The sequence below is a fragment of the Agromyces zhanjiangensis genome (assembly GCF_040496055.1).
Taxonomy (GTDB): domain Bacteria; phylum Actinomycetota; class Actinomycetes; order Actinomycetales; family Microbacteriaceae; genus Agromyces; species Agromyces zhanjiangensis.
Window position 1 is genome coordinate 1 of the sequence record NZ_JBEPKB010000006.1, and the last position, 222,371, is coordinate 222,371.

Below are 222,371 nucleotides of genomic sequence, written 5' to 3' on the forward strand. Positions count from 1 at the left end.
GACGGCGCCGAGGAGTCCGGCTGCGCCGTCCGAGTCGAGCCCGGCGGATGCCGCGGCGAGCGCCTCCGCGCCGCCAAGCAGCTGCCCGGCGAGCCCGGCGACGAGCGCCCCGCCGTCGACGGCGGGCCTGCCCCGCACAGCGTCGGCCGCGCGTCGCGCGGCCGACAACGCCCGGTCGAGCTCGCCGGCCATCTCGAAGTGCTCAGCCGCGACGAGCAGCAGGTGCGCACGCCGGATCCCGTCGTCGAGCTCGAAGGCCGCCGCATCCGTCGCCCATCGCTCGAGCAGGTCGGCGCGTGCGACGTGCCCCCGCCCGTCGGCGACTCGGAGTTCCAGGACGTCGAGATCATCCTCGGTGATCAGCTGCGCCATGGCCCGAGCATACGTTCCGGCCGACCCTGCCGCATCGGGTCGGACGCGAGTCAGTCGACTTCGATCTCGTCGGACTGCTCCGCCGCCTCGCCCTCGGCGTCATGGTCGTCGACCTCGGGGTCGGTGGCGTGCAGCGCCGCGAACCGCTCCCACTCGGCCATGAGGTGCTCGACCGCATCGTGGAAGCGGCGGGTGGTGACGCCCGGCGTCGTGTCCCCGAAGTAGCGCTCGACCCAGTAGCCGAGACGCTCGAGCGCCTGCTCGTCGTGCGCGACCTCGTCGACCCTGGCGAGCATCGCGGCGCCGTCCGCCCGATCGAGCCATTCGCACGCGGAGAGGTACCCGCCCGTGTCGATCTGCGCATCCGGGTTCACCGGACGGGTGACGAGGAGCGGCCTGCCCGCCGCGAGGCGGTCGTAGACCATCGCGGAGATGTCCACGATGGCGACGTCGGCGGCCGCGAGCTGCCAGCCGAGGTCCTTGCCCTCGTCGACGACGTGGTGCGCCGACGCATCCGCCGCGTTCGCATGGTGCAGCAGGCGCTTGATCTCCTCGTTCGCGGCGCCGTAGTCGTGGTCGACCACGCCCGAGCGCGGGTGCGGGCGGTAGATCACGCGATGCCGGCCGGTCGCGATGACGGCACCGACCAGGTCGACGCCGTGCGACGCGATCGAGCCGTACGCGGCCGCACCGCGGTCGCCCTCCCAGGTGGGGGCGTACAGCACGACCTCCCGATCGTCGTCGGGGTAGGGCAGCGGAGTGCCGTCGAGGTAGTGGTCGGCCTGCGGACGCCCGATCGGGATGGCGCGCTTGTCGAAGTCGTAGTCCCAGAGCACCTTCTCGAGACGTGCGCGCGCGGCGTCGCCCGCGATGAGCGCGTAGTCGTACGCCTTGAACTGGTTCGTGGTCATGTACATCTTGTCGGACTCGCCGTGGTTGATGAACACGTGCCAGCGACGCCCGTAGCGCATCATCTGGAAGTTCTTGGCGTTCTGGTTGACGTAGAAGATGACGTGCAGGTCCTGCTCGTGGATGATGTGCTCGAGGTCGGCCACCCGGCGGACGTACGCCACCGGCAGGGGCGATTCGTCGAGCAGCGCGAGCGCCGCACCCGACGCGCGGCTGAGCAGCAGGACCGGGTGGCGCTCGGCGAGGCGGGCGAGCGGCTTGTACCACTGCCGCAGCTGGTAGAGGTTCACCTTGCCGTCGGCGAAGTACACCCCGACCCGGAACCGGTGCGGCTCGAGCGGCCCCTGCTCCGCGAGCTTCTCGACGATCTGCCGCTGCGCACGTCGCGATCGAAGGACGTTCTGCACGAGCTTCACGGCGCGGCGCGCGTCTCTCCTCAGTTCCACCGTCCAAGGGTAGCCGCCGCGGCGCGGTCGCCGTGTCACGCGTCAGACGACCGGTGGGCGTCCAGCCAGCGTCATCCGCCACACCGTGCGCCACCGCATCGGGCGGCGCTCTCCCGCGTCCTCGCGCCAGCCGGCCCGCCAGCCCGCGAACCATGCACGGAGCGCCGCGGGCTGCCGGACCCAGCGCAGCACTTGGATGGCCGTCCACGAGCCGACGTAGCACGGGACGAGGATCGCCGGCAGGTTGCGGCGCGCGAGCCACACGCGGTTCCGGGCGTTCAGCCGGTAGTAGTACGCGTGGCGCGCCGGGTCGATGACGGGGTGCGCCGCCTCCAGGTCGCCCGCGTACCAGGCGGTGAAGCCGGCGTCCCACACTCGCCAGGCCAGCTCGATGCCCTCGTGGGCGTAGAAGAACGGGTCGGCCCAGCCGCCGGTGGCCTCGAACGCCCGCCTCGGCATCAGCACGGCGCCCTCCCAGCACGAGAACACCGGGCTCGAGTGCGCCGGGTCGCCCTTCCGGATCCGCGGTATCCAGCGCCGCGGGGAGGCCAGCCCCGTCGGGTCGACCACGCGGGGCTGCACGAGCCCGAGGTCGGGCCGCGCGGCGAGCATGCGGCATCCGTCGGCCAGGAAGCGCGGGCTCGGCAGGTAGGCGTCGTCGTCGAGGAAGAACAGCACGTCGCCCGCGACCTCGGGCACGCCGCGGTTGCGACCGGCGGGGATGCCGAGGTTCTCGGGCAGGTGCCGCGTGCGCACCTCCGGCGGGAGCGGCGGGTCTGCGGTGGCCGGGTCCCAGCCGTTGCCGACGCAGACGACGTCGACGTCGACGCCCTCTTGGTCGAGGATGCTCCGGATGCCATGGGCGAGCCCGACCGGGCGGCGGCCCATCGTGAGCACCACGACCCCGACACAGGGGCGCCCGATCGTCGACGCCGGATCAGGCACGGACACGGCGGGAGGCCATGATCGCGAGGAAGTGGCCGACCAGCGCCAGCACCGCGAGGGGCAGCAGCGCCGCGACCACGACGCGATCCACCAGCGGCTGGCCGGCGAACAGCCCGACGACGGCCGCGGCGAACGCGATGAGCGTCAGCTCGACCGAGTGGTACAGGCGGTGGAACGGCACGAACCGCGCGGCCTTCCGGAGCGTCGCGATCAGGCCGCCGCGCGGGGCCGTCTCGCCATGGGTGTCGGCGAGCTTCGGCAGTCCGGCGTTGGCGCGGGCCACGTGGACCATGTCGTTCAGCGCCTTGTTCAGCACGATCACGAGGGCGAGCAGCGCCGCGATCGTCGTCCACAGGAAGTCGGCGGGGAACTCCAGCGGGTACGCGGCGGCGCGGATGCCCAGGGCGAGCGGGATCAGCGCCTCGGTCGAGTAGTGCCCGACCTTGTCGAGGAACACGCCGGCGGGGCTCGACGTGCGACGCCAGCGGGCGACCTCGCCGTCGCAGCAGTCGACGAGCATCTGCAGCTGGCCGAGCACGACCGCGAGCAACGCGCCCCAGATGCCCGGGATCAACAGCGCCGCGGCCGTCGACCAGCCGACGAGGATCATCAGGCCGGTGACGCCGTTCGCCGAGATCCGCGTGTGCAGCAGCAGCCACGTCAGGTACGGCGAGAGGTTGCGGAGGTACAGGGACGCGGTCCAGTGCTCCGCGTTCCTGCGACCGCGCACCTCGGGCGGCTGCGTCACCTCGCGCTGCTCGGCGAGGCTCGACGGGATCCCCCGCTCCGGCATGGGCTCCGACATGCTCACCTTCCCGTGTGCTCGGCGATGTTGCTCGTCAGCGAGAGGTAGCCGAGCACGAACCCCGTCCCCCACGCGACGTGGATGCACGGCAGCACGAGCACGAACCACCCGGCCGTCGCCGCACCCCGGCCGCGCGCGTACGCGAACGTCGCGGCAAGCACGAAGAGCAGGTAGACGAGGGGCACGGCGAATCCGACGAGCAGCCACGGCGCCAGGCCCATGGCGGACTGCACGAGGCCGACGACGCCGACGACGAGGCCGAGCACGACGCCGACGACCATGGCCGGCGGCACGAAGTACCGGAGGCCGTTCGCGGCGGGGAACCGACGGGCGAGCTCGCCGCGCCACAGCCCGGTCGAGAACATCTGCCGCGCGAGGCGTTCGAGGCTCGACCGCGGGCGGTACGTGACCGCGAGCTCGGGCGTGAACCAGACGGTTCCGCCCGTCTGCCGCAGGCGGCGGTTCAGTTCCCAGTCCTGACCGCGCTTGATCGTCTCGTCGAAGAGGCCGACGCGCTCGAGCGCGCTCCTCCGGAACACGCCGAGGTAGACCGTCTCGACCGCGCCCTCGCGGCCGCCGACGTGGAACGCCGAACCGCCGAGGCCGACCGGCGTCGTGTACGCGAGCGCCACGGCGCGCTCGAACGGCGTCTCGCCCCGCGCGTCCATGATGCCGCCCACGTTGTCGGCGCCGGTGCGCACGAGGGTCTCGACCGCGATGCGCGTGTAGTCGACCGGCAGCATCGAGTGGGAGTCGACCCGCACGACGACCGGGTGGACGGCCGCACGGATGCCGATGTTGAGGCCGGCGGGCGTCGACCCGACCTCGTTCTCGAGCACGTGGACGCGCGCGTCGCGCGCCGCCAGGTCTTCGACGAGCTCGGTCGTCCCGTCGATCGAGGGGCCGAGGGCGATCAGCACCTCGACGGGGCCGTCGTACTCCTGCGCGAGGATCGATTCGACCGCTGCCCGCACGTGCGACGCGTCGTTCAACACGGGCATGACATACGAGACGCCGATCGGCGGCGACAGGTCCGCCGGATGGGGCTGGTCGGGCATGGTCCTCACTCGTGCACTGGGTCGATCGAGCCTAGCAGCAGGGACCCCCGCGAACACGGAGCCGGCGCGGGGTTCCGGCGCCTGATTCCGGCGCACGACGACGGGGGCCGGACCGCTGGTCCGGCCCCCGTCGGAGCGATCGCCCGACGTCGCGGGCCCGGTTCAGCCCTCGAACGTGCCGAGGGTCACGGTCACCGTGTTCGACTCGCCGTCGCGCGTGTAGGTCAGCTCGGCCTCGGCACCGCCGGCCAGGGCGCGCACCTGCGCCGTCAGGTCGGTCTGGTCGGTGATCGGGATGCCGTTCAGCGCCGTCACGACGTCGCCGGACTGCAGGCCCGCGGCCTCCGCGGCACCGCCGGCGCTCACCTCGGCGATGAGCGCACCGACCGTCGAGCTCTCCCCGCTCGCCTGCGCCGAGGTCACCGTGGCGCCGAGCAGGCCGTGCGTGGCCGAGCCGTTCTCGATGATCTCGCCCGCGATGCGCTCGGCGAGGTTCGAGGGCACCGCGAAGCCGACGCCGATGTTGCCGGCCTCGCTCGAGCTGCCGCCGGCGGAGAGGATCGCGACGTTGACGCCGATGAGCTTGCCCTCGCCGTCGAGCAGCGCGCCGCCCGAGTTGCCGGGGTTGATCGCGGCATCCGTCTGGATCACCGGGATCGAGATGAGGCCGCCTCCGCCCGAGGAGCCCGAGCCGCCGCCCTGCTCGCCGTCGAAGTTCCAGAAGTCGAACGGGCTGTCGCCCGATCCGCCCTGGTCGCCGTCGCCGCTGTCGGGCGTGGTCTCGGGCGCGGCCGAGGACTCGACGTCGATGCTGCGGTTCAGCGCGCTGACGATGCCGTTCGTGACGGTGCCCGAGAGGCCGAGCGGCGCGCCGATCGCGATCGCCGTGTCGCCGACGTTGAGTTCGCTCGAGTCGGCGAACTCGATCGGGGTGAGACCCGAGGCATCCGCCAGCTTGATCACGGCGAGGTCGCTCAGGGGGTCCGTGCCGATGAGCTCGGCCGAGTACAGGGTGCCGTCGTCGGCCTTGACCTGGATCGACGGGTCGCCGGTCGCGCCGTCGAGCGTGACGACGTGCGTGTTCGTGAGCACGTACCCGTCCTCGGAGAGGATGATTCCGGAGCCCGTGCCGCCGGACTGGCCGCCGCTCACCTCGATCGTGACGACGCTCGGGCTCGCGGCCGCGGCGACGGCCGCGACCTGGTTCACCGAACCGTCGTCGTTGACGACGATGCGCTGCGTGCCCGACGAGGTCTGCTCGACGGCGCTGTCGCCGTCGTTCGTCATGAGCGCGGTGATGCCGGCGCCCGAGGCGCCGCCGATGAGCGCCGCGGCGACGATCGCCGCGGCCACGCCGAAGCCGACGCGGCGCTGCTTGGGCGCGGGAGCGGGCTCAGCGGTCGGGGCGCCGCCGAAGGCGGGCGGGACCGTTCCCGAGCCGCCGGCCGCCGGGGTGCCCGGCGCCGCGGTCGGCGACGATCCGGCGATCGGCGTGGTCGGCTGCGCCTGGCCCGCGGTCGGCGCGGCGGCCGGCTCGTGGCGGTACTGGCCGGCGATGTAGGGCTGCGGGGCCTGGCCCGGCGTGTAGACCGTGCCGGTCTGACGCGGGGCGGGCTCGGTGGTCGGCGCGGCTGGCGCCGCAGCGGCGGCGGGAGCCGCGGGAGCGGGAGTCGCTGCGGGGGCAGGCGCGGGCGCCTCGGTCGTCGGCGCGGCAGCCGACTCGGCGGCAGCCTGCGGTGCGGGCGCCGGAGCGGCCGCGGGAGTCGCGGGCGCGGGTTCGACGGGCGACTCGGCGCGGGGCGTCTCGACCTGGGCGGTGGACTCCACGGCGTCCGCACCCTGTGCCGTCGGCGTGGGGTGGTCCTCCGGGGTCTGCTCGATCCCGCCGGTGTTGGTCTCGGTCATCTTCGCTCCTTCCAAGCGGATGCCAGCATCCCGCTCCAAGCTGTGCGGCGGGTCGGCGGTCCCTATGTCGAAGCTATGCCGCCACCGTGAACCGCCCGGGCGCCGCAGTCAGCGTAGTCGCCGGAGCGTGGCATACGGTGTGAGCGTGGATGCCAAGCCCTCACGACCGCTCGCACCGTGGCAGCGGACCGCGGCCGGAGCGGGCCTGCTCGCCCCGGACGGCGGCGTCGCCCCGACCGTGTTCGCCGAGATGAGCGCGCTCGCCGTCTCGACCGGTGCGATCAACCTCGGGCAGGGCTTCCCCGACGAGGACGGCCCGCGCGAGGTGCTCGACGCGGCCCGCGAGGCGATCGCGACGGGCGTGAACCAGTACCCGCCCGGGCCCGGCATGCCCGTGCTGCGCGAGTCGATCGCGCGGCACCAGCACCGGTGGTACGGCCTCTCGGTCGATCCCGCACGCGAGGTGCTCGTCACCGCGGGCGCCACCGAGGCACTCGCCGCCACGCTCCTGGCGTTCGTCGACGACGGCGACGAGGTCGTCACGTTCGAGCCGTCGTACGACGCCTACGGCGCGGTCATCGCGCGTGCCGGGGGCATCCATCGCGCCGTGCCGCTGCGGTTCCCCGATTGGCGGCCCGACCACGACGAGCTCCGCGCCGCCGTGACCGACCGCACGCGCGTGATCCTCGTGAACTCCCCGCACAACCCGACGGGCGTGCTCCTCGACGAGGCGACGCTCGACCTGGTCGTCGAACTCGCGCACCGGCATGACGCGCTCATCGTCACCGACGAGGTCTACGAGCACCTCGTCTTCGACGCGCAGCACGTCCCGATCGCGACGCGACCCGGCGGGTGGGACCGCACGATCTCGATCTCGTCGGGCGGCAAGACCTTCAACACGACCGGGTGGAAGATCGGATGGATCACCGCACCCGCGCACCTCGTGACGGCCGTCCTCGCGGTCAAGCAGTACCTCACGTTCGTCAACGGCGCACCGTTCCAGCCCGCGATCGCCGCCGGGCTCGACCTCCCCGACCGGTTCTTCGCGGATGCCGCGGCCGAGCTCGCCGCGCGCCGCGACCTGCTCGTCGCTGGGCTCACGAGCGCCGGCTTCGCGCCCTCGGTCCCGGCGTCGGGCTACTTCGTGGTGGCGGATGCCGCGCCGCTCGGCGCGCACGACGGCGACGCGTTCTGCCGCGAACTCCCCCACCGCGCCGGGGTGGTCGGCGTTCCGGTGAACGCGTTCGTGCATCCGGAGCGCCGCGACGAGGTGCGCAGCCTCGTGCGGTTCGCCTTCTGCAAGCGCCGCGAGGTGCTCGAGACCGCCGCCGAGCGGCTCGCCGGGCTCAGCGGGGCGTCCGCGACTCCCCCGGCTCCCTGATGGTCACCGCGCGTGGAACCCGGTGCGACCCGGGGCGCGGACGGGGCGCGCACCGCGGTCCGGACCCCGGGTCGTCACCTCAGGTCATCTCCGCTGCCCAGCGCGCGAGCTGGGTCAACATCGGTTCGGTCACCCTGCGGGCGTAGTTGTACCGGTCGCCGTTGGATCCACCGTGGATGTGCACTCCGGCGATCGCACGATGGTCATCCGCGAACACGCCCGTACCACTCGCCCCGACGCGAGTGCTGATCGGATACCCGATGATGTCGCCACCGTCGCTGACCGTGTCGACCGGCCCGTCGGCACGATACATCTCATCGTCGTCGCCCTCATTCCAGCCGTAGAGCCCGACCAGGTCGACCGGGATCCCCTTGATCGCACCGATCACCGTCGGCGACGGATAGGCGGGTGCGGCGGCCGGACGCTCGAGACGGGCGAGGGCGAAGTCGAGGCTTCCCGATTCTTCCCGCAACGTGCGCCCGACACCGGCGGCCCGCGCAGCTCGCGAAAGCGCGACATCCCGGTAGCCGGGGGGAATCCGCCAATCCGTCACTGCCACGGCCGGATGGCTGGGGCGCCCGCTGCCGTTCCTCGCCTGCTCGAATCGGACCTCGGTCGCATCTCCGCCGTCGTCCTCGTCGTAGAGGTTGTGCGCGCACGTCAGCAGGAAGCGCCCGCCGCCTGTTCCATCGAGCGAGATCACCGTCGCCGTGCCGATCGCCGTCGCATCCGGGAACCGCATGGTCACGAGGCCTACGCAGCAATACGGATACGCATCCGCGTCGCGAACCGGCTCGGGATCGCTTCCGGGAATCGGCGTGAGCGGGGCGGGTTCCCCTGCGCGCGTGGATTCGGCGTGATCAAGCATCGACCAACACCGCCTCGCGACGCGCTTGGATGGCGGCATTCTTGCGTGCCATGATCGCCGCCTTCTCTTTCGCCGCGAGATCCTCGATCTTCGCTTGGATTGCGGCGAGTTTCTCGGAGTAGTACTCGAGTTGTTCATCGAGTTCTCTGACCGCGTCGAAATCGATCATCGGGTCGGCGATGATGTCGGCGAGTTCCTTGAGCTTGTTCCGATAGGCGACCTTCAGATCCTCATACGCCATCAGATCATTGAATTTCGAGATGTCTCCGGCCTGCTTGATCGAGAAGTAGATCCTGAAGACGTAGAAGTACTGCGAGATCACCTGCCTCGTGAAGAACGACTGCGACGTGTACGAGGCCGACCTGATGGACATGAACATGGTCATACCGGGCGCAACCATCTCGACGGCCTTCTTCTCCTTCGCCTGCGTCGTCGACGAGGTCGAGAACACTTGCAGGATCCCCTGGACCGCCTCGAAGGCCTTCCCGAGGACGTAGAGACGGAGGTCCGCCATCTGGGCGACTGACGGGCCGACATCGCTCGCGTTCTTGATCTCGACGCCCTCGGGCGGCTTCGTGCCACCGAACATCGAGGACTGCACCGAACTCAGGATCCGATTGACGTTGTCGAGCGACCACTCCTTCGAGTTCAGCGTGTCGATGAGCACGCCACTGATGTACGGCTTCGCGTCGTCCCATCCGCCCTCTGCGTAGTACTTCTCGATCTCCTGTTCCAGTTCTCCCTCCGTCTTCTTCAGTTGCTCCTCGAGGGCCTTGCTCTTCTCGGCGAGCCATTCTTCGAACTCTTTGTCCTGCTTCGCCTTGTCCTGAATGCCCTGTGTCGATCCCATGGTGAAACTCCCGCACCGATCCGGCGTGAATTCTATGGCAGCACCGATCGGCCCGGATCACGCCGCTGAACCGATGTCGATGGTGCCAAGCACCCGCTTTGCGGAGTGTTTGCCACACCATCAATACTCGCAATTCGATAGGGCGGCAGTCGGCATTAATGATGACCCGGGGAATTACTCGAAGAATGCAATACCGGAAATGAATTCGGTCGCCTGCGGGGCAGCGCGGCCGCATTGCCGCGCCTTCTGGGCACTGGCCACTGTGGCGGTTCGCTGCGCAGTTTCCGGCGTCGCCCGCGGCGGCGCGGGATCGACGGTCATGGCGCGCCGGCCGACGCGACGGATCATCCCGCCTGCGTCCGCGACTCCCCCGGCTCCCTGACGGTCACCGCGAAACGGCGCAGCGCGAGCGCGGGGTTCCGGCGTCGAACCTCGGCGATGCGATCGGTCGACAGCCAGGCGAGCGCGACATCCGCCTGCTCGCCGACCGTGGCGGCCTCGACGCCCATGGGGTCGACGACCATGCTGTTGCCCGCCCCGATCGGCGGCGCATGGTCGGCGGCCAGCACGTAGGCGGTGTTCTCGATCGCGCGCGCCGTGGTCAGGGTGCGCCAGTGCGCCTCCTTCAGCGGCCCGCGCACCCACTCGGCGGGCATGCAGATCGCGTCGGCACCCGCGTCGACGATGCGACGCGTCACCTCGGGGAACCGCGCGTCGTAGCAGGTCTGCAGGCCGAAGCGGATGCCGCCGACCGCGAACGTCTCGGGTTCGGCGATCTCGCCGGGGGCCACCCACTCGCTCTCGCGCTGGCCGAACGCGTCGTACAGGTGCAGCTTGCGGTACGCGGCGACGACCCCCTCGCCCGGCGCGACCGCGACGACCGTGTTCGACACGCGCCGTTCCTCGCCGCCGGGGCGCTCGATCAGGCCGGCGACGAGGTGCACGTCGAGCCGGTCGGCGAGCGCCGCCAACGCGGTCGTGAACGGCCCGCCGATCGCTTGCGCGGCCTCGGCCCAGTCGGGGCCCGGCTCGGGCGTGAAGTAGCTCGAGTACTCGGGGAAGACCACCAGCCGGGCGCCGCGGGCCGCGGCGAGACCCGCGAGTCGCTCGATCTCGGCGAGGTTGGCATCGGGGTCGTCGCCGGGCGCGAACTGCGCGACCGCGACGGCGAGGGGCGCGGCATCCGTCTGCATGACGCCAGCCTAGGCCGGTGCGCCGCCCTCACACGCGGAGTTCGCGCCCGACGATGACCGTGCGGCGGGCCGGCAACTGCGCGAGGTCCAGTGGGGAGCCCTGGACTCGCTCGAGGCCGATGAAGAGGCGCTGCTGCCAGCCCGGGAGCGTCGAGTCCCTATCGGCGACCGGTGAATCCGACGAGACGACGTAGGTCGCATCCTCGAGTTGCTCCGCCGTGAACGCGGAGTCGGGGCGCGCGGCCGCGATCGCCAGCGCGTCGGCGACCCGCACCCGCCCGTGGTACCCGAAGCCGGCGTCGACGACCGTCACGCCCGGGGCCAGCGGCCGAGTCTCGACCTCGACCCCGAACGGCGAGGTCGTCGTGCGCATCGCGAGCACGATGACGTGCTCGGACAGCACCCGGTAACGTTCGAGGATCGTGGTCAGCGCGACCGGCGCGGTGTCGATGCTCCGGGCCAGGTACACCGTCGTCCCTGGAACGCGCGGTGCGGCGACCAGGTCGTCGACGAGGTCCGCGAGCAGCGGTTCGTCCGCCCGACGGGCGATCGCCAGCCGGCGGGACCCGCGCCACCAGGTCCACATGACGAGGACGAGCAGCACGCCGACGCCGAGCGGCACCCACCCGCCGGTCACGACCTTCGTGAGGTTCGCGGCGAGGAACGCGAGCAGCACGCCCAGGATCGCCATGATCCCGATGACGCGGGGCACGGACAGGCTCCCCCGTGCCCGGAGCAGCAGCAGGAGCAGCGTCGTCGTCGAGCTCAGGGTCACGGTGACCGCGATGCCGTAGGCCGACGCGAGCGCCGACGAGCTCTGGAAGCCCACGACGAGTCCGATGACGGCGACGGCGAGCAGCAGGTTCACCGCGGGCAGGTAGACCTGCCCCCGCGCCGACGTGGAGGTGTGGACCGCGCGGACGCCCGGGATGAGCTCCAACCTCCCCGCCTGGTGGACCGCGCTGAACGCGCCGGAGATGACCGCCTGCGACGCGATGACGGTCGCCACGGTCGCGAGGACGACGACCGGGACGGTCGCCCAGCCCGGCACCAGGAGGAAGAACGAGTTCGGGCCGGCCTCCCCCGCGGCGAGCACGGCCGCCGCCTGTCCGAGGTAGGCCAGCAGCAGGCACGGGAAGACGATCGCGAGCCAGGCGATCGTGACCGGGCGCCGGCCGAAGTGACCCATGTCGGCGAACAGCGCCTCCGCGCCGGTGATCGCGAGCACGACCCCGCCGAGCGCCAGGAAGGCCGACCACGGGTGCTCGGCGACGAGCAGCACGATCCAGTGCGGTGAGAGCGCCACCAGCACGTCCGGCCCGCGGACGATCGCGACGAGCCCCAGCACGGCCAGCAGTCCGAACCACGCCAGCATGATCGGCCCGAAGACCCGGCCGATGCGCGCCGTGCCGAATCGCTGCACGACGAACAGCGCGACGAGGATCGCGACCGTGATCGGGACGACGAGCGCCCCGAGGTCCGAGTCGAACGTCGTGAGCCCCTCGACGGCCGACAGCACCGAGATCGCTGGCGTGATCATGCTGTCGCCGAGGAACATCGCCGCGCCGAGGATCGCCACCCCCGTGGCGATCGTGCGCACGCGGGCCGTCGGGTGGGCCCGGCGGAGTTGGGCGAGCAGGGCCAGCAGGCCGCCCTCGCCGTCGTTGTCGAAGCGCATGAGGACGCCGACGTAGAGTACGGTCACCACGAGCGTGATCGACCAGACGACCATCGACGTGACGCCGTAGACGGTCGCGGAGTGGATGGAGCCCGCCGGCGCGAGCGCGGCGCTCAGTGCGTACAGCGGGCTGGTCCCGATGTCCCCGAACACGACGCCGAGCGCACCGATCGCCGCCAGCCCTGTGGGCGTCGCACGACCGGCACGCGGCGCGGCCGTCACATCCGCTCCTCGACCCCGGAGCGGATGCGCAGCCGGTTCACGGGGTAGCTCGTGCAGCTGCGCCCGATCCGCAGGTACGCCAGCAGCCACAGGATGCCGCCGAACAACATGTTCATGGGCCAGACGACGTTCATCACCGACATCCGCCGCGGTCGACGCCGCACGTCGAGCCGGACCCATCCGGCGCACGCGAACCCGATGACGAGCGACGTCCAGGCGATCGCCGTCACCCAATCCGGGAACACAGCCGCATCGGCGGGCATAGGCCGCACTCTACGGCGCTCGCGGCCGGGCCGCGCCTGCCGCGCCGAGGATCCCGGGGCGTAGTCAAGTCGATCGCGTCCCCGATGGCAAGTGCCTCCCGTCGATCCGCCATGCCTGTTGGACTGGTGTGGTTCACGCGTGGGGCCGAACCCGGTGCCGCGCACGATCGGTCCCTACGCCGTCGGACCAGCGCGACTCCCTCCGGCCCGGGGCCATGACAGATGGGAAACCCGTGCTCAGAGCACCACGACGCTCCGTCGGCGCCCTCGCCGTCGGAGCCCTCGCCGCGAGCTTCCTCGCGGCGACCGCTGCGCCGGCATCGGCCGACGACCACCAGAACCTCCCGGGCGAACCGACCATCACGCTGCCGATCAACGACAGCGCGGCCGGCGGGACGTACGACCAGGCCTTCACGCGCGTGTACGCGGGCGTGACGCCCGACGGCACCCCGGTCTACCTCTACGTGCCCGAGGGGACTCCGCTCGACGGCAGCGCGCCGGTCGGCGTCGACAGCCTCGACCCCGCGTTCGACCACACCGCGCCCGACGACGAGTTCGTGCCGTGCGCCGACGCCGACGTCGCGGACTACACGATCACGCAGTCGCAGATCGACTACATGGGCGACCAGCTCGCGAACCAGATCGTCGCCGTCGACGAGGAGCACTTCGGTCCGATGGATGCCGCCGACCCGGCGGTGCCCGAGAGCGACTCGCTGGTCATGGTCGTCTACAACGTGCAGGACGAGCAGTACTACGACTGCGACGTGACGAGCTACACGGCCGGGTACTTCGCGCCCGACTTCATCGATTCGGCGGGCATGAACACGATCGTCATCGACGCGTACGACTGGGCGAACCGCGTCGGGCCGGATGACTCGGAGTGGCGCGACGACGACCCGGCGAACGACCAGGCCACCCTCTACGAGGGCGTCATCGCGCACGAGCTCGAGCACCTGCTGCACAACTACAGCGACCCGGGCGAGCTGAGCTGGGTCGACGAGGGCCTCGCCGACTTCGCGGTCTTCCTCAACGGCTACGACGTGGGCGGCTCGCACCTGACCTACCACCAGGTGTTCTACGCCGAGACGTCGCTGACCCGCTGGGCGGGCGGCCTCGAGAACTACGGCGCCGCGTACACCTTCTTCCAGTACCTCTGGGAGCAGGCCGGCGGCAACGGCGACGGCACGTTCGATCCCGACCTCGAGTACGACGGCGCGGGCGGCGACCTGCTGATCAAGCTCATCTTCGAGAACCAGGCCGACGGCATGGCGGGCGTCGACGCCGCGATCGCCGAGTTCAACGCGGAGACCGGAAGCGACCTGCGCTCGGCGACCGAGCTCTACGAGGACTGGGCCGTGGCCGTGTACCTCGACGACGAGGACTCGGAGCGCTTCGACATCAAGGCCGTCGACTTCGGCGACCCGGCGTCGACGAGCTGGACGATCGACATCGCCGACGACCAGTTCTGGGACGGCCGCGGGTCGAACCAGGGCGCGCAGCCCGACGCCAAGTGGGACCGCCGCAAGAACGGCCACGCCGACACGGCCCTGCCGTACGGCATCCAGATCGAGCGGTTCCGCAACCCGGGGCCGACGGTCACGGTTGCACTGGACGGCGACGACACCACGCAGATCGCCCCGCACACGGGCGACACGCACTGGTACGGCGGCTACGAGAGCCAGTCCGACAACGTCCTCGACGTCGACGTGGCGGACGGCTCGGCCTCGACCCTCGACTTCTGGAGCTGGAGCTTCATCGAGGAGGGCTGGGACTACGGGTTCGTCGAGGCGCTCGTCGGCGGCGACTGGGTGACGGTACCGCTGACGGATGACTCGGGCGCCGTCGTCACGACGAACGACGACCCGCACGGCAACAACGAGGAGGGCAACGGCCTCACGGGCACCTCGGGCGGCGAGTACTTCGTCGACGACCCCGAGTACGTGCACCTGACGGCCGACCTGCCCGCCGGGACGACGGACGTTCGCTTCCGCTACTCGACGGACGCGGCCTACCTCGACACCGGATGGTTCGTCGACGACGTGATGGTGGACGGCGAGGCGACGACGCTCTCGTCGGCCGACGGCGAGTGGATCGAGACGACCGGGCTCCAGGACGACAACTGGACGCTGCAGGTCGTCGCGAGCTGCGACCTCACGCCCGGTGAGGAGTCGGACTTCGAGATCGTCGACGAGGCGGGCCACCACGTCTACCGTCTCGAGGGCGACGACATCACCATGGCCGGCCTCGACACGTCGTGCGCGAAGGGCAAGAACCGCGACTTCGCGACCCTCGTGTCGAACCTCCCCACGGGTGACCTCGACACGCTCGACGCGGGCTACGAACTCACGGTGACGAACACCGGCAACGGCAAGAAGGGCTGACCACAGCGTCAGGCGGATGGCCCCGGTCCCGAGTGGACCGGGGCCTTCCGTTCCGTCGGACCGCCCAGACCGAAATGGGCAACGACTACTCAGGCCCCCGAAGTGCGCCGTTCGTAGCGTGTCCACCATGAGCACACACCCGCCTGCCACCCGCACGCGCCGCACGAGGATCTCGACCTTCGTCGTCCTCGGCGTCGTCATCCTCGCCGCCGTCCTCGCCCTGGCGCAGTGGCTCGTCACCGGCGACCTCACGGCCGTCTTCGAGGGCATCGAGAACGGCCTCACCGGCCGGCAGTCCCGCCGGTTCTGAGGAGGTCGGCCATGGACCACATCGAGGTCGAGGGAACCAACGGGGAACGCCTCCTGTACGACGGCGCCTCGGTCGCGAAGTTCCGGCACAACGGAATGCAGGAGGCGGCGCGCAACCCCGTGTCGACCTACCGCGAGCTCCGCGTCACCCACCGGCCGGGCAGGCGCGGCAAGCCTGACACGTACGAGGTGCTGCTCGCGATGTCCTCATTCATGTCGCTCACGATCGACGCCTCCCAGAAGCCGCAGCTCGACGCGCTCGCCGCGGCGCTCGAACGCTCGACGGCGTGAGGGCGGCTCGTCGGTTCACGGGCGAGCGCGCGTGCCGGGTCGGACGGGCGTCGCTACCCCTCGAGGTTCCGGCGCCACTCCTGATACGACCCGCTCTCGAGCACCTCGCCGGTCGCGTCATCGACGAAGTCGACCACCACGTCGACCTCGTCGGCCGACGCTCCAGCGAACTGCTGGTACAGCGCTCCCTGGAGGTAGAAGCCGATGACGAGGAGGCTCTCGAGTGGCGAGTAGCGCGCAGCATCGACGGAAACGCTGAACTGGGTCATCGCCTCGTCGAACTCCACGGCGGTGATCGAGTTCGAGTCGTCCGCCACGATGCCGTCGACGACCTCCCGCGCAGAGGATCGCATATCGGCGAGCATCTCGTCGCGCTGCGGCTTGGTCATCGTGTAGGTGACGGTGTCACCGTCGACGACGGCCGTCATGCCGTTCTCGGCGGCGGCGGAGATGATCTCGTCGTCGGTCAACGAGTCGTCCGGGTCGACCAGCGAACGCGCGATCCTCACGTCGACGGTCGCCAGGTCCTCATCGACCTCGATGGCGCCCGGCGTCGCGTCGACGCCGTCCGTGGGCTCGCCGTCGCCGACGACGGCGCAGCCCCCGAGCGCGAACACGGCGCCGACCATCGCCGACACGACCGCGGTACGGACAGGCTTCAGCATGTGATCCCCCCAAGCGACGATGGTTCGGGCACCCCGCCCGTGTCGATCATAGGAGGCTCACAGCCACCGGGACGCGACCCGGAGGAGCCGCGTCCCGATCGCACCGCGGACATGCGAAAGGCCCCGGTCCGACTGGACCGGGGCGTTTCGATTCGACTGCGGATTCGGGAAAACTAGAATGCCCTGCGGTTGCCCGGCCGTTTCGGCGTTCCAGGCTGAGCGGCGGATCATTCCAGCGCGACCCGTCCCGGAAAGCGCCACCGAGCGGCAGCGGTCCCGCAAGACTCAGGGGATGCAAAGGGTTTGCACATTCCACACGCATCCGGTCGTGCCCACTCGCGTGCGCGTCGTGCACTGGGTTGCAGGCGACTTCCCTTCTAGAGCTACCGACGCCGCGGCTCCCTTGATCTGACAACAGGAAAGAAACCGTACGCCGGTTTCGAAGACCCCTAGATCGTCCGGCCCGGACCTGGTTCATCGCTCCGGTCAGTAGGCGATTGCCACTCCTCGAATCGTCGAGCCGATCCGCTTGCGTGAGCGCGCTCGATCGGCGTCCGAAACAGCCTCCAGCCCACCTTCAGAGAGCCGCGCATTGATGCTGATGGCCATGCGGCCCACAGTCTCATGTCGTTATCGCTCGAACCGCGGTACCCTAGCGGCGTTCTCACGTGTTGTCGATCCGATCGGCTTCGCCACGCGGGAAAAGCACTGCCGAAATCTGGAGCGATAGTCGCGGGGGGGGGGTACGCGATGATGCAGGATTCACAAGATAGCGGCATCGGAGACAGCGCTGCGGCTGAACGTCGTCCCCCGGGCAGCGGCGAACCGAATACGGTGTTGGTTGCGCGTCGGCTCCCGCGGTTGGCTGCATTCGTCGTCGATATGCTTCTGCCGGTCGTTGTTGTTGGTCTCCTCGCGATCGCAGGATCATTGGCGACTGGGTTCCCTCTCCTCACCAATCCGGTCGGGATCCTGTTGTTTCTTGTCTTCGTGGTGGTCGGTGCTGCGATCTTGTCGTCCCTGGCATCGTGGCTCAGCGATGGGCAATCCGTTGGCAAGGCGATCTTCGGATTGGAAGTTCGCCGAGCGGGTTCGCGCAAGTGGGATGGCGGCTCGAGAGCACTCCTATGGGCGTTCGGCCGCGCCACGATGGGGTACGCCGTCGTCGATTGCTTCGGCATCGGCGCCCTTGGAGCGGCGACGGGTCGCTACCGTCGAGCAGTCCATGATCTGGTCTTCAGCAGCCAGGTCGTCGCAACGGACCCACACCGATTCGCCGAGGCCTCGACATTTGGCAGGCTCGTCGAGCTTCGCATCAGGGAATTCGAACGACGCCGGCAGGATGGCCTCAAACGATATGAGAAGCGATACGGATACCTGACGACGCTGATCAAATGGATCGACCGGATCATCAAGACGACCGCATCGATCTTCGCGGCTCTCCTCGCATGGATGTTCGGAACTGCATCGGCGGCCTCAGCGGCCGCTGGGGCCGGCGCAGTAGGTGGTGGGTCGACGCTCGCTCCCGCTACGGCTGCTTTGACCCAGGCGACGCTCGCAGTCACGGGCGGCGTGTTGGCCAGTGGCGTGGTAATCGCAACAACATCGGTCGACTCGAGCGGTATACAGGTTTCCGAGGGGCCGCATCGGTTCAGTGAACTCGATTGGGCCGTGGTCGACATCGAGAGGCGGCCAATCGGTCCCGGCGAGGATGCCGAGGATACCGATCCAAGCGAGGACTTCCTGTACGCCGATATCGACGTGTCGTCCGCTTTTCCTCAGGTGTCCTTGGGTGCCGCCTACCAGTGGGTGACGTTGTCGACTCCGGACGGACGAGTGCTTGAGGCAGAGGCTGCATTTGATAGAGGGACCCGCGATCCTCTGGGACTCGAGACGGAGATTCGCTCGGGGCGTACAGAGGAGTGGACGATCGTCTTCACCGTCGACGCACGTGACGACCTCGACGGGGCTTGGTTCGAGGTCTCGCAGCTCGGCTATGAACCAACGGCCCTCGGAGGCCCGAACGTGCTCGATGAAGCGGCGCGGATCCCGATCGCCGTCGTCAATCCGGTGTACGACGGCCCGTTCTCACGCGATGAGGCAACGGTCGAGGTTGTCGATGTGTGGGTGTCGAGGGAGCTTGGCACTATCGATAACGGCCAGCTGATGGATGCCTACGACTACGGCAGCCGTCGCCCGGAGGTGGGTTACGCGCACTTGGTCATCGTGTTCGATGTGAATTGCCGCCTGACCGGGATCAATACCGGAGGCTGCAATGTGAGTGCGGGTCGCGTCGTGGCGGACGGGACCGGGCTCGCGGGCAACCTCACCGGCACGGGACTAGATGGCTACGGATCAACGGTCAGGCACTGGGCAACGTACCCGATACCGCTTGGAGCTTCCGAGGCGGTCATCGAGATCAATGGCGATACTTCGGGGCAAGACGGCACGGCACCTTTCGAGATCGAAGACCTCAGGGCCCTTGACTCGCTCGCGATTGGCGGTTGAAGCAGCACCGCTTCCGTTTGGCGCACGTCCGGACGTTGCGGCGGCTCGGCGGCCGGCCGCCGGCTCTTGGGTCAAACCTGTCGAGCGACTTCCACGCCCTCACCCAAACCCCGCATCCCCTCGCCACAGTCACGCAATGAACGACCGCTTCGATGAACTGACCAACGAGCCCCTGTTGACCTGCTCCCCTCGATATCCGGGCCACCTATAGGGCGGCGACCGACGAACCCGAGTCAGCTTCCCGCTGCCCGAAGCCGGCCCGTCGGCAGACGACCGCTCGGAACCGGACTCGCCTCTCTGGGCGGTACAGTCCCGAGGGCGACCACGACGGACTCGGCGCCAGGACCGACGAAGCCGCATACGAGCCGAACCGTCGTGATGGTCTGGAATGAACCAACCGCAACAGAACTCTTTCCCCCTGGTCACCGCAGTCACCATGCACCACCCCGGCGTCCTCCGCGGGCATGGCACCTGACTCATCGACTACCGCGAGCGACCGGCTTCGACCGGATCCTCGCCTACGTCGATCGCGCCGACAACGGCGGAACGATCGAGACCTTCCACCTGCCCGGCCAGCGCGCCGGCGTCGAGTCTGTTTTCGACAGCAACTGGGACGTGAACCGGATGCCGCCCGGCATGATCACCGCCACGCGCGAACTGCGCGACCTCAACGACGGTTTCGCGGCCGCGCGGGGGCGCACTCACCGTCGCATCACGACGCACGACCCACACCGCGCAGCAGCTCTCGGCGACTCCGATCAGCGATCCGGCCGCGGCCACGCGTTCGCGCACCCGTCGGTCGCTCTGACCGTCGTCGCTGACGATATCCACCGCATGCGCACCTTCTTCACCGCAGACGTACAAGGTGCCGATGACGCCGCCAAGTCGAAGACGCGCGCCCGACGCCGCAAAGATGCCAACGGCTCGCCGCTGCGTCCAAGGCAGCTGGCGACCATCGGGCCACCTCAAGACGACGCCACGCGGGCAAACACAGGAGGCCGGCATCGGATTTCTCCAATACCGGCCTCTTCTGAGCGATATCCGGAGTATCGGAACCTGAGTCTCCGATCGCACCGCGGACATGCGAAAGGCCCCGGTCCGACTGGACCGGGGCCTTCTCGACTTGGTTGCGGGGGCAGGATTTGAACCTACGACCTCTGGGTTATGAGCCCAGCGAGCTACCGAACTGCTCCACCCCGCGGCACAAGAGAAAACACTAGCACGGGTTCCGAGGGCGGTCGAATCGAGGCTGCATCCCGGGCGAGTCCGCGAGGAACGCTCAGTCCGGCCGCGCGGTCGCGAGCCTCGAGGCCACCAGTTCGTAGCCGAGCGGGAGCCACTGGCGGTCGGGCCAGCCGAACATGCCGTCGCCCTTCGGCACCGTGATGGGGAACATCCGCCACGGCAGCTCGTAGTGCTCGGCGAACTCGTCGACCGTGAGCCCGGCGTCGCGCAACGCACCGAAGACCTCGCCGAGCGGATGCATCCACTCCCACGTCCGGGCGTTGACGAGGCGCGCCTCGGGGTCGGCGTAGTCGCTCGGGTCGTCGATGATGTCGGGACCGGTGCTCACGTAGGGGTACGCGAACGCGGGCATGCCGCCCGGTCCGGCATCGCCCTCGAACACGTACGCCGAGGGGTGGCCGTCGGCGAAGAACAGCCGGCCGCCGGGCTTCAGGAACCAGGCGATGATGCGCGCCCACTCCGCGACGTCCGGCAGCCAGCCGATCGTGCCCCAGGTGGTGAACACCAGGTCGAACGACTCCGGCTCGGGCAGCCGATGGCGGGCGTCGTAGACGTTCGCCTCGATGAAGCGGGCGCGATCGGCCACGCCGAGCTCGCCGGCCATGCGGCGCGCCTCCTCGACGGCCGGCCGGGAGAAGTCGATGCCGATCGCGTCGGCGCCGAGGTTCACGAGCGAGAGCGTGTCGGATCCGAAGTGGCACTGCAGGTGCAGCGCCCGCACGCCGTCGAGGCCCTCGGGGTACAGCCGGTCGATGCCGGCCTGCGCGATGGGGTCGAGCACGCTGCCGCCGGCGCGCAGTCGCGTCCGGTCGTAGAACGGCGACGCCACATGCAGCGCGACGCGCTCGTCCCAGTTCGCGCGGTTCTCCTCGAGCCAGTCCCCCGAGCCCAGATCGACGGTCATCAGCCGTTCGACGGTTCCTCGGTCGACGGCGCGTCGGTCGGCGGGGTGTCCGTCGAGCTCGCGCCGTCCTCGGCGAGGACGATGAGCTCCGAGATGATCTCGGCGAGCTCGGCGTCCGCCGCACCGTAGGCCACCCAGTCGCCGTCCTGCAGCGCCTGCTGCTTGTCATCGATCGCCTGCCGCGCACGGTTGAGCAGCGACTGCAACTCGGTGTCGGTCGTCGTGGGCGTCTCGCCCTCGCCGCCCGTCCCGCCCTCGCCGGGCGTGGTCGGTTCGACCTCCTCATCACCCGCGGCCGCGCCGGAGTCGCCGCCGAACAGCACGTTCAGCGCCTCGTCGAGCGTGTCCTGGAAGGCGATCTCGTCGCCGAACGCGACCAGCACCTTCTGCAGCAGCGGATAGCTCGTCTCACCGGTCGACTGCACGTAGACGGGCTGCACGTAGAGCAGGCCCCCTCCGACGGGCACCGTGAGCAGGTTGCCGTTGATCACGTCGGACTGGCCCTGCTTCAGCAGGTTCAGCGACTGCGACACCGTCGGATCGGAGTTGAAGGTGTTCTGCACCTGACCGGGGCCGGGCACGTTGTCGTCCTCCGGCAGCGACAGCAGCCTCAGCTTGCCGTAGCCCTCGGCGCGCTCACCATCGGTCGAGCCCGCATCGGAATCGACCGCGAGGTAGCCGCGCAGCACGTTGCGGCTCGCGCTGCCGCGCGCCTCGGGGATGAACGTCGAGTAGATCGAGTAGGTCGGCGCCTCCTGACCGGGCATCTGCATGGTCAGGTAGTACGGCGGCTGCAGGAACGAGGTCGCCGCGCTCTGCGTCGGGTCGAGCGGCGTCGTCCACGCGTCCTCGCGCGAGTAGAACGTCACCGGGTCGGTCACGTGGTAGCGCCCCAGGACCGCGCGCTGCATCTTGAACAGGTCGGCCGGGTAGCGCACGTGGGCCATGAGCTCGCCGGACATCGCGCTCATCGGCTCGATCGCGCTGGGGAAGACCTTCTGCCACGTCTGCAGGATCGGGTCGTCGGTGTCCCACGCGTACAGGGTCACGCTGCCGTCGTACGCGTCGACGGTGGCCTTCACCGAGTTGCGGATGTAGTTGACCTCATCGAACGCGAGCGGCTGCTGCACCGACTCGCTGTCGGAGATCGCCTCGCTGTAGCTGACCTTGTTCGAGTACGGGTACTGGTCGGAGAGCGTGTAGCCGTCCACGATCCAGACGAGGCGGCCGTCGACGACCGACGGGTACGTGTCGCTGTCGAGCGTGAGGAAGGGCGCGACCTTCTGCACGCGCTCGATCGGGTTCCGGTCGTACAGGATCTGGGACTCGTTCGAGACCTGGTCGGAGAGGAAGATCTGCTCGGACTGGAACTTCAGCGCGTAGACGAGCTTCGTGAAGACGTTGTCGAGCAGGGGCCCGCCGTCGCCGGTGAAGGTCGTCTGCTGCGGTTCGCCCTCGCCGCCGGCCGGGTAGTCCAGCTCGATCGGCGACGCGCCCTCGGGTGCGCCCACGATCGAGTACTCGGGCGAGTTCTCGCCGAAGTACACGCGCGGCTCGAACTCGGGCAGCGTGCCGTTCGAGGGGATGCCCGACTCGAGGAACACCGGCTGGCCGTCGCTCTGGCGCTGGTTGCCGGCCGCGGCGACGAGGCCGTAGCCGTGGGTGTAGACGAGGTGCGAGTTGAACCACGTCTGCGCGTCGTTCAGTCCCTCGAGGTTGAGGTCGCGGATCGCGACGACCGTGTCCTGCGACTGCCCGTCGATCTCGTAGCGGTCCACGTCGAGCATCTCGGGGAACTGGTAGTACTGGCGGAACTGCTCGAGCTGGCGGAACGCCGGGCTGATGACGGCCGGGTCCATGAGCCGGATGCTCGCGGTCGTCGCCGCGTCGGAGCGGAGGGCGCCGGGCTCGGCATCCGTCTCGGCCTCGTACGGGATCTCCTCGATGTCGGCCACGCCGAACGCGTCGCGCGTCTCGTCGATGTTGCGTTCGATGTAGGGGGCCTCGAGCGCCCGCGCGCTCGGGTCGACCTGGAAGCGCTGCACGACCCACGGGTAGAGCGAGCCGATGAGCAGGCTCGACACGATGAGCAGCACCGCGCCGACGAGCGGCAGGCGCCACCGGCCGAGGATCGCGGTGATGAAGAACAGCACGGCGACCACCGCGGCGATGACCGAGAGGATCTGGCGGCCGGGGATCGTCGCGAACACGTCCGTGTAGGAGGCGCCCGTGATGAGCGAGCCGGTCTCGGTGACCGTCGCGTACTGGTCGAACCAGATGCTCACCGCCTGCAGCAGCAGGTAGAGGCCGGCGGTGACGGCGATCTGGATGCGCGCAGCCTTCGAGATGACGACCTCGCGGCCGCTCACGCGGATCGCACCGTAGAGGTAGTTCGTCGCGATGACGAGCAGGCCGGAGAGCAGGACGACGGCCGACGCGAAGCCGACGATCGAGCGGTAGAACGGCAGCTCGAAGACGTAGAACCCGATGTCGAACCCGAACTGCGGGTCGACCGTGCCGAACGGGGTGCGGTTCAGCCAGGCGAGCACCGAGTCCCAGCGGCTCGCCGTCGACACGCCCGCGAAGATGCCGAGCACGGCCGGGATGCCGTACATCGCGAGGCGCCGGAGCGGCTCGAAGATCTCCTGATAACGATCCAGTTGCGAATTGAGCTTCGCGTACACCGGACGGGTCCGATAGGCGATCTGGATGGAGAGCCACACGGGCAGCGCCATGGCGACGAACCCGATGAGGAACAGCACGATCCGGGTGATCCACTCGGTCGTCAGCACCTCGAGGAACCCCAGCTGGTCGTACCAGCGGATATCCGCGTAGATACCGGCGAACACGAAGAACGCGATGACGAGGGCACCGACGATGCCGATCGTGATCGCGATCGGCGCGCGGCGGCGCGTCGTCCTCGGTTCCTGCGACTGTGCTGTGGACACTCTCGGCCTCATTCGGGTCGGGACGGGATCGGATTCCCATCCTACGGTCGGCTTTCTTGGAAAGGGCTGGCGGGGAGGGCCGCACGGCTCCGCTCGGGGCGAACGCGGGTCGCGGCATCCGTCACCGACGACCGGGGCGGAAGCCGCAGGCGATCAGTCAGCCGACGACGGCGTCGCAGCTCCGGAAGGCGGACGTGTCGCCCCCGTCGCCGATCGTCTCGACGACGTCCCGCGCCTCATCGAGCGTGCCGACCGCGAACACCTCGAGCCCGTCCGGCACGTTGCCGACGACCTCGTCGCAGTTCGACTCGGGCGCGAGGAACCAGGCGGCGTCGGCGTCGAGCGCGCCCCAGAGCTTCTGGCGGATCCCGCCGATGGGGCCGACGGTGCCGTCGGAGTCGATGGTCCCGGTCCCTGCGACGTTCTCACCGCCGGTCATCGCCCCGGGCGTCAGCGTGTCGACGATGCCGAGGGCGAACATCAGGCCCGCGCTCGGACCGCCGACGTCGTTCAGCTGGATCTCGACGTCGATGGGGAACTCGTACCGCATGCGGACGCCCACCCCGAGGACCGCGTTGCCGCCGTTCGCCGCGGGCGTCGCCTCGACCGTGAGCTCCTCGCCGTCGCGGACGATCCCGATCGCCGCGGGCGATTCGGTGCCGTGCTCGCCGAGCGCCGCACGCAGCTCGTCGACCGAGTGCACCTCGGTGCCGTCGACCGAGCGGATGACGTCGCCCTCCTCGATCACGCCGTCGGCGGGCGTCCCCTCGCCGACCCCCTGCACCACGACGTCGCGCGGGAAGTCGTAGCCCAGTTCCACGAGCGCGGCGGCGATCGCGTCCTGCTGGGAGTCGACCATCTGCGCCTCGTTGGCCGCGTCGCGGTCCTCGCTGCTGATGCCGGGCGGATAGATCACCTCCACCGGCAGGACGGCGCGGCGCGGGTCGACCCAGGCCGCGGCGACGTCGAGCCAGCCCGGGGTCACGCCGGGACGGCCGAGGACCGACACGGTGAGGAGGTCGAGCGACCCCTCGGACGGGAAGGTCTCCTCGCCGGGGACCGCGATGAGCGGGACCTCCTCGTCGTCGACCTCGGTCGTACCGAGCGTGTCGTAGACCGGCCCGGCCTGCTGGATGACGTACGGACTGGGCAGCAGGGCGAGCCCGAGGCCGATGACGGCGGCGATCGCGATGGCGGTCCAGCCGATCCGCTCGCGACGCGAGCGTCGTGCGCCCTGGACGCGCGCTGGCGTCGCAGCGGGCGCCGATCGGTCGTCGCCGGGGCCGCCGAAGAGCGTCATCCGCCGTGGTCCTTCCCGAGCGCCCGCGGGGGAACCGGCGCTGTTCGCGACGGGCGGACACCCGAGGGGTCAGCCTAGGCCATTTCCCGGCGAGGACGCAGATGAGCGGCGGTAGCGTGGATCGCGAAGCGAGGGAGGTGGCCCGAGTGGCCGAACGCGACCAGGAGCCCGACCGCGACCCCGAGGACGAGTTCCGCGACATGCTGCGCGAACTGCTGTCCGGTTCGGGCGGCATCGACCCGTCGAAGCTCGCCGGCGCAGCCGGGCTGCCGAACGATCCCGCGAGCCTCGCGGCGCTCTTCAGCCAGCTCCAGCAGGCGATGCAGCGCTCCGAGGAGGAGGGCATCGACTGGTCGCTCGCGCTCCGCCAGGCCGAGCAGCGCGCTTCGACCGGCCAGCGGCAGATCGCCGCCGCCGAGACGGAGCGACTCGACCGTGCCTTCGACCTCGCCGCCCTGTGGCTCGACGAGGCCGTCGAGGTCTCCGCGCTGCCCGGCACGCCGGAGCTCCTCACCCGGCGCTCGTGGGCCGCCGCGACCATGCCGATCTGGAGCCAGCTCGCCGAGCCGGTCGCGCTCAGCATCGCCGATTCGCTCACCCGCGTGATGAGCGAGCAGGCGCCGGAGGAGCTGCGCTCGATGGTCCAGGGGGCGAGCCGGATGATGCGCGGCATCGGCGGCGCGATGTTCGCGATGCAGCTCGGCCAGGTCGTCGGGCAGCTCTCGACCGAGGTCGTCTCCGGCGGCGACGTCGGGCTCCCGCTCCTGGAGGACGGCCGGGCGGCCCTCCTGCCCGAGAACGTCGTCGAGTTCGGCGAGGGCCTCGACATCCCGACCGACCAGGTCGAGCTCTACCTCGCAGTGCGCGAGCTCGCGCACGCCCGTCTGTTCCGCCACGCACGGTGGCTCCGCCTGCACCTCATCACCGCGATCACCGCGTTCGCACGCGGCATCGACGTCGACGTCGAGCGTCTCGAGCAGCTCGCCGAGGGCTTCGACCCCTCGAACACCGACGAGTTGCGCGACGCGGTCGCGAACGGTGCGCTGCTGCGCCCGAAGAGCCCCGAGCAGGAGGCGGCGCTCGGCCGCCTCGAGACGATGCTCGCGCTCGTCGAGGGCTGGGTCGACGTCGTGACCGCGGATGCCACGTCCCGCCTGCCGAAGTCCGACGCCGTCGCCGAGACGATCCGCCGTCGGCGGGCGACCGGCGGACCGGCCGAGTCCGCCCTCGCGACGCTCGTCGGACTTGAGCTGCGCCCCCGACGCCTCCGCGACGCCGCGGCCATGTGGCGGGCGGTCACCGACGCGGTCGGCATCGCCGGGCGCGACGCCCTGTGGGCGCATCCCGACCTCCTGCCGACCGCCGCCGACCTCGACGACCCGGCGCCGCTCGCGGCGCGCCTCGCGTCCGGCGGAGAGGCGGGCGGAGCGGCCGACGCGGAGTTCGACGAGGCCCTCGAGGCGCTGCTGCGCGGCGAGTTCCCGCCGGCGGATGCCGCGGACGGGGACGACGGCCCGGGCGATGCCGCGGGCGACTCACCGGAGGGTGGCCCGCGCGTGTCCTGACGGGCCGGTTCACGTCTCGACGCCCCTCGGCCCGCGGAGCGCCCGCGCCTGTGGACGCTCGGCGACGCCCCGTCGAGCCCTGCGGCATGCTTCCCGCATGACGCCCCGACTCGACCCGGCACTCCCCCTGGTGTGGCGCTCGCCGAACACGCTGCAGCTCGGCGGCGTCCGCCCGGTCGCGATGCTCGACGACCCCGCCGCGCTCGAGACCGGCGTGCTCCGCGCCCTCGCGGCCGGGGCCTCGCGAGCGACGCTGCACACCATCGGCGCCGCGCTCGACGGCGATCCCGAGCAGGTCGACGCCGTGCTCGGCCGACTCGCCCCGGCGTTCCTCGACGACGCCCATCGCGCGGTCTCCGGCGTCGTCGCCCTCGCCGGGCCGGCGGGGTCCGTCGACGACCTCGGCACCGCGCTCATCCGGCTCGGGCATCGCCCGGTGCCCGCCGCCGAGGCCGACCCGGCGACCACGGATGCGGCCGTGCTCCTCGCCGACCGGGTGGTCCCACCCGCGGCCCACCTGCCGTGGCTCTCGGCCGACGTCCCGCACCTCGCCGTCGTGTTCGACGAGCGCGGCGCCGAGGTCGGCCCGTTCGTCCGACCCGGTGCCGGGCCGTGCCTGCGCTGCATCCACCTCGCGCGACGGGATGCGGATGCCGCGTGGCCGGCGATCTCGGCCCAGCTCGCCGTCGCGCCGGCGCCTCCGCACCGGGGACGCGCGCGGCACGAGGCCCTCGCCCTCGCGGCATCCGTCGTCGACGACCTGCTGCGCGCCGGGCGCTCGGCGCTCGACTCGGCGTCGGTGGTCGTCAGCGACGCGCCCGCGCCGGAGCGCCCGCGGTCGACGCCGTTCGGGATGCACCCGGAGTGCGGATGTCGAGCTCCCGGAGGAAGCGCGACGGCTCCCGTTCCGCTCGCCGTCCACCCGACCATCGCGAGAAGCTCAACGACAGCCGTCGCCGTGCCCGCGTGATGCCGACGTAGAGCAGTCGGCGCTCCTCGTCGATCGCATCGAAGCCGGTCGCGTAGGCGATCGGCAGCATGCCCTCGGCGAGGCCGGGCAGGTGGACCTCGTCCCACTCGAGGCCCTTCGCCGAGTGCAGGGTCGCGATCGTGACGGCCGCGACCGCCGGTTCGTGGTGGGTCTCGGCGCGCGTGCGGAGGTCGTCGGCGAACGTGCGGAAGGTCGTGCCCGCGGGCTGGTCGTCGACGAGCCGCGCGATCGCGTTGAGCGACTCCCACCGGTCGCGCACGGCGCCGGGGCCGGCGGGCGGGTCGACGGTCCAGCCGAGCGAGCGCAGCACGTCGCTCACCGACTTGAACAGGGGTTCGTCGGCGATCGCGAGCGCCGCGGCCCGGATCGCGTGCACCGCCTCGCGCACCTCGGGGCGGTCGAAGAAGCGCTGTGCTCCTCGCACCCGCACGGAGACGCCCACGTCGCCGAGCGCCTGCTCGAACAGTGCGGACTGCGAGTTCACGCGCAGCAGCACCGCGATCGCCTCCGACGCGACGCCGGCGTCGATGCTCTGCCGCACGCGGGTGGCGACCCCACGGGCCTCGGCGAGCTCGTCGGGGTACTCGACGACGTCGGGTACCGGGCCGTGGGCGACCCGGTCCGCGGCGCGTGCGAGTTCGGGTCCCGACTCGGAGGGGTCATGGCCGGATGCCGCCGGGTCTCCCGCGTCCGGCGCGGCCGACGCGAGGCGCAGCGCACCGGGCCGGCCGCGCATCAGCCGGTTGGCGACGTCGACGATCTCGGGCGTCGAACGGTAGTTGCGCTCGAGCCGCACGATCGTGGCATCCGGGTGGTGGCGCTCGAAGCCGAGCAGGAACTCGGCGCTCGCGCCCGCGAACGAGTAGATGGTCTGGCTCGCGTCGCCGACCACGCACACGTCGCGCCGCCCACCGAGCCACAGCCCCAGCAGGTGCTGTTGCGCGGGCGAGACGTCCTGGTACTCGTCGACCACGAAGTGCCGGTAGGCCTCGCGCACCTGCAGCGCGACGGTCGGCTCCGACTCGATCATGCCGGCGGTGGCGAGCAGCACGTCCTCGAAGTCCATCGCACGCCGCTCGTCCTTGAGCTCCTCGTACGCCTCCACGAGCGCGACCGTCTGCTCCGCCGTGAGCGTGCCCGGCGCGCCCCGCGAGGCGAGCCTGACGCGGTAGTCGTCCATGCCGACGAGTCCGACCTTCCGCCACTCGATCTCGGCGGCGACGTCGCGCAGCGTCGCGGTGTCGACCTTGACCCCGCATCGCTCGGCTGCGAGTCCGAGCAGTCGCCCCTTGAACTCGAGCACGCGCGGCGCGGGACCGCCGACGACGATCGGCCAGAAGTGGTTGAGCTGTGCGAGCGCGGCCGCGTGGAAGGTGCGCGCGGCGACCGCGCCCGCACCGAGGGCGCGGAGCCTCGTGCGCAGCTCGGCCGCCGCCCGCGACGTGAACGTCAGCGCCATGACGCGCGCCGGATCGTACGAGCCTGATGCCACGCCGTACGCGATGCGGTGCGTGATCGCGCGAGTCTTGCCCGTTCCGGCACCCGCCAGCACGCAGACCGGCCCGATGAGCGCCTCGGCGACGACACGCTGCTCGTCGTCGAGCGCGGTGAGGAGCGGGTCTCCCGTCATGATGTCGACCACGGCATGGACGAGGCGAGGGGCCCGCCGTACCACTCCTCGAGCATCCATCGCGCGATCGAGGTCTCGCCCGGCAGCGCGACACGGCCGAGCGCGTCGCGAAGCGCGTCGCGGTCGAACCAGCGCAGCTCCAGGATCTCCTCCCCGTCGGGCACGACCGTGGTCGCCGCACCCCGCGCGACACGCGCCCGGAACGCGCACATCAGGCTCGCCGGGAACGGCCACGGCTGCGACCCGAGGTACTCGACGCGGTCGACCGCGAGGCCGGCCTCCTCGCCGATCTCCCGCACGACCGCCGCCTCGAGCGACTCGCCGGGCTCGACGAAGCCCGCGAGCACCGAGAACCGGTCCTGTTCCCACATCGCGTTCGAACCGAGGAGCACCCGGTCCTCGTCGTCGGTGACGAGCACGATCACGGCCGGATCGGTGCGCGGGAACCGTAGGCGATCCTCCGCCAGGCACCGTCGCGCCCATCCCGATTGGACGACCTCCGTCGGGCTGCCGCAGCCGGGGCAGAACGCGTGCGTCGCGTGCCAGTTCGCGAGCGCCACCGCCTCGATCGCGAGGCCCGCATCACGGTCGTCGAGCGCGGTCGCGACGCCGCGGAGCCCGACCCAGCGCGTGTCGTCGGCGATCGCGGCCGCGGCGTCGGCACCGTAGGTCCATGCCTCGATCGGGCTTCCGGCGGGCAGCGCGCGCCCCGCGGCATCCGTTCCGGCATCGAGCGTGCGCCCGAGGTAGCAGCGCACGTCGGAAGCAGGCAGGGTCGACGGATGCCGCAGCTCGAGCCCCGGCGCATCGGCGTCGGATGACGGCTCGACGACCAGCACGCGACCGGCGTGCACCGCGAGCACCCGGGCGTCAGGGTCGGCGTCGAACGCAGCAGCGCGACCCGACGCGGCGCGCGACACGCCGTCGCGATCGAGGTGCTCGCGCGCGAGGGGCGGGGCGGTGACGGGGCGTGCGACGTCGGCGGGATTCGGCGCGTCGGGGTGGAGCACTGGTGCACCTCTCGTCGGAGCCGGAGTCGTCGGGAACGCGTGGCGGTCGCCGGGCAGGCCGGATGACCTGCTTAGGCTGTGTGCCATGGCCAGACCCCCACTCACTCTAGCCGCGTTGGCCACGGCCGCGGTGGCCGGACTCGAGGTGCGGGCGGCCCGGGCGCACTCCCGCGGAGCGGGCGGCGCGTTCGATGCCGTCGAGCTCCACTCCACCGACGGACGGCACCTGCTGATCCGCGCCCCGCGGTCGCAGACGGCCGAATCCGAGCAGTCGTCCGACCTCGTCGCCCTCCGTGCGCTCACGCCCGGCATCCGCTCCCGGCTGCCGTTCGCGGTGCCGCAGTTCGTCGGCCAGGCACCCATCGGGCCCACCCGTGCGGTCGTCACGGAGTTCATCCCCGGCGCCGGCCGCACGGCCGACGAGCTCACGGGCTCACCCGAGCTCGCCGCCGACGTGGGCCGCGCGATCGCTGCCATCCACGCGCTGCCCTCGGGGTTCATCGGCGATGCCGGTCTGCCCCGACGGTCGGCGAGCGAGGCCCGAGAGGTGGCCGTCGCGATCATCGACCGCGCATCCGACACGGGTCGGCTTCCGGCGGCCCTCGTCCGCCGGTGGGAGGAGGCGACCGACGACGATACGCTGTGGCGATTCGCGCCGACGGTGGTCAACGGCCAGCTCGGCGCCGACTCGTTCCTCGTGGACGGCAACAGGGTGACCGGCGTGATCGGCTGGTCCGGACTCGGTCACGACGACCCGGCGCACGACCTTCACTGGGTGCTCACGTCGACCGGGGCGTCGGCGGAGCAGACCCTCGGCGCCTACCTGGAGGGGCGAGCCGGCGGCGCCGACGCGGAGATCGCCCGACGGGCGCTGCTCTACGGCGAGCTCGAGCTCGCGCGCTGGCTGCTGCACGGCGTCGACACGCACGACGACGAGGTGATCGGGGATGCCGTGGGACTTCTCGACGGGCTCGTGGCGAGCGTGCACGACCACTCCTCCGAGTCGCTGACGACCGACACCGGGCCGGTGCTCGCCGTGGCGGACGTCGAACGGATGCTCGACCAGACGCCGCGCGAGGGGTTGCCGCGGGAGTCGGGCGCCACGATGCTGACCGACAGCTACGACGTGTCCGAGCTGCGGCGCCACATCGCCGAGGGCGCCGAGGCGGACCGGGATGAGCGCGACCTCGGCCTGACGGCACCCATCCCGCTCGACCTGAGCGATTGGGGCGACGCGGCGCCCGAGTCCGCGGGATCGGCGACCGAATCGACCGGCGGGAGCGGAACCCGCGACCGCTCGGCGTAGCCGCGACGGACGGGCCGTCGAGCTCCCGGCCGGGCGCCCCGTGGTCGACACCCGGGGTCAGCGCGGGTCAGCGCCCCGAGATCGCGGTGCGCACCTCGTCGGGGACCGCCGACGTCTCGCCGCCCGCGGTCCGCGGGCCACCGGACCTCGCAGCCACCCCGGCCCATGCCCGGCGCAGCGCCGCCTCGTCGTAGAGTTCGTCGGGCCTGAGGACGAGGTCGTCCTCCACGTAGTAGAAGACGGCGTCGATCTCCTCGGGGCGCAGCCCCGACCAGCGCGCGTACGCGAGTCGGTACAGGGCGAGCTGGGTCTGGCGCAGCTCGAGCTCGCGCGCGTCGCGCGGTGCGGCACCCGTCTTCCAGTCGACGACCTGTGCACGGATGCCGCCGCGCCCGAGCTCCGAGCCGGGCTCGACGTCGTACACCGCGTCGAGCTTGCACACGAACACCTGCTCGTCGAGCGGCAGGTGCAGCTCGAGCTCGACCGCGACCGGTCGGCGGTCGCCCCACTCGGATGCGGCGAACGTGACGCGGAGTCGCTCGAGGCGGGCATCGACCGGATCGACGACGAGCTCGTCGGCCGCCTCATCGTCGAACTCGAAGTCGAGCGCGTCGAGATCGGTCGTCGCACCCCCGGTGCCCGTCGCATCGGTGTCGGCGGCCGCACCCGACGGCCGATCGGCGGCACCCCCGGAGCGCTCCTCGACCCAGGCATGGAAGAGCGTGCCGATGCGCGTGGCGCGGTACGGGCGCTGCGGCATCGGCCTGGCGAGCTCGGCCGCGACCGCGTCGGGGTCGTCGACGTAGTCCTTGAACCGCGAGGCGGGCACGCGGGTCGGCACGCGGGCTCCCCCGCGCGACTCCGTGCGTCGGCGGCGCTCCTCCAGCAGCATCCGCAGTTCGTCGGCGAGCACCGGCCCGATCCCGGAGCCGGTCGGCAGCGCGGCCGCCTCGCGCACGGCGTCGGCGGCGCGCACGACGGCCGGACGTCGGGCCCCCAGCGGATCCAGCGGCCAGCTCACGCGCGCCGCGTCCGCCGCCCGGGGGTTCTCCGACTCCGCCGGGGTCGACGGCAGCGCGTCGGGGTGCACCACGCCGGCCACGACGAGCTCGCGCAGGAACGGACTCGGCGACCGCGGGGCGCGCTGCGTGGCCCACCAGGATCCGGAGAGCAGGAGCTCCGAGCGTGCGCGAGTGAGGCCCACGTAGGCGAGCCGACGCTCCTCCTCGGCATGCCGCTCGCGGTTCTCCTCGGCGTACGCCTTCACCGCCTCGTCGAACTCCACCTGGCTCTGCACGCCGCGCCACATCAGCTGCGGGATCTCGTAGGCGTCGCCCCGGAACTCGTCGGGCAGCGCGCCGAACGAGAGCCAGCCACGGTTGCTCCGCGGCTTCGACGGGAGCTCGTCGTCGACCAGGCGCGGGATCGCCACCACGTCCCACTCGAGCCCCTTCGAGCCGTGGATCGAGAGCACCTGCACCGCTCCCGGCTCGGGCTCGTCCTGGCGGGGGCTCAGCCGGTCGCGTTGCTCGGCCTCGTTCAGCCAGCCGAGGAACGCGCCGAGCGTGGGGTGCTCGGCGGAGTCGACGAAGCTCGAGACCAGGTCGTCGAACGACTCGAGGCTCGCCGAGCCGAGTGGTTGGGCCGGGTTCGCGGCGACCTCGATGTCGAGCAGGAGCTCCTGCTGCACCAGCGTGACGAAGTCGACGAGCCCGAGCCCGGCGCGCCGACGCAGGGCCTGCAGTTGGGAGCCGGCCCGGCGCAGGCGGGTGAGGCCCTCCTCGCTGAGCGCGCCGAGCGCGCGATGGTCGTCGGGCGCGGTGAGCACGAAGTCGAGCGCGTCGACGATCGACGGGGACTCGTCGGGCGCGATCGACCCGCGGATGCCCCGGCGCACCTCGTCGGCGAGGCGACGTGTGGAGAGGTCGCGATCGGCGAGCCACTTCCCGAGCGCGCCGAGCGCGGCGAGGTCGGCCGGGCCGATGCGCCAGCGCGCACCGCCGAGGAGTCGGAGCAGCTCGGACCCCGCGGTCGGGTCGTGCACGACGCGCAGCGCGCACACCAGGTCGGCGATCACGGGCTGGTCGAGCAGCCCCGCGACGCCGAGCACGTGCACCGGGACCCCGCGATCGCGGAGCGCCGACGCGAAGAGGTCGACGTGCGCGAATGTGCGGCAGAGCAGCGCACCGGTCCGTCCGCCCGGTCGCATCCGGGCCGCCAGCCAGTCGGCGACGGCCGCCGCCTCGTCGTCGATGGTCTCGGACCATGAGACGTCGAGCCGGCCTGCGCCGGCGAACGGTGACGGCCGCAGCGGCGCCTTGGGGATCCCGCCGTCGAGCGGTGCGATGAGCGCGTTCGCCGCGTCGAGCACGATCACCGGGTTGCGCCAGCTCGTCGAGAGGTCGTAGGCGACCGCGTCGCCCGATTCGGAGAAGTCGCGGCCGAAGCGTGCGAGGTTCGCGGCGCTGGCCCCGCGCCATCCGTAGATCGACTGGTCGGGGTCGCCCACGGCCATGACGGCGTGATCGCGGAACAGCGTCGAGAGCAGTCGCGTCTGCACGACGCTCGTGTCCTGGTACTCGTCGAGGAGCACGGTCGCGTAGCGTTCGCGGTGCTCGGCCGCGACCTCGGGATGCGCGGTGCAGATCTGGAGTGCGAGCGCGACCTGGTCGGAGAACTCCACGACCCCTCGGCGCTGCTTCTCGGCCGCGTAGGCGTCGGCGAGCTCGAGCAGCGGCGGCAGGGCCTCGACCACGCCGAGCGCCGAGACGAAGCTGTCGAACGGGGTCCGCTTGCGGGGCGCCTCGATCGGCAGGTCGTGCATCGCGAGGAACTCGCGCGCGAACGCCAGCACGTCGCGGCTGTCGGTGACGTTCTCGGCGAGCGCGCGGCTGAGCGAGAGCACGGCGCCCGTCACCCGGTCGAGCGACGCGTCGAGCTCGACCAGTCGCGGGTCGGCCGACGCGGACACGATGCCGCGAGCGAGCTGCCACGCGGCCGCCTCGCCGAGGATCGACGCGTCGGGCTCGCGCCCGATCCGCATCGCGTGCTCGCGGTGGATCGCGCCGGCGAAGGCGTTGTAGGTGAAGACCGCGGCCGACTCGAGCGGATCGAGCCGCACGTCGGCGATGCCCTCGGCCACGAGCTGGCCCACGCGCTCGCGCACGCGCTCGGCGAGCTCGCCCGCCGCCTTCCGGGTGAACGTCAGCCCGAGCACCTCTGGCACGTCGACGGCGCCGTTGGCGAGGAGCCAGACCACGCGGTTCGCCATCGTCTCGGTCTTGCCGCTGCCGGCACCGGCGACGACGATGCTCCGGCCGTGCGGGTCGGCCTCGATGACGGCGCGCTGCTCGGGCGTGGGGGCGTGCAGTCCGAGGCGGGCGGCGATCTCGTCGGCGCCGATCCTGGCGGCGCTCACGCGCACACCGCCGGCACGAGGTGGACCCGGTACTGCCAGTCGCCGAACCGCGAGCCGTGCGCGAACTCGACGGGTGAGTCGAACCGTGCTCCGGCCATGACGCGCGCCACCTCCTCGAGCCGGGCGCGGAACAGCGCCTCGGCGTCGTCGTCGAACGGCTGCTGGGCCCGCTCGGTGTACAGCCGACCGCCGACGGGCCTGGCGACGTAGACGAGCTTGGCACCGCCGAGCCGGCCCCCGTTGGGCAGCGCGCCCGCGCGCGCCGCGAGCTGGTACGCCGCGAGCTGCGGATGATCGGCCGTCTTCGCGGCGGTGGGCGGTGTGCGCCCGGTCTTGAGGTCGACGATCACCGTCGTGCCGTCGGGAGACGCCTCGACGCGGTCGATCGTGCCGGTGATGCGCACCCGCCCGCTCACGAGGGTGAACCGCCCCTCGGCGCCGAGCACCACGACCCCGTCGTCCTCGGCGTTCCGCAGGTAGTCGGCGGCGCCCTCGGTCATCTTCCGCGCACCGCGCCGCTCGCGCTCCGCGACCCAGCCCGCTTCGAAGCGCAGGTCGCGCCAGCGGCGCTCGACCGACGCCCACAGGGTCTCGACGTCGATCTCGCCGGCCTGCTGCGCCGCCTCCTCGACGACCGCGTGCACGATCGTGCCGATCGACGCCGCGAGCCCGGAGGGCGGCTGGGCGACGTGGTCGACGAACCAGCCGAGCGGGCTCTCCTCGACGCGGTCGATCTGCGACGGCGACACGGGGACGAGGGCCTCCGGGTCGCCGTCGAGGTCGACGAGCGGCGCGGTGGTCGTGGGTTCGGCCATCCCGTACCACTCGTCGGGATGCGCGCCGGGCACGCCCTGCTCGGCGAGCAGTGCGATCGCCGCCGCGGCCTCCCGGTCGCCCGCGCCCGCGTCACGTCGAAGGGCGCCCACCATGCCGCGCAGGTGGAGCGGACGCCTGCGGCGCGCGGGGAGCCGGGTGGGCGCCAGTCCCATGAGCACGGAGGGCTGCTCGTCGTCGTTCGCCGTGCATGACAACACGACCTGGCGCGCCGCTCGCGACACGGCGAGGGCGAACAGGCGCAGTTCGTCGGCGCGGACCCCGGCGCGGACGGATGCCGCAGTCTCCTCCTCGCGGACCGGATCGCCCGCACGGGCCGCCGCGACCGCGCGCGGGAGCGCCGCGGCGTGCAGCAGGGTGCCCCGTGGCCGGAGGTTCGGCCAGACGCCCTCCTGGAGGCCGGCCACCACCACCACGTCGAACTCGCGGCCGATGAGCGCGGGCGGGGTCGCCAGCACGACGGACTCGGCCCCGCGCTCGGGGGCGAGCGAATCCTCGGGCAGGGCGTTCTGGAGCACCTCGTCGACGAATCGGCGGGCGGGCGCGCCCGGCTCGCGCTCGACGAACCGCCTGGCCGCGGCGAAGAGCGCGACGACGGCGTCGAGCGACCGGTTCGCCTCGTCGGCGAGCACGCCCGACCCGGCGGCCTGCGCCGCCCACTCGGCCTCGAGCCCGCTGTCGTGCCAGAGCAGCCAGAGGAGTTCCTCGACCGTCGCTCCGCGGGCGGCCGAGCGCCGCGCCGAATCGAGCAGTCGCGCGAGGCGCGACGCTCTCCGGCCCGACGGGGCGTCGATCGTCGCGAACCCGCCGGGGGCGCCCAGCGCCTCGACGAGCAGTTCGTCGGCGCTCCGCACGCCGCCCGCGGCCAGCTCTTCGTGGCGGAGGGCGAGGCGCAGCCGGCGCAGGCCGACGCGGTCGAGACGGCCGAGCGGACCCGTCAGCAGCGCCGTCGCAGCCTCGGGGTCGAGCGACACCAGGTCGAGGACGACGGCGGCCGCCGCGATGAGCGCGGCGGAGCCCGGAGCCTCGCGCAGCGCTGTGCGGCCGACGCCGCCGGACACCGGGACCTCGGCCGCCGCCAACGCGCGGGCGAGCGCCGACAGCTCGGAACCGGACCGCGCCACGATCGCCATCGACGACCACGGGATGCCGTCGAGCAGGTGGCGCTCGCGCAGCAGTCCCGCGACCTGCGCGCCCTCCGCCCCGGGCGACGACGCCTCGATGCCGAGGACCGCGTCGAGCGGGTCGTCGTCTCGCTCGCCTGCGATCGCGGCGGCACGGTGGAGCCCGCCGAGCGCCGTGCCGACGTGCGCGGTGACCTGCCCGAGCAGCTCGCGGTGCGCCGGTCGGCCCCGGTGCACGAGCGGCAGCTCGATGCGCCGCACCTCGGCGCCCCCGAGCACCCGGCCGAGGGAGCCGAGGAGGTCGGCACGGCCGCCGCGGAACCCGTTGCTCGCGACATCCGGATCGCCTAGGGCGACGACCTCGACGCCGCGCGCGGCGAACGCGCCGAGCAGCGCGGCGGTGGCCTCGGTCGCCTCCTGCGCGTCGTCGACCACGAGCAGTCGCAGACCGGCGAGCCCGCCGAGCGCGCGCTCGTCATCGGGGTCGTGGACGCTGCGCCGCACGATCGACGCCGCGAACGCCCCGAGCTCCGCCGAGTCGAACTGGGTCGGGCGCAGCTGCTCCTTCACCTCGGCGTACTCGGCGAGGAACGCCGCGGCCGCACTCCACTCCGGTCGAGACGCCGCGCCGCCCAGTCGGGCGAGGTCGGCCGGGCCGACGCCCTGCTCGACCGCGCGCATCATCAGGTCGCGGAGCTCGGAACGGAATCCTCGCAGTTCCCGGACGTCGGGCGCGAGCGCCTCGGGCCACTCCGGCCCGTCGCCGTCGATCGCCTGCGCCTCGAGCAGCTCGCCGATCACCTGGTCGTGCTCGGCGCCGGTGAGCAGGGTGACCGAACGCCCGGTGCGCGCGCGCACGAGGTCGTAGGCGACTGCGCTCGCGGTGCGCGCGAGCGCGCCGCGCGTGGTGCGGTCGAGCCGCAGCGCGATGGCGTCGCGCATCGCCGCCGCGGTGCGGCGGGTCGCGGACAGCACGAGCACCTCGGTCGGGTCGAGGCCGAGCTCGACGCGGTGCGCGACGAGCTCGACGGCGAGGCGGGTCTTGCCCGACCCCGGGGCCCCGAAGACCGCCGCGTGGCCGCCCGTCGCGAGCGTGGGCACGAGGTCGACGACGGCGGGCGCGGTGGTCGCTTCGTGCGGCATGCGGCCCACGGTATCCGTGTCCGCCGACAGTGAACGCGACGGGGCGCGACGCCCGCGTGTCGTAGGGTGCTGTCAACGACAGAAAGGCGCACAGTGGACCTTCGTATCGGCATCCAGAACTCCCCCCGCGAGCTCGGCTTCGAGACCTCGCTGACGGCGGCGGAGGTCGAGCAGGCCGTCTCGGCGGCGCTCAGCGGGCAGTCGCCCGTGCTGCGCCTGACCGACGCGAAGGGCGCGGTGTACGTGGTGCCCGCGGCGGCCCTCGCGTACGTCGAGATCGGCACCGAGGAGTCGCGCAAGATCGGCTTCGTCGGCTGATGGAGCTCCTCTTCGTCACCCTCGGCGGTGCGATCCTCGGCCTCGCCGCGCACTTCGTGCTGCCTCGTCGCGAGTTCCGCGGCGTCGTGCTCGTCCCGGCCGTCGGCGCGGGCGTCGCCGCGGTCGTGTGGGTCGCGCTGACCTGGCTCGGCATGCCGTGGGACGGCGGATGGATCTGGGTCGCCTCGCTCGTGGCATCCGCCGCGGCCGCGGCCGGATCCGGCCACCTCCTCGCACGTCGCCGGCAGGAGGACGACGCGCGGACGTTCGCGCACCTCGCCCGCTTCGGCCTCGCCCGCGGCTGAGCGCGCACCCGAGCACGCGCAGCGGAGCGGCCCCGACCTGACCGCGCCGCGGCCGACCGGCCGGACGCCGCTCAGGCCGTGAGCCCGAGTGCGTCCATCCGTCGCGTGTGGGAGGCGATGAGCTCGGTGAAGACCGGCTCCACGTCTGGGCCGTGTTCGCCCGACCCGGCCGCACGCACCGCGGAGCGGGCGATGAGCAGCGTGTCGCCGACGAGGCTCCGCCCCCACAGGGCCAGCCGGTCGTCGAGCGTCGGGTCCGTCGCGATCGCGCGCTCGAGCTCGCGCTCGATCACCTCGGCGGAACGCGACTCGCCGAGGATCGCGCGCACGCGGGTCCGGAGCTCGTGCGGCAGCCCGTCGGCCAGGCGGATGAAGTAGTCGTCGAGCATGCCCGACGTGATGTGGATGCCGAGCAGCAGCTCGTACCAGTCGGCGCCCGAGGTGACCTGGCGGAACCGGTCCGCGGCGGGCGCGAACGGGGCCATGACCTCGGCGGGCTCGGCGTCGAGCCGCCGCAGCTCGGCGATCAGCTCGTGGTGCTTGCGCAGGGCGACGCCCGCCGCCGCGCTCAGCCCCTCCTTCGACGCCAGGTCGGGGGCCGTGGCGACGGCCTTCGCGAGGCTCTCGAAGAACTCCAGCTGGATGTACGCGGCCTGTCCGAGGAACGGGACGGGCTCGGGCGTGAATTCGGTGAAGTCGATGCGGGTGAGGTCGGTCGGCGCAACCCTCGGCCGCAGCCTCGGGGTCTCCGGACGGGGACGGCGCGACATCGACCAATTGACCACGAGCACAGCATATCCGGGGCCTCGCAGCCCGCTCGGATAGGCTTGGACCCGCCGCGGGCGATGGAACCGCGGCCGTGCGCCTGTCGATCGGAACAGGGCGCACCCGTTTTCCGCATCACGGACAGGCAGACACTTGACCACCTTCACCGAACTCGGCATCGCGCCCGACATCGTCGAGGCCCTCGCCGGGAAGGGCATCTCCGATGCCTTCCCCATCCAGGAGCAGACCATCCCCCTCGCCCTCACCGGGCAGGACATCATCGGCCAGGCCAAGACCGGCACCGGCAAGACCTTCGGCTTCGGCCTCCCGCTCATCCAGCGACTCGGCGACGACCCCGAGCCCGGCGTCAAGGCCCTCGTCGTCGTCCCCACGCGCGAACTGTGCGTGCAGGTGACCGAGGACCTCGAGCTCGCGACGTCCAATCGCCCCACGAAGATCGTCTCGATCTACGGCGGCAAGGCGTACGAGGGGCAGATCGAGCAGCTGAAGGCCGGGGCCCAGATCGTCGTCGGCACGCCCGGGCGCCTGCTCGACCTCGCGTCCCAGCGCCTGCTGTCGCTGAAGAACGTCACCGAGATGGTGCTCGACGAGGCCGACAAGATGCTCGACCTCGGCTTCCTCGCCGACATCGAGAAGCTCTTCGCGCAGACCCCGCCGACCCGGCACACCATGCTCTTCTCGGCGACCATGCCCGGCCCGATCGTCGCGCTCGCGCGCCGGTTCATGTCGCGCCCGATCCACATCCGCGCGAACGACCCCGACGAGGGACTCACGCAGGCGAACATCAAGCACCTCATCTACCGGGCGCACTCGCTCGACAAGGACGAGGTCATCTCGCGCATCCTGCAGGCCGACGGCCGCGGCAAGACGGTGATCTTCACGCGCACCAAGCGCGCCGCCGCCAAGCTCGTGGAGGAGCTCAACGACCGCGGCTTCAACGCCGCAGCGGTGCACGGCGACCTGAACCAGGACCAGCGCGAGCGTGCGATGGCCGCGTTCAAGGCCGGCAAGAAGGACGTCCTGATCGCCACGGACGTCGCGGCGCGCGGCATCGACGTCGACGACGTGACGCACGTCATCAACCACACCATCCCCGACGACGAGAAGACGTACCTGCACCGCGCAGGCCGCACCGGCCGCGCGGGCAAGACCGGCATCGCCGTGACCTTCGTCGACTGGGACGACCTGCACAAGTGGGCGCTCATCAACCGCGCGCTCGAGTTCGGCCAGCCCGAGCCCACGGAGACGTACTCGTCGAGCCCGCACCTCTACACCGACCTCGACATCCCCGAGGGCACCAAGGGCCGCCTGAAGCCCGCGGCGCCGGCCGCGGCGCCGTCGCGGTCGAGCACCGCCGGCCGGCGCGAGGGCGACGGGCGGGCGGATGGCTCGGGCGAGCGCAGCTCGCGCTCCCGTCGCCGCACGCGGTCGGGCCGCCCGGTCGGCGAGGGCGCGTCCGCCACGACGACCGGCGCCGAGGCCGGCGAGTCCCAGGAGAAGGAGCCTGGCGCCGGCACGCACGACGGCAAGGGCAAGGAGCACCACGACGGCAACGCCGCCCCGCGCCGTCGCCGCCGTCGCCGCGGCGGCCGTTCGGGCGGCAGCGCCGCCGGCGCGCCGTCGACGGCGCCCACGGCCTGACGCACCGGCCGAACGACACGTCGGAACGGGCCGGATGCCTCGCCACGAGGCATCCGGCCCGTCCTCATGCCAGGGAGCGCCTCGGGCCGGCGGAGGTCAGGGCAGGACGGGCGAGCTCCCGCGTCCCTCGGCGAGGATCCGCGCGACGACCTCTGGCGCGGTCGTGTACTCGCCGAGCCGATTGACCTTGCCGCGACCGTGGTAGTCGCTCGAGCCCGTGATCGCGAGCCCATGGCGGCGCGCGAGCTCGCGCAAGCGCGGCCTCGCGGCATCCGTGTTCTCGGGATGGTCGACCTCGAGGCCGAACAGGCCGGCGTCCGTGAAGCGGCCGAGCCGGCGATCGGGGACCACGTCCTCGGCGCCGCGCGTGCCCGGGTGCGCGAGCACGGGGACGCCGCCCGCGGCCCGGATCAGGCGGATGCCCGTGAGCGGGTCGGGCGCGTAGTGCGGCTGCGCGTACCCCGACCGCCAGTGCAGGATGCCCGCGAAGGCGTCGGAGCGGGTCGACGCATGACCGCGCGCGACGAGCGCGTCGGCGATGTGCGGTCGTCCGATGGTGGCGCCGGCGCTGGTCTGGGCGAGCACGTCGTCCCAGGTGAGGTCGTAGTCGGCGGAGATCCGGCGCACGATCGCCTCGGCGCGCGTGAGGCGGGAGTCGCGGATCCGCGCCATCTCGGCCAGGAGCGGCTCGTCGGCGGGGTCGATGAGGTAGCCGAGCACGTGCACGCTCGTGAACTGCTCGCGCGTCGAGAGCTCGATGCCGGGGATGAGGGCGATGCCGTGGCGGCGCGCGGCCTCGGATGCCTCGGCCCAGCCGGCGGTCGAATCGTGGTCGGTGATCGCGAGCGCGCCGAGGCCGGCAGCGGACGCCGCCGCGACGAGCTCCGCCGGCGCATCCGTGCCGTCGGAGACCGTGGTGTGCGCGTGCAGGTCCGCTGCGACGGCGAACGGGGCGTCGGCCATGCCCTTATCGTAGGCGCGCGGAGTCAGCCGGTTCCCCGCGGACTCCCAGCCGACGCCCTGTGGATGCTCCGCCCTGCGCGTGCGCACTCGCCTACGCTGTGGTGAATGCTTCCCCGCGTCCTCGGCTGGGCCATCGTGCTCGGCACCACGGCACTCGCCGCGGCGCTGCTCTGGCCGCAGGCGTTCGGGCTGCAGAACCAGTGGATCGCCGCGCACGTCGTGGCGCTCCGCGGGGTCGCCGCCCTCGGCGCCGGGCTCCTCGCCGCCGTGCTCGCGATCGCGCTGGCCCTCGGCCCCGGCCGCCGCCTGATCGGAGCCGTGACCGCGATCCTCGTCGTCTTCGCGCTCGGCAACCTCGGCATCCTCGCGGTGCGCGGGTTCGGCGGCGGCGACGCGGTCGCGACCGACGGTGCGGTCACGGTGCTGTCGTGGAACACGCTCGGCGAGGTCCCCGACGCGTCGACGATCGCCGGACTCGCGCTCGAGCAGGAGGCCGACGTGGTCGTCCTGCCCGAGACCACCGCGTCGCTCGGCGAGGAGGTCGCGATCGCGATGCGCGAGGGCGGGCGGCCGATGTGGGTGCACACGCAGTCCTTCGACGAGGTCGCCAAGGCGCGCTCGACGACGATCCTCATCTCCCCCGAGCTCGGCGAGTACGACGTGGTGAACGACCCGTGGCCGGGACCGCCGGGGAACACCAACACGCTGCCGTCGGTCGTCGCCGAGCCGGCGAACGGCGACGGCCCGCGCATCGTCGCCGTGCACGCGGTCGCACCGATCCGCTGGGAGCTCCGCAACTGGCGCAGCGACCTCGACTGGCTGGCCGAGCAGTGCTCGGGCGACGACGTCATCATGGCGGGCGACTTCAACGCCACGGTCGACCACTTCGCGGGTCGCGGCGTCGACGGCGGCGACCTCGGGCGGTGCGCGGATGCCGCGATGGCGGGCGGCGCGGGCGGCATCGGCACCTGGCCGACCAGTCTCCCGGAACTGCTCGGCAGCCCGATCGACCACGTGCTCGCGACGCCCGGCTGGTCGGTCGACGCCTTCCGCGTGCTCGATGCGCTCGACGGCGCGGGCAGCGACCATCGACCGATCGTCGCGACCCTCTCCCGGGCCGCCGGCTGATCCTCCGTCGACGCCGCGGGCTGATCCCCGGGCGGCCCCGGTGGCGACGGGGCGGTGCGAGAATGGAGACCATGACGAACACCGGCGACGCGACCGCGACGGCCCACGAGGCCCCCACCGACGAGACCACCGCTGAGGAGACCGGCCGGAACGCGAACCGTTCGACCACGCCGGAGTCCGAGGGCTTCAAGGCCTTCATCGGCGGAGGCTGGGCCGAGCGCGACGAACGCCTGCCCGAGGCGCGCCCGCAGGCCGTGCACGCGGCCGCCCGCCGCGAGAAGGTCTCCGCAGAGTTCCCCGGCCAGCGGATCGTGATCCCCGCGGGTGACATGAAGCAGCGCGCGAACGACACCGACTACCCGTTCCGCGCGCACTCCGCGTTCGCGCACCTGACCGGCTGGGGCTCCGACTCCGAGCCGGGCGCCGTGCTCGTCCTGGAGCCGACCGGCGACGCCGGCCACGAGGCCACCGTCTACTTCCGCGAGCGCGCCGGCCGCGACAGCGAGGAGTTCTACGCGAACCCGGCGATCGGCGAGTTCTGGATCGGGCCGCGCCCGTCACTCGACCACGTCGCCGCCGACCTGCAGCTGGCCACGCGCGGCATCGCCGACTTCGACGCGGTCGTGAACTCGGTCGACACGGCGACGCTCGTGGTCCGCGAGGCCGACGCCGCGATCACCGAGCGCATCGACCACGCCCGCCTTCGCTTCGCCGCCGAGGAGGCGCTGTCGACGAACGCGTCCGACGCGCCCTTCAGCCTCGAGGTGAACGCCGAGCACGAACCCGATGCCGAGCTCGCGCGGGTGCTCTCCGAACTGCGCCTCGTGAAGGACGGGTTCGAGGTCGCCGAGCTCCGTGCCGCGGTCGACGCGACGGAGCGGGGCTTCACCGAGGTGCTCGCCGAGCTGCCGCGCATCACGAGCGAGGTGCGCGGCGAGCGCGTCATCGAGGGCGTCTTCGCCACGCGGGCCCGCCTCGACGGCAACGACGTCGGCTACGCCTCGATCGCCGCCGCCGGCCCGCACGCGACGATCCTGCACTGGACGCGCAACGACGGCCCGGTGGTCCCCGGCGACCTGGTCCTGCTCGACGCCGGCGTCGAGATGGACAGCTACTACACCGCCGATATCACCCGCACGTTCCCGGTCAACGGCACGTTCTCACCGGTGCAGCGGAAGGTCTACGAGGCCGTGCTCGAGGCGGCGGATGCCGCGTTCCGCATCGTGCGCCCGGGCGCCGTCTTCCGCGAGATCCACGCGGCCGCGATGGAGGTCATCGCGAAGCGGACCGCCGAGTGGGGCTTCCTCCCGGTCCCCGCCGAGGAATCCATGCAGCCCGAGAACCAGTTCCACCGCCGGTACATGGTGCACGGCACGAGCCACCACCTCGGCCTCGACGTGCACGACTGCGCGCAGGCGCGCCGATCGATGTACATGGACGGCGTGCTCGAGGCGGGCATGGTCTTCACGATCGAGCCGGGCCTCTACTTCCAGGCCGACGACCTCTCCGTCCCCGAGGAGTTCCGCGGCATCGGCGTGCGCATCGAGGACGACATCCTCGTGACCGCCGACGGTGCCGAGAACCTCTCGGCGGGCATCCCCCGCACGGCCGACGAGGTCGAGGCCTGGGTGCGCGGCGCGCAGTCCTGAGGCTCCGCCGACCTCGTCTCGCTGAGTGCGGCACGTCGCGCCGAGTGGTATCGATGCCACGGCATCGCTCGGCGCGTTCGGCCTCACTCGGCGACGGCTCGCGCGGTGCGCGCCGCGCGGCGCGCCTTCCACCAGGCCCAGAACCGGTCGAGCATCCGCTTGACCCAGGCCGCGAGGCGGCGCGCCCAGGCGAACTCGGTGCCGAGGATCGCGAGCCCGAGGAAGACGACGAGCCAGCCGGGCCCGGGGAGCGGCACGAGCGCGAGGCCGGCGACCGCGATCACGCCGCCGAGGACGCCCACGCCGGTCCGGTAGGCGAACCGCAGGCGGGGGTGCCGGTCGATCCAGCCGCGGATGCCGCGGAGCCACCGCCGCACCGGGCGGTCGGGCCGCTCGGCGGCGACGATCTCGGCGCGCACGGTGCGCTCGAGCGGCGTCGGACCGGGCTCGGGACGTGGTGCGTCGGGCATGGTGGTCACGCTAGGCGCGCTCGCTGGGAGTCGCCGGTGCGACCGCGGCACGGCCGTCGGCGGAGCCGGCCCGGGGCTGAGCGGACCCGTGCTACTCCTCGCCGCGCTCGCGGGCGGCGCGGCGCGCGGCATCCTGCGCCTCGCCGTAGGTGAGCGGACGCGACGGGTCGATCTCGCGCGTCTCGGGCTCGGGCGCGGCCTCGCCGTGGGTCGGCGCGGCCTCCGCCGGGCCATCCGCCTCGGGCTCGGGCGACGGGGCGGCCGGCGGGCGGGCGACCGTCGTCGCGACCGGGGCGGGCGGCGCTGCGGCATCCGTCACGCCCAGCACCTGACGTGCGCGCACGACGTGCGCGGGCTCCGCGATGATCGCGTAGCGCGTGGCGAGCACCTGCATGACCGACGTGAAGTCGCGCCGGCGGCGGTTGATCGAGTACGAGACGAGGCTGAAGATCATGCCGAAGCCGGCCCCGATGAGGACCGCCGCGCCGAGGATGCCGAGCGAGGTGCCGGACGGCGAGAAGATGAAGAACAGCAGGCCGAGGAACGTGCCGAACCAGGCCCCGGAGAGCGCGCCGGCGGCGGCCGTGCGGCCCCAGCTCAGCGTGCCGGTGATCCGCTCGACGCTCGTCAGGTCGTGCCCGACGATGGAGAGCTCCTTGACCGGGAACTCGGCCTTCGCGAGCTGGTCGACGGCGGCCTGCGCCTCCTGGTAGGTCTCGTAGCTCGCGACCGTCTCGCCCTTCGGCAGGGTCGGGAAGGCGCGGCCGATGCGACCGCCGAACGGTGACTGGGTGCTCACGCTGCCATTCTTCCACGCGGCTCCGTCGCCCGGTCCGAACCCGGGTGCGCGGGGTAAGTTGGGAGGCGTGAGCGCCACGAGAGTCTTCGTCGCCCGACTCGCCGGGTGCGCCGTGTTCGACCCCGCGGGCGACCGCGTCGGGAAGGTGCGCGACGTGCTCGTCGTGTACCGCAAGGACGACCCGCCGCGCGTCGTCGGACTCATCGTCGAGATCCCCGGCAAACGGCGGGTGTTCGTCTCGATCGGGCGCGTCACCTCGATCGGCGGCGGCCAGATCATCACGACCGGGCTCATCAACCTGCGTCGCTTCGAGCAGCGCGGCGGCGAGGTCCGCGTGATCGCCGAGATGCTCGGCCGCAAGGTCGCGTTCAACGACGGCTCCGGCACGGCGAGCATCGAGGACGTCGCGATCGAGGAGCGCGAGCCAGGCGAGTGGGAGGTCGACCAGCTCTTCGTGCGACGCCCGAAGACCAGCGCGTCGCCGTTCGCGAAGGGGCCGTCGGCCTACGTCACGTGGCGCGAGGTGCGCGAGACGACCGAGGCCGGCGAGGCGCAGTCGGCCGAGCAGCTGATCGCCACCTACTCCGAGCTGAAGCCCGCCGACCTCGCCAACACCCTGCTCGACCTGCCGCCGCAGCGTCGGCAGGAGGTCGCGGCCGAGCTGCCGGACGACCGCCTGGCCGACGTGCTGGAGGAGATGCCCGAGATCGACCAGGTCGAGATCCTCGCCAAGCTCGGCGACGACCGCGCGGCCGACGTGCTCGACCACATGTCGCCCGACGACGCCGCCGACCTCATCGCCCAGCTGCCCGAGGAGCGCGGCGAACACCTCCTCGAGCTCATGGAGCCCGAGGAGGCGGAGGACGTCCGCTTCCTGCTCTCCTACGGCCCCGACACCGCGGGCGGACTCATGACGACCGAGCCGATCATCGTGTCGGCCGATGCCACGGTGGCCGAGGGCCTCGCCCTCATCCGCCGCCACGACCTGCCGCCCGCGCTCGGGGCCGCGGTCTGCGTCACGCTCCCCCCGTACGAACCGCCGACGGGCCGCTTCCTCGGCATCGTGCACTTCCAGCGGATGCTGCGCTACCCGCCGCACGAGCGGCTCGGCTCGCTCATCGACCAGGGCCTCGAGCCCGTGAAGGCCGAGACGTCGGCCGCCGAGGTGAGCCGCATCCTCGCGAGCTACGATCTCGTCTCGGTGCCCGTGGTCGACGAGAAGCACCGCCTGGTGGGCGTCGTCACGATCGACGACGTGCTCGACTACCTGCTCCCGGACGACTGGAGGAGTCACCCCGAGGACGAGTCGGAGGTGAGCAGACGCGCGACGGCCCGCGCACAGCTGGCCACCGGCAGCATCCCGATCGCACCCGGAAGGAGGGCAGGAGATGGCACGCGCTGACGCCGCCGACGACCGTCGGTTCGACACCCCGAAGGGCATCCGCCGACCCGCGCCGCCCCTGCGCCGTTCCGGCGATCGGGACCGCTTCGGCCGGTTCACCGAATGGGTCGCACGCAACATGGGCACCCCGTGGTTCCTGCTCGGCCTCACGCTCTTCGTCGCGTTCTGGATCCTGTGGAACACGCTCGCCCCGCCCGCCTGGCGGTTCGACTCGGTCGAACTCGGCTTCATCGCGCTCACGCTCGTGCTCTCGCTGCAGGCCTCGTACGCCGCGCCCCTGATCCTGCTGGCGCAGAACCGCCAGGACGACCGCGACCGGGTCCAGATCGAGCAGGACCGCCAGCGCGCCGAGCGCAACCTCGCCGACACCGAGTACCTCGCCCGCGAGGTCGTGGCGCTCCGGCTCGCCGTGCGCGACCTCGCCTCGAAGGAGTTCATCCGGCAGGAGCTGCGGCAGGCGCTCGAGGAGCTCGACAAGCGCGACGAGGAGGACGCCACGCATGCCCCGTCCTGATGCCGGCGAGGTCGAGCGGGCCGTCCGCGCCGCGCTCGAGGGCGTCATCGACCCGGAGATCCGGCGTCCGATCACCGAACTCGACATGGTCGAGCGGGTGACCGCGACCGACGTCGGCGTCGAGGTCGGCGTGCGCCTGACGATCGTCGGGTGCCCGGCGTCCGACCGCATCGAGCGCGACGTGCGCGACGCGGCCGAGCAGGTCGTGGGCGCGGGCAACGCCGTCGTCGAGCTCGGCGTCATGACGCCCGAGCAGCGGTCCGCGCTCACCGAGCGCCTCCGCGGCGGTCGCGCCGCGCGCGGCAACCCGTTCGGCCCGGGCACGCTGACGCGCGTCGTCGCCGTCACGAGCGGCAAGGGCGGCGTCGGCAAGTCGACGCTGACGGCGAACCTGGCGGTCGCGCTCGCGGCGCGAGGGCTCTCGGTGGGCCTCGTCGACGCCGACGTGCACGGCTTCTCGATCCCGGGACTCCTGGGACTGGTCGACGAGCACGGCACGGCCGCGCGCCCGACGCGCGTCGACGACATGATCCTGCCGCCCGTCGCGTTCGGCGTGAAGGTCATCTCGATCGGCATGTTCGTCGAGCCCACGGAACCCGGCGGCCGCGGATCGTCGGTCGCCGTCGCGTGGCGCGGGCCGATGCTGCACCGCACGCTCCAGCAGTTCCTCACCGACGTGTACTTCGGCGACCTCGACGTGCTGCTCGTCGACCTCCCGCCGGGCACGGGCGACGTCGCGATCTCGCTCGGCCAGTTGCTGCCGAACGCCGAGGTCGTCGTCGTGACGACTCCGCAGCCGGCCGCGGCCGACGTCGCCGAGCGGTCGGGCCTGGTGGCGCGGCAGACCGGGCAGCGCGTGGTCGGCGTGATCGAGAACATGGCGGGCTTCGCGCAGCCCGACGGTTCGCTCCTCGACCTGTTCGGCTCGGGCGGCGGCGACGAGGTCGCGCGCCGTCTCTCCGAGGGCGTGGACGAACCCGTCCCGCTCGTGGCCGCGGTGCCGCTCAGCGTCGCGCTCCGGCGCGGCGGCGACGAGGGTCGCCCCGTGGTCCTCGCCGAGCCCGACGACCCCGCCGCCCGGGCGATCGAGCAGGCGGCGGCCTTCCTCGCCGGGCGGCCGCGTTCGCTCGCCGGCCGTCGGCTCGACGTCTCGGCGCGGTGAGCCGGATGCCGCCTGCCGCCCGCTCCCCCGTGGGACTCGCGCGCGGCATGGCCGCCGGCCTCGCGGTCGGGGCGCTCGCCGTCGCGGCCCTGGCCGCGTGCGCGACGGGCGATGAACCAGGTGCCGGGTCCGACGCCGGCCTGCCCGACGGGCTCGCGGTCGCGGTCCAGCAGGGGCGGCTCGACGTGCCGCAGGGCCGGCTCGTCCTGCACTTCGAGAACGCGGGCGACCCCGTCACGGTCTCGTCGGTCGCCGTCCGCTCCCCCGCCCTCGAACCGGGCATGGACCGCGACGAGCCGTTCACCCTCGACCGGGGCGACGCCATCGACATCCGGCTCGACCTGACCGGCAGCGTGTGCGACGGCGACCCCGCGGCGATCGGCATCGACGTGCGGCTCACGACCGACGACGGCGGCGAGCGCGACGGCACCCTCCAGCCCGAGGACCCGTTCGGCACGATGGCGCGCATCGCCGACGCCGACTGCCTCGCCGAGTCGGTCGCCGGCGTCGCGGCGATCGAACTCCCCGAGCGGCTGCGCACGACGGGCACGGGCGGCGGGCAGCGCGCGTGGATCGACGTGCGGGTCGTGCCCGTGGCGTCCGGCGACGGCACCCTCGTGATCGACGGCGTCTCCGCGACGACGCTCATCGGCAACGAGGAGGGCCAGGACTGGCCCCTGCGCATCGAGGTCGCCGCCGGCGACGAGCCGGTCGACGTGGCGCTCGCCGTCCGGCCCGCGCGTTGCGATGCGCACGCCCTCGCGGACGACAAGCGCGGCACGATCCTGCCGTTCACCCTCGCGACCGGAGACGGACGCGAGGGTCGCCTGGAGATCGCCTCGGATGCCGCCCTCAAGGCCGACCTCTACGCCTACTACGCCGAGCGCTGCGGCCTCTAGCACCGGAGGAACGGCCAGTACGCTGGGCGAATGCGGACACCGGCCCAATGGCTGCGCGGGGTGCGTCACCCCGAAGCGTTCCACGGTCACGGGGTGCGGCGCGGCTTCTTCGAGGGCTGGTACGTCAAGCTCGTCTCGCCCGACCGGACTCATCGCTGGGCGGTCATCCCCGGCGTGTTCCGCGGGATCGGCGGTGCCGACGGGGGCGACCGCGACGAGGCCTTCGTGCAGGTCCTCGACGGGCTCACCGGGCGGTCGTGGTACCACCGGTTCCCGGTCGAGGCGTTCTCCGCATCGGCGCACGGGTTCGACGTCGAGGTCGGCGCGAACCGGTTCGACGCGCGCGGCATCACGCTCGACCTCCCGCAGTTGCGCGGGCGCCTCGAGCACGCCGAGCCGCTCCGGCCGTGGCCGGTGACCCTCCGCGAGCCGGGCATCATGGGCTGGTACGGGCTCGTGCCGTTCATGGAGTGCTTCCACGGCGTCGTCTCGTTCGGCCACGGCCTCCGGGGCGCGCTCGAGGTCGAGGGCGTCCCCGTGTCCTTCGACGGCGGCCGCGGCTACATCGAGAAGGACTGGGGCCGGGCGTTCCCGTCAGGCTACGTCTGGATGGCGAGCAACCACGTCGACCACGACGGCGGCGAGCATCCGGATGCCTCGCTCATCGCGTCCGTCGCGATCATCCCCTGGCTGGGCGGGAGCTTCCGGGGCTCGATCGTGGGCCTCCGGCACGGCGGGCGCCTGCACCGGTGGACGACGTACAACCGCTCGGAGGAGCGACGACTCGAGATCGACGACACCCACGTCCGATGGACGCTCGCCGGACCCGACGGCGTGATCGACCTCGAGGCCGAGCGCGTGCGCGGCGGCCTGCTGCACGCCCCGTTGCGGACCGCGATGCACCAGCGCGTCGAGGAGACGCTCGACGCGCGCATCACCCTCCGCCATGTCGCGCACGACGGGACGACGCTGCTCGAGGGCGTCGCCGAGTGCGCCGGCCTCGAGGTGTTCGGCGACACCGACCGGATGCTCGCGCTCTGACCGGCGGGGTCCGGCGGCGTCACCGCGGCGAGAGTCGGGGCGACTTCAGCCAGCGCAACGGCACCGGTCGCTCGTCCACGCGCTTCGCGCGGTGCGCCATGGCGATGCGACCGTCGCGGTCGACGACGAGCGAGGTGGGCATCGCCGTCGTCTCGCTCGTGCCGCCGAGGAACGGCCTGGTGAACCACGGCCGGCCGCGCGTGTCGTGGGCGCCCACGGCGTCGAGGGTGGCGGCGTCCAGTCCGCACAGGATGGTGATCCGCTCGCCGACCAGTTCCTGCAGCGGAGCCGCCTCGTCGGCGCCGTCGACGGACGCGGCGTAGACCGTCAGGCCCGCCGCCGACAGCTCGTCGTACGCGTCGAGCAGGTCGTGCATCTGCATCCTGCTCGTGGGGCACCACCAGCCGCGGTAGAAGACGAGCAGCGCCGGAGCGGTGGCGACGATCGCGCGATCGTCGACGGTCCGGCCGTCCACGGTGGTCAGGCTGACGGCGGAAGCGGGTCGCCGCTGCGAACGGCGAGTCGGCGCGAGCCCGGGATGCGGTTCTCGACGGTCGTGAGCACGAACCATCCGAGGGCGAACACGATCGCGATGATCGCGACGACCGCCGGGCCGCCGAGCATCCAGCCCGCGATGGCCACCAGGGCACCGGTGGCGACGAGCACGTGGACCACCCAGAACCGGTAGGTGAACCAGTCGAAGAACATGTAGGGCACGAAGAAGGCCACGATGGTCCCGACCACGACGGCGACGCCGAGGATGACGAGGATGAGGCCGAGGTTCACGATCGGATTCCACCTGCTCCGGCGGCGGCGGACGTTCCGGCGTCCGCCCCCGTGACGCCGAGGCTTCCACCACCGTGACGCCGCGTCAAGTGCCCGCCGCCTCACAGGACGGCGCCCGGCCGGGCACCTGCGGTCAGTCGCGCGGTTCGACGACGCGGGCGAGCAGTTCCACGAGGAGCCGCTCGGTGAGCGGACCGGGGAGCGCCTCGACGAGCGCGAGCACGGGCGCCATCCGCTCGGGCAGCGCCCCGCCCGCCCCGTCGGTGCCGAGGAGCCCGACGGCGCCGAGGAGTCCGGCTGCGCCGTCCGAGTCGAGCCCGGCGGATGCCGCGGCGAGCGCCTCCGCGCCGCCAGGCAGCTGCCCGGCGAGCCCGGCGACGAGCGCCCCGCCGTCGACGGCGGGCATGCCCCGCACAGCGTCGGCCGCGGCCGCGAGCGCCGGCACGAGGTCGCCGACGACGTGGTCGGTGACCGGCGTGACCGTGAGGTGCGTCGTGTGCGGCAGCACCGTGCCGTCGGATTGGACCATCCCGGGTTGCAGCTGCAGGTGCCATCCGGCGCCGCGCGCGGCATCCGCCCAGTGGTGCGGATCGACCCGGCGCTCGGCGGGAACCGCCTCGTCGGCGCGGACCGCGAACAGCGGACCGACGGGGTCGCCGACCACGGCGAGGCCCTCGATGCCGTCGATCGCCTCCCGGAGGGTCGCGGTCGCCGTCGTCGCCCGCGCGGTGAGCTCGGCGAACCCGGACTCGCCGAGCACCTGCACGATCGCCCAGGCCGCGGCGAGCGGTCCGGCCGGCTTCGAGCCCGCCATGGTCGGGTTCACCACCGGGTAGCCGGGCCAGGCGGTCGTCGCGAAGTACTGCCGGCGCTGGCGGTCGCGCCCGCGCTGGAGGAGCACCGACACGCCCTTCGGCGCGTAGCCGTACTTGTGCAGGTCGGCGGAGAGGCTCGTCACCCCCGGCACGCGGAGGTCCCAATCGGGCAGCCCCTCCTGGAAGGCCAGCGCGAAGCCGCCGATGCAGGCGTCCACGTGCAGCGCGATCCCGCGTTCGGAGGTCGCCGCGGCGACCTCGCCGACCGGGTCGAGCGTCGCGAACGGGTAGGAGGGCGCGCTCATCACGACGAGGGCCACGTCGGCGTCGAGTCGGGCGGTCAGGTCTGCGACCGCCGGTGCGCCCGTCTCCGTGGAGACTGGCACGAGGTCGAGCGCGAGCCCGAAGTAGTGGGCGGCCTTGTGGAACGCGGCGTGCACCGTCGTCGGGGCGACGAGGCGCGGCGTCCGGTCGTCGCCGGGGTGCGCTGCCCGCCAGGCCTCGCGCGCCGTCTTCACGGCGAGCAGGCAGCTCTCGGTGCCGCCCGAGGTCACCGAGCCGACCACCTCGGCACCCGGCGCGGCCGCACCCGCCCCGGCCGGATCGCCGTGGAAGACGCGCCGCGCGAAGCCCACGACCGCGGCCTCCATCGCGGCGACCGAGGTGAACGTGGTCGGGTCGAGGCCGTTCACGGGCTGCACGAGCCGGGCCGCGCGCGCGGCGAGCTCGTCGAGCTCGGCGAGGCCCGAGTCGTAGACGTAGGAGAGCACGCGACCGCCGTGGGTCGGCGCGTCGCCGTCCCGGAGCGCGGCGAGCTCGGCGAGCACGTCGTCGGGCTCGCGTTCGAAGGCGTTCATCGGGCGATCTCCTCGGTCGGGGCGGTGGCGTCGATGTCCGCGCGCCGCAGCGGGTAGCGCAGGAGCGGGACGATGCTGACGAGCACGAGCAGGGCGGGGAGCACGCTGAAGCTGAGCGCGATGCCGGCGACCGCGGCGTCGGGCTGCGCGACGACGGCCGAGCCGACGGACTCGAGGTAGCCGGTCGCCGCGAGCACGATCGTGAGCAGTGTGGCGCCGAGCGCCATCCCGGTGGTCTCGCCGGCGGTCCACACGCCGCCGAAGGTGCCCGCGCGCCCCGGGCCGTTCGCGCGAGCGTCGTGGGCGACGACGTCGGGGAGCATCGCCATCGGCAGCGACTGCATGCCGGCGTAAGCGGCACCCGCGATCGCGACGGGAGCGTACACCCAGGCGCCCGGCGCCCACAGCATGCCGACGAGGGCGGCGGACGCCACGGCGAACAACGCGCTCGCGAACACGTACGACCGCTCCTTCCCGATCCGGCGGGCGAGGCGGCCCCACAGCGGCGCGCACAGGATGGCGGGGCCGATCAGGGCGACGAAGAGGAAGGTCAGCGCGTCTTCGGAGTGGAGGACCCACACGGCGACGTAGTTCGCACCCGCGAGCATGGCACCGGTCGCGAGCCCCTGGAGGAGGAAGCCGGCGAGCAGCAGCCGGAAGGGTCGGCTGCGACGCAGGGCGTCGAGGCCCTCGGCGTAGCCGGCGGCGAGGCTCCGACGCTCGCGCTGCTCGACGACCATGCCGGTCGGCGCCGTGGTCGTGGCCACGAGCATGCCGATGCCGATGACGAGGCCGGCCACGACGGCCATCACGAGGTAGCCGAGCGCCTCGTCGTCGCCGCCCGCCCTCCGGAGGAGGGGCCCGCCTGCGCCGAAGAGGAGGATCGCGAGGCTCAGCACGACGACGCGCCAGGTGAGCAGGCGCGTGCGCGAGTCGTAGTCGTCGGTGAGCTCGGCGGGCAGCGCGATGTACGGCACCTGGAACAGGCTGAACGCGGTCGCGGTGGCGAGGAAGGCGACCATGACCCACGCGCCCGCGACGACCGGGCCGAGCCCTGCGGGCGCGGCGAACGTGATGACGAACGCCACCGGAAGGGTCAGCGCGCCGATCCGCATCCAGGTGCGGCGCGTGCCGGACACGGCGAGGGCGTGGTCGCTCCGATCGCCGATCCACGGGTCGATGAGCACGTCCCACACCTTGGCTGCCGTCACGACGAGCCCGGCGAGCAGCGCGGTGACGCCGAGCGTGTCGGTGAGGTAGAAGACGAGCACCAGTCCCGGCAGCGTGGCGAAGCCGCCGGTGCCGATCGAACCGATGGCGTATCGGGCCACGATGCCGCGTGAGACCCGCCGTTCGGGGGAAGCCATGCGGGGAAGCATACCCATTCGGCCGGGCCGATCCGGACACGGTCCCCCGGTCGCCGCACGCCTAGACTGGCCGGGTGCCCGATGCCGCCACCCGAACCCCGGCCGTGACCCCGAACCCCGCGCGCGATTCCCTCGTCGCCGACCTCGTCGCCACGAGCGGTCGCACCGCCGCGATCCCGACTCCCACGACCGGCGACACCCTCGTCGAGCTCCCGCGCTCGAGTGCCGACGACGTCCGCGGCGCCGTCTCGCGTGCGCGACTGGCGCAGGTCGCGTGGGCCCGGGCCGGCTTCGCCGCGCGCCGCCGGATCCTGCTCCGCGCGTACGACCTCGTCCTCGCCCGCCGAGAGGAGCTGCTCGACCTGACCCAGCTCGAGAGCGGCAAGACGCGCGGCCAGGCGTTCGAGGAGGTCTTCCAGGCGCTCTCCGTGACCCGGTGGAACGCGCTCAAGGCGCGCAGCGTGCTGCGCGGCGGCCGCCGCCGCGCCGGCATCCCCGTCGCACTCTCGACGCGCGTCCGCTACCGCTCGAAGGGCGTCGTCGGCGTCATCACGCCCTGGAACTACGCGATCAGCCTCGCCGCGATGGACGTGATCCCCGCGCTCGCCGCCGGCTGCGCGGTCGTGCAGAAGGCCGACGACCAGGGCACGCTCTCGGTGCTGGCGCTGCGCCGCGCGTTCATCGACGCCGGGCTGCCCGAGTCGGCCTGGGCGGTCGTCTCGGGCGACGCGGCCGAGGTCGGCGAGGCGCTCACCGACGAGGTCGACTACATCTGCTTCACGGGCTCGACGGCGACCGGCCGCCGCATCGGCGAGAAGGCCGGTCGACGACTCATCGGCGCCTCCCTCGAGCTCGGCGGGAAGAACGCGCTCATCGTTCTCGACGACGTCGACGTCGAGCAGGCGGCGGCGGATGCGGCGCACGCGTGCTTCTCGTCGATGGGCCAGCTGTGCGTCTCGGTCGAGCGGATCTACGTGCACCGCCGCGTGGCGGACGCGTTCACCGCGGCGCTCGCCGCGCGACTGGCGGACCCGCGGATCGGCTCGGGCCTCGACCACGACGCCGACTACGGCAGCCTCGCGACGGCGGCGCAGCTCGAGCGGATCCGCGGCCACCTCGACGACGCGCTCGCGAAGGGCGCCCGCGTACTGGTCGGCGGCGACCCGCGACCCGATGTCGGGCCGTGGGCGTTCGAGCCCACCGTCCTGACCGACGTCGCACCGGGCATGCGCGTGCTCGACGAGGAGACGTTCGGCGCGATCGCCTCGCTCCAGGTCGTCGACGACGAGCTCGAGGCGGTCTTCGCCGCGAACGCCTCGGAGTACGGCCTCAACGCGTCGGTGCTCTCCGGATCCACCCGGCGCGCGCTCCGCCTCGCCGACCAGCTCGACGCCGGCAGCGTCAACGTCAACGAGGGCTACCGGGGCAGCTTCGGCTCGGTCGATGCGCCCATGGGCGGCGTGAAGGCATCCGGCGTCGGCCGCCGCAACGGACGCGAGGGCCTGCTGCGCTTCGTCGATCCGGTGACGGTCTCGGTGAACACGCGGATCATCCCGCTGCCGCACACCGGACGCGACTACGCCCGGCTCAGCGGCCCCCTGGTGCTGCTCGCACGGGTGCTGCGCGCCATCCGCCGCGCCTAGTCCGCCGCTCCGGAGCGGCGGAACCGGACCCGAGCAGGCGTCCGCTCGCGCCCGTTCGGGCTCAGGTCGCCTCGGAGTCGAACGGCGCCGACTCGCCGGCGGCGATCGCGTCGAGCTTGCGCTTGCGCTGGAGGTAGGCGGAGTTCTCGTTGACCGCCGCTCGCGCGACGACGGGCTTCGCGGGCTCGGCGAACGGGTCGACCTCGCTCAGCGCCTCGCGGACGATGCGTCGCGGGTCGTACTGGCGCGGGTCGAGCTTGCGCCAGTCGACGTCGTCGAAGTCGGGGCCCATCTCCTCGCGCACGCGGTCCTTCGCGCCGTTCGCCATGTCGCGCAGGGATCGCACGAACCGGCCGAGCTGCGCCGCGTAGTGCGGGAGCCGCTCCGGACCGAGCACGAAGACGGCGATCACCCCGATGATGAGGAGTTTGTCGAAGGTGAGGCCGCCCATGCGCTCAAGGATAGTCGGCGGCGAGGCGTGCGATCGACCGTTGTCGCGACCCCTAGGCTTGGGGGTCGACAGAAGCCCCGGGAGCCGCCACGTGTCCGAACACGACCTGAACTGGAAGTACGTCGACGAATCCGTCGTCGAGTCCGAGTCGATCGCGAAGGCACGCCAGCAGTCCCTCGAGCTCGGCGTGGAGCCCGTCTCGCCCGCCGTCGCCGCGCAGCTCGCGGTGATCGCCGCCGCGAGCGACGCGCGCGCGATCATCGAGGTGGGCACCGGCGTCGGCGTCTCGGGGCTCTCCATGCTCCAGGCGGCACGGTCGGCGCACCTGACCTCGATCGACGCCGAGACCGAGTACCAGCAGCATGCGCGCGAGCATTTCGCCGACGCGGGCATCGCCCCCGCGCGCGTCCGCCTCATCGCGGGTCGTGCCGGCGAGGTGCTGCCGCGCATGAACGAGGGCTCCTACGACCTCGTCGTCATCGACGCGGACGCGGCCTCGGTGATCGAGTACGTCGAGCACGGCCTCCGCCTGGCCAAGCCCGGCGGCAGCGTGCTGGTGGCCCGTGCCCTCTGGAAGGGGAGGGTGGCCGACCCGGCACGGCGAGACGACGTCACTGCGGCGTTCCGCGGGCTCGTCTCGGAGCTCGCAGCCTCCACCGCGGTGGTCACCGCCATCTCGCCGGCCGGGGACGGCCTGTTGCAGATCGTGAAGCTGGGCGCCTGACTAGGCCGCGTTGACGACGCCGCCCAGGACGTCGTAGAGCTCCTTGGCCTCGGCGTCGTTCACCGAGACGACGAGGCGACCGCCACCCTCGAGGGGCACGCGCACGATGATGAGCCGCCCCTCCTTCACAGCCTCCATCGGTCCGTCTCCAGTGCGTGGCTTCATGGCCGCCATTGAGCTACCCCTTTCGTGGCTGAATCTCCATTATCCCGCATCGAGGCGACGCCCCGGGACACCGGGCCGCCGCTGTGGACGACCCGCGCCCGCCGTTCACGCGCCGGACGCGCGGCGTGCACCCGCCGATCACCGGCCGCATCGGTCGCGCTGCGCACCTCAGATCACGGCGGGGTCCAGTCGTAGCCGTCGATGAACCACCCGATCCGGAGCCACACGACCTGGAGCGCGATCGAAGCCGCGACGAGCGAGCCCCGCCACCAGCGTGAGCGCGGCACGGCGAACGCGCCGACGATCGGGAAGAGGGGCGCCAGCAGCCGGAACGTGCTCGACTGCGGGAAGAAGACCGCGAGCAGGTACAGCGCATAGCTCGCGAGCCAGAGCCTGATGTCGACGCCGAGTCGGCGCACCCACGGCGTGAACAGCAGCGTCCCGAACCCCACGACGAGCGCGATCGGCAGGATCGTCCCCATGGGCTGGCCGAGCCACCAGTCGCCCGACTGGAACCAGGGAGTGAGCGGCACGAGCTCCACGTACCCGATGTACGGCGCGCGCCACGCGAGCTCGGTGTCGGTGTAGGCGCTCGGCTCGCCGGTGAACGCCCACGCGATCGCCGGCCAGGCGAGCCCGACCACGGCGGCGAACAGTGCGACGGATGCCGCGAGCACGCGCTCGCGGACGGGGAACGGGTCGCCGGACCGCGTGAACCATCGCACGATCCAGTGCAGCCCGAGCGTGAGGGCGAACGCGAGCGCCCCCGGACGCGTGAACGCCCAGATCGTCACGACGGGCACGAGCCAGCCGTAGCGGCGATCGACGAGCAGCAGCAGCGAGAGCGCCAGCCACAGGAAGCCCAGCGACTCGGCATAGCCGAACCCCATGATCGGCGAGACCGGCGCGACGCAGAAGAGCACGACCGCGAACAGCGCCTGGTCGGGATCGAGGAACCGCGACATGAGGCGGTGGAGCACGAGCGCCGCGGCGAGGCCCGCGACGAGCGCCACGACGACGGATGCCACGTCCCACGGGACGCCGACCGCGGTGAAGAGCCGCACGATGCCCGGGAACACGGGAAGGAACGCCCACGCGTTCTCGGCGACGTGGCCGTCGTCGGTGAGCGGGAGCTCGGTGGGATAGCCGGCGGCGGCGATGAACGCGTACCACCGTCCGTCCCAGATGTTCGCGTACTCGAAGTAGCCCGGTCGCGCGTCGGTCCACGCGCTCGCCGCCTGCGCGTGCGCGAACTGCAGCACGATGGCGATCGACACGACGCGTGCGGCGAGGTACACGACGACGACGCGCCCCCACCACGGCAGGAGGCGCCACCGCACGCGCGGCGACCACCGTCCGACCCGGTGCGCGCCCGCGTCCCGCGGCTCCGGCGCCCCCGCCGCGGTCTCCGCGCCGACGGGTCGGCTCAGCGCGCCGTTCCCGTCAGCCAGGCGCGCAGCGCCGATTCGCACGCGATGATCTCGTCGCAGTCCACGCGCTCGTCGTCGGCGTGGGCGAGGAGCGGATCGCCCGGTCCGAAGTTCACGGCCGGGATGCCGAGCGCGCTGAAGCGCGCGACATCCGTCCACCCGTACTTGGGCTGCGCGGCCCCGCCGACGGCGCGGACGAACTCCTGCGCGAGCGGGTCGTCGAGGCCCGGACGAGCGCCATCCGACGCGTCGGTGACGGTGAGTTCGTACTCGGGGAACAGCGCGCGCACGCGCTCGGTGGCCTCCTCGACGGAACGGCTCGGCGCGAAGCGGTAGTTCAGCGTGAGCACGGCGTCGTCGGGGATGACGTTGCCGGCGATGCCGCCGTGCATGAACACGGCGTTCAGCCCTTCGCGGTAGTCGAGGCCGTCGACGCGCACGGTCTCGGCCTCGTATCCTGCGAGCCGCTCCAGCGCTGGCGCGAGCTTGTGGATCGCGTTCTCGCCGACCCAGCTGCGCGCCGAGTGCGCCCGGCGCCCGGTCGCGCGCAGCTCGATCCGCAGCGTGCCGTTGCAGCCGCCCTCGACCTCGCCCCTGGTCGGTTCGCCGAGGATCGCGAAATCGGCCTCGAAGAGGTCGGGCCGGAGGCGAAGGACGCGCCCGAGCCCGTTGAGGTCGGCGGCGACCTCCTCGTGGTCGTACCACATCCAGGTCACGTCGACGATCGGGGCGACGAGCTCCCGGGCCAGCTTGAGCTGCACGGCGACGCCCGCCTTCATGTCGACCGTCCCCCTCCCCCACAGCACCTGCAGGTCCCCGTCGACCTCGAAGCGGGTCGGGACGTTGCCGTTGATCGGCACCGTGTCGAGGTGCCCGGCGATGACGACGCGCCGGTCGCGCCCGAGGTTCGTGCGGGCGACGATCGTGTCGCCGTCGCGGAACACGTCGAGGTGCGCGGCACCCGCCAGTGCGCCCTGGACGAGATCGGCGAGCGCTCCCTCCTCGCCCGAGACGCTCGGCACGTCGCAGATCGCCTGGGTGATGGCGACCACGTCGGCGGAGAGGTCGAGGGCGGCCGTGGGCGGGACGGGTGCAGCCATGCCCCCGAGTCTACGAGGGCGGATGCCGCGGCCTCCGCCCCGCGTCATCCGCCGTCGCCCGCCCATCGCGCTCGGTACCCTTGGAGCATGCCCGCAGACTCGTCGAACCCGACCTCGCCCGCCACGGCCTGGGGCGACGGCCTCGCCACGATCGCCGGCGACGGTACGGTGCTCGACACGTGGTTCCCGGCGCCGCAGCTCGGGGAGCCCGCCGCCGACGCGCCCGCCTGGGAGCCGCCCGTCGGGTCGGTGGGCCCGGACGACAGGCGAGGCGTCCGCGTCGAGGCCGTCCGCGTCGCCATCCGCCTCGCCGACGCCCCGGCGAGCACCTCCGACGCGTACCTCCGACTGCACCTGCTCTCGCACCTGCTCGTCGCCCCCAACGGACTCAACCTCGACGGCGTGTTCGGGCACCTCCCCAACGTCGCGTGGACCAACGCCGGACCGGTGCACCCCGACGACCTCGACCGGCTCCGCCCGGTCCTCCAGCGCGCCGGCATCCACGTCACCGGGCTCGACAAGTTCCCCCGACTGCTCGACTACGTGATCCCCGAGCGCGTGCGCATCGCCGACGCGTCGCGGGTGCGCCTCGGCGCGCACCTCGCACCCGGCACCACCGTCATGCACGAGGGCTTCGTGAACTTCAACGCCGGCACGCTCGGGTCATCAATGGTGGAGGGCCGCGTCTCGCAGGGCGTCGTCGTCGGCGACGGCAGCGACATCGGCGGCGGGGCGTCCATCATGGGCACGCTCTCCGGCGGCGGCACGCAGCGCGTCGCGATCGGCGAGCGCGCGCTGCTCGGCGCGAACTCCGGCATCGGCATCTCGATCGGCGACGACTCCGTCGTCGAGGCCGGCCTGTACGTCACGGCCGGCACGAAGGTGGTGCTCCGCGGCGGCGCGGGCGAGCGCGACCGGATCGTCAAGGCCGTCGAGCTGTCGGGCCTGCCGAACCTGCTCTTCCGCCGGAACTCGCTCGACGGGCGGGTGGAGGTGCTGTCGCGCTCGGGCGAGGGCATCGCGCTGAACGCTGCGCTGCACGCCTGATCCCGGCGGCCCGCGGCGCGGGCCGCCGTGGCGCGACGGCCGGGGTACAGTGATGACCCGGGGTCGCTCGGACGGGCGGCCCGTGCCATGCGCCGACACGAAGGAGTGACGTGGGAACCGACGCGCCGAGGACCCGACGGACCGGATGGGCGAAGTTCCTCGTCGGGGCGCTCGTCACGGTGCTCGTGCTCGGCGTCGCGGCCGTCGGGTTCGGCTGGTGGACCGTGCACCGCTCGTTCCCGGTCGAGTCGGGGCGGATCTCGGTCCCCGGCCTGAACGGCGCCGTCACGGTGTACCGCGACGACGCGGGCATCCCCCAGCTCGTCGCCGAGACCGACCACGACCTGCTCTTCGCGCAGGGGTACGTGCATGCGCAGGACCGGTTCTGGGAGATGGACTTCCGCCGGCACGTCACCGCGGGCCGCGTCGCGGAGCTCTTCGGCGAGTCCCAGGTCGCGACCGACGCGTTCATCCGCACGCTCGACTGGCGCGGCATCGCCGAGCAGGAGTTCGAGATGCTCGACGACGGGACCCGGGCGCTGTACGAGGCGTACGCCGACGGCGTGAACGCCTACCTCGCCGAACGATCGGGAGTGGAGCTCTCGCTCGAGTACGGCGTGCTCGCCCTGCAGAACCCGGGCTACGAGCCCGAGCGCTGGACCCCGGTGGACTCGATCGCCTGGCTCAAGGCGATGGCCTGGGACCTCAGGTCGAACCTCGGCGACGAGATCGACCGAGCGCTCCTGCTCGCCTCCGGGCTCTCCTCCGAGCAGGTCGCGCAGCTCCACCCCAGGTTCCCGTGGTCGGCCAAGCCGACCATCGTCGGCGGGCCCGCACCGGCCGCCCCCGCCGCGCTCGACGTGCGCGCCGTCGAGGACGCGTCCGTCCCGCTCGAGGCGCACGCCGACGCTGCATCCGCCGACGAGGAGACCGCGACCGTGCTCGGCGACCTCGCCGCGCGCCTCGACGCGCTGCCGCAGCTGCTCGGGCCGGAGGGGGGCGACATCGGCTCGAACTCGTGGGTCGTCTCGGGCGCCCTCACCGACACGGGCATGCCCCTGCTCGCCAACGACCCGCACCTCGGCCCGGCCATGCCGTCGATCTGGGTCCAGATGGGCCTGCACTGCGCCGAGCTCACGCCGATCTGCACGTTCGACGTAGCCGGGTTCGGGTTCTCGGGGCTCCCGGGCATCATCATCGGGCACAACGAGCGCATCGCCTGGGGGTTCACCAACCTCGGCCCCGACGTCGCCGACCTCTACCTCGAGCGCGTCACCGAGGAGTCCTACGAGCTGGACGGCGCACTCGAGCCCCTCGCGCTGCGCGAGGAGGTCATCGAGGTCGCCGGCGGCGAGCCCGTGACCGTGACGGTGCGCTCGACGGCGCGCGGGCCGATCGTGACCGACATCGGCTCGGACTTCGCGGCCGTCGCCGCGGGCTACGCCTCCGCCGACGCCGCCGAGGAGCCCGCCGAGGCCGAGGAGCCCGAGCTCGAGCTCGAGGTGTCACTGCAGTGGACCGCGCTGCAACCGGGTCGCACGCCGCAGTCGATCTTCGCCATGAACCGGGCCTCGACCTGGCAGGAGTTCCGCGACGCCGCGGCGCGATTCGAGGTGCCGTCCCAGAACCTCGTCTACGCCGACGTCGAGGGCAACATCGGCTACCAGGCGCCGGGGCGCATCCCGGTCCGCTCCTCCGGCGACGGGACCGTGCCCCTGCCCGGCTGGACCAGCGAGAACGGGTGGACCGGAACGGTCCCCTTCGACGATCTCCCCTCGGTGCTGAACCCCGATCGCGGATACATCGTGACCGCGAACAACGCCGTCGAGAAGGACGGCCCGCTCCTCACGCGCGACTGGGACCTCGGGTACCGAGCCGAGGGCATCGAGCGGCGCCTCGGCGAGCTCATCGCCGAGGGCGAACCGATCACGGTCGAGTCGATGGGCGAGATCCAGTTCGACACCCGCGACGCCAACGCCGAGGCGTTCCTCCCGGTGATCGCCGAGCTCGACCTCGACGGCGACGCCGCACGCGGCGCACGACTCCTCGCCGACTGGGACGCGTCGGCCGACGTCGACAGCGCCCAGGCCGCGTACTTCGCGGTGTTCTGGCGGAACCTGCTCGACGGCATGTTCGGCGGCCTCCCCGAGTCGACCAGGCCCGTGGGCGGCGACCGGTGGTTCTCCGTCCTCGGGACCCTGCTCGGCGAACCGGAGGACGCCTGGTGGGCCGATCGTGCCTCCGGGGCGACCGGACGCGACGCCGTGCTCGCCGCCGCCCTGGACGCCGCGTGGGCCGAGGCATCCGAACTCATGGGCGACGACCCCGGGGCCTGGCGGTGGGGCGGACTGCACACCCTGACCCTGACCAACCAGACCTTCGGCGAGTCGGGCATCGGACCCATCGAGTGGCTGTTCAACCGGGGCCCGTACGAGACGGGCGGCGGCTCGGCGATCGTCAACGCCAACGGCTGGGACGCGACGCTCGGCTACGAGGTGAACTGGGTGCCCTCGATGCGGATGGTCGTGGACCTCGAGAACTTCAATGACTCGACGTGGGTGAACCTCACGGGCGCGTCCGGCCACGCCTTCCATCCGCACTACGACGACCAGGCCGAGCTGTGGCAGCAGGGCGGGACGCGCGAGTGGCCCTTCTCGACGCGCGCGGTGCGGAGGGCGGCGACCGACGCGCTCGTCCTGCAGCCCGGGCGCTGACGCGACGCCGGGCCGCTGCGCGACGCGGCGACCGCCGCGCCGCCCGGCTCAACGGAGCACCGAGCTCAGCAGCAGGCTCGTCTCGCTGTTGACCACGCCGTCGATCGATCGGATGCGCCCGAGCACGCGGTCGAACTCTCCGAGCGTCTCCGTGCGGAGCTCGGCGACGAGGTCCCATCCGCCGTTCGTCGTGTGCAGGGCGATGATCTCTGGGAACCCGCGGAGCCGGCGGATCACGTCGTCGGTCGTGCGCCCCTCGACCTCGATGAACGAGATGGCGTGGATCGAGAGCGGGTCCGTCTCGTCGCGCACGCGGACCGAGAAGCCGACGATGATCCCGGATGCCACGAGCCGGTCGATGCGCCCCGTGACGGTCGCCCGGGCGACCCCGAGCCGGCGCGACAGCTCGGCCACGGGAGTGCGGCCGTCCTCACGGAGGATCGCCAGCAGCCTGCGGTCGAGATCGTCGAGCGGTTCCATGCACATATCGTACAGCGGGACTTCTCACACTGCTCATCTGGCTGACGATCCGTGAGCAGAGGGGTCGTTGCTGTTGCATATCGACGGATCGTACCCTCGAATCACCGAACTGAAGGGAACGAGATGACGAGTTTCGTCGACGTACGCAACATGGTCGGCTGGGTCGCCGGAACCGGCCCCGAGCGCATCATCGCGGGGATCATGGACTACCTCGAGCAGGACTTCGCGCGCTGGGAGAGCTTCGACAAGACGCCGCGCGTCGCGAGCCACACGCCGTTCGGCGTCATCGAGCTCATGCCGACGAGCGATCACGAGTCCTACGCCTTCAAGTACGTCAACGGACACCCCTCGAACCCCGCGCGCGGCTACCAGACCGTCACCGCCTTCGGCGTGCTCGCCGACGTGCACAACGGCTACCCGACGTTCCTCGCCGAGATGACCGTGCTCACCGCGCTCCGCACGGCCGCGACGTCCGCGTTCGCGGCGAAGCTGCTGGCGCGCCCCGACTCGCGCGTCATGGCGATGATCGGCACCGGGAGCCAGGCGGAGTTCCAGGCGCTCGCCTTCCGCCACGCCTTCGGCATCACGACCCTCCGCGTGTTCGACGTCGACCCCGACGCGATCGCCAAGTTCGTCCGCAACATGCTCCCGCTCGGCTTCGAGATCGCGGTCGCCGGCAGCGCGGCGGAGGCGCTCGAGGGCGCCGACATCGTGACCACCTGCACGGCCGACAAGGCCCGCGCCACGGTCGTCTCGGACGAGTGGGTCCGACCCGGCATGCACCTGAACGCGATCGGCGGCGACTGCCCGGGCAAGACCGAGCTCGACCCCGCGATCCTCGATCGGGCCGACGTCTTCGTCGAGTACACGCCGCAGACGCGCATCGAGGGCGAGATCCAGGCGAAGGCCGCCGACTTCCCCGTCACCGAGCTGTGGGAGGTCCTCACCGGCCGGACGCCCGGCCGGACCGATGCGGAGGCCATCACGGTCTTCGACTCCGTGGGCTTCGCGATCGAGGACTTCTCGGCCCTGCGCTACGCGCGCGACCAGGTGGCCGGGACCCGGTACGAGCAGCGGATCGACCTCGTCGCGGACCCCGACGACCCGAAGGACCTCTTCGGCCTCGTCGGCGCATTCTCCCCGGTGGGCTGAGCGGATGTCGGTCCAGTCGCCATCCGCGGTCGTGATGGTCCGGCCGCACCACTTCGCCCCGAATCCGCACACCCTCGCCGACAACGGCTTCCAGCCGAACGCGGACGGGCTCGACCCCGATCGGGTCTCGGCGGCCGCCTACGACGAGGTCACGCGAGCGGCCGCCGCGCTCGAGGCGGCGGGCGTCACCGTGCACCTCTTCGAGGACGAGACGGTCCACCGGCCCGACAGCGTCTTCCCGAACAACTGGATCTCGACGCACTCCGGTGGCCACATCGCGCTGTTCCCGATGTTCACGCCGAACCGCCGGACCGAGCGCCGCAGCGACATCGTCGAACTGCTGAAGACCACGTACCGCGTGCAGGACGTCATCGACTACTCGGGCCTCGAGTACGACGACGTCTTCCTGGAGGGCACCGGGGCGATGGTGCTCGACCACGAGTCGCGCATCGCCTACGCCGCGCGGTCGAACCGGGCCGATCCGATCGCGCTCGAGCGCTTCTGCACGAACTTCGGCTACGAGCCGATGGTCTTCGACGCGGTCGACGGCCGAGGCGTCGCGGTGTACCACACCAACGTGATCCTGAGCATCGCGACCGAGTTCGCGCTCGTCGCCGCCGATATGTTCGTCTCCCCCGCGCGTCGCGACGAGGTGCTCGGCCGGCTGGCCGCACGCGGCCGACGCGACGTCATCACGCTCGACAACGCGCAGGTCGACGCGTTCGCCGGCAACGCGCTCGAACTCTGGTCGACGGAGGGACGCGTGCTCGCGCTCTCCCGCACGGCGTTCGACGCGCTGACGGTCGACCAGCGCGCGCGCATCGAGCGCTCGGCCCGCCTGCTCCCGCTCGACGTCCCGACGATCGAGCTCGCCGGCGGATCCGTGCGCTGCATGCTCGCGGGCGTGCACCTCGATCCGCGGCCGGGCCTGGTCGAGCACCGATCGGCACCGGTCGACGATGCCGCCGCGGACGAGATCGCCGCACTCTGACGAGCCGCAGCCGGGGACGACGAACGGCCTGTCCGAGGACAGGCCGTTCGTTCTCGCTTCGGCTTCCGGGTGCGGGGCTCAGCCCAGCGGGTAGTGCCGCTCGCCCGACCCCGTGTAGAGCTGCTGCGGTCGACCGATCTTCGTCCCGCCGTCGAGGTTCATCTCGCGCCAGTGCGCGATCCAGCCCGGGAGCCGGCCGATCGCGAACAGCACCGTGAACATGCGCGTCGGGAAGCCCATGGCCTTGTAGATGACGCCGGTGTAGAAGTCGACGTTCGGGTAGAGGCGGCGCTGCTTGAAGTAGTCGTCCTCGAGCGCGAACTGCTCGAGCTCCTTCGCGATGTCGAGCAGCGGGTCGTTGACGCCGAGGCCCTCGAGCACGGCGTCGGCGCTCGTCTTCACGATCTTCGCCCGCGGGTCGTAGTTCTTGTAGACCCGGTGACCGAAGCCCATGAGCTTGACGCCGTCCTCCTTGCGCTTCACGCGCTCGACGAACTTGCCCACGCCCTCGCCGGAGTCGCGGATCTGGGCGAGCATCTGCAGGACGGCCTCGTTGGCGCCGCCGTGCAGCGGGCCCGAGAGCGCCTGGATGCCGGCGGAGATCGACGCGTAGAGGTTCGCGCCGGTGGAGCCGACCAGTCGCACGGTCGAGGTCGAGGCGTTCTGCTCGTGGTCCTCGTGCAGGATCAGCAGGCGGTCGAGCGCCTTCGCGAGCGTCGGATCGATCGAGTAGGGCTCGGCCATGTTGCCGAAGTTCAGCCGCAGGAAGTTCTCGACGAAGTTGAGGGAGTTGTCGGGGTAGAGGAACGCCTGGCCGATGCTCTTCTTGTGCGCGTAGGCGGCGATCACCGGCATCTTCGCGAGGAGGCGGATGGTCGTGAGCTCGACGTGGTCGGGGTCGTGCGGGTCGGACGAGTCCTCGTAGTACGTCGAGAGGGCGGCCACGGCGCTCGAGAGCACGGCCATCGGGTGCGCGGTGTGCGGCAGCGCCGAGAAGAAGCGCTTCAGGTCCTCGTGCAGCAGCGTGTGGCGACGGATCTTCTCGTCGAACTCCGCGAGCTGGTCGGCAGTGGGCAGTTCGCCGTACATCAGCAGCCAGGCGACCTCGAGGTAGGTCGAGTGCTCGGCGAGCTCCTCGATCGGGTAACCGCGATACCGCAGGATGCCCTGCTCGCCGTCGATGTACGTGATCGCCGATCGCGTCGACGACGTGTTCACGAATCCGTAGTCGAGTGCCGTGAGGCCGGTCTGCCGGGTGAGCGTCGACACGTCGATGCTCGCGTTGCCCTGCGAAGCGCGGTGGATCGGGAATTCGGCCGTCCCACCGGGGAAGTTCAGCGTCGCGGTGTCGGCGTCGACTCCGACGGATTCGTTCACGACGTTGCTCACGGCGTCTCCTGTGATCGTCACTGTCTCGCGGTTCCCTGCTCTCCGGTCCGGCACCGGTCGGCGCGCGCGGCCCGACTACAGCCTAGACGGGTCGGGCGCACACTGTCGCATCCACCAATGGATCGCGTGATCGATTGGTGTGGTGCCACAGTCTTCACTGCGATTCGGTGACGACCCGCCGTCAGCGCACCGCCGTCGCGCGCAGCCGGGCGGCCGCCTGCCTGATCCGCTCGTCCGTCGCCGTGAGCGAGAGTCGCACGTGCTGCGGGAAATGCGGTCCGTAGAAGTGACCGGGCCCGCCGAGGATGCCGAGGTCGGCGAGGCGTCCGATCGATTCCCAGGCGTCCCGCCCCTCGGTCGCCCAGAGGTACAGCCCGGCTTCGCTGTGGTCGATGCGGAATCCGGCGTCCGCGAGAGCGGGGCGCAGCAGCTCGCGTCTCGCGCGATACCTCGCCTTCTGCTCCTCGACGTGCGCGTCGTCGGCCAGCGCGACGGCCATCGCCGCCTGCAGCGGGGCCGGAACCATGAGCCCGGCATGCTTCCGCGCGGTCGTCAGTCGCGCGATCAGCTCGCGGTCGCCGCCGACGAAGGCCGCTCGGTACCCGGCCATGTTCGACTGCTTGGACAGCGAGTAGATCGCGAGCACCCCGGCCGGATCTCCGCCCGTCACCGCCGGGTCGAGCACGCTCGGGACGGCGCCCTCATGCCACGGTTCCTCCCAGCCGAGCTCGGCGTAGCACTCGTCGCCGACGATGACCGCGCCGAGTTCTCGGGCCCGTTCGACGGCGCGGCGGAGCTCCGGCACCCCGAGCACGCGACCGTCGGGGTTGCCCGGTGAGTTCAGCCAGACGAGTCGCGTGTGCGCCGGCCACTCGGCCGGGTCGTCGGAGGCCACGGCCTCGGCGCCCGCGAAGATCGCGCCCATCTCGTACGTCGGGTAGGCCGCCCGTGGGTGGACCACCGCATCGCCGGCGCCCACGCCGATGAAGAACGGAAGGAGCGCGACGAGTTCCTTGGAGCCGATCGTCGGCAGCACGGCGTCCGCGCCGAGCCCCTCGACGCCGCGGCGGCGGGCGAACCAGTCGACGATCGCACGCCGCAGGGCCGTCGTGCCGACGGTCGTCGGATAGGAGTGCGCGTCGGTGGCCGCCGCGAGGGCGTCGCGCACGAGGCCGGGCGTCGCGTCGATCGGCGAGCCGATCGACAGGTCGACGATGCCGTCCCGGTGCGATGCCGCCCGGTCGCGGTAGGGGACCATCAGGTCCCAGGGGTACTCGGGCAGGGCCCCGAGCGCCATGGTCAGTGACCCTGCGGGGGCAGCGCCGCGATCAGCGGGTGGTCCTTGGGGATGACGCCGACCTTGGCCGCGCCGCCCGGGGAACCGACCTCGTCGAAGAACTCGACGTTCGCCTTGTAGTAGTCGGCCCACTCATCGGGCAGGTCGTCCTCGTAGTAGATCGCCTCGACCGGGCAGACCGGCTCGCAGGCGCCGCAGTCGACGCATTCATCGGGGTGGATGTAGAGCGAACGCTCACCCTCGTAGATGCAGTCGACGGGACACTCGTCGATGCAGGCGCGGTCCTTCACATCGACGCACGGCAGGGCGATGACATAGGTCACGGTGGGTCGCTGTCCCTTCGGTGATGCTGGACTGCCAGTCTATGCGCGACGCGCCTCGCGCGACGGCAGCGAAGGCCACGCGACGACCAATACGGACACGATCGCCGGGCCGATCGCCCAGACCATGCCGACGACGCCGTCGGCGACGAGCACCGATCCGCCCGGCCCGGGGAGCGCCAGCACGGCCACGGTTCCGACCACGCCGACCGCGGCGGCGGTCGCTGCCGCCCGGCCGCCCGCGACGAGTCGGATGCCGACGAGCAGCGCGGCGACGCCGACGAGACCGGCGACGAGGCCCCAGGGAATCGCGACGCCGGCGATCTCGAGCGCGTGCCGGTGACCGATCGTCGCGACCGTGCCGTACACCACGCCGACGGCGAACGCGATCGCGAGCGGGACGATCCGGGAGCCGAGCGATCGGCGCCCGGTCGACGCGCTCACGGCGCCGGCGTCACGGTGTAGGTCACCGCGTCGCCTTCGCCTGCGAGGATCACGAGGAGTTCGCCGTCCGTGTAGACCGTGCCGGCCGCGCTCGCCTGTGCCAGCGCCGGGTCCTCGCGGAAGCCCGCCCCCTCGACCTCGGCGCGCGCGTCGGCCAACGGATCGGCCGCCTCCGACGTGAGGACCACGACCCAGCCATCCGCACTCGCGGCTCCGCCTGCGAGCTCGATGGTGCCGTCGATGATCGGGACCGAGGTCGGGAAGTCGGTCGGCAGCTCCCCGCTCAGGTCGACCTGGGCTCCGGCGCCCTCCTCGACGGCATCCTCGACGCCGCGTTCGACGAACTCCTGCACGGTGCCCGTGCACCCGGTGAGCAGGGACGCCGCCGCGAGGCTCGCCACGATGGCGGCCGCGCGGGCACGCCCTGGGAAGAGAGGCATGGGCGCGAGTCTATCCGCCGTGCCCGTGCCGCTGCTGCCGCTGCGGATCGCGGCGCCCGCGGCATGCCGTAGCGTGGTCGGCGGTGCGGCCGAACCGCCGCGGGAAGGACGATCGAGGATGACCGAACAGCCCGGAACCGAGGAGCACCGTCCGCCCGTGCGCATCGAGCGCGACGGCGTCGTGGCCACCGTCGTGATCGACCGGCCGAAGGCGCTCAACGCCCTCTCCCCCGAGGTGCTCCGCGCCCTCTCCGACGCGTTCGACGCGCTCCGATCCGAGGCCGACGCCGTCCGCGGCGTCATCGTGGTCGGCGAGGGCGGGCGCGCCTTCGTCGCCGGGGCGGACATCCGCTCGCTCGCGATCCTCACGCCCGACGAGGGCGCCGAGGCCGCCCGTCTCGGCCATCGGGTCGCCGCGGCGATCGAGGCGTTCCCGGCACCCGTCATCGCCTGCGTCGACGGATTCGCCCTGGGCGGCGGCCTGGAGCTGGCACTCGCGTGCGACCTCATCTACGCGACCGAGTCGTCGTCGTTCGGTCAGCCCGAGGTCGGGCTCGGCCTCATCCCCGGCTTCGGCGGCACGGTCCGGCTGCCTCGCGCGGTCGGGCTCTCGCTCGCGAAGGAGCTCATCTTCACGGGCCGCCGCATCGATGCCGCGACCGCGGAGGCCGCGGGCCTGGTCGCGCGACGCTTCGCCGACCGCGACGCGCTGATCGCGGGCGCACGCGCGACCATCGACGAGGTCGCCGCGAACGCCTGGACGGCCGTCGCCCTCGCGAAGCGCGTGCTCGTCGAGGCGGCCGGGACGCCGACCGAGACGGCGACCGACCTCGAGGTCGCCGGCTTCGCCGATGCGTTCCGCACCGACGACATGCGTGAGGGCGTCGCCGCGTTCATGGAGAAGCGCGCGCCGGAGTTCACGGGTCGTTGACACGACGGATGCCGCGGCTCGCGCCGCGGCATCGGCCTCGTCTCCGGCTCAGCCGGTGACGTTCACGCTCAGCCACGACATGCCGTCGAAGCGCACCCCGTCGGCACCGTACATCTCGAGGTGGAGGTGCGGCCCGGTCGACTGTCCGGTCGTGCCGACCGCGCCGAGGGCCTGGCCGGCGGTGACCCGCTGGCCGGGGGCGACGGCGAGCGAACCGTACTGCATGTGCGCGTACAGCGACGTGACCACGGCGCCGCCGATGTTGTGCTGCACCTCGACGTAGACGCCGAGCCCGCCACCGGCCTCGGTGGCCGTGATGACGACGCCGTCGGCGATGGAGCCGATCGTCGCGCCCACGCCCGGGTTGAAGTCGATCCCGTCGTGGAAGGTCGAGCAGCCCGCGCAGGGCGCGATGCGGGGGCCGAAGCCCGACGACGTGCGCGAGGGGTCGACCGGCCAGACGACGCGGTCCGCCTGCAGGAGGGAGACGTCACCCAGGCCGGCGACGCTCGACTCGATGGGCGGCGGGGCCGCCTCGACGTCCCAGTCGCCCACGTCGATCGGCTCGAGCGCGACCTCGGATCCGACCTCGAGCGTCTGCGAGCGGAGCGAGATGGTGTCCTCGGCCGGCGCGTACACGGACGCGCGCGCCACGGTGTCGGTCGCGCTGACCGCGAGTGCGGGGACGCTCGTCGAGAGCAGCATGCCGCCGGCGAAGGTCATCGCGCCGATCGTCATGACCGGGCGCAGGGCTGCGGAGAGGTTTCGACGGCCGGCCGGGCGAGCCGTGGTCGCCGGGGCGACCGCTTGCCGGGCGGCATCGGGCATGGTGGTGGCTGCGGGGCGGGCTGGGGCAGTGCGGCGGTAGCGGGGGCGTCCGGCCGCACGACGGCCATGCTGGGGGAGGTTCATAAGCGGGGGAAGGTGGGTGGTACTCAGGTAACGGTTGCGTAACGACAAACTCGGGTTTCGAAGAACCCGACAACCATACGAGGTTGTTTCTGTGAGGTTCCTCCACCGCCCTCACCCAGTGTCACGACGTCGCGAACACAGCGAGGGGGATGCCGCGGCCACACCGCGGCATCCCCCTCGTCAGTCCGAGGCTAGCCCTGCTTCTTCAGGCGCGATGCGGCCCGCGCGCGCGCCGTGGCGTCGAGCTCGACCTTGCGGATGCGCACCGCGGTCGGGGTGACCTCGACGCACTCGTCCTCGCGGGCGAACTCGAGGCACTCCTCGAGCGAGAGCTGGCGCGAGGGCGTCATCGACTCGAAGGTGTCGGCCGTCGACGAACGCATGTTCGTCAGCTTCTTCTCCTTCGTGATGTTGACGTCCATGTCGTCGTTGCGCGAGTTCTCGCCGATCACCATGCCCTCGTAGACCTCCTCCGTGGGGTTCACGAAGAACGTCATGCGCTCCTGCAGCGCGATGATGGCGAAGGGCGTCACGACGCCCGCCCGGTCGGCGACGATCGACCCGTTGTTGCGGGTCACGATCTGGCCCGCCCACTCGTCGTAGCCGTGCGAGATCGCGTTCGCGATGCCCGTGCCGCGCGTCGTCGTCATGAACTCGGTCCGGAAGCCGATCAGGCCGCGGCTCGGCACGATGAACTCCATGCGCACCCACCCGGTGCCGTGGTTGGACATGTTGTCCATCCGGCCCTTGCGGGCGGCGAGGAGCTGCGTGATGGCGCCGAGGTACTCCTCGGGCGCGTCGATCGTGAGGTGCTCGAACGGCTCGTGCAGCTTGCCGTCGACCTGCTTCGTGACCACCTGCGGCTTGCCCACGGTGAGCTCGTAGCCCTCGCGACGCATCTGCTCGACGAGGATCGCGAGCGCGAGCTCGCCGCGCCCCTGGACCTCCCATGCGTCGGGACGGCCGATGTCGACGATGCGGAGCGACACGTTGCCGATCAGCTCGCGGTCGAGGCGGTCCTTGACCATGCGGGCGGTGAGCTTGTGCCCCTTGACCTTGCCGACCAGCGGCGAGGTGTTCGTGCCGATGGTCATCGAGATCGCGGGCTCGTCGACCGCGATCACGGGCAGCGGGCGCACGTCCTCGGGGTCCGCGAGCGTGTCGCCGATCATGATGTCCTCGAAGCCTGCGACCACGGCGATGTCGCCCGGGCCGGCGCTCTCGGCCGGGAAGCGGTCGAGTGCCTTCGTGAGGAAGAGCTCGGTCACGCGCACGTTCTGGACCGAGCCGTCGTGCTTGACCCACGCGACGGTCTGGCCCTTCTTGATCGTGCCCTGGAAGACGCGCAGGAGCGCGAGGCGACCGAGGAAGGGCGACGCGTCGAGGTTCGTCACGTGCGCCTGCAGCGGGTGCTCGTCGTCGTAGGTCGGAGCGGGGATGTGCTCGAGGATGGCCTCGAACAGCGGCTCGAGGTCGTCGTTGTCGGGCAGGGCGCCGTTCTCGGGCTGGGTGCGGCTCGCCGCGCCGTTCCGGCCGGACGCGTAGACGACGGGAACGTCGAGGATCGCGTCGAGATCGAGGTCTGGGACGTCGTCCGCGAGGTCCGAGGCGAGGCCGAGGAGCAGGTCCTGGCTCTCGGCGACCACCTCGTCGATGCGGGCGTCGGGCCGGTCGGTCTTGTTGACCAGCAGGATGACCGGCATGCGTGCCTCGAGGGCCTTGCGGAGGACGAACCGGGTCTGCGGGAGCGGACCCTCGCTCGCGTCGACGAGGAGCACCACGCCGTCGACCATCGACAGGCCGCGCTCGACCTCGCCGCCGAAGTCGGCGTGGCCCGGGGTGTCGATGACGTTGATGGTGACCGGGGACCCGCCCGCATGCACCCCGTTGTACGAGATCGCCGTGTTCTTGGCGAGGATCGTGATGCCCTTCTCGCGCTCGAGCTCGTTCGAGTCCATCGCGCGCTCCTCGATGTGCGCGTGCGCGTCGAAGGAGTTGGTCTGCTGGAGCATCGCGTCGACGAGCGTCGTCTTGCCGTGGTCGACGTGGGCGACGATCGCGACGTTGCGCAGGTCGTTGCGGGTGGCCTTGGCCATGGTGAGGTCCTCGCGTGGCCTCCGGTCGCCGTGCGGCTCCGGGGCGCGGATCGGCAGCGCCGGGGCGCTGGAGTGGAGTCGGTGGGAGCGCGGTCAGCCGATGGTCACGGGTCGCGCCAGACCAGCCTACCGCCTCCGGCGGAACGGCGGACGCCCGGCCCCCGTCGAGGGGCCGGGCGTCCGTGCGTCCGGTGCTACGCGCCGAGCTGGAGGTTCGCACCGGGGATCGCCGCGAGGAGATCCTTGGTGTACTGCTCCTTCGGGCTCTCGAACACCTCGTCGGTGGTCGCCGCCTCGACGATCCGGCCCTTCTGCATCACGCAGACGTTGTCGGCGATGACGCGCACCACCGCGAGGTCGTGCGTGATGAAGAGGTAGGTGAGATCGAGCTCGGCCTGCAGGTCGGCGAGCAGCCGCAGGATCTGCGCCTGCACGAGCACGTCGAGCGCCGACACGGCCTCGTCGAGCACGACGATCTCGGGCTTGAGCGCGAGCGCACGCGCGATCGCGATGCGCTGGCGCTGACCGCCTGAGAGCTCGTTCGGGTAGCGGCCGACGAGCGTGCGCGGCAGCGAGACCTGGTCGAGCAGCTCGAACACGCGCGCACGTCGTGACGCGCCGTCGCCCACGCCGTGGGTGACCAGCGGCTCCGAGATCGTGTTCCCGATGTTCCGGAGCGGGTTCAGCGAGCCGTACGGGTCCTGGAACACGGGCTGCATCCGGCTGCGGAGGTCGAACAGCTCCTTGCCGGTCAGGCTCGCGAGGTCCTTCCCGCCGACGAGGATCTTGCCGCTGGTCGCGTCCTCGAGCTTCAGCAGCATCTTCGCCACCGTCGACTTGCCCGAGCCCGACTCGCCGACGAGCGCCGTGGTGGTGCCCTTCGGAATCTCGAAGGAGACCTTGTCGACCGCCGTGAAGTCGCCCGAGCCGCGGATCTTGAAGACCTTGGTGAGGTCCTCCACCACGATCGCGGGCGGCTGCGATGCCGCGGCCTCGTGCGCCTCGGCGCGAGCCTCGGCGGTCGCGATCAGGTCGATCGTGTCCGTCGTCGTCGCCGGTTCGGTGCCGGGCTCGTTCGATGCCTCACCCGCGTGCGCGGTCGACTGGATGCGGCGCGAGGCGAGGCTCGGCGCCGCAGCGACGAGCCGCTGCGTGTACGGGTGCTGCGGGTTCTGGAGGATCTCGAGCGACGGACCCGACTCGACGACCTTGCCCTTGTACATGACCACGAGCTGCTCGGCGCGCTCAGCGGCGAGGCCGAGGTCGTGCGTGATGAACAGCAGGGTCGTGCCGAGCTCCCGGGTCAGTGACTCGAGGTGGTCGAGGATGACGCGCTGCACCGTCACGTCGAGCGCCGAGGTGGGCTCGTCCGCGATGAGCAGCTGCGGGTCGGCCGAGAGGCCCATGCCGATGAGCACGCGCTGGCGCATGCCGCCGGAGAACTGGTGGGGGAACTGCTTGAGGCGACGGTCCGCATCCTGCAGGCCGGCCTGCTTCAGCACCTCGATCGCGCGGGCACGGACCTCCTTGCGGCCGGACGCGATGCCATTGGCCTTGATCGCCTCCTCGACTTGGAACCCGATCGACCAGACCGGGTTGAGGTTCGACATCGGGTCCTGCGGGACGAAGCCGATCTTGCGACCGCGAATGGCCTCCATCTCCTTCTTCGAGGCCTTGGAGATGTCCTGCCCGTCGAGCATGATCTGGCCGCCCGCGATCCGGCCGGAGCCGGGCAGCAGGTTGATGATCGCGTGGGCGGTGGTCGACTTGCCCGAACCGGACTCGCCCACGATCGCGAGGCTCTGCCCGCGGTACAGCGTGATGTTGACGCCGTCGACCGCCGTGACCTTGCCCTCCTGGGTCGCGAACTCGACCTTGAGGTCCTTGATGTCGAGGAGCGGCCGCTCCTCGCCGTCGGGCGTGGTGTGCTGCACGTCGCTTCCGTTCACGGTGGAGGTCATCGCTGCGCCCTCGCCTTCGGGTCGAGCGCGTCGCGGACGACCTCGCCGAGCATGATGAAGCTCAGGACGGTCACCGACAGCGCGATGGAGGGCAGGATCAGGGTCTGCGGGTTGGTGCGCAGGTCGACCTGGGCCTGGCTGATGTCATTGCCCCACGACATGGTGCTCGAGGGCAGTCCGACGCCGAGGAACGACAGGGTCGCCTCGGCCACGATCGCCGAAGCGAGCGAGATCGTCGTGATCACGATCACCGGGGCGATCGAGTTCGGGAGGACGTGCCGGATCAGGATGCGCAGCCGCGTGACGCCGACGGCCGTGGCCGCCATGACGAAGTCGGAGTTCTTGACCCTGAGGATCTCGGCCCTCAGCACACGTGCGGTGGCGGGCCACGCGAAGATGCCGATCGCGAGTGAGATCGTCCACACGCTCACGTACTGCGAGAGCACCGACATGATGACGACGGCGGCGAGGATGTAGGGGATCGAGAAGAAGATGTCTCCGAGTCGCGAGAGCACCGCGTCGACCCATCCACCGTAGAAGCCCGCGAGCGAGCCCATGATGATACCGAGCGTGGCCACGATGGTGGTCACGATGAGCCCCACGGAGAGCGACGTCGACGTGCCGTAGATGATGCGCGCGTAGATGTCGCAGCCCTGGCGGTTGTAGCCGAGCACGCTGCCGTCGCCCGGGCCCTGGTTGCTCAGCGAGAGCTGGCAGTAGCGGGGGTCGAGGCTCGTGAACAGCATCGGGAACAGCGCCACGATGACGATGAGGAAGATCATCGTCGCCGAGATCCAGAACATGGGCCGCTTGCGGACATCGCGCCACGCATCGCGCCAGAGGTTCGAGGGCTTTCCCTCGGCCTTGACGGAGTCGATCGCGACGAGCGGAGTCTCGTCGATCGGCGCGACGTAGTGCGCCTGAGTCGGTCTGGTGTTACTTGGCATAGCGGATCCTCGGGTCGAGCACGGCGTACAGCAGATCCACCAGGAGGTTGATGACGAGGTAGATCAGCACCATGACGGTCACGAACGAGACGACGGTCGGTCCCTCGCCGCGGATGATGGCCTGGTACAGCGTTCGGCCGACGCCAGGCACGTTGAAGATGCCCTCGGTCACGGTCGCACCCACCATGAGCGTGCCGAAGTCGACGGCGAGGTAGGTGACGACCGGGATGAGCGAGTTGCGCAGGATGTGCACGGGGACGATGCGGCGACGGGTGAGGCCCTTGCTCGCGGCGGTGCGAACGAAGTCCTGTCCTCCCGTGTCGATGACCGACGCCCTTGTCAGTCGAACGATCTGGGCGAAGCTGATCGTCGCCAGCACGATGGCGGGCATGATCAGGTCCTGTATCGGGGCACCGGGCCCGACCGTGGTCCGGAACAGGCCGAGCTGGATGCCCAGCACGTACTGCGCGACGAACGCCACGACGAAGATCGGCAGCGAGATGAGGATCAGGCTGAGCACGAGGAAGCTCGCGTCGAAGATCCCACCCTTGCGAAGGCCCGAGATGAGGCCGATGGTGATGCCGGCGACCATCTCGAAGAAGACGGCGAGCACGGCGAGGCGGAGCGTCACGGGGAACGTCTCGGCGAGGATGTCGCCGACCGGCTGACCCGAGAACGAGACGCCGAAGTCGCCCTGGAAGATGCCGCCGAGGAAGAGCAGGTACTGCACGATGAACGGCTGGTCGAGGTTGTACCGCTCTCGGACGGCCTCGAGCACCTGGGGCGGAGGGGTCTTGTCGCCGAACAGGGCGACGACCGGGTCGCCCGGCATGGCGAAGACCATGAAGTAGATCAGGAAGGTGGTGCCGAGCAGCACAGGGATGGCCTGCAGGAGTCGGCGCGCGATGTAGCCGGCCATGGATCAGGCCCCGCGATCTGCGTGTGTAGACATAGTTGAAGAAACCTCACCGATATGGGAGTGCGCACACACGATGTTACGCGCCTCGGCACACCCCGGATACGTGGGAGTGGGGCGGCGATCCAATGGACCGCCGCCCCACGGGCGTCAGAGAGTCTAGCCCTCAGTCGCCTCGACCGAGAATCACTCGCTCTTGGTCACCTGGTAGTACAGGGGCACCGAGTTCCAGCCGAACTGGACGTTCTCGACCTGCTCGCTCCAGGCGCCGTTCACCGTCGAGTACCAGAGCGGGATCGCGGGGAGGTCCTCGAAGAGGATCTCCTGCGCCTGCTGGAACTTCTCGATGCCGGCGTCGACATCGGTCTCGCCGAGGCCTTCCTGGATCAGCGCGTCGAACTCGGGGTTCGAGTAGTCACCGTCGTTCGAACCGGCGCCGGTCACGTAGATCGGGCCGAGGAAGTTGGAGAGCGACGGGTAGTCGGCCTGCCAACCGGTGCGGAACGCGGTCTCGATGGTGCGGTCGGTGACCGCGGTGCGCATCTCGGCGAACGTCGGGTACGGAGCACCCGAAGCGTCGATGCCGAGCTCGTTCTTGATCTGGTTGGTCACAGCGTCGACCCAGCCCTGGTGGCCACCGTCGGCGTTGTACGCGATCTGGAACGAACCCTCCCACGGGCTGATGGCGTCGGCCTCGGCCCACAGTTCCTTGGCCGTGTCGGCGTCGTAGTCGAGCACGTCGCTGCCCGCGATGTCCTCCGAGTAGCCGTCGATGACCGGCGACGTGAAGTCGTGGGCCGGGGTACGGGTGCCCGAGAAGATCACGTCGGTGACCTCTTCGCGGTTGATCGCGTGCGAGATCGCGGCGCGGCGGAGCTGGCCCTCCTCACCCTCGAAGTGCGCGAGGCGCTCCGGGATGGTGAAGGACTGGAAGATCGCAGCACCCTGCGTGATGGCGCGGTCGCCGAACTCGTCCTGGAAGGTCGAGAGCGCGCTGTCCGGGATGGCGTCGAGCACGTCGAGGTTGCCACCCTGCAGGTCGGCGTACGCCGCGTCCTGCGTCGCGTAGAAGATGATCGAGAGACCACCGTTGGCGGCCTGGCGGTCACCCTGGTAGTCCTCGTTCTTCACGAGGTCGATGCGCTCGTTGTGCTTCCAGGCGCCCTCACCGTCGAGCATGTAGGGGCCGTTGCCGATCGGGTTCTCACCGAAGGCGTCCAGGTCCTCCCACGCCGCCTCGGGGAGCGGGAAGAAGGCCGAGTAACCGAGTCGGAGCGGGAAGTCCGACTCCGGCTGCTTGAGGGTCACGGTGAAGGTCTTGTCGTCGACGACCTCGAGGCCGGACAGCTCGTCCACGTTCTCGTCGTAGCTGAAGCCCTCGATCGAGTCGAAGAAGTAGCTGGAGAGCTGCGCGTTGTCGAGCGCGGCGCCGTAGTTCCACGCCTTGACGAACGACTCGGCGGTGACGTCCTCGCCGTTCGTGAACGTCTGGCCGTCCTTGATCGTGATCGTGTACGTCTGCGCGTCCTCGGTCTCGATCGACTCCGCCATGTCGTTGTGCGGAGCGCCCTCGCCGTCGTAGTACACCAGGCCGGCGAAGATCGAGTCGAGGATCTTGCCGCCACCGGTCTCGTTGGTGTTGGTGGGGACCAGCGGGTTCTGGGGCTCGGAACCGTTCGTGGTGATGATCGCGGTGGTGTCACCGGCGGGTGCGGTGGGTTCGCTGCTGGACGAGCAGCCGGCGAGCGTGAGCGCTCCGGCCGCCGCAAGAGCAATGGCTGCGACGCCGATTCTCTTGATCTTCAATGTTCCTCCTGTGAGATGAGCGCACGACTGTTCGATTCGTGGTCGAGCAGGGGGGCGCTGGTAGGTGAATCGAGACTATAAGCGGGTCAACGCCGAACAAACTTCACGGCGGAACCGTTACCGAGGCGCAATCTTGCGACGGTGAGATGCGCAGATGAGCAGACGCCGACGCACGAATCTTGCGCCGCGAGCGTGCATGCGAGGATTGCCGCATGCCAACGGCACGACGTCTCCGCATCGAGGTGGCCATCGTGCTCGCGCTCTCCCTCGGCGCGTCGGCGGTGTACGCGCTCGTCGCGCTCATCGCCCGGCTCACCGCCGAGCGCCCGCTCGGCGAGCAGAGCGCCGCGCTGAACCAGTCGCGCTCGACCCGGGAGTGGCTCGACCTCACGTACCAGTTCCTCGACGTCGTGTTCGGCCTGGCGGTCGTCGCCCTCGTCCTCTACCTGCTCTGGCAGCCGGGACGCAGCCCGTTCCGCCGCATCGGCTTCGACCTGACGCGACCGGGCCGGGACGCGGCATCCGGCCTGCTGCTCGCCGCCGTCATCGGCGTGCCCGGCCTCGCGCTCTACGCCGCCGGTCGGGCGTTCGGATTCACGGTGGCGATCGTGCCGCAGCCGCTCGACACGTACTGGTGGACGATCCCGATCCTCGTGCTGGCCGCGTTGAAGGCGGCGCTCACCGAGGAGGTCATCGCGGTCGGCTACCTCTTCACTCGCCTGCGCGAGCTCGGCGTGGGCCCGTGGGCGACGATCCTCTCGAGCGCGCTCCTCCGCGGCAGCTACCACCTGTACCAGGGCTTCGGCGGCTTCGTCGGCAACGCCGTCATGGGCGTCGTCTTCGGCTGGGCCTACACGCGATGGGGCCGCACGATGCCGCTCGTCATCGCGCACTGGCTCCTCGACATCGTCAGCTTCGTCGGCTACCCGCTCGCGGTCGGCTGGTGGCCGGGGCTCTTCGCGCCGCCCGCGGACTGACCGACGGGCGACTCCGGGCGCGCGGGCGCAGTCGACGGATGCCGCGGCCGCGGCGCATCGGCCACGTGACGCGCTCCGGCGAGCGCGACGACGGTCGCCGGCATCGGCGGCAGCGTCTCCTCCGGCGGTTCGACGCGCAGGTCGGAGTCGTTCGACCGCACGAGTGCGCCGTCGATCCAGCTTCGACGGCCGGGCGTGCAGACTGCGGAGAACTGCTCGGCGCCCCCGTAGAACCCGCTCCGTGACATATCGCTGAACGACTCCGCTCGACGGAGCGCGTCCGCCAGCTGCGGGTTCCGTCGATCGAGCAGGCCGGCCCGCTGCTCGAGCCCGAGCCCCCGTGCGCCGGCAAGCGTGCAGCCGACCATGACGCCCACGAAGCCGAGCGTGGCGAGCAGGGCGACGACATCCATCGGGATCATGCGCACCCCCTTCGATGCGAGTGATCCTCAGTGTACTCCCGGGGGTCATCGAGGGGTCCGTCCGGATGCCGCGACCGCGGGCCGCGCGAACGATGGTCGTCACCGGGCGGGGCCCGCCCGGTCCGACCTCGGGAGAAGGAAGCATGGACCTCGCACACGCCCTCAACGCCGGCGGGCTCGCCGGCCGCCGCACCGACCACCGCTTCACCGCGGACGAGACGGAGGTCCGCGAGGCCGAGCGACGCGTGGCACGCCGCCGCGCGGCCGCGGCAGAGCGCCGCCCGCTCACGTTCACCGAGCGCGGCCGGCACGCGGCACCGCGGACGGCCTGACGACCGCCCGCGACGCCCGGCTCGAGTCCGCTACGCGAACGCCTCGACGTCGTCTCGGCGCGATGCCGCTGCGCTCCCCATCGAGGCGTCCGCTACGCGAACGCCTCGATCGGCGGGCACGCGCAGACCAGGTTGCGGTCGCCGTACGCCTGGTCGATGCGGCGCACGGGCGCCCAGTACTTGTTGCGGACGAGGGAGTGCACCGGGTAGACCGCCTGCTCGCGCGTGTAGGGGTGCGTCCACTCCCCCGCGATGACGGACTCCGCGGTGTGCGGGGCGTTGCGCAGCGGGTTGTCCTCGGCCGGCCACTCGCCGCGGCCGACGGCGTCGGCCTCGGCCTTGATCGCGATCATGGCCTCGACGAACCGGTCGAGCTCCGCGAGGTCCTCCGACTCCGTCGGCTCGACCATGAGCGTGCCCGCGACCGGGAACGACATGGTCGGCGCGTGGAAGCCGTAGTCGATGAGGCGCTTCGCGACGTCGTCGACGGTGACGCCCGTCTCGGCGGTGAGCGGACGCAGGTCGAGGATGCACTCGTGCGCGACGAGCCCGTTCTCCCCCGTGTAGAGCACCGGGAAGTGGTCGCGCAGGCGCGCGGCGACGTAGTTCGCCGCGAGCACCGCGGTCGCGGTCGCCTGCTTCAGTCCCTCGGCGCCCATCATGCGGACGTACGCCCACGAGATCGGAAGGATCGACGGGCTGCCGTAGGGCGCGGCCGAGACCGGCCCGCCGCCGTGCTCGACGCCGCCGGCGTGGTCGGCGCGCTGCGCCATCGGGTGGCCGGGCAGGTACGGCGCGAGGTGCGCCTTCGCCGCGACCGGTCCGACTCCGGGGCCGCCGCCGCCGTGCGGGATGCAGAACGTCTTGTGCAGGTTGAGGTGGGACACGTCGCCGCCGACGTCGCCGAACCGCGCGAAGCCGAGCAGCGCGTTGAGGTTTGCGCCGTCTATGTAGACCTGGCCGCCGGCGTCGTGCACGGCCTGCGTGATCGACTTCACCTCGTGCTCGTAGACGCCGTGGGTCGACGGGTAGGTGATCATGAGGGCCGCGATGTGGTCGGCGTTCGCGGCGATCTTCGCGCGCAGGTCGTCGAGGTCGACGTTGCCGAGCTCGTCGGTCGCGACGACGACGACCTTCATGCCCGCGAGCACCGCCGACGCGGCGTTCGTGCCGTGCGCGCTCGAGGGGATCAGGCAGACGTCGCGCTGGTCGTCGCCGTTGGCGAGGTGGTAGCCGCGGATGGCGAGGAGGCCCGCGAGCTCGCCCTGGCTGCCCGCGTTGGGCTGCAGCGAGACCGTGTCGTAGCCGGTGACCTCGGCGAGCCAGCTCTCGAGCTGCTCGATGAGCCCGAGCGAGCCCACGACGTCGGCCTCGGGCGCGAAGGGGTGCAGGTTCGCGAACTCGGGCCACGTGACGGCCTGCATCTCGGTCGCCGCGTTGAGCTTCATGGTGCAGGAGCCGAGCGGGATCATGCCCTGGTCGAGAGCGTAGTCGCGGTCGGCGAGGGTCTTGAGGTACCGCATCATCTGCGTCTCGGACTGGTGCGTGTTGAACACGGGGTGCTCGAGGTACGACGACGTGCGGCGCTGCGCCTCGGGCAGGCTCGCGGGGAGCTCGCGAAGCGCGACCGGCACCTCGATCCGCGGGTCGAACCCGAAGGCCTCGACCACGAGCGAGAGCTCGGCGCCCGTGGTCGTCTCGTCGACGGCGACGTGCACGGTCGCCTCGTCGGCCTCCCACAGGTTCAACCCGAGCTCACGTCCGCGCGCGACGACGTTCGCGGCGAGCCCCGGCACGTGCACGCGGATCGTGTCGAAGTAGGCGTCGTGCGCGAGGGTGAGCCCGAAGCCGGTCAGTGCGTCGGCGAGCGCCGTCGCCTTCGCCGCGGTGGTCACCGCGATGTGGCGGATGCCTCGCGGCCCGTGGTACACGGCGTACATCGACGCCATCACGGCGAGCAGCACCTGCGCGGTGCAGATGTTCGACGTCGCCTTCTCGCGGCGGATGTGCTGCTCGCGGGCCTGGAGGCTGAGCCGGTAGGCGGGGTGGCCCGCGGCGTCCTGCGAGACGCCCACGAGGCGGCCGGGGAGCTGCCGCTCGAGGCCCTTCCGCACGGCCATGTACCCGGCGTGCGGGCCGCCGAAGCCCATCGGCACGCCGAAGCGCTGCGACGTGCCGACCGCGACATCCGCCCCCAGTTCGCCCGGGCTCGTGATGAGCGCCATGGCGAGCAGGTCGGCGGCGACCACCGCGAGCGCTCCCTGCTCCTTCGATGCGGCGATGACCGCCGACGGGTCCCACACGCGACCCGACGCACCCGGGTACTGCACGAAGACGCCGAAGTGCTCGCCGAGTGCGGCGACGTCCGTCGTCGCGTCGAGGTCGGCGACGACCAGCTCGATGCCGACGGCCTCGGCGCGCGACGCGAGCAGCGCGTGCGTCTGCGGCAGCGCGTCGGCGTCGACGACGAAGCGGTTCGACTTCGACTTCGAGGCGCGGCGCGCCAGGAGCATGCCCTCGACGACGGCGGTGCCCTCGTCGAGCATCGACGCGTTGGCGGTGTCGAGCCCGGTGAGGTCGGTGACCATCGTCTGGAAGTTGATGAGCGCCTCGAGCCGGCCCTGCGAGATCTCGGGCTGGTACGGCGTGTAGGCCGTGTACCAGCTCGGGTTCTCGAGCACGTTCCGCTGGATCACGGCCGGCGTGATCGTGCCCGAGTAGCCGAGGCCGATCATCGACGTGCGCACGGTGTTCGCGTCGGCGAGCTCGCGCAGCTCGGCCAGCGCCTCGCGCTCGGTCGCCGCGGCCGGGATGACCGAGTCGAGCACCTCGTGCATGCGGATGGCGCTCGGCACGGCGGCGTCCATGAGCGCGTCGAGCGAGTCGTAGCCGAGCGCGGCGAGCATCCACTCGTGGTCGCGCGGGGTCGTGCCGATGTGCCGGCGCCCGAAGGCGTCGACGTCGAAGGCCGGGGAGGTGCTGGTGGTCATCGTCTTCCTCGGGGTGGGACTACTCGCCCGTCAGGGCGCGGTACTCGTCGTGGCTGAGCAGGGCGGGCAGCGACGTGGTGGTGAGCTTCAGGAGCCATCCGTCGCCGAAGGGGTCGCTGTTGACGAGCTCGGGCGAGTCGACGACGGCCTGGTTGGACTCGACGACCTCGCCGTCGACCGGGGCGAACAGCTCGCCGACCGACTTCGTCGACTCGATCTCGCCGACGACGGTGCCGGCGACGACCGTGCTGCCTGCATCCGGGAGGTCGACGTAGACGACGTCGCCCAGCTTCTCGGCGGCGTAGTCGGTGATGCCGACGGTGACGGTGTCGCCGTCGACCTTCACCCACTCGTGCTCGGCGGTGTACTGCAGTTCGCTGCGGTCGGTCATGGGGTGCTCCTCGTGATCGTGTGGTGCTGGTCCGGCGACGCGGCCGCCGGCGGGTTCGTGGTCAGGCGCCGCGCTTGTAGAAGGGCAGCGAGGTGACGGATGCCGGGACGCGCGTGCCGCGGACGTCGACGAAGAGCGGCGAGCCGGCCTCCGCCACGTCGGGCGCGACGAACGCCATGGCGACGGGGTGGCGGAGCGTGGGCGAGAGGGCGCCGGAGGTGATCTCGCCCACTTCCCGGGCGTCCTCACCGGCGCCGTCGAACACGGCGTAGCCGGCCCGCGGCGCGCGACGCCCCTCGGCCGTGAGACCGACGAGCACGGGCGCACCGTCGGCGGGGCCCTGCTCGATCGCGGCGCGGCCGACGAAGTCGCCCTCCTTGGTGAGGGCGACGACCCGGCCGAGACCGGCCTGCACGGGGAAGATGTCGCGAGAGAGCTCGTGTCCGTAGAGCGGCATGCCCGCCTCGAGGCGCAGGGTGTCGCGGCTCGCGAGCCCGCACGGCACGACGCGCGGCCCGCCGGTCTCCTGGAGCGCCTCCCACAGGGCCTTCGCGCGCTCGGGCGCGACGTAGAGCTCGAAGCCGTCCTCGCCGGTGTAGCCGGTGCGGGCGACGAGCACGGGCGCACCCTCCCACGTGGCGGCGATCGCACGGTAGTACTTCAGGGCGGCGACGGCGGCGACGAAGTCCTCCTCGTCGTTGCCGGGGCCCTCGATACCGAACCCCGGGGTCTGCTGCAGCACCTCGAGCGCGTCGGGACCCTGCAGGGCGACGAGCGCGATGTCGTCGGACTCGTCGAAGACGTCGGCCTCGAACGGCGCGGTGCGCGCGCGGAGCTCCTCGGCGACGACGTGTCGGTTGGCGGCGTTCGCCACGACCATGTAGCGGTCGGGGCCGGTGCGGTAGATCACGAGGTCGTCGATGACGCCGCCGTCGCGGGCGAGGAGGAGCGAGTACTTCGCCTGCCCCTCGACGATCGCCGACAGCTTGCCGGCGAGCGCGTAGTCGAGGGCGTCGGACGCCTCGGGCCCGACGACCAGGATCTCGCCCATGTGCGAGAGGTCGAAGAGGCCGGCGTGCTCGCGCACGGCGTGGTGCTCGGCGAGGTCGCTGGAGTACCGGACCGGCATCTGCCATCCGGCGAAGTCGGTGAACGACGCGCCCGCGGCGCGGTGCACCTCGTCGAGGGGGCTGCGGCGCTCGGTGGTGCCGGGGTCGGTGGTTCCGGGTGCGTCGGTCACGAGTTCTCCAGGATCGCGCGGATCACGCGGCGGTCGCCGCGGAAGAACTCCCCCTCTGTCATGGGCCTGAGAGCTTCGCGACGCCCCGGGGGAGCTGTGCTTTCACCTTCGGCGGGAAGCCGCCGTTGCGGCATCCGCTTTTCAGAGTCGGCCTCGTCATCGCGGTGATGCGACCTGAGAGATTGGCGGGGAGGCTTGCTCCTTCGGTGCCGAACGGTTCCCGGAGGTTCCGGCCGGCTCTCCCGCGATGCGTCGATGGCCCGGTATGCGGTTGTCGGGGGCAGTCTACCAACGCGCGCGCCCGGGTCTGCGCGCGCGACCGTGCGCGCGCGTCGCGACCGTCCTCGTCACGCGATTCGCGTTCGTGTCACGGCGACTGTAAGCTGTGCTCCATCGACTTAGCGTCACGGTGACTCTAAGCAGGCGAGAGGGGCGAACGGATGTCGCAGCACGACGCGCACGCGCGCCTGGCCGTCTCGACGGTCATCTTCGCCCTCGCCCCCGACCAGGCCGACGGCGTCGCCGACGACCGCGAACGCCCCGCCAGCCTGCGCATCCCGCTCGTCCGGCGCCTCCGCGAGCCCGGCGTCGGCCGCTGGGCGCTGCCGGGCGGATGGCTGCCCGTGAGCGAGGCGCTCGACGGCGCTGCGGCCCGAACGCTCAACGAGACGACCGGGCTCGCACCCAAGTACCTCGAACAGCTCTACACGTTCGGCGACCCCGACCGCTCCCCCGGCGAGCGCGTCGTCTCGGTCGTCTACTGGGCGCTCGTGCACTCCGACGAGGTCGAGCGCGCCGTCTCCGATGAGAACGTCCGCTGGTTCGACGAGGACGCCCTCCCCGACCTCGCCTTCGACCACGCCGCGATCATCGACTACGCGCTCCGCCGCCTCCGCACGAAGCTCGTGTACTCGCGCATCGCGCACGCGCTCCTCGGCGAGCGGTTCACGATGGCCGAGCTCCGCCGCGTGCACGAGGCCGTCCTCCGGCGCCGACTCGATCCCGCGAACTTCCGCCGGACGATCGAGGCGTCGGGAACCCTCATCGACACCGGCGAACGGCTCGCGGGCACGCGACACCGCCCGCCGGCCCTCTACCGCTTCGACCCCGCCCACTCGCCCGTGGCGTCGCCCTCACCGGCGCCGACGGCGCCGCCCCACGCGGCATCCGCCACCGCATCCACGACCAGGCCCGGAACGCACAGCAAGGAACCGCAATGAGCACCACCGCAACCACGCCCGAGCGCGAGGTCCGCCTCGCGGCATCCGTCGATCGCACCATCCGGCTCATCACGACCGGGAAGGCCGCCGGCGAGACGTGCACGCCCGACCTCGCCAAGGGGCCGTGGGAGTTCGACGCCGGCCCCGCCGGCTACGGCCCGGGCTCCTCGATGGGCGACGTGATACCGACCGGGTCGCCGCGCCAGGGCGCGCTTCCCGCCGAGTACCGCGAGGCCTCCGACGCCGAGCTGCACGACCGCATCCGGGCCGCGAAGGCGACGCTCGGCGAGAAGGTCGTCATCCTCGGCCACTTCTACCAGCGCGACGAGGTCGTGCAGCACGCCGACTTCACGGGCGACTCGTTCCAGTTGGCGAACGCGGCCATGACGCGCCCCGACGCCGAGGCGATCGTGTTCTGCGGCGTGCACTTCATGGCCGAGACCGCCGACCTGCTCTCGCGTCCCGACCAGGCCGTGATCCTGCCGAACCTCGCGGCGGGCTGCTCGATGGCCGACATGGCCGACGAGTCGGGCGTCGCGGAGTGCTGGGAGCAGCTCGAGGAGGTCTACGGCGACCTGGCCGCGACCGACGCGTCCGGACGCGTGCCCGTCATCCCGGTGACCTACATGAACTCGTCGGCGGCGCTCAAGGGCTTCGTGGGCCGCAACGGCGGCATCGTCTGCACCTCGTCGAACGCGAAGACCGTGCTCGAGCAGGCGTTCGAGCGCGGACAGCGCGTGCTGTTCTTCCCCGACCAGCACCTCGGCCGCAACACCGCGAAGGCCATGGGCGTGCCGCTCGAGGCCATGCCGATGTGGAACCCGCGGAAGGCCCTCGGTGGCAACACGGCCGACGAGCTCGCCGACGCGCGGGTCATCCTGTGGCACGGCTTCTGCTCGGTGCACAAGCGCTTCACGGTCGACCAGATCGAGCGCGCCCGCGCCGAGCACCCCGGCGTGCAGGTCATCGTGCACCCCGAGTGCCCGATGCCGGTCGTCGATGCGGCGGATGCCGCGGGCTCGACCGACTTCATCGTGAAGGCGATCCAGGGGGCGCCCGCCGGCTCGACGTTCGCGATCGGCACCGAGATCAACCTCGTGCAGCGCCTCGCGGCCGAGCACCCGGAGCACGAGATCTTCTGCCTCGACCCGGTGGTCTGCCCATGCTCGACCATGTACCGCATCCACCCCGGCTACCTCGCCTGGGTGCTCGAGGAACTCGTCGCCGGTCGCGTCGTCAACCGCATCTCGGTCGGCGAGGACGTCGCGGTACCGGCCCGACTCGCGCTCGAGCGCATGCTCGCGGCGAAGCCCCCGGCCTCGGTGCCGGTGCCCGCCGGCTCGACGATCGCGGCGGCGACGGACGCCGCGGCCGCGCGTTCGGCCGCCGCCCCGCCCCCCTCGGCGACCGGGGCCTGACATGACCGCCGTGCTCGTCGTCGGCTCCGGCATCGCCGGACTCTGGACGGCGATCCGCGCCGCCGAGGCGGGCTGCGACGTCACCGTCGTGACGAAGGCCGCGATCGGCGAGGGCTCGACTCCGTGGGCGCAGGGCGGCATCGCCGCGGCGGTCTTCGCCGGCGACGCCCCCGCCCGTCACGCCGCGGACACGCTCGCCGCGGGCGCCGGGCTCGGCGACCCCGATGCGGTCGACGTGCTCACGACGGAGGGCCCGGCCCGCATCCGGGACCTGATCCGCTTCGGCGTCGCGTTCGACCGCGACGAGTCCGGCATCGCTCGCGGACTCGAGGCGGCGCACTCGCGCGCCCGCATCCTGCATGCCGGCGGCGACGCCACCGGTGCGGCGATCGAGACGGCGCTCGTCGCGACGGTCCGGCGGCGCGGCATCCGGGTGCTCGAGCACGCGACGCTCGTCGACCTCGTCGTCGAGCGCGGCACGGTGACGGGCGCGCGGGTGCTCGTCGAGGGCGGGGCGGAGGGCACCGACCCGATTGATGGCACCGACCCGGCTGACGCCGCGGGACCGACGGACGGCCACGACCCGACGGATGCCGCCGATCCGACGGAGGTCGCCGCCGGCGCCGCACGAGTCGTCGAGCTCCCGGCCGACGCCGTCGTGCTCGCGACGGGCGGCGCGGGCGTGCTGTACGCCCACACGACCAACCCCGACGTCGCGACCGGCGACGGGGTCGCGGCCGCGGCCCGCGCCGGGGCGGAGGTGGCCGACCTGGAGTTCGTCCAGTTCCACCCGACCGCACTGGCCGTGCCCGGGACGCCGCTCATCTCCGAGGCCGTGCGCGGCGAGGGCGCCGTGATCCGCGACGCGGACGGCCGCCGGTTCCTGCTCGACGTCGACCCGCGCGGCGAACTCGCCCCGCGCGACGTCGTCGCGCGGGGCGTCTGGCGACGGATGTCCGAGCAGGGCGGTGAACCCGTGCGCCTCGACGCCACCGCGCTCGGCGCGGAGTTCCTCGCGCGGCGCTTCCCGTCGCTCGACCGGGCATGCCGGGCGGCGGGCTTCGACTGGTCGCGCGAGCCCGTGCCGATCGTCCCGGCGGCGCACTACGCGATGGGCGGCATCGTCACCGACCTCGACGGACGCGCGAGCCTGCCCGGGCTGTGGGCGGTCGGCGAGGCCGCGCGCACCGGCGTCCACGGCGCGAACCGGCTCGCCTCGAACTCGCTCCTCGAGGGTGCGGTGTTCGCCGAGCGCGCCGCGCGCGCCATCGCCGCCGAGCGTTCCCCCGCGGCATCCTCGCCCGCCGCGGCCGCCTCGCCCACCGCGGCCGCCGCGCCGTCGGGAGGAGGAATCCCGCGACACGCCGAACGTGGCGGTCCCGGGCTCGGCGCGTCGGCCGGAATCTCCTCCGGAGCGTCGACTCAGCCGAGCCGACCGAGCCGGCCGACCCAGCCCGCGCAGCGGACCCAGCCGATCGACCGCGAGGCGCTCCGGCAGCTGATGTGGCAGCACGTCGGGCTGGAGCGTGACGCGTCGGGCCTCGCCGAGGCATCCGCCCGACTCGACGGATGGCACGCCCCGGTCCCCGTCGATCGGCGGAGCGTCGAGGACCGCAACCTGCTCGACCTCGCCCGACTCACCGTCGCCGCCGCGCTCGCCCGCACCGCGAGCGTCGGCGCGCACACGCGCACGGACGCCGCGGCCCCCGCCGCCGGCCGCGCCACCACCGAGACCCCCGAGCGGAAGGCCGCCTGATGACCGAGACCCGCGAGATCGAGCGGATCGTGCTGATGGCGCTCGACGAGGACGCCCCGTGGGGCGACCTCACGGGCGAGACGCTGATCCCCGAGGCTGCGAGCGCGACCGCCGAGCTCGTCGCGCGCGAGCCCGGCGTCTTCAGCGGGGCCCGCGTCGTCGAGGCGACGTTCCGGCTCGTCGACCCGCGGATCTCCGTCGAGGTGCTCGTCGCAGACGGGGCGCGCTTCGCGGCGGGCGACGTGATCGCGCGCGTGGCCGGGCCGGCCCGCGGCATCCTGCGTGCCGAGCGCGTCGCGCTGAACCTCGTGCAGCGGATGTCGGGCGTCGCCACGCTGACCGCGCGCTACGTCGACGCGGTCGCGGGCACTCGGGCGCGCATCGTCGACACGCGCAAGACGACGCCGGGCCTGCGCAGCCTCGAACGGCAGGCCGTGCGCGACGGTGGTGGGCGCAACCACCGACGCTCGCTGTCGGACGCGATCATGGCCAAGGACAACCACCTCGCCGTGCTCACCGCCGATGGCGCCGACCTCGCCGAATCGCTGCGCGCCGCGCGCGAGCGGATGCCGCACACCGCGCACCTCGAGGTCGAGGTCGACCGGGTCGAGCAGATCCCCGCCGTGCTCGCCGGCGGCGCCGACACCATCATGCTCGACAACTTCGACCTCGACGCGCTGCGCGAGGGCGTCGCGCTGATCGACGGCCGCGCGATCGTCGAGGCGTCCGGAGGCGTGAACCTCGACACGGTCGCGGACATCGCGGCCACGGGCGTCGACGTCGTCTCCGTCGGCGCGCTCACGCACTCGGCGCGTGCGCTCGACCTCGGCCTCGACGTCGTCATCGAGGCGGGCCCGGCGTGATCTTCGCCGACCACGCCGCCACGACGCCCGTCCGCCGCGAGGCGCTCGAGGCGATGTGGCCCTACCTCACGGGCGCGTTCGGCAACCCGTCGAGCCGGCACGGCGTCGGCGAGGAGGCCGCCCGCGCGCTCGCGTGGGCGCGCGACACGGTCGCCTCGATCGTCGGACGCCGAGCGGGCGACGTCGTCTTCACGTCGGGCGGGACCGAGGCGGACAACCTCGCCGTGCTCGGCCTCGCACTCGCGAACCCGCGCGGCCGGCACGTCGTCGTCTCCCCAGTCGAGCACGAGGCGGTGCTCGGCGCCGCGGACGCGCTCCGGCGCCTGCACGGGTTCGACGTCGACGACGTCGAGGTCGACGCGACCGGTTCGACCACGCCCGAGGCGCTGGCCCGGGTCATCCGCCCCGACACGACGCTCGTCTCGGTGCAGCTCGCGAACAACGAGGTCGGGACGGTGAACCCGATCCCCGAGCTCGCCGCGGTCGCGCACGCCGCCGGGGCGCTCATGCACACCGACGCCGTCCAGGCCGCCGGATGGCTCCCGCTCGCGATCGACGACCTCGGCGTCGACGCGCTCTCGCTCGCCGGACACAAGGTCGGTGCGCCGAAGGGCACGGGCGTGCTGGTCGTGCGCGGACGGCTGCCGATCGAACCCGTCCTGCACGGAGGCGGGCAGGAGCGCGGGCGCCGGTCGGGCACCGAGAACGTCGCCGGAGCGGTGGCGTTCGCGACGGCCCTGCGGCTCGCCGAGGACGAGCGGGCGGATGCCGCGGCACGCGTCGGCGCTGCGACGTCCCGCTTCCGGGAGCTCGTCGCGGCGTCCGTACCGGGTGCCGTGCTCACGGGCCACCCGTCGCGGCGGCTGCCGGGCACCGTGTCGTACGTCTTCCCAGGGACGGGCGGCGAGGCCGTGCTGCTCGAGCTCGAGCGGCGCGGGGTCGTCGTCTCGAGCGGGTCGGCATGCGCGGCGGGCAGCGACGAGCCCTCGCACGTCCTGACCGCGATGGGCTTCGCACCCGAGGTCGCCCTGACGGCCGTGCGGTTCTCCTTCGGCGGCGACGTGGCCGAGGCGGATGCCGCGATCGCGGCGGAGGCCCTCGCCGACGCGGTGTCGGCGGTGCGCGGTATCGTCCCCTGACCGGGCCGAGCGACGTCGCCGCGCCGGTCGGGGGAACCAGGTCGAATGCATGCGCCTGCATGCATCGTCCGGATCGGGAATAGCGCACTCGCGCCGGCGGGTTGCATTCCTCGTTCGCCCGGCGCGGAGCGGCACCGCCGCGCGCCCGCCGAGCCGAGCAACGACGAGACGCAGAGACGACAGGACGCACCGTGAGCGAACGATCCGCACCAGACACCGACTCGATCAGGGTGGCCCACCACCACGGCGTCGACGCCGTGGCCGACGCCGAAGCCGCCGACCGCGCCATCGACCAGCACATCGTCGCCGCCCGCCCCGAGCACGGCGCGCGCAACACCCGCGTGATCTGGCTCCTCCTCGCCGCGACGTTCACGGTCTTCCTCAACGAGACCATCATGAGCGTCGCGATCCCAGAGCTCGTCGACGACCTCGGCGTGACGCTGTCGGCCGCACAGTGGCTGACGACGGCGTTCATGCTGACGATGGCCGTCGTGATCCCGATCACGGGCTTCCTGCTCCAGCGCTTCCCGACGCGGCCGATCTTCGGTGCCGCGATGACGCTGTTCTCCGCGGGCACCCTGCTCGCCGCGCTCGCGCCCGGATTCGAGGTCCTGCTCGGCGGCCGCATCATCCAGGCCACGGGCACCGCCATCATGATGCCGCTCCTCATGACGACGCTCATGACGGTGGTGGCCCCGGCCGACCGCGGCCGCTTCATGGGGCGCGTGTCGATCGTCATGTCGGTCGCACCCGCCATCGGGCCGGCGATCTCGGGGCTGATCCTCAACACGCTCGGCTGGCGCTACATGTTCTGGCTCGTGCTGCCCATCGCCGTCACGATGCTCGTCATCGGCCTCCGTCGGGTCGAGAACGTGAGCGAGACACGGGTCTTCCCCATCGACGTGTTCTCGGTCGTGCTCTCCGCATTCGGCTTCGGCGGCCTGGTCTACGGACTGAGCCTCGTCGGCGAGGTCGCGAGCGGCCGTGCGCCCGGCGATGCCGTTCCGATGTGGATCGCCCTCGCGGTCGGCGCGCTCGGCATCACGGCGTTCATCGTCCGGCAGCTCGTCCTGCAGCGCAGGGACCGAGCCCTCCTCGACCTGCGCACGTTCCGGTCGCGCAACTTCGCCGTGTCGATCGGCCTCATGGCCGTGATGATGGCCGCGCTGTTCGGGACCATCATCCTGCTGCCGATCTACCTGCAGGACGTGCTCGGCCTCGAGCCCCTCGCGACCGGGCTCCTCGTGCTTCCCGGCGGCCTGGTCATGGGCCTGCTCGGACCCACCGTCGGTCGCCTGTACGACAAGGTCGGCCCGACGCCCCTGCTCGTCCCGGCGAGCATCGGCGTGAGCGCGGTGCTGTGGTCGCTGACGCTCGTCACCGAGACCACGCCGCCCTGGATGATCCTCATCGCGCACGTCGTGCTCTCGATCTCGCTCGCGTTCATGTTCACGCCGCTGTTCACGACGGCGCTCGGCTCCGTCGAGCCGCACCTGTACTCGCACGGGTCGGCGATCGTCGGCACGCTCCAGCAGGTCGCCGGAGCGGCGGGCACCGCGCTCTTCATCACTGTGATGACCGCGACCGCCGCCGGCGCGACCGCGGGCGGCACGGCGGAGATCGCCGCGCAGGCGGCCGGCGTGCGCAACGCCTTCCTCGTGGGCGCGATCGTCTCGCTGCTCGCGATCGTCGGCGCGACGCTCGTTCGTCGACCGGCCGACATGCCGTCCGGTGGCGCACCCGCGCACTGAGCGGTCCCCGCAGACGACGAAGGGCGCCCTCCGGCAGGAGGGCGCCCTTCGTCGTCAGTGCGGTCGAATCCGACATCAGCCGCAGTCGGGGCGGCAGGTGCGCTGCGACAACGCGTCGACGAGCACCGTGCCGAGATCCTCGGGCTTGGTCGCCGAGTACGCCCCGCCCTTGGTCGCCTTCGCGATCTTCTTCATGGCGTCGAGGTCGGTGTCGGGGCCGAAGCCGATCATGATGACGGCGACCGGCTTGGTCGGGTCCTCGAGCTTCTCGAGCTCGGCCAGCAGCTTGTCGAGGCCGATGCCGTTCTCGTCCTCGTTCTTGCCGTCGGTGATGACGAGCACCGAGTTGACCTTGTCGGGGTCGTACGACTCCTGCACCCGCTTGAAGGCCGCGAGGGTCGTGTCGTAGAGTCCGGTCGCCCCGCCGAGGCGGGCCGGCAGCGACCCGATGATCTCCTGGATCTGCTGCGTGTGCGAGGCGTCGGCGAGCGGCGCGATCGGCGAGAGGTCCTCGTAGTCGAGATCGCCGTTCCGCGCGGTCGAGAACACCCACACGCCGAGCTCGACCTCGCCGGAGAACTTGGACATGGCGCCGACGGCGGCCTGCTGGAAGATGTCGATCCGACGGAGGCCGTTCTCGGCCGGCTCCTCCATGGAGCCCGACACGTCGATCACGGCGAGCATGCGCGATCGCAGCGTCAGGACGCCCCACGAACGCAGGATCTCGATCTGCGCCGCGGCGTCCAACTCGGTCTGCGTCGGCGGTGCGGTCGCAGCGACACCCGGCGAGTCGACCTCGCCCGACCCGTCGGGCGCACGGAAGCCGGCCTCCAGGAAGTGCTCGGTCGCCGTGCCGAGCGCGGCCTCGAAGCGGTCGAGGTTCGCGGAATCGACGTCGCCGATGCGCACGAACGGGTAGTCGAGCGCGATCGTGCCCTCTTCGGGATAGGCGGCGACGAGCGGCGCGGCAGAGGAATCGGAGTTGTGCGCGGCGACGCTCGCCTCGCTCGTGAGCACGACGGTCGGCGTGCTCGCCGACGCGACGGTGCTCATGGCGGCGTCGGCCGTCGCGGGGATCGACTTGCCGAGCGCGATGAGCGCCCCGGCGAACTGCCGCGGGTCATCGGGCGACGACTGGCCCTTCAGGGCGTACAGGCTCGCGAGGCTTGCGGCGGATGCCTCGGGGTCGGGCAGGAGCGCCGGCAGCGTGCCGTTCAGCACGCGCGCCCAACTGACCGGCTCGGCCGCGAGCTCCTGCGCCTCGCTGGCGGGTGCCGCGAAGACGACGGGCGAGGTCGCGACCGAATCGCCGACGGTCGCCTCGGGCTCGCCGAGGCCCAGCGACGCGGCGGTCGACGCGGTGCGCGTGAGCCAGCTGGTCGAGTCGGGCACCCACGCGTCGGCGGACAGCGTGCCGGACGCGAGCTCGGCCGCGGTGTCGGCGGAGTCCTGGGCGCGGACCGCGGTCTCGACGCATCGCTTCGGGTCGGCGTCGAAGTCGGCGGCGAGCTCCGCGATCGCCGGGGCGATCGAGGGGTCGGCGACGATCGAGAGCTCCTCGATCTCCTCGCACGCCGGCTCGTCGGCCGAGGCGAAGATCGGGTTGAGGTGACCCCCCACCCACAGGTAGACGCCGGACGCGACGATGCCGATGACCGCGACTCCGGCGACGATGGACAGGATGAATCTGCGGCTCGGCGTCTTCGCCGGAGCCGCGACGCTATGACGTCCCACGGACACTCCAAGCCGACCGGCACTGTCGGGGGGCGCCGATCCCAGTCTGAACGGGTTCCCCCGTTCAGGGGGAAGGGTGTTGCCAGCATAGGCGAACATGAGCGATCGGCGAATTCTCCTTCCACCGGTCGCGCGAACCATACGCGGCGCCCGTGTGCAACCCCTGTTCGCGAGCCGACGTGGTGCGCTTGAGTGACCTGAACTGACGAAGGGACGTGCGAACGTGGACAGCAGCACCACCATCTGGATCGTCGTGGGCGTCATCGCCTTCCTGGTCGTGGTCGCGGCGATCGTGCTCATCGCGACCGCCGGTCGTCGGCGCGAGGCTCGGGCCGAGGCCCAGCGCGCCCACGCGGCGGAGATCCGCGAGCAGGCCGCGCAGACCGACCGCGAAGCGCGCGAGCGCGAGGCGAAGGCCATGCAGGCGGATGCCGCGGCGCGCGCCGCGGAGGCCGACGCCGCCCGCGCGCAGCTCGAGGCCGAGCGGCTCGCCGAGTCGAGCCGCGAGCACCGCGACCAGGCCGCCGAACTGCGCGACGCGCAGGCGGAGCAGGAGCGACGCGCGATGGAGGTCGACCCGGATGCGACCCCGGCGGACGCGCCCCCGGCGAACGCGGAAGCGGCTCCGGCACCGGTACCCGCGGCGGCGCCGCACACCGCGGCCACGGACGATGCCCGACAGGACGAGCGGCGCGCCGACACGGATCCCGCTCCCGCCGCAGCGGAGCAGGTCGAGACGACGTCGGCGGAGCACGTCGAGACGACGTCGGAGGTCCCGGCGCGGACCGCGACCGACGACGATGACCGGGTCGACGCCGACCAGCACGCGCCCCGGCACGCTCGCGAGGCCTGAGCCGGTCGGCGGGAGGCCGCGGACACGGCGGCCCCCGTCCGCGCCCCGATGCACCGGCAGAAGGCGCACCTCGCGAACGTGGTGGGGATGTCGCAGCACGTGGACGGCGGCCGCGTCGCGACCAAGCCCTGTGGTCGCGCAGGCGCGCGATGACGACGGCGAGGGGTTCGGTGCGGCGCCGAGCTGAGGCCGGCGGTCGATCAGCCGAACACGTGCCGGATGCCGAGCGCGTCGTCGATCTCGTCGTGCAGGTCGTCGAGGCGGCATCCGTCCGGGCACCGGTAGTCGGTCACCGCGAGGCCGGCGTCGCCCATCGTCGGCACCACCGTCACGAGCACCGCGGCCGTCTCGCCGCACCACGGGCAGCGGATGCGGTTCCATCGCTCGCTCACCATTCCCTCCCCTCTTCTCCCGTCGGCGGTTCGCCGTCGTCGGGGTCATCGCGCGGATCGTCGAGGGGGCCGTCTCGATCGTCGTCCGCGCGGTCGAGCGCCTCGGCGATCTCGGCGTCCAGGTCATCGGTCGACGCCCACGACGTGGTGAGCACCTCACGCGCACCGAGCGTGAGCTCGACGAGCTCGGTGAGCAGCGAGCGCAGGCTCGTCGAGGCGAGCAGGCGCATCTGGTCGAGCGGCGTGAGCGGGGCGATCCCCGCGAGCTGCCACGCAGCCACGGACGGTTCATCGCTCAACGCCGCGTCGGCATCCCAGGGGAGCTCGACGAACTCGCTCGCCCGGGCGATCGTGCGGCGGACGACGAGCTCGGCCTTCTCCAGGAGCGGCCGCAGGCTCTCGTCCCACTCGAGTTCCGGCAGGTCGCGGACGACGGCGGCGGGGTGCGGGTCGTCGGGCAACCACTCGACGACCTCGATGCGCCGCCCTCCACGGGCGATGACCGCGAGGTGGCCGTCGGTCGCACCGAGCTCGGTGACCCGCGCCACCGTGCCGACGCCGAACCGCCGCTGCGTCTCGGCGCCTGCGGCCTCGCGCCCACTCTCGATCAGCACGACGCCGAACTCGCTCGGCTCGGCGTCCAGGATCCGCGACATCATGACCAGGTACCTCGGTTCGAACACGCGCAACGCGAGCGGCATGTGCGGGAAGAGCACGCTGCCGAGCGGGAACATCGCGAACGAACCCATGCGAGCATGCAAGCACGCGCGCGTGACGCCGTGCGGGGACCACAGGTCTCTCGCGGCATCCCCACAGCCCGCTCGGAGGGGCTACTTCACGAGCCGCGAGAGCACGCGATCGGCGAGCGGGGTGCCGCCGGTCTGGCACGTGGGGCAGTACTGGAACGTGGAGTCGTGGAACTCCACCTGCCGGATCGTATCGCCGCACACCGGGCAGGCCTGACCGGTGCGTCCGTGGACCCGGAGGTTCCGCCGCTTGGCGTCCTTCAGCTCGGCGGCGGGCCTGCCGGATGCCTCGGCGAGCGCCTCGCCGAGCGTGCCGCGCATCGCCGCGAAGAGTCGCTCGACCTCGGCCGGGTCGAGGGTCGCGGCGATCTTGTACGGGGACATCTTCGCGGCGTGGAGGATCTCGTCGGAGTACGCGTTGCCGATCCCGGCGAGCACGGACTGGTCGCGGAGGAGCCCCTTGATGCGCGTTCGGCGTCCGCCCAGGACCTCGGCGAACCGGTCGAGCGTGAAGTCGTCGGCCATCGGGTCGGGGCCGAGCCTCGCGACGCCGGGCACCTCGGCCGGGTCGCGGACGACGTACACCGCCAGCGACTTCTTCGTGCCCGCCTCGGTGAGGTCGAAGCCCGCGCCGTCGTCGAGCCGGATCCGCAGCGCGATCGGCGACCGGCCGGGTCGGAGCACCGTCGCCGGGAGCTCGTCGTACCAGCGCAGCCAGCCCGCGCGCGCGAGGTGGAAGACGAGGTGCAGGGGCCCGGCCTCGCCGCCGCCCGAGGCATCCGCGCCGCCCAGCTCGACATCGAGGAACTTGCCGTGCCGGACCACCGAGGCGATGGGACGGCCCTCGATCGCCTGCAGGGGCGGATCGAAGGTCTTCAGCGCGGCGATCGCGGCGACCCGGGCGGACGTGATCGCATGCCCGGCCGTGCGCCCGCTGAGGAACTCGGCGAGCGCCTGGACCTCGGGCATCTCCGGCACGCGTCCATGGTCGCACCGCGCGACGACATCCGCGACCGGGTTTCCGGATCAGCCGGCGGGCGTCGGCGCATCGCCGATCGCCGCCAGCTCCTCGATCGCCTCGGCCGTCAGTTGCAGGCCGCCGACGCCGTTCGCCGCGCGCATGAGCCGCTCCAGCCACGCCCGGTCCAGGGCGAGCACGTCGTCGACGTCGTATCGGACGACGATCGACATGGCCGGGTGGACCATCACCTCGTCGCGGCGCCCGTGGGGAGCGATCCACCCGACGACGACGGGCTCGTGGACGCGGAGCTTGGCGATGACGACGGCGTGAACGTGGGCGAGCACGGGGTCGGGGAGATCGATCCGCGAGATGCGGCCGACGTGGAGCGTTCCCAAACGGGGTCCTTCCGGGCATGGCGATGGAACGGGTCAGGCCGTCGATCGCCCGGGTGTCCCGGGACGTCCGCGTGGTCGAACTCCGCGCGGTGACCGACGGCCTGTCGCGGGCTTCGGGGACCCGCGCAGTCAGTTGTACGGACTGTTCCCGGATCGCGGGAGGGACTTGACACGGACTGCCCGCGCGTGCTGGCGCGGGCCGAGGGGCGTCAGTCGACGCGGTGCGCGGCCTCGAGGAGCGCGGTGAGCTCGTCGCGCAACCGCTCGAGCCGTTCGACCGGGTAGCCGAGGCGCGCGACGACCTCGCCGGGTACGGCGAGCGCGCGTTGGCGCAGCGCCTCGCCCTCGGCGGTGAGCTCGACGTCGACCGCGCGCTCGTCGGCCGCGCTGCGACGGCGCGTCACGAGCCCGGCCGCCTCGAGTCGCCCGACCAGCGGACTGGCGGTCGCGGACTCGAGGTGGAGGCGGTCGGCGATCTCGCGCAGCCGGAGCGGGCTCTGCTCCCACAGCGCGAGCATGACGAGGTACTGCGGGTGGGTGAGGCCGAGCGGGTCGAGCGAGGGGCGGTAGAGCCGCACGACCTCACGGCTCGTCGCGGCGAGCGCGAAGCAGAGCTGGCGGTCGAGCTCGAGCGGGTCGATCATCCGACCAGAATAGTCTGTACACTAATCATTCGTGCACGAACAGAAATTGCCGAACCCGTGGAAGGGCGTTCCCGGGTTCTGGTCTCGCGTCAACCAGTTCCTCTACCCCGTCGCCGGGCCCGCCCAGGTCGGCATCGGCCGACCGGAGGCTCCGTACGTGCCCCCGACCGATCCCACGTGCCCGTTGTGCGGCGCCCCGATGGCCGAGCACCGCATCGATCGCGGGGATGCCACGACTCCGACGCACCTCCACTGCCCCTGATCGGCTGCGACCCCGGCCGGACCGGAACCGCGAGTCAGGTCGCCGGGGCCGCCGCCTCGGGCACGTCCACCGCATCCGCTCCGGTCTCGGCCGCGAACTCGTCGTGCCGGTCCCGCGTGCGGAACACGAGCCATGCCCACCCGCACCCGACGAGGCTGAAGACCGCGAGCATCGCGTACAGCGGCGTGGTGCCGTACTCCAGGACCATCGGCGTCACCAGTGCGAAGACGGCGGCGGCGAACCGACCGGTCGAGATCACCGCACCCTGCGCGGTCGCCCGCAGGAGGGTCGGGAACTGCTCCTGCGTCCAGACCTTCATGATGCCCTCGAAGGCGAACATGAGCCCCACCGACGAGATCACGACCGAGACGAGGAACGTCGCGAGGTTCATCCCGAAGATCGCGATGACGACCGGCCCGACCACGAGGCACACCGAGCCCACCGTGAAGTACGCGAAGCGCTGCGGCGTGTCGGCGATGCGCATGAACCACACGCCCGCACGCGCACGCGATCCGCCCGGACGGTCCGGATGCCGCGGCGCCGCTCGGTGCGCGCCGCCAGCCACCGCTCGGACTCGGGAACCGTCAGCCGCGCGGCGAGCACGAGCGACGCCATGACGGCGAGGTGCGCGAAGATCACCTCGGCTCCCGGCCGCCCGAGGTCGCCGAGGAATGCGGTGAGCGCCCCGCCGACGACGCCGCCGAGGACCCAGAGCAGGTTCGTGAAGGCCAGCAGCTTGCCCCTGTGGTCGTCGCGCGCCGCTTCGGAGATCGTCGCGAGCGCGACCGGCAGGTCCGCACCCACGCCGAGGCCGAGCAGCAGTGCGGCCCCGACCACGACCGCGAAGTCGCTCGCGACGAAGAGGCCCACCGCCCCGACCACGATGAGGACCATCGTCGCCGTGAACACCGGCCGACGTCCGAGCCGGTCGCCCAGTCGTCCGCCCACGAGCGCACCAGCGGCGATGCCGATGCTGAGCGCGCCGGCCGCGAGGCCGATCTCACGAGCCGCGAGTGCCAGGTCGTCGCCGTAGATCACGACGGCGGCCGCGAAGCCCGCGATCGCGAGCGCATCCACGTACGAGGCCATGCCGGCGACGACGGCCACCCACCACGGATGGACCCGCCAGGTGGACGCACGGCCCCGCACCACGGCGGAACTCTACGCCCGCGGTGCGCGCAGCGCTGACCCCCGCTCGGGTGCGATACGCGCCCGTCAGGTGGACGCGCCGTCGGTGCAGCGCACCTGGTCGATCCAGCCGAACTCCCGGTCGTCGTTGCCGAACACGACCGGCACGGCCTCGTCGGCGCGCACGTCGGACACGAGTCGCGTCTCCGTCTCGTCCGCGACCCACGAGTCGGCGTCGTCGTTGAAGACGAGCGTCACCTCGAGCTCGTCGCAATCGGCCTCGGTGAACAGCGCCATCTGCCAGCAGCCCTCCACGAAGCCGATCGCGCACCGGTCGTCGTAGCGCCCGTCCCAGTACATCTCGAGCGCGGAGGCGAAGTCGTACCCCGTCTCGTACGGCTCGTAGCGTTCGACCTCGCCGCCGACCGCACCGGGCGCAGCCGGTTCGAACGAGTCGGCCGACTCGGCGATGGTCGTCTCGGCGACGCCGCGCACGAGGCCGTACAGGCCGATGCCGCCCGCGACGAGCAACGCGACCGCGACGACCCCGCCGGCGACGATGCCGGCGACCGCTCCCCCGGAGAGCCGGCGACGCGGCGCCGCCGCCCTCGGGTCCGCCGCACGGGCGGTGGGCGATGCCAGTTCCTCGACGAGCACCGCTCGTGCGCGGCCGAGCGTGTCCCGCCACGCCTCGGCCGCCCGGCGGCCGTCGACGTCGGGGTACCGGGACGGATGCCGCAGCCACATCTCGCGCTGGTAGGCGGCATCGATCAGCTCGAGCGACAGCGGCGCATCGGGCGGGATCTGGAGGGTCGTTCGAGCGAGGATCGGGTCCACAGCGCGATCATAGGGACCACGGCCGACGTGCGGCGCCCGCCCCCTGCGCCGCGCTGCCATCCGAGACCCGATCGATACGTCGGGCGGCCCGAGCGGATGCTGGCCGCGCGCGGCGGGTCCGCGATAGCGTGGCGGCGACGGGCGCATCGCGGCGGCCGACGGAGAACGGAGCACGGTATGGCGACTCGACCAGGCGGCGTCACCCTCGTCGCGGTCCTGGCATGGATCTCGGGACTGCTGCAGATCATCGGCGGCGTCCTCACGCTCACGGGCGGCGGCTCGGCGGCGACCGGGTGGACGCAGATCGTGATCGGCGCGATCACGTTCCTCGTCAGCCTCGGGTTGTTCCGCGGCAGCAACGGGGCCCGCATCCTCGTCACGATCGTGTTCGTGCTCAACCTGATCACGGCCGTGTGGGCGATGATCGCGGTTCCCGCGGTGTTCTGGCCCGCACTGGTGGCCGCGCTCGTCGCGCTCATCGGGCTCCTGCTGCTGTACACGCGGCCGGCGAACGAGTTCTTCCGGAGCTGACCGCGGCGGTCGCATGCCGCCCGGCGCATGCGTGCTCGCATAGGGTTGCCGGATGCTCCGACGACTCGTCTCCCGCGTCTACTGGGCCGTCAGCAGGTGGTCCCTCGCGGGCGAGTCCGCCCCGGGCCGACCGTCCGTGCTGATCGGCGCCCCGCACACGTCCAACTGGGACTTCGTCCTCATGCTCGCGATCGCATGGCACTACGGCATCGACGTGCGCTGGCTCGGGAAGAAGAGCCTGTTCAAGGGATGGCGCGGTCCGATCATGCGCCGGCTCGGCGGCATCGCCGTCGATCGCGATGATCCGAGCCGGGTCGTCGGCGAGGTCGTGGACAGGATCCGCGCGGGCGAGGTGTTCGGGCTCGTCGTGACCCCGGACGGCACGCGCGGTTCGAACGCGTACTGGAAGTCGGGCTTCTACCGCATCGCCCGGGAGACCGGCATGCCCGTGACGCTCGGATTCGTCGACCGCACGAGCATGACGACGGGCCTCGGGCCGACGTTCGAGCTCACGGGGAACGTCGCCGCCGACATGGACCGCATCCGGGCGTTCTACGCCGACAAGGCGGGCGTGCGTCCCGAACTCCGCACCGAGCCGCGCCTCCGGAACGAGCCGACCGAGGACACCGCGACGGGCCTCGGCTGAGCGATCGCCCGCGCCGCCATCCCCGCGCCCGGTTCACTCCTCGAGCCGGAATCCCACCTTCAGCGTGACCTGGAAGTGCGCGACGCCGCCGTCCTCGACGACGCCACGGGTCGAGACGACCTCGAACCAGTCGACGTGGCGCAGCGTCGAGGTCGCTCGCGAGATGGCGTTGCGGATCGCGGTGTCGGTGCCCTCGTGCGAACTCCCGACGATCTCGGTGACGCGGTAGACGTGATCGCTCATGTGCCTCGGCTCCCCCTCCCGCACCGGCGCGGGTTGCCTCGACCCTAGCCCGATCGCCGGTGCGCCGACAGGTCGGCGGTGCGAGGGGCGCCGACCCTAGTCCGTCGAGAAGTCGAGTCGCTCGTCGGCGATCGCGACGACCGACCACGCACCGCCGTCGGCGTCGGTGAACTCGTACGCCGGGACGACCAGCACGCTGCCGTCCGCCTGCCACTGGCTGGCGAGCCCGAGCCGTGCCTCGACGATGTCGACGTCGTTCACCGGCCACGACAGCGCGGAGCCCGGCGAGGGGACGGCCGGCGGCTCGGTCGGTGGCACCCATTCGGCGACGTCGTCCGTCACGTGCTCTCGCACCGCGAACGGCATGATCGTCATCTGCGCGCCGAACCGCGGGTCGGAGAGCCGCTCGAACGCCTCCTGCTCGCTGACGACCGGGTACTCGCCGAGCGGGACGAGCTCGGCGAGCGCGCCGTAGGCGCTGTACAGGCCGTCGTCGGTGACCTCGACCGACCAGCCGGTGTCGACGCGCTGCCCGTCGACGACGGGCCAGGCGGACGCCGTGCGGGTGACGGCACCCTCCCAGGTCTCGGACGAGAACTCGTAGGCGCCGGGGTCGCGGCCCGCCGACGCGAGGAGTCCCCGCAGGGTCTCGATCGCGGCATCCTCGCTCGGGAGGCCGCCCGTCGGCTCGCACACGTCGGTGCCGACCTCGCAGGCCCACGGGTCCCTGCCGGGATCGGAGTACGAGAAGCTCATCGTGCCGTCGAGGGACACCCACAGCGTCGGCGCGGTGCCGTCCTGCGGGCCGACCGTCCAGGCTCCGTCCGCGAGCACGGGCTCCCCCTCGACGCCGAGCGCCGCGGCGAGTTCCGAGACGTCGGCTGCGTCGGATGCGGCGGGCGCGTCGAACGCGTACGCGGCGGCCGCGCCGGCGGTGTTCGACAGCCCGCTCGCGTGGAAGGCGTTGCGACCGAAGCCGGAGGGGTACGACAGGTCGGCGGCGCCCGGTCCGGCCATCCGCTGGTCGACGAACCCCGGTTCGATGACAGCCCCCTCGGTGGTGCCGGCGCCGGCCTGACCCTGCAGCGAGATCGGCGGGGCCGCGGCATCCGCGAGGTTCGTCGGCTGGCCGGTGGCCGCCCCGACGCCGTAGCCGACTGCGCCGACGACCGCGAGGGAGGCTGCGACGGCGGCGACGGGCACCCAGCGCGGGCGCCGTCGGGCGCGTTCGGCATCGAGGTCGGCGACGGGAGAGTCGGCGGATGCAGCGGCATCCGTCGATCCGGATCCAGTCGCTGCCTGAGCCTCCGCCGACTCGGCCGCGGCCCGAGCGACGACCTCGTCGGCGAAGCCCTCGCGCGGTTCGACCGCGGCGGCCGGATCGGCGGCCCGCAGCTGCTCCACCGGATCGCGGCGGTCCTCGTCGTCACGCATGTCGCTCACCCTCGTTTCCCTTCCTGCCGGACTGTCTCACCCATGCATGTGTGCCACGACGGCGGAACCTTGCACGGGTCAGAACGACAGCCGCTCGCCCCACGCGTCACGGAGTCGCTTGCGGGCACGCGAGAGCGCGGCATCCGCGCCGGACCGCGAGATGCCGAGCACCTGCGCGAGCTCCTCGCCGTCGAGGCCCTCCCAGGCGTGGAGCAGGATGATCTGCCGGTCGCGTTCGCCGATGCTCGCGAGGGCGCCGCGGAGCTCGGCGTCGAAGAGCGCGCTGAGCTCGGGGTCCTCGTCGACGCGCGAGGTGCCCGCGTCGGGCAGGTGCTCGACCGGGAGGTCGACGAGCTTGCGGCGATGGTTGGCGAGCGTGAAGCCCGCCGTGCGGTACAGCCACGGCAGCACGGCCTCGCGCGGGACGTCGTCGCGTCGACGCCAGGCCGTCGCGAACACCTCGGCGGCGAGGTCCTCGGCGTCCTGGCGCGGACCGCGCCGCGCGAAGTACTTCACGAGCGCGGTCGAATGCTCGTGCACGACGCCGGTGAACCAGGCGAGTCCGTCGTCGCGCGCCGGCATCGCCGGCGGTTCGGCGGCGTCGGGCATCGCCACCCCCTGGGTCGTGTCGGCGTCTTCGGCGTCGGTGCTGGCGATCCTCACGCCCTGCATGTGTCGCGATTGGTGCGAGTCTTGCACGCGGCGGGGAATGGGGAGGTCACGGAATCATCGCGATCGCGCGCAGCACGGCTCGGCGGCACCCGAGATGCGAAAACACCCCCGGACAGCCTGAAAGGCCTCGGCGTCTGTCGACTCGTCGGGGCCTTTCTATGCCGGAGCGTCCTCCGGTGGTGAACACGATTCTACGCCGCTCGGGACGGGATGCAAGAGTTCCCTGACGTTTGCTCATGTTTGTTTGCCGGCAGTTCCGCGATCACGATCGCCGAACCGTCGCGCCGCGAACGAGGATGAGTCCGGGGACTGCCGGACAGCGCGCGACGGGCGTAGCCTCTGGGCGGCGCCGTCGTCTGCGTCGATCTCCAGCACGAGGAAGTGGTGTGACATGGCCATCAAGGTGATCATCGAGATGAAGGCCCAGCCCGGCCGGCGGGACGAGATCAAGCGCCTGCTCGACGACCTGGTCGCCACGCGCGGGCGCGGGCGACGCGGGTTCCTCGGCAGCGTCCGGTACGAGGTGCTCGACGACCCCGACGTGCTCGTCGAGATCGCCGACTGGGACTCGGTCGAGGCTCGGATGGAGCACCTGGAGGACGCGATGGCGACGAACGCGTTCGGTCCGCTGGCGGAGCTCATGGCCGAGCCGTTCCGCGTGATGGTGGTCAGTCCGCTCGAGTGACGTCGGCCGTCATCGCACGCTCGCGCGCTCGGTTTCCCGGCGCCCATCCCGAGCTGGGCGTCGTAGCCCGCCGCAGGCGCGCGCCGACGATCGATCAGCACTCCCCGTGATCACGAAGAACGAGCCGCGGATCTCTCGTGCGAGCTTCGAGCGCTGCCTGGCGAACTTGAACTCGGCGGCCAGCTCCGCCGGCACCTCCATGCCCTGCGAGAGCACGGTCGAGACCTCCGTGACGTCGACGAGGTCCGTCATCGGCGCCTTCCTCTCAGCCGGGCGTCCGAAGCATACGGCGGACCCCCAGATGGGGCCTATCCGCGACGGGACGGCAGTCGTAGCGTGTGCCGCAGTTCCACTCGTGACCGTTCGAACGGTGGGAGAGGGGTGCGATGATGCGCACGACATGGCGGAATGCCGTCCGGGCGGGCTTCGCCGGAGGAGCGATCATCGCCCTCCTGCTCGGAGGCGGCGCGGCGCTCGCGGCCCCGGGAGGCAACTCGGGAGGCAAGCCCGGCGGCAACGCGGGCGGCAGCGGATGGCCCGTCGCCGGGGGCGACCGGGAGAACACGCGGTACGCGGCATCCGAGAAGAAGATCTCCGCGACGAACGTCGACGGGCTCTCCGTCAGATGGGTGTTCACGACCGAAGGCAACGTCTCGGCGACGCCCGCCGTCGACGCGACGCAGGTGTACGTCCCCGACGCAGCCGGCAACCTGTTCGCCGTCGATCGCGCGACGGGCCAGCAGGTGTGGTCCGCGAAGATCAGCTCGTACACCGGCGTCCCGGGCGATACGGCCATCGCGACGCCGGCGGTGACCGACACCGCCCTGGTCTTCGGGAACCAGGGTCCGTTCGGCGGCGGGGGCGGCGAGGTGCTCGCGGTCGACAAGGCGACCGGCGAACTGCTGTGGAGCACGGAGGTCGAGGACCACCCCACGGCGATGATCACGCAAGCGGCGACGGTGTTCGACGGTGTCGTATACGTCGGCACCGACTCGATCGAGCCCTACTACGCCGGGGTGCTTCCGAACTACCCCTGTTGCAGCTTCCGCGGGAGCCTCGTCGCGCTCGACCTCGCGACCGGTGCGATCCTCTGGAAGACCTACATGGCGGACGTCGGCTACCCGGGGGCGGCCGTGTGGGGAAGCTCGCCGGCGATCGATGCCAAGCGCAAGTCGGTCTACATCGCGACCGGCAGCAACTCCGACCTGCCGGACGACGTGCTCTCCTGCGTGCAGGCTGCGGGCGAGGACGCGAACGCCCAACGCGCCTGCATACCGGCCGACGACCTGTTCGACTCCATCGTCGCCCTCGACCTCCGGACCGGAGCGATCAAGTGGGTCACCCGGACGCTGCCGTTCGACGCGTGGAACTTCGCGTGCATCCCCGGTCTCGGTGACGGCGTCAACTGCCCCGAGCCGCACGGCCCGGGTCACGACTTCGGGCAGGCGCCGATGCTCTTCACGGCGAAATCCGGCCGCGACAAGGGCGTGGAGACGCTCGGCGTCGGCCAGGAGAGCGGCCAGTTCTGGGCACTCGATCCCGCGACCGGCGCCATCCGGTGGATCACCCAGGCGGGTCCCGACGGCACGTTCGGCGGCATGGAGTGGGGATCGGCCACCGACGGGTCGCAGGTCTACACCGCGAACGCCAACAGCAACCGGATCCCGTACCTCGAGTCGACGGACGGCGTGTGGAGCGCGCTCGATGCGCGGACCGGCCAGATCCGCTGGCAGACCAGGCCGACGTACGGCGGATCGACCGCCGGACCGGTGACGACGGCGAACGGCGTCGTGTTCGGGTGCGCGCTCGACCAGCTCGGCCACATGTACGCGCTGAACGCGGCGACCGGCGAGGTGGTCTGGGCGTTCGAGAGCGGCGGGTCCTGCATCTCGGGCGCGGCGATCTCGAACGGGACCGTGTACTGGGGATCCGGGTACGACTACTTGGGCCTCGGCATGCCCAACGCCAAGCTGTACGCGTTCGGCCTCGACTGACCATCGAGCCACCTCCCGCCGGTACGAACCGGCGGGAGGGTTCGTGGGGGCGTCAGCGCATGGCCGGAGCGGCGAGGAACGCCCGTACGCGCGAGATGAGCAGTGCGGATGCCTCGGGGTCGTACTCGTCGAGCGAGGCGTCAGCGAACAGGTGCTGATCCCCTGGATAGAGGAACAGCTCGGCGTCGGCGGCGGCGACGACGAGTTCGCGCGCGGCGGGAAGGTCCTCGTCGAAGAACTCGTCGCCCTCCTTGCCGTGGATCTGCACCGGCACACCCTCGGGCCACGCCCCGCCGAACTCGGAGACGGGGAGGCACGAGTACATCAGCAGCGCCCCGCGCGCGCCCGGCCGCGTCTGCGCGAGCGCCTGCGCGATCGTCACGCCGAATGAGAAGCCGGCGTAGACGAGAGCGGGGCCGAGTCCGTCGGCGGCGGCCCTGCCACGCTCCCGGATCGCGTCGAATCCCGCCTCGCGCGCGAACGCGAAGCCGTCGTCGATGCGGTCGAACGTGTGCCCGTCGAAGAGGTCGGGCACGTGCACCGTGTGGCCGTCCCCTCGCAGCTCGTCGGCGAAGGCCCGGACGCCGTCGGTCAGGCCCTGGATGTGGTGGTACAGCAGGACTTCGGCCATCGTCAGCGGTCCTCTCGACTCAATGATCGACTCTCTTCGAACATTCCGCGATGCTAGTCTGATCGACCATGGCGGACAACCCCCCTGACTACGAGCTGGCGGATCGGATCGTGCTGACCCGGCCGGCCCAGGTGCAGGCCATCGGCCATCCGCTCCGCACGACGATCCTCCAGCTCCTCCACGAGCGGGCGGCCACCGTCACCGAGCTCGCGACCGCCGTCGGGCGCCCCAAGAGCACGGTTGCACACCATGTCGAGGTCCTCGCCCGCAACGACCTGCTCCGAGTGGTGCGAACGAGGAAGGTGCGCGCGATCGAGGAGCGCTTCTACGGGCGGACCGCCCGCATGTTCACCATCGCGCTCGAGCAGCCGCCGGGCGACCACGCCACGACGGGCGACTTCAACGACTTCGAGGTGGCGGCACGCGAATCCGCAGGCGCCTTCGAGCAGGGTCTGCTCTGGGGATTCATCCGCCATGCGCGGATCACCGACGAGCAGGCGTCGCAGTTCTGGGAGCGGATGGCGGAACTCGTCGACGAATTCGACCGGATGCCGCGTTCCGGCGACACCACGTACGGATTCGCGATCGGCATCTACCCCACGGACCACCCGAGGCTGCCGGCAGACGTTCTCAACCCCTCCAGGGATCGATGACGTCGACCCCGGTGTCGGCGAAGTCCTTCACGTTCCGCGTCGCGCACGCCGCGCCGTTGGCGAGGCAGATCGCCGCGATCTGAGCATCGGCCATGCTGATCGGCCGTCCCGCATGTTCACGATCCGACAGCACGTCCGCGTACCGGTGAGCCGCGCGCTCGTCGAACGCGAGAACGGACCGGGAATCCCGGTAGGGCTGAAGTGCCGCATCGATCGCCATCTCGAGTTCGCTCCGACGCCGGCCGCCGGGAAGGCGGCGGACCCCGGCGAACAGTTCGGCGAGGGTGATCGTCGTGATTGCGACCTCGCCGGTCAGAGTTGCCAGCCACGAGACGACGCGAGCATCGGGCTGCGGCCGGAACAACTCCGAGATCACGTTGGTGTCGAGGACGATCACTCGAAGTCCACGGCTCTCGCTTCGTCCTCGCGGCCCGGCACCACGAGATCATCGACGCCACCGATGGCGCGCGCCGCCTCGAACAGTGCGATGCCGATGTGCGGACGGCTGACCGCGCGGCTGAGGATGTCACGCACCTCGGCTTCCATCGAGCGCCCATGCTCGCGAGCCAGACGCGCGAGTTGGAGCTTGACGGCGTCATCGAGACCTCTGACGACGATCGATGCCACCCTGTCCACCCCTCGTTTGATATCAGTCATGATATCACTCAGCCGATCATGTAGACCATGCCGCGACCGTCGACCGCGAGACCGGTGACGAAGTCGCGCGCACTGCGCAGGTAGTGCAGGACATACCCGTCGACGTCCGAGTCGGCTTCGGCCCCCTCGACCGCAACTCGACGCTCGGATTCCGCCCTCGCCAGCCGATCGAGATCGTCTCGGATCGCCGGCACTTCTTGCGGCAGAATCGTGCGGACCCAGGCATCCCAGCCGTCCGAATGATGAGTGACACGCCCCTCGAACATCCGAAACGCGGCACGAGGGCGGTCGCGGATCGCTGGCGCCGTCATCGCCTGGAGCGCCGACCACGCCTTGTCGAGGTACAGCATGTCGCGGCGCGGCAAAGCCTGTGCGAACGTCGGAGTACCGACCGAGGCGTGCGGTTGCATGCCCCATGCATCGGCCAACGGGTCGCTCGAAAGGATGCGGCGCGGGTCGTCGAGTGCCACCTGCGTGTCAGCGGCGTCGTACGCGTACGCGTAATACCTGATTCCCATCCACGCATCGTCGCCTGGGCAGTGAACGCGCGCGGAACCGGGTCTCGATCGGAAGAAGGATCGGCCGGTCCCGCCGCTGTGGAGGAGGCCAGGCCGGCCGGGCACTCACACGTTGAAGCGGAACTCCACGACGTCGCCGTCCTGCATGACGTAGTCCTTGCCCTCCATGCGGGCCTTGCCCTTCGCCCGCGCCTCGGCGACCGAACCCGTCTCGACGAGGTCGTCGAACGAGATGACCTCGGCCTTGATGAAGCCCTTCTCGAAGTCGGTGTGGATGACGCCGGCCGCCTGCGGGGCCTTCCAGCCCTTGCGGATGGTCCACGCGCGCGACTCCTTGGGGCCGGCGGTGAGGTAGGTCTGGAGCCCCAGGGTGTCGAAGCCGACGCGGGCGAGCTGGTCGAGGCCCGACTCCTCCTGGCCGGTCGAGGCGAGCAGCTCCGCCGCGTCGGCCGGGTCGAGGTCGATGAGCTCCGACTCGATCTTGGCGTCGAGGAAGACCGCCTCGGCGGGCGCGACCAGGGCTGCGAGCTCAGCCTTGCGGGCGGCATCCGTCAGCACCGCCTCGTCGACGTTGAAGACGTAGATGAAGGGCTTCGCGGTCAGCAGGCCGAGCTCGGCGATCGGCGCGAGGTCGACCTTCGAGGCCGACAGCGGGATGCCCTTCTGCAGTTCCTCCTGCGCCTCCTTGGCGGCGGCGAGCACCGACGGGTCGAGCTTCTTCCCCTTGACCTCCTTCTCGTAGCGCGTGATCGCGCGCTCGAGGGTCTCGAGGTCGGCGAGGATCAGCTCGGCGTTGATCGTCTCCATGTCGTTCTTCGGGTCGACCCTGCCGTCGACGTGCACGACGTCGGAGTCCTCGAAGCCGCGCACGACCTGCGCGATCGCGTCGGCCTCGCGGATGTTCGCGAGGAACTTGTTGCCGAGGCCCTCGCCCTCGGAGGCGCCCTTCACGATGCCCGCGATGTCGACGAACGACACGGCCGCGGGCAGGATGCGCTCGGATCCGAAGATGCCGGCGAGCGTCTCGAGTCGCGGGTCGGGCAGGTTCACCACGCCGACGTTCGGCTCGATGGTCGCGAACGGGTAGTTCGCCGCGAGCACCGTGTTCTTGGTGAGGGCGTTGAAGAGGGTCGACTTGCCGACGTTCGGGAGTCCGACGATTCCGATGGTGAGTGCCACGGGCGACCAGTCTACCGGGGCAGGGGCACGGGTCCGGTCGGCGCGGAGTCCGCGCGTTCATCGCCCTGACCGGGGACATCCCGCCCCAGGTCCACGGCGGCCGGCTCGATCGGGACGCGCGTCGGCCGTGGCGACCGCACCGTCAGGTAGACGCCGACGAGCACGACCACGCCGCCGACGATCGCGGCCGGGTCGATCGGCCGTCCGAGCAGGAGCGCGATGATGACCGTGAAGACCGGCAGCAGGTTGAGGAACACGCCGGAGCGCGCGGGCCCGAGGCTCGCCGAACCGGCGTTCCAGAGCGCGTAGCCGGCGACGGACGGCAGCAGCACGATGTAGGCGACCGCGAGCGTGCCGCCGAGGTCGGACGGCACCGTGAGCCCGGTGAACGCGATGACCGGCAGCATCGTGACCGTGGCGAACACGGCCTGCAACGCGGTCGCCGTGATCGGCGGGGTCGTCAGGCGGCGGGCGATGATCGAGTACACGGTCCACGCGATCACCGCGCCGAGGACGAGCAGGTCACCCGCCCCGAATCCCTGCGAGAACGCCGTGACCGGATTCCCGCCCGTGAGCACGACGGCGACCCCGGCGAACGCGAGCACGATGCCGAGGCCCTGCGACCGCGACATCCGCTCGGCCAGCAGGACCGCCGCGCCGAGCGCGATCGTCGCCGGGTTGATCGCACTGATGACGGATGCCGTCACCGACCCGGTCATGCCGATCCCCGCGTAGAGCAGCAGCGCGTACCCGGTCAGGCCGAAGACCGACTGCACGAGGTGCCAGCGCCACTCCCGCGCTGCGGCGCGCCAGTCGGGACGCTCCGCGATCCACGCCACCGCGACGAGCGGGAGGGCCGCGAGCGACCATCGCCAGAACGTCAACGACACCGGGTCGACCTGCTCGGAGATGACCGCTGAGAACACGAAGTTCCCCGCCCAGAACAGGTTGGCGAGGGAGAGCAGGAGGAACGCGCGGCGACGTGGCACCGGGGAATGCTACGGCCTCGGTGGCTGTGCGGACGCCGTGAGCCGGAACCGTGACCCGACCTGCGGTTTCGCGGCGACTCTCGCGCCGGTCGGCCGCTGCTCGTGCGACGCGCAATCCGGGTCGACTCGAACTCGGTGCTCACCCTGAGGCGGCGCCGTGACCCGCCACGTAGCCTCCCTCTGCGGGCGCCCACTCGGGCGCCCGATGTCTGCACGGCGAACGCGCCGTCGAATTGGGGGAAACGGATGCCGCAGGACCGACGCGTCGTCGCAGGAGCCGCCGCAGTGGCGCACCTGCAGGCCGAGCTCACGCCGATCGTGACGGTGGGGTCGACCGCGACGCTCACGGTCCGGCTGGTGCGAGCGGATGCCACGGCCTCGGCCGACGAGCCGACCCCGGTCGACGGGGACGCGGGCCGGATCGTCGCGGGCGGCCCGGTCACCGTGACCGTCGTGCCCCGCGGCCTGCGCTTCCTCGTGGGCGCGCGGCGCAGCCGCCTGGTCCGGCTTCCCGCCGCGACGTCCGCGGAGGCCCGCTTCACGATGCTCGCCGTCGATCGTGGTCCCGCCGAGGTGACGGTGCTCGTGCGCGGCGAGGGCGAGCTGCCGCTCGCGACGGTCCGGCTGACGAGCGAGGTCGTCGGCTCCGACGACCACGACCAGGCCGGCCTGGCGCGCGCCTCCGCGCGGATCGCCGAGGCCGATCCGCTGATCACCTGCCGGCCGACCCTGCGCATCGACGAGGAGGTCGCCCGTGGCCGCGCGATCCTCCATGCCGCCCTGTGCGTCGGCGGGGAGGCGCACCGCTTCCGCATCCGCCTCTCGGACAAGGCCCGGCTCGTCGACGAGGTACGAGCCTCGCTCGCACGAGCGAAGGACGCCGGCGCAGGACTGCCCGGGACCGAGCGCGCGGACGCGGTCGAGCGCGGACTGCGCGAGGTCGGCGCCCGGCTCGCGGACCGGCTGCTCGATCGGCGCGCACGCGACCTGCTGTGGGCGCACCGGAGCGAGCTCGACGGACTCGTCGTCCAGACGACCGGCGAGACCGAACTGCCCTGGGAGCTGCTCGTCGTGCGCCGCCCGGGGTCCGCCCCGACGGAGTCGGACCCGTTCCTCGGCCAGTTCGGGCTCACCCGCTGGCTGTACGACGTCGCGCCTCCGGCCGCGGTGCGACTGTCGACGACGACGGATGCCGCGGCCCCGCGCCCCGCGACGGCGATCGCCTCCGCATCGGTCGTCGCGCTCGGTTCCGACGACGGCGCGCCCGAGCGTGCCGCGGCCGCGATGCGCAACGGCGCGGGCGTCGTCGTCGAGTGCGGAGGCAGCGGCGGACGCAGCGCCCTCTCCGAGACGTTCCTCGAGACCTTCTCCGCCGCGCTCGCCGACGGCTCTCCCGTCGACCGTGCGTCGCGCCGGGCTCGCGAGGCGGCCCGCGCGGCGGGTGAGGCGTGCGCGATCGCGTACGCGGTCTACGGGCACCCGGACGCGCGGGCGAAGGCGGCCTGACCTCGCCGGATCAGCCCCGGATGCTCCGGAAGCAGTGCGTCACGTACGGGATCGCGAGTTCATCGGCGCCCGCGATGTCCGGATGCGTGACGAGCAACGTCTCGACGGCCGCGATCACCGCACGCTGCTCGTCGGGCGGCGACGTCAGCCAGTGGCTGCGCGAACGCACCAGGTCGAGGAACCTCGCGCGCGACATCCGCTCGACCCACTCGACCCGGTGCGACTCGACGGGGCCGAACGGGCCGCCGACGCGGACGTAGGAGGCGACCGACGCCGAGGCGTCGTGCCGCTCGTGGATGATCTCCCCCGCCTCGCGGAGCCAGTCCGCGCTCGTGTCGCGGCTGTTCCAGGCGAGTCCGAGCACACCGCCCCGACGGAGCACCCGAGCGATCTCCGGCACGGCGCGCTCGCGCTGGAACCAGTGCCACGCCTGGCCCGCGACGACCGCATCGACCGAGTCGTCCTCGACGGGCAGGTCCTCCGCGGTGCCCAGGATGCGCGGAACGCCGGGCACGCGGACCTCGAGCTCCTCGAGCATCTCCTCGACCGGGTCGACCGCGAGGACGTCGCGGTCGAGCGCGACGAGCGCCTCGGTCAGGCGCCCGGTGCCCGCACCGAGGTCGAGCACGCGGCGGGCGTCGCCCACGAGCCATTCGACGGCTTCGAGCGGGTACCCGGGCCGGGCCGCCCCGTACACGGGCGCCACGGCGCCGAACGATCGCGCCGCACGGCGCGTGTCCGGGTCGGCCGGGTCGGCGACCAGCCCGCCGCGCACGCCCGCCGCCGTGTCGTCCTCGCCAGCCATCTCCCACCCCCGGATGCCGCCCACCGCACATTCCACGCCACGCGGGCACGCGCGTCAATGGCCGGGGCGCGCGGCGCGCCGGACAGGTCGGCGGCGGCGTCGGCGGCGCGTGCGAGGATGCCGCCGTGCCAGTGAGCTTCACAGCGATCGACTTCGAGACCGCCAACCCCTCCGCCGCTTCCGCGTGCTCGATCGGACTGGTGAAGGTCGTCGACGGCCGGGTCGTCGAGCGGGAGCACCGCTACATCCGCCCGCCGTTCCCGTACGGGGAGTTCTCGCCCTGGAACGTGCGGATCCACGGCATCACGCCCGACCTGGTGGAGCGCGCCGACGACTGGCGGGTGCACCTGCCGTTCCTCCGCGAGTTCGCCGGCGACGACTGGCTCGTCGCGCACAACGCCGGATTCGACATGGGCGTCATCCGGGCGACGTCCGAGGCGCTCGGCCTCGAGGTGCCCGACTTCCGGTACGTGTGCAGCCTCCAGATCGCCCGGCGGACCTACCACCTCGACTCGTACCGGCTGACGTCGGCAGCGGCGGCCGCCGGCTTCGACGACTTCGCGCACCACGACGCGCTGGCCGACGCGGAGGCCTGCGCCGCGATCGTCGTGCACGCCGCGAAGCGGCACGACGCCGGCGACCTCGAACGGCTCGCCCACGTGACGCGGGTGCGGGTCGGGGCGATCGGCGCGACGGCCTCGCGCGCGCAGGCCGGCCTGCACGGCCCGATGGCGCTCCAGTAGGCTCCGACCGTCCTCGTCGTCCGGGTCGGGCGGCCTGCCGGGTCGCCTCGCGACGGATGTCGGGGGCCGCTGCCACACTGATCGCCATGGACATCCTCCTCCTCGTCATCGGGCTCGTCGTCGGCGGCGTCCTCGGCGCCCTCGTCATGCACGTCGTCGCGCAGCGCCGCACCCCGGGCGAGGCGACCCCCGTCGAAGACCCGGCGCTCGTCGAGGCGCGGCACGAGCGGGCCCTGCTCGAGCAGCGGGCCGCCGCCGACACCGAGCGGGCACGGGTGCTCGCCGAGCAGCAGGCCGTCCAGGCGGCGCTGCGCGCCGAACTCGCCGCCGCCGAGGCCGCCGCCGCCGGGCTGCGCGAGCAGGTGGAGCAGCAGGGGCAGCGCCAGCGGGAGCTCCTCGACCAGCAGCGGCTCGACCAGGCCGAGCGCAGCGAGCGCGAGCGCCGGGAGAGCGCCGTCCTGCAGGCGCTGAGCCCCGTGCGCGAGACGCTGTCGACGATGCAGCGCAAGGTGTCCGAACTCGAGCAGCAGCGGAGCGAGCAGTACGGCTCGATCGCCGAGCAGCTCAAGCGCGCGCAGCTCTCCGACGCGGAGCTCCGTGCGACGACCGAATCGCTTGCGAGCGCTCTTCGGCACAACAGCACGCGGGGCGTCTGGGGCGAGACGCAGCTGCGCCGCGTCGTCGAGGCCGCCGGCCTCACCCAGCACGTCGACTTCGAGCTGCAGACCCAGGTCACGACCGACCAGGGCCGCGGGCGCCCCGACATGGTCGTGAACCTGCCCGGCGGCAAGTACATCCCGCTCGACTCGAAGGTCCCGCTCGAGCACTACCTCGAGGCGTCGAGCATCCCTGAGACGGCCATCGGAGAAGAGGGCGCGCGACGCAAGTCGCTCATCGAGAAGCACGTCAAGGCGATGCGCTCGCACATCGACGCGCTCGGCAAGAAGACCTACTGGGAGGGGCTCGCCGCGAGCCCGGAGTTCGTGATCGCGTTCATCCCGAACGAGTCGCTGCTGTCGGCCGCCCTCGAGGCCGACGCCGGACTGCTCAACTACGCGTTCGAGCGTCGGGTCGCGCTGGCCTCACCGGTGAACCTGTTCGCCGTGCTGAAGACGATCGACTACGCGTGGCAGCAGCAGGCCGTCTCCGACGAGGCGAAGAAGCTGTTCGACCTCGGCACGACGCTCTACCAGCGCATCGGCGTGCTCGCCGGGCACGCCGACTCGCTCCGCAAGGCGATCGAGCGCACCGTCGACAGCTACAACAAGTTCGCGAGTTCCCTCGAATCGCGGGTGCTCGTCACCGCTCGCCAGTTCCCTGGCATCAACGAGACGAAGCTCTCCCTCGTCGAGGAGCCGGCGCCCATCCACGAGTCCCCGCGGCGGCTGTCGGCACCCGAGCTGACGGAGAGGCAGCCGTTCGGAGCGGGCTCCGAGCCGGCCAGCGCGACCGGGGCCGATCCGGGCACGTCCCGTCCGACTGCTCACGCGGTCGACTCCACGGACGACGACGAATTGCCGATCGACGACGGCTTCGACGGCGCCGACCTCGACGAGCACATCCGACGGTCCACGTCCTCCTGAGCGCGTACCGCTCGGCTCGTCCGAGTCCCGGGTTCCTGATCGGTTCCGAGGGCGGCGCGCTCAGCCCGCGAGCACGCTGAGCACGTTGCCAGCGGGATCGCGGAACCAGGCGATATCCGGCCCGGTGCCGGTTGCGGAGCCGCGATTGATACCGCGCTCGTCGGTGCCGAACGACTCCTCGCCCGAGTAGATCTTCGTGACCACCCCGGCCGAGTTCAGTTCGTCGACGGCGCGGTCGATGTCGTCGACGACGAGGTTGAGCATGGTGTACCTCGCCGGCTCGTGCGCCTCGGTCGGGTACAGCAGCACGCCCTGTCCGGATGGCAGGCGGATCGTCAACCCGCCGGCGCCCGGCGCGTCCTCGACGGTCAGGCCCAACGTCATCCCGTAGAACTCGCGGGCCGCATCGACGTCGTCGACGCTGAAGCCCGAGAAGGCGTCCCGGATCGTGATCATCTTCGCTCCTCCGGTTCGGTGAGAGCATCAGCCTGCCAGAGTCGGGTGAGCCCGGTCAGGGGGTTGTGCCGGGAGACGGCGGCGCTCGACCCTCATCCGTTTCGACCGCACGCCCGGCATCGGCACCGTCGTCCCCGGCCGCGGCGGGACGCGGCGGGTGCGGCTCGTCCACCGGCGGTGCGAACCCGGCCACGGCCTCGGCGCCCGTCACCTGCGTGGCATCCATCCGGCCGTCGTCGAGCGGGTGCGCGAGCTCGTCCTGGCCGAGCCGCGCCGTGGCGAGCGTCAGGATCGCCAGGATCGGCGGCACCGCACCCGCGATCAGGAACGCCGGCGCCAGGCCCAGCCACTCGCCCACCGGCCCCGCGATGGCCATCGACAACGGCATCAGCGCGAGCGAGACGAAGAAGTCGAGGCTCGAGACGCGTCCGAGCATGGCCGGCGGCACCCGCCGCTGGAGCAGTGTTCCCCACACGACCTGTCCCGCATCGAACAGGAATCCGCAGGCGAACGTCGCGACGACCATGACCCAGAGCCACGGTGTCACGCCGATCAGGGCCAACGGCAGGCAGCCGAAACCCCACGCGAGGATCATGAGCGTGAGATAGCGACGCGGCAGCCGGAACGACGACACCAGCAGGGACCCGACGGCGCCGCCGATGCCGAACGACGCGAGCACCAGCGCGAACTCCCCGGCGCCCCCACCCGTCTGGTCGCGGACCGCGAACGGGATGAGCACCTCGATGGGCCCGACCACGACGAGCACGAGCAGGATCGAGAACGCGAGCGTCGCGAAGAGCCACCGCGTGCGCAACAGGTAGGCGAAGCCGTCGCGCAGGTCGACCGCCATCTGCCGGAGCGGGTGGGAGTCCGACTCCTCCAGGTCGCGCCGCAACGGCGTGGTCCGCATGACCGCGAGCGCGACGATCGCGACCACCTGCAGCGCGCCGACGACGAGGAAGGCGAGCCACGGCCCCTCCACCGCGATCAGCACGCTCGCGAGCGCCGGGCCGGCGGCGTTCTGCGCGACGGGTCGCAGCGCGCCCTCCACGCCGTTCGCCGCGAGCAGCTGCTCGGCGGGCAGCAGCGCCGGGAGCCAGGCCGAGTACGCCGGGTAGAAGAACCCGTCGGCCACGCCGAGGACGAAGGAGAGCGCCGCGAGGTGCCACACCTCGATGAGCCCGCTCGCCGCGAGCAGGCCCGCGACCGCGAACACGACCGCTCGCGCGGCCTCGATGGCGAGGAGGATGCCGCGCTGCGGCATCCGGTCGGCGACGACGCCGCCGATGAGCACGGCGAGGACCAGCCCCAGGCTCGCGCCGACGGCCACGATCGAGAGGTCGATCGGCGTTCCGCCGAGCTCGATGACCTGCCACGCGGCAGCGACGATCCACGCCCCGGCTGAGAGCAACGACGCGGCGAGGGCGACGACCAGCCGTCGGTACTGGGCCGAGGAGAACGGCCGCAGCGCGCGCGGCAACCGGGTCTCCGAGGTCACCCGACCAGTCTGGAGCACTCCCCCGACATCGGACAGGTGCGTCCGCTCACGGCAGAGCCGCCCGACCCGTCGCCGGCGTCGTCAGCGGCCGGGACCGTCAGCGGTCGGCGTCGTCGAGCCACTTCTCGACGAGGTGGTCGGCGACGATGCGGCGGATGGTGCCCGACCGGCCGCGCAGCACGATCGACTCGGTGCGGATGATCGGGCCCTTCTTGCGCACCCCGTCGACGAGCTCGCCGTCGGTCACGCCCGTCGCGACGAAGAACGTGTTGTCGCTGCGCACCAGGTCGTCGAGCTCGTACACCTGGTCGCAGTCCAGGCCCGCGGCCTCGCCGCGTGCACGCTCCTCGTCGTCCTTCGGTGCGAGCCGGCCCTGCATGAACCCGCCCAGCGCCTTGATCGCGCACGCCGTCGTGATGCCCTCCGGGCTGCCGCCGATGCCCACGCACATGTCGATCCGCGACTCGTACCGTGCCGCGTTGATCCCGCCGGCCACGTCGCCGTCCGAGATCAGCCGCGTGCCTGCACCCGCCTCGCGGATCTCCGCGATCAGCTGCTCGTGCCGCGGACGGTTCAGCACCGCCACGCGGAGCTCGCCGACCTCCTTGCCCTTGGCCTTCGCCAGCGCACGCAGGTTCTCCCCGATCGGCTTGCGGATGTCGACCACGCCGTGCCCCGAGGCATCCGTGACGATCTTGTCCATGTAGAACACCGACGACGCATCGAGCATCGTGCCCCGGTCGGCGACCGCGATCACCGACAGCGCGTTCTGCCGGCCCGCCGCGGTCAACGACGTCCCGTCGATCGGGTCCACAGCGATGTCGCACGCCGGCCCGCGCCCGTTGCCGACCCGCTCGCCGTTGAAGAGCATGGGCGCCTCGTCCTTCTCGCCCTCGCCGATCACCACGACCCCGTCGAAGTTCACCGTGCCGAGGAACGCGCGCATCGCATCGACCGCGGCACCGTCCGCGGCGAGCTTCTCACCGCGGCCGATCCACGGGTACGAGCGGATGGCGGCCGCCTCGGTCGCCCGGACCAGCTCGAGCGCGATGTTGCGGTCGGGGTGCAGGTAGAGGCTGTCGTGTTCGCTGCTCGCCATCGAGGGGTCCTCCTGGTTCATCGGTGCCGCGCCCGCACGGCTCGAAACGGCCGGGGCGCCTGTCTTCGAGCCTACTGACGGGGGTGCCGGAACGGGCCGGTGCGGCCCGGATCGGGCGTGAAAGTTCGTGCATTCTTAACGGGGCTCGCCGACCGCCGGGTCAGGGGAGCGAGTCGACCGATCCGATGCGCCACGAGTGTCCGGGGCCGAGTCGCGCGCCCGGCCCGAGGTCGCACGGCGTCACCGCGGTGAGGAACACGGCCACCCGTTCGGCGCACAGGTCGTCGAGCCCGAACACGCGGCCGAGCGGGATCCCGGCGGCCGCGAGCCGCTCGGATTCCCAGGCCGACTGCGGCGCCAGGCGCGCCTGCATCCATCCGCCGAGCGCGCGGACGGCGCCCGCCGTGAGCACGCCCTCGGGCGCGCCGCCGATGCCGATCACGAGGTCGAGGTCGCCATCCGGGCGGACGGCGCGCAGGCATCGCTCGACGTCGCCGTGCACGAAGCGCTCGACCCGCGCCCCGGTCGCCTCCGATGCCTCCGCGACCGCCGCGTTCCGGGGCCGGTCCTGCACGGCGACCCGCACGTCCGACACGGGCACGCCGCGAACCTCCGCGATTCGGGCGATCGCCTCGCGGACCGGCGCGTCGATGTCGAGCCCGGGCACGCGCGAGACGAGCTTCGCCATGTAGTGCGCCGGCCCGATGTCGAGCAATCCGTCGCGCGGCGCGACCGCGAGGATCGCCATCGCCCCGGGAAGGCCGGCCGCAGCGAGGCTCGTGCCGTCGACCGGGTCGACCGCGACGTCCACGGCCGGTCCGGCGCCGGTCCCGAACCGCTCGCCGAGGTGGAGCATGGGCGCCTCGTCCTTCTCCCCCTCGCCCACGGCGACCCGCCCGTCGACGGCGAGCCCGGCGAGCGCCGAGCGCATCGCGGCGACCGCGACGCCGTCCACCGCGTCGCGGTCGCCCGAGCCGACCATGGGCACCGCGGCGAGCGCGGCGGCCCGCACCGCCCCGGCGAACCCGTCGGCGAGGTCCTCCTCGCGGCCCTGGGCTGCCTCGACCTCCTCGACCGCTCGATCCGGCTCGAACGGCTCCGTCTCCCGCTGCACGCCCCAATCCTGCCGCGCGAGCGCGGCATCCGGCACCCCTTGCGCGATCGCACCTGAGGTGTGCTCGACACGTCGGTAGACTCGTGCCGATCCCACTCACCTCCGAAGGAGCAAGGTATGCCCATCGCAACGCCCGAGCAGTACGCCGAGATGCTGGACACCGCCAAGGCCAAGGGTTTCGCCTTCCCGGCGTTCAACGTCTCGAGCTCGCAGACTCTCAACGCGGTCCTGCAGGGCCTGACCGAGTCGGGCTCCGACGGGATCATCCAGGTGACCACCGGCGGGGCCGACTACTTCGCCGGTCACACCGTCAAGGCTCGCGCGACGGGCGCCCTCGCGTTCGCACGGTTCGCGACCGAGGTCGCGAAGTCCTACCCCGTGACCGTCGCGCTGCACACCGACCACTGCCCGAAGAACGCGCTCGACGACTTCGTGTTCCCGCTCATCGCCGCCTCCGAGGAGGAGGTCAAGGCCGGTCGCAACCCCATCTTCCAGTCGCACATGTGGGACGGCTCGGCCGTGCCCCTCGAGGAGAACCTCCAGATCGCGAAGGAGATCCTCCCGCGCATGAAGGCGATCAACGCCATCCTCGAGGTCGAGATCGGCGTCGTCGGCGGCGAAGAGGACGGCGTCAAGCACGAGGGCTCCAACGAGGCGCTCTACACGACGCTCGCCGACGCGATCTCGACCGTCGAGGCGCTCGGCCTCGGCGAGCAGGGCCGCTACATGGCCGCCCTCACGTTCGGCAACGTGCACGGCGTCTACGCGCCCGGCAACGTGAAGCTCCGCCCGGCGCTCCTGAAGGAGATCCAGGACGGCCTCGCCGCCAAGTACGGCACCGGCGAGAAGCCGCTCGACCTCGTCTTCCACGGCGGCTCCGGCTCGACCGACGCCGAGATCGCCGAGGCGGTCGCGAACGGCGTCGTGAAGATGAACATCGACACCGACACGCAGTACGCGTTCACCCGGTCGATCGCCGGCTACATGTTCGCCAACTACGACGGCGTCCTGAAGGTCGACGGCTCGGTCGGCAACAAGAAGCAGTACGACCCGCGCGCGTGGGGCAAGGTCGCCGAGTCCGCCATGGCGGTCCGCGTCGGCGAGTCGACCCGCCAGCTCGGCTCGGCCGGCAACTCGCTCACGGCGTAGGGCGACGGATGACGCAGGACGAGGCGGCTCGGAACGAGACGCAGGGGCGCCCCGGCGACGGCGACGCTCCCCCGGCGCGCGACGAGCGGCCTCGCCCGCAGTACGGCGAGTACGCGCCCGAGGGCTGGTCGTGGCAGCCGCCCGGTGACGAGCGAGCGGATGCCGCGGCGCCCGCACCGGCCGCGCCGCCCCCGCCGCCCGCCGCCGCGCAGGCGCGCACGACCGCGCCGGGCGCGGACGATGCCGCAGCGCGGAAGCCGCGCACGACGGACCGGTTCTTCACGATCCTGCTGCTCGCGCTCGGCGCGATCGGCGCGTGGAACACGTCGGTGAGCCTCCAGCAGCTGCCCGGCGCCATCCAGTCCGTGTACGCCGACCAGGGCGTCGGCGCCTACTCGCCTCAGCCGTGGCTGCCGACGCTCGCGCTGATCGGCACGGTCTTCATGCTGGCGCTCTACGCGGCGGTGCTCGGCTGGTCGATCATGCGCCTCCGCGCGCGGAAGCTCGCGTTCTGGGTGCCGCTCGTGGGTGGCGCCGCGGCGTTCCTCGCGACGATGGTGCTGACCTCGATCGTGTTCTTCACGGACCCGACGTTCCAGGCCTACCTGGAGCGCATGACGGGCGTCTGACGTCGTCGCGCACCGCCGTGCGGCGCCCTCGGCCCGCGCGCGGCGGCGCGCCGCGTCGCGCGCTCAGGCGGTGGCACCCGCCCGGTTGCGCCCGCCGATCGCGCGGGCGTCGCGGTTGCCCTGCAGGTCCTTGCGGAGCTCCTTCGGCAGCGAGAACATCAGGTCCTCCTCGGCCGTCTTGACCTCCTCGACCTCGCCGAAGCCGGCGTCCTCGAGCTCGAGGAGCACCTCCTTGACGAGCCCCTCGGGCACGGACGCGCCGCTCGTGACGCCGACCGTCTCGACGCCCTCGAGCCACTCCTGCTTCACCTCGGTGGAGTAGTCGACCCGGTAGGCGGCCTTCGCACCGTACTCGAGGGCGACCTCGACGAGGCGCACGCTGTTCGACGAGTTGGCCGAGCCGACCACGATCACGAGGTCGGCGTCCTGTGCGACCTTCTTGATCGCGACCTGGCGGTTCTGCGTGGCGTAGCAGATGTCGTCGGAGGGCGGGTCCTGCAGGTTGGGGAACCGCTCGCGCAGGCGGCGCACGGTCTCCATGGTCTCGTCCACGCTCAGCGTGGTCTGCGAGAGCCAGACGACCTTCTCGGGGTCGCGCACCTCGATGTTCGCCACGTCGTCGGGGCTGTTGACGAGCGTGACGTGGTCGGGCGCCTCGCCGGCGGTGCCCTCGACCTCCTCATGGCCCTCGTGGCCGATGAGCAGGATCTCGTAGTCGTCGCGCGCGAAGCGCACGGCCTCGCGGTGGACCTTGGTGACGAGCGGGCACGTCGCGTCGATCGCGTGCAGGCCGCGCTCGGCGGCGGAGTTCACGACCGCGGGCGAGACGCCGTGCGCGCTGAACACCACATGGGCGCCCTCGGGCACCTCGTCGACCTCCTCGACGAAGATCGCGCCGCGCTTCTCGAGCTCGGTCACGACGTGGATGTTGTGCACGATCTGCTTGCGCACGTACACGGGTGCGCCGTAGTGGTCGAGCGCCTTCTCGACGGCGATCACCGCCCGGTCGACGCCCGCGCAGTACCCGCGCGGCGCCGCGAGCAGCACCTTCTTCGGTCCGGGGGCGGGGATATCCTTGAGCCGGCCGCGCACGCTCGGGATCCGAGGCATGCCGAGGTCGATTCGCGGGGCATCCGTCAAGCTCGTCACGGATGCCATCCTACGCGGGCGGTGATGACGGGCTGCTGGGAGGCGCATGGCCGAGGGACCGACGACCCGCGAGACGCCGTGGCCCGTCTCAGTGCTCTCGGCGAAGCTCAAGGAGTACCTCGACCGCCTCGGCACCGTCTGGATCGAGGGCGAGATCACGCAGTGGGGCGTGTCCGCGGGCAACGTCTACGGGAAGCTGAAGGACCTCGAGACCGATGCCACGGTCTCGTTCACGATCTGGTCGTCGACGCGCGCGAAGCTCACCGAGCAGTTCAAGGCGGGCGACCACGCCGTCGCACTCGTCAAGCCCAACTGGTGGGTCAAGGGCGGTTCGCTCACCATGCAGGTGTTCGACCTGCGGCACGTCGGCCTCGGCGACCTGCTCGAGCGTCTCGAACGGCTGCGTGCGCAGCTCGCGGGCGAGGGCCTGTTCGCGGCCGACCGCAAGCGGCGGCTGCCGTTCCTGCCGCAGGTCATCGGCCTCGTCACGGGCAAGGACAGCGACGCCGAGCAGGACGTGGTCCGCAACGCGCGCCTGCGCTGGCCCGCGGTCGAGTTCCGGATGGCGTACGCGGCGGTCCAGGGCGACCGGTGCGCGCCCGAGGTGGCGGGCGCCATCCGGCGCCTCGATGCCGACCCCGAGGTCGACGTGATCATCGTCGCGCGCGGCGGCGGCGACTTCCAGAACCTGCTCGGGTTCAGCGACGAGCGCGTCGTGCGGGCCGCGGCCGCGGCATCCACCCCCCTCGTCAGCGCGATCGGCCACGAGGCCGACCGCCCGCTGCTCGACGAGGTCGCCGACCTCCGGGCGTCGACGCCGACGGATGCCGCGAAGCGCGTCGTGCCGGACGTGGCGGAGGAGCTCATCCGGGTCGAGCAGGCCCGCGCCCGCCTGCGCATGCGCGTCACCACGCTCGTGAACCACGAGATCGACCGGCTCGGTCACCTGCGCAGCCGCCCGGCGCTCGCCGACCCGGGTTGGATGGTCGACCGACGTGCCGAGGAGGTCACCCGGTGGGTGGCGCGCGGCAGCGAATTGGCCGAGCGAGCGATCGAACGCGCCGCCGTCCGGACCGCCGAGCTCCGGTCCCAGCTGCGCGCGCTCTCGCCGCTCGCGACGCTGCAGCGCGGATACGCGATCGTGCAGCGTGAGCACGACGGCGTGCTGACGAGCCCCGAGCAGGCGCCGGAGGGCACCGCACTCCGGATCACGCTCGCCGAGGGCCGTCTCGCGGCGACATCTCGGGGAGCGGTCGGCGAGGCCGAATAGAATGCCCTCCATGCCCCCCACCTCCACGGATGTCGCCGAGCTCAGCTACGAGCAGGCACGCGACGAGCTCGTGCGCGTCGTCGCCGAGCTCGAGCAGGGTTCGGCGACGCTCGAGCAGTCGCTCGCGCTGTGGGAACGTGGCGAGGCGCTCGCACAGCGCTGCGAGGAGTGGCTGGTCGGGGCCAAGGCACGCCTCGACGCGGCGCGCGCCGGTGCCGCCGGCCGGGGCGCCCGTGCGACGACCGACTCGCTCGACCTCGACGGCGGCGAGGCCTGATGGCCGCGCGCGCCCCGCGGGTCGTCGCCGAGCTCGGCCGCCCCGAGACCCCGCAGGAGACCGCCGACCGGAGGGCCGAGCAGTCCCGCAAGCACCGCGAACGGCAGACGCTGCGCAATCTCATCGGCTCGCTCCTCGCGTGCGTCGCGGCGGTCGCGCTCATCGTGCTCCTCGTACCGCGCAGCGACACCCCGATCGATCGCGACATCGACGTGGCCGCGGTCGCCGCGCAGGCGCAGGTCGGGATCGAGGCTCCGCTCGCGGTGCCCGAGTTGCCCGACGACTGGCGCTCGAACGCCGCGGAGCTCCGCACGCGCGACGCCGACGGCGTCACCGCGTGGTACGCCGGCTACCTCACGCCGACCGACGAGTACGCGGGCATGTACCAGGGGCTCGGCGCCAACCCGACCTGGACGGCCGACCTGCTGAAGAACACGATCGCCACCGGGGTCGTCACCGTCGACGGCGTCGAGTGGACCGTCTACGACAACCGCGAGACCGACGCCGACGTCGGCAATGCGCGGTACGGATTGGTGGCCGAGGCCGGCGAGAGCACCTTCGTGCTCCTCGGCACCGCGACCCCCGAGGAGTTCGAGACCCTCGCCGGCGCGCTCGCGCCGGCGATCGACGCACAGCGCTGAGAGGAGCGGCCGTGAGCAAGTCCGCACCCGCACGACCGACCACCCCCGCCGAGACGTGGCGCGAGCTGCGCGCCGGCAATGCCCGGTTCGTGGCCGGAACGCCCCTGCACCCCCGACAGGACGTCGATCGCCGCACCGAGCTCGCGAACCACCAGCGCCCGCTCGTCGCCATCTTCGGCTGCAGCGACTCGCGCCTGTCCGCCGAGATCATCTTCGACGTCGGCCTCGGGGACGCATTCGTGGTGCGCAACGCCGGACAGGTGCCCTCGGACTCGGTGCTCGGCTCGCTCGAGTACGCCGTGGCCGTCCTCGGCGTCCCGCTCATCCTCGTCCTCGGCCACGACGAGTGCGGTGCGGTGCGCGCCGCGATCGACTCGCAGGCCGAGGACGCCGCGCCGCTGCCCGCTCACATCCGCGGCATCGTCGACGAGATCGTGCCCGCCGTGCGCAAGGTCGCCGGGGTCGAGGACGGGCCGATCGCGCCCGACCACCTCGACGCCGGGTACGTCGGGCGCGAGCACCTCCGGAACGCCGTGTCGCAGTTGCTGGAGCGCTCCGAGGTGATCAGCGACGCGATCGCAGCGGGTACGCTGGCTGTCGTCGGCGCGAACTACCGCCTGCTCGAGGGCCGCGCCGAGACCGACGTCGTCGTCGGTCGCATCTGACGCCGCCGGCGGCATCCCACCGCCGCGCCGCACGTTCCGAATCGAAGGGGAGCACACCGTGGTGGACAACGCCGCCGACTACCGGATCGAACACGACACGATGGGCGAGGTGCGGGTCCCCGCAGCGGCGCTCTATCGCGCCCAGACGCAGCGCGCGGTCGAGAACTTCCCGATCTCGGGATCCGGCCTCGAGCCCGCCCAGATCGCGGCGCTCGCCCGCATCAAGAAGTCCGCGGCGCTCGCCAACGCGCGCCTCGGGGTCCTCGACCAGCAGCTCGCGCAGGCGATCGCCGACGCCGCCGACGAGGTCATCGCGGGTGCGCACGGCTTCACCGAGCACTTCCCGGTCGACGTCTACCAGACGGGCTCCGGCACGTCGTCGAACATGAACATGAACGAGGTGCTCGCGACGATCGCGACGCAGAAGCTCGGCAGCGCCGTCCACCCGAACGACCACGTCAACGCCTCGCAGTCCTCCAACGACGTCTTCCCGACGTCGGTGCACATCGCCGTGACGGCCGCGCTGTTCGACGACCTCATCCCGGCGCTCGACCACCTCGCGGTGGCGCTCGAGGCCAAGGCGGAGGCGTGGGCCGGCATCGTCAAGGCGGGTCGCACGCACCTCATGGACGCCACGCCGGTCACACTCGGCCAGGAGTTCGGCGGCTACGCCCGGCAGATCCGCCTCGGCATCGAGCGCGTCCGCACGGCGCTCCCCCGGGTCGCCGAGGTCCCGCTCGGCGGCACGGCGGTCGGCACGGGCATCAACACGCCCGCAGGCTTCCCCCAGCTCGTCATCGAGATGCTCCAGCAGGAGACCGAGCTGCCGATCACCGAGGCCGCCGACCACTTCGAGGCGCAGGCCAACCGCGACGGCCTCGTCGACGCGTCGGGCGCGCTGCGCACGATCGCGGTGAGCCTCACCAAGATCTGCAACGACCTCCGCTGGATGGGCTCCGGCCCGAACACGGGCCTCGGCGAGCTGTTCATCCCCGACCTCCAGCCGGGCTCGTCGATCATGCCCGGCAAGGTCAACCCCGTCGTTCCCGAAGCCGTCCTCATGGTCGCCTCGCGCGTCGTCGGCAACGACGCGACGATCGCGTGGGCCGGAGCATCGGGCTCGTTCGAGCTGAACGTGCAGATCCCCGTCATGGGCACCGCGCTCCTCGAGTCGATCCGCCTCCTCTCGAACTCGGTGCGCGTGCTCGCCGACAAGACGGTCGACGGCCTCCAGGTCAACGAGGCGCGCGCCACCGCCTTGGCCGGCATGTCGCCCTCGATCGTGACTCCGCTCAACAAGGCCATCGGCTACGAAGCGGCCGCGAAGATCGCGAAGCACTCGGTCGCCAAGGGCATCACGGTGCGCGAGGCCGTCGTCGACCTCGGCTACGTCGAGCGCGGCGAGGTCACTGAGGAGCAACTCGACGCCGCCCTCGACCTGCTCTCGATGACGCGTCCGCCGCAGCGGGGCTGAGCCCGCGACATCCGCCCTTAGTTCGCGACGGCCCCGGAACCCATCGGTTCCGGGGCCGTCGTCGTCGGTGGATCGCGTCAGGCGAGCTCGCCGCCGTCGAGCATCTCGGAGACGAGCGCGGCGATCGCCGATCGCTCGGACCGGGTCAGCGTGATGTGGGCGAACAGCGGATGCCCCTTCAGCGTCTCGATCACGCTCGCGACGCCGTCGTGGCGGCCGACGCGGAGGTTGTCGCGCTGCGCGACATCGTGCGTGAGCACCACGCGCGAGTTCTGCCCGACCCGGCTGAGGACGGTGAGCAGGACGTTGCGCTCGAGCGACTGCGCCTCGTCGACGATCACGTAGGCGTCGTGGAGCGACCGCCCGCGGATGTGCGTGAGCGGCAGCACCTCGAGGATGCCCCGGTCGACGACCTCGTCGAGCACGTTGTCGGAGACGAGGGCGCCGAGCGTGTCGAACACCGCCTGCGCCCAGGGGTTCATCTTCTCGCCCTGGTCGCCGGGCAGGTAGCCGAGCTCCTGGCCGCCCACTGCGTACAGCGGACGGAACACCATGATCTTCTTGTGCTGCTGGCGTTCGAGCACGGCTTCGAGCCCCGCGCACAGCGCGAGAGCGGACTTGCCGGTGCCGGCGCGACCGCCGAGCGACACGATGCCGATCTCGGGGTCGAGCAGCAGGTCGATGGCCAGGCGCTGCTCGGCCGATCGGCCGTGGACGCCGAAGGCCTCGCGGTCGCCGCGGACGAGTCGCACCTCGCGGTCGCCGACGACCCGAGCGAGCGCCGACCCCCGATCGGACTGGATCACGAGCCCGGTGTTCACGGGCATGCCCGCGGCCGCGTCGGTTTCCAGGTGCTCGTGCTCGTAGAGCTTCGCCATGTCGTTCGAGCCCAGGGCGACTTCGGCCATGCCGGTCCACCCCGAGTCGACGGCGAGCTCGGCGCGGTACTCCTGCGCGTCGAGGCCGATCGAGGCGGCCTTGATGCGCAGCGGGAGGTCCTTGGAGACGACCGTCACCGCGACGCCGTCGTTCGAGAGGTTCATCGCACAGGCGAGGATGCGCGAGTCGTTGTCGGCCAGCTGCAGCCCGCTCGGCAGGACCGACAGGCTCGAGTGGTTCAGTTCGACCCGGAGGGACCCGCCGTCCCCGACGGGGATCGGGAAGTCGAGTCGTTCGTGCTGCACGCGCAGGTCGTCGAGCAGCCGCAGTGCGGCGCGGGCGAAGTACCCGATCTCGGGATCGTTGCGCTTGGATTCGAGCTCCGTGATGACGACGACCGGCAGCACAACCGGGTGCTCCGCGAATCGGAACAGGGCACGCGGGTCCGAGAGCAGCACCGACGTGTCGAGCACGTAGGTCCGTTCGTCCTGCGCGGCACCCCCGGGTGTCGCCTCACCGGGACGACGCTGCTGCTGCGCGTCCGGCTCGACCGGTCCGAGGGGCTTGATGGGATCGACAGAGGTCACGACCGCTCCTGCCCCGAGCTCTCGCTCGGCTCACGCGCCGGCCGGCGATCCTCCCACGAGCGGTTCACGAGCCGACTCGACCGGGCGCCTTGCCCGATGTCCTGACGGTACGTCCGACGGGCGACATCCGCAGAAGCGACACGCGGCGCGACATCCGCTGTTCACAATCCCGGCTCAGTACGCGGCGGCGGTGTTGAACGAGACGAAGGCGCCCCGCAGCATCTCGACGGTCTCCTCGTCGAGCGCCGCGTGCACGCTCAGGCGCACCGTCCCGAGCCGCGTCGTCGTGGTGAGCCCGTGGTTGTGCAGCGACGCGGAGAGCACGGTCACCTGCTCGGGCTCGGGCTCCAGCACCACGATGCCGGCGCGCTCGCGCTCGTCGCGGGAACTCACCACCGGCACCGCGAACTCGTCGGCGAGGTCGATCACGCGGCTGACGTTCTCGGCCATGCGTGCGTTGACGGCCTCGACGCCCGCCTCGGCGAGCTCCTCGAGCGCGGCCGCGAACCGTGCCCCGGCGATCGGGTCGGGGTTCGACACGCGGAAGGCGCGCGCACCCGCCGCCGGCGGGGGCACCTCGTCCCACACCTCGTCGTCGTCGGTGCCGGTGTAGCCCGAGAACACGGGCGTGAGCTGCTCGGCCGCGCGCTCGGACAGGGCCATCACGCCCGTGCCCCACCCGGCGCGGCACCACTTCTGCCCGCCGGTGACGACGACGTCGGCGACCTCCCACGGTGCATCGACGATGCCGAAGCCCTGGATCGCGTCGACGATGAGGAGCCGATCGCCGATGACCTGGCGGATGCCCTCGAGGTCGCAGAGGTAGCCGGTGCGACTGTCGACGAGGCTCACCGCGACCGCCGCGACGTTCGCCTCGAGCTGGTCGCGGATCAGCCCCGGGGTCACCTTGCCGTGGTCGGTCTCCAGCCACGCGGGCTGCACCGAGTGCAGCGCCTCGTTGGCCCGAACCGCGGCGATCGGGACGCTCGGGAACTCCCCCCGGGAGAGGAGCACCGTGCCCGTGAGGCCGAACATCGCGTGCATGAGGCCGGTGGACGTGTTCGGGACCGCCACGACGCGGTCGGAGGCGATGCCGGTCAGGGCTGACGCCGCATCGCGCAGGCGGCGGTCCTGGTCGCGGAACGCATCCATGCTGCCGTGCCGGGCGCGCTCGAGCACCTGCGTGAACGCCAGCGTCTCCTCGGCCGCGACCCGGGCCAGCGGGCCGACGCGTGCGTAGTCGAGGTAGCCGGGCTCCTCGCTGAATCCGGCCAGGTAGTCGTCCATGCTCACGGGCGGTGCCCCCTTCTCCGAGGCATATCCTGACAGAATCCTGATGGATTCGTGGGCGGGATCAGCCGCCGAACCGCCGGTGCCGGCGCGTGTAGTCGCGGATGGCGCGGAGGAAGTCCACCTCTCGGAGGTCGGGGCCCAGCGCCTCGACGAAGTAGAACTCGCTGTGCGCGGCCTGCCACAGCATGAAGTCGCTGAGGCGCTGCTCGCCGGAGGTGCGGATCACGAGGTCGGGGTCGGGCTGGCCGCCGGTGTACAGGTGCTCCCCGATCAGCTCCGGCGTGAGCGATTCGGCGAGGTCCTCGAGGCTGCGGCCCTCGGCGTGGTGGGAGGCCACGATCGAGCGCATCGCGTCGGTGATCTCGCGGCGGCCCCCGTAGCCCACGGCGAGGTTGACGTGCAGGCCCTTCTTGCCCTCCGTCCGGTGCTCGGCGGCATCGAGCGCCGCGACGAGCGGCTCAGGGAGCCCGGCGTCCGAGCCGACGTGCTGCACCCGCCAGTCGCGGTAGTGGCTGAGCTCCTCGGCGAGCTCGGCGATGATCTCGATGAGGTCGGCGAGCTCCTCGGACGTGCGGTTGCCGAGGTTGTCGGCCGAGAGCAGGTAGAGCGTCACGACCGAGATGCCGAGGTCGTCGCACCACTCGAGGAACTCGCGCATCTTCGCGGCGCCGGCGCGATGGCCGTGCGCGGCCGAGTCGTAGCCCAGCTGCTTCGCCCACCGACGGTTGCCGTCGATGATCATGGCCACGTGTCGTGGCAGTTCCGCCTCGTCGAGTTCCCGGCGGAGCCGATTCTGGTAGAGCCGATAGAGAAGGCCGCGACCGGGGCGCTGATCGCTCGTCTGCACTCGACCACGCTACTCCCCTGCGCGCGTTCGGACACTCACAGCAAGCCGTGATGGGGCTCGCCCTACGCTGTCAGCATGACCCAGCGCGAACCCGAGGACGTCGCCGAGCACCTGCACCGGCCGGCGGCCGAACTCGATCGCGCGGACGCCGCGGTCGCCGCCGACGAACGCCTCGGCCCCGACATCCCGAACCTCCCCCTCATCGACGCGTCGCCGGAGCATCCGGCCGACCTCAAGCCGACCTGGCGCGGGTGGATCCACGCGGGCACGTTCCCGCTCACGATCGCCGCGGGCATCGTCCTCATCGCCCTCGCCGACGGCGCGGCCGCCAAGTGGGCGTCGGCGGTCTTCACGCTGACCTCGATGCTGCTCTTCGGCAATTCGGCGCTGTACCACCGGTTCAACTGGAAGCCGCGCACCAAGGTGATCCTGAAGCGCATCGACCACGCGAACATCTTCCTGCTGATCGCGGGCACCTACACGCCGCTGTCGATCCTCGCGCTGCCGCCCGAGAAGGGGATCATCCTGCTCGTGCTGGTCTGGACCGGCGCGCTCATCGGCATCGCCTTCCGCGTCTTCTGGATCGGGGCGCCGCGCTGGCTCTACGTGCCCATCTACGTGCTGCTCGGCTGGGCGGCCGTGATGTACCTCGGCGACCTGCTGGCCGCGAGCGTCGCCATGATGGTGCTCGTGATCGTCGGCGGCGTGCTCTACACGATCGGCGCCGTGGTCTACGGCCTGAAGAAGCCGAACCCGTGGCCGGGCCACTTCGGCTTCCACGAGATCTTCCACGTGTGCACGGTGCTCGCGTTCATGTGCCACTGGACGGCCACGCTGCTCATCGCGATCGACCCCGCGTACCACGCCGGCTGACGGGTCGACCCCCGCGACCGGCCCGACGTCGACCAGGTCCCGCGGCGCGCGGCGCGGCGGCTACCGCTCGTCGCGGTCGGCCGGCGGGGCGTCGGATTCCGCGGCATCCGCCGGGGGCGCGCCCTCGTCGTCGACCGCCCCGTCGCCGCCGGCCGCTGCCTCGGCCGCGGCGGCCTCCTCGGCCGCGATGCGCTCGCGCGCCTCGGCTCGGTAGTTGACCCGGCGGATGCGTCGCACCATGTCGAGGACGAGAAGCAGCACCGCGACCATGATCAGGATGGTGGCGATGAAGCCGACCACGCCGGGCGTCACGTCGTTCGGGTCGAACTCCTCCTCGGCGGCCGCGACGGCCGTGATCGCCGACGCGAGCGCGGGGCTCATCGGCGGTCTCCGCGGGAGGTGACGGCGGGCGCGACGAGCATCGGATTCCCTTCAGGGACGGCGGGTTAGGCTGGGAGCCAAGCCTAGACGATCCACCCGGGAAGGAGCCGCGCGGTGCCCCCACGCGAGTCCGCCGACGCGGCGGCCGAGGACGCCGCACTCGACGGCACTCCAGCCTCCGCGCGCGACGGCTCGGCCGTCGCGCAGCGATCCGCCACCGCGTCGAGCGCGTCATCGACCGCCGCCGACCTCTCGGACCGCTACGGGCGGACGCCGACCCGACGCCGCCGCGACCGGTCCATCCTCATCGGCGCCGCGATCGCCTTCGCGGCGGTGCTCGTCTCATGGGTCGTCTGGGCCGGTCTCGACGGGAACGCGCCCCTCGTGCAAGCCACCGACCTCGGCCACGAACTGCTCGACGAGCGTGCGGTCGAGGTGACGTGGCGGCTGTCGGTCCCGTCGGGGAACGCGACCGCGTGCATCGTCCAGGCCTTCAACGAGGACTTCACCGTCGTGGGTTGGAAGGTCGTCGAGATCCCGGCGTCGGAGCGGCCGCTGCGGACCTTCACGGAGACCGTGCGGACGGCGCAGGAGGCGAACACGGGTTTGATCTCCCACTGCTGGCTTCGGTAGAATTGGGGATTCGCCCCGGCAGACGCTGGGGCGACACGTCTATTCACGGGAGTGTGCACCATGGCGCAGGACGCCACCGTCACCTGGCTCACTCAGGAGGCCTTCGACCGCCTGAACGCCGAACTCGAGCACCTCTCCACCACCGGCCGGGAAGAGATCGCCAAGCGCATCGAGGCCGCGCGTGAGGAGGGCGACCTCAAGGAGAACGGCGGCTACCACGCCGCCAAGGACGAGCAGGGCAAGCAGGAGGCCCGCATCCGCCAGCTCACCGACCTGCTCCGCCACGCCGAGGTCGGCGAGGCCCCCACCTCGAGCGGCGTCGTCGAGTCGGGCACCGTCATCACCGCCGTCGTCGCAGGCGACGAGGAGCGGTTCCTCATCGGCAGCCGCGAGATCGCCGGCGACTCCGAGCTCGACGTCTTCAGCGAGCAGTCGCCGCTCGGCGCGGCGATCCTCGGCCTGAAGGTGGGCGACTCCACGTCGTACACCGCCCCGAACGGCCGCGAGATCGCCGTCGAGGTCACGGGCGTCGAGACCTGGTCCGGGCAGTGACGCGCTGACCGCACGAACGTCGAACGGCCCCTCCGATTCGGAGGGGCCGTTCCGCGTTCCGAGCTCGTCAGCTGGTCACTCGGCGATGATCTCGGGTTCGTAGCCGGCCCGGCGGAGGATCGCCACGACCTCCTCGCGGTGCGCCGGTCCGCGGGTCTCCACCGAGAGCTGCAGCGCGACCTCGGAGATCTGCATGCCCGCGCCGTGCCGCGTGTGCAGCACCTCGACGACGTTCGCGTTCGCCGCCGCGAGCAGCTCGGAGATCCGGGCGAGCTGGCCGGGGCGGTCGGGGAGCCCGATGCGCAGCGTCAGGTAGCGGTCGGATGCCGCAAGCCCGTGCGCGATGACCCGCTGCATGAGCAGCGGGTCGATGTTCCCGCCCGAGAGCACGACCACGAGCGGCCCGTCGGAGTGCACCTTGCCGGTCATCAGCGCAGCGACGCCGACCGCTCCGGCCGGCTCGACGACGACCTTCGCGCGTTCGAGGAGGACGAGCAGCGCGCGGGCGATGTCGTCCTCGGTGACCGTGACGACCTCGTCGATCGCATCGCGGATGATCTCGAAGTTCAGCTCGCCCGGCCGGTACACGGCGATGCCGTCGGCGATCGTGGGCATGACCGGCACCGTGGTCGGCTCGCCGGCGGCGAGCGACGGCAGGTACGGCGAGGCGTTCTCCGCCTGCACGCCGATCACGCGGATGCTCCGCCCGAGCGCCGCGGCCTTCTGCTTCGCGGCGCTGGCGATGCCGGCCGCGAGCCCCCCGCCGCCGATCGGGACCACGATGGTCGTGGCGTCCGGTGCCTGCTCGAGGATCTCGAGGCCGAGCGTGCCCTGCCCGGCGATGACGTCCTCGTGGTCGTACGGCGGGATCACGGTCGCGCCGGTCTCGGTCGCGAAGCGTGCGGCGGCCTCGAGCGTCTCGCCGATCGAGTCGCCGCGGAGCACGACGTCGGCGCCGTACGCCCTCGTCGCCTCGAGCTTCGGCAGGGCGACGCCGACCGGCATGAAGATGGTCGCGCGGATGCCGAGCTCGCGGGCCGCGTACGCGACGCCCTGGGCGTGGTTGCCGGCCGATGCGGCGACGACGCCCCTCGCGCGCTCCTCGGCCGTGAGCGCGGACAGCCGGTTGAAGGCGCCGCGCAGCTTGTAGGACCCCGTCCGCTGGAGGTTCTCGCACTTCAGGTGCACCGGCACCCCCGCGATCGCGCCGAGGTAGCGCGAGGTCTCCATCGGCGTCCGGCGCGCGATCGCCGCGACCGTGCGCTGCGCGTGCTCGAACTCCGCGAGGGTCGGGCCGGGCAGCGCCGCTGCCGGTGCCCCGCTCGGCGCGGTGGAGGTGGTGTCGAGGGCGTGGTTCATGTCACCGTCCGTATCCGGGTCGCTGGGGTACCGTGCGCCACAGCGGAGATCGGATCTCAGCGGGCGGAGGCGGCTCGGCCTGCTTCCAGGCGCCGCCCGAGATGTACATGATCATGACATTGGCGACCGCGGCGACCGGCACCGCGAACAGTGCACCGGGGATGCCCGCCAAGAGCGATCCGGTGGCGACCGCGACGACCACGCCGAGCGGGTGCACCTTGACGGCCGTGCCCATGATCAGCGGCTGCAGCACGTGCCCCTCGACCTGCTGCACCAGCAGCACGACGCCGAGCATCGCGAGCGCGATGCCCCAGCCGTTGTAGACGAGCGCCACGAAGACGGCGAGTGCACCCGTCACGACCGCACCGACGATCGGGATGAACGAGCCGAGGAACACGAGCACGGCGATCGGGATCGCGAGCGGCACGCCGAGCAGGAGCGCTCCGAGGCCGATGCCGACGGCGTCGATCGCCGCGACGAAGATCTGGACGCGGACGAAGTTCTCGAGGGTCGCCCAGCCCGACCGGCCGGCCCCGTCGATCGCGGCGCGCGCGCGGCGGGGGAAGATCCCGACGATCCAGTCCCAGATGCCGCGACCGTCGATCAGGATGAAGAGCGTGGCGAAGAGGGCCAGCAGCAGCCCGGCCAGGAAGTGCCCGATCGACGAGCTCACCGACAGCGCGCCCGACACGAGCACGCCGCTCTGCTGCTGCGCGGTGTCGACCACCTGCTGCACGGCCTGGTCGATCTGCTCCGGGGTCACGTGGAGCGGCCCCTCGAGGAGCCACGCCCGGAAGTCCTCCCATGCGAGGATGCTCTGGTCGGCGAGGTCGGCCGAGCCGCGCACGATCTGCGAGATGCCCAGCGTGAGCAGGCCGCCGACGAACGCCAGCGTCGCGACCATCGCCGCCGAGACCGCGAGGCCCTTCGGCCAACGGTGTCGCTGGAGGAACTCCGAGAACGGCACGAGCAGGGCCGAGATGAGCATGGCGACGAGCACCGGCACGATCACCAGCCGAAGCTGGATGATCAGGAAGATGACCACGGCGAGCACGCCGCCGACGAGCAGCAGCCGCCACGACCAGGCCGCGGCGACGCGCATCGAGTAGGGCACGGATGCCGCGGCATCGCGCACGTGCTCGGGCTCGGCATCGCGCGGGGCCTGCTCGGCCGCCCGCTCGGACGTGGTGGATCGGCGCACGCGCATCCGCCGCGCACGCGAGGTCCCCTTCGCCTCGGTCACCGTCACAGTCTAGGCGCGGGTGCATGCCCGGGAGGCCATGTGTCGGAGGTCGCCGCTAGGGTCGAGGCACCATGCTCGATCAGGTCTCTCCCGCGCTCGCACGACGCATCGCCCTCGCGGCCCAGGGCTTCGGCCGCCCGACGCCACCCGTGCCCGGTACCAGGCAGCTCGCGGGCGTGGTCGATCGGCTCGGCCTCCTCCAGATCGACTCGGTCAACGTCTTCGAGCGCAGTCACTACCTTCCCGCCTTCAGCCGCGTCGGGCGGTACGACCGCGAGCTCCTCGACCGCATGGCGTGGGGGCGCACGGGCCGGCTCGTGGAGTACTGGGCGCACCAGGCGGCGTTCATCCCGCGCGACCTGTGGCCGCTGTTCGAGTTCCGGCGCGCCGAGTACCGCGCGAAGGGCACTGCCGAAGGGAGCGGGTGGCTGAGCGAGCACCGCGACCTCGCCGCGTGGCTGCGCGCCGAGCTCGCGGCGAACGGCCCGATGCCGGCGAGCGCGATCGAGCACGACGCCAACGAGCGACGGGGGCCGTGGTGGGGCTGGTCCGACGCGAAGAGGACGCTCGAGTGGATGTTCCTCAGCGGCGACGTGGTCTGCGTCGAACGGCGCCGGTTCGAGCGCGTGTACGCCCTCCCCGAGCAGGCGCTCGGGCCGGACCTGCTCGAGAACGGGCCGTCGGAACCCGATTCGGTGCGCGTGCTCGTCGAGCGCGCCGCGGCGGCGCTCGGCATCGCGACCGCCGCGGACCTCGCGGACTACTGGCGCATGCTGCAGTCGCAGGTACGACCCGCGATCGCCGATCTGGTCGACGCGGGCGTGCTCGTGCCCGTCGAGGTGCCAGGGTGGGGCAACGGTGGCCGGACCGGGCCCGCGTGGATGCATCGCGACGCCCGTCGGCCGCGACGCATCGAGGGCGTCGCGCTGCTCTCCCCGTTCGACCCCGTCGTGTGGTTCCGGCCGCGCACCGAGCGACTGTTCGACTTCCACTACCGCATCGAGATCTACACGCCCGAACCCCAGCGCAAGTTCGGCTACTACTCGCTCCCCGTGCTCGTCGACGACGGGGTGGTCGGCCGGGTCGACCTGAAGAGCGATCGCAAGGCGGGCGTGCTGCGCGTGCAGTCGGCGTGGGTCGAGCCGGGCGCGCCCGCGGAGACCGCGGAACGGCTGGTCCCGGTCCTCCGCGAAGCGGCCCACTGGCAGGGCCTCGACGAGGTCGTCGTGGCCGGGCGAGGCGACCTCTCCCCCGCCATCCTCACGGCGCTCGGGAGTACGGCGCAGCGAGCACCGCAGGTGGGCGCGGCGGTCTAGAAGCTGCGGCCCATCTCGTGCAGGCGCTTGACGCGCTCCGGGATCGGCGGGTGCGTCGCGAACAGGCGGTCGATCACGCCGGGCTTCAGCGGGTCTGCGATCCAGAGGTGCGCCATCGACGAGTTCTGCCGGCGCATCGGGCGACCGTACTGCTCGAGCTTGAGCAGTGCGCGGGCGAGGGCGTCGGGATGCCGCGTGGTCATCGCGCCCGTGGCATCCGCCAGGTACTCGCGCTGGCGTGAGATCGCCAGTTGCACGAGGCTCGCGACGAGCGGGGCGATGAGCATGGCGACGAGGCCGAAGATCATGACGACGGGGTTGCCGTTGTTGTTCCTGCCGAAGAACGCCATCCGGACGAAGATGTCGGAGATGAAGCCGACCGCGACGACGAGTCCGAACACGATCATCGACAGCCGGATGTCGTAGTTGCGCACGTGCCCCAGCTCGTGCGCCATGACGCCCTCGAGCTCGGAGTCGTCCATGATCTCGAGGAGCCCCGTCGTCGCCGCGACGACCGCGTGCTCGGGGTCGCGCCCCGTCGCGAACGCGTTCGGCGCCGGGTCGGAGATGACGAACACGCGCGGCATCTGCGTGCCCGTCGTGATCGAGAGGTTCTCGACCGTGCGCCAGAGCCGCGGATGCTCCGACACGCTGTGGATCTCGACGGCGCCCGACATCGCGAGCGCCTGCCGGTCGGCGGTGAAGTACTGGAAGAGCGCGTACGCCGTCGCGATGACGAGCGTGATGACCACGATCGTCAGGTCCTGGTAGATCACCGCGGCGAGGTAGCCGAGCCCGCCGACGATGGCGAGGAAGAGGATGATCGTGAAGACGGAGTTGCGCTTGTTCCGGGCGATCGCTCGGTACATCGGCGGCTAGAACTGCACGCGCGGGGGCTCGGCGATCGCCGCCGCCTCCGTCACCTCGAAGAACTCGCGCTCGTGGAAGCCGAGGCTGCGCACGAACAGCGTGTTCGGGAAGACCTTGATCTTCGTGTTGAGCTCGCGCACGCCCCCGTTGTAGAACCGGCGGGACGCCTGGATCTTGTCCTCCGTGTCGACCAGCTCGGACTGCAGCTGGAGGAAGTTCTGGCTCGCCTGCAGCTGCGGGTACGCCTCGGCGACGGCGAAGATCGACTTCAGCGCCTGCTGCATGTGGTTCTCGGCTGCGGACGCCTCGGCCGGGCCCGACGCGGTGAGCGTCTCCGCGCGCGCCTTCGTGACGTTCTCGAAGACGGCCTTCTCGTGTGCGGCGTAGCCCTTCACCGCCTCGATGAGGTTCGGGATGAGGTCGGCGCGACGCTTCAGCTGCACCGTGATGTCGCTCCACGCCTCATCGACGCGCACGTTGAGCGTCACGAGGGAGTTGTAGGTCGCCCACAGGTAGATGCCGATCACCAGCACGAGGACGACGACGATGATGAGCGGGATCAGCCATTCCATGGCGGGGACTCCTGAGGCTTCGGCGACGAATTCACTGGACGCTCAATCCTAACGATCGGGCCTGCAAGGCGCCTCAACTCCCATGAGACTCGAAGCGAGCGGAGGCGTCCCTCCGGGCGTAGGCTCGACCCCGTGGACGAGTCCCCGTCGCCGCACGCGCGGCATCGTGCATCCACGGAATCGGTCGCGGTTCCCGCCTCCGGCGCCGACGCCACGGATGCCGCCGACGCCGTGATCGTGATCCGCGACCTGCACGTTCGGCGTGCGAAGACGCCCGTGCTCCACGGGCTCTCGCTCACGGTCCGGCGCGGGAGGATCGTCGGCCTCCTCGGTCCGAGCGGCAGCGGCAAGACGACGCTCATGCGGTCGATCGTGGGCGTGCAGCTCGTCCAGTCGGGAACGGTCGAGGTGCTGGGCCTGTCCGCCGGCTCGCGGGACCTCCGAAGCCGCGTCGCGTACGTGACCCAGCAGCCGAGCGTCTACGACGACCTGACCGTGCGCCAGAACCTCGCCTACTTCGCCCGTGTGCTCGGCGTCCCGAAGGCGAAGGTCGACGAGGCGATCGCCCGGACGCACCTCGGCGACGTCGAACGCCGGCTCGCGGGCTCGCTGTCGGGCGGGCAGCGTGGGCGGGTGTCGCTCGCCGCGGCACTGCTCGGCGACGCGGAGCTGCTGGTGCTCGACGAGCCGACTGTCGGGCTCGACCCGGTGCTGCGCGTCGAGCTGTGGGAGCTCTTCCACCAGCTCGCCGAGGAGGGGGCGACGCTCATCGTCTCGAGTCACGTGATGGACGAGGCGAAGCGCTGCGACCAGCTCCTGCTCATGCGCAACGGGGAACTCCTCGCCGACGCCACGGTGGCGAACGTGCTCGCCGCGACCGGGACCGATGACATGGAGACCGCGTTCCTCACGCTCATCGAACGCGCCACGACGCCGATGACCGACGAGGAGGCGCGGCGATGACCCCGGTGCGCACGCTCGCGACCGCCGGCCGGGTGCTGACGCAGATCCGGCACGACCCCCGTACGATCGGGCTGCTGCTCGTCGTGCCGAGCCTGCTCATCGGCCTCGTCGCCTGGATCTTCACCGACACCGACGTGTTCGCCGACATCGGTCCGGCGATGATCGCGCTGTTCCCGTTCATCGTGATGTTCCTCGTGACCAGCATCGCGACCCTTCGCGAGCGCCGCTCTGGCACCCTCGAGCGGCTGTTCTCGATGCCGCTCGGCAAGGGCGACTTCATCCTGGGCTACGCGCTGGCCTTCGGCCTCCTCGCGATCTTCCAGACGGCGATCGCGGTGTCGTGGGCCGTCTGGGTGTGCGGCCTCGAGATCGACGGATCGATCTGGCTGCTGTTCGCCGTGGCGGTCTCCGACGCGCTCCTCGGCACCGCGCTCGGACTCCTCGCGAGCGCATTCGCGCGCACCGAGTTCCAGGTCGTGCAGTTCATGCCCGTGCTGGTGTTCCCGCAGATCCTGCTCGGCGGGATCTTCCTGCCTCGCGACCAGCTGCCCGAGGCCCTCCAGGCGATCGGCGACGCCCTCCCGCTGAGCTTCGCGATCGACGCCCTCACGGCCGTGGCCGACGGGTCGGAGGATGCGGCGTGGATCTGGGGCAAGGTGCTCGTGATCGGGGCCTGGATCGTCGGATCGATCGTGCTCGGCTCGATCACGCTTCGGCGTCGAACGCCCTGACCGCCGATCCTCCGCCGCTCCCCTCGGCGCGGCCGAGCACGCGGTCGAGGTACGGGTTGGCGAACCGCCGTTCGGGGTCGAGCCGGTCGCGAACGGCGAGGAACTCGTCGAACCTCGGGTACGCCGTCCGGAGCGTCTCGGCGGCCTGCGTGTGCATCTTGCCCCAGTGGGGTCGCCCGCCGAGGGAGCGCATGATCGCCTCGACGCCCGCGAAGTACGCGGTGGAGTCCTCGCGGAAGTACCGGTGCACGGCGATGTACCCGGTCTCGCGCCCGTACGCGGTGGAGAGCCAGTTGTCGTCGGGCGCCGCGGCGCGCACCTCGACCGGGAAGCTGATGCGCCATCCGCGCGCCTCGATCAGCGAGCGGATGGCGCGGAACGCCTCAGGGATCGCCTCGAGCGGGATCGCGTACTCCATCTCACGGAACCGGACGGTGCGGTTCGTCGTGAAGACGTTCGGCGAGAGGTCGCTGAAGTCGCGATCGCCGGTGAACCGCTCGACGAGGCGCGCGAGCGGCGGAGTGGCCGGTGGCACCATGCGACCGAGCGCGCACATCGCACGGTAGACGCCGTTCGCCAGCACCTCGTCGGAGAGCCAGCGCTCCGCTCGACCGAGCGGGGTGCGGCGGGCGTCGCCGGGCAGCCGCGTGTTGGTCTTCGTGAGGGCCGTGGCCGTGTGCGGGAACCAGTAGAACTCGAAGTGGTCGTGCGCGCGGACCCGCGGCAGCCACTCGTCGAGCACGAGCTCGAGCGGTTCGGTCCGCTCGACGGCGTGGAGGACGAAGCGGGGCACGAGCTGGAGCGTGACCGCGGTCAGCACGCCGAGCGCGCCGAGGCCGACCCGCACCGCGGGCAGGAGTTCCGCGTTCTCGGTCGGGCTCACCGTGACGAGCTCGCCCGTCCCGGTCACGAGTCGCACGTCGACGACCTGGGTCGCGAGCCCACCGAAGCCGATCCCCGTTCCGTGGGTGCCGGTCGAGATCGCACCGGAGACGGTCTGCCGGTCGATGTCGCCCATGTTGGCCATCGCGAGCCCGTAGGGCTCGAGCAGGTGCGGCAGGCGATGCAGCCGGGTGCCGGCACCCAGCGTGACCCGGCCGGACGCGGCATCCGCTGCGATGACGCCCGAGAGGTCGGTGAGGTCGAGCTGGATGTCGGGGGCTGCCGCGATGGCGGTGAAGCTGTGGCCCGACCCGACGGGCTTGATGCGGCGACCCTCGGCCGCGAGGACCGCACGCTGCACGGCGCCCTCGTCGGCCGGACGCTCGATGCGGTTCGGGCGCACCGATTCGGTGCGCGCCCAGTTGCGCCAGACCGCTCCACTCGCCGTCACAGGAACGCCTTCCCCTCTCCACGATACGTCGGCACGGTGCCGACGACCTCCTCGCCGTCCACCACGGCGAACTCGTTCAGGTGCTCGGCGAGTTCCCCGGACTTCGTGTGGCGCATCCAGACCCGGTCGCCGGCTCGCAGTCGCGCCGCGGCGGCGCCCGTCACGGGCGTCTGCACCTCGCCCGCGCCCTCCCGCGCCAGCATCCGGAGCCCGTCGGGCCACGCGATCGCGGGCAGCCGGTCGGCACCCGGCGGGCCGGACGCCACCCAGCCGCCGCCGAGGACGGTCGCATGACGCGGGCTCGGCGAGCGCACGACGTCGAGGGCGAACGCCGCCGCGGGCGCCGGGGTGAAGTGCGCGTAGCCGTCGAACAGGTGGCCGGCGAGGATGCCGGAGCCGGCGCCGAGTTCGGTGACGCTCGGGTCGGCGGCGGTCGCCTCCAGGGATCCGGTGCCGCCGCCGTTGACGAACTCGAGTTCCGCGTGTCGTCGCACCGCGGCGACCGCGCGGGCGCGCCGCTCGACGAGTTCGGGCATCGAGCGGGACTGCATCCAGCGGTTCACGGCCCCGTCGACCGGTCGGCCGCGCCGGGCGTTCGCGACGCCGGCGACCTGCGCCTCGTAGGCCATCAGGCCGACGAGGCGGAAGCCGGGCCGGGCGGCGACGTACGCCGCGAGCGCGCCGGCATCCTCCGGCTCGTGCACGGGCGAGCGGCGCACGCCGAGGTGGCCGAGCACGGGGGCGCGCCAGGATGCGTCGAGCTCGAGGCACACGCGGATCTCCTCGCGTCTCCCTGCCGGACGCACCGCATCGACGAGGTCGAGCTGGTCGGGCGAGTCGACCATGAGCGTGACGCGGCGGGCGAGGTCCGGGTCGGTCGCGAGCCGGCGGAGGCCCGCGGTCTCCGCCGTCGGGTACCCGACGACGAGGTCGTCGAGCCGGGGCATCCGCTCGGCCAGCCAGATCGCCTCGGCGAGCGTGTACGCGAGCACCCCTCGGTACCCCGGCAGCGCGAGCAGCGCATCGACGACCGCGCGGACGCGGATCGACTTCGTGGCGATCCGGATGGGCGTGCCGGAAGCGCGACGCAGCATCTCGTGCGCGTTCCAGCGGAGCGCCCCGAGGTGCAGGGCGCCGAGCGGCGCGTCCAGGTGCCGCGTCGCCTCGGTGAGCACGGCCCAGTGGGCGGACGGCGCGAGCCAGGGTCGTGCCGTCGCGTTCGGCAGGAGGTCGAGGGCGACCGTCATCGGACGCTCCGGACCCGCGAGACCGCGACCGCGCCGGCGAACGCGAACGCCGCTCCGAGCGCGAAGACGAGCGTGAACGACCCCGTCGCCGCCACCGCGAGCGCGCCGAGCAGCGGACCGACGGACTGCGGCACGGCGGTCGCGATGTTCATGATGCCGAGGTCCTTGCCGCGCGAGGCGGGATCGGGCAGCACCTGCGTCGCGAGGGCCTGGTCGACCGAGAGGAAGCACCCGTAGGCGAGGCCGAGGAGACCGGCCGCCACCATCGCGACGCCGATGGACGGCATGACGGCGAGCAGCAGCGCGGCGACCCCCTGCAGCGCGGACGCGAGCAGCACGAAGATCCGCCGACGGCCGAGCGCGTCGGAGAGCCGGCCGAACGCGAGCGAGGCGATGATCACGAACACCATGTAGACGAGGGTGAGCACGAGCAGGTCGTCCTCGGCGTTCGGGTCGCCCAGTCCGAACATCAGGAAGTACAGCAGGAGGCTCGTGCCGAGCGCGTTCCCGATCGAGACGAGGACGCGACTCAGCAGCGTCCAGCCGAAATCGGGGTGCGCTCGCGGGCTGATCCAGAGGCTCGAGAGGATGCCGCGCGCGGTCACGCGCACTCGCTCGGCCGGGGCGAGCGCGGCGTCGGGACGGAGCAGGAACGGCACGGCGAGCACGAGGAGCGCCGCGGCGACGGCCGCGTACGCGGCGAGCTGCCCGGTGAACACCATGGTCACGAGCACGAGGCCGAGGATGATCCCGACCGCCTGCGGCGCCGACATCCACCCCGAGACCACACCTCGCTGGTCGACCGGTACCTGGTCGGAGATGGTCGCGGTCAGCGCCGCGGTCATGACGCAGAAGCCGATCGTCGCACCGACCCACGCCAGTCCGATGGCCCACAGTTCGTGCTGGAGGCCGAGCAGCAGGAGCGATGCCGCGAAGAGCACCGCGCCGCCGGCGATCCACGGGCGGCGGCGGCCGAACCGCGACGTGGTCCGGTCGGAGAGCGCACCCGTCAACGGGTACGCGATCACGACGAACACGGCGGCGATCCCGGACACCGCGCCGAACGCGACGACGCTCTCGATCCAGTCGTCGGGGTGCAGTTCGGCGTCGATCTGCGCGGGCAGCAGCAGCTGCACGGGCGTGAGCTGCGCCATCCAGATGCCGAGCCAGGCCGCGGCGAACGCGGTCATCCACCCGGCGCGCACCGGGCGCGTGGGTTCCGCGAAGGCGCCGCCCGCCGCGGTGGATGCGGTGGTCGGCGGCGTGGGCGATGCATCGTCGGTCCGGGTCACCGGGGTCCCGCCATTCTCGAGAGGGCGTCGGCAGCCGCGCGCGCGGCCGTCAGCGCGGCGCGGTCGTCGCGGTGGACGAGCCAGTTCAGGGTGATGCCGTCGGAGAACGCGACGAGCACGCCGGCGACGTCCGACACGGGGGTCCGCCACGTGACGCCGGCGCGTTCGGCGGCCAGCGTGAGCGCCTCCTCGGCGAGGTCCGCGTAGCGGCGGTACTGCGCCATGGCGAGCGGATGCCGCTCGGGCGCTCGCAGTGCGTGCTGCGTCAGTTCGAGCATGGCCTGCTCGTGCGCCGCGTCGGCCCGGAGGTGCGCGAGGTACCGAAGGAACCCCGCCTCGATGACCTCGCGGAGGTCGCCCGGCTGGTCAGGCATCGGCAGGACGGCCTGCGCCTCCCGTGCCACCACGGTGGCCGTCAGCTCGTCGAGGAACGCCTCGCGGGACTCGAACGCGTAGTGGAAGCTCGCGAGCGACATCCCCGCCTCGGCGACGATCGCCCTCGTCGACGCCCCGGCGATCCCCTCGCGCGCGATGACGCTCAGGCCCGCCTCGATCAGCACCGGGCGGCGCTCCGCGGCGGACATGCGGGACACGGCACTCCTCTCGACCGGTGGTCGACATCGTCGCCGATCCGAACTGGGACACTCGTCCCAGTTCGACCAAGTATGCACGCACCGCGCGCATCGCACCAGCCTCCCGGTACGCTCGCCTCATGCGCCTCGGGGTTCTCGACGTCGGATCCAACACCGTCCACCTGCTGGTGGTCGACGCCCACCCCGGCGCCCGGCCGATCCCGGCCGCCTCGCACAAGGCGGTGCTCCGGCTCATGCGCTACCTCGACGACGACGGCGCGATCAGCGAGGCCGGCGTCGAGGCGATCCTCGAGGCCGTGCGCGAGGCATCCGCCGTCGCGAAGGAGTCGGGCATCGACGAACTCCTGGCCTTCGCGACCTCCGCCATCCGCGAGGCGACGAACGGTGCGGAGGTGCTCGCCCTCATCGAGGAGGCCGCCGGGATCCACCTCGACGTGCTGAGCGGCGCCGACGAGGCCCGCATCACGTTCCTCGCCGTCCGCCGCTGGTACGGCTGGTCGGCGGGCCGGATCCTGCTCTTCGACATCGGCGGGGGCTCGCTCGAGATCGCCCACGGCGGCGACGAGGTCCCCGACAACGCGCGCTCCGTACCGCTCGGCGCCGGCCGCTCGACGATCGAGTACCTCTCCACCGACCCGCCGACCGACGAGCAGGTCGACGCGCTCCGCGCGCACGCGCGCGAGGTCCTCCGCTCGACGCTCGACGAGATCGGCGGCATCCCCGAGGTCGACCACGTGGTGGGGTCGTCGAAGACCATCCGCTCGCTCGCGCGCCTGGCGGGGAGCACCGAGGACGGCGTCGGCTCCGAGGAGCGCAGCATCCTGAAGCTCTCGCGACTCGACGACTGGATCCCGCGCCTGGCGAAGATCCCGGCCGATGCGAGGCCCAACCTCCCCGGCATCACCGCCGACCGGACGTTCCAGATCGTCGCGGGGGCGGTCGTGCTCTCCGAGACGATGCGCGCGTTCAAGGCGAAGACGCTCGAGGTCTCGCCCTGGGCGCTCCGCGAGGGACTGATCCTGCGCCGGATCGACCGGCTGTCCTGATCCACCCGTCCTGGCGAGTCCTCACAGTCCCCTCCCATCCGGGCGCGCTATGTTCGGTGAATCTGCAGTGGGCGTCCGCCCGCGAAACCCGGCTGGGAAGTCGACAAGACCCCCTGGGACGAGCACACATCTCCTCCGCCGAATTCCCCGGTCACGTTCGGGCGCCGTCCCGGACCGGGCCCTCGGGCCTCCTCGGTACCGGCGCCTCGGCGCGAGGTCTTCCGCGGGTGATCGGCGAGCGTGCCGCCTCGCCCCGCTGCATCCCCGACTTCCGTCGGCGGACATCGCCGTCGGAACAACGCACGACATGAGTCGTGCACGTCGCAGCCGCTCTCAGCGGCTCGGCAACTACAGAAGGAAATGAATATGGCAACCGGAACCGTCAAGTGGTTCAACGCCGACAAGGGCTTCGGCTTCATCGCTCCCGACGACGGCAGCGCCGACGTCTTCGCACACTTCAGCGCGATCGCGACGGGTGGATTCCGCTCGCTCGACGAGAACCAGAAGGTCGAGTTCGAGACCGCCCGCGGCCCCAAGGGCCTGCAGGCCGAGAACATCCGCGTCATCGCGTAGTCCTCGCAGCACCGATCGGCGGCGACCCCGCTGATCCACGAGCGGATGCCGCGACGTGCCCCTCCACCGGAGGTGGCCGTCGCGGCATCCGCTCGTTCTGCGTCCGGGCACCGATGCGACGCACGTCGCTCCCGCGCATGGTGCTCCCGCAGGCACTTGCCGCCGGGATCATGATCCGCCCCGGAGGGCGTGCCGTGGCATCCGTGCGGAGCTCGACGCGACACGCAGCGCGGTTCCCGTCGCTGCCCCCGGTCGGACTGCTACGTTCGAGCCCATCAGGCGCATGGATGCTGCCGGTCTCGGCCCCCGGGCCCGGAGACAAAGGGAGCAACGATGTCTTCCAGGATACGAGCCACCTGGATCACCGCGATCGTCATCACCCTGCTGTTCATGCTCTCGCAGTACGTGTGGGGGCGCGTCTTCGACGTCGACTACGAGACGATCACCGACTCGACGGAGAACCTCTGGACCGGAGCGGTCTTCCGTGTCGGCATGACCGCGCTGATCTTCACCGTGATCGCGATCCTCCTCAATCGCTCCTGGGGCGGGATCTACCGGCAGGACGTGCCTCGGCTGCCTGCCTGGATGTGGATCATCCCCATCATCATGGCCGGGAGCGCCATCGCGAGGATCGCGAGCAACGACTGGAGCGCCCGCGGGATCGACTACATGCTCGTGCTGGGTCTCGGCGTCCTGCTCGTCGGCGTCGCCGAGGAGACGACGTTCCGCGGGATCGTCGTGCGGGCGCTCCGCGGTTCCACCCAGAACGAGTTCGTGGTGATGCTGGTTTCGTCGGTCCTCTTCGGCGTGATGCACGCCGTCACCATCCTCAACGGTGCCGACGTGGGCGACACCATGACCCAGATCCTGGTCGCGACCATCGCGGGTGCGTCGTTCTACATCACGCTGCGGCTGGTGGGAAGCCTCGTCGTCCCGATCCTGCTGCACGCCCTCGTCGACTTCTCGATCCTCGGCCAGGTGGGCGATGGAGGAACGCTGAACTCCACCGCCGCGATCGCTCAACTCGTCATGTACCTCATCACGGGCATCGCCGCCATCGTGATCCTGGTCTCCAGCATCCGGAACCGGAAGAAGGCGGACGCGACCGTCTCCTGAGACACGTGAAGGCACTCCTCAGCGCAATGCGTTCGGTACCCCATTCCGAGCCGCCGGAGTGCCCGGGCATGTGCGGCTCTCCGCTGCCCCTGGGGTGAGAAGAACGGTGCTCCCGCTGGGATTCGAACCCAGACTGAGGCGAGTTTAAGTCGCCTGCCTCTGCCGATTGGGCTACGGGAGCGCGGTGCCGGCCGGGCCGGCACCGCGTCACAGCATAGAACGCGCTACTTGGCGGCGACCGCCTTCTCAGCGGGCTTCGCCGACTTGGCAGCGGGCTTCTTGGCGGCGGACTTCGCCGGGGCGGCCGGCGCGGCGACCTCGCCGGCCGGCTTCGGACGGGCGGCGAACCGCTCGAACTCGGCGCGGGGGTTCTGAACGGCGCTGAGCGAGACGATGTCGCGGCCGAGCCAGAAGTTGTTCCACCAGCCCCAGAACACGCGGAACTTGCGCTCCCAGGTGGGCATCGCGAGGCCGTGGTAGCCACGGTGCGCGAACCAGGCGAGGAGGCCCGTGATCGCGATCTTGCCCGACTGGAAGGCGCCCGATCCGATGCCGAGACCGGCGACCGCGCCCAGGTTCTTGTGGATGTAGTCCTTCGGCTCCTCGCCGCGGAGGACCGCCACGATGTTCTTCGCCATGAGCTTGCCCTGGCGCACCGCGTGCTGCGCGTTGGGCACGCAGTACCCGCCCACGCCGCCGCCCGTGAGGTCGGGCACCGCGGCGATGTCGCCGGCCGCCCAGGCGTCGGGGACGATGTCGTCCTCGTCGCCGACGCGGAGGTCGGGGCGGGCCTTGATGCGGCCGCGCTCCTCGACAGGGAGGTCGCTCGTGCGCACGATCGCCGGGTTCGCCATGACGCCGGCGGTCCACACGATGAGGTCGGTCTCGAAGGTCTCGCCGGTCGAGAGCTCGATCCGGCCGTCGACCGCGCTCGTGAGCTGCGTGTCGAGGTGGATCTCGGCGCCGCGCTGTGCGAGGTGCTTGATGACCCAGTGGCTCGTGGGCAGCGACACCTCGGGCATGATGCGGCCCATCGCCTCGATGAGGTGGAAGTGCGTGTCGTCGAACGAGAGCTGCGGGTAGAACTCGAGCAGGGCACTCGCGAACGAGCGGAGCTCGGCGAACACCTCGATGCCGGCGAACCCGCCGCCGACGACGACGACCGTGAGCAGGCGGTCGCGCTCGGGGCCGGCCGGGAGGTTCGCGGCCTTGTCGAAGTTCGTGAGGAGGCGGTCGCGGATCGCCACGGCCTCTTCGACCGTCTTGAGGCCGAACGCCTGGTCGGCGACGCCCGGGATCGGGAACGTGCGCGAGACGGCACCGCCCGTGACGACGACCACGTCGTAGTCGAACTGCCACGGCTCGCCCACCTCGGGGGTGATGGTGGCGGTCTTCGAGGCGTGGTCGATGCCGGTCACCTTCGCGGTGATGACGTTCGTCTTCTTCAGGTGACGCCGGTGCGCGACCACCGAGTGGCGCGCCTCGATCGAGCCTGCGGCCACCTCGGGGAGGAAGGGCTGGTAGGTCATGTAGGGCAGCGGGTCGACGACGGTCACCTCGGCTTCGCCGGGACGCAGCCACTTCTCGAGCTTCCACGCCGTGTAGAACCCCGCATAGCCGCCACCGACGATCAGAATCTTGGGCACGGTGAATGGACTCCTTGGATCTGTGATGCCTGCGTCGCCTACGCGTCGGACCGCGTGGAACGCCTGATGTGCCGAGTGGCGCCGATGCCCAACAGCGCTGCTAGCGTACCAAACCCCGCGACCAGCGAGAGCGGCACCGTGATATAGGACAACGTCCACGGGGTCGGCAGGAGGGTCTTCGCGCTGTCCGCGCGCGGAGGCGGCGGATCGGCGATCGGCACGATCTCCTGGTCGTCGCGGCTCTCCGACCCCTCCGCGTCGGGCACGTCGGCGCGCCGATGCACGCGGATCCACTCCTCGAGGCTGCCGAGCGGATTCTGCTCCACGGCCTCGACCTCGGCCGTGAGCGCCGCGACGGGGTCGATGATGCCGTATCCGTAGAGGGGTCCTGGCACCTCCTCGCCCTTCGGATCGGCGGTGCGGATGATGCGGTTGATGACGTTGGCGGCATCCAGCTCCGGGTACTCGGCGCGGACGAGCGCGACGAGGCCGGAGACGAGCGGCGCCGCGGCGCTGGTGCCGGACCACACGACGTGGCTGCCGTCGGGCAGGACGCCCACGAGATCCTCGCTCGGCGCGGCGACCGCGATCGTGATGCCCTGCGAACTCGCGTCGAAGCTCGCGTTCTGGTCGCGGTCGACGCCCGCGACGGCGAGGACTCCGGGGATCGTGGCCGGAGCGCCCACCTGGGTGGTCCCCGACCCGCGATTGCCGGCCGCGGCGACCACCACCACGTCGTGCTCGAACGCGTAGAGGAACGCGTCGTCCCAGCTCTCCGGCCAGTCCGGCGTGTTCCGCGTGAGGGACATGTTGATCACGTCGGCCCCGTTGTCGACCGCCCAGACGACGGCCTCGGCGATCTGCTCGTCGTTCGTCTTGTCCGCTCCGGTCTCGAGTCCGAACGCGACGGATGCCGTCAGCAGGTCGGCGTCCGGCGCGACGCCGATGACGCCGTTGCCCTCGCCGGTGCCGCGGCCCGCGAGGAGCGAGGCGACCATCGTGCCGTGCTCCTCCTCCTCGCCGACCGGCGTCTGCCCGTCGGGCGAGCCGATGCCCGAGACGTCCGTGCCGCCGATCACGACGCCCTCGAGTTCGGCGACGTCGGCGTTCACGCCGGTGTCGATGATCGCGACCGTCACGTCCTCGCCGCGTGACATGGTCCACGCCTGCGTGAAGCCGTAGTCGGTCAGCCAGTACTGGAGGTCGCGGACCGTGTCGGCCTGCGCGGGAGCGGCGCCCGAGAGCGCCAGCACGCCGGCGACGATCGCGCCGACACCCGCGCGCCACAGCGGTCGGCGGGCACGCCGACGCGACCGGCCGAGCGGCCGATCGTGGCGGGTGCGCGCAGGGCTCACGCGGTCGCCTCCTCCTCGAGATCGTCGACGCCGTAGTCGGGGCACCGGCAGACGTCGGGCGACCAGGTGGAACGCTCGAGCGCGAGGTCGCCGATCGGGTTCACGCCCGGACCCGCGGCGAGCGCGTGGCCCGCAAGCGCATGCAGGCACTTCACGCGCGTCGGCATGCCGCCGGCCGAGACGCCCGCGATCTCCTCGACGACGCCGAACACCTCGCGGTCGGCGAGGTACTGCTCGTGCGCGGCCCGGTACGCGGTGCGGACCTCCTCGTCGCGTCCGAGCAGCTCGGTGAACTCGACCATGAGCTGCGCGGCCTCGAGGAACGACATCGCGGCGGTCGCCACCGGATGCGTGAGGTAGTAGAAGGTCGGGAACGGCGTGCCGTCCGACAGTCGCGGCCGCGTGGAGACGACGGTCGGCGCACCGCACACGCAGCGCGCCGCGATGCCCACGACGTCGCGTGCAGGTCGCCCGAGCTGCGCCGAGACGATGCGGAGGTCGCGCTCGGAGACGGGTTCGAACGGCGGGCGGGTCATCGGTTCCCCTCGTCGGCGGGCTGGTCGGTCGGGCCGGGTGCGGTCCCGGCCGGGTCGGTGGACTCTCCCGCGGCATCCGTCGCACTGGGAGCGAGTCCCGCGGTCATCACCGAGCGGAGCATCGTCTGCATCCAATCGCCGCGGGCCTCGGTCACCTCGGCCGACACCGCGCGATCGGCGGTGATCGCGGCGGACGGGTCGCGGTCGTCGATCACGAGGTAGCTCACCTCGCCGGGAAGCACGTAGTAGAGCCGTTCGCGGGCCTGCGTGACGATGAACGTCTCGTCGTTCCAGCGTTCGCGTTCCTCCCTGAGGCGCGCGACCTCGGCCTCCTGCCTCGCGACGTCGGCCTTGAGCTCGGCGATCTGCTGGCGCTGCGCCGCATACGCCGCGATGCTCGGCGCGAGCACCACGACGGCGAGCACGAGCACGCCCATCATGATGATCGAGAACCCCGAGAAGCGGATGCCGGCGAGCCAGGTCTCGGCGACCTGGCCGATCGACTGTCGCGGCCGGCGCTTCGAACGCTCCGGACCGGGCGTGCCCCCGGCCTTGGCCTTGGATCCCGCTCGGGGGTTCGAGCCGGCCGTGCCCTTCGAGCCGGCTGTGCCCTTCGAGCCGGCCGTGCCCTTCGAGCCCGTCGTGCCCTTCCGGGCCGGCCCGCCGTCGGGACGCGAAGGACGACGTGCAGCGCTCATCGCGCCCTCCTCACCTCGTTGGAAACGACCGACGGGGGCGGCCACCGGCCACCCCCGTCGTGCGTCTCAGGTACGCGTCACGCCGTGAAGCGCGGGAATGCCGAGCGGCCCGCGTACTCCGCGGCCTCGCCGAGCTCTTCTTCGATCCTCAGAAGCTGATTGTACTTGGCCACCCGCTCGGACCGGGCGGGCGCGCCCGTCTTGATCTGACCGCAGTCGGTCGCGACCGCGAGGTCGGCGATCGTCGTGTCCTCGGTCTCGCCGGAGCGGTGCGAGAGCACTGCCGTGTAGCCGGCGCGCTGCGCCAGCTTGACCGCGTCGAGCGTCTCGGTGAGCGTGCCGATCTGGTTGACTTTCACGAGGATCGAGTTGCCCGCGTGCTTCGCGATGCCGTCGGCGAGGCGCGACGGGTTGGTGACGAACAGGTCGTCGCCGACGAGCTGCAGCTTCGAGCCGAGTTCGGAGGTGAGCGTCGCCCAGCCCTCCCAGTCGTCCTCGGCCAGCGGGTCCTCGATCGAGACCAGCGGGTAGGCGGCGGCGAGCTCGGCGTAGTACGCGCTCATCTCGGCGGCCGTGCGGTCCTGGCCCTCGAAGCGGTAGACGCCGTTCTCGAAGAACTCGGTCGACGCGACGTCGAGGCCCAGCGCGATGTCGGTGCCGAGCGTGAAGCCGGCCTTGCCGATCGCCTCGGCGATGAGGTCGAGCGCGGCGCGGTTGTTCTCGAGGTCGGGGGCGAAGCCGCCCTCGTCGCCGAGGCCGGTGGAGAGGCCCTTCGACTTCAGCAGGCTCTTCAGCGCGTGGTACGTCTCGACGCCCCACCGGAGGCCCTCGGAGTAGGTCGGCGCGCCGACCGGCAGGACCATGAACTCCTGGATGTCGACGCCGGTGTCGGCGTGGGCGCCGCCGTTGATGATGTTCATCATCGGCACGGGCAGCACGTGCGCGTTCGGGCCGCCGAGGTAGCGGAACAGCGGCAGGTCGGCGGAGTCGGCCGCGGCCTTTGCCACGGCGAGGCTCACGCCGAGGATGGCGTTGGCGCCGAGGCGGCTCTTGTTGTCGGTTCCGTCGGCCTCGATGAGGGCGGCGTCGACGACCCGCTGGTCGGCGGCGTCGAGGTCTTCGATGGCCGGGCCGAGCTCGTCGAGCACGGCGTCGACGGCCTTCTGCACGCCCTTGCCGAGGTAGCGGTCGGCCTCGCCGTCGCGCAGCTCGTACGCCTCGAACGCGCCGGTCGACGCCCCCGAGGGCACCGCGGCCCGCGAGACGGTCCCGTCGTCGAGGAGGACCTCGACCTCGACCGTGGGGTTGCCGCGCGAATCCAGGATCTCCCGTGCGCCGACAGCTTCGATGAATGCCACAGTGAACTCCTCTGTGATGGGGATGTGCGTGGACGACTCCGTCGTTGCCCGCACGACAGTCTAGGACCCGGTTCCGAGGCCCGCTCGCGTATGTCGGCGCCGCCCGCGCTACTCGCCGAGGTCGCGGAACGCGAGCGACGCGGCATCCGTCGTGTCGGCGTTCACCGGCGCCCAGGCGTCGAAACCGTCGGCGGTCACGCGCTCGAGCAGGCCGCGCAGGTTCTTCACGCGCCGCTCGAACCGCACGCGCATGCCGGATGCCACCAGCTCGTGCTTGAGCGCGAGCAGTGCAGCCGGCTCGAGGGCGGCGTCGTGCACGAGCACGACCGAGCGCGGGCGACCCTCGTCGCGGACGGCGAGCAGGTCGACGATGCGCTCGAAGCCGATCGAGAACCCGCACGCCGGCACCTCGTGCCCGAGGAAGCGGCCGACCATGTGGTCGTAGCGCCCGCCGCCGCCGAGCGAGTAGCCGTGGTCGGGGTGCGCGATCTCGAAGATGGTGCCCGTGTAGTAGCCCATGCCGCGCACGAGCGTCGGGTCGAAGTCGACGGGGGTGCCGGGCACGGCGTCGCGGAGCGCCATGAGCTCCCGGTAGGCGTCGAGGTCGAGCCAGGCGGGCGGCGGCACGACGCCGTCGGCGAGATGCCAGTCGGCGGTTGCGAGCTGTCGCAGCTCGTCCGCGACATCCGCCTTCTCCACGCCCAACGTCGCGAGCTCGGCCGCGACGCCGTCCGGCCCGATCTTGTCGAGCTTGTCGATCGTGATGAGCGCGCGCTCGCGCAGGTCGGCGGGTACGCCCCACGAGCCGAGGATGGCGGCGAGGATGCGCCGGTCGTTCAACCGGATGCGGCAGCCCTCGAGCCCGAGCGCGTCGAGCGCGCCCACCGTCGCGGTCAGCAGTTCGAGTTCGGCGAGCGGCCCGGCCTCGCCGATGATGTCGATGTCGCACTGCACGAACTGGCGGTACCGGCCCTTCTGCGGTCGCTCGGCGCGCCACACCGGCGCGATCTGGATGGCACGGAACACCGGAGGCAGCGCCGCGCGGTGCGTCGCGTAGAACCGGGCGAGCGGCACGGTGAGGTCGTAGCGCAGGCCGAGGTCGGCGAGCGAGAGGGCGTCGCCGGATGCCGCGGCCGCCGCCAGGTCGTCCGCGGTGATGCCGCGCTTCATGACGGCGAACGCGAGCTTCTCGTTGTCGCCGCCGAGGCCGGCGTGCAGGCGCGACGAGTCCTCCATGACCGGAGTCTCGATCTCGTCGAATCCGTGGGTCGCGTACACCCCGCGGATCACCGAGAGCGCGTGCTCGCGGCGGGCCTTCTCGGCGGGGAGGAAGTCGCGCATGCCGCGCGGGGGCGTCACGGTCTGGGCCATGCGCTCCATTCTTCCAGCAGCGGATGCCCCGCCCGAACTCGGCGGGGAGAGCCCGACCCAGCGGACGGCTCGACCCTTCCGGACGGAGTTCTCCACATGCTGGCGATCCGCGGCCTCCCGCGCTCGCCGGCTCGCTAGGCTCGCGTCTCGTCGGCGCCGCGCCGACCCGAGGGAGGTCGGATGGCCGGCATAGAGGTGTCCGGCGTCGCACGCGCGTTCGGCGACGTGCACGCCGTGCGGAACGCGACGTTCACCGTGGAGCCCGGCCACGTCGCCGGGCTCATCGGGCCGAACGGCTCGGGCAAGACCACGCTGCTGCTCATGCTCGCCTCGCTCCTTCGGCCCGACGCCGGCACGATCCGCGTCGCGGGCTTCGACCCAGTGACCGATCCGGCCGAGGTCCGGGCCCGAATGGGCTGGATGCCCGACCTGCTCGGCTCATGGGCCTCGCTCACGGTGCGGGAGGCGCTCGTCACCAGCGCGCGGCTGTACGGGCGCCCGGTGGATGCCGCGAGGGCGCGCGCCGACGAGCTGATCGGTCTCGTCGACCTCGACGAGCTCGCGGATCGCCCGACCCGAGTGCTCTCGCGCGGGCAGAAGCAGAGATTGAGCCTCGCCCGCGCGCTCGTCCACGACCCGGAGGTGCTGCTGCTCGACGAGCCCGCCTCCGGGCTCGATCCGGTCGCGCGCGCCGGGCTCAGGGCGCTCGTCCGCCGTCTCGCCTCCGAGGGCCGAACGGTGCTCGTCTCGAGCCACGTGCTCGCCGAACTCGAGGAGATGGCCGACCAGGCCGTCTACCTCTCCGGCGGGGTGACGGCCGCGGCCGACGAGGTCGCGCGCGCCGCACGCACCGCACGCGACTGGCGGCTCCGGTCGCTCGACGCCGAGCGGCTCCGCGCGGCGCTCGACGCCGCGGGATGGGGCGGGGTCGCGCGGATCGACAACCTCGGCGCGATCGTTCCGCTCGCCACCGAGGAGGACGCCGCGCAACTGCTCGCGCACCTCATCGGCTCCGGCGTGCCGGTCTCCTCGTTCGCTCCGGCGGTCGGCGACCTCGAGCACGTGTTCCTCGATCTCAGCCGCAGCGGGGCGGAGGACGCATGACCGGCTTCCTGCAGGGGCTCTGGCTCGTCGTGACGCTCGACCTGCGCCAGCGCGTGCGGACCGTCGCCTGGTACGTGCTCCTCGGCGTGTTCGTGGTGCTCGTGGCCGGCGTCACCGTGCTGCTGGTGCTGGCGACGAACGCGTTCCTCGACGGCGGCGGCGGGGTCTTCTCGTCGATCGTGTTCTTCGTGCTGCTGCTCGGCACGCTCGTCTCCCCCGCGCTCAGCGCGAACGCGATCAACGGCGAGCGCGACGCGGGCACGCTCGCCACGACCCAGGTCACGCTCGTGACGACGACCCAGATCGTGCTCGGCAAGTGGCTCGCCGCGTGGATCACCGCGCTCGCGTTCCTGGCGGCGGCGCTGCCCTTCCTCGTCTTCGCGGTCACGCTCGGCGAGGTCCCGGCGTCGACGATCCTCGTCTCCACGCTCGTGACGGCCCTCGAACTCGGCGTCGTCGCCGCGATCGGCGTCGGGCTCTCGGGCCTGCTGAACCGCCCCCTGTTCTCGGTCGCGGTCACCTACCTCGTAGTCGCCGCCCTCTCGATCGGCACGCTCATCGCGTTCGGGCTCGGCGGCGCGTCCGTGCAGTCCGAGGTCCGCTCGATCAACCACTACGTCGACTGGCAGGTGGTCGAGGAGGACGGGGTGCCGCCCGGAGAGGAACCGCCCTGCCTCCCGCCCCAGACCTGGACGTACGACGTGCCGCGGTTCGACTACGTCTGGGGGTTCCTCGCCGCGAACCCGTACGTCGTGGTGGCGGATGCCGCGCCCGCGAGCTTCGACTCGGGCGGCACCCCGACCGACCTGTTCACGTGGATCGCGGTCGGAGTCCGCCAGGCGCAGCACGCGCCGGACCTCGAGATCGAGTACGACGAGTGCGCGAACTGGACGCCGAACGGCAGTGTCGTCGACGACGACACGGAGACGCCGGAGGCGGTCTACGAACGGTCGGTGCCGTCCTGGTTCGTCGGCCTCGCGATCCACCTGCTGCTTGCAGCCGGCGCGCTCGTCTGGGCCGTCCGGCGCACGGCGACGCCAGCCCAGAGACTCCCCCGCGGAAGCAGGATCGCGTGATCCACGCCCACCGGCCGGTCGGACACGCGTCCCCGGGCGAGGGGCCGGTTCACGCCTCGGCGGCTCGCACGTCGTCCTGCAGCGAGCGGATGGCGCCGCGGAGCGCGCGTTCGGCGTCGAACCCCTGCGCTCGGGCGGAGGCGACGAGCGCCATGAGCGTGTCGCCGAGCTCGGCCTCCGAGGCGGGCGCGGACGCGTCATCCGTCGCCGCCCTCGTCACGCCGACCTTCTCGGCCTTGCCGAGCAGCTTCTGCGCGAGCGCGAGCGCGGGCATGCCCTGCGGGACGCCGTCGAGCACGCTCGTGCGATGCGGCTTCTCGCTCGCCTTGAGGTCGTCCCAGAACGCCACGACGTCCGCCGCGGTCTCGGCCTCGCGATCGCCGAAGACGTGCGGATGCCGCGCCACCATCTTCGCCGTCATGTGCCGGGCGACGTCGTCGATGTCGTAGTCCTCGCCGGGCGTGTGCGAGGCGAGGTCGGCGTGGAACAGCACCTGGTAGAGCACGTCGCCGAGTTCCTCGATCAGCTCCTCGCGGCTGCCGGACTCGATCGCGTCGATGAGCTCCCAGCACTCCTCGACGAGGTACTGCACGAGGGACTCGTGGGTCTGCTCGGCGTCCCACGGGCACCCGCCGGGGCCGCGCAGGCGGCCGACCATGGCCACGAGCTCGAGGAGCCCGTCTCCGGCGGCCGGCGCCGCGGCCGCGGCATCCGTCGCGACGTGCTCGCCCGTGCCGTGCCCACCGGCCGTTCGCGTCATGACCCACCGCCCTCTCCCGGCCCCGATGCGACCCGTGCCTGCGAGCCTAACCGCGGTGCCCGATAGACTCGACGACAGGAGTGCCGGGAAGTCTGGTCGGCCGACGCGTCACGCGTCGTCGATGTTTCCGCACGGTTCCGCCGCCGTTCCCGTCCCCGTCAGAGGTGCCATGAACTTCCTCCGCTCCGAGCGCGTCTCCGCGTCGCTCCTCCTCGCCGCCGCCGTGCTCGGCCTCGTGATCGCGAACTCGCCGATCGGGCACGACCTCGTCGAGTTCAAGCACGCACACCTCGCGATCCCGTTCACGGGACTCGACCTGTCGCTCGGGCACTGGGTGAGCGACGGACTGCTCGCCGTCTTCTTCTTCATCGTCGCGGTGGAACTCCGACGCGAGCTCGTCATCGGCGAACTGAACAGCTTCTCGAAGGCGGCGCTGCCCGCCATCGCCGCACTCGGCGGCGTCGTCGCGCCCGCGCTCGTGTTCCTGGCGTTCGCCGGCGCCGGCCCGACCGCCGACGGCTGGCCCATTCCGACCGCGACCGACATCGCGTTCGCCCTGGGCGTGCTCGCCATGTTCGGGCGATTCATCCCGACGCGCGTCCGCGTCTTCCTGCTCGCGCTCGCCGTGCTCGACGACCTCATCGCGATCCTCATCATCGCCTTCTTCTTCACGAGCGACGCCGACCTCGCCTGGCTCGGGTTCGCCGCCATCACGGTCACCCTGTTCGGCATGATGAGCCGGCTGCTCTCCCCCCGGTCGCCGTACGTGCTCGCGCGTCGCGCCCAGTGGCCGGTGATGGTGGCCCTCTGGACGTTCGCCGTGCTCACCTGGTCGTTCGTCTACCTCTCGGGCGTGCACGCCACGATCGCCGGCGTGATGCTCGGCCTCGTCATGTCGCGTCGCCCCGCGGGACGCGCCGTGCACTCGCTCGAGCCGGCGTCGAACGCCGTGATCCTGCCGCTGTTCGCCTTCTCCGCCGCGCTCGTGGCGATCCCCGCCGTGCGACCGAGCGAGCTCGACCCGGCGTTCTGGGGCATCCTCGTCGGCCTCCCGGTCGGCAAGATCGTCGGCATCACCCTCATCGGCGGGATCGCGACGCTGTTCGTGCATCGCCGCACCGGCATCAAGCCGCTCACCTGGTCGGACGTCGCGATGGTCGGCGCACTCGGCGGCATCGGCTTCACGGTGTCGCTGCTGATGAACGAGCTCGCCTTCCGCGAGTACCCCGATGTCGCCGACCAGGGCGTCGTCGCCGTGCTCATCGGTTCCGGGATCGCGATCGCCATCTCGGCGGTCTTCGTCAGCCTGAAGTCGCGCGCGTACCGGCGCAGCGGTGCTGCGGAAGGCGTCGGCGGGCCGCTCGCGCACTGATCGGCGCCGGGCCGCGGGACGGCCGGCGTGCCGGACGTCGCTCGGGAGGAAGATCCGCCGCACCGGCGGCGTGTCGAGCGGCGACACGCCGCGCCGGGACCCGATGTTCCTCCCGACCGATGCGCAGGTCGCGGGATCCCGCATGCGCGCGCACGCTCGCTGTCGCGCCCGCGGCGTCAGCGCGGCGCGACGCGGCGCCGCGTCGGCGCGGCGCGCGCGGCGTCAGTTCGCGGGGGCGGCGGCGGGCGCGGCCGACTGCTCCGCCGGGAAGATCACGCCGATCAGGTTCGACACCCACTGGATGAGGTCGGCGTCGCCCGGCGCCTCGCCGCCCGGCGTCGGGAACGGCACGAGGATGACGTCGTTCTGCGGGAACAGCTTCGCGCCCGGGTACATGCGCTCGAGTCGCACACGGCGGGAGTCGGGGAGCTTCGCCGGCGCGATGCGGAGCTTCGACCCCGTCGCGATGACATCGGAGAGCCCGGCGAGCTGGGCCGTCCGTCGCAGGCGTGAGACCGCGACGAGGTGCTCGACCGGTTCGGGCAGCTCGCCGTAGCGGTCGACGAGCTCCTCGACGACGAGGTCGATCTGGCCGTCCTTCGCAGCGGGGCCGCTCGCGGCCGACAGCTTCTGGTACGCCTCGAGGCGCAGGCGCTCGCTGTCGACGTAGTCCTCCGGGATGTGCGCGTCGACGGGCAGCTCGAGCCGCAGCTCGGTCTGGCCCTCGGCGACGTCGCCGCGGAACGCGTTCACCGCCTCGCCGATCATGCGCAGGTAGAGGTCGAAGCCGACGCCCGCGATGTGCCCCGCCTGCTCGGCTCCCAGCAGGTTGCCCGCACCGCGGATCTCGAGGTCCTTCAGGGCGACCTGCATGCCGCTGCCGAGCTCGTTGTTGGCCGCGATCGTCGACAGCCGGTCGTGCGCGGTCTCGGAGAGCGGCTTGGCCGGGTCGTACAGGAAGTAGGCGTATGCGCGCTCGCGTCCGCGGCCGACGCGCCCGCGGAGCTGGTGCAGCTGCGAGAGACCGTACTTGTCGGCCCGGTCGATGATGATCGTGTTCGCGTTGGAGATGTCGAGGCCGGTCTCGATGATCGTCGTCGAGACGAGCACGTCGAACTTGCGCTCCCAGAAGTCGACGACGATCTGCTCGAGCACGTGCTCGTTCAGCTGGCCGTGCGCGACCGCGATGCGGGCCTCCGGCACGAGTTCGGCGAGCTGCGCCGCGACTCGGTTGATCGAGGACACCCGATTGTGCACGAAGAACACCTGGCCCTCGCGGAGCATCTCGCGGCGGATGGCGGCAGCGACCTGCTGGTCGGTGTAGGGGCCGACGAAGGTGAGGATCGGGTGCCGGTCCTCCGGCGGGGTCGCGAGCGTCGACATCTCGCGGATGCCGGTGACGGCCATCTCGAGCGTGCGCGGGATCGGCGTCGCGCTCATCGCCAGGATGTCGACGTTGGTCTTCAGCCTCTTCAGCTGGTCCTTGTGCTCGACGCCGAACCGCTGCTCCTCGTCGATGATCATGAGGCCGAGGTCCTTGAACAAGACCTTCTCGGTGAGGATCCGGTGCGTGCCGATGACCATGTCGACGGTGCCGTCTGCGAGGCCTGCGACCGTCTCACGGACCTCCTTGTCGGTCTGGAACCGGCTGAGCGCGCGCACGTGCACGGGGAATCCGGCGAACCGCTCCGAGAAGGTCTCGAGGTGCTGCCGGACGAGGAGGGTCGTCGGCACCAGCATCGCGACCTGCTTGCCGTCCTGGATGGCCTTGAACGCCGCGCGCACGGCGACCTCGGTCTTGCCGAAGCCGACGTCGCCCGCGAGCAGGCGGTCCATCGGGATGGGCCGCTCCATGTCGGCCTTCACCTCGTCGATGGTCTGCAGCTGGTCGGGCGTCTCGGCGTAGGGGAACGCCTCCTCCAGCTCGTGCTGCCACGGGGTGTCCTGTCCGAACGCGTGGCCCTTCGCCGCCATCCGCGCCGAGTACAGCTTGACGAGCTCGACGGCGATGTCGCGGACGGCCTTTCGCGCGCGCGACTTGGCCTGCGACCAGTCGCTGCCGCCCATCTTCGACAGGCTCGGCGCCTCGCCGCCGACGTAGCGGCTGAGCAGGTCGAGCTGGTCCATCGGCACGTAGAGGCGGTCGCCGGCCTGGCCGCGCTTCGACGGCGCGTACTCGAGCACGACGTACTCGCGCACGGTCTTCGGCGCCTGCTGGATGCCGGCCGTGCGGCTCGGCCCGGTCGGCCGGGAGCCGGCTGCCACCTCGCGCTGCACGAGCTCGACGAAGCGGCCGATGCCGTGCGTGGAATGCACGACGTGGTCTCCGGCCTTCAGCTGCAGCGGGTCGACGACGTTGCGGCGCCGGCTCGCGAGCTTCTTGACCTGACGCGTGTCGTAGCCGGCCGACCGCCCGTAGAACTCGGCCTCGGCGATGAGCCCGACCTTGGCCTCCGGCACCTCGAACCCGGCGGCCGCCTGCGCCTGCACGAGGAACGCGACGCCCGGTTCGAGTTCGTCGGGCACCGAGTCGACGATGCGGCCGGCGAGCCCGTGCTCGGCGAGCACGTCGCGCGCGCGCTCGACGAGCCCGTGTCCGGCGGCCGCGACGACGAGGCTCCAGCCGTCGCGCAGCCGCTCGCCGACGTGCGCGACGGCGCCCTCGACGTTGCCCTGGAAGCTCGGCACGGTCGTCGCCGCGACGCGCACGTACGAGGCATCCGCCCCACCCGCGGTCTCGCCGACCGCCTCGGCCGCGTCGCCCTGGTCGAAGCTCGAGAAGGTCCACCACACGCGATCGGGATCGGACGAGCCGGGTGCGCTGAACAGCACCGATTCGCGGAGCGCTCGGAGGGTCAGGAAGTCGCCGGCGGCGAGGTCGATCGGGGCGGCGGCGCCGGCGGTCGCGGCATCCCAGGCCGCCGCGAGGAACTCGCGGTTCGTCTCGCCGAGGCTGACCGCGCGACCCGCGACGCGCTCGGGCCCGACGACCGCGACCGCGGCGCCCGCGGGCAGGTAGGAGGTGACCGGCACCAGGCGCTCGAGCAGCGCGGGCGCGAGCGACTCCATGCCCTCGACCGGGATGCCCTCTGCGATGCGCTCGAGCATGCCCGACAGGTTGGGGAACTCGTGCACCATCTCGCGGGCGCGCTGGCGCACCGGCTCGGTGAGCAGCAGTTCACGACTCGGCGCCAGGAGCACGCGCTCGACCTTGTCGGGCAGCGAACGCTGGTCGGCGACCGAGAACGCCCGGAGCTCCTCGACCTCGTCGCCGAAGAAGTCGACGCGGACGGGATGGTCGGCCGTCGGCGGGAAGACGTCGAGGATGCCGCCGCGGACGGCGAACTCGCCACGACGCGAGACCATGTCGACGCGCGCGTAGGCGAGGTCGACGAGCCGCGTCGCGATGTCCGGCAGGTCGTGGCCGCGCCCGCCCGCGGCGAGCTCGATGGGCGTGAGGTCGGCGAGGTTGTCGGCGACGGGCTGCAGGGCGGCGCGCACCGAGGCGACGACGACGAGCGGATGCCTCGTGCCCTCCGTGCTCCACGCCGCCATCCGCCGGATCGCGTGGAGGCGCCGCCCGACCGTCTCGGCGCTCGGGCTGAGCCGCTCGTGGGGCAGGGTCTCCCAGGCGGGGAACTCGAGGATCTCGGCATCGTCGAGGTACGGCGCGAGCGAGGTTCGGAGCGACTCCCCCTCGCGGCTCGTCGCGGTGACGACGAACAGGACGGGCGGGTGGCCGTCGGCCGCGCGCCGGCCGAGCAGGCCCGCGAGGAGGGGCGCGTCGAGCCCGGTCGGCGCGGAGAAGTCGGCGTTCCGCTCGGCCTCCGCGAGGGCTCGATCGATCGTGGAGGCGCGCGAAAGCGCCGTGTTCAAGCCCTGCAGGATCACCGGAGCAGTCTACGCGCGCCCGCTGACACGGCGGCCGGGAGGCTCGGTTGGTCGGCGGGCGCCGATAGCATGGTCGCCGCTCGCCCCCACCGGAAGGACCACCGCATGATCATCGCCGCCGCCGACGGCTCCGCCCTCGGCAACCCCGGCCCGGCGGGCTGGGCCTGGTACGTCTCCGACGACTGCTGGGCGGCGGGCGGATGGCCCCGCGCGACGAACAACCAGGGCGAGCTGACCGCGGTGCTCGAGCTGTTCCGCGCGACCGCCCACCTCGACGACGAGCTGCTCGTGCAGTGCGACAGCCAGTACGTGATCAACTCCGTCACGAAGTGGATGGCCGGCTGGAAGCGCAAGGGCTGGCGCAAGGCGGACGGATCGCCCGTCCTGAATCGCGAGCTGCTCGAGCAGCTCGACGCCGCGATCGCCGGGCGCCGCTACCGCTTCGAGTGGGTCCGCGGCCACGTCGGCCACCCGATGAACGAGGCCGCCGACGAGCGCGCCCGCGCCGTCGCCGAGGCGTACCGCCGCGGCGGCGACATCCCGAGCGGGCCCGGCTGGGTCGGCGAGTGCGAACCGGCGACGGATGCCGCGGCCGGTGCGGCGCCCGACACCGCCGTCGAGCCCCCGGTTCCGGCCGCGTCGGTGATCGCCGACCGCGAGGCGGAGGACGCGGCGCTCTTCGACTTCGACGAGCCCGAGGCCGACTGGCGCACCCTGTCGCTCGAGCTGACCACCGAGGAGCACACCCGCCTGGTCGAGCGCGCGCGCGCCGCCGGGCTCACCCCCGGGGAGTTCCTCCGCAGCCTCATCTGATGGGATACCGTCGGGCCATGACCCGTCGTTCCGGGCGGAAGCGCCCCGGACTCACCCTCATCTCGGCCGTCGCCGTCGCCGTTCTCATCCTCGGCGTGTGGGTCGCCACGCGCGTCGTGCCCGACCCGAGGCCCGCCTCGACCACGGCCGCCGAGACCGAACTCACCGAGGTGTTCGACGAGATCGAGCGGACCATCCCGGAGGACCTCGTGCTCGCCTCGACGCAGTCGAGCGAGCAGGTCCCGTGCGTCACGGGCGACGGCGGCCGACAGGTGAACGTGCGACGCGTCGTCGACCTCGATCCGGCGCTCGATCGCGTCGCATGGGTCAACGCCCTCGGCGGGGAGTTCACCTCCGAGGACGGGTGGGAGTACCGCGGGCCGGAGTACCGCACGGAGCCGCTCCGTGCGAAGCTCGTCGACCGACGGCTCCTCGTGACCCGGATCACGGCCAGCATCGAGAGCGGGTCGCCCCGCATCATCCTCAGGTCGACCAGTCGCTGCACGGCCCCGGAGTGAGCCGACGGATCCGAGCGCGTCGATCACCGGGCAGCGCGCGGGATGCTCGATCCGAGCGGCGGCTCCGATCGTCCGCCGGCCGGGTCAGATCGCCCCGGCGCCGGAGTCGCGTGCGGCATCCGCGCCGTAGGCACGTGCCTGCGCCTCCGCGTGGGCCGCGCCATCCGCCGCCCGGCCGCCCGACGCGGTGCCGGCACGGCGATCACGGACAGCCACGACCACCACGAGCGCGGTGATCACCAGTGCGCCGATCACGCCCGCGACGATCATCTCCATCGATGCCTCCCTCGAACTGCGCTCACGGTAGCAGCGTCATCGACTGCCGGTCTCGAACTCGCCGGGCGGCGATGCGCCGAGCGCGTCGATGACCGGGCAGCGACCGGGTTCGGGCGGCCGATCGGCGAGATCGACGAGCGCGGCGCGCACGCGCTGGAGGTCCGCGATTCGGCGGTCGAGGTCGTCGATCTGCGCGGCCACCAGCCCGGTGACGTCGGGCGGCGTCCCGCGATCGGAGAGGTCGAGGAACCCCGCGATGTCGGCGAGGGTGAAGCCGAGCGCCTTCGCGCGTCCGATGAACCTCATGCGGGCCGCCGTCGAGGCCGCGTACCGTCGGTACCCGGCGCGACTGCGCGCCGGGTCGGCGATGAGGCCGCGACGTTCGTAGAAGCGGATGGTGCTGACGGGCACACCCGCGGCGGCGGCCAACTCCGACGTGTGCATCACCGCACCGCCCTGATGACCCCGATCGCCTGCAGGATGGCCCAGATCGCCTCCGGCACGAGGAACACCACGATCACGGGGCTCGCCCCGGACACGAGCGCCGTCACCATCCACGTCGAGAAGGCTACGCGCCCGACGCTGTCGATCGCGATGAGCGACGCGAACGGATACCGGATGCGCGCGAGCGCCCACATGGCGACGGCCGTGCCCATCATGGCCGTGAGCATGAGTTCGAACGGTCCGAGGACGGGCGGCGGGCTGCCCGGGAGCCCCAGCGCGACGTGCAGGGCGTGCAGCGACCCGAGCACGGCGGCCGCGGTCCACGGGGTCGCGAAGCCGATGGTCACGACGAGGTCGTAGATCGCCCCGGCCCGGCCGAGCGGAACGTGGCGCTCGGCGCGAGGCGGGGACGGCACGCGTGGAGCGGGAAGCGCGAGAGGTTCGGGACGGTCGGTCGACTGACGGGTGGCGGCGGTTCCGGAGGTCATGCCATCATGCTCGACCCCGCACCCCGGTGCAGGGTCAAGTCCCGAGGTGGACCGACCGTCCGACGGCGCCGGCGGCCGCCGTCACGACGGCGTGTCGTGACGGCGTCCGTCGAGCGCATCGCGCCGATACACGGTGGCGTGAATTCATGAGTCTCTGTATCTTGCTCGTATGACCAGTTCGACCGGGACCGTCACGCATACCGCTGCACTCGCCCGACTGGGGCATGCCCTGTCGGATCCGACGCGGTCGAGCATCCTGCTGGCGTTGCGCGAAGCGCCCGCGTACCCGTCGGACCTCGCCGACACGTTGGGGGTCTCCCGGCAGGTGATGTCGAACCAGCTCGCCTGCCTTCGCGGGTGCGGGCTGGTGGAATCGATCCCCGACGGCCGTCGCGCCTCGTATCGCCTCTCGGACCCGCATCTCGCGACCGCGTTGGACGACCTGCTGCGCCTGGTGCTGGTCGTCGATCCGGACTGCTGCGACGGGGCGGGGTGCACCTGCTGATGGCCTCGCCTGCCCTCATCACCGATGCCCGCCGGACCGTGCTGCAGCGTCGCATCCGGCTGATCGTCGCGGCGACGATCGGCTACAACGTGATCGAGGCGGTCGTCGCCCTCGCCGCCGGGACGATCGCGTCGTCGGTCGCGCTGATCGGGTTCGGTCTGGACTCGATGATCGAGGTGACCTCCGCCGCCGCGGTCGCCTGGCAGTTCACGCGGCGCGACCCTGAGCGGTGGGAGCGCGGCACGTTGCGGGTCATCGCGGTCGCGTTCTTCGCCCTCGCGGCCTACGTGACGGTGAGTTCCCTGCTCGCGCTCAGCGGCGCGTCCGATCCCGAGCACAGCCCCGTGGGGCTGGTCCTGACCGCGGTGAGCGTCGCGGTCATGCCGCTCCTCTCGCTCGCCGAGCGTCGCGCCGGGCGGGAGCTCGGCTCCGCGACCGCCGTCGCCGACTCGAAGCAGACGCTGATCTGCGCGTACCTGTCGGCCGCCGTGCTGCTCGGGCTGCTGCTGAACAGCCTCTTCGGCTGGTGGTGGGCCGATCCGCTCGCCGGGCTGGTCATCGTGGTCTTCGCGGTCCGCGAGGGCGTCGAGGCGTGGAAGGGGGACGCCTGCGCGACCTCGGTCGGGATGATCCTCGACGCCGGCGAGCCGAACGAGGACGGGCACGATGGCTGAACACGGCGACGCCGCGGCGACCGGGTACGCCGGCACCGACCTCCGCGTCGAGCTGCTGCACCTCGCCGACTGTCCGCACTGGGAGGAGGCGCTTCGGCTGCTCCGCACCGTGCTCGACGCGAGTGGCCTCCGCGACGTCCCGATCAGGGTGAGGGCGATCGACCCCGGCGACGGCGCGGGAGACCCGCGTTTCGCAGGTTCGCCGACCATCCTGGTCGACGGCGCCGACCTGTTCCCCTCCGACCGGGGCGGGGACGCGCTCGCGTGCCGCGTCTACCTCACGCCGGACGGGATCGCCGGGCATCCGACGCGAACGCAGCTCGAGGACGCGATCCGCTCGCGTGCCTGACGGCGAGGCGTGCGCGGTGCCGACGTACCGGGCCCGAGCGCACTACGCCGGCGAGTGGAAGCGCTGCTGGGCGGCCACGAGCCCGTGCTCGACGACGGCCTCGACCGCGTCCGCGGCATCCGACAGCAGGTTCGGCAGCGCCTCGCGCTCGGAGCCCGCGAAGTCGCGCAGCACGTAGTCCGCGGCATCCATGCGGCCCGGCGGGCGGCCGATGCCGACGCGCACCCGGGTGAAGCCGGGCGAGCCCGCGGCCTTCTGGATGTCGCGCAGCCCGTTGTGGCCGCCGTGGCCTCCGCCCCGCTTCAGGCGCACGGTGTCGAACGGGATGTCGAGCTCGTCGTGCACCACGATGAGGCGGTCGGCGCCGAGCGAGTAGAACTTCAGCAGCGCCGAGACCGGTCCGCCGGAGGTGTTCATGTAGCTGTTCGGCTTCGCGAGCACGAGCTTCGGCCGGCCGGGGCCGAGGAAGCCCTCGGCGACGCGCGACGGCGTCTTGTGGCTCTTGAACGTCGCGCCGATGCGCGACGCGAGTTCGTCGGCGACCATCTGGCCGACGTTGTGCCGGTTGCCGGCGTACTGCGCGCCGGGGTTGCCCAGGCCGACGACGAGCCAGGTGGTGTCGGACACGGGGTCGTCCTTCCGGCGGTGCAGGAGGCGGTCGATGAGGTTCACGGATGCCTCCGGGCAGGTGATGGTGGGAACGGCGGAGGGCCCGCGGCCCCGCGATCCGAGCGTACCCGGATGCGGCGCCGCGGACCCTCGCGACGAAGCGGGACCGACTACTCGGCCGACTCGCCCTCTGCGGCCTCCTCGGCGGCAGCGGCCTCGACGGCCTCCTCGCCCTCGGCGGCCTCGGGCTCCTCGCCGAGGTCGACCTTCTGCGGCACGTGGACGTTGACGACGAGGAGCTCCTCGTCGCTGACGAGCGTGGCGCCCTTGGGCAGCTCGACGTCCTTCGCGAGCACCTGCGTGCCCTCCTCGAGGCCCTCGACCGACACGGCGACGTTCTCGGGGATGTGCGTGGCCTCGACCTCGAGCAGCAGCGTGTGGGCGTCGACGTCGGCGATCGTGCCCGATGCGGGCTCGCCCTCGACGTGCACCGGCACCTCGACCTGGACCTTCTCGCCGCGCTTGATGACGATGAGGTCGATGTGCTCGATGAGCTGGCGCACCGGGTCCTTCTGCACGTCCTTGACGAGGGCGAGCTGGCTCTTGCCGCTGATCTGCAGGTCGAGCACGGCGTTGGCCTTGCGGATGAGCAGGGCGGTCTCGTGGCCGGGCAGCGTCAGGTGCTTCGGCTCGCTGCCGTGGCCGTAGAGCACGGCGGGGATCTTGTCGGCGGCGCGGATCTTGCGGGCAGCGCCCTTGCCGAACGACTCGCGCAGTTCGGCGACGACCTTGTTGTCTTCGTCCATGGTGATGGCTCCTTGCGGGCTCGCGGCCCAGAGTGGGTTTCTGTCGTGTCAACTCGAACGCCCGGGGCTGCGCGCGCAGCCAGCGTGAGGAACAGCCGTGAGTCTGATTCCACCGCGTCGATAACGGATGCCGCACCGGGACGAGCCCGGCTCCGGCGGCATCCCTCGCCGAAGTTCAATGGGTCAGTCTACAGGATGCCGCGATCGGACCCGACGCGCGCATATGAGACCATCGTGCGCGTGAGCACTCCGGGGGCACTGTGGCGGTCGTCGCACCCCGGTCCGAGCTCGATCGTGACCGCGCTCGCATTGGCGCTCGGGTGGTCCGCCGGCCTCGATCCGGCCCGCATCGCGCTCCTCGGAGTCGCGGTCCTCGCGGGCCAGCTCTCGGTGGGGATCTCCAACGACGCGATCGATGCGCCGCGCGACCGGGTCGCCTCGCGCCCCGACAAGCCGATCGCGCGCGGCGAGGTGGGGCTCCGCGTCGCGTGGGGTGCCGCGCTGGCGGCGCTGGCGTCCGCGCTGGTGCTCTCGGCCCTGCTCGGTCCGGCGATGCTCGCCGCGCACGCCCTCGCCCTCGGATCGGCCTGGGCCTACAACGCGTGGCTGAAGTCGACGGCGGCATCGATCCTCCCCTTCCTCGTGAGCTTCGGGATCTTCCCGAGCCTCGCGACCCTCTCGGCGCCGCAACCGGCCGTGGCGCCGGCGTGGACGTGGATCGCCGGCGCCGCCCTCGGCGCCGCCGTGCACCTGACGAACGTGCTGCCCGACCTCGACCAGGACGCGGCCACGGGGGTGCGGGGACTTCCGCACCGCTGGGGACCCCGGGCGTCGACGGTCGTCGCCGCGTGCGCGGTGGTCGTCGGTGCTGCGGTCGTGCTCGTCGGCACGGCGGGCGGGGCGACGTCGGAGGTGACGACGGTCTCGTGGGTGTTCTTCGCGGGCGTCGTCGTGGTCGCGGCGGCGACGGTCGCCACGGCGTTCCTCCGACCGCCCTCGCGCACGCTGTTCCGGCTCGTCATGCTCGCCGCGCTGCTCCTCGCCGCCCAGCTCGTCGCAGCCGGTCGGGTGCTCGCGGGCTGAGTCAGAACATCGACGGCACGGGCCGGTCGGGGTAGAGCTCCTGCATCGCGCGGTCGTACCGCCGCTTCATCAGCAGGAGGTAGAGCAGTCGGATGGGCGCGGGGACGTTCGCGTGGTACCACGCGTCGCGCTCCGCCTCGGGCACGCTCGCGAGGAGCAGGCCGAGCTGCAGCGAGAGCACGTCCCTCGGGAACTCCTTGCGGCGCGCCATGAGCGTGGCGCGCGTGTGCGCCTCGAGCTCGTCCCACTCCGGCTGGGACATCACCGCGCCGGCGACCGGGAGGATGTCGTGCTCCTCCCTCCCGAGGTGCACCAGGAGCGTGTCGCGGAGGAACTCGATGTCCGTGGCGAACGCGTCGCGGAGTTCCGCATCGGCCGTCTCGACCCACGGGGCGAGCTGGGGTTCGATGCGGGCGAGCTGGGATGCGACCTCCGCATGCTGCGCCCGCATCAGCTCCACGTGCGCGGCACAGCCCGGCTCCCGCGCGGCGAGGGTGTCCCACAGCACGGTGTCCTCGGTGCGGTGGTGCAGGTGGAGGGCGAAGAAGTCGAGCCTGGCGTAGATCCCGACGACCTCGGCTCGCTCGACGTCGCCGGGTTCCACGTCGCGGACGAGCAGCGGCAGCTCGCGGTACAGCCAGCGGAAGATGCGATGCACGAGGATCATGCCCGACGTGTCGCACCCCGCGACCTGCCCCTCGGGCAGCGAGCCGGACGACGGCAGCTTCTCGGCCATCTTCACCCCGATCTCGTCACGGAGCTGCGGGTGGATGCCGCGTCCCGCGGCGAACACCCGGATTCTACACCCGCGCCCGTCCCGCCCCGGGTCCGAACGATCGGGCGCGCTCCGGGACGATTGCGTCGCCGTGACCGGCGAAATACACTCGCGCCCGTGGAGGGTCGAGCTTCCGCTGGCGGGGGTCCGACCGACGGACGTCGGGCCGGGCCGACGACCGGGCTGCGTCGCTGGGAGCGGCATGTCGTCGTGCTGGCGACGGTGCACCATCCGGTCGAGGTGGTCTTCCCCTACCTGGCGGACCCGATGAGATGGCACGAGTTCGCCCCGGCCGTGGCGTTCCGCAGGCAGATCGACGACGGACCGGTCCGAGTCGGCACGCGATGGATGTCCACCGACCGGATCGGCCCGTTCCGGGCGCACTTCATCGACACGCTCGAGCTCCTCGAGGAGGGCCGGCGCGTGGTCTGGCTGTCCTCAGCGCCGTGGAACGCGCGCGTCGAGTACGCGTGCACCGCGGCCGGCGCGGAGACGCGGGTCAGGGCCGACTACCGGGGCGACCTCGCGGGATCGCTCCGCTGGCAGGCCGGCTGGCTCCCGCAGTGGGCGACGCACTGGATCCTGGCCGGCGACTTCCGGCGACTGGATCGCCTGCTGACCCGACGGGCGCGCGCGGCGGGACGATGGCAGCGACGTCACGATCCGCCGTCGGCGTGATCGACGCCCCCGGCCGACGGGAGCGCGTCGCGGTCGAACCCCATCGCGTACGCGCGCGCGAACAGCGCACCGAGCGGCGGCGCGAGCCCCGCCTGCAGGCCCGCTCGCCGCACGGCGTCGCCGCCAGGCGACCGCGGCCGACCCAGTGCGGTGTTCCATCCCGCCAGCCGCGCGGCGACCTGCGAGGAGGCCACGCGCCGCCGCTCCCACCGCTCGAGGGCGAGCCCGGGCTCGGCGCCCGAGTCGATCCACCGCGCGAGCAGGGGCGCGAGGGTGGCCGCATCGAGGAGTCCGAGGTTCATCCCCTGTCCGCCGATCGGGCTGACCTCGTGGGCGGCATCCCCGACGACGAGCACGCGACCCCGGCGCATCGACGGCGAGACGAACCGGCGCACGCCGAAGGCCGTGGCCTCCGTGATCGCGTGCGCGGCGTCGGCCTCTCCCCTGACGGCGAGCGCCCGACGCAGGCGCTCGACCCGGGCCGGGGCTGATGCCTCGGCGCCCGGCGGGTCCCAGGCGACGAACCGTCGCGTGCCCCCGGGCAGCGGGAACGACTCGAGCACGCCGTCGCGATGCAGGTGCACGACCGCCACCTCGGCGTCCGTCCGCTCCCCCACCTCGGCGTCGGCCATCAGGTAGCGGTCGCCGTAGTCGCGTGCGGTCGCCCGGTCGCGCCGGAGCGCGACGCCTCGCCCCGCCGCTCCCGCTGCGACGACGACGATGCGGCCCCGACGCTCGACGGTGCGACCGCCGATCGCGACGCGCACGACGGCGTGATCCGGCCGGGGCAGCGCCGCGAGCACGGTCGCACCGCGGACCGGTTCGGGCCCACCCACGGCCAGCGCCGCCTCGGTGCGGTGCTGCGGCTGCGTCGCCACGAACGGGAACCGCACCGCGAGACGGTCGAAGCGCACGACGCCGATCACCCGGCCCCCTGCGCGGGCCTCACCGCGCCCCACCCGCACGGCGCCATCGAGCAGTCGCTCGGTGACCCCTGACGGCTCGAGTGCGGCGAGCACGGGCGGATGCACGCCGACCGCCCGGCTGCCTCGTCCGGCGGCCTCCCGACGCTCGAGCACCTCGACGTCGAGCCCCCGCCGGGAGAGGTCGGCGGCGAGCAGGACGCCGACCGGGCCCGCGCCGACGATGATCACGTCGCGCACGATCGACTCCCGGTGCCGGCAGCCGCGTCCGCACCGGCCCGTCGGCACGCCGCCGCCCTGCCGTCGGCCGGGCCGGCGCCGAGGTCGGACATGCTCCGCGCGGGCATGGTCCACGATATCCACTGCGAACGCGGCCGCCGGCCGGGCCAGGCCGCACCCCGCCGATATGCTCGGCCCATGGGTTCCCGACTGCACGACCTGGCCGTCGAGCACCTCGGCTCGCGGATCGTGTCGGGCGAACTCGAGCCCGGTGCGATCCTGCGCACCGAGGTGCTCGAGGCCGACCTGCGGGTGTCCCGGTCCGTCGTGCGCGAGGCGGTCCGCGTGGCGCAGTCGCTGGGGCTCGTCGAGTCGGTGCGTCGCGTCGGGATCCGGGTGCTCCCGATGGCGTCGTGGAACCTGTTCGATCCGTCGGTGATCCGCTGGCGGCTCGGGTCCGCTCGCAAGGGCGCGCAGTTGCGTTCGCTCACCGAGCTGCGCACGGCCGTGGAGCCGGTGGCGGCGGAGCTCGCGGCGCGATTCGCGCCGCCGGAGCAGGGCGCCGAGCTGATGGGGATCGCCGCCGCGATGCGTGCTGCGGGGCGGGCCGGCGATGCCGAGGCGTTCCTCGAGCGCGACATCGAGTTCCACCGGACGGTGCTGCGCGCGTCGGGCAACGAGATGTTCGCCGCGCTGGGCGACGCGGTCGGCGAGGTGCTGCACGGTCGCACCTCGAGCGGGCTGATGCCGGCGCACCCGAGCGAGGAGGCGATGCAGTGGCACGTCGACGTCGCCGATGCGATCCTCGCCGGTCGCGCGGGCGCCGCACGTGAGGCCATGCTCAGGGTGCTTGGCCGCACTGCCGACGACGTCGAGCGCACCTGGCGCGACATCCCGAGGGCGTCGCCCACGGCCTGAGGCCGCGCCGAGCGGCACGTCACGAGCGCCCGCGACGTCACATCGCGCCATCCGTTTTAAGTCATACGTATTCGGTGCAATACTGGTTGACGTCTGATTCTTGAGCGGCACCGCCCTGCTAGCGTGGTGCCCGGAACCCCACCCGTCGCAGGAGCAATGAGCATGCCCGAGAGCACCACCACCGCCAGCGCCAACATCGGAGTCGTCGGCCTCGCCGTCATGGGCTCGAACCTCGCACGCAACCTCGCGAGCCGCGAGGGCAACACCGTCGCGGTGTTCAACCGCTCCCCCGAGCGCACGCACACCCTCACCGGCGAGCACCCCGAGGCCGGCTTCGTCGCCTCCGAGAGCTACGACGACTTCGTGGCCTCCCTCGCCAGGCCCCGCACCGCGATCATCATGGTCCAGGCCGGGCGCGGCACCGACGCCGTCATCTCCGAGCTCGTCTCGCGCTTCGAGCCGGGCGACATCATCGTCGACGGCGGCAACGCGAACTTCCACGACACGATCCGCCGCGAGGCCGAGATCAAGCCGACCGGCATCCACTTCGTCGGCGCCGGCATCTCCGGCGGCGAGGAGGGCGCGCTGCACGGCCCCTCGATCATGCCCGGCGGTTCGGCCGAGTCGTACGAGACGCTCGGCCCGATCCTCGCCTCGATCGCCGCGGTCGCCGAGGGCGAGCCCTGCGTCACCCACATCGGCACCGATGGCGCCGGCCACTTCGTCAAGATGGTCCACAACGGCATCGAGTACGCCGACATGCAGCTCATCGCCGAGGCCTACGACCTCATCCGCCGCGGCACGGGCAAGACCCCCGCCGAGATCGCCGACGTGTTCGCCGAGTGGAACACGGGCGAGCTCGAGAGCTACCTCATCGAGATCACCGCCGAGGTGCTCCGGCAGACGGATGCCGCGACCGGGCGGCCGCTCGTCGACGTCATCCTCGACGAGGCCGGCGCGAAGGGCACGGGCGCCTGGACCGTGCAGAACGCGCTCGACCTCGGCGTGCCGGTCTCCGGGATCGCCGAGGCCGTGTTCGCCCGGTCGCTGAGCTCCAAGCGCGCGCAGCGCGAGGCCGCCGCCGACCTCCCCGGCCCCGACGAGGCCTGGTCGGTCGCCCCCGACGACGCCGACGCCTTCATCGAGGACGTCCGCAAGGCGCTCTACGCCTCGAAGATCATCGCCTACTCGCAGGGCTTCGACGAGATCATCGCGGGCGCCGAGCAGTACGGCTGGAACGTGCACAAGGGCGAGGTCGCGAAGATCTGGCGTGCGGGCTGCATCATCCGCGCCCGCTTCCTGAACCGCATCGCCGAGGCCTACGCCGAGGACCCGACGCTCGTCGCCCTCGCGGTCGCGCCGTACTTCCGCGACGCGATCGCGAACGGGCAGTCGTCCTGGCGCCGCGTCGTCGCGACCGCCGCGCAAGCCGGCATCCCGACGCCGGCGTTCTCGTCGTCGCTCGCCTACTACGACGGCCTGCGCGCCGACCGGCTCCCCGCCGCGCTCGTGCAGGGCCAGCGCGACTTCTTCGGCGCGCACACCTACAAGCGCGTCGACGTGCCTGGCGTGTTCCACACGCTCTGGTCGGGCGACCGCAGCGAGATCGAGACCACGCCCTCCTCGCACTGACCGATACTGGACGGACGGATCCCACGCGAGGCAAGGAGGCGCGCAGTGCGCGAACCATCGTGGCGCCGCGACGGCGAGCACCCGGACTACCGGTTCACGCTCGCCAACGAGCGCACCTTCCTCGCGTGGATCCGCACCGCGCTCGCGCTGCTCGCGGGCGCGGTGCTCCTCGACCAGTTCGCCACCGCCCTCGAGCCGCGCGTGGCGGTGCTGGTCCTCGCGGTCGTGCTCGCGATCGCGGCGGCGATCCTCAGCGTCGGCGCGTACACGCGCTGGCGCGCCAACGAGATCGCGATGCGACGGAACGGGCCGCTGCCGTTCAGCTGGGTGCTGCCGCTCATCTCCGCGATCGGCCTGCTCGCGGCGGCGGTGCTCGCGGCCCTGTTCGTGGTGACGTCATGACGGACGCCGTCGCGCGCGATCCGGGCCTGCAGCCCGAGCGGACCGCGCTCGCCTGGACGCGCACCTCGTTCGCCGTCGCGCTGAACGCCCTTCTCGTCCTCCGGGAAGGGCTGATCAGCGACAAGACCTGGCTCGTGGCGGCATCCGTCGTGCTCCTCGCCGGCGCGGTCGCGATCCTCGTCGCCGGGTGGCATCGCCGACGGACGCTCACCGCCGCGGCGACGCCGCTGCCCCTGCCCCTGCCCATGGCCTGGACCGTGCTCGGCGCCACGCTGCTCGCGTGCGCCGCGGCGACCTGGTCCATGCTCGCGAGCTCGCCATGGTGAACGTCGGGCCCACGGGCGGGTGGGAGGAATCCGGCGGCCTCGACGACGGACCGGTCATCGGCGCCCGCCGGAGGCGGGCCATCCGCATCGCGGTGGTCCTCGCGCTCGGCGCGATGGTGCTGCCCGTCGTGCTCTCGGCGTTCGGGGTCGCCCGCTCGGCGGCCGCGAACGCGTGCGCCGCGTACGTCGCCGACCTCAGCAGGCTCGACGACTCGCGCGTCGAGTTCGACCTCTTCGCGCGCGGCGGGCCGGGGTGGCTGTGCATCGCGGTCGCGCCGTCCGGTTCGAGCACGGTGCTCGGCAACCTCGGACCGATGCCCGCGTTCCCGAGGCCCGCGACGCCCGGCCGCGACGCCTAGTCGGTCGCGCCTGCCCCGGCCTCGGTCGAGCCGGTGGAACCCGTTCCGGCCAGGCGGTCGCGCACCTGACGGCGGATCACCTTGCCGATCAGCGAACGCGGCAGGTCGTCGACGGCGACCACGCGGCGCGGCACCTTGTACGGCGTCAGCCGGTCGCGCACCGCGGTGCGGATCCCCTCGGCGTCGAGGGACGCCCCGGGCCGGAGGACGACCGCGGCCACGACCTCCTCGCCGGATCGCTCGTCGGGCATCCCCACGACGGCGCAGTCCGCGACGTCCGGGTGCTGGCGGATCGCATCCTCCACCTCGCTCGGCGCGACGTTGAACCCGCCCGTGATGATGAGCTCCTTGATGCGGTCGACGATGCGGACGAAGCCGTCATCGTCGATCGTGACGATGTCACCGGTGCGGAACCAGGGCGCACCGCCGGCGGGGTCGTCGACGAAGACCGCTGCGGTCTCCTCGGGCTTGTGCCAGTAGCCGCTGAACACCTGCGGTCCGCGGACGACGAGCTCGCCGCGCTCGCCCGCGGGCACGTCGTGCATCGGCGCATCGGGGTCGACCACGCGGCACTCGGTGTCGGGCAGGGGCAGCCCCACGGTGCCCGCCTTGCGGGTCGGCGCGACGGGGTTCGCCATGAGCACGGGCGAGCATTCTGACAGCCCGTAGCCCTCGACGAGGTAGCCGCCGGTCTTCTCCTCCCACGGTTCGACGACGGATGCCGACAACGGCATGGCTCCCGAGATCGCGATGGCGATGCCCTCGAGCGAGACGCCCTGCTCTGCGGCGGCCGCGGTGAGGCGCTCGTAGATCGGCGGCACGGCCGGCAGGAACGTCGGCGGATGCTTCTTCACGACCTTCAGCACCAGGTCGGGATCGAACCGCGGGAACAGCACGAGCCGCGAGCCCATGCTCATCGCGAACGTGAGGCACAGCGTCAGGCCGTAGGCGTGGAACATGGGCAGCACCGCGTACACGACCGAGGTGCCGCGCTCGATCTCGGGCACCCACGCGCGCGCCTGCGCCGCGTTCGCGAGCAGGTTGGCGTGCGTGAGGGTGGCGCCCTTCGGGCTGCCGGTGGTGCCGCTCGTGTACTGGATCAGCGCCACGTCGCCGACGCGCGGCGCGTGGATGTGCGACGCGATGCGGTCGGATGCCACGAGCTCGCGCCACGGCACCGTGCCCTGCACGCTCGTGGTGAGCGCGGCTCGCGCCTCGCGGGCCTTCGCGATCGGCAGTCGGAGCGCGAGGCGCGTCGTCAACGGCATCGCCCGCGTGAGGTCGACCGACACGATGTGACGCATCGCCAGGTCGTCGGGGAAGTCCTGGATCGTCCCGACGACCTTGTCCCACGCGATCACGACGCGGGCGCCATGGTCCTCGAACTGGTGCCGCAGCTCACGCGGCGTGTACAGCGGGTTGTGCTCCACGACGATCGCGCCGAGCCGGAGCACCGCGTAGAACGCGATGATGTGCTGCGGGCAGTTCGGCAGCACGATCGCGACCGGGTCGCCGGCCTGCACGCCGAGCCGTCGCAGGCCCTCGGCGGCGCGGTCGACCTGCTCGCCGAGCGCGGCGTACGTCGTCGTGCGGCCGAAGAACTCCAGGGCGGGGCGATCCGGGTACTGCTCGACCGTGTGGTGGATCAGGTCGATGAGCGACCCCTCGGGCGCGGGGAGGGAGTGCGGGACGCCCGGGGCGTAGCTCGCGAGCCAGGGCCTGGCCGCGGCATCCGTCATCAGGCGGCCCCGTCGAACATGCTCGTGACGGAGCCGTCCTCGAAGACCTCGTGGATGGCGCGCGCCAGCAGCGGCGCGATCGGGAGCACCGTGAGGCGGTCCCAGCGCTTCTCCTCGGGCAGCGGCAGCGTGTCCGTGACGACGACGCGGTCGATGAAGTCGGACTGCAGGATCTCGGTCGCCGGGTTCGAGAAGACCGCGTGCGTCGCCGCGACGACGACGCCGGTCGCACCGTTCGCCTTGAGCGCCTCGGCGGCCTTCACGATCGTGCGCCCGGTGTCGATGAGGTCGTCGACGAGCAGGCACACGCGACCGTCGACCTCGCCCACGATCTCGTGGACCGAGACCTGGTTCGGCACGAGCGGGTCGCGGCGCTTGTGGATGATCGCGAGCGGCACGCCGAGCTTGTCGGACCAGATGTCGGCGACGCGCACGCGGCCCATGTCGGGCGAGACCACCGTGAGGGTCTCGGGGTCGAGAGAGTTCTTGAACTCCTCGAGCAGCACGGGCATCGCGAAGAGGTGGTCGACGGGCCCGTCGAAGAAGCCCTGGATCTGCGCGGCGTGCAGGTCGATCGACATGATCCGGTCGGCGCCCGCCGCCTTGTAGAGGTCGGCGACCAGGCGCGCCGAGATCGGCTCGCGGCCGCGGCCCTTCTTGTCCTGGCGGGCGTAGGGGTAGAACGGCGAGACGACGGTGATGCGCTTCGCCGACGCTCGCTTCAGCGCATCGACCATGATGAGCTGCTCCATGAGCCACTCGTTGATCGGCGCGGCGTGCGATTGGATGACGAACGCATCGGACCCGCGCACGCTCTCGTCGTAGCGCGCGTAGAGCTCGCCGTTGGCGAACGTGCGCGCATCGGTCGGGACCAACTCGCTGCCGAGCTCGGCGGCGATGTGCTTCGCGAGCGCCGGATGCGCACGCCCCGACACGAGGACGAGCCGCTTCGATCCGGTGGTCTCGATTCCCGACATGGTCACAGTCCTTCCCACCGGCCTGGCCGGGTGCTATTCGGCTTCGCGCTCATCGCCCTCGTCGGTCCCGCCGCTCTCGTGCGCGGCCTCGGCCGCCTGGGCGGCCGCGGTTCCCGCACGGTGCTGCTGGACCCATCCGTCGATGTTGCGTTGCGGGGCGACGTTCACGCCGAGCGCACCGGCCGGCACGTCCTTGCGGACGACCGTGCCTGCCCCCGTGTACGCCCCGTCCCCAATCGTAACGGGCGCGACGAACACGCCGTGCGAGCCGGTGCGCACGTGCGATCCGATGGTCGTCCGGTGCTTCTCCACGCCGTCGTAGTTCGCGGTGATGGAGCCGGCGCCGACGTTCGACCCCTCGCCGATCTCGGTGTCGCCGATGTACGAGAGGTGCGGAACCTTGCTGCCCGTGCCGATGTGCGCGTTCTTCGTCTCGACGAAGGTGCCGATCTTGCCGTCGGCGTCGAGCACCGTGTTGGGACGGAGGTAGGCGAACGGGCCGACCGTCGCACCGGCGCCGATCACCGCCAGCGTGGCATCCGTGCGCTTCACCTCGGCTCGCTCGCCCACCTCGCAGTCGACGAGGGTCGTGTCGGGCCCGACGACCGCGCCGGTCGCGATCGCGGTCGCGCCCTTCAGCTGCGTGCCCGGGCGGAGGGTGACGTCGGGCTCGATGCGCACGGCGAGGTCGATCCAGGTGGTCGCCGGGTCCTCGATCGTGACGCCGTTCAACTGCCAGCCCCGCACGATGAGCGCGTTCAGCCGCGCCGCCGTCTCGGAGAGCTGCGCGCGGTCGTTCACGCCCGCCACGAGCCATGCCTCGGAGACCGGTCGCGCCTTCACCTCGGAGCCCGACGCCCGGAGCAGGGCGATGATGTCGGTCAGGTACTTCTCGCCCTGCGCGTTGTCGGTCGTGAGGTTCGCGAGCTGGTCGCGCAGCGCGCCCGCCCCGAACGCGTAGACGCCCGCGTTGATCTCGTCGATCGCGAGTTCGTCGTCGGTCGCGTCCTTCTGCTCCACGATGCGGTCGAACGCGCCCTCGGCGCTGCGGACGATGCGCCCGTAGCCGGTCGGGTCGTCGTACCGCGCGGAGAGGACGGATGCCGCGAGCCCGTCGGCCCGGTGACGCTCGAGCATCTCGGTGAGCGTGGAGGCGTTGAGGAGGGGCACGTCGCCGTTCAGGACGAGGACGTCGCCGGTGAAGTCGTCGGGGAGCGCCGCGATGGCCTGCTCCACCGCGCGCCCGGTGCCGGCGACCTCGTCCTGGTCGACGATGACCGCCTCGGGCAGCTCGGCCTGGATGGCGCCGGCGACGAGGTCGCGCTCGTGGCGGACGACCGCGACCACGTACCTGGCATCCAGGGCGCGCGCCGTGGCGAGCACGTGGGCGATGATCGGGGCGCCCGCCAGCGGGTGCAGGATCTTCGGCGTGGCCGACTTCATGCGGGTGCCCTGACCCGCTGCGAGCACGATGATCGCGAGGTTCTCATCCATGCTCCGCCACCAGGATTCGAACCTGGTCCTCACAGCTCCAAAGGCTGTCGTGCTGCCGTTACACCATGGCGGACCGCGCGCGGGGCCGCCCGCGGGCGGCCCTCGGGCGCGGTGTCAAGTCTGCCATGCGGGGCGCATCCGGCGATGCGGGGCGAGGGCGCCGTCGTCGGCGCGAGCCGTGCACGGCCGCCGGCGCGGACGGGCCCGAGTCGACGTCGCGTCGGCGCTCAGGTCTCGAGGGCGTCGGCGATCCGGTCCGCCCACGCGCGGATCTCGTCCCAGTCCCGGCGGTCCCGGAACTCCTCCGGGGTGTTCCGCAGCATCGCGCGTTCGACGAAGTTGCCCGGATCCTCCGGCACACGTCCGCCGAAGACGACGTGGTCGCGCACGCCCAGTGCCTCCGCCTCCTCGATCACCTTGCGCGGCTCGAGCCACGTGTCGTCCTCGGGCGGGGCGTCGGCCTTCGGCTCCCCGATCGGACCGGAGCTGAAGACCCAGAACGGAATCGAGGCGAGCCGGTCGCGGTGGTGCGAGAGGAAGTGCCGGGCCTCCCGGCGCCACCGACCGGCGTACGTGGCACTGCCGAGCACGACGGCGTCGAACCCGTCGACGGTGGCGTGCCCTGCCTCCGTGGCCTCGGCGTCGTGGCCACGCGCGCGGAGTTCGCGGACGATCGCATCGGCGATCTCGGCGGTGGACTGGTGCTTGGTCGCGTAGGCGACGAGGACGTGTGCCATGACTCCACCCTGCGACCGCGACCGTGTGCGGCCGGGACCTTGGGCCCTCGGGACCCCTCCGAGTGGGAGGGTCCGGCGGTGGGATACTGGCGGCATGACGACCGGCGACCAGGACGAGGTGGACCGGATCGTCGACGACTGGGAGCGCGAGCGACCCGACCTCGACTTCGCGCCGCTGCAGGTCTTCTCGCGCGTCGGCCGCCTCGCGAAGCTCCTCGACCGCGCGCGGAAGCAGGCGTTCGAGCGTTCCGAGCTGGAGTCGTGGGAGTTCGACGTGCTGTCCGCGCTCCGCCGCGCAGGCGCACCGTTCCGGCTCCCGCCGAAGGCCCTGCTCGCCCAGACGCTCGTCTCGAGCGGCACGATGACGAACCGCATCGATCGGCTCGTCGCCCGTGGGCTCGTGACCCGGCAGACCGATCCGCACGACGGGCGCGGGATCCTCGTCGAGATGACGCCGGCGGGCGTGACCCGCGTGGACGCGGCGATCACGCGACTCGTCGACGCCGAGGCCGAACTGCTCGCCGGCCTGCCGCCCGCCGAGCAGCGGCGGCTCGCGGCACTGCTGCGCAAGCTCTCGCTCGGCTTCGCCTGAGGCGATCACCGGTCCGCCGGTCGGCCGTCCCACGCATCCGCCGTCGGCGGCTCCGCAGGATTCCGCCCGTGTCGGAATACCCCTAGGGGGTATTTGGTTGTGTCGACCAGAGGCCCGAGGACAAGGAGTCGACATCATGCGACTGTTCGCCATCCGCGACTACCGCCACCTGTTCAGCGCGCAGGTGATCGCCCTCTTCGGCACGGGGCTCGCCACGGTCGCGCTGGGCCTGCTCGCCTACGAGCTCGCCGGGCCCGACGCGGCCGCCGTGCTCGCCACGGCCCTCACCATCAAGATGGTCCTCTACGTGGTCGTGGCCCCCATCGCCGCGGCCTACGCCGACCGCCTTCCGCGCCGCGCCTTCCTCACCCTCCTCGACGCGGTCCGCGCGGGCGTCGTCCTCGCGCTCCCCTTCGTCACCGAGACCTGGCACGTCTACCTGCTGATCGGCCTCCTCCAGGCGGCATCCGCCGCCTTCACGCCGACGTTCCAGGCCGTCATCCCGGACATCGTGACGGACGGCACCCAGTACACCCGGGCGCTGTCGGCCTCGCAGGTCGCCTACACGATGGAGAGCCTGCTGAGTCCGGTGCTCGCCGCGATCGCCCTGACGTTCATGAGCTTCACCTGGCTGTTCGTCGGCACCTCCATCGGGTTCGTCGTGTCGGCGGCCCTCGTCCTCTCCACCCGGATCCCCAACGCGCGGCCCACCGGTCAGCGCCGGGTCTGGGAGCGCGTCGCGTCGGGCGTCACGCTGTTCGCCCGGACGCCGCGACTCCGCGGCATCCTCGCCCTGAACCTCGTCGTCGCCGCCGCCGGCTCGATCGTCGTCGTCAGCACCGTCAACCTCGTGCGCGACGAACTCGGCGGCACGCAGGCCGACGTCGCCTGGATGCTCGCCGCCTCCGGCGGTGGCACCCTCCTCGTCGCCCTCCTCCTGCCGCGCGTACTCGACCGCGTCGCCGAGCGCCACGTCATGACGACCGGCGCGGCCGTGCTCGTCCTGGGGGTGCTCGCCGCGATCGGGGTCGCCGCCACGGACGTCGCGCTGTTCGGCGTCCTGGCCGGGATCTGGGCGACGATCGGCGCAGGGATGGCGATGGTCATCACCCCGACCGGTCGGGTGATCCGCGCCTCGGCCTCGCCGGAAGGGCTCCCCGCCGCATTCGCCGCGCAGTTCTCCCTGTCGCACCTCGCCTGGCTGGTCACCTACCCGATCGCCGGATGGGTCGGCACGAGCGCCGGCGTCGTGGTGGCCTGGCCCATCCTCGGTGCACTCGCCGCCATCGGCGCCGTGTCGGCGCTCGTGCTGTGGCCGCGGCGAGGCGCAGCCCGCCGCACCACCCGCTCGGCGGTCCTCGGCGCCGCCGAGGCCGAGGCCGCGTCGGCGGCGCTCGGTGGGGTCCGGAGCCGCGTCCGGAGCGGCATCGAAGCCGCCTGAGGCCGAACGGACGGACCCGAGCGGCGGAGCCGCCGGGCCCGCGACGCACCGACGTCGCGGGCCCGCGGCGCCTACCGCCGGAGCACCCGCCGCGCGAGCCAGTTGCCGACGTACTGCACGACCTGCACGAACACGACGATCAGCAGCACGGCCGCCCAGGTGACGACCGGCTCGAACTGCCGGAAGCCGTACAGCTGCGCGAAGTAGCCGAGGCCGCCACCGCCGATGAGTCCCGCCATCGCCGACATGTCGATCACCGCGATGACGATGAACGTGTAGCCGAGGATCAGCGGGCCGAGGGCCTCCGGCACGACGACCGTCCCGAGGATCCGCACCGGGCCCGCGCCCATCGAGCGCGCGGCCTCGATGACGCCGGGCCGAACGGTGAGGAGGTTCTGCTCCACGATGCGCCCGATCGCGAACGCCGCAGCGAGCGAGAGCGCGAAGATCGCGGCATCCGTCCCGATGCCCACCCCGATGACCGCACGCGTGAGCGGCTGCACGGCGGCGATGAAGATGATGAACGGGATCGGCCGGAAGAAGTTGATGACGACGTTGAGCACGTTGTTCACGACCGCGCTCGGCAGCAGGCCGCCGCGCCTGGTCGCGTACAGTCCGATGCCGAGCAGGAACCCGCCCGCACCGCCGAAGAGCATCGTGAGCGCGACCATGTAGAGCGTCTCGCCCGCCGCGGCCCAGAACTCCGGGCCCAGTTCGAGGAGCCGGTCCATCAGCGCACCTCCGTCACGTCGGCGTGCCGCGCGACCGCGGCGAGCGCCCCGTCGATCGCGTCGTCGTCGCCGCGCACCGCGAGGGTGAGGTGGCCGAACGCGCGGCCGCGGATGTCGTTGATGCCGCCGTAGACGAGCTCGAACTCGAGCCCCGCCTCGGCGAGGTCGAGGAACACGCGAGCCTGCGACGCGTCGCCGTCGCGGAACGAGCACGTCACGATGCGACCCTCGTGCCGCTCGCGGAGCACGGCGAGCTCGGCGGGCGAGGGCACGCCCTTGACGACCGTGCCGACGAACCGCTGCGACGACGGATGCCGCGGGGTCGAGAACACGTCGAAGACGTCGCCGTGCTCGATGACCCTCCCCCGGTCCATCACGGCGACCTTCGTCGCGATCGACTGGATGACGTCCATCTCGTGGGTGATCACGATGATCGTGACGCCCTGCTCCTCGTTCACGCGCTTGAGGAGCGCGAGCACCTCGTGCGTCGTCTCGGGGTCGAGTGCGCTCGTCGCCTCGTCGGCGAGGAGGATGCGCGGCCGGGTCGCGAGGGCGCGCGCGATGCCGACGCGCTGCTTCTGCCCGCCGGAGAGCTGGTCGGGGCGCGCGCCGGCCTTGTCGGTGAGGCCGACGAACGCGAGCAGCTCGTCGACGCGGGCGCGGATGTCGGCCTTCCCCCATCCGGCCACCCTCAGCGGGTACGCCACGTTGCCGCGCACGGTCTTCGCCTCGAAGAGCTCGAACTGCTGGAAGATCATCCCGATGCCGAGGCGGATGCCGCGGAGCTCCCGCTCGCGGAGTCCCGTGATCTCCCGGCCGTCGATCCGGATCGAGCCGCTCGTCGCGGGTTCGAGCGCGTTCACCAGCCGCACGAGCGTCGACTTGCCGGCACCCGAGTAGCCGATGATGCCGTAGACATCGCCGGCCTCGATCTCGAGGGAGACGTCGTCGACCGCGGTGACGGCCTCGGCCGCGCGGTTCGCGGCCGGATACGACTTGCTGACGTGCTCGAGGGTCACGAGCGCCATGCGGTACCTCCTCCACGCACGCGCGTGCGGGTGGCGCTGCCCGGTCGGGGCGCGCCACCCGCGCGTGCGGTTCCTGTCGTGGTGCGGATCAGCCCTGGGCGCGGGTGTCGTCCTCGACCGTGGCGAGCGAGCCCAGGAGCTCGTCGACCGGGGTCGTCAGCGCCACGGCGGTGTCGCCGGAGGACTCGAGCAGGCCGGCCTGGACCTCGGGGTCGGTCTGGAAGATCTCGACCAGCTTCAGGTACGTCTCGTCGTCGGCGTCCTCGGCACGTGCCGCGAAGATGTTGACGTAGGGCAGCGCGTTGGGGTCGCTCGGGTCGTCCTTCGCGATCGCGTCGGCGAAGGTGAGGCCGGCGTCCTGCACGAAGTCGTTGTTGATGATCGCCGCGGCGACGTCGGGCAGGCTCGTCGGGGTCAGCGACGCCTCGAGCGGGGTGACCTCCACCTTCGAGTTCGCCTCGTCGATGTCGTCGACGGTCGAGAAGATCGAGCCGCCGCCCTCGAGCTCGATGAGGCCGGCCGACTGCAGCACGAGGAGCGCACGGGCCAGGTTCGAGGGGTCGTCCGGCACCGCGACCGTCTCGCCGGCCGGGATGTCCTCGACCGAGTCGTACTTCAGCGAGTACAGGCCGAGCGGGTAGATCGCGGTCGCGCCGATGGGCTGGAGGTCGGCGTCGGCCGACACGTTGTAGTCGGCGAGGTAGACGATGTGCTGGAACTGGTTGAGGTCGAGCTCGCCCTCGGTGAGCGCCGGGTTCGGCTGCGTGTAGTCGGCGAAGTCGACGAGCTCGATCTCGATGCCGGCCTCGGCCGCGGCCTCCTCGAAGGCGGGCCACTGCGGGTCGGACTTGCCGACGACGCCGATGCGGACGACGTCGTCGCCCTCGGCGGCGCCCGCCGAGGAGCAGGCGGCGAGGCCGATGACGAGCGGGGCTGCGGCGAGGGCGGCGATGAGCTTGACGGTGGTGCTGGGCATGGCGGGGTTCCTTTTCGCGGTCGGCGCGCGCGATCAGGTGCTGGTGGCGGTGGTGCCTGGACATGACGAACCCCACCGCTGGTGGCGGTGGGGCCTCGTTGCCGCGATCGCGGGCGCACCTCAACGCTAGGCGAAGGATCTGCGCTCAATTGACCAACTGGTCATCAGGCGTCACAGATCCTGCGCCATCACCCCTCCAACTGCTCGGATACTTCGAGCCAGCGCGTCTCGAGCTCGGCCACGGACTCCTCCAGCGCCCGAAGCTCGTCACCGAGCGTGCCGAGCCCGACGTAGTCGGACTGGTCGTGGCGCGCCAGCTTCTCGTGCTGCTCGCCGATCTGCGCCTGCAGCTTCTCGAGCCGGCGATCGATCGACGACAGCTCCTTCTCGGCCGCGCGCCGGTCGGCGCCCGAGAGCGCGGGGGCGGATGCCTCGGCGCGCACGCCGCCGCCCGAACCCGCGCCGGGTCCGCTCACCGGGCTCGACGCGCCCGACGCCGCCGTGGACGGCGCGGACGCGGCATCCGTCGCCTGCTGCCGGCGCAGCTCGAGGTACTGCTCGACGCCGCGCGGCAGGTCGCGCAGGTGCCCGCCGAGGATCGCGACCTGCCGGTCGGTGACGCGCTCCACGAGGTACCGGTCGTGGCTGACGACGAGGAGGGTGCCGGGCCACGCGTCGAGCAGGTCCTCGATCGCGGCGAGCATGTCGGTGTCGAGGTCGTTCGTGGGCTCGTCGAGGATCAGCACGTTCGGCTCCTGCAGCAGGATGAGGAGGAGCTGCAGGCGGCGCTTCTGGCCGCCGGAGAGGTCCTTGACCGGGGTCGCGAGCTGCTGGTTGGTGAAGCCGAGCCGCTCGAGCAGCTGGCCGGGCGTGAGCTCGACGGCTTTCGATCCCGAGCCGAACACGTAGCTCGTCTTCTGCGCGGCGACGACCGCGCTCACGCGGTCCTCCGCCCATTCGGCGAGCTCGGCGAGCTCCTGGCTGAGCACCGCGATCTTCACCGTCTTGCCGCGCTTGACCCGACCGGTCGTGGGCTCGACCTCGCCGGTGACGAGCTTCAGCAGCGTCGACTTGCCGGCGCCGTTCACGCCGAGGATGCCGGTGCGCTCCCCCGGCGCGATGCGCCACTCGAGCTCGTGCAGCACGGTCCGGGTCGCGGGCGCGTCGGGCGCGGCATCCCGCACCGGGTACTCGACCGTCACGTCGAGGAGGTCGACGACGTCCTTGCCGAGCCGTGATACCGCGAGGCGGTTCAGCTCGACGGGATTGCGCACGGGCGGCTCGTCCGCGATGAGCTGGTTCGCGGCCTCGATCCGGAACTTGGGCTTCGACGTGCGCGCCGGCGCACCGCGTCGCAGCCACGCGAGCTCCTTGCGCATGAGGTTCTGGCGCTTGGCCTCGGATGCCGCGGCCATCCGGTCGCGCTCGACCCGCTGCAGCACGTACGCGGCGTACCCGCCCTCGAAGGGCTCCACGATGCGGTCGTGCACCTCCCACGTCGCGGTGCACACCTCGTCGAGGAACCAGCGGTCGTGCGTGACCACCACGACCGCGCCATCGCTCGCCGCCCAGCGGCCCTTCACGTGCCGCGCGAGCCAGGCGATCCCCTCGACGTCGAGGTGGTTCGTCGGCTCGTCGAGGAACAGCACGTCCCAGTCGCCGACGAGGAGCGCGGCGAGCCCGACCCGGCGGCGCTGGCCGCCCGACAGGTCGCCGACGCGACCCTGCCACGGCACGTCCGCGAGGAGGCCCGCGATCACGTCGCGCACCTTCGCGTCGCCCGCCCACACGTGCTCCTCGATGCCGCCGACGACGGCTTCGGCGACCGTGGCATCCGCGTCGATCGTGTCGGCCTGGTCGAGCATGCCGATCCGCACGCCGCGCCGAACGGTCACGCGGCCGCCGTCGGGCTCGAGCCGCCCCGCGAGCAGCTTCAGCAGCGTCGACTTGCCGTCGCCGTTGCGCCCCACGATGCCGATGCGGTCGCCCTCGTCGATGCCGAGGGTGACCTCGTCGAAGACGATGCGCGTGGGGAACTCGAGGTGCAGGCGCTCGGCGCCGAGGAGGTGTGCCATGTCGCGCTCAACCCTACTTCGCCGCGCCCGGCGCGACCGCTGCGCCTGCCGCCGCCTGCCCGCTGCTCCGCTGTCCCACGGGCGGTGTTCTCGGATCGAGAGGATGCCATCCGCACCGCGCAGACGGTGCAGCGGTGCACATGCCATCCTCTCGATCACCCGCCGACCGGGCGACTCGCATCAAGTCGCCTCCGCACGCGGTCGGCGAATGCAGCCGAGTCGCGCAGCTCACCGTCCGCGCTGACGTCGTCTGCGGTCGCCTGGACGATCACCCAACCCACGTCGGCGAGCCGCTCGATGCGGCGGATGTCGCGACGCCACTGCGCAGGCGAGCGGTGCAGGTCGCTCTGGTACTCGATCCCGACCCGACGATCGGGATACGCGAGGTCGATCATCGCGACGAGCTCGCCACGTCCGTCCAGGACCCGGTGATTGGGGACGGGTTCGGGAAGGCCCGCCCTCACGAGGTCGAGCCGGAGCAGCGTCTCCCTCCGCGACAGGGCACCCCATCGTGCGGCGGCCAGGGCGCGTCGGATCGCGTCGATCCCGCGACGCCCGGGATGTGCGGCGAGCGCCGACTCGAGTTGCTCCCGGTCGCAAAGCGGCAAGCGTCCGTCGAACGGGTGCGACCCGGTGATCGGGTATTCCGCGGCGACGACGAGGTCGTCGACGGTGAGCGACGCACCCGGCTGGATCCAGGCGCTCGCCGGATCGACCACGCGCAGACCGCCATGGACGATGACCTGCACGGACTCGAACGAGATGACGTGCCCTTCGACGCCGGCGGCGCTCGGTCGCGCCGAGCCACGGGGCACCGCGACGTGCAGGAGCGGACGCGCCGACTCGCCGTCGGCGACCGGTCCCGGGCGGGCGGGCTCAGCGCTCCTCGGCACGGGGATGCCCCACAGCACGGCGGCCGTGACGTGACTGAACACCTGGCGGCGAGGCATCCGCTTGGCGTACGCCTCGGCGAGTTCGCGGATCGAGGGCTCCGCACCGACGTGCCGGCGCACGCCATGGAACGTCCGCTCGAGGTCGGGGGCGGCGAGTCGACGCCACCGCACCCCGTGGCGGGTCGCCTCCGCTCGAGTGAAGGATGGCACGGCGCGGAGGCTCCACGGAAGCCCATCGGGTCTGCTCACGGCCCCGAGCGTCCGGGGTCGCGAGACGGCCCGGTGCCGCCTGTCCACAGTCGGCGGCCCGGGCGCCCTTCGAGAGGATGTCATCTGCACCGGCCGCACGGCCGAGCGGTGCACATGACATCCTCTCGAAGGTGGCGCAGAACGACGCAGCGCGACCGGACGTACACGCGCGAGGCAAGGCGCGAGCGCGCCGTGGGGCGTGACTGCCGCAGCGCACGGCACGGGCGGGGCCGGGCCGGAGGGCGCGATCTCAGAAGGGCAGCACGCGGGCGCCGTGCACTGGCCCGTGCACGTGCAGCGCCGTGAGACCCGCCGCGGAGAGCGCGACCTGGAGCTCGAGCGCGCCGTCGGCGTCGTCGACGAGGAACGCGACCGTCGGCCCCGACCCGGACACGAGCCCCGCGAGGGCGCCGTTCTGCTCGCCGAGGTCGATCACCTGGGCGAGACGCCCCGCGAGCCCGATGGCCGCGGTCTGGAGGTCGTTGTGGAGCGCCACGGCGAGTCGCCGCGGGTCGCCCGCGCGGAGCGCGTGCAGCACGGCCGCGTCGACCGTCGGCGAGTCGAGGGCCGTTCGGGCGCCGCGGTGTCCGTCGCGCCACTCCGGGTCGAGGCCGGCGTCGCGCCGGCGGTCGAGCTCGCCGTACACGGCGGGCGTCGAGAGCCCGAAGTCGGCGGTCGCGAGCACCCAATGGAAGGACCCCGTGGCCAGCGCCGGGCTCAGCCGGTCCCCGCGACCCGTGCCGATGGCCGTGCCGCCCGTGAGCGCGAACGGCACGTCGGCGCCGAGCGAGGCGGCGAGCGCGTGCAGTTCCTCCTTCGGCAGTGCCGTGCCCCAGAGGGCGTCGCATGCGACGAGCGTGCCCGCGGCGTCCGCCGACCCGCCGCCCATGCCGCCCGCGATGGGGACGTGCTTGTCGATCTCGAGGCGCACCCCGCCGGGCACGCCCGCGTGGCGCGCGAGCAGCTTCGCGGCGCGGATCGCGAGGTTCGAGGCATCCGTCGGCAGGCCCGAGGTGTCGACCGACCCGCCGAACGCGACCGAGAACTCGTCGTCGGGCCAGGCGCGGACGTCCTCGTACAGCGACACGGCCTGGTAGGCCGTGGCGACGTCGTGGTAGCCGTCGTCGTCGAGCGCGCCGACCCGCATGAAGAGGTTGATCTTCCCGGGGGCTCGGACGTGCACTGCCGCGTCGGTCGCCGGGAACGTCATGCGACCAACGCTAGCCGACGTGCGCGGGCCGATGGCGCATGGCCGGGGGACGAGTCAGGCGACGGATGCCGCGGCGCGCGCGATCCGCAGGAAGTCCTCGACGGTCAGCTGCTCACCGCGCGCCTGCGGGTCGACGCCGGCAGCCTGGAGCAGGGCGCTCGCCGCCGTGGCGGAGCCGCCGAGCACGCCGGAGAGCGACTGGCGGAGCATCTTGCGCCGCTGCTGGAACGCGGCATCGACGAGCGCGAACACGGCGATGCGCTCGTCCTCCGTGCCGGGCGGGTCGCCGGGCGCCTCGCCTCGCTCGAATCCGACGAGCACCGAGTCGACGTTCGGCACCGGCCAGAAGACCATGCGCGACACCTGGCCGGCCGTGCGCCAGTCGCCGTACCAGCTCGCCTTGACGCTCGGGGCGCCGTAGACCTTCGAGCCGGGTTCGGCGGCGAGCCGGTGACCGACCTCGGCCTGCACCATGACGATGCCCGACGTGAGTGACGGGAAGTGCTCGAGCAGGTGCAGCAGCACCGGGACGGACACGTTGTAGGGCAGGTTCGCGACGAGCCGTGTCGGCTCCCCCGGCAGGTCGACGACGCGCAGCGCGTCCGCGCGGACGACCGTGAGCGACGTCCCGGGCTGCATGACGCTCACCGTGTGCGGGAGCTGCGCCGCGAGGCGCGCATCGATCTCGACCGCGATCACCTCGGCGCCCGCCTCGAGCAGGCCGAGCGTGAGCGATCCGAGCCCGGGGCCGATCTCGAGCACGGTCTCGCCGCGCTGCACGCCGGCGGTCTGCACGATGCGGCGGACCGTGTTGGCGTCGTGCACGAAGTTCTGCCCGAGCTTCTTCGTCGGGGTGACGTCGAGCAGCTCGGCGAGGTCGCGGATCTCGGCCGGTCCGAGCAGGCGCGGCGTGACGGCGCCGCCGCCGTCGGCCTCATGCCGATGCGCGTTCACGCCCTGCTCCCCCGCACGCTCCCGATGCTGGGGCAGCCGGCGGCGTCCGTGCGCACGGCGCGCCGCATCACGCCGAACCCGCCTCGAGCCCGTCGGCCCACGAGCCGTAGGCGCGCACGGTGTTCGCGGCGACCTCGGCGCACAGCTCGTCGAGGTCGGCGCCGAGCGTCTCGGCCATGAACCGCATGGTGTGCGGCACGAGGTACGGGGCGTTCGGCCGACCGCGAAGCGGCACGGGAGTGAGGTAGGGCGCGTCGGTCTCGACCAGGATCCGGTCGCGCCGCACGACCCGGAGCGCCTCGCGCAGGTTCTCGGCGTTCTTGAACGTCACGTTGCCGGCGAACGAGCAGTACCAGCCGGCGTCGCCCGCGAGCCGAGCGAGCTCCTCGCCGCCGGAGAAGCAGTGGAAGATCGTCGTCTCCGGCGCGCCCGCGCGGCGGAGGGTCGCGACGACCTCGTCGTGCGCGTCGCGGTCGTGGATCTGCAGGGCGATGCCGTGGCGCTTCGCGATGTCGATGTGCGCCTCGAACGACCGGAACTGCGCGTCGCGGCCGTCGTCGCCCGTGCGGTAGAAGTCGAGCCCGGTCTCGCCGACCGCGCGCACGCGCGGCTGCGCCGCGAGCTCGTCGATGACGGCGATCGCCGCGTCGAGCTCGCCGCGGGCGTCGAGTTCGGGCGCCTCGTTCGGGTGGAGGGCGACCGCGGCCAGCAGGCGGGGCTCGCGCGCGGCGATCTCGGCCGACCAGCGGCTGGTCGCGACATCCGTGCCGACCTGCACCGCACCGGCGACGCCGACGGATGCCGCGCGCTCGAGGTGCTCGTGCGCCGTGAGCGGCAGCGCCCCGTCGGCGATCTCGAGGTGCGTGTGGTTGTCGTAGACGGCCACCGCGAGCGGCTCGGGCGGCGTCGGGTACTCGGCGGCGCGGCCGCCGTCGGACCGGGTGCGCAGGTGCTCGGCGGCAGCCGTCACTCGGTCGCCTCCACGCGCGGGAACAGCGGCTCGAGCGCGGAGGTCTGCGTGCCGACGGTCCACTCGTGCGCACGGTCGATGCGCTGCTCCTGCACGGTGCCGGGCGCGCCCAGCGCGGTCCAGAGCTTCGCGGTCGCCTTCGGCAGCACCGGCGAGAGCAGCACGGCGAGCGTGCCGACCCCGTGGTACGCGGTCTCGAGCACGGCCTCGAGTCGGGCGCGCTTCGTCTCGTCCTTCGCGAGCGCCCACGGCTCCTGCTCGGTGATGTACCCGTTGAGCGCGTCGACGAGCTTCCACGTCGCGGCGATCGCGTCGTGGATCTGCAGTCGTTCGATCGCCTGCCACGCGGCATCCGTCGCGTCGGCCTCGATGCGCCGGATCGCGTCGTCGGCCTCGGTGCGGGCCGCCTCGGTGCCGGTCGGGACGGTGCCGCCGCAGTAGCGGCCGATCATCGCGATGACGCGCGAGGCGAGGTTGCCGAAGCCGTTGGCGAGCTCGGCCTGGTAGCGCGCGGCGAGGTCCTCCCACGAGAACGAGCCGTCCTGGCCGAACGAGATCGCGGAGAGGAAGTAGTAGCGGAACGCGTCGGAGCCGAACGTCTCGGTGATCTGCGACGGCGCGATGCCGGTCAGCTTCGACTTCGACATCTTCTCGCCGCCGACGAGCAGCCAGCCGTGGCCGAACACGCCGGTCGGCACGTCGAGGCCCGCGGCCATGAGCATGGCCGGCCAGATGACGGCGTGGAAGCGGAGGATGTCCTTGCCCACGAGGTGCTGCGCCGGCCAGCGGCGCGAGAACTGCTCGTCGTCCTCGCCGTAGCCGACGGCGGTGATGTAGTTGAGGAGCGCGTCGAACCAGACGTAGACGACGTGCGTCTCGTCCCACGGGACCTTCACGCCCCAGTCGAACGTCGACCGCGAGATCGAGAGGTCGTCGAGCCCTCGCCGGACGAAGCTGACGACCTCGTTGCGCGCCGATTCGGGCTGCACGAAGTCGGGTCGCTCCTCGTAGAGCGCGAGCAGCTTGTCGGCGAACGCCGACATGCGGAAGAAGTAGTTCTTCTCGTGCAGCAGCTCGACGGGCTTGGAGTGGATGGCGCAGACGAGTTGGCCCTCGTACTCGCCCGTGCCGTCGACGAGCTCGGACTGCTGCTTGTACTCCTCGCAGCCGACGCAGTAGTAGCCCTCGTACTCGCCCGTGTAGATCCAGCCCTCGTCGAAGAGGTGCTGGAGGAACTTCTGCACGTTGCGCTCGTGGCGCTCGTCGGTCGTGCGGATGAAGTCGTCGTTCGCGACGTCGACCGTGTCGAGGAGCGGCTTCCACGCCTCGGCGACGAGCTTGTCGGCCCACTCCTGCGGGCTCACGCCGTTCGCGGTCGCCGTGCGGAGGATCTTCTGCCCGTGCTCGTCGGTGCCGGTGAGCATCCACGCGTCGCGACCCGCCTGGCGGTTCCACCGCGCGAGCACGTCGGCGGCCACCTCCGTGTACGCGTGCCCGATGTGGGGCACGTCGTTGACGTAGAAGATGGGGGTCGTGATGTAGAACGAGGAGGCGTCGGCCATGCCGACAATCCTACGGGCGCGCGCCGGTGCGCTACGCCCGAGCGGATGCCGCCCTCCGGTCGCCGCCGGCGGGGCTCAGCCGCCGTCTGCGGCCCCGCCTCCCGTGCCGCCCCGCGTGCCGTGGGCGGCGTGGGCGGCGTGGGCCTCCGCGCGACGCTGCCGCGCCCGACCATCGGCGAGCACGGGCGGGATCTGCTCCTCGACCTGCATCCGCTCGTGCGGGGTCGGCACGCCGATCGTCAGGTCCTGCTCGCGCAGCCCCCTGACCGCACGCACCTTCTGCCCCGGGTAGTCGACGACGTTCATGCCGATCACGATCTTGCCCGCGGAGTCGCGGTGGTCGAGCTGACGGTAGGCGTCGGCGACGTCGGCGAGCGGGAACACGTCGGCGATCGGGAGGCGCACCTGGCGGTCGGCGACGAGTTGCGCGATGCGACCGAGCGCGATGGTGTCGCCCGCCCAGAGCTTGACGGCGTCGTGGTCCTCGACGGCGGCCCAGTCGGTCGTCGTGAACACGCGGGACGTCGGCACGCCGAGCTCCGCGGCCTCCGCGGCCTGCCCGCCGAGGAAGTCGAGGAAGGCGGTGACCGGTCGGTCCGTGAGCGCCCGCACCCGTGCGGCGAGGTCGGGACCGTAGTCGAGCGGTTCGATCCCGAACTGGCGCACGAAGTCGAACCGGGACTCCGCGGTCGTGCCGATCACCTCGGCGCCGCGCGCCCTCGCCAGTTGCGCCGCGAGGCATCCGATCCCGCCAGCCGCCGCGGTGACGACGACGAGGTCGCCCGAGCCGAGGTTGAGCCCGTCGACGACGCCGAGCGCGGTCGTGCCGGCGACGTACAGCGAGCCGGCGACCTCCCACGAGAGCGACACGGGCTTCGGCAGCAGCTGCGCCTCGGGGACGAGCACGTAGGCGGCCTGCGCGCCGCGCGCGACGTAGCCCATTACCTCGTCACCGCGGCGGAACCGCGTGACGCCCTCGCCGACCGCGTCGACGACGCCCGCGAGGTCCCGGCCCTGGCCGGACGGGAACTCGACCGGCCAGTGGTCCTGGCGGTCACCGCGCCTGACGGCGGTCTCGACGGGTGAGATCCCGCTCGCGAAGACCTCGACGAGCACCTCGCCCGGTCCGGGCTTCGGGACGGCGACATCGACGATCTCGAGCACCTCCGGCCCGCCGAACGACTCGAACACCACTGCCCTTGCCATCGTCCCCACCCCCGTGTCGGTCCTGTCCCTTCAGGGTCCTCCCGCGGAATGGGAGTCGGATGGGAGCTGCCTGTGACTTCTGTGCATGCGTATGCATGGACAGGCGGGAGCCCGCCGCCGACGCGCCCGACCGGCCGGCCGATCCCGCCTAGCGCTCGGCCCTGGCGGCGAGCGCCGCCTCGTAGAGATCGCGCTTGCCGAGGCCCGTCTCGCCCGCGACGAGCGCCGCGGCGTCCTTCAACCTGGTGCCGGATGCCGCGAGCGCGACGACCCTCGCGACCGCCTCGCCGGCGTCGGCCGCGGGTGCTGCGGCCGCACCGCCGACCACCACGCAGATCTCGCCGCGGACGCCGGCCTCGGCCCACTCCGCGAGCTCGCCGAGCGGCCCGCGCCGCACCTCCTCGTGGAGCTTGGTGAGCTCGCGGCACACCGCAGCCGGCCGGTCTGCGCCGAAGGCCTCCGCGAGCGCGCCGAGGCTCGCGGCGAGGCGAGACGGCGCCTCGAAGAAGACCAGCGTGCGCCGGTCCCCCGCGAGCTCCGCGAGCCGGCGCGCCCGATCGCCCGCCTTGCGGGGCAGGAAGCCCTCGAACGCGAACCGGTCGGTGGGCAGGCCGGAGACGGCGAGCGCGGTGACGACCGCGCTCGGCCCCGGGATCGCCGTGACGTCGACGCCGGCCGCCACGGCGGCCTGCACGAGCGGGAAGCCCGGGTCGGAGACGGTCGGCATGCCGGCGTCGCTCAGCACGAGCAGGTCGCCCTCGCGCGCGAGGTCGACGAGGTCGCCCGCGCGCGCGCGCTCGTTGTGCTCGTGCAGCGCGATGAGCCGGGGACGGTTCGAGATGCCGAGCGCGGCGAGGAGCCGCTGCGTGACGCGGGTGTCCTCCGACGCGACGACGTCGGCGTCCTCGAGGGCCTGCCGCAGCCGCGTCGACGCGTCGCCGAGGTTGCCGATGGGCGTCGCCGCGAGGATGATCACCGCTCCAGTCTGGCGCACGGGCCGGCCGGGGCGCGCGGTTAGGGTGGAGCGCATGGGTCTCCACGAGGTCGGCGCCGGCGCGCGCGACGGGCGCGAGGCGGCCCCCGCCGGGAGCGACGGCGAACGATCCGCGACCGAGGGCGAGCCCGACGCATCCGTCGCCGCACCCGAGGGCGAGCCCGACGCATCCGCTGCCGCACCGGAGGCCGAGCCCGAGGCATCCGTCGCCGCGGCCGCGCCCGCACCGGCGCGCGAGCCCGTCGGCACCCGCCTCGACGCGTGGTGGGCGAACCTGCTGCGCACGCCTCGCCGCCGCGCGCTCTGGACCTGGGGCGGCCCGATCGCCGTCACGCTCCTCGCCGCCCTCCTGCGGTTCTGGAACCTCGGGCACCCGCAGGCGATCGTGTTCGACGAGACCTACTACGTGAAGGACGCCTGGACCCTCCTCGCGAACGGCTACGAGTCGGCGTGGCCCGAGGGGGCGAACGAGGACTTCGCGCGCGGGGACACCGACGTGTTCTCCGACGACCCGGCGTACGTCGTGCACCCGCCGCTCGGCAAGTGGATGATCGGGCTCGGCATGGCCCTCTTCGGCGCCGACAGCGCGTTCTGGTGGCGCGCATCGACGGCACTGGCCGGCACGGTCGCGGTGTTCCTCATGACGATGGTCGGGCGGCGCCTGTTCCGTTCGACGCTGGTCGCCGTGATCGCCGGGTTCCTGCTCGCGATCGACGGCAACGCGATCGTGATGAGCCGCGTCGCCCTGCTCGACAACTGGGTGATGTTCTTCTGCCTGCTGGGCTTCTGGTTCGTGCTGCTCGACCGCTCGGCGACCGAGGCGCGACTGCGCGAACGGCTCGCCGACCTGCGCGCGGGCGGCGGCGATCCGCTGTGGGGACCGGTGATCTGGGCGCGGCCGTGGGTCGTCGCCGCGGGCGTCGCCTTCGGTGCCGCGACCGCGGTGAAGTGGTCGGGCCTGTACTTCATCGCCGCGTTCGGCCTCTACCTCGTGCTCGTCGATGCGATGGCCCGGCGCCGCGCCGGGCTCGGCTTCTGGGTCGAGGGGTCCCTGTTCAAGCAGGCGCCAGCGACCTTCCTCCTCCTCGTCCCCGTGGCCGGCGTCGTCTACCTCGCCTCCTGGACGGGATGGCTCGTCACCGACGGCGGCTACTACCGCGGCTGGGCCGACGAGCCCGGCAACGCGGCCACCGGCGCCTGGTCGTGGGTCCCCCACTCGCTGCAGAGCCTCTGGCACTACCACCAGGCGGCCTACGGCTACCACGTGGGCGTGTCCTCGCCGCATCCGTGGCAGGCGAACCCGCTGACGTGGCCGATCTCCTGGCGGCCGACGAACATGTACTTCGCGTCCACGACCGACGGGTCCGGCGGCTGCGGCCAGGACGAGTGCTGGTCGTCGATCATGGGCATCCCGAACCCGATCATCTGGTGGGCCGCGACGCTCGCCGCCGTCTACCTCGTCTACCGGTTCGCCCGGTACCGCGAGTGGACCTCGGGCGTCGTCCTCGTCGGCGTCGCGGCCGGATACCTGCCCTGGCTCGCGTACCTCGGGCGCACGGTGTTCCAGTTCTACACGATCGCCTACGAGCCCTACCTGCTGCTCGCGCTCGCCGCCGTCATCGGCATCGTGCTCGGCCGGCGCGACGCCCCGACGTGGCGACGGCAACAGGGCATCGCGACGGTCGCGGTGTTCCTCGGCGTCGCGGCGGCCGTGTCGATCTTCTTCCTCCCCCTGTGGACGGCCGTGCCCGTGACGCCCGACTTCCGGCAGCTGCACTTCTGGCTGCCGGGCTGGGGATGAGCGGCGCGGCAGCGGGCGAGCCGGGCGACGCCGGCCCGGGCCGCGAGCGGCCGGCGGACGGCGCGTCGCGTCGGCGGCGTGAGCGGATGCCGGGCCTCGGCGTCGCAGCGGCGGCGGCGGCGTTCGCGTGGCTCGCCCACCTCGCCGTCCCGGTCGTGCCGCTCCTGACGATCGCCGTGGCCGCGGGCATCGTCGCGGGCCAGGTCCCCGCCCTCCGCCCCGCGCTCGAGGGCCTGCTGCGGCCAGGGCTCGGCTTCTCGGCGCGCACGCTGCTCCGCGCCGGCATCGTCCTGCTCGGCCTCAAGCTCAGCCTCGCCGACATCGCGGGGCTCGGCTGGATCACGATCCTCACCACCGTGGCCGTGGTGCTCCTCACCTTCGCGGGCACGCTCGCGCTGGGCCGCGCCATGCGCCTGCCCGATCACGAGCCGCTGCTCATCGCGAGCGGCTTCGCGATCTGCGGCGCCTCGGCGATCGGGGCGATGGCGGCGACGGTGCGCGCCCGCGACGACGAGCAGGCCCGGCCGGTGGCCCTCGTCACGCTGTGCGGCACGCTCGCGATCGCGGTGCTGCCCGCGCTGTGGCATCCGCTCGGCCTGTCGGCGACGCAGTTCGGGCACTGGGTCGGCGCCGGCGTGCACGACGTCGGCCAGGTGGTCGCGACCGCGCAGGTCGCGGGCGCGTCCGCGCTCGCGGTGGCCGTCGTCGTGAAGCTCACGCGCGTGCTGCTGCTCGCGCCGATGGTCGCGATCGCGGCCGGCGCCGAGCGGCGGCGGTCGACGGATGCCGCCGGCCCCCGCCCCGCGATCGTGCCGTTGTTCATCGTGGGCTTCCTCGTCGCGGTGCTCGTCCGCACGTTCCTGCCCGTGCCCGAGGCGGTGCTCGAGGCGGCCGACCTCGTGCAGACGACGCTGCTCGCGATGGCCCTGTTCGCGCTCGGCGCGTCGATCCGCGTCGCCGCGCTGCTCCACACGGGGTGGCGGGCGCTCGTCACCGGGCTCGCATCGTGGGTGCTCGTCGCGGTGCTCGCGTACGGGGCGGTGCTGCTCGGCTGACGCCGACCCCTCGGAGGAGCCCACCCTGCGCGCGCGAGTCGGTGCCGCACGCCCGAGGATGCGCACGGCACCGCCCGCTCACTCCACGTCAGGCCGGCTGGGCGCCCGCGCCGCCGCCGCACCGGCGTTCGCGTCCGACGCCGCGCGCGCCGCGGCATCCGTCTCCCCGTCGCCGCCCCGCACCCGGATCGCGACCTTGCCCCGGACGGTGCCGGATGCGAGCCGGGCGAGCGCCTCGGGCGCCCGGTCGAACGGGAACACCTCGTCGACGACGGGTCGCAGCTGCCCCGCCTCGGCGTAGGTTCGCAGCGCGTCGAGGTCGTCGCCGTTGCGGCGGGCCGCGAGGGAGACGAGGCGCCGACGCGTGAAGGACGACCGCAGCACCGCGGCCGCGATGCGCGGAAGCGGCCCGAACGTGCGCGATCCGGTGCCGGCCGACAGCACGAGCGTGCCGCGCGGCGCGAGGATCCGCGTGAGGGCGCCGAGCGACTGCGCGGCCGCGAGGTCGATCACGACGTCGTACGTCGCGCCGTCGGCCGTGACGTCCTCGGTGCGGTGGTCGATCACGCGGGTCGCGCCGGCCGCGCGAACGTGGTCGGCCTTCGCACCGCTCGCGACGCCCGTGACGGTCGCGCCGAGCGCGACGGCCAGCTGAACGGCGTAGGTGCCGACCCCACCGGACGCGCCGATGACGAGCACCCGATCACCGGGGCCGACGCGAGCGAGCCGGAGGGCCTGGAGGGCGGTCGTCCCCGAGACCGGAATGACGGCGGCGTGGACGTCGTCGAGGTTCGCCGGCGCCCGCCGCACGAACCCCGCGTCGACGACGGCGGTCTCGGCGAACCCGGCCTGGTCGGACTCCGAGAACACCCGGTCGCCGACCGCGAGGGTCGTGACGCCGTCGCCCACCGCCGTGACGACGCCGACGACGTCGCGCCCGACGATCGGCTGCCTCGGCCGCTTCACGCCGAACGCCAACCGGATGAGGCGCGGCTCGCCGCGCATGATCCACACGTCGCCGGCGTGTACGCCAGCGGCGCGCACCGCGATCGCAACCCGACCCGGACCGGGCGGGCCGGGGTCGGGGACGTCGGTGACGGCCAGCACCTCGGGACCGCCGTAGCCGTTCTGGACGAGTGCTCGCATCATGCCTCCTGGTATTCGGGCACGGGCGTGACGACGACCGTGCCGGCCTTGTGTCCGGTGTCGACGAGGCGGTGGGCCTCGGCGATCGCATCGAGCGGCACCACCCGTTCGATGACTGGGGTGAACGCACCAGATGCGGCGAGCGCCGCGAGTTCCTCGAGGTCGGGCCGCTTGGCCTCGACCGAGCGCAGCCCGGTGAACATGACGATCGCCCGCCGCCGCCCGAGCCGCGACGTGAGCTGCTGGGCCACGATCGCCCACGACGGGACCGTCGTCAGGTACCGGCCGCTCGGCGCGAGGACCGCGCACGCCCGCCGGAACGTCGACCTGCCGACCGCGTCGAAGACGACGTCGAACGGTGCCCCGGGCGCACCCGGCCGCATCGGATCGTCGCGCGTGTAGTCGACGACCCGGTGAGCCCCGAGGCCGGCCACGAGCTCGGCGTGCGCCGGCCCGCAGACCGCGGTGACCTCAGCGCCGAGGCGCACGGCGAGCTGCACCGCCGCCGCGCCGACCGCACCGGATGCCCCGTTGACGAGCACCCGGCTTCCCGCGCCGACTCGACCGCCGTCGCGGAGGAACGGCAGTGCGGTCATGGCCCCGTCGCAGATCGCGACCGCTGCCTCGACGGACACCCCGTCGGGCAGGGGCGCGACGGCGCCGTCCTCGCGGACGACGACCGCCTCGGCGTGGGCGCCGCCGTCGACGCCCGTCGCACCGAACACTCGGTCGCCCACGGCGAAGCGCGTCACCCCCGCGCCGACCGCGTCGACGACGCCCGCGAAGTCGGATCCGAGCACGGCGTTGCGCGGGCGGCGCAGCCCGAAGGCGAGCCGCGCGAACCACGGCGAACCCGACCGCCCCGCGGCATCGGCCGCCCCGACCGACGCGGCGTGGACCCGCACGCGGACCTCTCCGGGACCGGGCTCCGGCCGCTCCCGCTCCTCGACCCCGACGACCTCGGGGGCACCGTACCGGTGGTACGCAGCGATCCTCACGATGCCGACACCTCCTCATGGGGGTACTGGAAGACGTCGTCGAGCGGCACCCCGAACACCCGAGCGATCTGGAAGGCCATCTCGAGCGAGGGCGAGTAGCGCCCCTGCTCGATGGCGATGACGGTCTGGCGGGTGACGCCGAGCCGCTCCGCGAGCTCGGCCTGCGTCATCTCGCCGTGGCGGAAGCGCAGCGAACGGATGTCGTTCGTGACCCGCGTCGGCTTCACCATGCGGGCACCCCCCGGCGGTACATCACGAGCTTCGCGACGCTCGACAGGATGCCGGCGAGCACGAACCCGAGGTAGATCGCGTTCGCGATCCAGAACCAGTGCACCTGGAGCATGGACAGGATGAGCGCGCCCACCCCGGCCGCGACGATGAGCGAGTTGCCGACCTGCTCGCCGGCCCGGTCGATCTGCTTGTCGCGCACGTCGGCGCGGTGGCTCTCGCTCGGCGTGATGATCTCGAGCAGGATGCGCCCGACGATGCCGGCGACGATCGCGCCGCCGATGGTCCAGAGCATCGGGATCGCGTAGTCGACCTCGTCGACCGGCGTCCCCTCGGCGAGTTGGGCGAGCACGAGCCAGAGGTAGACCCCGTAGACCACGACCGTGACCACGAGGAACGACCACGTGCCCTTCTCCTCGTACGACATCCGCTCCCTCTTCCTACGATGTGAAGAATGTTTGACATGGTCAGTGTCAACCATTCTGGACACCATGTCAAGCATTCTTGACACGGCGGATGGCACGGCTCGCGCATCCGGGACGCGCGGCCGCCGCCCCCTCCGTCGCCGCCGCCGCCGACGACGACGAGTGGATGCCATCCGCACCGCTGGGCGCCTGCACCGGTGCAGATGGCATCCACTCGCTGCGCCTCGGCCGCGAGGGTGTGGCGAACGACGGTCGTCGGACTCGGGAAGCGGCGTTCGGCATACCCTCGCCGCAAGGCGGCGGACGGCGGGGCAGGCGGCGGACAGCGGGGGCAGGCGGCGGCCGGGAGCGGCGGCTAGTGGTCGGCGCCGCCGACGAGCTTGAGGCCGACGACGCAGCCGACGAGCCCCGCGATGAGCGCCAGTCGCGCCCACGAGACCTCCGTCTCGCCGGTGACCATGGCCCAGACCACCGTGAGGGCCGCGCCGATGCCGACCCACACCGCGTACGCGGTGCCGACGGGGATGCCGCGCATCGCCCACGCGAGGCCGCCCATCGAGACGACGAGGGCGACGCCGAACACGACCGACGGCCAGAGCTTGGTGAAGCCCTCCGACTTGCCGAGGGCAGTGGCCCAGACGGCCTCGAGCACACCTGAGGCGATGAGGACGATCCACGACATGACGGCGCTCCTTCGGCCAGTCTTGTCGCGTTCCGGGTACTGGGTTCCCTCGTCCGGGGCCGCCGTCCGGCGACCTGTCCGAAGGCTAGCAACGCCGCCTGATCAGGCCCTGTGCAGGGCGCACGCCCGAGTCGTACGCTGGCGGCATGGCGCGCATCCGCGTGAACGGCGTCGACCTCCGCGTCGAGGAGCGCGGCGCGGGAGCGCCGATCCTCGGGATCCACGGGACGCCGAGTTGCGCGGCGCTCTGGGCCGATGCCGCGGAACGCCTCGCCGAGCACGGGCGGTGCCTCACATACGACCGCCGCGGCTTCGCGCGGAGCGGCGGTTCCGACGCGGATGCCGCGACGAGCCTCGACGACCACGTCGCCGACGCCGCGGCGCTGCTCGAGCAGGTCGACGCGACGCCTGCCGCGGTCATCGGCCGCAGCACGGGCGGCCTCATCGCGCTCGAGCTCGCGCGGCGCCATCCCGAGGCCGTCTCAGCGCTCGTCCTCCTGGAGCCCGCGCTCTTCACGACCGACGCCGCCACCCGGGCCTGGGCCGCAGACGCGCGCGGCCGGATCGCCGCCGCGGCCGCCGACCAGCCCGACCGCGCGGCCGAGGCCGTGTTCCGCATCATGCTCGGCGACGACGCCTGGACCGGCCTGCCGGAGGAGGCCCGCGACGCGTTCGCGACCGCGAACGGGGGCGTGCTCGCCGAACTCGCGGGCGACGGTCTCGACCTCTCCGCGCGTCCGCGGACGTACGAGCGGCACGAGCTCGCCGCCGTCCGTGCGCCGACCCTCATCCTCGTCGCCGACGCGTCGCCGGAGCCGCTGCACCGCGCGGCCGAGTGGATCGCGAACCGGCTGCCGAACGCCCGGATCGCGCACGTCGGCGGCGGCCACCTGATCGACCCGGCCGACCCCGCGGTCGCGGAGTTCATCGGCGCCCACGGCGCGGAATGAGGACGAGCGGGCGACCTACGTCCGCTCGTCGCTCGCCCGCTGAAGCGCCTCGCGATCGTTCACGCCGCGCGGAGGTCCGTCGGTCAGCTCCCGGCGAGCCCCGTCGGCGAGCCGCCGGACTCGGCCGCCCTGCCGGCCGCGAACCGCTCGGGCGCCGGACCCGACCCGTCCGCGAGGTCGGCGAGGATCCGCCCGACGACGGGCGTGAACTTGAACCCGTGGCCGGAGAAGCCCGCGCCGACGACGATCGGCCCGATCCGGTCGAGCACGAAGTGCTCGTCGGGCGTGGTCGTGTAGGTGCAGCTGATCGGCGTCACCGCGTCGGCGTCGACGCCGGGCAGCCAGTCGCGCGCGTAGCGCTGCAGGTCGGCGAGCTGGTCGGGCACGGGCAGGAAGTCGCGGGTGTCGGGGTCGACGACGGGTCCGACCCCGTGCCATCCGGCCTTCACGCCCTCGCCGGGCGTCAGCATGCCGTACACGGGCGATCGCCAGTAGGCGTACCCGTCGGCGGCGGCCCCCGGGAAGTGGTTGTAGCTCGGCCACGGCATCGACTCGTCGCGCACCGCGAAGTGCGCGGGGCCCTCCTGCGTGACGACGAGCGGCGGCAGCGCGAGCCCGCCGACGAGCTTCGTGGTCCAGGCGCCGAGCGTGACGACGGCCGTGCGGGCCACGAACACCTCCTCGACGCCCGCGTCGGTGACGGATGCCACGCGCGCGCGGTCCTCGCCGAGCGGCTCGATCCGCGTGGCTCGCGTTCGGTGCCGGACGTCGGCCCCCGCGGCGGCGGCCGTCGCGTGCAGCGCCGCGATCGTGGCATCCGCGTTCACCCGGCCCGCCTGCTCGTTGAACAGCACGCGAGTGTCGAAGCGGATGCCGGGCCAGCGGCGCGACGCCTCCTCGACCGGCAGGAACTCGGCCGGTATCCCGGCCGCCGTGAGCGCGGCGTGGACGGCGTCGAAGTGCGCGGCCGGGCCGTGGTTCGCGACCCCGACGAGCTCGAGGAGCGCCGCCCCCGACTCCGCCTCGAGTTCGCGCCACAGCGGCAGCGCCTCGACGAGCATCGCGATGTACGCGGGATCGGCGTACCCGACGTTGAAGTTCCGCGAGGCGCCGTGCGAAGCGCCGTTGCGGTGCCCCGGCTCGTACCGTTCGAGCAGCGCGACGTCGCGCCCGCGGCGGGCGAGCTGCCACGCCGTCGCAGCGCCCATCGCACCGCCCCCGACGACGACGGTCTCGACGTTGGTGATCGCGCTCATCGCACCTCCCGGAAGTGCTCGACCGTGGGGAACGGATCGTAGTACCCGTGCAGCAGCTCACGCCAGCGGGCGTACTCGGCCGATCCGCGGAAGCCCGGGTCATGGTCCTCGAGGCGTTCCCAGTGCACGAGGAGGAGGTAGTCGTTCGGCGTCTCGATCGAACGCGACAGGGTGAGGTCGATGAAGCCCGGCATCGACGAGATGATCGCCCGCGCCTCGGCGAAGGCGGCCTCGAACGCCGTCTCGCGGCCGGGGAGGACGGGCAGGATCGCGTGCTCGAGGATCACGCGTCCAACGCTACTCCGGGGGTGAGCGTGGCAGTCGTTCGCGCAAGATCGGCAGTCGGCGTCGGCGCCCGCTCGCGACCGCGACGGCACGATGGACGCATGGACCTCGACGACACCGCCGCCCTCATCGTGATCGACGTGCAGCAGGGCTTCGACGACCCCGACTACTGGGGCGAGCGCGACAACCCCGACGCCGAGGCGAACATCGCCCGGCTCGTCGGGGCGTGGGCGGATGCCTCGCGGCCGATCGTGCTCGTGCGGCACGACTCGCGCGAGCCCGGCTCCCCGCTCGCCGCGGGCACCCCGGGCAACGCCCTGAAGCCCGTCGTCGCCGACGCGCCGCACGACCTGTTCGTCGCGAAGGACGTGAACTCGGCGTTCTACGGCGAGCCCGACCTGCACGCGTGGCTCGGCGAGCGCGGCATCCGGCAGCTCGTGGTCTGCGGCATCCAGACGAACCAGTGCGTCGAGACCACCGCGAGGATGGCCGGCAACCTCGGCTACGACGTCGTGCTCCCGATCGACGCGACCCACACGTTCGAGATGGCGGGCCCCGGCGGGATCCGCCTCACCGCGGCCGAGCTCGCGCGTGCGACGGCCGTGAACCTCGACGGCGGCGGCTTCGCCAGGGTCGTCGCGACCGACGACGTGCTCGGCGGGTAGCGCGCGCCGCGGCATCCGTTGCCCCGCGTTACGGGCGCTGGCGGAGGTCGCGGCCGACCGGACTAGCGTGTCCCCATGGCAGACCGCGAATACGGCTTCAAGACCCGCGCCATCCACGCGGGCAACATCCCCGACGCCGAGGCGGGGGCCCGCGCGCTCCCCATCTACCAGTCGAGCGCGTTCGTCTTCGACGACACGGCGGATGCCGCGGCGCGCTTCGCGCTGCAGAAGTACGGCAACATCTACTCGCGCCTGGCGAACCCGACGGTCGCGGCGTTCGAGGAGCGCGTCGCGAGCCTCGAGGGCGGACTCGGCGCGGTCGCGACCGCGAGCGGGCTGTCGGCGCAGTACATCACGTTCGCGAGCCTCGCGGGCACGGGCGACCACATCGTCGCCTCGGCCAACCTCTACGGCGGCTCGATCACCCAGCTCGACGTCACCCTCCGCCGCTTCGGCGTCGAGACGACGTTCGTGCGCTCGTCCGACCCCGCCGACTACGCGCCCGCGATCACGGAGCGCACCAAGGCGATCTTCGTCGAGACGATCGCGAACCCGTCGGGCGAGATCGCCGACCTCGAGGGCCTCGCCGACGTCGCCCATGCGCACGGCATCCCGCTCATCGTCGACTCGACGATCGCGACCCCCTACCTGAACCGCCCGATCGAGTGGGGCGCCGACCTCGTGACGCACTCGGCGACGAAGTTCCTCGGCGGGCACGGCACCACGCTCGGCGGAGTCGTCGTCGAGTCGGGCCGGTTCGACTGGCACTCCGAGAAGTTCCCGCTGTTCGGCGAACCGGTGCCGAGCTACGGCGGACTGCAGTGGTCGGGCAACTTCGGCGAGTACGCGTTCCTCACGCGGCTCCGTGCCGAGCAGCTGCGCGACATCGGCCCGGCGCTCGCGCCGCACTCCGCGTTCCTCCTCGCGCAGGGCGTCGAGACGCTCCCCTACCGCATCCAGGCGCACATCGACAACGCGCGCGCGGTCGCCGAGTGGCTCGACGACGATCCGCGCATCGAGCGCGTGTTCTGGGCGGGCCTGCCCGACCATCCGCACTTCGAGCGCGCCGGCAAGTACCTGCCGAAGGGGCCGGGCTCGGTCTTCAGCTTCGAGGTGAAGGGCGGCCGCGAGGTCGGCCAGAAGCTCATCGAGTCGGTGAACCTGGCGAGCCACCTCGCGAACATCGGCGACGCGAAGACGCTCATCATCCACCCCGCATCGACGACGCACGCCCAGCTCACCGACCAGCAGCTCGTCGACGCGGGCGTCCTGCCCGGCGTCGTGCGCCTCTCGGTCGGCATCGAGGATGTCGAGGACATCATCGCCGACCTCGACCAGGCCCTGACCGCCGCGACGCGCGACCGCGTCCTGACCGCCGTGGGAGGCGACCGATGAGCATCGCGAGCGAGACCGGCGAGCACGTCGCCGAGGCGTCCGAGACGGATGCCGCGGCCGACGTCGAGACCGTGCGCCTCGTCAACGGGCTCTCGTGCGAGCTGCCCGCGAGCTCGCCGCTGGCGAAGCTGCTGAAGTCGCAGCGCACCTGGATCGGGCCCGACGCCAAGGCGCGGCTCCGCATCCTCAACGCGGCGAAGTCGGTCGCGATCGTCGGCGCCTCCCCGAAGCCGCAGCGCTCGAGCTACTTCGTGGGCACGTACCTGCAGCAGTCGAGCGACTACCGCGTGTACTTCGTGAACCCGAACGAGACCGAGATCCTCGGCGAGCCGGCGTACGCGAGCCTGACCGACCTCCCCGAGGTGCCCGACATCGTCGTGGTGTTCCGCCGCGGCAGCGACATCCCCTCCGTCGTCGACGAGGTCGTCGCCGCCGGTGCGAAGACGATCTGGGTGCAGCTCGGGATCTGGAACGAGCAGGCGGCGTACTACGCCGAGGAGCAGGGGCTGACGGTGGTCATGGACCGCTGCGTCAAGGTCGAGCACGCGCGCTTCCACGGCGGGCTGCACCTGCTCGGCTTCGACACCGGCCAGATCACGAGTCGCCGCGGCGGCCGCTGAGGCGCGGAGGCGGGCGACGCGACGGCGCAGCCCGGTCCGGCCCGCTCAGCGCATGACGGAGTCGTGCTCGGCGCGCAGGTACTTCGGCGCCTGCACGCGCCACGGCTCGGTGACGAGCTCGGCGAGGTGCTCGCGGTCGATCCGGGCCATCCGGAACGCGACCTTCGGCTCGCCCCACCTCGTGGTCGTGCGGAGGAACACCTCGGGCGCCATCTGCACGAGGGCGAGGGCGTCCACCGGATCGGCGACCTTGACGCCGACGACGAGCTCGGCCGCGATGATCTTCCGCATGTCTTCGGGGATGCTGGGCCACGGATGGCACTCCCACGCGTAGAGCTTCCGTCGGACGAACCACGCGGCGCCGCCCGTCATCGCGCGCTCCTCGCTCCCGGGAAGCCCGGCGGCGGCACGGCGCAGGTCGTCGAGGGTGGCCACGCACCGAGGCTACGCCGCCCCACCGTCAGGACGTCCGCGCCGGCGGACGGCCAGAGCCGGTCAGGCGGCGGGCCCCGTGGCGACGGCCGGACCGCCGGCGGAACCGGGCGCGTCGATCCCGTACGCGAGGATGTGCACCGACGTGCCGTCGGGGCGCTCGAAGGTGAACTCGCGGTCCTCGAGGCGCTCGAACCCCATGCGCTCGTAGAGCCGACGGGCCGGTCGCATCTGCTCGCCCGTGTTCAGCACGACACGACGGATGCCGCGGCTCGCCGCGAGCGCCAGGACGTGCCGCACCATGACCTCGCCGACGCCCCGGCCGCGCGCCGCGGACGAGACGCCCAGGAACCGGAAGTCGAGCTCGTCCTCGTACCGCGCGACGGCGGACAGGCGCCGGCCGGGTCGCGGCGTGGTCACCGTGCCGAGCAGGTCGCCCGTGGCGGCGTCGACGGCGACCCACACCTCGTGCTCGCGGGCACGCTCGTCGACGGCCTCGATCTCATCGAGGTAGGCGTCGGTCAGGTCGTAGTCCCCCGCATACGCCTCGCGGACGAGGCGTCCGGCCACCGCCGCCTCGTCGTCGCGCATGCGACGCACGACGAGCCCGCCGGTGGTGGAGGCGGGCGTGCTGAAGGTCGGGATGGAGTCGGTGGTGGGCATCCGAACCAGCCTACGCGGCGCCGGCTGTGTCGCAGCCGAGCAACGGCGACGTGCAGGGCCGGGGATCGGGCGATCCCCGGCCCTCCACGGCGGGTGCCGGGCGTCAGCCCGTGAGACCCGCCTGCCACTCGATGAGGTCGCCGATCTTCGCGACGAGCACGTCGTCCTGGAGCCCGTGCGCCTTGGCGTGGGCCTGTCGGAGGATCGCCACCGCGGTCGCGTGGTCGCCCGCGTCCGCGGCCGTCTCGGCCTCGGCGAGGTACTCGCCGACGCCGCTCCCGAGCATCTCCGCGCGCATGGAGCCGTCCGCGAGACCGTCGAGGACGCCGCCGACCTCGCCGAACGTCACGCAGTCGCCGCCGCCCTCGACGACCCCGGCCGTCCACTCGATCCCGCCGAGGATGTGGTTGAGGAAGAGCGGGTCGGACCACGCGGCGTCCACGTGCCCGGCGCCCTCGTACCAGGAACGACCGCCCTCGAAGTTGTGGCACCACGCGATGGGGTGATCGGCGCCCATCGCGCCGAAGCCCGGGTTGTACGTCGACTCGTCGAGCGTGAGCAGCACGTGCACGTCGTCGCGCGGGTTCGTCGTGAAGTTGTACCACTCGTCGAACCGCACCCACTCGGCCGGCAGCATCGCGGTCGACGGGTGCGTCGGGCTCTCGACCCGCATCGTCGCCGTCTGCTGGGCCGGGTGGTTGCGGAAGCGGGCGCTGCCGCCGGTCAGCTCGCTGTACCAGGGCACGGTGTGCATGGAGTCGGTGGCGGCGTGCAGCCCGACGTACCCGCCCCCACCGCGGATGTACCCCTGGAAGGCCGCCAGTTCGGTGTCGTTCAGCAGTCGCGGGCGGTTCGGGTCGAGGTTGTTGGTCGCATCCACGGGTGAGGCGAAGATGATGGTCGCGTACTTCGACAGGTCGTCGGCGGTCGTGAACGGCGAGCTCGGGAGGGTCAGCGCGGGTTGGCCCGGCGAGCTGCCCTGCGGCGGATCCCACACGTCGACGTCGAAGCCGTGCTCCTGGCCGAGGGCGATGATCGCGTTCGTGGTGTCGTCGATGTGCGAGTGGCGGAATCCGAGGGTCTCGCCGACGACGAGCACCTCGTAGTGGTCGTCCGCCTGGGCGGGCGCCGCGGCGATGCCGAGGCCGAGCGTGAGGCCGGCGGCGCAGAGCCCCGTGACGGCGAGCTTGGCAGGTTGCTTCATGGGTCGTTCTCCCCTTCGAGTGGACCGTTCCGATGCCGCCTGGGCGATCACATATGTTGCCGCAGCCGACATATTGCGCGACCGACACTATGCGGCGCTCGACGCAGATGTCAATCCCTTCCGTCGTTACCTGCGCATGAACTTGGCACCTTTCGTCGCGATCGGCATGAAAGTGCGCAGGTGCGCACCGTCGGTGCATTCCGGCGGACGACGGCCGCTCCGACGCACGATTCTGCGAATCCGCGGCGAATGCCTGCGCGTGCTGCGACGTAGCCTTGAGGGGTGACAGCGTTCGTCTCAGCCCTCGACCTGTTCTCGATCGGCGTCGGCCCCTCGAGTTCGCACACGGTCGGACCCATGCGGGCCGCACGGATGTTCGTCGACGGACTGGCCGCCGACGGCCGCCTCGACCGCGTGCGCCGCATCACCTGCTCCCTCTACGGATCGCTCGGGGCGACCGGCCTCGGCCACGGCACGCCCGACGCCGTGGTCGCCGGACTCGGCGGGCTCGCCCCGCACGACTGCGACCCCGACGACGTCCGCAGCGCCTGGACCCGGCTCGGCGACGGCGCCGAGGTCCTCCTCGCCGGCCGTCACGCCGTGCGGATGTCCCAGGCCGACGTCTCCCTCGAGCCCCGCACGCGTCTTCCGGGCCACCCCAACGCGCTCACCCTGCAGGCGTGGGGCGACGACGACGCGCTGCCCCTCGCCGAGGAGACGTACTACTCGGTCGGCGGCGGGTTCATCCGACGCGACGGCGACGCACCCGAGCAGGCCGAGGCGCTGCGGCATCCGCTCCCCTACTCGACCGCGGCGGAGCTGCTGGCGCTCTGCGACGAGCACGACGTGAGCCTGTGCGACGTCGCCTGGCGGAACGAGGTCGCCGTGCACGGCGAGGAGGGCATCGTCGCCGGCCTCGACGCGATCTGGGACGCGATGGCCGAGTGCGTCGCGCACGGACTCGCGACCGAGGGCACGCTCCCGGGCGGCCTCCGGGTGAAGCGCCGCGCGCCCGAGGTGCGCCGCCGCCTCGAGGAGTACGACCGCGACGAACACGTGCGGGACACCTCGACCGAGTGGCTGCACGCCTTCGCGCTGGCCGTCAACGAGGAGAACGCCTCGGGCGGCCGCGTCGTCACCGCGCCGACGAACGGGGCCGCCGGCATCATTCCCGCGGTCGGCCACTACTACCTGAAGTACGTGCCGGAGGCCGACCGCGAGGGCGTCCGCCGCTACCTGCTCACCGCGTCCGCGATCGCGAGCCTGGTGAAGAAGAACGCCTCGATCTCCGGGGCCGAGGGCGGATGCCAGGCCGAGGTGGGCTCGGCGTGCGCGATGGCCGCGGGTGGGCTCTGCGCCGTGCTCGGCGGCACCCCCCAGCAGATCGAGAACGCCGCGGAGATCGCGATGGAGCACCACCTCGGGCTCACGTGCGACCCGGTCGCCGGGCTCGTCCAGGTCCCGTGCATCGAGCGCAACGCGATCGCCGCGTCGACCGCGGTCTCGGCCGCGCGGCTCGCCCTGCACGGCGACGGCACGCACATCGTCTCGCTCGACACCGTGATCGAGACGATGCGCCAGACCGGGATCGACATGATGTCGAAGTACAAGGAGACGAGCGAGGGCGGTCTCGCAGTGAACGTCATCGAGTGCTGAACCGGGCCGTGTCCCCCGTATGGGTCGCTTCCGTCAGCGCGGGCGCTTCTGGGAAGGTAGCCGGGTGGACCCGAACATCGACCCCGGCATGCTGAACAACTTCGGCGTCGCCGCCCTCATCATCGGCTCGCTCATCTACCTGGCGAGCATCGCGCTGAGCCTCTGGATCGGCTACCTGATCATCAAGGCGGCGGTGCGCAACGGCCTCCGAGAGCACACGCTCTGGCTCGAACAGCGGCGCGGCCCGCTGCGCTGATCGGTCGTCGACACCGGGTCATCCCGTCGTCGGCGCGCCCCGACCCGTCGCGCCGGCGCGCGCCCGTGTCCCCCTAACACGCGCACGCGACGACCGGAGCACCGGTCTCGACGTTCGTCAGCGTATCGACCGCACGCCGCTCGCGCCCGCCGTCGCGCTCGACCTCGAATCCCTCGCGCACCCAGTACTCGAAGCCTCCGAGCATCTCCTTCACCGGGTGCCCGAGGGTCGCGAACGCGAGCGCCGCGCGCGTCGCACCGTTGCAGCCCGGTCCCCAGCAGTAGACGACGACGGGCGTCCCGGGATCGAGGCGCGCCGGCGCGACGTCCGCGATGCGACGCCCGGGCAGGTGCACCGCTCCGGGGATGCGCCCGGCCGCCCATGCGGCCTCGCTGCGCGTGTCCACGAGCACGAAGCCCGGGTCGGCCACGGCGAGCGCCGCCGACACGTCGGAGACGTCGGTCTCGAAGCCGAGCCGCGCGCGGAAGTGGCGGACCGCCTCGTCGGGCGAGGCGACGTGGGCGAAGAGCCCGTCGACGGATGCCCCGGCAGGGGCGGGCACGGGAGCAGTCGCGTTCGTCATGCTCCGATGCTCGCACCCGGAGGTCCTGGCCGTGGGCGCGAATCCGGTCCGCCGTGCGCGACATCCCGCCAGATCACCGGGCCGGCGCCTGCCGGGTGTCCCGTGCCGGCGGCAACGGGCAGACCGCTCCGACCCGGTCCCGGCGGGCGACGTCAGGCGCCGCGGAAGAACGCGCCGATCGCCGCACCGAGCGCGGCGAGGTCCTCGACGTGCGCGAGCTCCCGGGCCGAATGCATCGACAGCAGCGGCGGTCCGACGTCGACCGTGCGGATCCCCAGCCGGGTCGCCGTGAGCGGCCCGATGGTCGAGCCGCACGGGATCGCGTTGTTCGAGACGAACTCCTGTGTCGGCACGCCCGCGTCGCGGCACGCCGCGGCCCAGAGCGCGGCGCCCGCGGCATCCGTGGCGTAGCGCTGGTTCGCGTTGAGCTTCAGCAGCGGCCCGCCGCCGAGCACGGGGCGGTTGACGGGGTCGTGCCGCTCGGGGTAGTTCGGGTGGACGGCGTGGCCGGCGTCGCTCGACACGTGCCACGACGCCGCGAAGGCGCGGCGGCGCTCCTCGACGCCCGCGCCGAGTCCGGCGCCGATCCGGGCGAGCACGTCCTCGAGGAAGGGCCCGCTCGCGCCCGAGCGCGACTCGGAGCCGAGCTCCTCGTGGTCGAAGGCGGCGAGCACGCTGATGTGCCCTGCGTCGGCGGGTGCGCCGATGACGGCGGTCAGGCCCGCATGCACCGACGTGAGGTTGTCCATGCGCCCGGAAGCGAGGAACACGTCGCCGCGACCGAAACGTGCTGGCGCTGCGGAGTCGACGACGTGCACGTCGTGGCCGACGACCTCCTCCGGGTCGACCCCGGCGAGCGACGCGAGGTGGGCGACGACGTCGGCCGGGTCGCCGATCGTCTCGACGCCCCAGATCGGCTGCACGTGGCGCTGCTTGTCGAGCGTCAGCCCGTCGTTGTTCACGCCGCGGTCGAGGTGCACCGCGAGCTGCGGGATGCGCAGCAGCGGCCCGGTCGCGACGAGGTGGGTCGCGCCGTCTCGGGTCGCGAGCCGGCCTGCGAGCCGCAGCTCGCGGTCGAGCCACGAGTTCAGGAGCGGACCGCCGTAGACCTCGACGTTCGCCTGCGAGAGCCCGGCGGCGGCGCTCGACGGGTTCGGCTTGAGCTTGAACGACGGCGAGTCGGTGTGCGCGCCGATGATCCGGAACGGCGTCGTCGCCTCCGCGCCGTCGGGCTGCACCCAGGCGATCACGGCGCCGTCGCGGACGACCACCCGGCGCCCGGGACCGCTCGGCCAGGCGTCGCGTTCGTCGAGCCGGTCGAACCCGGCCGCCTCGAGACGGCGGGCCACCTCCTCGGCCGCGTGGAACGACGACGGCGATGCCGTCACGAACGCGGTGAAGTCCTCGATGTACGCGTCGACGTCAGGAGTGCCCATCCCTCCATCTTCGCAAATCCCGGCGGCCGCCCCGGACCGCCGCCCGGCCACCGCGCGACCGCGGCTCAGGCGAACCGGATGGTCGCCTGCAGCCTCGCGCGGATCTCCATGACGTCCGCGCCGCCGAGCACGGGCGAGCCGGGAATGCCCTCTCGGATGGCGCTCGCGAGCCGCGACCGCCGCACGAGCACGGCCGCCGCGCCGCGCAGCGACCCGCCGACCTCGAGCGGCAGGGCCGCGTCCTCGTCGGGGACGACCACGACGAGCGCGGTCGGCTTCACGCGCGCCGGCCGGGTGACGGCCTTCGCGCGCCCCGCGAGCAACCGGATCGGCCGCTCGCCGGCGAGGGCCTCCCCGACGAGTTCGCCGCGCTTGAACGCGACCGGTCCACCCCAGTCCTCCGACTGGATCGCGATGAGCCCGGTCGGTCCGAGCACGAGGTGGTCGAGCTTCGGCGGGAACCCTGGGCCCGCGGCATCCGTCGCGACGTCGTGCCAGACCGTGTACGCGATGCCGAGCGTCGCGAGGGCGCGGGCGGTCTCCTCCTCGGCGAGCGCGTCGGCGAGCACGTGACGGATGTCGCGCGGTGCCGAGCGCACGAGCGCCGGGTCGTACGGGTCGTCGAGGGTCACTCCGCGCCCCGCCCACTCGCGGATGAGGGCGAGGTAGCGTTCGCGCGTCCACCCTCCCGGGTGCCCGTAGGCGCGGGCCATCGGCCGCGAATCGCGTCGCGGCCGGGGTGCCGCGGGCGCCCACGCCTCGTGCTGGGGTTCCGCCATGCCGCCGGCCGCGCCGCGATCGAACGCCGCGCGCGCCTCAGGGGTGCCGACGAGCTCCCATGCCCGCTGCACGGCGTGGAACCGCGTGGCATCCCCACCCGTGTCGGGGTGCGCGTGCCGCAGCGCGCGTCGGTACGCGAGGCGCAGCGCCGCGGCATCCGCGTCGGAGGAGACGCCGAGCACCTCGTAGGGCGAATCGGACAGTGGGGAGTCGGGCATGGGCTCGCTTTCGGTGGCAGCCACGAGGATACCGTCGCCGTCGGTGATCTCGCCGTGCGGCGCCTCCGAGACCGCCTCAGCCGACGACGGGGCGCAGCATCCCGCCCGCGACGAGCTCGCGCGTCGCGGCCGCGAGCTCGTCCCAGAGCTCGGCGCGATCGACCTCGAGGAGGTCGGCGATGGCGTCGACGAGCACGCCGAGCGGCAGGTCCCCGTCGGCGGCGCCGACGAGCGCCGCGAGCCCGGTCCCCGCGTCGACGACCCGGCCGAAGCCGCCGCCCTGGCGCAGCAGGATGACGGTCGGCTGCTCGGCACCCGGCCAGTGGTGCCGTTCCTCGGTCACGTCCTCGGCGACGGCGAGGTGCAAGGCACGGAGCGCGTCGTCGTCGAGCGCGCCGACGAGGTCGGATGCCGCGAGGCAGGCCTCGAGGTGCGCGGCGAGCCCGCCGGTGACGTCGCCCAGCGGTCCGTGCAGCCGTTCGGCGCGCGCGAGCACCGGGCTGCGCCCCTCGTCCGGACGACGCAGGAGCACGTACCCGAAGCCGACCGATTCGACCGCGCGTGCCGCGAAGTCCTCGAGCCAGGCGCCGTGCAGTTCCTCGAACTCGGGGGTGCCCGGCCGCGTCCCGCCGTCGCGGATCCAGGTCTCGGCGTACTCGCTGGGGTCCTGCCGCTCGCGCTCGACGATCCAGTACTCGAGGCCCGCGCCGGCGGCCCACCCGGCGACGCGTTCGAGCCCGTCCGCGAGGTCGTCGCCCTGGCGCCGGTACTCCCAGTTCCCGAGCAGCTGCGCGATCCCGCCGGGGGCGAGGTGCGCGGCGGCACCGGTCACCACCGCCTCGACGATCGCGTCCCCCACCATCCCGCCGTCGCGGTAGTCGTAGGCGGGGACGCCGTCTCGTCGCGGGGTGATCACGAAGGGCGGGTTCGAGACGATGCGGTCCACCCGCTCGTCGCCAAGCGGCTCGTAGAGGCTGCCGAGCCGGAACTCGACGCCGTCGATGCCGTTGAGCGCCGCGTTCAGCCGGGCGAAGCGCAACGCGCGCGCCGAGATGTCGGTCGCGATGACCCGTTCGCTGAACCGCGACGCGTGCATGGCCTGGATGCCGCAGCCGGTGCCGAGGTCGAAGGAGGTCGCGATCGGCCGTTGCAGCAGCAGGCCGCTGAGCGTCATCGATGCGCCGCCGACCCCGAGCACGTATTCCTCGGGGAGCGCGCCGCCGGTCGCGAGCTCGCCCGGGTCGGACCCGATCCACCACTCCTCCCCGCCGACGGCATCGGTGAAGGCGTACGGACGCAGGTCGATCCGCGGCATCGCGCGGTCGCCCTCGAGCCGCACCAGCCCGAGCGCCTCCGCGCGCTCGATGCCGAGCCCGGGCAGTGCTGCGGCGAGGTCGACGGATGCCACGGGCATCCCGAGCACGAAGCACCGCACGAGCGTCGCCAGCGGGCGCTCGTCGGGCCGCGTCTCGGCGAGGGCACGGAGTGCGGGCACGCGATGGCCGCGGCGGAGCGCGGCACCCGGGTGGGTGGACGTCTCGGCGGCGCCGCGTTCCCACAGGGATTCGATCCCCGCGACCGTGTACCCCGCTGCGCCGAGGTCGGCCGCGAGCGCGTCGATCGACTCGGGATCGGGCGTGTCGTCGACCTCGGCGGAGTGTGTGCTCACGGAGTCATTCAACCAGCCGCACCGCGGCGGCTCCCCGCGGCCGCGATCCGCACCGCCCGAGGGCCCCGCAGGGGGCGTCACGAGATACCCACCCGCGAGTCGACGTCTCGTCGCCCGTCGGTCATCCGCCCGTCACCTCACGTCCATGCCCTGCCGGGGCGTGTAACCCGCACGACACACGCGCCAAGTACCGTCGGTTACGATCGGACGAGCGAGGGGAGGTCGCACATGGCAGAGCCGGCCACGCTCGAGCGCCTGCGACAGGACGCGCGAGACGAACTCTCCGCACTCATCGAACTGCGGTGCCGCCTCGGCGAGGACCCGTGGGCCTTCCTGCCCGAGCTGCCCTCGGTCGACGAGCAGGTCGTCGCGACGCTCCGCGAGGAGCGCCTGCACTCCGAGCGCTGGAGCCCGGCCCGTGCGCGCGCTTACCACCCGACCGCGCGTCGCGGGGCCGCCGAGCGCTTCGAGTTCGAGATCCTGCGCGACATCGCGATCGACCACCCTGAGCTCAGCACCGCGGTGTGGAGCATGCTCGGACGGGTCCCGACCGCCTGGTGACCGACCGCCCGGCGCTCGACCCCTCGGCGCCGGACCCGGTCCGACTCGTCACGCGGCGCCGTCGAGTCAGGTCGCGGCCGGAGCCCTCGCCGCATCCGCCTGTCGCTGCACCCGCATCCAGGTGAGGAACCCGATGAGCGTGAACACGCCGTAGAACAGGTACATCAGCGCCGACGCGTAGTACCCGGCGCTCACCAGGAGCGGGACGCCGACGATGTCGACCGCGACCCAGATCAGCCAGAACTCGGTCCAGCCGCGCGCCATGCCCCAGGTGGCGAGCAGCGAGCCGACGAAGATCCACGCGTCGGCCCAGACGGGCTCGAACGACCCGAGCGCCCGGAAGAGCGGGGTGAGTGCGAGCGTCCCGCCGACGAGGAGCACGGCGAGGCGCACCCGCTCCCGGCCCGTCGCCCAGCGCGGCGTCACCGCAGGTGCCGACGCGTCGCCGTGCCGGTTGCGCGACCACTGGATCCAGCCGTAGATCGACACGATGATGAACATCACCTGGCGAGCGGCCTGGCCGAGCAGGTTGACGGGGTTCGGCGTGCCGAACACGGCGCCGAGGAAGACCGTGAACAGCAGCGCGTTGCCGATGATGCCGACCGGCCACGCCCACACCCGGCGTCGGAGTCCGCCGAGCGCCGACGCGAGCCCGAACGCGTTGCCGACGACCTCACGCCAGAGGATGACCTGGTCGCCGATCACCAGTTGCGCGTCGAACAGCCACGCGATCGGGTTCACGGCGCGACCGCCGCACCGCCGCGCCCTCCCGACCGGGTGCGCTGCGCGCGCCGGATCAGACCGCCCACCGCCCGCCAGCCCAGCAGGAAGAGCACCAGCGTCACCGAGGCGACGAGCACGAACGCGAGCGCCGCGCCGGCCCCGGTCATGAGGCGCAGCAGCATGCCGACGACCACGGCCGAGACCCACGCCGAGACCCCGGTCGGCACGATGGCGAGCGGATGCCGCCACCCTCGCACCACGAGCCATCCGACCGCCAGGCCCACGAGGAACGGCCACGCCGTCTCCCACACGCCGGCGACGTCGACCGCCTCGCCATGGCTGGCCCGACCGATCGCGGCGAACACGACGACGAGGACGGCGTCGGCCGCGCCGGCGAGGACCGCCGTGACGGGTGGACGCGAGGCGGGGGCGGGCATGCGACCATCGTAGGTCGCCCGGCGCCGCCTAGCCGACGGCGAGCAGTTCGGCCGCCGTCGTCACGGGCAGTGCGCACACGAACGACCGGCACCGGTATGCGGTGGCCCGGTCGTCTCGAGGCGTTCGGCCAGCGAACAGCTCGAAGCCGGCGTCCGCGAACGCGGCCGCCTGCGACTCGGTGACCATGGCGGTGACGGATGCCTCCTGCCGGCGCACCGCCTCGAGGAGCTCCGCTGCAGCGCGGCCGGGCCCCACGGGCGCGGCGGTGGCCACGTCGGGGACGACCACGACGAGCTGCACGAGCGGCGCGGCGAGCCTCGCCATGACGCCGAGTGCTCCGCCGAACGCGATCGGACGGGTCGGGGCGATGCCGGCGACCACGCGCATCGCCGCCTCGGCCAGGTCCCGGTACCGGTCTCCGGCTCCGATCGCGGCGAGACGCCACGCGGCGTCGGCACACGCCGTCAACCCCGACGGTGCGGCCCCCTCCGCCGGATCGTCGGCGAAGCCGAGGCCGCGCGCGGCGAGCACGGGGTCGCCGCCACCCGGTGCGGCGAACGGCAGGTGCGCCACCACCGCCCCACCCGCGCTCACCGCCGCATCCGGGCCGGACGCGGTGGCCGCCGCCTCGACCGCGGCGTCCACGAGCCGTCGGGCCGCGATCGCGTACCGCACCTCGCCGGCCGCCAGGGCGAGCCGCACGAGTCCGCCGGCGAGCATCCCGGTGTCCTCGAGGGTGGCGGGCGCGCTCGAGGCCCGGCCGTCGAGTGAAGCGCGTACGAGCGTTCCACCGTCACGCACGTGGTCGGCGAGGAGCCGGTCGGCGGCCCGCCGCGCGGTCGCGATCGCGTCGGCATCGCCGAACACCTGTCCGGCGCGCGCGAGCGCGCCGATGGCGAGGCCGTTCCACCCGGTGAGGAGCTTCGCGTCGAGCGCCGGCGGTTCGAGGTCCGCGCGATCCCTGGCATCCCTCCGGTAGTACCCGCCTTCGTCGCGGCGGCCGTCGACGACGCTCTCCGAGTCCTGGGCTGCGGCGAACCCGCCACCCGTCAGCTGCATCCGGTCCGTGAGGAACGAGACGACGCCCGAGGCCAGGGCGTCGAGGAAGGCGGGCCGCTCGTCGCCGGTCGCGAGTTCGGCCGCGACCTCGAGCAGCTGGGCGTTGTCGGTGAGCATCCGCTCGTAGTGCGGCTCGCTCCAGTCCGTGCGCGTCGCGTACCGGAAGAATCCCCCCTCCACCGGGTCTCGGAGGGGCGAGGCGCCCATCTTCCGCAGCGTGCGCGTCGCGAGGTCGCGCCCGTCGTCGCCGACGGCGGCGAGGAAGCCCAGAACCGGCGCGACCGGGAACTTCGGTGCCGACCCGAACCCGCCGTGCACGGCGTCCTCGTCGGCGACGAGCAGTCGGACCGAGTCCTCCAGTACCGCCGGGCTCGGCAGTCCCGCGTCGGTTCGGGCGACGGATGCCGCGGCGACGGCCTCACCGACCGCCTCCGCCGTGCGATCCAGTTCGTCGCGACGTTCGCGCCACGCCGCGTCGACGGCGTCGAGTACGTCGCGGAAGGATGGGATGCCCTGCTGAGCCCGAGGCGGGAAGTAGGTGCCGGCGTAGAACGCGCGCCCGTCGGGTCGGGCGAACACGGTCAGTGGCCACCCGAGTTGGCGCGTGAACGCCGAGGCCGCCGCCAGGTAGCTCGCGTCGACCTCAGGGTGCTCCTCGCGATCGACCTTGACGGCGACGAAATTCGCGTCGAGGATCGCGGCGATCGCCGGATCGCTGAAGCTCTCACGTGCCATGACATGGCACCAGTGGCAGGTGGCGTAGCCGATCGACACCATGATGGGCACGTCGCGACGACGGGCCTCCTCGAAAGCGGCCTCGCCCCACGGATACCAGTCGACCGGGTTGTCGGCGTGCGCGCGAAGGTACGGACTCAGCGCGTCGGCCAGTCGATTCGCCATCGACCCAGCGTAGGCGCATCCGCTCGGCGGGCGTGTGGGTGTCGTTAACTGCAGAAGAGCCGCCCGGCGTTGGGCGGCTCTTCTGTCAATGTGTGTCCGGCGGTGTCCTACTCTCCCACAGGGTCGCCCC

The 222,371-nt window shown here is 72.2% G+C and carries 216 protein-coding genes, 3 tRNA genes, 1 pseudogene and 3 riboswitches; of the genes and pseudogenes, 84 read left to right on the plus strand and 136 right to left on the minus strand.

Annotated elements, in window-relative coordinates:
• The 6 genes from ABME02_RS12160 to ABME02_RS12185 form a co-directional block, all read right to left on the minus strand.
• On the minus strand, positions 1 to 372 hold a 372-nt coding region (locus ABME02_RS12160), incomplete at its 3' end, for a hypothetical protein (protein WP_353815608.1).
• A 50-nt stretch (positions 373 to 422) separates the two neighbouring features.
• Positions 423 to 1,727, minus strand: a complete 1,305-nt coding sequence (locus ABME02_RS12165; RefSeq protein ID WP_353815609.1) for a CDP-glycerol glycerophosphotransferase family protein — start codon at positions 1,725 to 1,727, stop codon at positions 423 to 425.
• A 42-nt stretch (positions 1,728 to 1,769) separates the two neighbouring features.
• Positions 1,770 to 2,615: a glycosyltransferase family 2 protein gene (locus ABME02_RS12170; protein ID WP_436408267.1), complete on the minus strand. Its 846-nt coding sequence runs from the start codon at positions 2,613 to 2,615 to the stop codon at positions 1,770 to 1,772.
• A gap of 49 nt (positions 2,616 to 2,664) precedes the next feature.
• Positions 2,665 to 3,477, minus strand: coding sequence for a CDP-alcohol phosphatidyltransferase family protein (locus tag ABME02_RS12175; RefSeq protein ID WP_353815611.1), 813 nt, complete (start codon positions 3,475 to 3,477; stop codon positions 2,665 to 2,667).
• 2 nt (positions 3,478 to 3,479) lie between these two features.
• The gene (locus ABME02_RS12180) at positions 3,480 to 4,535 is read right to left on the minus strand and encodes a glycosyltransferase family 2 protein (protein WP_353815612.1); all 1,056 of its coding nucleotides are present in this window, start codon (positions 4,533 to 4,535) and stop codon (positions 3,480 to 3,482) included.
• Between the two features lie 162 nt (positions 4,536 to 4,697).
• Complete coding sequence (locus ABME02_RS12185; protein ID WP_353815613.1) at positions 4,698 to 6,440, minus strand: S1C family serine protease; 1,743 nt, start codon at positions 6,438 to 6,440, stop codon at positions 4,698 to 4,700.
• 145 nt (positions 6,441 to 6,585) lie between these two features.
• Here ABME02_RS12185 and ABME02_RS12190 point away from each other — a divergent pair, with 145 nt between their 5' ends.
• Positions 6,586 to 7,821 carry an aminotransferase class I/II-fold pyridoxal phosphate-dependent enzyme gene (locus ABME02_RS12190; protein ID WP_353815614.1) on the plus strand — a complete coding sequence of 412 codons (1,236 nt, stop codon included), beginning with the start codon at positions 6,586 to 6,588 and terminating at the stop codon, positions 7,819 to 7,821.
• A 79-nt stretch (positions 7,822 to 7,900) separates the two neighbouring features.
• Here the strand turns inward: ABME02_RS12190 and ABME02_RS12195 are convergent, their stop codons facing one another.
• The 5 genes from ABME02_RS12195 to ABME02_RS12215 all read right to left on the minus strand — a co-directional run bounded on the left by ABME02_RS12195 (position 7,901) and on the right by ABME02_RS12215 (position 12,895).
• A complete protein-coding gene (locus ABME02_RS12195) occupies positions 7,901 to 8,689 on the minus strand; it encodes a trypsin-like serine peptidase (protein WP_353815615.1) in 789 nt (262 codons plus the stop codon).
• Positions 8,682 to 9,539 carry a hypothetical protein gene (locus ABME02_RS12200; protein WP_353815616.1) on the minus strand — a complete coding sequence of 286 codons (858 nt, stop codon included), beginning with the start codon at positions 9,537 to 9,539 and terminating at the stop codon, positions 8,682 to 8,684. Before ABME02_RS12200 ends, ABME02_RS12195 begins: the two co-directional genes overlap by 8 nt.
• 344 nt (positions 9,540 to 9,883) lie before the next feature.
• Positions 9,884 to 10,732, minus strand: a complete 849-nt coding sequence (locus tag ABME02_RS12205; protein WP_353815617.1) for a carbon-nitrogen hydrolase family protein — start codon at positions 10,730 to 10,732, stop codon at positions 9,884 to 9,886.
• Positions 10,733 to 10,760: 28 nt separating this feature from the next.
• Positions 10,761 to 12,632: a KUP/HAK/KT family potassium transporter gene (locus ABME02_RS12210; RefSeq protein ID WP_353815618.1), complete on the minus strand. Its 1,872-nt coding sequence runs from the start codon at positions 12,630 to 12,632 to the stop codon at positions 10,761 to 10,763.
• Positions 12,629 to 12,895, minus strand: a complete 267-nt coding sequence (locus ABME02_RS12215; protein ID WP_353815619.1) for a hypothetical protein — start codon at positions 12,893 to 12,895, stop codon at positions 12,629 to 12,631. Before ABME02_RS12215 ends, ABME02_RS12210 begins: the two co-directional genes overlap by 4 nt.
• Before the next feature lie 233 nt (positions 12,896 to 13,128).
• On the opposite strand from ABME02_RS12215, the gene ABME02_RS12220 reads away from it, so the two are divergent.
• The 3 genes from ABME02_RS12220 to ABME02_RS12230 all read left to right on the plus strand — a co-directional run bounded on the left by ABME02_RS12220 (position 13,129) and on the right by ABME02_RS12230 (position 15,876).
• Entirely contained in the window at positions 13,129 to 15,276 is a 2,148-nt protein-coding gene (locus tag ABME02_RS12220; RefSeq protein WP_353815621.1) for a hypothetical protein, read from the plus strand.
• Positions 15,277 to 15,403: 127 nt separating this feature from the next.
• Positions 15,404 to 15,586 carry a hypothetical protein gene (locus ABME02_RS12225; protein ID WP_353815622.1) on the plus strand — a complete coding sequence of 61 codons (183 nt, stop codon included), beginning with the start codon at positions 15,404 to 15,406 and terminating at the stop codon, positions 15,584 to 15,586.
• Between the two features lie 11 nt (positions 15,587 to 15,597).
• Complete coding sequence (locus tag ABME02_RS12230) at positions 15,598 to 15,876, plus strand: hypothetical protein (RefSeq protein WP_353815623.1); 279 nt, start codon at positions 15,598 to 15,600, stop codon at positions 15,874 to 15,876.
• A 53-nt stretch (positions 15,877 to 15,929) separates the two neighbouring features.
• On the opposite strand, the gene ABME02_RS12235 is transcribed toward ABME02_RS12230, so the two are convergent.
• Together ABME02_RS12235 and ABME02_RS12240 are read right to left on the minus strand one after the other, a co-directional pair.
• Positions 15,930 to 16,541, minus strand: a complete 612-nt coding sequence (locus ABME02_RS12235; RefSeq protein ID WP_353815624.1) for a hypothetical protein — start codon at positions 16,539 to 16,541, stop codon at positions 15,930 to 15,932.
• 486 nt (positions 16,542 to 17,027) lie between these two features.
• Entirely contained in the window at positions 17,028 to 17,150 is a 123-nt protein-coding gene (locus ABME02_RS12240) for a hypothetical protein (protein ID WP_353815625.1), read from the minus strand.
• A gap of 141 nt (positions 17,151 to 17,291) precedes the next feature.
• Between ABME02_RS12240 and ABME02_RS12245 the strand changes: the two genes are divergently transcribed.
• The gene (locus ABME02_RS12245; protein WP_353815626.1) at positions 17,292 to 19,049 is read left to right on the plus strand and encodes an RDD family protein; all 1,758 of its coding nucleotides are present in this window, start codon (positions 17,292 to 17,294) and stop codon (positions 19,047 to 19,049) included.
• Positions 19,050 to 19,532: 483 nt separating this feature from the next.
• Here the strand turns inward: ABME02_RS12245 and ABME02_RS12250 are convergent, their stop codons facing one another.
• The 5 genes from ABME02_RS12250 to ABME02_RS12270 form a co-directional block, all read right to left on the minus strand.
• Positions 19,533 to 19,880: a hypothetical protein gene (locus ABME02_RS12250; RefSeq protein WP_353815627.1), complete on the minus strand. Its 348-nt coding sequence runs from the start codon at positions 19,878 to 19,880 to the stop codon at positions 19,533 to 19,535.
• Between the two features lie 293 nt (positions 19,881 to 20,173).
• Positions 20,174 to 20,250: transfer RNA gene (locus ABME02_RS12255), tRNA-Met, on the minus strand.
• A gap of 78 nt (positions 20,251 to 20,328) precedes the next feature.
• A complete protein-coding gene (locus ABME02_RS12260; RefSeq protein WP_353815628.1) occupies positions 20,329 to 21,198 on the minus strand; it encodes a class I SAM-dependent methyltransferase in 870 nt (289 codons plus the stop codon).
• Complete coding sequence (locus ABME02_RS12265; RefSeq protein WP_436408266.1) at positions 21,198 to 24,158, minus strand: UPF0182 family membrane protein; 2,961 nt, start codon at positions 24,156 to 24,158, stop codon at positions 21,198 to 21,200. Before ABME02_RS12265 ends, ABME02_RS12260 begins: the two co-directional genes overlap by 1 nt.
• A gap of 145 nt (positions 24,159 to 24,303) precedes the next feature.
• Positions 24,304 to 25,446: a YlbL family protein gene (locus ABME02_RS12270; protein ID WP_353815630.1), complete on the minus strand. Its 1,143-nt coding sequence runs from the start codon at positions 25,444 to 25,446 to the stop codon at positions 24,304 to 24,306.
• Between the two features lie 200 nt (positions 25,447 to 25,646).
• Here ABME02_RS12270 and ABME02_RS12275 point away from each other — a divergent pair, with 200 nt between their 5' ends.
• Complete coding sequence (locus tag ABME02_RS12275) at positions 25,647 to 27,011, plus strand: zinc-dependent metalloprotease (RefSeq protein WP_353815810.1); 1,365 nt, start codon at positions 25,647 to 25,649, stop codon at positions 27,009 to 27,011.
• 806 nt (positions 27,012 to 27,817) lie between these two features.
• On the opposite strand, the gene ABME02_RS12280 is transcribed toward ABME02_RS12275, so the two are convergent.
• Positions 27,818 to 29,632 (minus strand): ATP-dependent helicase, encoded by a 1,815-nt coding sequence (locus ABME02_RS12280; RefSeq protein WP_353815811.1) that lies wholly within the window; start codon positions 29,630 to 29,632, stop codon positions 27,818 to 27,820.
• Entirely contained in the window at positions 29,629 to 30,642 is a 1,014-nt protein-coding gene (gene nudC, locus ABME02_RS12285) for an NAD(+) diphosphatase (RefSeq protein WP_353815631.1), read from the minus strand. The genes ABME02_RS12280 and nudC overlap by 4 nt, the downstream gene beginning before the upstream one ends.
• 85 nt (positions 30,643 to 30,727) lie before the next feature.
• Here nudC and ABME02_RS12290 point away from each other — a divergent pair, with 85 nt between their 5' ends.
• Positions 30,728 to 31,948: a phosphotransferase gene (locus tag ABME02_RS12290; RefSeq protein ID WP_353815632.1), complete on the plus strand. Its 1,221-nt coding sequence runs from the start codon at positions 30,728 to 30,730 to the stop codon at positions 31,946 to 31,948.
• A gap of 67 nt (positions 31,949 to 32,015) precedes the next feature.
• On the opposite strand, the gene ABME02_RS12295 is transcribed toward ABME02_RS12290, so the two are convergent.
• Together ABME02_RS12295 and ABME02_RS12300 are read right to left on the minus strand one after the other, a co-directional pair.
• Entirely contained in the window at positions 32,016 to 35,366 is a 3,351-nt protein-coding gene (locus tag ABME02_RS12295) for an ATP-dependent helicase (RefSeq protein ID WP_353815633.1), read from the minus strand.
• Complete coding sequence (locus tag ABME02_RS12300; RefSeq protein WP_353815634.1) at positions 35,363 to 38,467, minus strand: PD-(D/E)XK nuclease family protein; 3,105 nt, start codon at positions 38,465 to 38,467, stop codon at positions 35,363 to 35,365. Before ABME02_RS12300 ends, ABME02_RS12295 begins: the two co-directional genes overlap by 4 nt.
• A gap of 93 nt (positions 38,468 to 38,560) precedes the next feature.
• Between ABME02_RS12300 and ABME02_RS12305 the strand changes: the two genes are divergently transcribed.
• Both ABME02_RS12305 and ABME02_RS12310 read left to right on the plus strand, forming a co-directional pair.
• Positions 38,561 to 38,785, plus strand: a complete 225-nt coding sequence (locus ABME02_RS12305) for a DUF3107 domain-containing protein (RefSeq protein ID WP_129235487.1) — start codon at positions 38,561 to 38,563, stop codon at positions 38,783 to 38,785.
• Positions 38,785 to 39,090, plus strand: a complete 306-nt coding sequence (locus ABME02_RS12310) for a hypothetical protein (protein WP_353815635.1) — start codon at positions 38,785 to 38,787, stop codon at positions 39,088 to 39,090. The genes ABME02_RS12305 and ABME02_RS12310 overlap by 1 nt, the downstream gene beginning before the upstream one ends.
• A 71-nt stretch (positions 39,091 to 39,161) precedes the next feature.
• Here the strand turns inward: ABME02_RS12310 and ABME02_RS12315 are convergent, their stop codons facing one another.
• Positions 39,162 to 39,875, minus strand: coding sequence for a ferritin-like fold-containing protein (locus tag ABME02_RS12315; RefSeq protein WP_353815636.1), 714 nt, complete (start codon positions 39,873 to 39,875; stop codon positions 39,162 to 39,164).
• 133 nt (positions 39,876 to 40,008) lie between these two features.
• Here ABME02_RS12315 and ABME02_RS12320 point away from each other — a divergent pair, with 133 nt between their 5' ends.
• Complete coding sequence (locus ABME02_RS12320; protein WP_353815637.1) at positions 40,009 to 41,517, plus strand: DEAD/DEAH box helicase; 1,509 nt, start codon at positions 40,009 to 40,011, stop codon at positions 41,515 to 41,517.
• A gap of 96 nt (positions 41,518 to 41,613) precedes the next feature.
• Here ABME02_RS12320 and ABME02_RS12325 read toward each other — a convergent pair whose 3' ends face one another.
• Positions 41,614 to 42,480: a PHP domain-containing protein gene (locus ABME02_RS12325; RefSeq protein WP_353815638.1), complete on the minus strand. Its 867-nt coding sequence runs from the start codon at positions 42,478 to 42,480 to the stop codon at positions 41,614 to 41,616.
• 105 nt (positions 42,481 to 42,585) lie between these two features.
• On the opposite strand from ABME02_RS12325, the gene ABME02_RS12330 reads away from it, so the two are divergent.
• On the plus strand, positions 42,586 to 43,608 hold the full coding sequence (locus tag ABME02_RS12330; RefSeq protein ID WP_353815639.1) for an endonuclease/exonuclease/phosphatase family protein: 1,023 nt from the start codon (positions 42,586 to 42,588) through the stop codon (positions 43,606 to 43,608).
• A 71-nt stretch (positions 43,609 to 43,679) separates the two neighbouring features.
• A complete protein-coding gene (locus tag ABME02_RS12335; protein WP_353815640.1) occupies positions 43,680 to 45,257 on the plus strand; it encodes an aminopeptidase P family protein in 1,578 nt (525 codons plus the stop codon).
• Between the two features lie 83 nt (positions 45,258 to 45,340).
• Here ABME02_RS12335 and ABME02_RS12340 read toward each other — a convergent pair whose 3' ends face one another.
• Positions 45,341 to 45,727, minus strand: a complete 387-nt coding sequence (locus ABME02_RS12340; RefSeq protein WP_353815641.1) for a TIGR02611 family protein — start codon at positions 45,725 to 45,727, stop codon at positions 45,341 to 45,343.
• 91 nt (positions 45,728 to 45,818) lie between these two features.
• Entirely contained in the window at positions 45,819 to 46,526 is a 708-nt protein-coding gene (locus tag ABME02_RS12345) for a YflT domain-containing protein (protein ID WP_353815642.1), read from the minus strand.
• A 67-nt stretch (positions 46,527 to 46,593) separates the two neighbouring features.
• On the opposite strand from ABME02_RS12345, the gene ABME02_RS12350 reads away from it, so the two are divergent.
• The 5 genes from ABME02_RS12350 to ABME02_RS12370 are packed head-to-tail and all read left to right on the plus strand — an operon-like array spanning position 46,594 to position 51,544.
• On the plus strand, positions 46,594 to 47,928 hold the full coding sequence (locus ABME02_RS12350) for a magnesium transporter MgtE N-terminal domain-containing protein (protein ID WP_129235701.1): 1,335 nt from the start codon (positions 46,594 to 46,596) through the stop codon (positions 47,926 to 47,928).
• Positions 47,915 to 48,442, plus strand: coding sequence for a DUF1003 domain-containing protein (locus ABME02_RS12355; RefSeq protein WP_353815643.1), 528 nt, complete (start codon positions 47,915 to 47,917; stop codon positions 48,440 to 48,442). Before ABME02_RS12350 ends, ABME02_RS12355 begins: the two co-directional genes overlap by 14 nt.
• Complete coding sequence (locus ABME02_RS12360) at positions 48,429 to 49,604, plus strand: Mrp/NBP35 family ATP-binding protein (RefSeq protein ID WP_353815644.1); 1,176 nt, start codon at positions 48,429 to 48,431, stop codon at positions 49,602 to 49,604. The genes ABME02_RS12355 and ABME02_RS12360 overlap by 14 nt, the downstream gene beginning before the upstream one ends.
• A gap of 5 nt (positions 49,605 to 49,609) precedes the next feature.
• Positions 49,610 to 50,503, plus strand: a complete 894-nt coding sequence (locus ABME02_RS12365; protein WP_353815645.1) for a hypothetical protein — start codon at positions 49,610 to 49,612, stop codon at positions 50,501 to 50,503.
• A 30-nt stretch (positions 50,504 to 50,533) separates the two neighbouring features.
• On the plus strand, positions 50,534 to 51,544 hold the full coding sequence (locus tag ABME02_RS12370; RefSeq protein ID WP_353815646.1) for a tocopherol cyclase family protein: 1,011 nt from the start codon (positions 50,534 to 50,536) through the stop codon (positions 51,542 to 51,544).
• Between the two features lie 19 nt (positions 51,545 to 51,563).
• Here the strand turns inward: ABME02_RS12370 and ABME02_RS12375 are convergent, their stop codons facing one another.
• The 4 genes from ABME02_RS12375 to ABME02_RS12390 form a co-directional block, all read right to left on the minus strand.
• Complete coding sequence (locus tag ABME02_RS12375) at positions 51,564 to 52,019, minus strand: redoxin domain-containing protein (RefSeq protein ID WP_353815647.1); 456 nt, start codon at positions 52,017 to 52,019, stop codon at positions 51,564 to 51,566.
• A 5-nt stretch (positions 52,020 to 52,024) separates the two neighbouring features.
• Positions 52,025 to 52,330: a hypothetical protein gene (locus ABME02_RS12380; protein WP_353815648.1), complete on the minus strand. Its 306-nt coding sequence runs from the start codon at positions 52,328 to 52,330 to the stop codon at positions 52,025 to 52,027.
• Positions 52,331 to 52,463: 133 nt separating this feature from the next.
• Positions 52,464 to 54,002 carry a pyridoxal phosphate-dependent decarboxylase family protein gene (locus ABME02_RS12385; protein ID WP_353815649.1) on the minus strand — a complete coding sequence of 513 codons (1,539 nt, stop codon included), beginning with the start codon at positions 54,000 to 54,002 and terminating at the stop codon, positions 52,464 to 52,466.
• Positions 53,999 to 55,369, minus strand: coding sequence for an MFS transporter (locus ABME02_RS12390; protein ID WP_353815650.1), 1,371 nt, complete (start codon positions 55,367 to 55,369; stop codon positions 53,999 to 54,001). The genes ABME02_RS12385 and ABME02_RS12390 overlap by 4 nt, the downstream gene beginning before the upstream one ends.
• Before the next feature lie 74 nt (positions 55,370 to 55,443).
• On the opposite strand from ABME02_RS12390, the gene ABME02_RS12395 reads away from it, so the two are divergent.
• Complete coding sequence (locus tag ABME02_RS12395; protein WP_353815651.1) at positions 55,444 to 57,012, plus strand: succinic semialdehyde dehydrogenase; 1,569 nt, start codon at positions 55,444 to 55,446, stop codon at positions 57,010 to 57,012.
• A gap of 61 nt (positions 57,013 to 57,073) precedes the next feature.
• Here ABME02_RS12395 and ABME02_RS12400 read toward each other — a convergent pair whose 3' ends face one another.
• A complete protein-coding gene (locus ABME02_RS12400; RefSeq protein ID WP_353815652.1) occupies positions 57,074 to 57,463 on the minus strand; it encodes a twin-arginine translocase TatA/TatE family subunit in 390 nt (129 codons plus the stop codon).
• Positions 57,464 to 57,554: 91 nt separating this feature from the next.
• Here ABME02_RS12400 and ABME02_RS12405 point away from each other — a divergent pair, with 91 nt between their 5' ends.
• Positions 57,555 to 58,187 (plus strand): O-methyltransferase, encoded by a 633-nt coding sequence (locus ABME02_RS12405; RefSeq protein WP_353815653.1) that lies wholly within the window; start codon positions 57,555 to 57,557, stop codon positions 58,185 to 58,187.
• Here the strand turns inward: ABME02_RS12405 and ABME02_RS12410 are convergent, their stop codons facing one another.
• From ABME02_RS12410 to dapE, 3 genes are all read right to left on the minus strand, one after another.
• Positions 58,188 to 58,361 carry a DUF3117 domain-containing protein gene (locus ABME02_RS12410; protein WP_019179788.1) on the minus strand — a complete coding sequence of 58 codons (174 nt, stop codon included), beginning with the start codon at positions 58,359 to 58,361 and terminating at the stop codon, positions 58,188 to 58,190.
• A 164-nt stretch (positions 58,362 to 58,525) separates the two neighbouring features.
• Positions 58,526 to 59,824, minus strand: a complete 1,299-nt coding sequence (locus tag ABME02_RS12415) for a hypothetical protein (RefSeq protein ID WP_353815654.1) — start codon at positions 59,822 to 59,824, stop codon at positions 58,526 to 58,528.
• Positions 59,779 to 60,882 carry a succinyl-diaminopimelate desuccinylase gene (gene dapE / locus ABME02_RS12420; protein WP_353815655.1) on the minus strand — a complete coding sequence of 368 codons (1,104 nt, stop codon included), beginning with the start codon at positions 60,880 to 60,882 and terminating at the stop codon, positions 59,779 to 59,781. Before dapE ends, ABME02_RS12415 begins: the two co-directional genes overlap by 46 nt.
• An 87-nt stretch (positions 60,883 to 60,969) precedes the next feature.
• On the opposite strand from dapE, the gene dapD reads away from it, so the two are divergent.
• Positions 60,970 to 61,929, plus strand: a complete 960-nt coding sequence (gene dapD, locus ABME02_RS12425; protein ID WP_353815656.1) for a 2,3,4,5-tetrahydropyridine-2,6-dicarboxylate N-succinyltransferase — start codon at positions 60,970 to 60,972, stop codon at positions 61,927 to 61,929.
• A gap of 110 nt (positions 61,930 to 62,039) precedes the next feature.
• Complete coding sequence (locus ABME02_RS12430; RefSeq protein WP_353815657.1) at positions 62,040 to 64,643, plus strand: penicillin acylase family protein; 2,604 nt, start codon at positions 62,040 to 62,042, stop codon at positions 64,641 to 64,643.
• A gap of 48 nt (positions 64,644 to 64,691) precedes the next feature.
• Here the strand turns inward: ABME02_RS12430 and ABME02_RS12435 are convergent, their stop codons facing one another.
• Positions 64,692 to 65,123 carry an Lrp/AsnC family transcriptional regulator gene (locus ABME02_RS12435; protein WP_353815658.1) on the minus strand — a complete coding sequence of 144 codons (432 nt, stop codon included), beginning with the start codon at positions 65,121 to 65,123 and terminating at the stop codon, positions 64,692 to 64,694.
• 123 nt (positions 65,124 to 65,246) lie between these two features.
• Here ABME02_RS12435 and ocd point away from each other — a divergent pair, with 123 nt between their 5' ends.
• A complete protein-coding gene (ocd, locus tag ABME02_RS12440) occupies positions 65,247 to 66,275 on the plus strand; it encodes an ornithine cyclodeaminase (RefSeq protein ID WP_353815659.1) in 1,029 nt (342 codons plus the stop codon).
• Positions 66,276 to 66,279: 4 nt separating this feature from the next.
• Positions 66,280 to 67,266 (plus strand): citrulline utilization hydrolase CtlX, encoded by a 987-nt coding sequence (gene ctlX, locus ABME02_RS12445; protein WP_353815660.1) that lies wholly within the window; start codon positions 66,280 to 66,282, stop codon positions 67,264 to 67,266.
• Positions 67,267 to 67,344: 78 nt separating this feature from the next.
• Here the strand turns inward: ctlX and ABME02_RS12450 are convergent, their stop codons facing one another.
• From ABME02_RS12450 to ABME02_RS12470, 5 genes are all read right to left on the minus strand, one after another.
• Positions 67,345 to 68,643, minus strand: a complete 1,299-nt coding sequence (locus ABME02_RS12450) for a citrate synthase (protein ID WP_353815812.1) — start codon at positions 68,641 to 68,643, stop codon at positions 67,345 to 67,347.
• 193 nt (positions 68,644 to 68,836) lie between these two features.
• Complete coding sequence (gene dapC, locus ABME02_RS12455; RefSeq protein WP_353815661.1) at positions 68,837 to 69,952, minus strand: succinyldiaminopimelate transaminase; 1,116 nt, start codon at positions 69,950 to 69,952, stop codon at positions 68,837 to 68,839.
• A gap of 2 nt (positions 69,953 to 69,954) precedes the next feature.
• Positions 69,955 to 70,275, minus strand: a complete 321-nt coding sequence (gene fdxA, locus ABME02_RS12460; protein WP_129235541.1) for a ferredoxin — start codon at positions 70,273 to 70,275, stop codon at positions 69,955 to 69,957.
• 39 nt (positions 70,276 to 70,314) lie between these two features.
• The gene (locus ABME02_RS12465) at positions 70,315 to 70,716 is read right to left on the minus strand and encodes a hypothetical protein (protein WP_353815662.1); all 402 of its coding nucleotides are present in this window, start codon (positions 70,714 to 70,716) and stop codon (positions 70,315 to 70,317) included.
• Positions 70,713 to 71,156, minus strand: a complete 444-nt coding sequence (locus ABME02_RS12470) for a hypothetical protein (protein WP_353815663.1) — start codon at positions 71,154 to 71,156, stop codon at positions 70,713 to 70,715. The genes ABME02_RS12465 and ABME02_RS12470 overlap by 4 nt, the downstream gene beginning before the upstream one ends.
• A 118-nt stretch (positions 71,157 to 71,274) precedes the next feature.
• On the opposite strand from ABME02_RS12470, the gene ABME02_RS12475 reads away from it, so the two are divergent.
• A complete protein-coding gene (locus ABME02_RS12475; RefSeq protein ID WP_353815664.1) occupies positions 71,275 to 72,087 on the plus strand; it encodes an enoyl-CoA hydratase/isomerase family protein in 813 nt (270 codons plus the stop codon).
• Between the two features lie 48 nt (positions 72,088 to 72,135).
• On the opposite strand, the gene ABME02_RS12480 is transcribed toward ABME02_RS12475, so the two are convergent.
• From ABME02_RS12480 to ABME02_RS12505, 6 genes are all read right to left on the minus strand, one after another.
• Positions 72,136 to 72,810, minus strand: coding sequence for a M23 family metallopeptidase (locus ABME02_RS12480; RefSeq protein ID WP_353815665.1), 675 nt, complete (start codon positions 72,808 to 72,810; stop codon positions 72,136 to 72,138).
• Positions 72,811 to 73,190: 380 nt separating this feature from the next.
• Positions 73,191 to 75,095: a translational GTPase TypA gene (typA, locus tag ABME02_RS12485; RefSeq protein ID WP_353815666.1), complete on the minus strand. Its 1,905-nt coding sequence runs from the start codon at positions 75,093 to 75,095 to the stop codon at positions 73,191 to 73,193.
• Positions 75,096 to 75,289: 194 nt separating this feature from the next.
• Positions 75,290 to 77,056: a dipeptide ABC transporter ATP-binding protein gene (locus ABME02_RS12490; RefSeq protein WP_353815667.1), complete on the minus strand. Its 1,767-nt coding sequence runs from the start codon at positions 77,054 to 77,056 to the stop codon at positions 75,290 to 75,292.
• A complete protein-coding gene (locus ABME02_RS12495; protein ID WP_353815668.1) occupies positions 77,053 to 78,003 on the minus strand; it encodes an ABC transporter permease in 951 nt (316 codons plus the stop codon). Before ABME02_RS12495 ends, ABME02_RS12490 begins: the two co-directional genes overlap by 4 nt.
• Positions 77,993 to 78,922: an ABC transporter permease gene (locus tag ABME02_RS12500; RefSeq protein ID WP_353815669.1), complete on the minus strand. Its 930-nt coding sequence runs from the start codon at positions 78,920 to 78,922 to the stop codon at positions 77,993 to 77,995. Before ABME02_RS12500 ends, ABME02_RS12495 begins: the two co-directional genes overlap by 11 nt.
• A 183-nt stretch (positions 78,923 to 79,105) precedes the next feature.
• Positions 79,106 to 80,725: a peptide ABC transporter substrate-binding protein gene (locus tag ABME02_RS12505; protein ID WP_353815670.1), complete on the minus strand. Its 1,620-nt coding sequence runs from the start codon at positions 80,723 to 80,725 to the stop codon at positions 79,106 to 79,108.
• Positions 80,726 to 80,937: 212 nt separating this feature from the next.
• Here ABME02_RS12505 and ABME02_RS12510 point away from each other — a divergent pair, with 212 nt between their 5' ends.
• Positions 80,938 to 81,702: a CPBP family intramembrane glutamic endopeptidase gene (locus ABME02_RS12510; protein WP_353815671.1), complete on the plus strand. Its 765-nt coding sequence runs from the start codon at positions 80,938 to 80,940 to the stop codon at positions 81,700 to 81,702.
• Here the strand turns inward: ABME02_RS12510 and ABME02_RS12515 are convergent.
• Positions 81,648 to 82,124 carry a hypothetical protein gene (locus ABME02_RS12515; protein WP_353815672.1) on the minus strand — a complete coding sequence of 159 codons (477 nt, stop codon included), beginning with the start codon at positions 82,122 to 82,124 and terminating at the stop codon, positions 81,648 to 81,650. The two genes, ABME02_RS12510 and ABME02_RS12515, sit on opposite strands and share 55 nt — an antisense overlap.
• A gap of 143 nt (positions 82,125 to 82,267) precedes the next feature.
• Here ABME02_RS12515 and ABME02_RS12520 point away from each other — a divergent pair, with 143 nt between their 5' ends.
• Positions 82,268 to 82,456, plus strand: coding sequence for a hypothetical protein (locus ABME02_RS12520; protein ID WP_353815673.1), 189 nt, complete (start codon positions 82,268 to 82,270; stop codon positions 82,454 to 82,456).
• 92 nt (positions 82,457 to 82,548) lie between these two features.
• On the opposite strand, the gene gcvP is transcribed toward ABME02_RS12520, so the two are convergent.
• The 3 genes from gcvP to gcvT all read right to left on the minus strand — a co-directional run bounded on the left by gcvP (position 82,549) and on the right by gcvT (position 87,077).
• Positions 82,549 to 85,446, minus strand: coding sequence for an aminomethyl-transferring glycine dehydrogenase (gcvP, locus tag ABME02_RS12525; protein ID WP_353815674.1), 2,898 nt, complete (start codon positions 85,444 to 85,446; stop codon positions 82,549 to 82,551).
• 19 nt (positions 85,447 to 85,465) lie between these two features.
• Positions 85,466 to 85,837 carry a glycine cleavage system protein GcvH gene (gcvH, locus tag ABME02_RS12530; RefSeq protein WP_353815675.1) on the minus strand — a complete coding sequence of 124 codons (372 nt, stop codon included), beginning with the start codon at positions 85,835 to 85,837 and terminating at the stop codon, positions 85,466 to 85,468.
• 61 nt (positions 85,838 to 85,898) lie between these two features.
• Positions 85,899 to 87,077: a glycine cleavage system aminomethyltransferase GcvT gene (gcvT, locus tag ABME02_RS12535; protein ID WP_353815677.1), complete on the minus strand. Its 1,179-nt coding sequence runs from the start codon at positions 87,075 to 87,077 to the stop codon at positions 85,899 to 85,901.
• Positions 87,078 to 87,122: 45 nt separating this feature from the next.
• Positions 87,123 to 87,228, minus strand: a riboswitch (glycine riboswitch).
• Position 87,229: 1 nt separating this feature from the next.
• A riboswitch (glycine riboswitch) is annotated at positions 87,230 to 87,332 on the minus strand.
• 185 nt (positions 87,333 to 87,517) lie between these two features.
• On the opposite strand from gcvT, the gene ABME02_RS12540 reads away from it, so the two are divergent.
• The 6 genes from ABME02_RS12540 (at position 87,518) to ABME02_RS12565 (ending at position 95,224) form a co-directional block, all read left to right on the plus strand.
• On the plus strand, positions 87,518 to 88,297 hold the full coding sequence (locus ABME02_RS12540) for an NUDIX hydrolase (RefSeq protein ID WP_353815678.1): 780 nt from the start codon (positions 87,518 to 87,520) through the stop codon (positions 88,295 to 88,297).
• The gene (gene nadA, locus ABME02_RS12545; RefSeq protein WP_353815679.1) at positions 88,294 to 89,715 is read left to right on the plus strand and encodes a quinolinate synthase NadA; all 1,422 of its coding nucleotides are present in this window, start codon (positions 88,294 to 88,296) and stop codon (positions 89,713 to 89,715) included. The genes ABME02_RS12540 and nadA overlap by 4 nt, the downstream gene beginning before the upstream one ends.
• A gap of 1 nt (position 89,716) precedes the next feature.
• Positions 89,717 to 91,471 carry an L-aspartate oxidase gene (locus tag ABME02_RS12550; RefSeq protein WP_353815680.1) on the plus strand — a complete coding sequence of 585 codons (1,755 nt, stop codon included), beginning with the start codon at positions 89,717 to 89,719 and terminating at the stop codon, positions 91,469 to 91,471.
• Complete coding sequence (nadC, locus tag ABME02_RS12555) at positions 91,471 to 92,334, plus strand: carboxylating nicotinate-nucleotide diphosphorylase (RefSeq protein ID WP_353815681.1); 864 nt, start codon at positions 91,471 to 91,473, stop codon at positions 92,332 to 92,334. Before ABME02_RS12550 ends, nadC begins: the two co-directional genes overlap by 1 nt.
• On the plus strand, positions 92,331 to 93,473 hold the full coding sequence (locus ABME02_RS12560; protein ID WP_353815682.1) for a cysteine desulfurase family protein: 1,143 nt from the start codon (positions 92,331 to 92,333) through the stop codon (positions 93,471 to 93,473). Before nadC ends, ABME02_RS12560 begins: the two co-directional genes overlap by 4 nt.
• Positions 93,474 to 93,730: 257 nt before the next feature.
• Positions 93,731 to 95,224: an MDR family MFS transporter gene (locus ABME02_RS12565; protein WP_436408268.1), complete on the plus strand. Its 1,494-nt coding sequence runs from the start codon at positions 93,731 to 93,733 to the stop codon at positions 95,222 to 95,224.
• 75 nt (positions 95,225 to 95,299) lie between these two features.
• Here the strand turns inward: ABME02_RS12565 and ABME02_RS12570 are convergent, their stop codons facing one another.
• The gene (locus ABME02_RS12570; RefSeq protein ID WP_353815683.1) at positions 95,300 to 96,958 is read right to left on the minus strand and encodes a VWA domain-containing protein; all 1,659 of its coding nucleotides are present in this window, start codon (positions 96,956 to 96,958) and stop codon (positions 95,300 to 95,302) included.
• A gap of 223 nt (positions 96,959 to 97,181) precedes the next feature.
• Here ABME02_RS12570 and ABME02_RS12575 point away from each other — a divergent pair, with 223 nt between their 5' ends.
• On the plus strand, positions 97,182 to 97,811 hold the full coding sequence (locus ABME02_RS12575; RefSeq protein WP_353815684.1) for a cation:proton antiporter: 630 nt from the start codon (positions 97,182 to 97,184) through the stop codon (positions 97,809 to 97,811).
• Between the two features lie 200 nt (positions 97,812 to 98,011).
• On the opposite strand, the gene ABME02_RS12580 is transcribed toward ABME02_RS12575, so the two are convergent.
• From ABME02_RS12580 to ABME02_RS12600, 5 genes are all read right to left on the minus strand, one after another.
• Positions 98,012 to 98,203 carry a hypothetical protein gene (locus ABME02_RS12580; protein ID WP_353815685.1) on the minus strand — a complete coding sequence of 64 codons (192 nt, stop codon included), beginning with the start codon at positions 98,201 to 98,203 and terminating at the stop codon, positions 98,012 to 98,014.
• On the minus strand, positions 98,200 to 98,952 hold the full coding sequence (locus tag ABME02_RS12585; protein WP_353815686.1) for an LON peptidase substrate-binding domain-containing protein: 753 nt from the start codon (positions 98,950 to 98,952) through the stop codon (positions 98,200 to 98,202). The genes ABME02_RS12580 and ABME02_RS12585 overlap by 4 nt, the downstream gene beginning before the upstream one ends.
• A gap of 81 nt (positions 98,953 to 99,033) precedes the next feature.
• Positions 99,034 to 99,927, minus strand: a complete 894-nt coding sequence (locus ABME02_RS12590; protein WP_353815687.1) for an Fpg/Nei family DNA glycosylase — start codon at positions 99,925 to 99,927, stop codon at positions 99,034 to 99,036.
• 48 nt (positions 99,928 to 99,975) lie between these two features.
• Entirely contained in the window at positions 99,976 to 100,305 is a 330-nt protein-coding gene (locus ABME02_RS12595) for a DUF7882 family protein (RefSeq protein WP_353815688.1), read from the minus strand.
• A 209-nt stretch (positions 100,306 to 100,514) separates the two neighbouring features.
• Positions 100,515 to 100,949 carry a MarR family winged helix-turn-helix transcriptional regulator gene (locus tag ABME02_RS12600; protein ID WP_353815689.1) on the minus strand — a complete coding sequence of 145 codons (435 nt, stop codon included), beginning with the start codon at positions 100,947 to 100,949 and terminating at the stop codon, positions 100,515 to 100,517.
• 31 nt (positions 100,950 to 100,980) lie between these two features.
• On the opposite strand from ABME02_RS12600, the gene ABME02_RS12605 reads away from it, so the two are divergent.
• Positions 100,981 to 101,211, plus strand: coding sequence for a hypothetical protein (locus ABME02_RS12605; RefSeq protein ID WP_353815690.1), 231 nt, complete (start codon positions 100,981 to 100,983; stop codon positions 101,209 to 101,211).
• 34 nt (positions 101,212 to 101,245) lie between these two features.
• On the opposite strand, the gene ABME02_RS12610 is transcribed toward ABME02_RS12605, so the two are convergent.
• The 3 genes from ABME02_RS12610 to ABME02_RS12620 form a co-directional block, all read right to left on the minus strand.
• Complete coding sequence (locus tag ABME02_RS12610; RefSeq protein WP_353815691.1) at positions 101,246 to 101,635, minus strand: MFS transporter; 390 nt, start codon at positions 101,633 to 101,635, stop codon at positions 101,246 to 101,248.
• Entirely contained in the window at positions 101,599 to 102,363 is a 765-nt protein-coding gene (locus ABME02_RS12615; RefSeq protein ID WP_353815692.1) for an MFS transporter, read from the minus strand. Before ABME02_RS12615 ends, ABME02_RS12610 begins: the two co-directional genes overlap by 37 nt.
• Positions 102,364 to 102,426: 63 nt before the next feature.
• Complete coding sequence (locus tag ABME02_RS12620) at positions 102,427 to 103,176, minus strand: hypothetical protein (RefSeq protein ID WP_353815693.1); 750 nt, start codon at positions 103,174 to 103,176, stop codon at positions 102,427 to 102,429.
• Between the two features lie 177 nt (positions 103,177 to 103,353).
• Between ABME02_RS12620 and ABME02_RS12625 the strand changes: the two genes are divergently transcribed.
• A complete protein-coding gene (locus ABME02_RS12625) occupies positions 103,354 to 103,707 on the plus strand; it encodes a hypothetical protein (RefSeq protein WP_353815694.1) in 354 nt (117 codons plus the stop codon).
• Positions 103,708 to 103,759: 52 nt separating this feature from the next.
• Positions 103,760 to 104,353, plus strand: coding sequence for a 1-acyl-sn-glycerol-3-phosphate acyltransferase (locus ABME02_RS12630; RefSeq protein WP_353815695.1), 594 nt, complete (start codon positions 103,760 to 103,762; stop codon positions 104,351 to 104,353).
• Positions 104,354 to 104,386: 33 nt separating this feature from the next.
• On the opposite strand, the gene ABME02_RS12635 is transcribed toward ABME02_RS12630, so the two are convergent.
• From ABME02_RS12635 to ABME02_RS12645, 3 genes are all read right to left on the minus strand, one after another.
• On the minus strand, positions 104,387 to 104,596 hold the full coding sequence (locus tag ABME02_RS12635; RefSeq protein WP_353815696.1) for a dodecin: 210 nt from the start codon (positions 104,594 to 104,596) through the stop codon (positions 104,387 to 104,389).
• Positions 104,597 to 104,692: 96 nt separating this feature from the next.
• Positions 104,693 to 106,039, minus strand: a complete 1,347-nt coding sequence (locus ABME02_RS12640; protein ID WP_353815697.1) for a hypothetical protein — start codon at positions 106,037 to 106,039, stop codon at positions 104,693 to 104,695.
• Positions 106,040 to 106,108: 69 nt separating this feature from the next.
• On the minus strand, positions 106,109 to 106,693 hold the full coding sequence (locus ABME02_RS12645) for an RNA polymerase sigma factor (protein ID WP_353815698.1): 585 nt from the start codon (positions 106,691 to 106,693) through the stop codon (positions 106,109 to 106,111).
• 400 nt (positions 106,694 to 107,093) lie between these two features.
• On the opposite strand from ABME02_RS12645, the gene ABME02_RS12650 reads away from it, so the two are divergent.
• Positions 107,094 to 107,387, plus strand: coding sequence for a putative quinol monooxygenase (locus ABME02_RS12650; RefSeq protein WP_353815699.1), 294 nt, complete (start codon positions 107,094 to 107,096; stop codon positions 107,385 to 107,387).
• Positions 107,388 to 107,489: 102 nt separating this feature from the next.
• Here ABME02_RS12650 and ABME02_RS12655 read toward each other — a convergent pair.
• A pseudogene (locus ABME02_RS12655) lies at positions 107,490 to 107,600 on the minus strand (DUF8821 family protein); the annotation flags it as partial.
• Between the two features lie 173 nt (positions 107,601 to 107,773).
• Here ABME02_RS12655 and ABME02_RS12660 point away from each other — a divergent pair.
• Entirely contained in the window at positions 107,774 to 109,381 is a 1,608-nt protein-coding gene (locus ABME02_RS12660) for an outer membrane protein assembly factor BamB family protein (RefSeq protein ID WP_353815700.1), read from the plus strand.
• A 52-nt stretch (positions 109,382 to 109,433) separates the two neighbouring features.
• Here the strand turns inward: ABME02_RS12660 and ABME02_RS12665 are convergent, their stop codons facing one another.
• The gene (locus ABME02_RS12665; RefSeq protein WP_353815701.1) at positions 109,434 to 110,012 is read right to left on the minus strand and encodes a dienelactone hydrolase family protein; all 579 of its coding nucleotides are present in this window, start codon (positions 110,010 to 110,012) and stop codon (positions 109,434 to 109,436) included.
• Positions 110,013 to 110,080: 68 nt separating this feature from the next.
• Between ABME02_RS12665 and ABME02_RS12670 the strand changes: the two genes are divergently transcribed.
• Positions 110,081 to 110,665, plus strand: a complete 585-nt coding sequence (locus tag ABME02_RS12670; protein WP_353815702.1) for an ArsR/SmtB family transcription factor — start codon at positions 110,081 to 110,083, stop codon at positions 110,663 to 110,665.
• Here the strand turns inward: ABME02_RS12670 and ABME02_RS12675 are convergent.
• The 5 genes from ABME02_RS12675 to ABME02_RS12695 all read right to left on the minus strand — a co-directional run bounded on the left by ABME02_RS12675 (position 110,643) and on the right by ABME02_RS12695 (position 114,008).
• Positions 110,643 to 111,062, minus strand: coding sequence for a type II toxin-antitoxin system VapC family toxin (locus tag ABME02_RS12675; protein ID WP_353815703.1), 420 nt, complete (start codon positions 111,060 to 111,062; stop codon positions 110,643 to 110,645). The genes ABME02_RS12670 and ABME02_RS12675 overlap by 23 nt on opposite strands.
• Positions 111,059 to 111,292: a FitA-like ribbon-helix-helix domain-containing protein gene (locus tag ABME02_RS12680; RefSeq protein ID WP_353815704.1), complete on the minus strand. Its 234-nt coding sequence runs from the start codon at positions 111,290 to 111,292 to the stop codon at positions 111,059 to 111,061. The genes ABME02_RS12675 and ABME02_RS12680 overlap by 4 nt, the downstream gene beginning before the upstream one ends.
• A 38-nt stretch (positions 111,293 to 111,330) precedes the next feature.
• Positions 111,331 to 111,840, minus strand: a complete 510-nt coding sequence (locus ABME02_RS12685) for a hypothetical protein (protein ID WP_353815705.1) — start codon at positions 111,838 to 111,840, stop codon at positions 111,331 to 111,333.
• Between the two features lie 105 nt (positions 111,841 to 111,945).
• Positions 111,946 to 113,019 carry a redox-regulated ATPase YchF gene (ychF, locus tag ABME02_RS12690; RefSeq protein ID WP_353815706.1) on the minus strand — a complete coding sequence of 358 codons (1,074 nt, stop codon included), beginning with the start codon at positions 113,017 to 113,019 and terminating at the stop codon, positions 111,946 to 111,948.
• A gap of 11 nt (positions 113,020 to 113,030) precedes the next feature.
• Complete coding sequence (locus ABME02_RS12695; RefSeq protein WP_353815707.1) at positions 113,031 to 114,008, minus strand: DMT family transporter; 978 nt, start codon at positions 114,006 to 114,008, stop codon at positions 113,031 to 113,033.
• 246 nt (positions 114,009 to 114,254) lie between these two features.
• Here ABME02_RS12695 and ABME02_RS12700 point away from each other — a divergent pair, with 246 nt between their 5' ends.
• Positions 114,255 to 115,514 carry a DUF7363 domain-containing protein gene (locus ABME02_RS12700; RefSeq protein ID WP_353815708.1) on the plus strand — a complete coding sequence of 420 codons (1,260 nt, stop codon included), beginning with the start codon at positions 114,255 to 114,257 and terminating at the stop codon, positions 115,512 to 115,514.
• A 10-nt stretch (positions 115,515 to 115,524) separates the two neighbouring features.
• Here the strand turns inward: ABME02_RS12700 and ABME02_RS12705 are convergent, their stop codons facing one another.
• Entirely contained in the window at positions 115,525 to 116,319 is a 795-nt protein-coding gene (locus ABME02_RS12705; protein ID WP_353815709.1) for a class I SAM-dependent methyltransferase, read from the minus strand.
• Between the two features lie 125 nt (positions 116,320 to 116,444).
• Here ABME02_RS12705 and ABME02_RS12710 point away from each other — a divergent pair, with 125 nt between their 5' ends.
• Together ABME02_RS12710 and ABME02_RS12715 are read left to right on the plus strand one after the other, a co-directional pair.
• Positions 116,445 to 117,062: an exonuclease domain-containing protein gene (locus ABME02_RS12710; RefSeq protein ID WP_353815710.1), complete on the plus strand. Its 618-nt coding sequence runs from the start codon at positions 116,445 to 116,447 to the stop codon at positions 117,060 to 117,062.
• Positions 117,063 to 117,148: 86 nt separating this feature from the next.
• Positions 117,149 to 118,645 carry a DNA recombination protein RmuC gene (locus ABME02_RS12715; RefSeq protein WP_353815711.1) on the plus strand — a complete coding sequence of 499 codons (1,497 nt, stop codon included), beginning with the start codon at positions 117,149 to 117,151 and terminating at the stop codon, positions 118,643 to 118,645.
• A gap of 60 nt (positions 118,646 to 118,705) precedes the next feature.
• Here the strand turns inward: ABME02_RS12715 and ABME02_RS12720 are convergent, their stop codons facing one another.
• The 4 genes from ABME02_RS12720 to ABME02_RS12735 all read right to left on the minus strand — a co-directional run bounded on the left by ABME02_RS12720 (position 118,706) and on the right by ABME02_RS12735 (position 122,812).
• Positions 118,706 to 119,101, minus strand: coding sequence for a VOC family protein (locus ABME02_RS12720; protein WP_353815712.1), 396 nt, complete (start codon positions 119,099 to 119,101; stop codon positions 118,706 to 118,708).
• A 55-nt stretch (positions 119,102 to 119,156) separates the two neighbouring features.
• Positions 119,157 to 120,599, minus strand: a complete 1,443-nt coding sequence (locus tag ABME02_RS12725) for an MFS transporter (protein WP_353815713.1) — start codon at positions 120,597 to 120,599, stop codon at positions 119,157 to 119,159.
• Between the two features lie 97 nt (positions 120,600 to 120,696).
• Positions 120,697 to 121,698, minus strand: a complete 1,002-nt coding sequence (gene glpX, locus ABME02_RS12730; protein WP_353815714.1) for a class II fructose-bisphosphatase — start codon at positions 121,696 to 121,698, stop codon at positions 120,697 to 120,699.
• Between the two features lie 160 nt (positions 121,699 to 121,858).
• On the minus strand, positions 121,859 to 122,812 hold the full coding sequence (locus tag ABME02_RS12735) for a class II fructose-bisphosphatase family protein (RefSeq protein WP_353815715.1): 954 nt from the start codon (positions 122,810 to 122,812) through the stop codon (positions 121,859 to 121,861).
• Positions 122,813 to 122,929: 117 nt separating this feature from the next.
• Between ABME02_RS12735 and fbaA the strand changes: the two genes are divergently transcribed.
• Positions 122,930 to 123,961 carry a class II fructose-bisphosphate aldolase gene (fbaA, locus tag ABME02_RS12740; protein ID WP_353815716.1) on the plus strand — a complete coding sequence of 344 codons (1,032 nt, stop codon included), beginning with the start codon at positions 122,930 to 122,932 and terminating at the stop codon, positions 123,959 to 123,961.
• 8 nt (positions 123,962 to 123,969) lie between these two features.
• The gene (locus ABME02_RS12745) at positions 123,970 to 124,590 is read left to right on the plus strand and encodes a DUF6264 family protein (RefSeq protein ID WP_353815717.1); all 621 of its coding nucleotides are present in this window, start codon (positions 123,970 to 123,972) and stop codon (positions 124,588 to 124,590) included.
• A 63-nt stretch (positions 124,591 to 124,653) separates the two neighbouring features.
• Here the strand turns inward: ABME02_RS12745 and ABME02_RS12750 are convergent, their stop codons facing one another.
• Positions 124,654 to 125,700, minus strand: a complete 1,047-nt coding sequence (locus ABME02_RS12750; protein WP_353815814.1) for a 4-hydroxy-3-methylbut-2-enyl diphosphate reductase — start codon at positions 125,698 to 125,700, stop codon at positions 124,654 to 124,656.
• An 85-nt stretch (positions 125,701 to 125,785) separates the two neighbouring features.
• Between ABME02_RS12750 and xseA the strand changes: the two genes are divergently transcribed.
• Genes xseA through ABME02_RS12775 form a run of 5 tightly spaced genes read left to right on the plus strand, consistent with a single transcriptional unit; the run spans position 125,786 to position 130,066 of the window.
• Entirely contained in the window at positions 125,786 to 127,009 is a 1,224-nt protein-coding gene (xseA, locus tag ABME02_RS12755) for an exodeoxyribonuclease VII large subunit (RefSeq protein WP_353815718.1), read from the plus strand.
• Between the two features lies 1 nt (position 127,010).
• Complete coding sequence (locus ABME02_RS12760; RefSeq protein WP_353815719.1) at positions 127,011 to 127,286, plus strand: exodeoxyribonuclease VII small subunit; 276 nt, start codon at positions 127,011 to 127,013, stop codon at positions 127,284 to 127,286.
• Entirely contained in the window at positions 127,286 to 127,927 is a 642-nt protein-coding gene (locus tag ABME02_RS12765; RefSeq protein ID WP_353815720.1) for a DUF4245 domain-containing protein, read from the plus strand. The genes ABME02_RS12760 and ABME02_RS12765 overlap by 1 nt, the downstream gene beginning before the upstream one ends.
• An 11-nt stretch (positions 127,928 to 127,938) precedes the next feature.
• Positions 127,939 to 128,592, plus strand: a complete 654-nt coding sequence (locus ABME02_RS12770) for a carbonic anhydrase (protein WP_353815721.1) — start codon at positions 127,939 to 127,941, stop codon at positions 128,590 to 128,592.
• A gap of 58 nt (positions 128,593 to 128,650) precedes the next feature.
• On the plus strand, positions 128,651 to 130,066 hold the full coding sequence (locus ABME02_RS12775) for a class II fumarate hydratase (protein ID WP_353815722.1): 1,416 nt from the start codon (positions 128,651 to 128,653) through the stop codon (positions 130,064 to 130,066).
• 77 nt (positions 130,067 to 130,143) lie between these two features.
• On the opposite strand, the gene phoH2 is transcribed toward ABME02_RS12775, so the two are convergent.
• The 3 genes from phoH2 to ABME02_RS12790 form a co-directional block, all read right to left on the minus strand.
• A complete protein-coding gene (gene phoH2, locus ABME02_RS12780) occupies positions 130,144 to 131,418 on the minus strand; it encodes an RNA 5'-3' helicase PhoH2 (RefSeq protein ID WP_436408269.1) in 1,275 nt (424 codons plus the stop codon).
• Positions 131,419 to 131,706: 288 nt separating this feature from the next.
• On the minus strand, positions 131,707 to 132,819 hold the full coding sequence (locus ABME02_RS12785) for an aminotransferase class V-fold PLP-dependent enzyme (RefSeq protein WP_353815815.1): 1,113 nt from the start codon (positions 132,817 to 132,819) through the stop codon (positions 131,707 to 131,709).
• A 67-nt stretch (positions 132,820 to 132,886) separates the two neighbouring features.
• Entirely contained in the window at positions 132,887 to 133,672 is a 786-nt protein-coding gene (locus ABME02_RS12790; protein WP_353815725.1) for an isoprenyl transferase, read from the minus strand.
• 75 nt (positions 133,673 to 133,747) lie between these two features.
• On the opposite strand from ABME02_RS12790, the gene trhA reads away from it, so the two are divergent.
• Entirely contained in the window at positions 133,748 to 134,545 is a 798-nt protein-coding gene (gene trhA, locus ABME02_RS12795; protein ID WP_353815727.1) for a PAQR family membrane homeostasis protein TrhA, read from the plus strand.
• Between the two features lie 60 nt (positions 134,546 to 134,605).
• Here trhA and ABME02_RS12800 read toward each other — a convergent pair whose 3' ends face one another.
• A complete protein-coding gene (locus ABME02_RS12800) occupies positions 134,606 to 134,926 on the minus strand; it encodes a hypothetical protein (RefSeq protein WP_353815728.1) in 321 nt (106 codons plus the stop codon).
• A gap of 114 nt (positions 134,927 to 135,040) precedes the next feature.
• Between ABME02_RS12800 and ABME02_RS12805 the strand changes: the two genes are divergently transcribed.
• Positions 135,041 to 135,559 (plus strand): DUF4307 domain-containing protein, encoded by a 519-nt coding sequence (locus tag ABME02_RS12805; RefSeq protein ID WP_353815729.1) that lies wholly within the window; start codon positions 135,041 to 135,043, stop codon positions 135,557 to 135,559.
• 60 nt (positions 135,560 to 135,619) lie between these two features.
• The gene (greA, locus tag ABME02_RS12810) at positions 135,620 to 136,111 is read left to right on the plus strand and encodes a transcription elongation factor GreA (RefSeq protein ID WP_353815731.1); all 492 of its coding nucleotides are present in this window, start codon (positions 135,620 to 135,622) and stop codon (positions 136,109 to 136,111) included.
• Between the two features lie 75 nt (positions 136,112 to 136,186).
• Here greA and ilvA read toward each other — a convergent pair whose 3' ends face one another.
• A complete protein-coding gene (ilvA, locus tag ABME02_RS12815) occupies positions 136,187 to 137,470 on the minus strand; it encodes a threonine ammonia-lyase (RefSeq protein ID WP_353815732.1) in 1,284 nt (427 codons plus the stop codon).
• Position 137,471: 1 nt separating this feature from the next.
• The gene (locus ABME02_RS12820) at positions 137,472 to 138,713 is read right to left on the minus strand and encodes an AI-2E family transporter (RefSeq protein ID WP_353815733.1); all 1,242 of its coding nucleotides are present in this window, start codon (positions 138,711 to 138,713) and stop codon (positions 137,472 to 137,474) included.
• Positions 138,714 to 138,784: 71 nt separating this feature from the next.
• Between ABME02_RS12820 and ABME02_RS12825 the strand changes: the two genes are divergently transcribed.
• Entirely contained in the window at positions 138,785 to 140,029 is a 1,245-nt protein-coding gene (locus ABME02_RS12825) for a winged helix-turn-helix domain-containing protein (RefSeq protein ID WP_353815734.1), read from the plus strand.
• Here ABME02_RS12825 and ABME02_RS12830 read toward each other — a convergent pair.
• A complete protein-coding gene (locus ABME02_RS12830; RefSeq protein WP_353815735.1) occupies positions 140,026 to 140,898 on the minus strand; it encodes a M48 family metalloprotease in 873 nt (290 codons plus the stop codon). The two genes, ABME02_RS12825 and ABME02_RS12830, sit on opposite strands and share 4 nt — an antisense overlap.
• A 6-nt stretch (positions 140,899 to 140,904) precedes the next feature.
• Positions 140,905 to 141,471, minus strand: coding sequence for a LemA family protein (locus tag ABME02_RS12835; RefSeq protein ID WP_353815736.1), 567 nt, complete (start codon positions 141,469 to 141,471; stop codon positions 140,905 to 140,907).
• Positions 141,472 to 141,702: 231 nt separating this feature from the next.
• Between ABME02_RS12835 and ABME02_RS12840 the strand changes: the two genes are divergently transcribed.
• Together ABME02_RS12840 and ABME02_RS12845 are read left to right on the plus strand one after the other, a co-directional pair.
• Positions 141,703 to 142,434, plus strand: a complete 732-nt coding sequence (locus ABME02_RS12840) for an ABC transporter ATP-binding protein (RefSeq protein WP_353815816.1) — start codon at positions 141,703 to 141,705, stop codon at positions 142,432 to 142,434.
• Positions 142,431 to 143,165 carry an ABC transporter permease gene (locus ABME02_RS12845; protein WP_353815737.1) on the plus strand — a complete coding sequence of 245 codons (735 nt, stop codon included), beginning with the start codon at positions 142,431 to 142,433 and terminating at the stop codon, positions 143,163 to 143,165. The genes ABME02_RS12840 and ABME02_RS12845 overlap by 4 nt, the downstream gene beginning before the upstream one ends.
• Here the strand turns inward: ABME02_RS12845 and ABME02_RS12850 are convergent.
• The 4 genes from ABME02_RS12850 to ABME02_RS12865 are packed head-to-tail and all read right to left on the minus strand — an operon-like array spanning position 143,140 to position 147,621.
• Positions 143,140 to 144,498, minus strand: a complete 1,359-nt coding sequence (locus ABME02_RS12850) for a D-arabinono-1,4-lactone oxidase (protein ID WP_353815738.1) — start codon at positions 144,496 to 144,498, stop codon at positions 143,140 to 143,142. The genes ABME02_RS12845 and ABME02_RS12850 overlap by 26 nt on opposite strands.
• Entirely contained in the window at positions 144,495 to 145,745 is a 1,251-nt protein-coding gene (locus tag ABME02_RS12855; RefSeq protein ID WP_353815739.1) for an alanine racemase, read from the minus strand. The genes ABME02_RS12850 and ABME02_RS12855 overlap by 4 nt, the downstream gene beginning before the upstream one ends.
• Positions 145,742 to 147,037: an MFS transporter gene (locus ABME02_RS12860; RefSeq protein WP_353815740.1), complete on the minus strand. Its 1,296-nt coding sequence runs from the start codon at positions 147,035 to 147,037 to the stop codon at positions 145,742 to 145,744. Before ABME02_RS12860 ends, ABME02_RS12855 begins: the two co-directional genes overlap by 4 nt.
• Positions 147,034 to 147,621 carry a TetR/AcrR family transcriptional regulator gene (locus ABME02_RS12865; RefSeq protein ID WP_353815817.1) on the minus strand — a complete coding sequence of 196 codons (588 nt, stop codon included), beginning with the start codon at positions 147,619 to 147,621 and terminating at the stop codon, positions 147,034 to 147,036. The genes ABME02_RS12860 and ABME02_RS12865 overlap by 4 nt, the downstream gene beginning before the upstream one ends.
• 128 nt (positions 147,622 to 147,749) lie before the next feature.
• Here ABME02_RS12865 and ABME02_RS12870 point away from each other — a divergent pair, with 128 nt between their 5' ends.
• The 3 genes from ABME02_RS12870 (at position 147,750) to ABME02_RS12880 (ending at position 150,365) form a co-directional block, all read left to right on the plus strand.
• Positions 147,750 to 148,676 carry a Ppx/GppA phosphatase family protein gene (locus ABME02_RS12870; RefSeq protein WP_353815741.1) on the plus strand — a complete coding sequence of 309 codons (927 nt, stop codon included), beginning with the start codon at positions 147,750 to 147,752 and terminating at the stop codon, positions 148,674 to 148,676.
• A gap of 366 nt (positions 148,677 to 149,042) precedes the next feature.
• Positions 149,043 to 149,249 carry a cold-shock protein gene (locus tag ABME02_RS12875; RefSeq protein WP_353815742.1) on the plus strand — a complete coding sequence of 69 codons (207 nt, stop codon included), beginning with the start codon at positions 149,043 to 149,045 and terminating at the stop codon, positions 149,247 to 149,249.
• A 333-nt stretch (positions 149,250 to 149,582) separates the two neighbouring features.
• The gene (locus ABME02_RS12880) at positions 149,583 to 150,365 is read left to right on the plus strand and encodes a CPBP family intramembrane glutamic endopeptidase (RefSeq protein WP_353815743.1); all 783 of its coding nucleotides are present in this window, start codon (positions 149,583 to 149,585) and stop codon (positions 150,363 to 150,365) included.
• 107 nt (positions 150,366 to 150,472) lie between these two features.
• Here ABME02_RS12880 and ABME02_RS12885 read toward each other — a convergent pair.
• The 7 genes from ABME02_RS12885 to hisS all read right to left on the minus strand — a co-directional run bounded on the left by ABME02_RS12885 (position 150,473) and on the right by hisS (position 157,329).
• Positions 150,473 to 150,546, minus strand: a tRNA-Leu gene (locus ABME02_RS12885).
• A gap of 43 nt (positions 150,547 to 150,589) precedes the next feature.
• Entirely contained in the window at positions 150,590 to 152,011 is a 1,422-nt protein-coding gene (locus ABME02_RS12890) for an NAD(P)/FAD-dependent oxidoreductase (protein ID WP_353815744.1), read from the minus strand.
• 38 nt (positions 152,012 to 152,049) lie between these two features.
• Entirely contained in the window at positions 152,050 to 153,366 is a 1,317-nt protein-coding gene (locus ABME02_RS12895; protein ID WP_353815745.1) for a S8 family serine peptidase, read from the minus strand.
• Positions 153,363 to 153,902, minus strand: coding sequence for a DUF501 domain-containing protein (locus tag ABME02_RS12900; RefSeq protein ID WP_353815746.1), 540 nt, complete (start codon positions 153,900 to 153,902; stop codon positions 153,363 to 153,365). Before ABME02_RS12900 ends, ABME02_RS12895 begins: the two co-directional genes overlap by 4 nt.
• Positions 153,899 to 154,600 (minus strand): FtsB family cell division protein, encoded by a 702-nt coding sequence (locus tag ABME02_RS12905; protein WP_353815747.1) that lies wholly within the window; start codon positions 154,598 to 154,600, stop codon positions 153,899 to 153,901. Before ABME02_RS12905 ends, ABME02_RS12900 begins: the two co-directional genes overlap by 4 nt.
• Before the next feature lie 77 nt (positions 154,601 to 154,677).
• A complete protein-coding gene (gene eno, locus ABME02_RS12910) occupies positions 154,678 to 155,958 on the minus strand; it encodes a phosphopyruvate hydratase (RefSeq protein WP_353815748.1) in 1,281 nt (426 codons plus the stop codon).
• Positions 155,959 to 156,066: 108 nt separating this feature from the next.
• Entirely contained in the window at positions 156,067 to 157,329 is a 1,263-nt protein-coding gene (gene hisS / locus ABME02_RS12915) for a histidine--tRNA ligase (RefSeq protein ID WP_353815749.1), read from the minus strand.
• A 180-nt stretch (positions 157,330 to 157,509) separates the two neighbouring features.
• Here hisS and ABME02_RS12920 point away from each other — a divergent pair, with 180 nt between their 5' ends.
• Positions 157,510 to 158,433 (plus strand): ABC transporter ATP-binding protein, encoded by a 924-nt coding sequence (locus ABME02_RS12920; protein WP_353815750.1) that lies wholly within the window; start codon positions 157,510 to 157,512, stop codon positions 158,431 to 158,433.
• Entirely contained in the window at positions 158,430 to 159,509 is a 1,080-nt protein-coding gene (locus ABME02_RS12925; RefSeq protein ID WP_353815751.1) for an ABC transporter permease, read from the plus strand. Before ABME02_RS12920 ends, ABME02_RS12925 begins: the two co-directional genes overlap by 4 nt.
• Before the next feature lie 49 nt (positions 159,510 to 159,558).
• Here ABME02_RS12925 and ABME02_RS12930 read toward each other — a convergent pair whose 3' ends face one another.
• Positions 159,559 to 160,269: a nucleoside triphosphate pyrophosphohydrolase gene (locus ABME02_RS12930; protein WP_353815752.1), complete on the minus strand. Its 711-nt coding sequence runs from the start codon at positions 160,267 to 160,269 to the stop codon at positions 159,559 to 159,561.
• 169 nt (positions 160,270 to 160,438) lie between these two features.
• Between ABME02_RS12930 and nhaA the strand changes: the two genes are divergently transcribed.
• A complete protein-coding gene (gene nhaA / locus ABME02_RS12935) occupies positions 160,439 to 161,641 on the plus strand; it encodes a Na+/H+ antiporter NhaA (protein WP_353815753.1) in 1,203 nt (400 codons plus the stop codon).
• A gap of 222 nt (positions 161,642 to 161,863) precedes the next feature.
• On the opposite strand, the gene mfd is transcribed toward nhaA, so the two are convergent.
• Positions 161,864 to 165,532 (minus strand): transcription-repair coupling factor, encoded by a 3,669-nt coding sequence (gene mfd / locus ABME02_RS12940; protein WP_353815754.1) that lies wholly within the window; start codon positions 165,530 to 165,532, stop codon positions 161,864 to 161,866.
• 105 nt (positions 165,533 to 165,637) lie between these two features.
• Between mfd and ABME02_RS12945 the strand changes: the two genes are divergently transcribed.
• Together ABME02_RS12945 and ABME02_RS12950 are read left to right on the plus strand one after the other, a co-directional pair.
• The gene (locus ABME02_RS12945; RefSeq protein WP_353815755.1) at positions 165,638 to 166,345 is read left to right on the plus strand and encodes an RNase H family protein; all 708 of its coding nucleotides are present in this window, start codon (positions 165,638 to 165,640) and stop codon (positions 166,343 to 166,345) included.
• A 17-nt stretch (positions 166,346 to 166,362) separates the two neighbouring features.
• Positions 166,363 to 166,863, plus strand: coding sequence for a hypothetical protein (locus ABME02_RS12950; protein ID WP_353815756.1), 501 nt, complete (start codon positions 166,363 to 166,365; stop codon positions 166,861 to 166,863).
• 84 nt (positions 166,864 to 166,947) lie between these two features.
• Here ABME02_RS12950 and ABME02_RS12955 read toward each other — a convergent pair whose 3' ends face one another.
• The 3 genes from ABME02_RS12955 to ABME02_RS12965 are packed head-to-tail and all read right to left on the minus strand — an operon-like array spanning position 166,948 to position 168,071.
• Positions 166,948 to 167,139, minus strand: coding sequence for a hypothetical protein (locus ABME02_RS12955; protein ID WP_353815757.1), 192 nt, complete (start codon positions 167,137 to 167,139; stop codon positions 166,948 to 166,950).
• A gap of 36 nt (positions 167,140 to 167,175) precedes the next feature.
• Complete coding sequence (locus ABME02_RS12960) at positions 167,176 to 167,583, minus strand: MerR family DNA-binding protein (protein WP_353815818.1); 408 nt, start codon at positions 167,581 to 167,583, stop codon at positions 167,176 to 167,178.
• Positions 167,583 to 168,071, minus strand: coding sequence for a hypothetical protein (locus ABME02_RS12965; RefSeq protein ID WP_353815758.1), 489 nt, complete (start codon positions 168,069 to 168,071; stop codon positions 167,583 to 167,585). Before ABME02_RS12965 ends, ABME02_RS12960 begins: the two co-directional genes overlap by 1 nt.
• Positions 168,072 to 168,240: 169 nt before the next feature.
• Here ABME02_RS12965 and ABME02_RS12970 point away from each other — a divergent pair, with 169 nt between their 5' ends.
• From ABME02_RS12970 to ABME02_RS12980, 3 genes are read left to right on the plus strand one after another with little or no spacing between them, the layout of a single operon-like run.
• Entirely contained in the window at positions 168,241 to 168,576 is a 336-nt protein-coding gene (locus ABME02_RS12970; RefSeq protein ID WP_353815759.1) for an ArsR/SmtB family transcription factor, read from the plus strand.
• Positions 168,576 to 169,250, plus strand: coding sequence for a cation efflux transmembrane domain-containing protein (locus ABME02_RS12975; protein WP_353815760.1), 675 nt, complete (start codon positions 168,576 to 168,578; stop codon positions 169,248 to 169,250). Before ABME02_RS12970 ends, ABME02_RS12975 begins: the two co-directional genes overlap by 1 nt.
• The gene (locus ABME02_RS12980; protein WP_353815761.1) at positions 169,243 to 169,599 is read left to right on the plus strand and encodes a thioredoxin family protein; all 357 of its coding nucleotides are present in this window, start codon (positions 169,243 to 169,245) and stop codon (positions 169,597 to 169,599) included. The genes ABME02_RS12975 and ABME02_RS12980 overlap by 8 nt, the downstream gene beginning before the upstream one ends.
• Positions 169,600 to 169,641: 42 nt before the next feature.
• On the opposite strand, the gene pth is transcribed toward ABME02_RS12980, so the two are convergent.
• Positions 169,642 to 170,226 (minus strand): aminoacyl-tRNA hydrolase, encoded by a 585-nt coding sequence (gene pth, locus ABME02_RS12985; RefSeq protein WP_353815819.1) that lies wholly within the window; start codon positions 170,224 to 170,226, stop codon positions 169,642 to 169,644.
• 152 nt (positions 170,227 to 170,378) lie between these two features.
• On the minus strand, positions 170,379 to 171,014 hold the full coding sequence (locus ABME02_RS12990) for a 50S ribosomal protein L25/general stress protein Ctc (protein ID WP_353815762.1): 636 nt from the start codon (positions 171,012 to 171,014) through the stop codon (positions 170,379 to 170,381).
• A 240-nt stretch (positions 171,015 to 171,254) separates the two neighbouring features.
• Here ABME02_RS12990 and ABME02_RS12995 point away from each other — a divergent pair, with 240 nt between their 5' ends.
• Positions 171,255 to 172,097: a UbiA family prenyltransferase gene (locus tag ABME02_RS12995; RefSeq protein WP_353815763.1), complete on the plus strand. Its 843-nt coding sequence runs from the start codon at positions 171,255 to 171,257 to the stop codon at positions 172,095 to 172,097.
• A 1-nt stretch (position 172,098) separates the two neighbouring features.
• Here ABME02_RS12995 and ABME02_RS13000 read toward each other — a convergent pair whose 3' ends face one another.
• On the minus strand, positions 172,099 to 172,890 hold the full coding sequence (locus ABME02_RS13000) for a hemerythrin domain-containing protein (protein ID WP_353815764.1): 792 nt from the start codon (positions 172,888 to 172,890) through the stop codon (positions 172,099 to 172,101).
• A 99-nt stretch (positions 172,891 to 172,989) separates the two neighbouring features.
• Here ABME02_RS13000 and ABME02_RS13005 point away from each other — a divergent pair, with 99 nt between their 5' ends.
• Positions 172,990 to 173,550 (plus strand): SRPBCC family protein, encoded by a 561-nt coding sequence (locus ABME02_RS13005; protein WP_353815765.1) that lies wholly within the window; start codon positions 172,990 to 172,992, stop codon positions 173,548 to 173,550.
• On the opposite strand, the gene ABME02_RS13010 is transcribed toward ABME02_RS13005, so the two are convergent.
• The gene (locus tag ABME02_RS13010; RefSeq protein WP_353815766.1) at positions 173,529 to 174,713 is read right to left on the minus strand and encodes an FAD-dependent oxidoreductase; all 1,185 of its coding nucleotides are present in this window, start codon (positions 174,711 to 174,713) and stop codon (positions 173,529 to 173,531) included. The two genes, ABME02_RS13005 and ABME02_RS13010, sit on opposite strands and share 22 nt — an antisense overlap.
• Positions 174,714 to 174,890: 177 nt before the next feature.
• Here ABME02_RS13010 and ABME02_RS13015 point away from each other — a divergent pair, with 177 nt between their 5' ends.
• From ABME02_RS13015 to ABME02_RS13035, 5 genes are all read left to right on the plus strand, one after another.
• On the plus strand, positions 174,891 to 175,610 hold the full coding sequence (locus ABME02_RS13015) for a FadR/GntR family transcriptional regulator (RefSeq protein WP_353815767.1): 720 nt from the start codon (positions 174,891 to 174,893) through the stop codon (positions 175,608 to 175,610).
• Between the two features lie 162 nt (positions 175,611 to 175,772).
• Positions 175,773 to 177,242, plus strand: a complete 1,470-nt coding sequence (gene gnd / locus ABME02_RS13020; RefSeq protein ID WP_353815768.1) for an NADP-dependent phosphogluconate dehydrogenase — start codon at positions 175,773 to 175,775, stop codon at positions 177,240 to 177,242.
• Between the two features lie 45 nt (positions 177,243 to 177,287).
• Positions 177,288 to 177,644 carry a DUF202 domain-containing protein gene (locus ABME02_RS13025; protein ID WP_324613663.1) on the plus strand — a complete coding sequence of 119 codons (357 nt, stop codon included), beginning with the start codon at positions 177,288 to 177,290 and terminating at the stop codon, positions 177,642 to 177,644.
• A complete protein-coding gene (locus ABME02_RS13030; RefSeq protein WP_353815769.1) occupies positions 177,641 to 177,970 on the plus strand; it encodes a DUF202 domain-containing protein in 330 nt (109 codons plus the stop codon). The genes ABME02_RS13025 and ABME02_RS13030 overlap by 4 nt, the downstream gene beginning before the upstream one ends.
• Complete coding sequence (locus ABME02_RS13035; protein WP_353815770.1) at positions 177,925 to 178,329, plus strand: hypothetical protein; 405 nt, start codon at positions 177,925 to 177,927, stop codon at positions 178,327 to 178,329. Before ABME02_RS13030 ends, ABME02_RS13035 begins: the two co-directional genes overlap by 46 nt.
• On the opposite strand, the gene ABME02_RS13040 is transcribed toward ABME02_RS13035, so the two are convergent.
• The 5 genes from ABME02_RS13040 to ABME02_RS13060 all read right to left on the minus strand — a co-directional run bounded on the left by ABME02_RS13040 (position 178,326) and on the right by ABME02_RS13060 (position 183,276).
• The gene (locus tag ABME02_RS13040; protein WP_353815771.1) at positions 178,326 to 180,068 is read right to left on the minus strand and encodes a long-chain-fatty-acid--CoA ligase; all 1,743 of its coding nucleotides are present in this window, start codon (positions 180,066 to 180,068) and stop codon (positions 178,326 to 178,328) included. The two genes, ABME02_RS13035 and ABME02_RS13040, sit on opposite strands and share 4 nt — an antisense overlap.
• A complete protein-coding gene (locus ABME02_RS13045; protein WP_353815772.1) occupies positions 180,068 to 181,045 on the minus strand; it encodes a ribose-phosphate diphosphokinase in 978 nt (325 codons plus the stop codon). Before ABME02_RS13045 ends, ABME02_RS13040 begins: the two co-directional genes overlap by 1 nt.
• A gap of 33 nt (positions 181,046 to 181,078) precedes the next feature.
• Positions 181,079 to 182,539, minus strand: coding sequence for a bifunctional UDP-N-acetylglucosamine diphosphorylase/glucosamine-1-phosphate N-acetyltransferase GlmU (gene glmU / locus ABME02_RS13050; RefSeq protein WP_353815773.1), 1,461 nt, complete (start codon positions 182,537 to 182,539; stop codon positions 181,079 to 181,081).
• Position 182,540: 1 nt separating this feature from the next.
• A tRNA-Gln gene (locus tag ABME02_RS13055) sits at positions 182,541 to 182,612 on the minus strand.
• Positions 182,613 to 182,766: 154 nt separating this feature from the next.
• Entirely contained in the window at positions 182,767 to 183,276 is a 510-nt protein-coding gene (locus ABME02_RS13060) for a flavodoxin domain-containing protein (RefSeq protein WP_353815774.1), read from the minus strand.
• Between the two features lie 94 nt (positions 183,277 to 183,370).
• On the opposite strand from ABME02_RS13060, the gene ABME02_RS13065 reads away from it, so the two are divergent.
• Together ABME02_RS13065 and ABME02_RS13070 are read left to right on the plus strand one after the other, a co-directional pair.
• On the plus strand, positions 183,371 to 183,868 hold the full coding sequence (locus ABME02_RS13065; RefSeq protein WP_129234422.1) for a MarR family winged helix-turn-helix transcriptional regulator: 498 nt from the start codon (positions 183,371 to 183,373) through the stop codon (positions 183,866 to 183,868).
• Between the two features lie 136 nt (positions 183,869 to 184,004).
• Positions 184,005 to 185,309 carry an MFS transporter gene (locus ABME02_RS13070; protein ID WP_353815775.1) on the plus strand — a complete coding sequence of 435 codons (1,305 nt, stop codon included), beginning with the start codon at positions 184,005 to 184,007 and terminating at the stop codon, positions 185,307 to 185,309.
• A 71-nt stretch (positions 185,310 to 185,380) separates the two neighbouring features.
• On the opposite strand, the gene ABME02_RS13075 is transcribed toward ABME02_RS13070, so the two are convergent.
• The 11 genes from ABME02_RS13075 to rsmI all read right to left on the minus strand — a co-directional run bounded on the left by ABME02_RS13075 (position 185,381) and on the right by rsmI (position 198,139).
• A complete protein-coding gene (locus ABME02_RS13075) occupies positions 185,381 to 186,040 on the minus strand; it encodes a methionine ABC transporter permease (protein WP_353815776.1) in 660 nt (219 codons plus the stop codon).
• Positions 186,040 to 187,068, minus strand: coding sequence for a methionine ABC transporter ATP-binding protein (locus ABME02_RS13080; RefSeq protein ID WP_353815777.1), 1,029 nt, complete (start codon positions 187,066 to 187,068; stop codon positions 186,040 to 186,042). The genes ABME02_RS13075 and ABME02_RS13080 overlap by 1 nt, the downstream gene beginning before the upstream one ends.
• 88 nt (positions 187,069 to 187,156) lie before the next feature.
• On the minus strand, positions 187,157 to 188,044 hold the full coding sequence (locus tag ABME02_RS13085; protein WP_353815778.1) for a MetQ/NlpA family ABC transporter substrate-binding protein: 888 nt from the start codon (positions 188,042 to 188,044) through the stop codon (positions 187,157 to 187,159).
• A gap of 188 nt (positions 188,045 to 188,232) precedes the next feature.
• Complete coding sequence (locus tag ABME02_RS13090) at positions 188,233 to 190,119, minus strand: ABC-F family ATP-binding cassette domain-containing protein (RefSeq protein ID WP_353815779.1); 1,887 nt, start codon at positions 190,117 to 190,119, stop codon at positions 188,233 to 188,235.
• Between the two features lie 155 nt (positions 190,120 to 190,274).
• Positions 190,275 to 191,222: a putative endonuclease domain-containing protein gene (locus ABME02_RS13095; RefSeq protein ID WP_353815780.1), complete on the minus strand. Its 948-nt coding sequence runs from the start codon at positions 191,220 to 191,222 to the stop codon at positions 190,275 to 190,277.
• A 289-nt stretch (positions 191,223 to 191,511) separates the two neighbouring features.
• The gene (locus ABME02_RS13100) at positions 191,512 to 192,471 is read right to left on the minus strand and encodes a 4-(cytidine 5'-diphospho)-2-C-methyl-D-erythritol kinase (RefSeq protein ID WP_353815781.1); all 960 of its coding nucleotides are present in this window, start codon (positions 192,469 to 192,471) and stop codon (positions 191,512 to 191,514) included.
• A 54-nt stretch (positions 192,472 to 192,525) separates the two neighbouring features.
• Positions 192,526 to 193,425: a 16S rRNA (adenine(1518)-N(6)/adenine(1519)-N(6))-dimethyltransferase RsmA gene (gene rsmA / locus ABME02_RS13105; RefSeq protein ID WP_353815782.1), complete on the minus strand. Its 900-nt coding sequence runs from the start codon at positions 193,423 to 193,425 to the stop codon at positions 192,526 to 192,528.
• A 67-nt stretch (positions 193,426 to 193,492) separates the two neighbouring features.
• Positions 193,493 to 194,395: a TatD family hydrolase gene (locus ABME02_RS13110; RefSeq protein ID WP_353815783.1), complete on the minus strand. Its 903-nt coding sequence runs from the start codon at positions 194,393 to 194,395 to the stop codon at positions 193,493 to 193,495.
• Positions 194,392 to 195,957, minus strand: a complete 1,566-nt coding sequence (gene metG / locus ABME02_RS13115; RefSeq protein ID WP_353815784.1) for a methionine--tRNA ligase — start codon at positions 195,955 to 195,957, stop codon at positions 194,392 to 194,394. Before metG ends, ABME02_RS13110 begins: the two co-directional genes overlap by 4 nt.
• Before the next feature lie 75 nt (positions 195,958 to 196,032).
• Positions 196,033 to 197,163: an NADP-dependent oxidoreductase gene (locus tag ABME02_RS13120; RefSeq protein ID WP_353815785.1), complete on the minus strand. Its 1,131-nt coding sequence runs from the start codon at positions 197,161 to 197,163 to the stop codon at positions 196,033 to 196,035.
• 148 nt (positions 197,164 to 197,311) lie between these two features.
• Positions 197,312 to 198,139 (minus strand): 16S rRNA (cytidine(1402)-2'-O)-methyltransferase, encoded by an 828-nt coding sequence (gene rsmI, locus ABME02_RS13125; protein ID WP_353815786.1) that lies wholly within the window; start codon positions 198,137 to 198,139, stop codon positions 197,312 to 197,314.
• Positions 198,140 to 198,191: 52 nt separating this feature from the next.
• Here rsmI and ABME02_RS13130 point away from each other — a divergent pair, with 52 nt between their 5' ends.
• Positions 198,192 to 199,958, plus strand: coding sequence for a dolichyl-phosphate-mannose--protein mannosyltransferase (locus ABME02_RS13130; RefSeq protein WP_353815787.1), 1,767 nt, complete (start codon positions 198,192 to 198,194; stop codon positions 199,956 to 199,958).
• An 86-nt stretch (positions 199,959 to 200,044) separates the two neighbouring features.
• On the plus strand, positions 200,045 to 201,013 hold the full coding sequence (locus tag ABME02_RS13135) for a YeiH family protein (RefSeq protein ID WP_353815820.1): 969 nt from the start codon (positions 200,045 to 200,047) through the stop codon (positions 201,011 to 201,013).
• Between the two features lie 78 nt (positions 201,014 to 201,091).
• Here ABME02_RS13135 and ABME02_RS13140 read toward each other — a convergent pair whose 3' ends face one another.
• The 5 genes from ABME02_RS13140 to ABME02_RS13160 form a co-directional block, all read right to left on the minus strand.
• Positions 201,092 to 202,159 (minus strand): NAD(P)-dependent alcohol dehydrogenase, encoded by a 1,068-nt coding sequence (locus tag ABME02_RS13140; RefSeq protein WP_353815788.1) that lies wholly within the window; start codon positions 202,157 to 202,159, stop codon positions 201,092 to 201,094.
• Positions 202,159 to 203,157: an NAD(P)-dependent alcohol dehydrogenase gene (locus tag ABME02_RS13145; protein WP_353815789.1), complete on the minus strand. Its 999-nt coding sequence runs from the start codon at positions 203,155 to 203,157 to the stop codon at positions 202,159 to 202,161. Before ABME02_RS13145 ends, ABME02_RS13140 begins: the two co-directional genes overlap by 1 nt.
• Positions 203,154 to 203,387: a helix-turn-helix transcriptional regulator gene (locus tag ABME02_RS13150; protein WP_155843796.1), complete on the minus strand. Its 234-nt coding sequence runs from the start codon at positions 203,385 to 203,387 to the stop codon at positions 203,154 to 203,156. The genes ABME02_RS13145 and ABME02_RS13150 overlap by 4 nt, the downstream gene beginning before the upstream one ends.
• Positions 203,381 to 203,812 carry a hypothetical protein gene (locus tag ABME02_RS13155; protein WP_353815790.1) on the minus strand — a complete coding sequence of 144 codons (432 nt, stop codon included), beginning with the start codon at positions 203,810 to 203,812 and terminating at the stop codon, positions 203,381 to 203,383. Before ABME02_RS13155 ends, ABME02_RS13150 begins: the two co-directional genes overlap by 7 nt.
• Before the next feature lie 353 nt (positions 203,813 to 204,165).
• Entirely contained in the window at positions 204,166 to 204,492 is a 327-nt protein-coding gene (locus tag ABME02_RS13160; protein WP_353815791.1) for a DMT family transporter, read from the minus strand.
• An 11-nt stretch (positions 204,493 to 204,503) separates the two neighbouring features.
• Positions 204,504 to 204,570, minus strand: a riboswitch (guanidine-III (ykkC-III) riboswitch).
• A gap of 68 nt (positions 204,571 to 204,638) precedes the next feature.
• Here ABME02_RS13160 and ABME02_RS13165 point away from each other — a divergent pair.
• Positions 204,639 to 205,442 carry an alpha/beta fold hydrolase gene (locus ABME02_RS13165; RefSeq protein ID WP_353815792.1) on the plus strand — a complete coding sequence of 268 codons (804 nt, stop codon included), beginning with the start codon at positions 204,639 to 204,641 and terminating at the stop codon, positions 205,440 to 205,442.
• 83 nt (positions 205,443 to 205,525) lie between these two features.
• On the opposite strand, the gene ABME02_RS13170 is transcribed toward ABME02_RS13165, so the two are convergent.
• Positions 205,526 to 206,698: an FAD-dependent oxidoreductase gene (locus ABME02_RS13170; protein ID WP_353815793.1), complete on the minus strand. Its 1,173-nt coding sequence runs from the start codon at positions 206,696 to 206,698 to the stop codon at positions 205,526 to 205,528.
• The gene (locus tag ABME02_RS13175) at positions 206,695 to 206,985 is read right to left on the minus strand and encodes an antibiotic biosynthesis monooxygenase family protein (protein ID WP_353815794.1); all 291 of its coding nucleotides are present in this window, start codon (positions 206,983 to 206,985) and stop codon (positions 206,695 to 206,697) included. The genes ABME02_RS13170 and ABME02_RS13175 overlap by 4 nt, the downstream gene beginning before the upstream one ends.
• A gap of 99 nt (positions 206,986 to 207,084) precedes the next feature.
• Here ABME02_RS13175 and ABME02_RS13180 point away from each other — a divergent pair, with 99 nt between their 5' ends.
• From ABME02_RS13180 to ABME02_RS13190, 3 genes are all read left to right on the plus strand, one after another.
• Positions 207,085 to 207,648, plus strand: a complete 564-nt coding sequence (locus ABME02_RS13180; RefSeq protein ID WP_353815795.1) for a cysteine hydrolase family protein — start codon at positions 207,085 to 207,087, stop codon at positions 207,646 to 207,648.
• Between the two features lie 75 nt (positions 207,649 to 207,723).
• Complete coding sequence (locus ABME02_RS13185) at positions 207,724 to 209,043, plus strand: O-acetylhomoserine aminocarboxypropyltransferase/cysteine synthase family protein (protein ID WP_353815796.1); 1,320 nt, start codon at positions 207,724 to 207,726, stop codon at positions 209,041 to 209,043.
• A gap of 101 nt (positions 209,044 to 209,144) precedes the next feature.
• On the plus strand, positions 209,145 to 209,663 hold the full coding sequence (locus ABME02_RS13190; RefSeq protein ID WP_436408270.1) for a CoA-binding protein: 519 nt from the start codon (positions 209,145 to 209,147) through the stop codon (positions 209,661 to 209,663).
• A 45-nt stretch (positions 209,664 to 209,708) separates the two neighbouring features.
• On the opposite strand, the gene ABME02_RS13195 is transcribed toward ABME02_RS13190, so the two are convergent.
• The 3 genes from ABME02_RS13195 to ABME02_RS13205 all read right to left on the minus strand — a co-directional run bounded on the left by ABME02_RS13195 (position 209,709) and on the right by ABME02_RS13205 (position 211,962).
• Entirely contained in the window at positions 209,709 to 210,098 is a 390-nt protein-coding gene (locus ABME02_RS13195; protein ID WP_353815797.1) for an MmcQ/YjbR family DNA-binding protein, read from the minus strand.
• 60 nt (positions 210,099 to 210,158) lie between these two features.
• Complete coding sequence (locus tag ABME02_RS13200) at positions 210,159 to 210,758, minus strand: GNAT family N-acetyltransferase (RefSeq protein ID WP_353815798.1); 600 nt, start codon at positions 210,756 to 210,758, stop codon at positions 210,159 to 210,161.
• A 103-nt stretch (positions 210,759 to 210,861) separates the two neighbouring features.
• Entirely contained in the window at positions 210,862 to 211,962 is a 1,101-nt protein-coding gene (locus ABME02_RS13205; protein WP_353815799.1) for a ThuA domain-containing protein, read from the minus strand.
• 282 nt (positions 211,963 to 212,244) lie between these two features.
• On the opposite strand from ABME02_RS13205, the gene ABME02_RS13210 reads away from it, so the two are divergent.
• Complete coding sequence (locus tag ABME02_RS13210) at positions 212,245 to 213,618, plus strand: L-serine ammonia-lyase (RefSeq protein WP_353815800.1); 1,374 nt, start codon at positions 212,245 to 212,247, stop codon at positions 213,616 to 213,618.
• A 64-nt stretch (positions 213,619 to 213,682) separates the two neighbouring features.
• Entirely contained in the window at positions 213,683 to 213,874 is a 192-nt protein-coding gene (locus ABME02_RS13215) for a hypothetical protein (RefSeq protein WP_353815801.1), read from the plus strand.
• 73 nt (positions 213,875 to 213,947) lie between these two features.
• Here ABME02_RS13215 and ABME02_RS13220 read toward each other — a convergent pair whose 3' ends face one another.
• From ABME02_RS13220 to ABME02_RS13235, 4 genes are all read right to left on the minus strand, one after another.
• Entirely contained in the window at positions 213,948 to 214,457 is a 510-nt protein-coding gene (locus ABME02_RS13220; RefSeq protein WP_353815802.1) for a rhodanese-like domain-containing protein, read from the minus strand.
• Positions 214,458 to 214,609: 152 nt separating this feature from the next.
• Entirely contained in the window at positions 214,610 to 215,893 is a 1,284-nt protein-coding gene (locus tag ABME02_RS13225; RefSeq protein WP_353815803.1) for a M18 family aminopeptidase, read from the minus strand.
• Between the two features lie 65 nt (positions 215,894 to 215,958).
• Entirely contained in the window at positions 215,959 to 216,891 is a 933-nt protein-coding gene (locus ABME02_RS13230; RefSeq protein ID WP_436408271.1) for a DnaJ domain-containing protein, read from the minus strand.
• 76 nt (positions 216,892 to 216,967) lie between these two features.
• Positions 216,968 to 218,560 (minus strand): DUF7059 domain-containing protein, encoded by a 1,593-nt coding sequence (locus tag ABME02_RS13235; protein WP_353815805.1) that lies wholly within the window; start codon positions 218,558 to 218,560, stop codon positions 216,968 to 216,970.
• A gap of 228 nt (positions 218,561 to 218,788) precedes the next feature.
• On the opposite strand from ABME02_RS13235, the gene ABME02_RS13240 reads away from it, so the two are divergent.
• A complete protein-coding gene (locus ABME02_RS13240) occupies positions 218,789 to 219,121 on the plus strand; it encodes a hypothetical protein (RefSeq protein ID WP_353815806.1) in 333 nt (110 codons plus the stop codon).
• A gap of 66 nt (positions 219,122 to 219,187) precedes the next feature.
• Here the strand turns inward: ABME02_RS13240 and pnuC are convergent, their stop codons facing one another.
• Genes pnuC through ABME02_RS13255 form a run of 3 tightly spaced genes read right to left on the minus strand, consistent with a single transcriptional unit; the run spans position 219,188 to position 222,241 of the window.
• Entirely contained in the window at positions 219,188 to 219,862 is a 675-nt protein-coding gene (gene pnuC, locus ABME02_RS13245; protein WP_353815807.1) for a nicotinamide riboside transporter PnuC, read from the minus strand.
• Entirely contained in the window at positions 219,859 to 220,281 is a 423-nt protein-coding gene (locus ABME02_RS13250) for a DUF3054 domain-containing protein (protein WP_353815808.1), read from the minus strand. Before ABME02_RS13250 ends, pnuC begins: the two co-directional genes overlap by 4 nt.
• A gap of 28 nt (positions 220,282 to 220,309) precedes the next feature.
• The gene (locus ABME02_RS13255; RefSeq protein ID WP_353815809.1) at positions 220,310 to 222,241 is read right to left on the minus strand and encodes a thioredoxin domain-containing protein; all 1,932 of its coding nucleotides are present in this window, start codon (positions 222,239 to 222,241) and stop codon (positions 220,310 to 220,312) included.
• Positions 222,242 to 222,371 lie beyond the last annotated feature (130 nt).

Coding starts and splice junctions, on each gene's coding strand:
- ABME02_RS12365 (WP_353815645.1), top strand. CDS start 49,610: ATGCCGCCTGCCGCCCGCTCCCCCGTGGGACTCGCGCGCGGCATGGCC.
- ABME02_RS13085 (WP_353815778.1), bottom strand. CDS start 188,044: ATGCCCAGCACCACCGTCAAGCTCATCGCCGCCCTCGCCGCAGCCCCG.
- ABME02_RS12340 (WP_353815641.1), bottom strand. CDS start 45,727: ATGCCCGACGCACCACGTCCCGAGCCCGGTCCGACGCCGCTCGAGCGC.
- ABME02_RS12900 (WP_353815746.1), bottom strand. CDS start 153,902: ATGACCCGCCCGCCGTTCGAACCCGTCTCCGAGCGCGACCTCCGCATC.
- ABME02_RS13150 (WP_155843796.1), bottom strand. CDS start 203,387: ATGGTGAAGCCGACGCGGGTCACGAACGACATCCGTTCGCTGCGCTTC.
- dapC (WP_353815661.1), bottom strand. CDS start 69,952: ATGGCGCTCGGGGCCCTGCCCGAGTACCCCTGGGACCTGATGGTCCCC.
- ABME02_RS12230 (WP_353815623.1), top strand. CDS start 15,598: ATGGACCACATCGAGGTCGAGGGAACCAACGGGGAACGCCTCCTGTAC.
- ABME02_RS12650 (WP_353815699.1), top strand. CDS start 107,094: ATGGCCATCAAGGTGATCATCGAGATGAAGGCCCAGCCCGGCCGGCGG.
- ABME02_RS13030 (WP_353815769.1), top strand. CDS start 177,641: ATGACGGACGCCGTCGCGCGCGATCCGGGCCTGCAGCCCGAGCGGACC.
- gnd (WP_353815768.1), top strand. CDS start 175,773: ATGCCCGAGAGCACCACCACCGCCAGCGCCAACATCGGAGTCGTCGGC.
- ctlX (WP_353815660.1), top strand. CDS start 66,280: ATGTCGGTCCAGTCGCCATCCGCGGTCGTGATGGTCCGGCCGCACCAC.
- ABME02_RS12475 (WP_353815664.1), top strand. CDS start 71,275: ATGACCGAACAGCCCGGAACCGAGGAGCACCGTCCGCCCGTGCGCATC.
- ABME02_RS12950 (WP_353815756.1), top strand. CDS start 166,363: ATGACCCGTCGTTCCGGGCGGAAGCGCCCCGGACTCACCCTCATCTCG.
- ABME02_RS13070 (WP_353815775.1), top strand. CDS start 184,005: ATGCGACTGTTCGCCATCCGCGACTACCGCCACCTGTTCAGCGCGCAG.
- ABME02_RS12500 (WP_353815669.1), bottom strand. CDS start 78,922: ATGGCCGGCTACATCGCGCGCCGACTCCTGCAGGCCATCCCTGTGCTG.
- ABME02_RS12630 (WP_353815695.1), top strand. CDS start 103,760: ATGCTCCGACGACTCGTCTCCCGCGTCTACTGGGCCGTCAGCAGGTGG.
- nadA (WP_353815679.1), top strand. CDS start 88,294: ATGAGCACCACCGCAACCACGCCCGAGCGCGAGGTCCGCCTCGCGGCA.
- ABME02_RS12280 (WP_353815811.1), bottom strand. CDS start 29,632: ATGACGGGAGACCCGCTCCTCACCGCGCTCGACGACGAGCAGCGTGTC.
- ABME02_RS12635 (WP_353815696.1), bottom strand. CDS start 104,596: ATGAGCGATCACGTCTACCGCGTCACCGAGATCGTCGGGAGTTCGCAC.
- nadC (WP_353815681.1), top strand. CDS start 91,471: ATGACCGAGACCCGCGAGATCGAGCGGATCGTGCTGATGGCGCTCGAC.
- ABME02_RS12470 (WP_353815663.1), bottom strand. CDS start 71,156: ATGCCTCTCTTCCCAGGGCGTGCCCGCGCGGCCGCCATCGTGGCGAGC.
- ABME02_RS12825 (WP_353815734.1), top strand. CDS start 138,785: ATGCTCGATCAGGTCTCTCCCGCGCTCGCACGACGCATCGCCCTCGCG.
- glpX (WP_353815714.1), bottom strand. CDS start 121,698: ATGGCGAGCAGCGAACACGACAGCCTCTACCTGCACCCCGACCGCAAC.
- ABME02_RS12390 (WP_353815650.1), bottom strand. CDS start 55,369: ATGGCTTCCCCCGAACGGCGGGTCTCACGCGGCATCGTGGCCCGATAC.
- ABME02_RS12270 (WP_353815630.1), bottom strand. CDS start 25,446: ATGACGCTCTTCGGCGGCCCCGGCGACGACCGATCGGCGCCCGCTGCG.
- ABME02_RS12195 (WP_353815615.1), bottom strand. CDS start 8,689: ATGCTTGATCACGCCGAATCCACGCGCGCAGGGGAACCCGCCCCGCTC.
- ABME02_RS12510 (WP_353815671.1), top strand. CDS start 80,938: ATGCCAACGGCACGACGTCTCCGCATCGAGGTGGCCATCGTGCTCGCG.
- ABME02_RS12665 (WP_353815701.1), bottom strand. CDS start 110,012: ATGGCCGAAGTCCTGCTGTACCACCACATCCAGGGCCTGACCGACGGC.
- ABME02_RS12880 (WP_353815743.1), top strand. CDS start 149,583: ATGTCTTCCAGGATACGAGCCACCTGGATCACCGCGATCGTCATCACC.
- ABME02_RS12370 (WP_353815646.1), top strand. CDS start 50,534: ATGCGGACACCGGCCCAATGGCTGCGCGGGGTGCGTCACCCCGAAGCG.
- ABME02_RS12975 (WP_353815760.1), top strand. CDS start 168,576: ATGGCCTCGCCTGCCCTCATCACCGATGCCCGCCGGACCGTGCTGCAG.
- greA (WP_353815731.1), top strand. CDS start 135,620: ATGGCGCAGGACGCCACCGTCACCTGGCTCACTCAGGAGGCCTTCGAC.
- ABME02_RS12835 (WP_353815736.1), bottom strand. CDS start 141,471: ATGGAATGGCTGATCCCGCTCATCATCGTCGTCGTCCTCGTGCTGGTG.
- ABME02_RS12260 (WP_353815628.1), bottom strand. CDS start 21,198: ATGACCGTCGATCTGGGCTCGGGGGACTGGCTCGAGGAGAACCGCGCG.
- ilvA (WP_353815732.1), bottom strand. CDS start 137,470: ATGAACCACGCCCTCGACACCACCTCCACCGCGCCGAGCGGGGCACCG.
- ABME02_RS12540 (WP_353815678.1), top strand. CDS start 87,518: ATGTCGCAGCACGACGCGCACGCGCGCCTGGCCGTCTCGACGGTCATC.
- ABME02_RS12300 (WP_353815634.1), bottom strand. CDS start 38,467: ATGCCGCACGAAGCGACCACCGCGCCCGCCGTCGTCGACCTCGTGCCC.
- ABME02_RS12180 (WP_353815612.1), bottom strand. CDS start 4,535: ATGCCCGACCAGCCCCATCCGGCGGACCTGTCGCCGCCGATCGGCGTC.
- ABME02_RS13200 (WP_353815798.1), bottom strand. CDS start 210,758: ATGCCCACCACCGACTCCATCCCGACCTTCAGCACGCCCGCCTCCACC.
- ABME02_RS13225 (WP_353815803.1), bottom strand. CDS start 215,893: ATGGGCACTCCTGACGTCGACGCGTACATCGAGGACTTCACCGCGTTC.
- ABME02_RS13065 (WP_129234422.1), top strand. CDS start 183,371: ATGACGACCGGCGACCAGGACGAGGTGGACCGGATCGTCGACGACTGG.
- ABME02_RS12245 (WP_353815626.1), top strand. CDS start 17,292: ATGATGCAGGATTCACAAGATAGCGGCATCGGAGACAGCGCTGCGGCT.
- ABME02_RS12215 (WP_353815619.1), bottom strand. CDS start 12,895: ATGCCCGCCGATGCGGCTGTGTTCCCGGATTGGGTGACGGCGATCGCC.
- ABME02_RS12720 (WP_353815712.1), bottom strand. CDS start 119,101: ATGATCACGATCCGGGACGCCTTCTCGGGCTTCAGCGTCGACGACGTC.
- glmU (WP_353815773.1), bottom strand. CDS start 182,539: ATGGATGAGAACCTCGCGATCATCGTGCTCGCAGCGGGTCAGGGCACC.
- ABME02_RS12960 (WP_353815818.1), bottom strand. CDS start 167,583: ATGCACACGTCGGAGTTGGCCGCCGCCGCGGGTGTGCCCGTCAGCACC.
- ABME02_RS12750 (WP_353815814.1), bottom strand. CDS start 125,700: ATGCCTCGGATCCCGAGCGTGCGCGGCCGGCTCAAGGATATCCCCGCC.
- ABME02_RS13135 (WP_353815820.1), top strand. CDS start 200,045: ATGCCGGGCCTCGGCGTCGCAGCGGCGGCGGCGGCGTTCGCGTGGCTC.
- ABME02_RS12785 (WP_353815815.1), bottom strand. CDS start 132,819: ATGGACGACTACCTGGCCGGATTCAGCGAGGAGCCCGGCTACCTCGAC.
- ABME02_RS12905 (WP_353815747.1), bottom strand. CDS start 154,600: ATGAGCGCTGCACGTCGTCCTTCGCGTCCCGACGGCGGGCCGGCCCGG.
- ABME02_RS12765 (WP_353815720.1), top strand. CDS start 127,286: ATGGCCGCGCGCGCCCCGCGGGTCGTCGCCGAGCTCGGCCGCCCCGAG.
- ABME02_RS12945 (WP_353815755.1), top strand. CDS start 165,638: ATGATCATCGCCGCCGCCGACGGCTCCGCCCTCGGCAACCCCGGCCCG.
- ABME02_RS12520 (WP_353815673.1), top strand. CDS start 82,268: ATGGACCTCGCACACGCCCTCAACGCCGGCGGGCTCGCCGGCCGCCGC.
- ABME02_RS12235 (WP_353815624.1), bottom strand. CDS start 16,541: ATGCTGAAGCCTGTCCGTACCGCGGTCGTGTCGGCGATGGTCGGCGCC.
- ABME02_RS13160 (WP_353815791.1), bottom strand. CDS start 204,492: ATGTCGTGGATCGTCCTCATCGCCTCAGGTGTGCTCGAGGCCGTCTGG.
- ABME02_RS12170 (WP_436408267.1), bottom strand. CDS start 2,615: ATGGGCCGCCGCCCGGTCGGGCTCGCCCATGGCATCCGGAGCATCCTC.
- ABME02_RS12435 (WP_353815658.1), bottom strand. CDS start 65,123: ATGGAACCGCTCGACGATCTCGACCGCAGGCTGCTGGCGATCCTCCGT.
- ABME02_RS13060 (WP_353815774.1), bottom strand. CDS start 183,276: ATGGCACACGTCCTCGTCGCCTACGCGACCAAGCACCAGTCCACCGCC.
- trhA (WP_353815727.1), top strand. CDS start 133,748: ATGACCCAGCGCGAACCCGAGGACGTCGCCGAGCACCTGCACCGGCCG.
- ABME02_RS12585 (WP_353815686.1), bottom strand. CDS start 98,952: ATGGGTTCGTTCGCGATGTTCCCGCTCGGCAGCGTGCTCTTCCCGCAC.
- ABME02_RS13045 (WP_353815772.1), bottom strand. CDS start 181,045: ATGTCGGGAATCGAGACCACCGGATCGAAGCGGCTCGTCCTCGTGTCG.
- ABME02_RS12990 (WP_353815762.1), bottom strand. CDS start 171,014: ATGGACGAAGACAACAAGGTCGTCGCCGAACTGCGCGAGTCGTTCGGC.
- ocd (WP_353815659.1), top strand. CDS start 65,247: ATGACGAGTTTCGTCGACGTACGCAACATGGTCGGCTGGGTCGCCGGA.
- fbaA (WP_353815716.1), top strand. CDS start 122,930: ATGCCCATCGCAACGCCCGAGCAGTACGCCGAGATGCTGGACACCGCC.
- xseA (WP_353815718.1), top strand. CDS start 125,786: ATGGCCGAGGGACCGACGACCCGCGAGACGCCGTGGCCCGTCTCAGTG.
- ABME02_RS12335 (WP_353815640.1), top strand. CDS start 43,680: ATGACGAACACCGGCGACGCGACCGCGACGGCCCACGAGGCCCCCACC.
- ABME02_RS12325 (WP_353815638.1), bottom strand. CDS start 42,480: ATGGCCGACGCCCCGTTCGCCGTCGCAGCGGACCTGCACGCGCACACC.
- ABME02_RS13120 (WP_353815785.1), bottom strand. CDS start 197,163: ATGGCAAGGGCAGTGGTGTTCGAGTCGTTCGGCGGGCCGGAGGTGCTC.
- ABME02_RS12600 (WP_353815689.1), bottom strand. CDS start 100,949: ATGATCGACCCGCTCGAGCTCGACCGCCAGCTCTGCTTCGCGCTCGCC.
- ABME02_RS13015 (WP_353815767.1), top strand. CDS start 174,891: ATGGGTTCCCGACTGCACGACCTGGCCGTCGAGCACCTCGGCTCGCGG.
- ABME02_RS13250 (WP_353815808.1), bottom strand. CDS start 220,281: ATGCCCGCCCCCGCCTCGCGTCCACCCGTCACGGCGGTCCTCGCCGGC.
- ABME02_RS12800 (WP_353815728.1), bottom strand. CDS start 134,926: ATGAGCCCCGCGCTCGCGTCGGCGATCACGGCCGTCGCGGCCGCCGAG.
- ABME02_RS12845 (WP_353815737.1), top strand. CDS start 142,431: ATGACCCCGGTGCGCACGCTCGCGACCGCCGGCCGGGTGCTGACGCAG.
- ABME02_RS12550 (WP_353815680.1), top strand. CDS start 89,717: ATGACCGCCGTGCTCGTCGTCGGCTCCGGCATCGCCGGACTCTGGACG.
- ABME02_RS12920 (WP_353815750.1), top strand. CDS start 157,510: ATGGCCGGCATAGAGGTGTCCGGCGTCGCACGCGCGTTCGGCGACGTG.
- ABME02_RS12930 (WP_353815752.1), bottom strand. CDS start 160,269: ATGACGCGAACGGCCGGTGGGCACGGCACGGGCGAGCACGTCGCGACG.
- ABME02_RS13255 (WP_353815809.1), bottom strand. CDS start 222,241: ATGGCGAATCGACTGGCCGACGCGCTGAGTCCGTACCTTCGCGCGCAC.
- ABME02_RS12200 (WP_353815616.1), bottom strand. CDS start 9,539: ATGGGATCGACACAGGGCATTCAGGACAAGGCGAAGCAGGACAAAGAG.
- ABME02_RS12955 (WP_353815757.1), bottom strand. CDS start 167,139: ATGGAGATGATCGTCGCGGGCGTGATCGGCGCACTGGTGATCACCGCG.
- hisS (WP_353815749.1), bottom strand. CDS start 157,329: ATGGCCCAGACCGTGACGCCCCCGCGCGGCATGCGCGACTTCCTCCCC.
- ABME02_RS13130 (WP_353815787.1), top strand. CDS start 198,192: ATGGGTCTCCACGAGGTCGGCGCCGGCGCGCGCGACGGGCGCGAGGCG.
- dapD (WP_353815656.1), top strand. CDS start 60,970: ATGCCCGCAGACTCGTCGAACCCGACCTCGCCCGCCACGGCCTGGGGC.
- ABME02_RS13100 (WP_353815781.1), bottom strand. CDS start 192,471: ATGACGTTCCCGGCGACCGACGCGGCAGTGCACGTCCGAGCCCCCGGG.
- ABME02_RS12175 (WP_353815611.1), bottom strand. CDS start 3,477: ATGTCGGAGCCCATGCCGGAGCGGGGGATCCCGTCGAGCCTCGCCGAG.
- ABME02_RS13080 (WP_353815777.1), bottom strand. CDS start 187,068: ATGGCGCTCGTGACCCTCGAGCACGTCAGCAAGTCGTATCCGGCCGCG.
- ABME02_RS12360 (WP_353815644.1), top strand. CDS start 48,429: ATGCCCCGTCCTGATGCCGGCGAGGTCGAGCGGGCCGTCCGCGCCGCG.
- ABME02_RS12970 (WP_353815759.1), top strand. CDS start 168,241: ATGACCAGTTCGACCGGGACCGTCACGCATACCGCTGCACTCGCCCGA.
- ABME02_RS12480 (WP_353815665.1), bottom strand. CDS start 72,810: ATGACCTTCGCCGGCGGCATGCTGCTCTCGACGAGCGTCCCCGCACTC.
- ABME02_RS12515 (WP_353815672.1), bottom strand. CDS start 82,124: ATGATCCCGATGGATGTCGTCGCCCTGCTCGCCACGCTCGGCTTCGTG.
- ABME02_RS13205 (WP_353815799.1), bottom strand. CDS start 211,962: ATGAAGCAACCTGCCAAGCTCGCCGTCACGGGGCTCTGCGCCGCCGGC.
- gcvP (WP_353815674.1), bottom strand. CDS start 85,446: ATGACCACCAGCACCTCCCCGGCCTTCGACGTCGACGCCTTCGGGCGC.
- ABME02_RS12670 (WP_353815702.1), top strand. CDS start 110,081: ATGGCGGACAACCCCCCTGACTACGAGCTGGCGGATCGGATCGTGCTG.
- ABME02_RS12705 (WP_353815709.1), bottom strand. CDS start 116,319: ATGGCTGGCGAGGACGACACGGCGGCGGGCGTGCGCGGCGGGCTGGTC.
- ABME02_RS12715 (WP_353815711.1), top strand. CDS start 117,149: ATGGACATCCTCCTCCTCGTCATCGGGCTCGTCGTCGGCGGCGTCCTC.
- ABME02_RS13240 (WP_353815806.1), top strand. CDS start 218,789: ATGGCAGAGCCGGCCACGCTCGAGCGCCTGCGACAGGACGCGCGAGAC.
- ABME02_RS12355 (WP_353815643.1), top strand. CDS start 47,915: ATGGCACGCGCTGACGCCGCCGACGACCGTCGGTTCGACACCCCGAAG.
- ABME02_RS13185 (WP_353815796.1), top strand. CDS start 207,724: ATGGCAGACCGCGAATACGGCTTCAAGACCCGCGCCATCCACGCGGGC.
- ABME02_RS12265 (WP_436408266.1), bottom strand. CDS start 24,158: ATGAGGCCGAGAGTGTCCACAGCACAGTCGCAGGAACCGAGGACGACG.
- ABME02_RS12700 (WP_353815708.1), top strand. CDS start 114,255: ATGCCGCAGGACCGACGCGTCGTCGCAGGAGCCGCCGCAGTGGCGCAC.
- ABME02_RS12410 (WP_019179788.1), bottom strand. CDS start 58,361: ATGGCGGCCATGAAGCCACGCACTGGAGACGGACCGATGGAGGCTGTG.
- ABME02_RS12660 (WP_353815700.1), top strand. CDS start 107,774: ATGATGCGCACGACATGGCGGAATGCCGTCCGGGCGGGCTTCGCCGGA.
- ABME02_RS13040 (WP_353815771.1), bottom strand. CDS start 180,068: ATGACGGATGCCGCGGCCAGGCCCTGGCTCGCGAGCTACGCCCCGGGC.
- ABME02_RS13155 (WP_353815790.1), bottom strand. CDS start 203,812: ATGTCGTACGAGGAGAAGGGCACGTGGTCGTTCCTCGTGGTCACGGTC.
- ABME02_RS12225 (WP_353815622.1), top strand. CDS start 15,404: ATGAGCACACACCCGCCTGCCACCCGCACGCGCCGCACGAGGATCTCG.
- ABME02_RS12925 (WP_353815751.1), top strand. CDS start 158,430: ATGACCGGCTTCCTGCAGGGGCTCTGGCTCGTCGTGACGCTCGACCTG.
- ABME02_RS12205 (WP_353815617.1), bottom strand. CDS start 10,732: ATGCAGACGGATGCCGCGCCCCTCGCCGTCGCGGTCGCGCAGTTCGCG.
- ABME02_RS12865 (WP_353815817.1), bottom strand. CDS start 147,621: ATGTCCGCCGCGGAGCGCCGCCCGGTGCTGATCGAGGCGGGCCTGAGC.
- ABME02_RS12310 (WP_353815635.1), top strand. CDS start 38,785: ATGGAGCTCCTCTTCGTCACCCTCGGCGGTGCGATCCTCGGCCTCGCC.
- ABME02_RS12290 (WP_353815632.1), top strand. CDS start 30,728: ATGGCCAGACCCCCACTCACTCTAGCCGCGTTGGCCACGGCCGCGGTG.
- ABME02_RS12830 (WP_353815735.1), bottom strand. CDS start 140,898: ATGTACCGAGCGATCGCCCGGAACAAGCGCAACTCCGTCTTCACGATC.
- ABME02_RS12980 (WP_353815761.1), top strand. CDS start 169,243: ATGGCTGAACACGGCGACGCCGCGGCGACCGGGTACGCCGGCACCGAC.
- ABME02_RS13220 (WP_353815802.1), bottom strand. CDS start 214,457: ATGACGAACGCGACTGCTCCCGTGCCCGCCCCTGCCGGGGCATCCGTC.
- ABME02_RS12185 (WP_353815613.1), bottom strand. CDS start 6,440: ATGACCGAGACCAACACCGGCGGGATCGAGCAGACCCCGGAGGACCAC.
- ABME02_RS12855 (WP_353815739.1), bottom strand. CDS start 145,745: ATGACGGTCGCCCTCGACCTCCTGCCGAACGCGACGGCACGACCCTGG.
- ABME02_RS12490 (WP_353815667.1), bottom strand. CDS start 77,056: ATGACCTCCACCGTGAACGGAAGCGACGTGCAGCACACCACGCCCGAC.
- ABME02_RS12745 (WP_353815717.1), top strand. CDS start 123,970: ATGACGCAGGACGAGGCGGCTCGGAACGAGACGCAGGGGCGCCCCGGC.
- typA (WP_353815666.1), bottom strand. CDS start 75,095: ATGGCCAAGGCCACCCGCAACGACCTGCGCAACGTCGCGATCGTCGCC.
- ABME02_RS13170 (WP_353815793.1), bottom strand. CDS start 206,698: ATGAGCGCGATCACCAACGTCGAGACCGTCGTCGTCGGGGGCGGTGCG.
- dapE (WP_353815655.1), bottom strand. CDS start 60,882: ATGGCTGCACCCGTCCCGCCCACGGCCGCCCTCGACCTCTCCGCCGAC.
- nhaA (WP_353815753.1), top strand. CDS start 160,439: ATGAACTTCCTCCGCTCCGAGCGCGTCTCCGCGTCGCTCCTCCTCGCC.
- ABME02_RS12760 (WP_353815719.1), top strand. CDS start 127,011: ATGCCCTCCATGCCCCCCACCTCCACGGATGTCGCCGAGCTCAGCTAC.
- ABME02_RS13165 (WP_353815792.1), top strand. CDS start 204,639: ATGGCGCGCATCCGCGTGAACGGCGTCGACCTCCGCGTCGAGGAGCGC.
- ABME02_RS12400 (WP_353815652.1), bottom strand. CDS start 57,463: ATGGGCGGCCTCACCTTCGACAAACTCCTCATCATCGGGGTGATCGCC.
- ABME02_RS13090 (WP_353815779.1), bottom strand. CDS start 190,119: ATGGCACACCTCCTCGGCGCCGAGCGCCTGCACCTCGAGTTCCCCACG.
- gcvH (WP_353815675.1), bottom strand. CDS start 85,837: ATGACCGACCGCAGCGAACTGCAGTACACCGCCGAGCACGAGTGGGTG.
- ABME02_RS12495 (WP_353815668.1), bottom strand. CDS start 78,003: ATGCCAAGTAACACCAGACCGACTCAGGCGCACTACGTCGCGCCGATC.
- ABME02_RS12385 (WP_353815649.1), bottom strand. CDS start 54,002: ATGAACGCCTTCGAACGCGAGCCCGACGACGTGCTCGCCGAGCTCGCC.
- ABME02_RS13230 (WP_436408271.1), bottom strand. CDS start 216,891: ATGCCCGACTCCCCACTGTCCGATTCGCCCTACGAGGTGCTCGGCGTC.
- ABME02_RS12965 (WP_353815758.1), bottom strand. CDS start 168,071: ATGACCTCCGGAACCGCCGCCACCCGTCAGTCGACCGACCGTCCCGAA.
- ABME02_RS12625 (WP_353815694.1), top strand. CDS start 103,354: ATGGCGACTCGACCAGGCGGCGTCACCCTCGTCGCGGTCCTGGCATGG.
- ABME02_RS12685 (WP_353815705.1), bottom strand. CDS start 111,840: ATGGGAATCAGGTATTACGCGTACGCGTACGACGCCGCTGACACGCAG.
- ABME02_RS12275 (WP_353815810.1), top strand. CDS start 25,647: ATGCTGCGCGAACTGCTGTCCGGTTCGGGCGGCATCGACCCGTCGAAG.
- ABME02_RS13075 (WP_353815776.1), bottom strand. CDS start 186,040: ATGGACCGGCTCCTCGAACTGGGCCCGGAGTTCTGGGCCGCGGCGGGC.
- ABME02_RS12240 (WP_353815625.1), bottom strand. CDS start 17,150: ATGGCCATCAGCATCAATGCGCGGCTCTCTGAAGGTGGGCTGGAGGCT.
- ABME02_RS13140 (WP_353815788.1), bottom strand. CDS start 202,159: ATGCGAGCACTCGTCCAGAACGGCTACGGCGGTCCCGAGGTGCTGGCC.
- ABME02_RS12870 (WP_353815741.1), top strand. CDS start 147,750: ATGCGCCTCGGGGTTCTCGACGTCGGATCCAACACCGTCCACCTGCTG.
- ABME02_RS12875 (WP_353815742.1), top strand. CDS start 149,043: ATGGCAACCGGAACCGTCAAGTGGTTCAACGCCGACAAGGGCTTCGGC.
- ABME02_RS12330 (WP_353815639.1), top strand. CDS start 42,586: ATGCTTCCCCGCGTCCTCGGCTGGGCCATCGTGCTCGGCACCACGGCA.
- ABME02_RS13180 (WP_353815795.1), top strand. CDS start 207,085: ATGGACCTCGACGACACCGCCGCCCTCATCGTGATCGACGTGCAGCAG.
- metG (WP_353815784.1), bottom strand. CDS start 195,957: ATGGCCGACGCCTCCTCGTTCTACATCACGACCCCCATCTTCTACGTC.